The organism is Pandoraea fibrosis (assembly GCF_000807775.2).
Lineage (GTDB): Bacteria > Pseudomonadota > Gammaproteobacteria > Burkholderiales > Burkholderiaceae > Pandoraea > Pandoraea fibrosis.
Window position 1 is genome coordinate 2,014,764 of sequence record NZ_CP047385.1, and the last position, 230,686, is coordinate 2,245,449.

The 230,686-nt window shown below is 63.2% G+C and carries 191 protein-coding genes, 4 tRNA genes, 3 rRNA genes, 2 pseudogenes and 1 riboswitch (2 of these 201 only partly in view); of the genes and pseudogenes, 112 read left to right on the forward strand and 88 right to left on the reverse strand.

What is annotated here, in order from left to right; translation table 11 throughout:
* The 3 genes in view from recC to recD are tightly spaced (each overlapping or abutting the next) and all read left to right on the forward strand, a layout consistent with a single transcriptional unit that may run on beyond the window.
* A protein-coding gene (recC, locus tag PI93_RS09060; protein ID WP_039367525.1) for an exodeoxyribonuclease V subunit gamma crosses the window boundary here: on the forward strand, positions 1 to 1,068 show its final stretch. Its footprint begins 2,364 nt before the window's first position; 1,068 of the gene's 3,432 nt are visible here — the last part of the coding sequence; the start codon falls outside the window, past its left edge; the stop codon is at positions 1,066 to 1,068.
* Positions 1,065 to 4,907 (forward strand): exodeoxyribonuclease V subunit beta, encoded by a 3,843-nt coding sequence (recB, locus tag PI93_RS09065; protein WP_080759073.1) that lies wholly within the window; start codon positions 1,065 to 1,067, stop codon positions 4,905 to 4,907. The genes recC and recB overlap by 4 nt, the downstream gene beginning before the upstream one ends.
* Entirely contained in the window at positions 4,904 to 7,072 is a 2,169-nt protein-coding gene (recD, locus tag PI93_RS09070) for an exodeoxyribonuclease V subunit alpha (RefSeq protein WP_039367528.1), read from the forward strand. The genes recB and recD overlap by 4 nt, the downstream gene beginning before the upstream one ends.
* On the opposite strand, the gene PI93_RS09075 is transcribed toward recD, so the two are convergent.
* Entirely contained in the window at positions 7,044 to 8,381 is a 1,338-nt protein-coding gene (locus PI93_RS09075; RefSeq protein WP_039367530.1) for a hemolysin family protein, read from the reverse strand. The genes recD and PI93_RS09075 overlap by 29 nt on opposite strands.
* A 370-nt stretch (positions 8,382 to 8,751) precedes the next feature.
* Between PI93_RS09075 and PI93_RS09080 the strand changes: the two genes are divergently transcribed.
* On the forward strand, positions 8,752 to 9,948 hold the full coding sequence (locus tag PI93_RS09080; RefSeq protein WP_039367533.1) for a hypothetical protein: 1,197 nt from the start codon (positions 8,752 to 8,754) through the stop codon (positions 9,946 to 9,948).
* A gap of 143 nt (positions 9,949 to 10,091) precedes the next feature.
* On the opposite strand, the gene thiC is transcribed toward PI93_RS09080, so the two are convergent.
* Together thiC and pdxR are read right to left on the reverse strand one after the other, a co-directional pair.
* Complete coding sequence (gene thiC, locus PI93_RS09085; protein ID WP_039367536.1) at positions 10,092 to 12,008, reverse strand: phosphomethylpyrimidine synthase ThiC; 1,917 nt, start codon at positions 12,006 to 12,008, stop codon at positions 10,092 to 10,094.
* 73 nt (positions 12,009 to 12,081) lie between these two features.
* A riboswitch (TPP riboswitch) is annotated at positions 12,082 to 12,180 on the reverse strand.
* Between the two features lie 124 nt (positions 12,181 to 12,304).
* Positions 12,305 to 13,864: a MocR-like pyridoxine biosynthesis transcription factor PdxR gene (pdxR, locus tag PI93_RS09090; protein WP_080759074.1), complete on the reverse strand. Its 1,560-nt coding sequence runs from the start codon at positions 13,862 to 13,864 to the stop codon at positions 12,305 to 12,307.
* Between the two features lie 238 nt (positions 13,865 to 14,102).
* Here pdxR and PI93_RS09095 point away from each other — a divergent pair, with 238 nt between their 5' ends.
* On the forward strand, positions 14,103 to 14,558 hold the full coding sequence (locus tag PI93_RS09095) for a carboxymuconolactone decarboxylase family protein (RefSeq protein WP_039367539.1): 456 nt from the start codon (positions 14,103 to 14,105) through the stop codon (positions 14,556 to 14,558).
* Positions 14,559 to 14,636: 78 nt separating this feature from the next.
* Here PI93_RS09095 and PI93_RS09100 read toward each other — a convergent pair whose 3' ends face one another.
* Positions 14,637 to 16,301: a hypothetical protein gene (locus tag PI93_RS09100; protein ID WP_039367541.1), complete on the reverse strand. Its 1,665-nt coding sequence runs from the start codon at positions 16,299 to 16,301 to the stop codon at positions 14,637 to 14,639.
* A gap of 234 nt (positions 16,302 to 16,535) precedes the next feature.
* On the opposite strand from PI93_RS09100, the gene blaOXA reads away from it, so the two are divergent.
* Positions 16,536 to 17,387 (forward strand): OXA-62 family carbapenem-hydrolyzing class D beta-lactamase, encoded by an 852-nt coding sequence (blaOXA, locus tag PI93_RS09105; RefSeq protein WP_052240481.1) that lies wholly within the window; start codon positions 16,536 to 16,538, stop codon positions 17,385 to 17,387.
* A gap of 87 nt (positions 17,388 to 17,474) precedes the next feature.
* Here blaOXA and wrbA read toward each other — a convergent pair whose 3' ends face one another.
* The 3 genes from wrbA to PI93_RS09120 form a co-directional block, all read right to left on the reverse strand.
* Positions 17,475 to 18,107 (reverse strand): NAD(P)H:quinone oxidoreductase, encoded by a 633-nt coding sequence (wrbA, locus tag PI93_RS09110; RefSeq protein ID WP_039367544.1) that lies wholly within the window; start codon positions 18,105 to 18,107, stop codon positions 17,475 to 17,477.
* Between the two features lie 209 nt (positions 18,108 to 18,316).
* Entirely contained in the window at positions 18,317 to 18,610 is a 294-nt protein-coding gene (locus PI93_RS09115) for a hypothetical protein (RefSeq protein ID WP_039367547.1), read from the reverse strand.
* 232 nt (positions 18,611 to 18,842) lie between these two features.
* Positions 18,843 to 19,784, reverse strand: coding sequence for a LysR family transcriptional regulator (locus PI93_RS09120; RefSeq protein WP_039367549.1), 942 nt, complete (start codon positions 19,782 to 19,784; stop codon positions 18,843 to 18,845).
* 211 nt (positions 19,785 to 19,995) lie between these two features.
* Here PI93_RS09120 and PI93_RS09125 point away from each other — a divergent pair, with 211 nt between their 5' ends.
* Entirely contained in the window at positions 19,996 to 21,063 is a 1,068-nt protein-coding gene (locus PI93_RS09125) for a bile acid:sodium symporter family protein (protein WP_039367552.1), read from the forward strand.
* 267 nt (positions 21,064 to 21,330) lie between these two features.
* A complete protein-coding gene (locus PI93_RS09130) occupies positions 21,331 to 22,815 on the forward strand; it encodes a DEAD/DEAH box helicase (RefSeq protein WP_039367556.1) in 1,485 nt (494 codons plus the stop codon).
* Between the two features lie 115 nt (positions 22,816 to 22,930).
* Here the strand turns inward: PI93_RS09130 and gluQRS are convergent, their stop codons facing one another.
* Positions 22,931 to 23,866, reverse strand: a complete 936-nt coding sequence (gene gluQRS / locus PI93_RS09135) for a tRNA glutamyl-Q(34) synthetase GluQRS (protein ID WP_039367559.1) — start codon at positions 23,864 to 23,866, stop codon at positions 22,931 to 22,933.
* Positions 23,867 to 23,874: 8 nt separating this feature from the next.
* Complete coding sequence (locus tag PI93_RS09140; RefSeq protein WP_039367877.1) at positions 23,875 to 24,774, reverse strand: sulfurtransferase; 900 nt, start codon at positions 24,772 to 24,774, stop codon at positions 23,875 to 23,877.
* 217 nt (positions 24,775 to 24,991) lie between these two features.
* On the opposite strand from PI93_RS09140, the gene dnaE reads away from it, so the two are divergent.
* Together dnaE and PI93_RS09150 are read left to right on the forward strand one after the other, a co-directional pair.
* The gene (dnaE, locus tag PI93_RS09145; RefSeq protein ID WP_039367562.1) at positions 24,992 to 28,585 is read left to right on the forward strand and encodes a DNA polymerase III subunit alpha; all 3,594 of its coding nucleotides are present in this window, start codon (positions 24,992 to 24,994) and stop codon (positions 28,583 to 28,585) included.
* A gap of 79 nt (positions 28,586 to 28,664) precedes the next feature.
* Positions 28,665 to 29,516 (forward strand): glycosyltransferase family 2 protein, encoded by an 852-nt coding sequence (locus PI93_RS09150; protein ID WP_039367565.1) that lies wholly within the window; start codon positions 28,665 to 28,667, stop codon positions 29,514 to 29,516.
* A gap of 152 nt (positions 29,517 to 29,668) precedes the next feature.
* On the opposite strand, the gene PI93_RS09155 is transcribed toward PI93_RS09150, so the two are convergent.
* Together PI93_RS09155 and recQ are read right to left on the reverse strand one after the other, a co-directional pair.
* On the reverse strand, positions 29,669 to 30,469 hold the full coding sequence (locus PI93_RS09155) for a glycosyltransferase family 2 protein (protein WP_407945349.1): 801 nt from the start codon (positions 30,467 to 30,469) through the stop codon (positions 29,669 to 29,671).
* 61 nt (positions 30,470 to 30,530) lie between these two features.
* Entirely contained in the window at positions 30,531 to 32,339 is a 1,809-nt protein-coding gene (gene recQ, locus PI93_RS09160) for a DNA helicase RecQ (protein ID WP_039367571.1), read from the reverse strand.
* A gap of 163 nt (positions 32,340 to 32,502) precedes the next feature.
* Here recQ and msbA point away from each other — a divergent pair, with 163 nt between their 5' ends.
* Genes msbA through rfbC form a run of 5 tightly spaced genes read left to right on the forward strand, consistent with a single transcriptional unit; the run spans position 32,503 to position 37,468 of the window.
* Complete coding sequence (gene msbA / locus PI93_RS09165) at positions 32,503 to 34,254, forward strand: lipid A export permease/ATP-binding protein MsbA (protein ID WP_039367576.1); 1,752 nt, start codon at positions 32,503 to 32,505, stop codon at positions 34,252 to 34,254.
* Between the two features lie 51 nt (positions 34,255 to 34,305).
* Positions 34,306 to 34,890: a peroxidase-related enzyme gene (locus PI93_RS09170; RefSeq protein ID WP_039367578.1), complete on the forward strand. Its 585-nt coding sequence runs from the start codon at positions 34,306 to 34,308 to the stop codon at positions 34,888 to 34,890.
* A gap of 27 nt (positions 34,891 to 34,917) precedes the next feature.
* The gene (gene rfbB / locus PI93_RS09175; RefSeq protein WP_039367581.1) at positions 34,918 to 35,982 is read left to right on the forward strand and encodes a dTDP-glucose 4,6-dehydratase; all 1,065 of its coding nucleotides are present in this window, start codon (positions 34,918 to 34,920) and stop codon (positions 35,980 to 35,982) included.
* Between the two features lie 7 nt (positions 35,983 to 35,989).
* Complete coding sequence (gene rfbA / locus PI93_RS09180) at positions 35,990 to 36,877, forward strand: glucose-1-phosphate thymidylyltransferase RfbA (protein WP_039367586.1); 888 nt, start codon at positions 35,990 to 35,992, stop codon at positions 36,875 to 36,877.
* Between the two features lie 42 nt (positions 36,878 to 36,919).
* Positions 36,920 to 37,468, forward strand: coding sequence for a dTDP-4-dehydrorhamnose 3,5-epimerase (gene rfbC, locus PI93_RS09185; protein WP_039367590.1), 549 nt, complete (start codon positions 36,920 to 36,922; stop codon positions 37,466 to 37,468).
* A 64-nt stretch (positions 37,469 to 37,532) separates the two neighbouring features.
* On the opposite strand, the gene PI93_RS09190 is transcribed toward rfbC, so the two are convergent.
* The 15 genes from PI93_RS09190 to PI93_RS09260 form a co-directional block, all read right to left on the reverse strand.
* On the reverse strand, positions 37,533 to 38,825 hold the full coding sequence (locus PI93_RS09190; RefSeq protein WP_039367592.1) for a cation diffusion facilitator family transporter: 1,293 nt from the start codon (positions 38,823 to 38,825) through the stop codon (positions 37,533 to 37,535).
* Positions 38,826 to 38,854: 29 nt separating this feature from the next.
* Entirely contained in the window at positions 38,855 to 40,324 is a 1,470-nt protein-coding gene (gene rng / locus PI93_RS09195) for a ribonuclease G (protein WP_039367595.1), read from the reverse strand.
* A 41-nt stretch (positions 40,325 to 40,365) separates the two neighbouring features.
* On the reverse strand, positions 40,366 to 40,965 hold the full coding sequence (locus tag PI93_RS09200) for a Maf family protein (protein WP_039367598.1): 600 nt from the start codon (positions 40,963 to 40,965) through the stop codon (positions 40,366 to 40,368).
* Between the two features lie 191 nt (positions 40,966 to 41,156).
* Positions 41,157 to 41,936: a glycerophosphodiester phosphodiesterase gene (gene ugpQ, locus PI93_RS09205; RefSeq protein WP_039367601.1), complete on the reverse strand. Its 780-nt coding sequence runs from the start codon at positions 41,934 to 41,936 to the stop codon at positions 41,157 to 41,159.
* Complete coding sequence (locus PI93_RS09210; protein WP_039367606.1) at positions 41,933 to 43,030, reverse strand: sn-glycerol-3-phosphate import ATP-binding protein UgpC; 1,098 nt, start codon at positions 43,028 to 43,030, stop codon at positions 41,933 to 41,935. Before PI93_RS09210 ends, ugpQ begins: the two co-directional genes overlap by 4 nt.
* A gap of 2 nt (positions 43,031 to 43,032) precedes the next feature.
* Positions 43,033 to 43,878, reverse strand: coding sequence for a sn-glycerol-3-phosphate ABC transporter permease UgpE (gene ugpE, locus PI93_RS09215; RefSeq protein ID WP_039367609.1), 846 nt, complete (start codon positions 43,876 to 43,878; stop codon positions 43,033 to 43,035).
* On the reverse strand, positions 43,875 to 44,771 hold the full coding sequence (gene ugpA, locus PI93_RS09220; RefSeq protein ID WP_039367612.1) for a sn-glycerol-3-phosphate ABC transporter permease UgpA: 897 nt from the start codon (positions 44,769 to 44,771) through the stop codon (positions 43,875 to 43,877). Before ugpA ends, ugpE begins: the two co-directional genes overlap by 4 nt.
* Positions 44,772 to 44,907: 136 nt before the next feature.
* On the reverse strand, positions 44,908 to 46,239 hold the full coding sequence (gene ugpB / locus PI93_RS09225) for a sn-glycerol-3-phosphate ABC transporter substrate-binding protein UgpB (protein ID WP_039367615.1): 1,332 nt from the start codon (positions 46,237 to 46,239) through the stop codon (positions 44,908 to 44,910).
* A 280-nt stretch (positions 46,240 to 46,519) separates the two neighbouring features.
* The gene (rlmH, locus tag PI93_RS09230) at positions 46,520 to 46,990 is read right to left on the reverse strand and encodes a 23S rRNA (pseudouridine(1915)-N(3))-methyltransferase RlmH (protein WP_039367618.1); all 471 of its coding nucleotides are present in this window, start codon (positions 46,988 to 46,990) and stop codon (positions 46,520 to 46,522) included.
* Positions 46,991 to 47,014: 24 nt separating this feature from the next.
* A complete protein-coding gene (rsfS, locus tag PI93_RS09235) occupies positions 47,015 to 47,455 on the reverse strand; it encodes a ribosome silencing factor (protein ID WP_039367621.1) in 441 nt (146 codons plus the stop codon).
* A gap of 55 nt (positions 47,456 to 47,510) precedes the next feature.
* Positions 47,511 to 48,242: a nicotinate-nucleotide adenylyltransferase gene (locus PI93_RS09240; protein WP_039367624.1), complete on the reverse strand. Its 732-nt coding sequence runs from the start codon at positions 48,240 to 48,242 to the stop codon at positions 47,511 to 47,513.
* Between the two features lie 13 nt (positions 48,243 to 48,255).
* On the reverse strand, positions 48,256 to 49,191 hold the full coding sequence (gene hemF / locus PI93_RS09245; protein ID WP_039367627.1) for an oxygen-dependent coproporphyrinogen oxidase: 936 nt from the start codon (positions 49,189 to 49,191) through the stop codon (positions 48,256 to 48,258).
* Between the two features lie 129 nt (positions 49,192 to 49,320).
* The gene (locus tag PI93_RS09250; protein WP_039367630.1) at positions 49,321 to 50,211 is read right to left on the reverse strand and encodes a mechanosensitive ion channel family protein; all 891 of its coding nucleotides are present in this window, start codon (positions 50,209 to 50,211) and stop codon (positions 49,321 to 49,323) included.
* Positions 50,212 to 50,488: 277 nt separating this feature from the next.
* Positions 50,489 to 51,766 carry a phosphoribosylamine--glycine ligase gene (gene purD, locus PI93_RS09255; RefSeq protein ID WP_039367634.1) on the reverse strand — a complete coding sequence of 426 codons (1,278 nt, stop codon included), beginning with the start codon at positions 51,764 to 51,766 and terminating at the stop codon, positions 50,489 to 50,491.
* Position 51,767: 1 nt separating this feature from the next.
* Positions 51,768 to 52,493, reverse strand: coding sequence for a YebC/PmpR family DNA-binding transcriptional regulator (locus PI93_RS09260; protein ID WP_039367637.1), 726 nt, complete (start codon positions 52,491 to 52,493; stop codon positions 51,768 to 51,770).
* A 493-nt stretch (positions 52,494 to 52,986) separates the two neighbouring features.
* On the opposite strand from PI93_RS09260, the gene PI93_RS09265 reads away from it, so the two are divergent.
* Both PI93_RS09265 and PI93_RS09270 read left to right on the forward strand, forming a co-directional pair.
* Positions 52,987 to 54,462 (forward strand): helicase HerA-like domain-containing protein, encoded by a 1,476-nt coding sequence (locus PI93_RS09265; protein WP_052240508.1) that lies wholly within the window; start codon positions 52,987 to 52,989, stop codon positions 54,460 to 54,462.
* Positions 54,463 to 54,580: 118 nt separating this feature from the next.
* Complete coding sequence (locus tag PI93_RS09270; RefSeq protein ID WP_052240483.1) at positions 54,581 to 55,510, forward strand: DMT family transporter; 930 nt, start codon at positions 54,581 to 54,583, stop codon at positions 55,508 to 55,510.
* Positions 55,511 to 55,564: 54 nt separating this feature from the next.
* Here PI93_RS09270 and upp read toward each other — a convergent pair whose 3' ends face one another.
* Positions 55,565 to 56,215, reverse strand: coding sequence for a uracil phosphoribosyltransferase (gene upp / locus PI93_RS09275; RefSeq protein ID WP_039367884.1), 651 nt, complete (start codon positions 56,213 to 56,215; stop codon positions 55,565 to 55,567).
* Positions 56,216 to 56,433: 218 nt separating this feature from the next.
* Here upp and PI93_RS09280 point away from each other — a divergent pair, with 218 nt between their 5' ends.
* The 3 genes from PI93_RS09280 to PI93_RS09290 are packed head-to-tail and all read left to right on the forward strand — an operon-like array spanning position 56,434 to position 58,679.
* The gene (locus PI93_RS09280; protein ID WP_039367640.1) at positions 56,434 to 57,213 is read left to right on the forward strand and encodes an SDR family oxidoreductase; all 780 of its coding nucleotides are present in this window, start codon (positions 56,434 to 56,436) and stop codon (positions 57,211 to 57,213) included.
* 19 nt (positions 57,214 to 57,232) lie between these two features.
* On the forward strand, positions 57,233 to 57,646 hold the full coding sequence (locus tag PI93_RS09285) for a methylglyoxal synthase (RefSeq protein ID WP_039367643.1): 414 nt from the start codon (positions 57,233 to 57,235) through the stop codon (positions 57,644 to 57,646).
* 58 nt (positions 57,647 to 57,704) lie between these two features.
* Positions 57,705 to 58,679, forward strand: coding sequence for a quinone oxidoreductase family protein (locus PI93_RS09290; RefSeq protein WP_039367646.1), 975 nt, complete (start codon positions 57,705 to 57,707; stop codon positions 58,677 to 58,679).
* 107 nt (positions 58,680 to 58,786) lie between these two features.
* On the opposite strand, the gene PI93_RS09295 is transcribed toward PI93_RS09290, so the two are convergent.
* On the reverse strand, positions 58,787 to 59,068 hold the full coding sequence (locus tag PI93_RS09295) for a YkvA family protein (RefSeq protein WP_039367649.1): 282 nt from the start codon (positions 59,066 to 59,068) through the stop codon (positions 58,787 to 58,789).
* A 359-nt stretch (positions 59,069 to 59,427) separates the two neighbouring features.
* On the opposite strand from PI93_RS09295, the gene PI93_RS09300 reads away from it, so the two are divergent.
* The gene (locus PI93_RS09300; RefSeq protein WP_039367653.1) at positions 59,428 to 60,921 is read left to right on the forward strand and encodes a gamma-glutamyl-gamma-aminobutyrate hydrolase family protein; all 1,494 of its coding nucleotides are present in this window, start codon (positions 59,428 to 59,430) and stop codon (positions 60,919 to 60,921) included.
* A 133-nt stretch (positions 60,922 to 61,054) separates the two neighbouring features.
* Here PI93_RS09300 and PI93_RS09305 read toward each other — a convergent pair whose 3' ends face one another.
* Both PI93_RS09305 and PI93_RS09310 read right to left on the reverse strand, forming a co-directional pair.
* Entirely contained in the window at positions 61,055 to 62,221 is a 1,167-nt protein-coding gene (locus tag PI93_RS09305) for a porin (protein ID WP_039367656.1), read from the reverse strand.
* An 829-nt stretch (positions 62,222 to 63,050) separates the two neighbouring features.
* Complete coding sequence (locus tag PI93_RS09310) at positions 63,051 to 64,286, reverse strand: sigma-54-dependent Fis family transcriptional regulator (RefSeq protein WP_080759076.1); 1,236 nt, start codon at positions 64,284 to 64,286, stop codon at positions 63,051 to 63,053.
* A gap of 181 nt (positions 64,287 to 64,467) precedes the next feature.
* On the opposite strand from PI93_RS09310, the gene PI93_RS09315 reads away from it, so the two are divergent.
* Complete coding sequence (locus PI93_RS09315; RefSeq protein WP_039367659.1) at positions 64,468 to 65,412, forward strand: LysR family transcriptional regulator; 945 nt, start codon at positions 64,468 to 64,470, stop codon at positions 65,410 to 65,412.
* Between the two features lie 105 nt (positions 65,413 to 65,517).
* Here PI93_RS09315 and PI93_RS09320 read toward each other — a convergent pair whose 3' ends face one another.
* Entirely contained in the window at positions 65,518 to 66,240 is a 723-nt protein-coding gene (locus PI93_RS09320; protein ID WP_052240484.1) for a GntR family transcriptional regulator, read from the reverse strand.
* A 187-nt stretch (positions 66,241 to 66,427) separates the two neighbouring features.
* Here PI93_RS09320 and PI93_RS09325 point away from each other — a divergent pair, with 187 nt between their 5' ends.
* The 4 genes from PI93_RS09325 (at position 66,428) to PI93_RS09340 (ending at position 71,051) form a co-directional block, all read left to right on the forward strand.
* A complete protein-coding gene (locus PI93_RS09325; protein WP_052240485.1) occupies positions 66,428 to 67,189 on the forward strand; it encodes an alpha/beta fold hydrolase in 762 nt (253 codons plus the stop codon).
* Complete coding sequence (locus PI93_RS09330; protein WP_039367667.1) at positions 67,186 to 68,451, forward strand: iron-containing alcohol dehydrogenase; 1,266 nt, start codon at positions 67,186 to 67,188, stop codon at positions 68,449 to 68,451. The genes PI93_RS09325 and PI93_RS09330 overlap by 4 nt, the downstream gene beginning before the upstream one ends.
* Positions 68,452 to 68,599: 148 nt before the next feature.
* Positions 68,600 to 69,982, forward strand: a complete 1,383-nt coding sequence (locus PI93_RS09335) for an MFS transporter (RefSeq protein ID WP_039367670.1) — start codon at positions 68,600 to 68,602, stop codon at positions 69,980 to 69,982.
* A 259-nt stretch (positions 69,983 to 70,241) separates the two neighbouring features.
* Entirely contained in the window at positions 70,242 to 71,051 is an 810-nt protein-coding gene (locus PI93_RS09340; protein ID WP_039367672.1) for a hypothetical protein, read from the forward strand.
* Between the two features lie 103 nt (positions 71,052 to 71,154).
* Here PI93_RS09340 and PI93_RS09345 read toward each other — a convergent pair whose 3' ends face one another.
* The 3 genes from PI93_RS09345 to PI93_RS09355 all read right to left on the reverse strand — a co-directional run bounded on the left by PI93_RS09345 (position 71,155) and on the right by PI93_RS09355 (position 74,909).
* On the reverse strand, positions 71,155 to 71,910 hold the full coding sequence (locus tag PI93_RS09345) for an SDR family NAD(P)-dependent oxidoreductase (protein ID WP_039367675.1): 756 nt from the start codon (positions 71,908 to 71,910) through the stop codon (positions 71,155 to 71,157).
* Between the two features lie 101 nt (positions 71,911 to 72,011).
* Positions 72,012 to 73,874, reverse strand: coding sequence for a TRAP transporter large permease (locus tag PI93_RS09350; protein ID WP_052240509.1), 1,863 nt, complete (start codon positions 73,872 to 73,874; stop codon positions 72,012 to 72,014).
* A 15-nt stretch (positions 73,875 to 73,889) separates the two neighbouring features.
* A complete protein-coding gene (locus PI93_RS09355) occupies positions 73,890 to 74,909 on the reverse strand; it encodes a TRAP transporter substrate-binding protein (RefSeq protein ID WP_039367681.1) in 1,020 nt (339 codons plus the stop codon).
* Between the two features lie 674 nt (positions 74,910 to 75,583).
* Here PI93_RS09355 and PI93_RS09360 point away from each other — a divergent pair.
* From PI93_RS09360 to PI93_RS09375, 4 genes are all read left to right on the forward strand, one after another.
* The gene (locus PI93_RS09360) at positions 75,584 to 76,750 is read left to right on the forward strand and encodes an acetyl-CoA acetyltransferase (RefSeq protein ID WP_039367683.1); all 1,167 of its coding nucleotides are present in this window, start codon (positions 75,584 to 75,586) and stop codon (positions 76,748 to 76,750) included.
* Positions 76,751 to 76,844: 94 nt separating this feature from the next.
* Entirely contained in the window at positions 76,845 to 78,422 is a 1,578-nt protein-coding gene (locus PI93_RS09365) for an acyl-CoA synthetase (protein WP_236105621.1), read from the forward strand.
* Positions 78,419 to 78,955 (forward strand): PPC domain-containing DNA-binding protein, encoded by a 537-nt coding sequence (locus PI93_RS09370; protein WP_039367688.1) that lies wholly within the window; start codon positions 78,419 to 78,421, stop codon positions 78,953 to 78,955. The genes PI93_RS09365 and PI93_RS09370 overlap by 4 nt, the downstream gene beginning before the upstream one ends.
* Positions 78,952 to 79,365, forward strand: a complete 414-nt coding sequence (locus PI93_RS09375) for a PPC domain-containing DNA-binding protein (protein ID WP_039367691.1) — start codon at positions 78,952 to 78,954, stop codon at positions 79,363 to 79,365. The genes PI93_RS09370 and PI93_RS09375 overlap by 4 nt, the downstream gene beginning before the upstream one ends.
* 80 nt (positions 79,366 to 79,445) lie before the next feature.
* Here PI93_RS09375 and alaC read toward each other — a convergent pair whose 3' ends face one another.
* Positions 79,446 to 80,663 (reverse strand): alanine transaminase, encoded by a 1,218-nt coding sequence (gene alaC / locus PI93_RS09380; RefSeq protein ID WP_039367694.1) that lies wholly within the window; start codon positions 80,661 to 80,663, stop codon positions 79,446 to 79,448.
* Between the two features lie 178 nt (positions 80,664 to 80,841).
* Here alaC and PI93_RS09385 point away from each other — a divergent pair, with 178 nt between their 5' ends.
* On the forward strand, positions 80,842 to 81,171 hold the full coding sequence (locus PI93_RS09385) for a DMT family transporter (RefSeq protein WP_039367696.1): 330 nt from the start codon (positions 80,842 to 80,844) through the stop codon (positions 81,169 to 81,171).
* A gap of 38 nt (positions 81,172 to 81,209) precedes the next feature.
* Here PI93_RS09385 and rocD read toward each other — a convergent pair whose 3' ends face one another.
* Positions 81,210 to 82,415: an ornithine--oxo-acid transaminase gene (gene rocD, locus PI93_RS09390; RefSeq protein WP_039367700.1), complete on the reverse strand. Its 1,206-nt coding sequence runs from the start codon at positions 82,413 to 82,415 to the stop codon at positions 81,210 to 81,212.
* Positions 82,416 to 82,608: 193 nt separating this feature from the next.
* Here rocD and PI93_RS09395 point away from each other — a divergent pair.
* Positions 82,609 to 82,685 (forward strand) — tRNA-Arg (locus PI93_RS09395).
* Positions 82,686 to 82,736: 51 nt separating this feature from the next.
* On the opposite strand, the gene PI93_RS09400 is transcribed toward PI93_RS09395, so the two are convergent.
* Positions 82,737 to 83,816, reverse strand: coding sequence for a LysR family transcriptional regulator (locus tag PI93_RS09400; RefSeq protein WP_052240486.1), 1,080 nt, complete (start codon positions 83,814 to 83,816; stop codon positions 82,737 to 82,739).
* A gap of 135 nt (positions 83,817 to 83,951) precedes the next feature.
* On the opposite strand from PI93_RS09400, the gene PI93_RS09405 reads away from it, so the two are divergent.
* The 10 genes from PI93_RS09405 to PI93_RS09450 all read left to right on the forward strand — a co-directional run bounded on the left by PI93_RS09405 (position 83,952) and on the right by PI93_RS09450 (position 98,755).
* Positions 83,952 to 85,295: an MFS transporter gene (locus PI93_RS09405; protein WP_039367703.1), complete on the forward strand. Its 1,344-nt coding sequence runs from the start codon at positions 83,952 to 83,954 to the stop codon at positions 85,293 to 85,295.
* Positions 85,296 to 85,445: 150 nt separating this feature from the next.
* Entirely contained in the window at positions 85,446 to 86,471 is a 1,026-nt protein-coding gene (locus PI93_RS09410; RefSeq protein ID WP_236105619.1) for a porin, read from the forward strand.
* 56 nt (positions 86,472 to 86,527) lie between these two features.
* On the forward strand, positions 86,528 to 88,039 hold the full coding sequence (locus PI93_RS09415; protein WP_039367706.1) for an FAD-dependent monooxygenase: 1,512 nt from the start codon (positions 86,528 to 86,530) through the stop codon (positions 88,037 to 88,039).
* Entirely contained in the window at positions 88,032 to 89,369 is a 1,338-nt protein-coding gene (locus PI93_RS09420) for an amidohydrolase family protein (protein ID WP_039367708.1), read from the forward strand. Before PI93_RS09415 ends, PI93_RS09420 begins: the two co-directional genes overlap by 8 nt.
* On the forward strand, positions 89,366 to 90,355 hold the full coding sequence (locus PI93_RS09425; protein WP_039367711.1) for an alpha/beta hydrolase: 990 nt from the start codon (positions 89,366 to 89,368) through the stop codon (positions 90,353 to 90,355). Before PI93_RS09420 ends, PI93_RS09425 begins: the two co-directional genes overlap by 4 nt.
* A gap of 37 nt (positions 90,356 to 90,392) precedes the next feature.
* Entirely contained in the window at positions 90,393 to 91,241 is an 849-nt protein-coding gene (locus tag PI93_RS09430) for a fumarylacetoacetate hydrolase family protein (protein WP_039376117.1), read from the forward strand.
* Between the two features lie 60 nt (positions 91,242 to 91,301).
* Positions 91,302 to 92,243 (forward strand): VOC family protein, encoded by a 942-nt coding sequence (locus PI93_RS09435; protein WP_039375476.1) that lies wholly within the window; start codon positions 91,302 to 91,304, stop codon positions 92,241 to 92,243.
* 71 nt (positions 92,244 to 92,314) lie between these two features.
* Positions 92,315 to 92,878, forward strand: coding sequence for a carboxymuconolactone decarboxylase family protein (locus PI93_RS09440; protein ID WP_039375478.1), 564 nt, complete (start codon positions 92,315 to 92,317; stop codon positions 92,876 to 92,878).
* Positions 92,879 to 93,117: 239 nt separating this feature from the next.
* Positions 93,118 to 98,217, forward strand: a complete 5,100-nt coding sequence (locus PI93_RS24945) for an ESPR-type extended signal peptide-containing protein (RefSeq protein ID WP_052241118.1) — start codon at positions 93,118 to 93,120, stop codon at positions 98,215 to 98,217.
* A 79-nt stretch (positions 98,218 to 98,296) separates the two neighbouring features.
* Entirely contained in the window at positions 98,297 to 98,755 is a 459-nt protein-coding gene (locus PI93_RS09450; RefSeq protein WP_039375479.1) for a YaiI/YqxD family protein, read from the forward strand.
* 26 nt (positions 98,756 to 98,781) lie between these two features.
* On the opposite strand, the gene PI93_RS09455 is transcribed toward PI93_RS09450, so the two are convergent.
* Entirely contained in the window at positions 98,782 to 99,654 is an 873-nt protein-coding gene (locus PI93_RS09455; protein WP_039375481.1) for a LysR family transcriptional regulator, read from the reverse strand.
* Positions 99,655 to 99,996: 342 nt separating this feature from the next.
* Between PI93_RS09455 and PI93_RS09460 the strand changes: the two genes are divergently transcribed.
* The 3 genes from PI93_RS09460 to PI93_RS09470 are packed head-to-tail and all read left to right on the forward strand — an operon-like array spanning position 99,997 to position 105,838.
* Positions 99,997 to 101,229, forward strand: coding sequence for an efflux RND transporter periplasmic adaptor subunit (locus PI93_RS09460; protein WP_052241119.1), 1,233 nt, complete (start codon positions 99,997 to 99,999; stop codon positions 101,227 to 101,229).
* Positions 101,230 to 101,231: 2 nt separating this feature from the next.
* Positions 101,232 to 104,378: a multidrug efflux RND transporter permease subunit gene (locus PI93_RS09465; protein WP_039375483.1), complete on the forward strand. Its 3,147-nt coding sequence runs from the start codon at positions 101,232 to 101,234 to the stop codon at positions 104,376 to 104,378.
* Positions 104,375 to 105,838: an efflux transporter outer membrane subunit gene (locus PI93_RS09470; protein WP_039375484.1), complete on the forward strand. Its 1,464-nt coding sequence runs from the start codon at positions 104,375 to 104,377 to the stop codon at positions 105,836 to 105,838. Before PI93_RS09465 ends, PI93_RS09470 begins: the two co-directional genes overlap by 4 nt.
* 104 nt (positions 105,839 to 105,942) lie before the next feature.
* Here the strand turns inward: PI93_RS09470 and PI93_RS09475 are convergent, their stop codons facing one another.
* A complete protein-coding gene (locus PI93_RS09475) occupies positions 105,943 to 106,539 on the reverse strand; it encodes a nitroreductase family protein (RefSeq protein ID WP_039375486.1) in 597 nt (198 codons plus the stop codon).
* Positions 106,540 to 106,657: 118 nt separating this feature from the next.
* Here PI93_RS09475 and PI93_RS09480 point away from each other — a divergent pair, with 118 nt between their 5' ends.
* Entirely contained in the window at positions 106,658 to 107,611 is a 954-nt protein-coding gene (locus PI93_RS09480) for a LysR family transcriptional regulator (RefSeq protein WP_039375488.1), read from the forward strand.
* On the opposite strand, the gene PI93_RS09485 is transcribed toward PI93_RS09480, so the two are convergent.
* Positions 107,511 to 108,674: an MFS transporter gene (locus tag PI93_RS09485; protein WP_201278435.1), complete on the reverse strand. Its 1,164-nt coding sequence runs from the start codon at positions 108,672 to 108,674 to the stop codon at positions 107,511 to 107,513. The genes PI93_RS09480 and PI93_RS09485 overlap by 101 nt on opposite strands.
* Before the next feature lie 134 nt (positions 108,675 to 108,808).
* On the opposite strand from PI93_RS09485, the gene PI93_RS09490 reads away from it, so the two are divergent.
* The 3 genes from PI93_RS09490 (at position 108,809) to PI93_RS09500 (ending at position 111,245) form a co-directional block, all read left to right on the forward strand.
* On the forward strand, positions 108,809 to 109,702 hold the full coding sequence (locus PI93_RS09490; protein ID WP_039375489.1) for a LysR family transcriptional regulator: 894 nt from the start codon (positions 108,809 to 108,811) through the stop codon (positions 109,700 to 109,702).
* Between the two features lie 148 nt (positions 109,703 to 109,850).
* Positions 109,851 to 110,618 (forward strand): LuxR family transcriptional regulator, encoded by a 768-nt coding sequence (locus tag PI93_RS09495; protein WP_039375491.1) that lies wholly within the window; start codon positions 109,851 to 109,853, stop codon positions 110,616 to 110,618.
* Positions 110,619 to 110,975: 357 nt separating this feature from the next.
* Positions 110,976 to 111,245: a DUF4148 domain-containing protein gene (locus PI93_RS09500; RefSeq protein ID WP_039375493.1), complete on the forward strand. Its 270-nt coding sequence runs from the start codon at positions 110,976 to 110,978 to the stop codon at positions 111,243 to 111,245.
* Positions 111,246 to 111,490: 245 nt separating this feature from the next.
* Here the strand turns inward: PI93_RS09500 and PI93_RS09505 are convergent, their stop codons facing one another.
* The 6 genes from PI93_RS09505 to PI93_RS09530 all read right to left on the reverse strand — a co-directional run bounded on the left by PI93_RS09505 (position 111,491) and on the right by PI93_RS09530 (position 117,383).
* Positions 111,491 to 112,984: an efflux transporter outer membrane subunit gene (locus PI93_RS09505; protein ID WP_039375495.1), complete on the reverse strand. Its 1,494-nt coding sequence runs from the start codon at positions 112,982 to 112,984 to the stop codon at positions 111,491 to 111,493.
* Positions 112,985 to 113,001: 17 nt separating this feature from the next.
* Complete coding sequence (locus tag PI93_RS09510; protein WP_039375497.1) at positions 113,002 to 113,964, reverse strand: efflux RND transporter periplasmic adaptor subunit; 963 nt, start codon at positions 113,962 to 113,964, stop codon at positions 113,002 to 113,004.
* Positions 113,961 to 114,170: a DUF1656 domain-containing protein gene (locus PI93_RS09515; protein ID WP_039375500.1), complete on the reverse strand. Its 210-nt coding sequence runs from the start codon at positions 114,168 to 114,170 to the stop codon at positions 113,961 to 113,963. The genes PI93_RS09510 and PI93_RS09515 overlap by 4 nt, the downstream gene beginning before the upstream one ends.
* Positions 114,167 to 116,176, reverse strand: coding sequence for an FUSC family protein (locus tag PI93_RS09520; RefSeq protein ID WP_039375501.1), 2,010 nt, complete (start codon positions 116,174 to 116,176; stop codon positions 114,167 to 114,169). The genes PI93_RS09515 and PI93_RS09520 overlap by 4 nt, the downstream gene beginning before the upstream one ends.
* A gap of 3 nt (positions 116,177 to 116,179) precedes the next feature.
* Positions 116,180 to 116,653, reverse strand: a complete 474-nt coding sequence (locus tag PI93_RS09525) for a MarR family winged helix-turn-helix transcriptional regulator (protein ID WP_039375504.1) — start codon at positions 116,651 to 116,653, stop codon at positions 116,180 to 116,182.
* A 193-nt stretch (positions 116,654 to 116,846) separates the two neighbouring features.
* The gene (locus PI93_RS09530) at positions 116,847 to 117,383 is read right to left on the reverse strand and encodes a MarR family winged helix-turn-helix transcriptional regulator (RefSeq protein ID WP_039375506.1); all 537 of its coding nucleotides are present in this window, start codon (positions 117,381 to 117,383) and stop codon (positions 116,847 to 116,849) included.
* Between the two features lie 146 nt (positions 117,384 to 117,529).
* On the opposite strand from PI93_RS09530, the gene badH reads away from it, so the two are divergent.
* The 12 genes from badH (at position 117,530) to PI93_RS09590 (ending at position 133,537) form a co-directional block, all read left to right on the forward strand.
* A complete protein-coding gene (gene badH, locus PI93_RS09535; RefSeq protein WP_039375508.1) occupies positions 117,530 to 118,297 on the forward strand; it encodes a 2-hydroxycyclohexanecarboxyl-CoA dehydrogenase in 768 nt (255 codons plus the stop codon).
* Positions 118,298 to 118,362: 65 nt separating this feature from the next.
* The gene (gene badI, locus PI93_RS09540; protein ID WP_039375510.1) at positions 118,363 to 119,145 is read left to right on the forward strand and encodes a 2-ketocyclohexanecarboxyl-CoA hydrolase; all 783 of its coding nucleotides are present in this window, start codon (positions 118,363 to 118,365) and stop codon (positions 119,143 to 119,145) included.
* A 15-nt stretch (positions 119,146 to 119,160) separates the two neighbouring features.
* Complete coding sequence (aliB, locus tag PI93_RS09545; RefSeq protein WP_039375511.1) at positions 119,161 to 120,315, forward strand: cyclohexanecarboxyl-CoA dehydrogenase; 1,155 nt, start codon at positions 119,161 to 119,163, stop codon at positions 120,313 to 120,315.
* A gap of 70 nt (positions 120,316 to 120,385) precedes the next feature.
* Positions 120,386 to 122,062, forward strand: coding sequence for a cyclohexanecarboxylate-CoA ligase (gene aliA, locus PI93_RS09550; protein WP_039375513.1), 1,677 nt, complete (start codon positions 120,386 to 120,388; stop codon positions 122,060 to 122,062).
* A gap of 13 nt (positions 122,063 to 122,075) precedes the next feature.
* Complete coding sequence (locus PI93_RS09555; protein WP_039375514.1) at positions 122,076 to 123,245, forward strand: acyl-CoA dehydrogenase family protein; 1,170 nt, start codon at positions 122,076 to 122,078, stop codon at positions 123,243 to 123,245.
* Positions 123,246 to 123,333: 88 nt separating this feature from the next.
* Positions 123,334 to 124,806 (forward strand): MFS transporter, encoded by a 1,473-nt coding sequence (locus PI93_RS09560; protein WP_236105616.1) that lies wholly within the window; start codon positions 123,334 to 123,336, stop codon positions 124,804 to 124,806.
* A 338-nt stretch (positions 124,807 to 125,144) separates the two neighbouring features.
* Positions 125,145 to 127,595: a nitrite reductase large subunit NirB gene (nirB, locus tag PI93_RS09565; RefSeq protein WP_039375516.1), complete on the forward strand. Its 2,451-nt coding sequence runs from the start codon at positions 125,145 to 125,147 to the stop codon at positions 127,593 to 127,595.
* Positions 127,596 to 127,605: 10 nt separating this feature from the next.
* The gene (gene nirD / locus PI93_RS09570; protein WP_052241120.1) at positions 127,606 to 127,992 is read left to right on the forward strand and encodes a nitrite reductase small subunit NirD; all 387 of its coding nucleotides are present in this window, start codon (positions 127,606 to 127,608) and stop codon (positions 127,990 to 127,992) included.
* 25 nt (positions 127,993 to 128,017) lie between these two features.
* Positions 128,018 to 130,735, forward strand: a complete 2,718-nt coding sequence (locus PI93_RS09575; protein ID WP_052241121.1) for a nitrate reductase — start codon at positions 128,018 to 128,020, stop codon at positions 130,733 to 130,735.
* A gap of 99 nt (positions 130,736 to 130,834) precedes the next feature.
* Positions 130,835 to 131,620, forward strand: a complete 786-nt coding sequence (gene cobA / locus PI93_RS09580; protein ID WP_039375518.1) for a uroporphyrinogen-III C-methyltransferase — start codon at positions 130,835 to 130,837, stop codon at positions 131,618 to 131,620.
* 132 nt (positions 131,621 to 131,752) lie between these two features.
* The gene (locus PI93_RS09585) at positions 131,753 to 132,328 is read left to right on the forward strand and encodes an ANTAR domain-containing response regulator (protein WP_039375519.1); all 576 of its coding nucleotides are present in this window, start codon (positions 131,753 to 131,755) and stop codon (positions 132,326 to 132,328) included.
* A gap of 9 nt (positions 132,329 to 132,337) precedes the next feature.
* Complete coding sequence (locus tag PI93_RS09590; protein ID WP_039375521.1) at positions 132,338 to 133,537, forward strand: CmpA/NrtA family ABC transporter substrate-binding protein; 1,200 nt, start codon at positions 132,338 to 132,340, stop codon at positions 133,535 to 133,537.
* A gap of 9 nt (positions 133,538 to 133,546) precedes the next feature.
* Here PI93_RS09590 and PI93_RS09595 read toward each other — a convergent pair whose 3' ends face one another.
* Positions 133,547 to 133,906 carry a hypothetical protein gene (locus PI93_RS09595; RefSeq protein ID WP_144400529.1) on the reverse strand — a complete coding sequence of 120 codons (360 nt, stop codon included), beginning with the start codon at positions 133,904 to 133,906 and terminating at the stop codon, positions 133,547 to 133,549.
* Between the two features lie 217 nt (positions 133,907 to 134,123).
* The gene (locus PI93_RS09600) at positions 134,124 to 134,465 is read right to left on the reverse strand and encodes a zinc ribbon domain-containing protein YjdM (protein WP_039375523.1); all 342 of its coding nucleotides are present in this window, start codon (positions 134,463 to 134,465) and stop codon (positions 134,124 to 134,126) included.
* 211 nt (positions 134,466 to 134,676) lie between these two features.
* Between PI93_RS09600 and PI93_RS09605 the strand changes: the two genes are divergently transcribed.
* Complete coding sequence (locus tag PI93_RS09605; protein ID WP_080759513.1) at positions 134,677 to 135,084, forward strand: hypothetical protein; 408 nt, start codon at positions 134,677 to 134,679, stop codon at positions 135,082 to 135,084.
* 189 nt (positions 135,085 to 135,273) lie between these two features.
* Here the strand turns inward: PI93_RS09605 and PI93_RS09610 are convergent, their stop codons facing one another.
* Complete coding sequence (locus PI93_RS09610; protein WP_052241122.1) at positions 135,274 to 135,774, reverse strand: PaaI family thioesterase; 501 nt, start codon at positions 135,772 to 135,774, stop codon at positions 135,274 to 135,276.
* A gap of 79 nt (positions 135,775 to 135,853) precedes the next feature.
* Here PI93_RS09610 and PI93_RS09615 point away from each other — a divergent pair, with 79 nt between their 5' ends.
* Together PI93_RS09615 and PI93_RS09620 are read left to right on the forward strand one after the other, a co-directional pair.
* Positions 135,854 to 137,212 (forward strand): aminotransferase-like domain-containing protein, encoded by a 1,359-nt coding sequence (locus tag PI93_RS09615; RefSeq protein WP_039375527.1) that lies wholly within the window; start codon positions 135,854 to 135,856, stop codon positions 137,210 to 137,212.
* A 150-nt stretch (positions 137,213 to 137,362) separates the two neighbouring features.
* Positions 137,363 to 138,331, forward strand: a complete 969-nt coding sequence (locus PI93_RS09620) for a bifunctional helix-turn-helix transcriptional regulator/GNAT family N-acetyltransferase (RefSeq protein WP_039375528.1) — start codon at positions 137,363 to 137,365, stop codon at positions 138,329 to 138,331.
* Between the two features lie 11 nt (positions 138,332 to 138,342).
* Here the strand turns inward: PI93_RS09620 and PI93_RS09625 are convergent, their stop codons facing one another.
* Together PI93_RS09625 and PI93_RS09630 are read right to left on the reverse strand one after the other, a co-directional pair.
* Positions 138,343 to 138,867 carry an isochorismatase family cysteine hydrolase gene (locus PI93_RS09625; RefSeq protein WP_052241124.1) on the reverse strand — a complete coding sequence of 175 codons (525 nt, stop codon included), beginning with the start codon at positions 138,865 to 138,867 and terminating at the stop codon, positions 138,343 to 138,345.
* 262 nt (positions 138,868 to 139,129) lie between these two features.
* Positions 139,130 to 139,206 (reverse strand) — tRNA-Met (locus tag PI93_RS09630).
* 198 nt (positions 139,207 to 139,404) lie between these two features.
* On the opposite strand from PI93_RS09630, the gene PI93_RS09635 reads away from it, so the two are divergent.
* The 8 genes from PI93_RS09635 to PI93_RS09670 all read left to right on the forward strand — a co-directional run bounded on the left by PI93_RS09635 (position 139,405) and on the right by PI93_RS09670 (position 147,948).
* Positions 139,405 to 140,049, forward strand: a complete 645-nt coding sequence (locus PI93_RS09635; protein WP_039375319.1) for a TetR/AcrR family transcriptional regulator — start codon at positions 139,405 to 139,407, stop codon at positions 140,047 to 140,049.
* 170 nt (positions 140,050 to 140,219) lie between these two features.
* The gene (locus PI93_RS09640; RefSeq protein ID WP_039375320.1) at positions 140,220 to 141,023 is read left to right on the forward strand and encodes an ABC transporter permease; all 804 of its coding nucleotides are present in this window, start codon (positions 140,220 to 140,222) and stop codon (positions 141,021 to 141,023) included.
* Between the two features lie 120 nt (positions 141,024 to 141,143).
* Entirely contained in the window at positions 141,144 to 142,208 is a 1,065-nt protein-coding gene (locus PI93_RS09645; RefSeq protein ID WP_236105615.1) for an ABC transporter substrate-binding protein, read from the forward strand.
* An 80-nt stretch (positions 142,209 to 142,288) separates the two neighbouring features.
* Entirely contained in the window at positions 142,289 to 143,053 is a 765-nt protein-coding gene (locus tag PI93_RS09650) for an ABC transporter ATP-binding protein (protein ID WP_039375333.1), read from the forward strand.
* Positions 143,054 to 143,132: 79 nt separating this feature from the next.
* Positions 143,133 to 144,575 carry an enolase-like domain-containing protein gene (locus PI93_RS09655; RefSeq protein WP_052241101.1) on the forward strand — a complete coding sequence of 481 codons (1,443 nt, stop codon included), beginning with the start codon at positions 143,133 to 143,135 and terminating at the stop codon, positions 144,573 to 144,575.
* 164 nt (positions 144,576 to 144,739) lie between these two features.
* Positions 144,740 to 145,903: a Gfo/Idh/MocA family protein gene (locus PI93_RS09660; RefSeq protein ID WP_039375322.1), complete on the forward strand. Its 1,164-nt coding sequence runs from the start codon at positions 144,740 to 144,742 to the stop codon at positions 145,901 to 145,903.
* 3 nt (positions 145,904 to 145,906) lie between these two features.
* On the forward strand, positions 145,907 to 147,076 hold the full coding sequence (locus tag PI93_RS09665) for a dihydrodipicolinate synthase family protein (RefSeq protein ID WP_039375325.1): 1,170 nt from the start codon (positions 145,907 to 145,909) through the stop codon (positions 147,074 to 147,076).
* A 29-nt stretch (positions 147,077 to 147,105) separates the two neighbouring features.
* Positions 147,106 to 147,948, forward strand: coding sequence for a sugar phosphate isomerase/epimerase family protein (locus PI93_RS09670; protein ID WP_039375337.1), 843 nt, complete (start codon positions 147,106 to 147,108; stop codon positions 147,946 to 147,948).
* 76 nt (positions 147,949 to 148,024) lie between these two features.
* Here the strand turns inward: PI93_RS09670 and PI93_RS09675 are convergent, their stop codons facing one another.
* On the reverse strand, positions 148,025 to 148,753 hold the full coding sequence (locus PI93_RS09675; RefSeq protein ID WP_039375326.1) for a transporter: 729 nt from the start codon (positions 148,751 to 148,753) through the stop codon (positions 148,025 to 148,027).
* Positions 148,754 to 149,028: 275 nt separating this feature from the next.
* Between PI93_RS09675 and PI93_RS09680 the strand changes: the two genes are divergently transcribed.
* Positions 149,029 to 149,487 (forward strand): metal-dependent hydrolase, encoded by a 459-nt coding sequence (locus PI93_RS09680; protein WP_039375327.1) that lies wholly within the window; start codon positions 149,029 to 149,031, stop codon positions 149,485 to 149,487.
* A gap of 45 nt (positions 149,488 to 149,532) precedes the next feature.
* Here PI93_RS09680 and PI93_RS09685 read toward each other — a convergent pair whose 3' ends face one another.
* On the reverse strand, positions 149,533 to 150,543 hold the full coding sequence (locus PI93_RS09685) for a serine/threonine protein kinase (protein WP_039375329.1): 1,011 nt from the start codon (positions 150,541 to 150,543) through the stop codon (positions 149,533 to 149,535).
* Positions 150,544 to 151,151: 608 nt separating this feature from the next.
* On the opposite strand from PI93_RS09685, the gene PI93_RS09690 reads away from it, so the two are divergent.
* From PI93_RS09690 to rrf, 5 genes are all read left to right on the forward strand, one after another.
* Positions 151,152 to 152,684: ribosomal RNA gene (locus PI93_RS09690) — 16S ribosomal RNA — on the forward strand.
* Between the two features lie 64 nt (positions 152,685 to 152,748).
* A tRNA-Ile gene (locus PI93_RS09695) sits at positions 152,749 to 152,825 on the forward strand.
* A 112-nt stretch (positions 152,826 to 152,937) separates the two neighbouring features.
* Positions 152,938 to 153,013: transfer RNA gene (locus PI93_RS09700), tRNA-Ala, on the forward strand.
* Between the two features lie 283 nt (positions 153,014 to 153,296).
* Positions 153,297 to 156,174 (forward strand): 23S ribosomal RNA (locus PI93_RS09705).
* Positions 156,175 to 156,316: 142 nt separating this feature from the next.
* Positions 156,317 to 156,429, forward strand: a 5S ribosomal RNA gene (rrf, locus tag PI93_RS09710).
* Together the 16S, 23S and 5S rRNA genes with 2 tRNA genes alongside form the textbook arrangement of a ribosomal RNA operon.
* Before the next feature lie 147 nt (positions 156,430 to 156,576).
* On the opposite strand, the gene aac(6') is transcribed toward rrf, so the two are convergent.
* From aac(6') to PI93_RS09775, 12 genes and pseudogenes are all read right to left on the reverse strand, one after another.
* Complete coding sequence (gene aac(6') / locus PI93_RS09715) at positions 156,577 to 157,053, reverse strand: aminoglycoside 6'-N-acetyltransferase (protein ID WP_052240831.1); 477 nt, start codon at positions 157,051 to 157,053, stop codon at positions 156,577 to 156,579.
* A gap of 161 nt (positions 157,054 to 157,214) precedes the next feature.
* Positions 157,215 to 158,347: pseudogene (locus tag PI93_RS25065) on the reverse strand (CMD domain-containing protein).
* Complete coding sequence (locus tag PI93_RS09730; RefSeq protein ID WP_039372790.1) at positions 158,344 to 159,702, reverse strand: acyl-CoA thioester hydrolase/BAAT C-terminal domain-containing protein; 1,359 nt, start codon at positions 159,700 to 159,702, stop codon at positions 158,344 to 158,346. The pseudogene PI93_RS25065 and the gene PI93_RS09730 overlap by 4 nt, the downstream one beginning before the upstream one ends.
* A gap of 16 nt (positions 159,703 to 159,718) precedes the next feature.
* Positions 159,719 to 161,287, reverse strand: coding sequence for an ABC transporter substrate-binding protein (locus tag PI93_RS09735; protein ID WP_039372787.1), 1,569 nt, complete (start codon positions 161,285 to 161,287; stop codon positions 159,719 to 159,721).
* Positions 161,288 to 161,367: 80 nt separating this feature from the next.
* Entirely contained in the window at positions 161,368 to 162,438 is a 1,071-nt protein-coding gene (locus PI93_RS09740) for an ABC transporter ATP-binding protein (RefSeq protein WP_080759305.1), read from the reverse strand.
* Complete coding sequence (locus PI93_RS09745) at positions 162,435 to 163,442, reverse strand: ABC transporter ATP-binding protein (RefSeq protein ID WP_039372785.1); 1,008 nt, start codon at positions 163,440 to 163,442, stop codon at positions 162,435 to 162,437. The genes PI93_RS09740 and PI93_RS09745 overlap by 4 nt, the downstream gene beginning before the upstream one ends.
* Entirely contained in the window at positions 163,439 to 164,383 is a 945-nt protein-coding gene (locus tag PI93_RS09750; RefSeq protein ID WP_052240830.1) for an ABC transporter permease, read from the reverse strand. The genes PI93_RS09745 and PI93_RS09750 overlap by 4 nt, the downstream gene beginning before the upstream one ends.
* Positions 164,383 to 165,357: an ABC transporter permease gene (locus tag PI93_RS09755; RefSeq protein WP_039372782.1), complete on the reverse strand. Its 975-nt coding sequence runs from the start codon at positions 165,355 to 165,357 to the stop codon at positions 164,383 to 164,385. The genes PI93_RS09750 and PI93_RS09755 overlap by 1 nt, the downstream gene beginning before the upstream one ends.
* Positions 165,354 to 166,853 (reverse strand): flavin-containing monooxygenase, encoded by a 1,500-nt coding sequence (locus tag PI93_RS09760; RefSeq protein ID WP_039372778.1) that lies wholly within the window; start codon positions 166,851 to 166,853, stop codon positions 165,354 to 165,356. The genes PI93_RS09755 and PI93_RS09760 overlap by 4 nt, the downstream gene beginning before the upstream one ends.
* Positions 166,850 to 167,830 (reverse strand): LysR family transcriptional regulator, encoded by a 981-nt coding sequence (locus PI93_RS09765; protein ID WP_039372776.1) that lies wholly within the window; start codon positions 167,828 to 167,830, stop codon positions 166,850 to 166,852. The genes PI93_RS09760 and PI93_RS09765 overlap by 4 nt, the downstream gene beginning before the upstream one ends.
* A gap of 360 nt (positions 167,831 to 168,190) precedes the next feature.
* A complete protein-coding gene (locus PI93_RS09770; RefSeq protein WP_052240829.1) occupies positions 168,191 to 169,879 on the reverse strand; it encodes an exonuclease domain-containing protein in 1,689 nt (562 codons plus the stop codon).
* Positions 169,880 to 169,918: 39 nt separating this feature from the next.
* Positions 169,919 to 170,446, reverse strand: a complete 528-nt coding sequence (locus PI93_RS09775; protein ID WP_039372775.1) for a DUF2471 family protein — start codon at positions 170,444 to 170,446, stop codon at positions 169,919 to 169,921.
* A gap of 144 nt (positions 170,447 to 170,590) precedes the next feature.
* Between PI93_RS09775 and PI93_RS09780 the strand changes: the two genes are divergently transcribed.
* Positions 170,591 to 171,310: a glutathione S-transferase family protein gene (locus tag PI93_RS09780; protein WP_039372772.1), complete on the forward strand. Its 720-nt coding sequence runs from the start codon at positions 170,591 to 170,593 to the stop codon at positions 171,308 to 171,310.
* A gap of 61 nt (positions 171,311 to 171,371) precedes the next feature.
* On the opposite strand, the gene PI93_RS09785 is transcribed toward PI93_RS09780, so the two are convergent.
* On the reverse strand, positions 171,372 to 172,550 hold the full coding sequence (locus PI93_RS09785) for a GGDEF domain-containing protein (protein WP_039372892.1): 1,179 nt from the start codon (positions 172,548 to 172,550) through the stop codon (positions 171,372 to 171,374).
* Positions 172,551 to 172,669: 119 nt separating this feature from the next.
* On the opposite strand from PI93_RS09785, the gene PI93_RS09790 reads away from it, so the two are divergent.
* Positions 172,670 to 173,230 (forward strand): DUF4019 domain-containing protein, encoded by a 561-nt coding sequence (locus PI93_RS09790; RefSeq protein ID WP_052240828.1) that lies wholly within the window; start codon positions 172,670 to 172,672, stop codon positions 173,228 to 173,230.
* 42 nt (positions 173,231 to 173,272) lie between these two features.
* On the opposite strand, the gene PI93_RS09795 is transcribed toward PI93_RS09790, so the two are convergent.
* Positions 173,273 to 173,878: a GntR family transcriptional regulator gene (locus PI93_RS09795; protein ID WP_158453315.1), complete on the reverse strand. Its 606-nt coding sequence runs from the start codon at positions 173,876 to 173,878 to the stop codon at positions 173,273 to 173,275.
* A 482-nt stretch (positions 173,879 to 174,360) separates the two neighbouring features.
* A complete protein-coding gene (locus tag PI93_RS09800; protein ID WP_039372766.1) occupies positions 174,361 to 174,639 on the reverse strand; it encodes a hypothetical protein in 279 nt (92 codons plus the stop codon).
* A gap of 143 nt (positions 174,640 to 174,782) precedes the next feature.
* Here PI93_RS09800 and PI93_RS09805 point away from each other — a divergent pair, with 143 nt between their 5' ends.
* Both PI93_RS09805 and PI93_RS09810 read left to right on the forward strand, forming a co-directional pair.
* A complete protein-coding gene (locus PI93_RS09805; protein ID WP_052240827.1) occupies positions 174,783 to 175,091 on the forward strand; it encodes a DUF4148 domain-containing protein in 309 nt (102 codons plus the stop codon).
* Positions 175,092 to 175,421: 330 nt separating this feature from the next.
* A complete protein-coding gene (locus PI93_RS09810; RefSeq protein WP_080759303.1) occupies positions 175,422 to 176,531 on the forward strand; it encodes an alpha/beta fold hydrolase in 1,110 nt (369 codons plus the stop codon).
* 88 nt (positions 176,532 to 176,619) lie between these two features.
* Here the strand turns inward: PI93_RS09810 and PI93_RS09815 are convergent, their stop codons facing one another.
* Both PI93_RS09815 and PI93_RS09820 read right to left on the reverse strand, forming a co-directional pair.
* Entirely contained in the window at positions 176,620 to 177,183 is a 564-nt protein-coding gene (locus PI93_RS09815) for a GNAT family N-acetyltransferase (RefSeq protein ID WP_039372764.1), read from the reverse strand.
* Entirely contained in the window at positions 177,183 to 177,773 is a 591-nt protein-coding gene (locus tag PI93_RS09820) for a helix-turn-helix domain-containing protein (protein WP_039372762.1), read from the reverse strand. Before PI93_RS09820 ends, PI93_RS09815 begins: the two co-directional genes overlap by 1 nt.
* 91 nt (positions 177,774 to 177,864) lie before the next feature.
* Between PI93_RS09820 and PI93_RS09825 the strand changes: the two genes are divergently transcribed.
* From PI93_RS09825 to PI93_RS09850, 6 genes are all read left to right on the forward strand, one after another.
* A complete protein-coding gene (locus tag PI93_RS09825) occupies positions 177,865 to 178,368 on the forward strand; it encodes a GNAT family N-acetyltransferase (RefSeq protein ID WP_039372759.1) in 504 nt (167 codons plus the stop codon).
* 612 nt (positions 178,369 to 178,980) lie between these two features.
* Positions 178,981 to 181,944, forward strand: a complete 2,964-nt coding sequence (locus PI93_RS09830; protein WP_039372757.1) for a xanthine dehydrogenase family protein molybdopterin-binding subunit — start codon at positions 178,981 to 178,983, stop codon at positions 181,942 to 181,944.
* Positions 181,941 to 182,612, forward strand: a complete 672-nt coding sequence (locus PI93_RS09835; RefSeq protein ID WP_039372755.1) for a (2Fe-2S)-binding protein — start codon at positions 181,941 to 181,943, stop codon at positions 182,610 to 182,612. The genes PI93_RS09830 and PI93_RS09835 overlap by 4 nt, the downstream gene beginning before the upstream one ends.
* Before the next feature lie 160 nt (positions 182,613 to 182,772).
* On the forward strand, positions 182,773 to 184,038 hold the full coding sequence (locus PI93_RS09840) for a c-type cytochrome (RefSeq protein ID WP_039372882.1): 1,266 nt from the start codon (positions 182,773 to 182,775) through the stop codon (positions 184,036 to 184,038).
* A gap of 46 nt (positions 184,039 to 184,084) precedes the next feature.
* Positions 184,085 to 184,768: a helix-turn-helix transcriptional regulator gene (locus PI93_RS09845; RefSeq protein WP_039372752.1), complete on the forward strand. Its 684-nt coding sequence runs from the start codon at positions 184,085 to 184,087 to the stop codon at positions 184,766 to 184,768.
* Positions 184,769 to 184,927: 159 nt separating this feature from the next.
* Positions 184,928 to 185,302 (forward strand): VOC family protein, encoded by a 375-nt coding sequence (locus PI93_RS09850; protein WP_039372749.1) that lies wholly within the window; start codon positions 184,928 to 184,930, stop codon positions 185,300 to 185,302.
* Positions 185,303 to 185,371: 69 nt separating this feature from the next.
* Here the strand turns inward: PI93_RS09850 and msrA are convergent, their stop codons facing one another.
* The 3 genes from msrA to msrB form a co-directional block, all read right to left on the reverse strand.
* Positions 185,372 to 186,169, reverse strand: a complete 798-nt coding sequence (gene msrA, locus PI93_RS09855; protein WP_080759308.1) for a peptide-methionine (S)-S-oxide reductase MsrA — start codon at positions 186,167 to 186,169, stop codon at positions 185,372 to 185,374.
* A gap of 128 nt (positions 186,170 to 186,297) precedes the next feature.
* The gene (locus PI93_RS09860; protein WP_039372746.1) at positions 186,298 to 188,148 is read right to left on the reverse strand and encodes a cytochrome c biogenesis protein DipZ; all 1,851 of its coding nucleotides are present in this window, start codon (positions 188,146 to 188,148) and stop codon (positions 186,298 to 186,300) included.
* Positions 188,149 to 188,251: 103 nt separating this feature from the next.
* Positions 188,252 to 188,761 (reverse strand): peptide-methionine (R)-S-oxide reductase MsrB, encoded by a 510-nt coding sequence (msrB, locus tag PI93_RS09865; RefSeq protein ID WP_039372743.1) that lies wholly within the window; start codon positions 188,759 to 188,761, stop codon positions 188,252 to 188,254.
* Positions 188,762 to 189,094: 333 nt separating this feature from the next.
* Between msrB and PI93_RS09870 the strand changes: the two genes are divergently transcribed.
* Both PI93_RS09870 and PI93_RS09875 read left to right on the forward strand, forming a co-directional pair.
* On the forward strand, positions 189,095 to 189,838 hold the full coding sequence (locus PI93_RS09870) for a response regulator transcription factor (RefSeq protein WP_039372742.1): 744 nt from the start codon (positions 189,095 to 189,097) through the stop codon (positions 189,836 to 189,838).
* Positions 189,835 to 191,325, forward strand: a complete 1,491-nt coding sequence (locus PI93_RS09875; RefSeq protein ID WP_039372740.1) for a sensor histidine kinase — start codon at positions 189,835 to 189,837, stop codon at positions 191,323 to 191,325. The genes PI93_RS09870 and PI93_RS09875 overlap by 4 nt, the downstream gene beginning before the upstream one ends.
* On the opposite strand, the gene PI93_RS09880 is transcribed toward PI93_RS09875, so the two are convergent.
* Positions 191,309 to 192,397, reverse strand: coding sequence for a hypothetical protein (locus tag PI93_RS09880; protein WP_039372738.1), 1,089 nt, complete (start codon positions 192,395 to 192,397; stop codon positions 191,309 to 191,311). The genes PI93_RS09875 and PI93_RS09880 overlap by 17 nt on opposite strands.
* A gap of 741 nt (positions 192,398 to 193,138) precedes the next feature.
* Positions 193,139 to 193,834: a 2OG-Fe(II) oxygenase gene (locus PI93_RS09885; protein WP_080759302.1), complete on the reverse strand. Its 696-nt coding sequence runs from the start codon at positions 193,832 to 193,834 to the stop codon at positions 193,139 to 193,141.
* 360 nt (positions 193,835 to 194,194) lie between these two features.
* Here PI93_RS09885 and PI93_RS25070 point away from each other — a divergent pair, with 360 nt between their 5' ends.
* The 3 genes from PI93_RS25070 (at position 194,195) to groL (ending at position 196,912) form a co-directional block, all read left to right on the forward strand.
* Positions 194,195 to 194,335: an integrase core domain-containing protein gene (locus tag PI93_RS25070; protein ID WP_407945362.1), complete on the forward strand. Its 141-nt coding sequence runs from the start codon at positions 194,195 to 194,197 to the stop codon at positions 194,333 to 194,335.
* 589 nt (positions 194,336 to 194,924) lie between these two features.
* Positions 194,925 to 195,215 (forward strand): co-chaperone GroES, encoded by a 291-nt coding sequence (groES, locus tag PI93_RS09895; protein WP_010808449.1) that lies wholly within the window; start codon positions 194,925 to 194,927, stop codon positions 195,213 to 195,215.
* Positions 195,216 to 195,265: 50 nt separating this feature from the next.
* The gene (gene groL / locus PI93_RS09900) at positions 195,266 to 196,912 is read left to right on the forward strand and encodes a chaperonin GroEL (RefSeq protein ID WP_039372735.1); all 1,647 of its coding nucleotides are present in this window, start codon (positions 195,266 to 195,268) and stop codon (positions 196,910 to 196,912) included.
* Between the two features lie 153 nt (positions 196,913 to 197,065).
* Here the strand turns inward: groL and PI93_RS09905 are convergent, their stop codons facing one another.
* Positions 197,066 to 198,025 carry a LysR substrate-binding domain-containing protein gene (locus tag PI93_RS09905; RefSeq protein ID WP_052240826.1) on the reverse strand — a complete coding sequence of 320 codons (960 nt, stop codon included), beginning with the start codon at positions 198,023 to 198,025 and terminating at the stop codon, positions 197,066 to 197,068.
* Positions 198,026 to 198,128: 103 nt separating this feature from the next.
* Between PI93_RS09905 and PI93_RS09910 the strand changes: the two genes are divergently transcribed.
* Complete coding sequence (locus PI93_RS09910; RefSeq protein WP_039372733.1) at positions 198,129 to 199,340, forward strand: MFS transporter; 1,212 nt, start codon at positions 198,129 to 198,131, stop codon at positions 199,338 to 199,340.
* 50 nt (positions 199,341 to 199,390) lie between these two features.
* Here PI93_RS09910 and PI93_RS09915 read toward each other — a convergent pair whose 3' ends face one another.
* Positions 199,391 to 199,987 carry a MarR family winged helix-turn-helix transcriptional regulator gene (locus PI93_RS09915; protein WP_080759300.1) on the reverse strand — a complete coding sequence of 199 codons (597 nt, stop codon included), beginning with the start codon at positions 199,985 to 199,987 and terminating at the stop codon, positions 199,391 to 199,393.
* Between the two features lie 77 nt (positions 199,988 to 200,064).
* Between PI93_RS09915 and PI93_RS09920 the strand changes: the two are divergent.
* Positions 200,065 to 200,939 (forward strand): annotated as a pseudogene (locus PI93_RS09920) (EamA family transporter).
* A 21-nt stretch (positions 200,940 to 200,960) separates the two neighbouring features.
* Here the strand turns inward: PI93_RS09920 and moaC are convergent.
* The gene (gene moaC, locus PI93_RS09925) at positions 200,961 to 201,440 is read right to left on the reverse strand and encodes a cyclic pyranopterin monophosphate synthase MoaC (RefSeq protein WP_039372730.1); all 480 of its coding nucleotides are present in this window, start codon (positions 201,438 to 201,440) and stop codon (positions 200,961 to 200,963) included.
* 289 nt (positions 201,441 to 201,729) lie between these two features.
* Between moaC and PI93_RS09930 the strand changes: the two genes are divergently transcribed.
* Positions 201,730 to 203,304 carry a M48 family metalloprotease gene (locus tag PI93_RS09930; RefSeq protein ID WP_236105611.1) on the forward strand — a complete coding sequence of 525 codons (1,575 nt, stop codon included), beginning with the start codon at positions 201,730 to 201,732 and terminating at the stop codon, positions 203,302 to 203,304.
* Positions 203,305 to 203,463: 159 nt separating this feature from the next.
* Positions 203,464 to 204,789, forward strand: coding sequence for an MFS transporter (locus PI93_RS09935; protein WP_039372728.1), 1,326 nt, complete (start codon positions 203,464 to 203,466; stop codon positions 204,787 to 204,789).
* 4 nt (positions 204,790 to 204,793) lie between these two features.
* On the opposite strand, the gene PI93_RS09940 is transcribed toward PI93_RS09935, so the two are convergent.
* From PI93_RS09940 to PI93_RS09960, 5 genes are all read right to left on the reverse strand, one after another.
* Positions 204,794 to 205,459 (reverse strand): DUF2946 family protein, encoded by a 666-nt coding sequence (locus PI93_RS09940; RefSeq protein WP_039372725.1) that lies wholly within the window; start codon positions 205,457 to 205,459, stop codon positions 204,794 to 204,796.
* A gap of 9 nt (positions 205,460 to 205,468) precedes the next feature.
* Positions 205,469 to 206,500: a YheT family hydrolase gene (locus PI93_RS09945; protein WP_039372722.1), complete on the reverse strand. Its 1,032-nt coding sequence runs from the start codon at positions 206,498 to 206,500 to the stop codon at positions 205,469 to 205,471.
* Positions 206,501 to 206,516: 16 nt separating this feature from the next.
* Positions 206,517 to 206,972, reverse strand: a complete 456-nt coding sequence (locus PI93_RS09950) for a nuclear transport factor 2 family protein (RefSeq protein WP_052240824.1) — start codon at positions 206,970 to 206,972, stop codon at positions 206,517 to 206,519.
* Between the two features lie 44 nt (positions 206,973 to 207,016).
* On the reverse strand, positions 207,017 to 208,042 hold the full coding sequence (gene waaF, locus PI93_RS09955; protein WP_039372719.1) for a lipopolysaccharide heptosyltransferase II: 1,026 nt from the start codon (positions 208,040 to 208,042) through the stop codon (positions 207,017 to 207,019).
* Positions 208,043 to 208,154: 112 nt separating this feature from the next.
* Positions 208,155 to 208,352 carry a zinc-finger domain-containing protein gene (locus PI93_RS09960; protein WP_010808463.1) on the reverse strand — a complete coding sequence of 66 codons (198 nt, stop codon included), beginning with the start codon at positions 208,350 to 208,352 and terminating at the stop codon, positions 208,155 to 208,157.
* Between the two features lie 466 nt (positions 208,353 to 208,818).
* Here PI93_RS09960 and PI93_RS09965 point away from each other — a divergent pair, with 466 nt between their 5' ends.
* From PI93_RS09965 to fba, 5 genes are all read left to right on the forward strand, one after another.
* On the forward strand, positions 208,819 to 209,655 hold the full coding sequence (locus PI93_RS09965; protein ID WP_080759299.1) for an AzlC family ABC transporter permease: 837 nt from the start codon (positions 208,819 to 208,821) through the stop codon (positions 209,653 to 209,655).
* On the forward strand, positions 209,652 to 209,975 hold the full coding sequence (locus tag PI93_RS09970) for an AzlD domain-containing protein (RefSeq protein ID WP_039372715.1): 324 nt from the start codon (positions 209,652 to 209,654) through the stop codon (positions 209,973 to 209,975). The genes PI93_RS09965 and PI93_RS09970 overlap by 4 nt, the downstream gene beginning before the upstream one ends.
* A gap of 86 nt (positions 209,976 to 210,061) precedes the next feature.
* Positions 210,062 to 211,267: a phosphoglycerate kinase gene (locus tag PI93_RS09975; RefSeq protein WP_039372714.1), complete on the forward strand. Its 1,206-nt coding sequence runs from the start codon at positions 210,062 to 210,064 to the stop codon at positions 211,265 to 211,267.
* A gap of 233 nt (positions 211,268 to 211,500) precedes the next feature.
* Positions 211,501 to 212,934, forward strand: a complete 1,434-nt coding sequence (pyk, locus tag PI93_RS09980; protein WP_039372711.1) for a pyruvate kinase — start codon at positions 211,501 to 211,503, stop codon at positions 212,932 to 212,934.
* A 134-nt stretch (positions 212,935 to 213,068) separates the two neighbouring features.
* Complete coding sequence (gene fba, locus PI93_RS09985) at positions 213,069 to 214,133, forward strand: class II fructose-bisphosphate aldolase (RefSeq protein ID WP_039372709.1); 1,065 nt, start codon at positions 213,069 to 213,071, stop codon at positions 214,131 to 214,133.
* 99 nt (positions 214,134 to 214,232) lie between these two features.
* Here fba and PI93_RS09990 read toward each other — a convergent pair whose 3' ends face one another.
* Entirely contained in the window at positions 214,233 to 214,940 is a 708-nt protein-coding gene (locus PI93_RS09990; protein ID WP_039372707.1) for a hypothetical protein, read from the reverse strand.
* Between the two features lie 370 nt (positions 214,941 to 215,310).
* Between PI93_RS09990 and PI93_RS09995 the strand changes: the two genes are divergently transcribed.
* The 5 genes from PI93_RS09995 (at position 215,311) to PI93_RS10015 (ending at position 220,590) form a co-directional block, all read left to right on the forward strand.
* On the forward strand, positions 215,311 to 216,690 hold the full coding sequence (locus PI93_RS09995; protein WP_039372704.1) for a hypothetical protein: 1,380 nt from the start codon (positions 215,311 to 215,313) through the stop codon (positions 216,688 to 216,690).
* Between the two features lie 181 nt (positions 216,691 to 216,871).
* A complete protein-coding gene (locus PI93_RS10000; protein WP_039372867.1) occupies positions 216,872 to 217,777 on the forward strand; it encodes a phosphoribosylaminoimidazolesuccinocarboxamide synthase in 906 nt (301 codons plus the stop codon).
* Between the two features lie 15 nt (positions 217,778 to 217,792).
* Entirely contained in the window at positions 217,793 to 218,299 is a 507-nt protein-coding gene (gene purE, locus PI93_RS10005) for a 5-(carboxyamino)imidazole ribonucleotide mutase (protein ID WP_039372702.1), read from the forward strand.
* A 41-nt stretch (positions 218,300 to 218,340) separates the two neighbouring features.
* On the forward strand, positions 218,341 to 219,534 hold the full coding sequence (locus tag PI93_RS10010; protein WP_039372699.1) for a 5-(carboxyamino)imidazole ribonucleotide synthase: 1,194 nt from the start codon (positions 218,341 to 218,343) through the stop codon (positions 219,532 to 219,534).
* Positions 219,535 to 219,537: 3 nt separating this feature from the next.
* Positions 219,538 to 220,590, forward strand: coding sequence for an L-threonylcarbamoyladenylate synthase (locus PI93_RS10015; RefSeq protein ID WP_052240823.1), 1,053 nt, complete (start codon positions 219,538 to 219,540; stop codon positions 220,588 to 220,590).
* Between the two features lie 48 nt (positions 220,591 to 220,638).
* Here the strand turns inward: PI93_RS10015 and PI93_RS10020 are convergent, their stop codons facing one another.
* On the reverse strand, positions 220,639 to 221,604 hold the full coding sequence (locus PI93_RS10020; protein WP_039372696.1) for a sterol desaturase family protein: 966 nt from the start codon (positions 221,602 to 221,604) through the stop codon (positions 220,639 to 220,641).
* Positions 221,605 to 221,820: 216 nt separating this feature from the next.
* A complete protein-coding gene (gene dacB / locus PI93_RS10025) occupies positions 221,821 to 223,338 on the reverse strand; it encodes a D-alanyl-D-alanine carboxypeptidase/D-alanyl-D-alanine endopeptidase (protein WP_039372694.1) in 1,518 nt (505 codons plus the stop codon).
* Positions 223,339 to 223,732: 394 nt separating this feature from the next.
* Here dacB and PI93_RS10030 point away from each other — a divergent pair, with 394 nt between their 5' ends.
* Both PI93_RS10030 and PI93_RS10035 read left to right on the forward strand, forming a co-directional pair.
* A complete protein-coding gene (locus PI93_RS10030) occupies positions 223,733 to 224,416 on the forward strand; it encodes a response regulator (protein ID WP_039372692.1) in 684 nt (227 codons plus the stop codon).
* Positions 224,416 to 225,828: an ATP-binding protein gene (locus PI93_RS10035; protein WP_039372689.1), complete on the forward strand. Its 1,413-nt coding sequence runs from the start codon at positions 224,416 to 224,418 to the stop codon at positions 225,826 to 225,828. Before PI93_RS10030 ends, PI93_RS10035 begins: the two co-directional genes overlap by 1 nt.
* 153 nt (positions 225,829 to 225,981) lie before the next feature.
* Here PI93_RS10035 and PI93_RS10040 read toward each other — a convergent pair whose 3' ends face one another.
* The gene (locus PI93_RS10040; protein WP_039372687.1) at positions 225,982 to 226,419 is read right to left on the reverse strand and encodes a hypothetical protein; all 438 of its coding nucleotides are present in this window, start codon (positions 226,417 to 226,419) and stop codon (positions 225,982 to 225,984) included.
* Between the two features lie 253 nt (positions 226,420 to 226,672).
* Between PI93_RS10040 and PI93_RS10045 the strand changes: the two genes are divergently transcribed.
* Positions 226,673 to 228,217 (forward strand): DegQ family serine endoprotease, encoded by a 1,545-nt coding sequence (locus PI93_RS10045; protein WP_039372684.1) that lies wholly within the window; start codon positions 226,673 to 226,675, stop codon positions 228,215 to 228,217.
* 129 nt (positions 228,218 to 228,346) lie between these two features.
* Positions 228,347 to 228,793, forward strand: a complete 447-nt coding sequence (locus tag PI93_RS10050) for a hypothetical protein (protein WP_039372682.1) — start codon at positions 228,347 to 228,349, stop codon at positions 228,791 to 228,793.
* Between the two features lie 166 nt (positions 228,794 to 228,959).
* On the opposite strand, the gene PI93_RS10055 is transcribed toward PI93_RS10050, so the two are convergent.
* Complete coding sequence (locus PI93_RS10055; RefSeq protein WP_039372680.1) at positions 228,960 to 229,979, reverse strand: XdhC family protein; 1,020 nt, start codon at positions 229,977 to 229,979, stop codon at positions 228,960 to 228,962.
* 340 nt (positions 229,980 to 230,319) lie between these two features.
* Here PI93_RS10055 and PI93_RS10060 point away from each other — a divergent pair, with 340 nt between their 5' ends.
* Positions 230,320 to 230,686, forward strand: partial view of a CoxG family protein gene (locus PI93_RS10060; protein WP_039372677.1) — the 5' portion only. 248 nt of this gene lie beyond the right edge of the window; 367 of the gene's 615 nt are visible here — the first part of the coding sequence; its start codon is at positions 230,320 to 230,322; its stop codon lies off the right edge, out of view.

A 230,686-nucleotide genomic window follows, 5' to 3' on the forward strand; every position in this document is an offset into this window, starting at 1 on the left:
AGTTATGACGTGTCCAATGGCGAGGCGGCCCAACAGTTGGCGGACCAACTGGCGTCTCCCACCCCAGACACGCCTGCCGCCCCCTTCGTGCGCGAGCCGCTGCCTGCGGTCGTGCAAACCCATCTGACGCTCGACGATCTGCTGCGCTTCTGGCGTCATCCGGGGCGAGGCTGGGCGCGCGACCGGTTGGGGCTGTCGCTTGGCGACATGCTCACAGAGGTGGAGGACGACGAACCTTTTGTGCTCGACTGGGCCGGTCGCGATGCATTGGCGGCGCGCTTGTTGCCACGGCTCCTGCGCGGTGACGGACGGGACAGGCACGCTCAAGTCGACGCCATCGAGCGCATTGCGAATGTGAGCCACGAGTTACCGGGTGGGGCGACCGGCGCCGTCTGGCGGCGAAGGGAGTTGGGCGGCTTGCGGGCGCTGGCAACGCAGGTGCGAGAGGCGCAAGCCGAGGGCACACAGGAGCTTCTGGTCACACTGCCATTGAAACCCGCATTGCCGCCGTCATGGCGCGAGTCGACGGAGGCGATCTGGCACGGTGACGCGACCTTAACGGCGGACTGCCTGTTGCAGGGGCGTCTGGCGCCCGTGTCGCGTTACGGGTTGGTGATGTATCGATACGGCAGCATGCGTCCGAGCGATCTGCTGGCGGCGTGGCTGGCGCATCTCGCCCTTTGTGCGCATCTGCAGCAGCCCGAACATGCGGGGCTGGAGGTGGCGCCCAGAACGCTGTGGTACGGCGAAGACGAGACGTTTGCCTTGCGTCCGGTCGATGACGCGGCAACGCTGCTGGGGCAGTGGGTGGCGTTGTACCGGCTGGGACAGACCCGGCCGCTGCCGTTCTTCGCCCGCAGCGCCTGGAAGCTGGCGAGTACGGGCAAGCCCGGCGAAGCCGAGAGCGCGTGGCATGGTTCGGCCTTCGCGCGTGGCGACGCGGACGACCCTTACACCCGATTGATCTGGCGCGGCGTTGACGACCCGCTCGCGTCGCCGTTCGACCTGCTCGCCAACACGATATTGGGTCCGGTGGTGCAACACCTTGAAATCGTGGAGGGCGCATGACCCGGCTCATCGACCTCGACGTCTTCAGTTGCGATCTCGATGGCGTTTGTCTCATCGAGGCGTCGGCCGGTACCGGCAAGACCTGGAACATCTGCGCACTGTATGTCCGCTTGCTGCTGGAGAAGCAACTGACGGTTGAGCAGATTCTCGTCGTCACCTTTACCAATGCTGCGACTGCCGAGTTGCGCGAGCGCATTCGCGGGCGCCTGGCCGGGCTGGTCGCCGCGATGGCGCCGGTCTTCGAGGCGGATGACGAAACGAGCGGCGAAGCGCAAGACGAAGAAGACGCGTTCCCCGACTTCGATCCCGACGCCAGCGACGACCCGCTGTTCAACGTGATGATCGCGGGGTTGATCGAGCGTGGCGAGATGACGCCGAAGGCCATTCGCGACTGTCTGCAAACGGCGTTGCGTGCATTCGATCAGGCATCGATCCATACGATCCACGGATTCTGCCAACGGGCGCTCGCAGAGGTGCCGTTTGCTGCCGGCTTGCCGTTCGCTTACGAACTGGTACCGGATGACAACGGTGTGCGTCACGATCTTGCGGTCGAATTCTGGCGTCGCGTCGTCGAACCGATGGCGGCGCAGGACGACGGTTTCGCCGCGTGGCTCGTCGATCGCAAGCGTTCGCCGGGCACGCTCACGGACCAGTTGGCGCGTCGTTTGAAGAAACCGATGTCGGCGCTGCGCTGGCCGCCGGCGGTGGAAGCACACGCGCAGACTTCACCCGATTCGGCGTTGCTCTCGACGTATGCGGCGGCGGCCGAATGCTGGGAAGCCGAAGCTTCGGCGATTGCCGATCTGATGCGCGTGGCATTGCCGTCGTACAAGAAGAACATCTATCACGAGACCTCGCTTGCTCAAGCGGTGTCGGCGTGGCAACGGTATCTGGGCGCGAGCGACGCCGGTGCGCTGCTCAGTCCGAAAGCGGAGTTGCTCACGACCACGCGTCTGGCCAAGGACATCAAGAAGGGCGAGACGCCGCCCGACCACCGGTTCTTCGGCATGGCCGACGTTCTCGTGCGCGCGCGTGCCGAGGCCGACGAGCGCTACGCAATGCAGTGGCTGCGGATTCTGCGTGAGTGGCTGGGACAAGCCCCCGATCAACTGGCGCTTCGAAAACGTGAGTTGCGCGTGGTGTCGTTCGACGACCTGCTGGGCAATATCGCGCGTGCCCTGACTCAGCATCCCGATCTGGCCGATGCCTTGCGCACGCGTTATCCCTGTGCACTGATCGACGAGTTTCAGGATACCGACCCGCTGCAATTCGCCATCTTCAACGCTGTGTATGGTGCGCGCGAAGCCGCTGCACCGGATGAGACGCCGGGGCCGATGTTCATGGTCGGCGATCCGAAGCAGGCCATTTACAGTTTCCGGGCGGCGGATCTCCATACCTATCTGGCGGCGCGCGAAAACGCCGACGCGGCGTACACGCTCGCTGTCAATCAACGTTCCACGCCGGCCATCATCGAGGCGGGCAATCGTCTGTTTGGGGCCAACGACCGGGCGTTCGTGCTCGAAGGGCTTGAGTATCCGCCGGTGCGTCCGGGGGCACGGCGGCGTCCGCCATTGTCGGATGTGCGCGAAGTGGCCGACTTTACCGTCTGGTGGTTGCCGGACGACGATGAACCGCTGTCGAAAGACGAGGCACAACAGGCTTGCGCCCGTGCCACGGCTGCCGAGGTGGCGCGCTTGCTGGCCGGCGCATCGCACGGCGAGGTGCGGGTCGGGGAGCGGCCGCTTGCCCCGGCAGATATTGCAGTGATCGTGCAGACGCACCGGCAGGGCGCGTTGATGAAAGCGATGCTCGCGGAACATGCGGTGGGGAGTGTGGAGCTCACGCAAGACTCGGTGTTTGCGAGCGAGGAAGCCGAAACGCTGTTGCGGGTATTACGTGCGGTGGAGTCGCCCGGCGATGTGCGCGCGTTGCGGGCGGCGCTTGCCACCGAATTGTTCGGGCTCGACGCCACGGCCCTGTATCGCATGCAGACCAGCGAGGCTTCCGATGCGGAAGCGATTGCGTGGATCGAGCGGTTACAGCGCTATCGTCAATTGTGGATCGACCGCGGCTTCTCGGCCATGTGGCGCACGCTCATGCGCGAGTTGGGGCTGGCGGCGCGTCTGGTGGCACAGTCGGGCGGCGAGCGGCGTCTGACGAACTTCATGCATCTCGCGGAGCTTGCCCAATCGCGCTGGGCGGAGCAACCGGGCATGCCTGCGTTGCTGCGCTGGCTGGCGTCGCAGCGCAACGCCAGTGGCGGCGAGGAAGCGCAGTTGCGTCTGGAGTCGGACCAGAATCTGGTGCAGATCGTGACCGTGCATAAGTCGAAGGGGCTCGAGTACGGTGTGGTCTTCTGCCCATTCCTGTGGGATGGGGCCGTGCGCGATGGCGGCAGCCTCGAGGGTCTCGAATACCATGACGGTCCCACGGCAGTGATCGATTTCACCGATGCGGCTGCCAAGGGCTCCGCGGCGGCAGCGGCGTTACGCCAGGAGCAGTCGGCGGAGCAGGCACGGTTGCTGTACGTTGCACTCACGCGTGCGGTCTATCGATGCTATCTGGCGGCGGGGATTTACACATCGCGCCGGAGCGTGAAAGAGGCGTGCGGCGGCATGTTGAACTGGCTGGCCGCCGGGCAGGGCATACCGTTCGATGCGTGGACGACGTCGACGGTCGATACCGATGAGCGGGTCGCGACGATTCGCGCGGCATGGAACGCGCTCGTTGGTGGCCCGTTGGCGGTCGTGCCGCTACCGACAGGTGACGCGCTCGATGCCGGAACACGCGTTGCCCACGAGGCCGCCCCTGAAATCACCACGCGAGCCAGTACACGAGCTTTGCGCGAAGTCTGGCGCATTGGCAGCTTTTCGGGGCTGCTGGCGGGGATGCACGCGGGGCCACAATTGGGCGGGGGGCAGTTGAGTGCGCCGGAGCGCACGCGTCCCGACTACGATGCGCAAGCGAATGCCGGTCCGACGTTCGCGTTGCCACCGCAGAGCGACGATACCTGGCCACCGTTCGACGATATTCTTCGTTTCCCACGTGGGCCGGCCGCTGGTGAGAGTCTGCACCGTGTGTTCGAGCTTGCCGATTTCCAATCGCGCGCGCAGTGGCCGCACGCGGTCTCGCGCGCCTTGCGGGAACGTCCGCCGGGGCGAGGAGCCGAGCAGAACGATACCTGGCGAGCCATGATGATGAACATGCTGGCCGACACGCTCGCGACGCCATTGCGTCCCGGCATGCAGTTGGCCGATGTCGCCCTGACGGAGCGGCTCACCGAAATGGAGTTCACGTATCCGGCCGATGCCGTGTCGCTCGATGCGTTGCGTGGCTTGTTACGTCAGTTCGGATACCCGGACTTGCCGCTCGACGCCACGGTGCTGCGTGGCTACCTCAAAGGCTTCATCGATCTGGTATTCCGGCATGGCGGCCAATGGTGGATTCTCGACTGGAAGTCGAATTACCTCGGCACGGCGCCGGAGAACTACGGCGCAGATGGCCTGCGCGAAGCGATGGCCGAGCACGGCTATCACCTGCAATATCTGCTCTACACCCTGGCGTTGCACCGCTATTTGCAACGACGTATGACGAACTACGATTACGAACGAGATATGGGCGGCAGCCTCTATCTCTTTATCCGGGGCGTTCGACCCGACTGGGCGAGTGCGCATCTCGCCGGTGACGATGTTCCGGGCGTGTTTTTCGACAAGCCGTCGCGCGAGATGGTCGACGCGCTCGACCGGCTATTCGCGGCGGGCGAAAATGCGGCACTGGCGCAAGCCCTGTCGCTGGACGCGCCCAGCGGCGACGCGTCGCCCGGCGGGGAGGGCGCATGAGCGATAGTCGCCTGATGAACGAGTCCCCCGGTGCCGCGCCGACTGACAGCGGCGTGACGCGGCTGGCGCAGGGGTTCGCGCGCCGCATGGCGTTGCTTGCCCGCGGGCACGGCGCGGATGACGTGACGTGCCGCTATGTCTGGCGTGCGTCGCTCGCCGTGAGTCTGGCCACGGCCGAAGGTCACGTTTGCGTACCGCTCGAGCATCTGCTCGACACGCAGGCCAGTGGCGAACTGTTTCCCGGCGACGCACCTGCGCTATCCGTTTGGCGCGATGCGCTTTTCGCCAGCGGCTTGTGCGCTCCCGCCAGTCTCGCGATCGCGTTGACGGGCGACGCGCAAGCCGACGCTTTTCCGTTGCTGCTCGACGATCGGGACCGGCTCTATCTGGCCCGCTACTACGGCTATGAAGCGCGTCTCGCGGCCGCACTCGGACGCAAGTTGTCGTTGAGCGCCCAGACGCCGGTGACGTCCGAAGACCGCGCGCGTTTGCGACGCTACTTCGGCGAGGGCGTGCTTGTCTCGCCGGACGGACAGCCCGAACCCAACTGGCAGATGGCCGCCGCAGCGCTCGCGTTGCAACGCTCGCTGGTCGTGCTCAGCGGCGGCCCGGGCACGGGCAAGACCACCACTGTCGTGGGATTGCTCGCGTGTCTGCTCGAGCGCGATGCCAATCTTCGGGTGGCGCTCGCTGCGCCCACCGGTAAGGCGGCGCAGCGCATGCAAGAGGCGTTGACGGCGCGGCAGGACCTCCCGGAAACGGTACGGCAGGCGTTGCCCGACGCGGCGGTGACGCTACACCGGCTGCTTGGCGTTTTGCCCGAGTCGGCGGAGCAGGTTGGCCGCCGCTTTCGTCACCATGCGGGGAACCCGCTGCCCTACGATCTGATCGTCGTGGACGAAGCATCGATGATCGATTTGTCGATGGCCACACAGTTACTCGAAGCCGTGCCCGAAGGCGCACGTCTGATCCTGTTGGGCGACAAGGACCAACTGGCTGCGGTGGAAGCGGGTGCCGTGTTCGGGGAGTTGAGTGCGCAACGCGTATTTTCACCGGACATGCGCTTGCGCTTGTTGTCCGCCCTTGGCTGGCCTGCGGACACTCCGCCTCAGTCGGGGCCGCTGGCTGTCAATGTCAACCGCAACTCAGGGGATACGCAAGGGAATGTGAAAGGAAGCGCGCGAGTGTCGCAAGGGCTGGAAGACGCCGTGGTGTGGCTTGAGCGGACCTATCGCTTTGGAGCGCATTCGGCGATTGGCCGACTTGCCACTGCCATCAAGGCAGGCAAGGTCATCGAGGCCCGCAAGGAATTCACGATTCCCGATCCCCTCGATAACGCGCACGATGTGCACGCTTCTTTCGTCGGTTCAACGGCGAAACGCGGGCGGGAAGCGGGCCATGAGACAGTCGGTGCAGACCGAGTGATGCTCAGCGAAGATGGCGGCATACAGTTGTCGCCGGTCAATCTGAATGCGCTGGCCGACGGCTACTCGGCGTACCTCGACGCGCTGGCCGAAGCGATGACGACGATTGGGCAGCTCGGCGACCCGGCGGCGGCCACCACGGCCGACATTGCCATGGTCGCGCAACCGGTATTCGCGGCGTTCGGTCAATTCCGCGTGTTGTGCGCAACGCGGGGCGGTCGGCGCGGCGTCGAGTTTCTCGGCGCGCAACTCACGGCAGTGCTGGCGCGTCGCGCCGGAGTTGCGCTTGGCGCGGGCGGCGGTGCGTGGTTTGCCGGGCGTCCGGTGTTGGTCACACAGAATGAGTACGCGCTGAATCTGTTCAACGGCGATATCGGTATCGCGTTGCCCCTCGGTCCGTCCGGCACGCTGCGCGTGGCATTTGCGACGCCGGATGGCGGATATCGCCTCTATTCGCCGGCGAGCCTGCCGGCGCATGAAACCGCGTTCGCCATGACCATTCACAAATCTCAGGGATCGGAGTTCGACCGCGTGGCGATGGTGCTGCCGGAGCAGTCGAGCCGTGTGTTGTCGCGCGAGCTGATCTACACGGGGGTGACGCGGGCGCGTCGTCAGGCATGGCTGTACGCGCCGTGGCAAGTGATTGCGTCGGCCATCGCGCGCCCGACGCAGCGCGATGGCGGGTTGACCGACCGATTGCGGGAGGTGCTGGCTACGACTCGGGATTCGACGCTGCGCTAGCCGCCTCGGCCAGCGAGCCAATGCGCGTGACGAGTAACTGGTCGATCTTGTAGTTATCGATGTCGACCACTTCGAATTTGTAGCCTGCGGCCTCGGTCGCTTCCGATTTTTTCGGAATGCGCTTGAGCTGATAAATCATGAATCCCGCGATGGTTTCAAACTCGCCTTCGCCGGGAAGTTCGTCGATATCGAGCGCCTTTTTGACGTCTTCGACCGACGTCACACCGTCGACGAGCCACGAATGATCGTCGCGCTGCACGATCTGATCTTCGTCGGCGGGGTGAATGACGTCGCCCATCAGTGCGCCTACGATGTCGTTGAGCGTTACCACGCCAACGACCAGGCCGTACTCGTTGATGATGACGGCAAAGCCTTCGCGAGTTTCCTTGAAGCGGGCCAGCGCTTCGGACAAATTCAGCGTGTCGGGGATGACCAGCAGCTTCTTGGCGTAGAGACGGTCCAGATTGCGAATCACGCTCGACAGATCTTCGCTGGCAATGCGTTGGAGCAGATCCTTCGAGTCGACATAGCCGAGTACGTTGTCGATCTCGTCGCGGCACACGAGATATTTCGAGTGCGGGCTTTCAATCATCTTCTGGCGAATGCTGCGCTCCTCTTCGGCGATGGTGAAGTACACGACGTCGTCGCGAAACGTCATGACCGAGCCGACCGTGCGCGACTCCAGCTCGAACACGTTTTCGATCAGATGGAGTTCCTGCTTGCGGACCACACCCGCCTGTGCCCCTGCGCCGACCATCGCCGCGATGTCTTCCGACGTAATGTTCTCGATGGCATGCGTGGGCAGCTTGAATACGCGCAGGAACATGTTTGCCACGCCGTTGAACAGGTAGACGAGCGGGCGCAGGATCTTCAGGCACAACAGCATCGGATCGATGATCGCTGTGGCAACGCGCTCGGGATTGACCATCGCGAGACGCTTGGGGATCAGATCGGCGAACTGAATGAAGGCAATCGTGATGAACAGGAACGAGCCGATGCCGGAGAGCCGCAGGGCGAGCGCCTGATCGGTAAAGGTCGAGAGCCAGCCGAACAGATAGCTGGTCAGGAAGCTCTCGCCGAGCACCCCGCCAAGCACGGCGACCGCGTTGACGCCGATCTGGACGACGGTGAAGAAATTGCCGGGCTGCTCCTTGAGCGCGAGCACCTTGACGGCCTGCAGATCGCCCTTTTCCATGAGCACCTGCAACTTGGTGCGTTTGGCGGCTGTGAGTGAGATTTCGGCGGCGGAGAAGAACGCGCTCACCAGAACCAGCAACAAGATACTAAAAAGAAAACCGTAACCACTCATATTGTTATCCCTGTAAGTGCGAGAGCGGGTACATTGCCGCGACGCAGGCCGGACCCGTTCGCACGGGGAGAATCCGGTAGCAGGGAAACATTTCAAAACAAGGCCGGTGGGCCGTCATTTTGAGATGCCTTCGGGCTGGAGCGCGGGAAACGCGTCCCCGTACGGTGTCGATGGCGAGCGAACTGTGCCGTGAGCACCGTCTGGCGGGGGCCGCGTTGGCCGCGTCGGCTGTACCGCTGCCCGATAGCATGCCATAAGTTCAGGGCAGGCTGGCAGCGGTGCCCGCTGAACCCACCGCGAAGTCTGCGCCGCTGTCTACCTCCGGGCGGTGCCGCGCCCGAGCCACGAGACCCCGTGTACAGAATCGACAATGGGCGTTCGCCCCTTCGTGCATCGTGAAAGCCGCTTCGACGCAGTGTCGACGCCGTGGCGACGGGCCACGATTCTCTTTCCTGAGGAAGGTACGACGATGAACGGCATACAGGCATCTCACTATTCGCCCGGCATGGGCACCATGGCGGCAACGGTACCGATCGCACTCGATCATGCGGTAGGTCAGGCCAATGCCGACAATCTCCCATTGGTGGGCCTTGCGAACATCCGCGCCAGCGCTGTCGCGCATCCCTGGTCGGTCAGCGATTCGCATGCCGCGCCGGTGCCGCAACGCATGGGCAAGGCATTCGGCAGTGATTTCCTGGGCGTGTCCGTGGACGACACCTCGCCGGGCGCTTCCTTCGACGCATTCCTGTCGGTGCCGGCCGACGTGGACAGCGTCGATGTGTTGCCTACGCCGCTGGCCGTTCCGACGAGTGGTGTCCCGCGTGGGGCCGCGCCTGTGCTGAGTGCATCGGCCATGGAGACCCTCTATCTCTGCGCCAGTGCGCAGAGCCTCAACCCACGCATCACGTCGCTGGACAGTCGAAATCATCCGGTCTGTATGCCCGAGGATCGCAGCGAGCGCGCGCAGATTTGTCGGGATATCGTGCGTGGTTCGTTACTCGGCACTGGCGGGCGCAATGGCACGGTGGCGTTCGAAACCAGCCGTGACGATGTGACGGCGATCGTTGCGGATACCGCTCGACGTTGGACGGGCCATCCGGCGCTGGCGGGCAAGAAGGAGTGGTCGAGAGCCTGCGACGAACTGGAGTCGCCCGGAAAATTCATCGAGAAGGTGTGCGATCGGTTGCAGCAGGGCTCGCGCGTGCTGCCAACGCGGGCGAGTACCGAATGGATGCTTCGCGTGGGATGTGCCAATGGCATGCCGATGCATCAGGCGATGGTGCGATCCGATCTGCCATCCTCGGTCGGACTGGGCACGGACGAGTGGGTCAAGCTCACGCTCGGGATCGAGCAACTCGGTGAGCGTCACTGGGAGATGCGCCACGCGCAGGTGCTCGACGCCGCAGCGCTGCCGGCATCCAACACGCGGTCCTTCACGGCACTGGCGACGTTGATGTCCTCGAAGCCGCCGCACATCGCAACGCAGCGGCTGCGCAACCAGCTCACCATGCGTGGCCTGCCGACGGCGCCGGCTGACGCCACCACCGACGCGTCGGCGCAACGCTAAACGCATCCGATCCGGCGAACGAGGAATCGCCGGCCGTCATCCATGAAAAAACGCGCCCGGTATGACCCGGGCGCGTTGGCATTTCACTGGCGCGAACGGCCTGCGCGCGGCGCGAACGACACGCCGCACGCTGTGGTGTCGCGTCAGGTACGGCGATAGATTTCGGCGCCGCTCTTGACGAACTCGACCGCCTTGACTTCCATGCCTTGCTTGAGTGCCGCTTCGTCGCTAAGGCCTTGCTTGGCGGCATAGTCGCGCACGTCCTGCGTGATCTTCATCGAGCAGAAGTGCGGGCCACACATCGAGCAGAAGTGTGCCACCTTGGCGGAGTCCTTCGGCAACGTTTCATCGTGGAATTCGCGTGCCTTGTCCGGATCGAGACCCAGATTGAACTGGTCTTCCCAACGGAATTCGAAGCGTGCTTTCGACAGCGCGTTGTCGCGAATCTGCGAGCCCGGATGGCCCTTGGCCAGATCGGCGGCGTGCGCGGCGAGCTTGTACGTGATGATGCCTTCCTTCACGTCGTCCTTGTTCGGCAAGCCAAGGTGTTCCTTCGGCGTGACATAGCACAGCATGGCCGTGCCGTACCAGCCGATGGTCGCCGCACCGATGCCCGACGTGATGTGGTCGTAGCCGGGGGCGATGTCCGTCGTCAACGGTCCGAGCGTGTAGAACGGGGCTTCGTCGCAGTACTCCAGCTGGAGATCCATGTTCTCCTTGATGAGCTGCATCGGCACGTGGCCCGGGCCTTCGATCATGACCTGCACGTCGTGCTTCCAGGCGATCTGGGTGAGTTCGCCCAGCGTCTTCAGCTCGGAGAGTTGGGCTTCGTCGTTGGCGTCGTAGATCGAGCCGGGACGCAGGCCGTCGCCGAGCGAGAATGCGACGTCATATGCCTTCATGATTTCGCAGATCTCTTCGAAGTGCGTGTACAGGAAGCTTTCCTTGTGATGGGCGAGGCACCACTTGGCCATGATCGAGCCGCCTCGGCTCACGATACCGGTCATGCGGTTTGCGGTCATCGGCACATACGCGAGGCGCACACCGGCGTGAATCGTGAAGTAATCCACGCCTTGCTCGGCCTGTTCGATGAGCGTGTCGCGGAACATTTCCCACGTCAGTTCTTCGGCCTTGCCGTTCACTTTCTCGAGCGCTTGATAGATCGGCACCGTGCCGATGGGCACCGGGCTGTTGCGCAGAATCCACTCACGCGTCTCGTGGATGTGCTTGCCGGTCGACAGATCCATCACCGTGTCGCCACCCCAGCGGATCGCCCACGTCATCTTGTCGACTTCTTCGCCGATCGACGACGTCACGGCCGAGTTGCCGATGTTCGCGTTGATCTTCACGAGGAAGTTGCGGCCGATGATCATCGGCTCGGATTCCGGGTGATTGATGTTGTTCGGGATGATGGCGCGGCCGCGCGCGATTTCGCTACGCACGAATTCCGGCGTGATCTCGGCGGGAAGGCTGGCGCCGAAGTGCTGACCCGGGTGCTGACGCGAGAGCAGCTTCGCGAGACGCTCGCCCTGCGGACCGGCGTTGCGCACGCTTTCGATGTATTCCTGACGGCGCAGGTTTTCGCGAATGGCGATGTACTCCATTTCGGGCGTGATGATGCCCTGACGCGCGTAGTGCATCTGCGTGACGTTCTTGCCGGCCTTGGCGCGGCGCGGCGTGCGATGCAGGCCCGGGAAGCGCAGGTCGGCGGTGGCGGTGTCGGCGGCACGCTCACGGCCAAACGTCGAGGTCAGGCCCGGCAGCGCTTCGGTGTCGCCACGCTCTTCGATCCAGGCGGCGCGCAGTGCGGGCAGACCGGAGCGGATATCGATGCGGGCGTCGGGATCCGTGTACGGACCGGACGTGTCGTAGACGTAGATCGGCGGGTTCTTCTCGCCGCCAAAGCTCGTTGGCGTGTCGGATTGCGAGATTTCACGCATCGGAACACGCAGGTCGGGGCGCGAGCCGGTGACGTAGATCTTTCGGGAATTCGGCAGCGGTGCGATCGCGGCTTCGTCCACGCGCGCGTTGGCTGAGAGGAACTTCGGATTGGCGTTCATGCAATGTCTCCTGGCGGGGCACGTGTTGACGCCGACAAATTCGGCGCAAAGCGGCTCAGGAGCATGAACGGGGGCGAGGAACTTCTACGCTCCCTGCGCTGGCATTATCCAGATCAGGTTCTAAGGGTATTTCTCACCCACAACTCACGTTGCAGGACCCCTGCGCTAGCTTTGCGGCAACGATACACCGACATGCCCGGCAAACACAAGCACGACGTGTCCCGAAAAACGTGAACGGATGATGGTGCAATGCGGCATGCAGAGTGCCGATACCCACTTCGCTGGCGGGGCTGGCGTCACTTGGCGGCGTGGACTTTGTCATCGTCGTCGAAGGCGCGAGCGAGCCGCTGGGCAACGTCATCGGCCAACGTTTCGGGCACGTTGGTAAAGCTCATCACGAGTGCCGGTGGCAATGGGCGGGTGACGCTGAAGAAGGACAGCGCCCCCGGCGCAATGCCATGTCCGAACGCCGTGCGGCACAACGCGCGATCGTTGCGATGTGTCTCCAGCCAGCCGAGCAAATGCATGCCGCCGGCTTGTTGTGCGAGTTCGATGCGTCCCGGCAGGTGTTGACGCAGCGCCTGCGCGAGCGCCGCGCGGCGCTCGCCATAGAGCTGGCGCATGCGTTTGATGTGGCGGCTGAAGTGTCCCTGGGTAATGAAATCGGTGACAGTCGCCTGTTCGATCCATCCCTGAGTAGGGGAGGCCAGCGACGCGTTGGCGACGAACGCATCGCACAGCGAGGGCGGCACCACCAGATAGCCGAGGCGCAAACCGGGAAACAGCACCTTGCTGAACGATCCGGCGTAGAGCACACGCTCCCCGCCATCCAGACTCTTGAGCGCGGGCAACGGCGCGCCGGTGTAGCGGAATTCGCTGTCGTAGTCGTCTTCGACGATCCAGGCGCCATGCGCCTGCGCCCACGCCAGCAGGGCCAGACGGCGCTCAAGCGGCAGCGTGACGGATAGCGGCGACTGGTGCGACGGGGTGACGACCGCGAGCCGTGCGTCGGGAGCGGTCCGCTCGCCGGCCGCGACGTCGAGTCCCTCCTGATCGACAGGCACCGCCACTAACGTGGCGCCGGTCATCCGAAGTCCCGCCTGTGCGCGGAAATAGCCCGGATCCTCGCACCATATGGCATCGCCCGGGCGCAGCAGCACACGGGCGATCAAGGCTAGCGCGCCCTGATAACCCGCCGTGACGATGATCTGGCCGGGTTCGCAGTGAATGCCGCGTGCAATCGCGAGATAACCGGCAATGGCTTCGCGCAGCGGCGCCCAGCCAATGGCGCTCTGATAATGCAGTCCCTCGGGGGAAAGATGCCGCGCGTGACGTGCCGCGAGGCGTGCCCACAGCTTGCGCGGGAATTCATCGAGGGCGGGCATGCCGTTTTGCAAGGGAAACGGCATGCCGAAAGCATTCAACGGGATGCTGTTGGGGTTTTCGGGCACATCGCGCACGGACGTCGGTGGGCGATTGAACGTATCAGACGTTTCGCTTGGCGAGGCGCGGCTCGATCGGGTGGTGTCGACACGCGGGGGCATCGCTTTCGCGGCGGCCTCGAGCCGTGTGCCCTCCAACTGAGGGTTGACGCGACTCCCGGCGGCACCACGCCCGATCACGAAGCCTTCCGCGACGAGCCGTTCGTAAGCCGCTTCGACCGTGCCGCGCGCCACGCCGAGTTCGCTCGCGAGCGCGCGCGTCGATGGCAATCGGCTCGACGGCGCGAGCTTGCCCGAGAGAATGCCCTCGCGAATGCGCTCGTACAACGCCCGGTAGGTCGGCATGCCCGTAGTTTGCATGGCGTCGGCCAGATGCAGAGCGGCGAGTGCGGGACGGCTGGATGTTTCGGACATGGCGTGATGTCTCGCGTGACTTGATGGGGAAGTCATCCGGCACCGCCCTCCCTGGTGGCCGGCTCGACTGACTTTGGCCTAGCGATTCTATTCGGTTTTGGCTCTTCTGAATGGGACAAGGGGTGCGTATCGTTCAGAAGGTGTCTGGGGTGTGGATGCATCGTCTGCCATGGGATGTGTGATGGCGGCATACCCCGGCTATCTCGGCATTTTTCTGACCTGAAGGGAGATTCGACTCATGCAACGCCTGAACTTCATCAAAGCTTCCTCGCGCCCCTACGAACATCTCGGCACGCTGAGCCGTTACTTCCACGACTGCGGCTTGCCGGACGGGCTGGTGGAACTGGTCTGGCTGCGTGCGTCGCAACTCAACGGCTGCGCGTTCTGCATCGACATGCATGTGACCGACGGGCTGAAAGTGGGGATCGATTCGCGTCGTTTGCATCTGCTCGCCGCCTGGCGCGAGACTGAGCTGTATTCGCCGGCCGAGCGTGCAGCGCTGGCCTGGACGGAGGCGGTCACCAACGTACAGGATGGCCATGTGCCCGACGCCGTTTTCGACGCGCTGCGGGCGCACTACGACGACAAGCAGATCACCGATCTGACGTTTGCGATCGCAACGATCAACGCGTGGAACCGGGTGGCGATCTCGTTCCGCTCGTCGCTGCCGAAAACACCGCAAGGCGTGCGCTAACCGTGCGCTAGCCATCCGCGAATGCCCGTCATCCGCTACGGCCCGATCGAACGCGAAGCCCACCGGCTGAGGCCGATTTCACTGCGCCAGACGGACTTCGCGTTGAAACTCTCGCGGCATCAGCCGCAGCGCGTCGCGGAAGAACCGCCGGTCGGGCGGCGGCAGCATCGGCAACACGCGGCCCAGCGACTGGGCGGCGTGTAACGCCTGCGGCGAATCGCCATCCTGATGCAGCGCAAACCACAACATTTCGAACCATAGGTTGGCGAGTTGCAATGGCTCGAAGCGAACGCGTCCCTCTTCATGATCGGCCAGCGTCGTGGCCACCACTTCCGTCCATTGCGTGAAGCCCTTGGCGCGCGAGAAGGGGGCGCCGAACGGCTGTACCGCATCGAGAAAGGCGTCGACAGCGAGCGGCGTACTCGCACGCAACGTCGCCAGATCGGGGTCGCGCCGCACCGGCACGCCGCCTCGCGCGATGCGTAGCAGGAAGACCGTATTCCAGACCGAGTTGCCGCCAACACCGAACCGGTCGCAGATCCACTCCGACAGACCGATCCAGCGCAGTGCCTGACGTTGCACGTCGGCTGCGGCAAGACGTCGGCCGACGTCGATGAGCGCCCCCTGCCAGAACAACCACAGCGACAGCCCGATGTTGGCCGCCACGTGTTGTGCCAGCTCGATGGAGTCGGCTTCGAACGCCGCCTGCAAGGCATCGGAGAAGGCCGTCAGGGCATTGGCCGCCGATTGCGCGCGCGCAGGCATCGGGCCGGGGCGCGCCGCGTGCGACTTATAGAGCAATGCCTGCAAGTTCCGGCTTTCGAAGCGGATGCGCGGGTTGTAGACGAGGCAGGGGGCGAGCGATGCGTCGTCGCCGATGCGTTGCAGGTGGGCAAACGCACCCGCCTCGTCGCGCAAGGCATACGCCTGCCATGCCTGCACGATCCAATGCATGGCCCGTAGCGTGGGCGAGCCGGGCGGATTCGCACCGAAGGTCGCAGCGAGCGTTGCGAGCGTTTGTTTCGTGCGTGCGGCATCGCCCATGCGGCGCCACACGATCGTCTCGGCAAGCAGCGCAATGCCGCGTTGCACGTCGTCGACGGCACAAACTTGTGCCGCATGGAACGACGGGATCGCGCCGGTGCGCTGACGTCGCCCTTCGCCTGGCGTGGGGGCTTGCGGCGGCGCGAAGAACACACCGTCCTGCATATCGCGTTTGCCGAGCGTGAGGTGATGCCAAAACGCAATGTCCTGCATCACGTAGTCGAGCGCGGGCGATTGGGTATCCCCGGCGGAGTCTTGCGGCAGTCCCAGAAATGCGGCGATGGCGCGACGCGGATCGTCGGGCGTCGTGTCGCCGATCGTCACCACGATGCGCGACATCTCCTGCCGGGCGAGCCAGAACGGCCCCTTGCCCCGGCCGCGCGTCGGCAGCAGCCGCACATCGGCGTGTTTGTCGTCGCCCCAACCGACGGCAATGCCCCAGCGGGCGAAGTCGGAAAACGCGCGACTGATCAGCATGCGCAAATCGCCTGCGACGCCCGATTGCCCGAAACGGATTTTCAGCGACGCCAGCGAGACGGGCGAAGCCTCGTAGTGGGCTGCGTAATAGACCCGCATCAGGAGCCACAGGCTCTGATATCGCACCGGTTGCGCATCGATTTTCTGCGGGGCGTCGAGCCGCACGACGAGCACAGGCGCATCGGAGGCGGGCGTGAGGTTTGGAGCAGGTGTGTCGGGCATGGCGTCGAGGGGTATCGAGTCGCACCGGGCGGCGGACGGAGTCCACCGCATTGATGAAAGCGTCTGACGGGGCGCACCGATGATACGGCGGTTACGTCGGTTACGGTAGCTTTGCTTTGCGCCTGCCGGAACGCGCACTATCCTGCAAGCGCTTCCGGATAGCCGGCGCCGGGCCCGCGCCACTGCCAACGTTCCCGCCATCTCCATGGCATCCCATGAAATAAGGACAACGAAATGAAAAAGAGAATCTCTCGCTGGCGGCGCTGTGTCTTCGGATGGCGGGTGGCGCTCGCGGTCGTCTCTCCCGTCGTGTTTGCCATCCCGGCGCCTGCGGCGCAAGCCGCGGAGGCGACAACGGTTCGCATGACGGAGCGTGCCGATTGGGGCAAGCTATTCGACGCGGAAGGGGTCAAGGGAACGATCGTGGTGCTCGACGGGCGCACGCAGACGTATCAGGCGTTCGATACGGCGCGCGCCGAGCGACGGATGTCGCCCGCGTCGACCTACAAGATCTTCAACAGCCTGCTCGCCCTGGAGTCGGGAGCCCTGGACAACGAGCGCGAGATTATCCCTTGGGACGGCAAGCCGCGTCGGGGGAAGTACTGGAACGCTGCGATGGACTTGCGCACGGCGTTTCGCGTGTCGTGTCTGCCGTGCTATCAGGTGGTCTCGCACAAGATTCCCCGTCAGTTCGCGCAGGGCAAGCTCAATGAGGTCGGCTACGGGAACCACACCATCGGTCGTGCCGCAGACGCCTATTGGGTCGACGACAGCTTGCAGATTTCGGCGCGCGAACAGGTTGATTTCCTGCAACGTCTTGCGCGAGGCACGCTGCCGTTCTCGGCGCGCTCGCAAGACATCGTGCGCCAGATTTCCATTGTCGAAGCCAATCCCGACTATGTGCTGCACGGCAAGACAGGCTGGTTCGTCGACAAGAAGCCGGACATTGGCTGGTGGGTGGGCTGGATCGAGCGCGACGGCAATATCACCACGGTGGCGTTGAACATCGATCTGAAGGGCGACGCCGATGCGCCGAAACGGGCGCGCATCGTGCGTGCGGTGTTGAAGAACCTGCAGTTGATCTGAGTGCAGGCGTGCGCCTGAGCGAGTCGCGATCATCGCGCGGTGCGCGCGCCAACCGGCGCCGCTTCCGCGCGATAAGGGAGTGCCCCGTTACAACGCGCGCCCGTTTTTGAGCGCCGCAGCGATTTCCGCGACGTGACGGCCTTGCGTCTTCGCGATCTTCAATTCGTTCTCGCTGGGTTGTCGCGAACCGTCGCCTGCGGCGAGCGTGGTCGCGCCGTATGGGGTGCCGCCGGTAATTTCGCCCATGTTGGTGAGGCCCGGCTCGGTGTATGGCACACCGACAATGATCATGCCGTGGTGCAGCAGCGTGGTGTGAAAGCTCGTGATCGTCGTTTCCTGACCGCCGTGTTGCGTTGCCGTGCTGGCGAACACGCTGCCGACCTTGCCCACGAGTTGCCCCTTGGCCCAAAGGCCGCCGGTCTGGTCGAGGAAGTTGCGCATCTGTGCGGTCATGTTGCCGAAGCGGGTCGGGGTGCCGAAGATGATCGCGTCGTAATCGGCCAGCTGATCGACGCGGGCAACGGGCACGCTCGCGAACGCCGCACGCGCGGCCTTCGCACCGCTCTTCTCGAGGACTTCGTCGGGCACCAGCTCGGGGACTTGCATCACGGTGACATCGGCGCCGGCAACGCTGCGTGCGCCGTCGGCGACGGCTTCGGCCATCTTGTAGATGTGCCCGTACATGCTATAGAACACCACCAGGATCTTGGCGTTGGCCATGGGATTCTCCTTTGGGGTCGAGAGACGCTGGCGCCGCGGGCGGGTCGCCACGCGAGGCGAGCCGTTCCATCATAGTCGACGCCCGTGACGATACGTCGAATCTGTCGAACGCCAGGCGCAAGACGAGACGATTTGCCGCAATGAGCGAGTCGAGGTGTTTTGTCGGAAATGGCCGCGTGCCAAGGCGGCACGCCATAGCCGCGCGCCGCTTAACGCAAGCGTGAACCGATGAGGCAACCGAGGGCAAGCGCTGCCATCAGGACCGCGACGCTCGCCGACACACCGCCGACCAGCGCGAGCCCGGTGGCCGCAAGACCGTGGGCCAGGACCGCGGCGGGCACAAGCAGGATGGCGCTCAGGACACTCCAACGCATGACATAGCGCCACATGAAGCGGCTCACGATGCGCATTCGGGCGTCGAGTTGATGCCGCTGCCAGAAAGACAGATCGGCTGCCGCGTGGAAGAGCCACAGCGGGCTGAAATATTTGATGAACAAGTCCATGACGCCACACCGGAAACACAATGCCCGCAGGGCGCGGGCATGTCGTCGAGGCACGATGGCGGGTCGGGGGCCGGTTGGCTTCGTCACGCACTTGAGGGAGTCGACGCACTCAGATTGTAGCAGGCGCTCACTCACTTCGTGGTGGCGTTAGCGAATCTTAAGTGCGCTGATCGTGCCGAATTTCGCTCAACCACCCGGGAAGTTTCGACATCGGCTCCCATCTCCCATTGTGTCAGGGTTTGGGGGCCGTTTTGGCGCCAAGCGCGTGCGGCGTGTTGGCCGTGATCTGTCGGATCAATTCCCAGACCGACTGAGCGGCGGGAGAGAGCGTGCGGTTCTTGCGGCGCACCAGCATGACGGTGCGGTCGAGTTGGGGCACCAGCGGCAGGGCGACAAGGTGTCCGCCGTTTTCCGGCAGACCCGGCATTGCGGGCAGTGCCAGCGCCGGCATGATGCTGATGCCGATGCCCGCTTCGACCATCCGGAAAACGGTAATGGCGTGCCCGACTTCCTGCGCTACCTGACAATAGGCACCCTGCTCGGCCAGTGCCCGGTCGATCAGCGGCCGGCTGCCCGACGCGTAGTCCAGCAGCACCAGCTTCTCGCCGTTGAGGTCTTTCCATGTCACCTGCGCTTGCTTCGCGAAGCGATGTGAGCGGTCGCATACCACGAGGAACGGCTCGACCATGATGGGCTCGCCGACCAGATCGTCCGTGCCTTCCGACGCCACGATGACCCCGAAATCGACTTCACCATGCCGCACGCTGTCGGTCGCGAGCGTCTGGACCTGATCGCGCAGCATGAGGGTGATGTCCGGGTATCGGGCCGCGCAAGCCGAAATGCATTCGGGCATCAGATTGGCCGAGATCGTGGGCGCGCTGGCGACCCGCACCCGTCCGCGACGCTCTTCGGCCAGGCCGTGGGTGTCGCGCAAGGCGCTTTCGAGTTCGTCGAGCACCCGGGCAAGCGTTGCCGAGAGGCTAGCGCCCACTTCGGTGAGTGTGACCTCCCGAGTGGTGCGGTCCACGAGCTTGAGGCCGAGTTCTTGTTCCAACTCGCGGATACAGCGACTCACGGCTGGCTGGGTCAGGCCGATGTCCTCGCCGGCACGGCTGAAACTGCCGTGTTCGGCCACTGCGAGGAATACCTTGAGCTGGCGCAGCGAGATATTCATGCGTCTTTGGTATGAATGAAATTTTTAAATGAATTTGTATTTTAACTGCCCTTGCGTTCTAATACGTGAAAACCCGTATCGCGAGCGCACACTTCCGGTCACTTTCGATCGCCTGCCGATCGATTGACGACTTCGCTGGCGGCCGACATGCCGCGGCGTCCCGTGTTCTGGCGGACGGGCTTTGTCTTTTTTGACGTATTCGAGATCGACGATGGCCAGACCGCGTTTCCTTCCTGACAATTTCACGCTGATGCTGGTGGTGACCGTTGTGCTCGCCAGCTTCCTGCCGGCGCACGGCGAGGGCGAAGTCGCCTTCAACCTGCTCACCAACGTGGCAATTGCCGCATTGTTCTTCCTGCACGGCGCGAAGCTTTCGCGCGAGGCGGTGCTCGCCGGTGCGACGCATTGGCGTTTGCACCTGCTGGTGTTCGCCAGCACGTTCGTGATGTTCCCGATCGTCGGCGTGGCGCTCAAGCCGGTGCTGTCGTGGATGGTGACGCCGGAGCTGTATCTCGGCATTCTTTTCCTTTGCACGCTGCCGGCAACGGTGCAGTCCGCCATCGCCTTCACGTCGATCGCCCGTGGCAACGTGCCGGCGGCGGTGTGCAGTGCGTCGGCGTCGAGCCTGTTCGGCATTTTCATCACGCCGGTGCTCGTCGGCCTGATCGTGGTCCATCACGATGGGAATACTGGCGCGTCGCCGTTCGACTCGATCGGCAACATCATGCTGCAACTGCTCGTGCCGTTCATCGCGGGACAGCTCTCGCGCAAAGCCATCGGCAAATGGGTCGAGCGTCATCGCGCGCTGCTCAAGATTGTCGATCAGGGCTCGATTCTGCTGGTGGTCTACACCGCGTTCAGCGAGGCGGTGAATACCGGCTTGTGGCATCAGATTCCGCCGCTGGCGCTGCTGGGCCTGCTGGGCTGCTGTGCGGTGATTCTGGCCATCATGCTGGCCGTGACCACTTATTCCGCCCGTTGGCTCGGTTTCTCGCGCGAGGACGAGATCACGATCGTCTTCTGCGGCTCGAAGAAGAGCCTCGCGAGCGGCATTCCGATGGCCAAGGTGCTGTTTGCCACCGGACCGCTTGGCGCCATCGTCTTGCCGCTCATGCTGTTCCATCAAATGCAACTGATGGTCTGCGCGGTGCTGGCACAACGCTATGCCAACCGCCAACGCGCGGCGCAGGCGGGCAAGGGCGTGAAGGCCGGCGCTGCCAAGCCCGCAGTTCGCGACGGCAAGTCCGACAGCAGCGCCAAGGCTGGCGCGGGTCGCTGAGGCGAGATCCCGGCAAAACGCGGCCCTGCGTGCTTGTCGGGGCCGCTGTCACACGTTGGTCGTGCGCAAGTGTTAGAATTGCGGTTGTTTCGCTTCTTGACGACCCCCCTGGTCCGGCGGCGCCCGACGCATCTGTCCTTCGACAGGCCCCTCTCGCGCCAGCCCCGAGCATGGCGCGCAGCGCCCCTTGAATCTTCGCGAGTGAGCTTTGATGCGGAATCCTTCCGCGTGGCGGCCCCCGTTTTTTAAAAGAGATGTCCCTTCATCATGGCTGATGTAAATGCTGTTCCGACCCCCGGCTTCGATAGCTTTGGGCTACATGCGGACATCTTGCGGGCCATCGCCGAGCAGGGCTACACCCAACCGACACCGATCCAGGCGCAAGCCATTCCGGTCGTGTTGTCCGGTCGCGATGTCATGGGTGCCGCGCAAACGGGAACGGGCAAGACCGCCAGCTTCTCGCTGCCGATCATCCAGCGTTTGCTCCCCGATGCCAATACGAGTGCTTCGCCCGCCCGTCACCCGGTGCGTGCGCTGATTCTCACACCGACGCGTGAACTCGCCGATCAGGTCGCTGACAACGTGCGTGCCTATGCAATGCACACGCCGCTGCGTAATACGGTGGTGTTCGGTGGCGTCGACATGAATCCTCAGAAGGATGCCCTGCGACGCGGCGTGGAAATTCTGATTGCCACGCCGGGCCGCCTGCTCGATCACGTCGAGCAGAAGACGGTGAACCTGAGCCAGGTCAAGATGCTCGTGCTCGACGAAGCCGACCGCATGCTGGACATGGGCTTCCTGCCGGATTTGCAGCGCATTCTGAATTTGCTGCCGAAGCAGCGCCAGACGCTGCTGTTCTCGGCCACGTTCTCGAACGACATCAAGAAGCTCGCTTCGAGCTATCTCTCGAATCCGGTCACGATCGAAGTGGCGCGTCGCAATGCGACGGCCGACAAGGTCGAGCAAGTCGTCTACGAAGTCGATGAAGACGACAAGCGCGCCGCCGTGGTGCAGATTCTGAACGAGCGCGACCTCAAGCAGGTCATCGTGTTCGTCAACAGCAAGGTCGGGGCGAGCCGCCTGGCGCGTCAACTGGAGCGAGAAGGTATCGTGACCGCGGCGATTCACGGCGACAAGTCGCAAAACGAGCGGATGCAAGCGCTCGAAGCGTTCAAGCAAGGTGGCATCCGCGCGCTGGTGGCGACCGACGTTGCTGCACGCGGGCTGGACATCACCGATCTGCCGGGCGTGATCAACTACGACCTGCCGTATAACCCGGAAGACTACGTGCACCGTATCGGTCGCACGGGGCGTGCGGGAGCCTCGGGGGAGGCCATCTCGCTGTGCGCACCGGACGAGCGCAAGCAACTCGTGGAAATCGAGAAGCTGATCAAGCGCGAACTCAAGCGCGGCGAGCTGGTGATGGAGCGTCGCAGCCGTTCGCGCGATGACCGCAACGGCGAACGTTACGATCGCGGTGAGCGCACGGATCGCTCGGAGCGCAGCGAGCGTCATAGCCGTCACGATGGCCTGCGCGCCAGCCGTAGCGGTAGCGGTTCCGCGCCGCGTCGCGTTCGTCCGGAAGACGAATTTTTCTACAAGCCGTACGAACCGTCGCCATCGGCCGACGATGCACAGCGTGCCTCGCAGGAGTCCGCCGTACCGACCACGTTCGGTGCGTTGCCTGAGAAGGCGCCGAAACGCCAGGTCGCTGCGCTGCTCGCGGGTTTCCCCCGTAAAGCGAGCAACTGAGCGAGCAACTGAAACCGGCCTGCCGCTCCACAGGTTCGGTGCGGAGGTAGTCAAAAAGCCAGCGTGATTGCGCTGGCTTTTTTCATGGGGGGGCGCATGCGGGCGATGGGGTGTTTCAGCCCCCGTGCTGCTCGCGCCATGCCAGCGTTGCGGCTGCGTAAAAGTCTTCGCAGTGAGAGACATTGGCGAGGGACGCGGGCAAGCCGAGATGCGTGGCGGCGTCTTTGAGGGCGGAGAGCACCGCCTCAGGGGTATCGAGCACGAGCGGCGCCGCGCCGTTCTGTTTGCTCAGCTTCTCTCCATCCTCGGCCATGACCAGCGGAACGTGCAGATAGCGTGGCGTCGGGGCACCGAGGCAGGCTTGCAGATAGATCTGGCGCGCCGTGGAGTCCAGCAAATCTTCGCCACGCACGATATCGGTAATGTCTTGCGCCTGATCGTCAACGACGACGGCCAACTGGTAAGCCCATTGACCATCGGCACGCCTGAGCACGAAGTCGCCGACCTCCGTGGCCAGATCCTGGGTCTGCATACCCATCCAGCGATCTTCGAAGCGCATGCGGGCGGCGTCGCCGTCCGGCACCCGCAGGCGCCATGCGCGCGCCGTCTTGCCATGCAGGCCCTCGCGGCAAGTACCCGGATAGGCCAGTGTGCTGTGACGCGCATGGACACGCGTGAGCGAGTCGGCAATTTCGCGTCGCGTGCAACCACAGGGGTACACCAGAGCGCGGGCCGTGAGCGAAGCGAGCGCCTGTTCGTACAGGGCGTGCCGTCGACTCTGCCAGACGACGGGTTCGTCCGAATGCAGACCCAGACGCGTTAGCGTGGCGAGAATGTCTTCGGCCGCGCCCGGCACGCATCGGGGTTCGTCCAGATCTTCCATGCGAACGATCCAGACACCGTCGTGCGCTCGTGCGTCGAGCCAACTGGCCAGTGCGGTGACGAGCGAGCCACGATGCAACGGCCCGGTCGGCGAGGGCGCGAAACGGCCCCGGTAGCGGGGCGTTGAGCTGGCGGGCGGCGCGGCGGTGTGCGCCGAAGCGTTGACCACCTGCGCGCTCAAGCGGACGTGACAGGCGTGACGGACGGGGTAGCGGCAGGGGGGCTTTCCGGCACGCTGGCGGCAGGATGAGTATCAATGCACGCCGGACAGTGCTCGCCTTCGACGTAATCGGGGCTTTGCTGATCCTCGGCCGTGACGACGGCGCGGCAAGCGAAGCATTGCTTGGTCGTCGACGGCGCGAGCTCAGGCGTGAGTGCCGTGCGATAGTCGAACACGAAGCAGTCGCCCTGATAGTGCGCGCCGCCCACGTCTTCGAAGTACTTGAGAATGCCGCCGTCGAGCTGATACGTATGTTCGAGGCCGATATCGCGCATGTAGATGGCCGCCTTCTCGCAACGAATACCGCCGGTGCAGAACGACACGATGGTCTTGCCCTCGAAGTCCTCGCGGTGTGCGGCGATCACGTCGGGGAATTCCGAGAACTTCGTCAGGCGATAGTCGATGGCGTTGTCGAACGTGCCGACATCGATTTCGAAGTCGTTGCGTGTGTCGAGCATCACGACCGGACGGCCCTCGTCGTCGTGGCCGGCGTCGAGCCAGCGCTTGAGCGTGGCGGGGTCGACACCGGGCGCGCGGCCGTCTGCCGGTTTGATGACCGGCATCTTCATCGTGATGATTTCCTTCTTCTGACGCACTAGCATCCGGCGGAACGGCTGCGTCTCGGAGAGGCTTTCCTTGACGGTGAGATCGGCAAACCGGGCATCGGCGCGCAATCCGGCGAGGAAGGCGTCAATGGCGTCGCGTGAGCCGGCCAGAAACAGGTTGATGCCTTCCGGGGCGAGCAGGATTGTGCCCTTCAGGTCGAGCGCCTGACAGCGTTCGAGCAGGGCTGGACGCAGGGTCGCGATGTCGTCGAGCGTGACGAACTTGTACGCAGCGATATTGACGATAGACATGGCAACAAAATTTCGCAAAAGCGTGAAGCAATAAAGCGTCATTATCGCCGATTCGGCTTCGAAGCACTTTGATTTCACTCCGGATTTCGCCAAATCGGACGGCATCCCGGGTCTGAAACGGAAAAATTCCTAGTCTCTGCCCGGCGCTATCCGAAATGCAGGGAAACACTGGACGTTTCGTGAAGCGCGGCCCGCTATCCGGGGGCGGCGCGTTACAATACGGCCCATGTCAGAACCTCGCTTCGTCCACCTCCGTCTCCATTCCGAATACTCGATCGCCGATGGCATCGTGCGGCTCGACGACGTCGTCAAGGCCGCCGCCAAGGACGGTCAGGGCGCGCTCGCGCTGACCGACCTCGCGAACATGTTCGGCGCCATCCGTTTCTACAAGGAAGCCCGCGGCAAGGGCGTCAAGCCGATCATCGGCTGCGACGCCTGGATCACGAATCCGGCCGACCGCGACAAGCCATCGCGGCTATTGCTCCTTGCGCGCGACAAGGAAGGCTATCTGAATCTATGCCAGTTGCTGTCCAAGGCATGGCTCGGCAATCAATGGCGCGGCCGCGCAGAGATCGAACCGTCGTGGCTCCAGGCCGACGGGCTCGCACGCGGTCTGCTCGCGCTCTCTGGCGCACAGATGGGCGACATTGGCGCCGCGTTGGCGGCTGGTAATCCTGAACTGGCATTGCAATGCGCGAAACACTGGTCAGGTGTGTTCCCGGGGGCGTTCTATATTGAGTTGCAGCGCACGGGGCAGGCGGGCATGGAGACCTACGTGCAACAGGCGGTGCAACTGGCGGCGAAAGCCGGGCTGCCCGTCGTCGCCACGCATCCGATCCAGTTCATGACGGCGGACGATTTCACCGCGCACGAAGCACGCGTGTGTATTTCGGAAGGCGAGATGCTGGGCAATGCGCGCCGTGTCCGACGCTTCACGCAGGACCAGAGTTTCCGCACGCAGGACGACATGCTCGCGGCGTTCGAGGACGTGCCGTCTGCCTTGGCCAATACGGTCGAGATCGCCAAGCGTTGCAACCTGACGCTTGAGCTTGGCAAACCGAAGCTGCCGCTTTTTCCCACGCCGGACGGCATGTCGCTCGACGACTATCTGGTGCATCTGTCCAAGGAGGGGCTGGAGACGCGTCTCACACAGTTGTTTCCCGACGAGGCGGAGCGAGACAAGCAGCGTCCCGACTATTACAAGCGGCTCGACTTCGAGACCGGCACGATCATCAAGATGGGCTTTCCGGGCTACTTCCTGATCGTGGCGGACTTTATCCAATGGGCGAAGAATAACGGCGTGCCCGTTGGGCCGGGCCGCGGTTCGGGCGCCGGTTCGCTGGTCGCTTATGCATTGGGCATTACCGATCTCGATCCACTCAAGTACAACCTGCTGTTCGAACGCTTCCTGAATCCGGAACGCGTCTCGATGCCCGACTTCGATATCGACTTCTGTCAGGACGGTCGCGATCGCGTCATTCAGTACGTCAAGGACAAGTACGGCGCCGATGCCGTGTCGCAGATCGCGACCTTCGGCTCGATGGCCGCCAAGGCGGCGGTGCGCGACGTCGGTCGTGTGCTCGATCTGGGCTACAACTTCGTCGATGGCATCTCCAAGCTGATCCCGTTCAAGCCGGGCAAGCACGTCACCATCGAGGACGCCCTCAAGGAAGAGCCGCAACTCGCCGAGCGCTTCCAGACCGAAGACGAGGTCAGGCAGTTGATCGAACTGGCGCAGCGTGTCGAAGGCCTCACGCGCAACGTCGGCATGCACGCGGGGGGGGTGTTGATCGCGCCGGGCAAACTGACCGATTTCTGCCCGTTGTACACGCAGGGCAGCGGTGAAGATGCCAGCGGCGTCGTGAGTCAGTATGACAAGGACGACGTGGAAGCCGTCGGCCTGGTGAAGTTCGACTTCTTGGGGCTGACAACGCTCACGATCCTGAACTGGGCGGAACGCTACATCAAGCGACTGCATCCGGAGATGGCGGACTGGTCGCTCGATCAGGTCTCGCTCACGGACCCGGCCGCGTTCAGCATCCTCAAGAAAGCCAACACGGTGGCCGTGTTCCAGCTGGAAAGCCGCGGCATGCAGGGCATGTTGAAAGACGCCCAGCCCGACCGGTTCGAGGACATCATCGCGCTGGTGGCGTTGTACCGACCCGGCCCGATGGATCTGATCCCAAGCTTCTGCGCCCGTAAGCATGGCCGCGAGAAGACGGAATATCCGGATCCGCGCGTCGAGCCGGTGCTCCAGGAGACCTACGGCATCATGGTCTATCAGGAGCAGGTGATGCAGATGGCGCAGATCATCGGCGGTTACTCGCTCGGTGGCGCTGACTTGCTGCGTCGCGCGATGGGCAAGAAGAAAGCCGAGGAGATGGCCGAGCATCGCGAGATTTTCGCGAAAGGGGCTGCTGAAAACGGACTCACGCGCGAAAAGTCGGACGAAATCTTCGACTTGATGGAGAAGTTCGCGGGCTACGGCTTCAACAAGTCGCACGCGGCAGCCTACGCACTGCTGGCGTACTACACTGCATGGCTCAAGGCGCACCATCCTGCCGAATTCATGGCCGCCAACATGAGCTTGGCCATGGACGACACGGACAAGGTCAAGATTCTCTACGAAGACTGTCTGTCCAGCGCCAATGGCCTGGGAGTGCTGCCGCCGGACGTCAATGTTTCGGCTTATCGCTTCGAGCCGGCCGATTCGAAGACCGTGCGCTATGGGCTTGGTGCCATCAAGGGCAGTGGTCAGGCGGCAATCGAAGACATTCTGCGCGCCCGCGAAGGCAAGCCGTTCACCGATCTGTTCGACTTCTGCGCGCGGATCGACCGTCGCGTGGTGAACCGTCGCACGATCGAGGCGCTGATTCGCGCAGGTGCCTTCGACAGCATTCACGAGAATCGTGCGCAGTTGATGGCGTCGGTGCCGATGGCGATGGAAGCTGCCGAGCAGGCGAGCGCAGCGGCCAATCAGGTCAGTCTTTTCGATCTCGGCGACGAAAGCTTGCAAGCTCCACTGGAGCTTGCGGACGAGCCGGCGTGGACCGACAAGCGCAAGTTGCAGGAAGAGAAGCAGGCACTCGGCTTCTATTTGTCCGGCCACATGTTCGACTCGTACTCGGACGAAGTGCGCCGCTTTGTGCGCACGCGTATTCGCGATCTGTCCGAGGGCCGTGACAGACTCGTCGCCGGGGTAATTTCCAGCATGCGCACGATGATGACCCAGCGCGGCAAGATGCTGATCGTTCAGCTCGACGATGGCACGGGCACGCTCGAGGTGACGATCTTCAACGAGCAGTTCGAGGCGAACAAGCATCTCTTCAAGGAAGACGAACTGCTGATCGTGCAGGGCAATGCGCGTCCCGACAGCTTTACAGGGGGGCTGCGCTTCACCACGGAAAGTCTGATGGACCTCGGCCGCGCGCGTGCGCGCTTCGCCCGAGCGCTCAAGCTCTCGTTCAACGGCAATGCGGACTGGACGCGTTTGCGCGCGACCCTCCAACCGCACTGCACGATGTATCGTGTCGCGGCGAGCGCGAGTGCCGGTGGCGGGGGCTTCAATGGGGGCGGTGGCGGCTTCAACGGTGGCGGAGGCGGAGGGGGCGGCGGCTTCGGACGCCGGAATGGCAAGGGCAACGGCGATGACGATCAGCAGAACGGCTTGCCGGTGCACATCGTGTACCGTCGATCGGATGCCGAATGCGAGTCACGGCTGGGCGACGATTGGAAGGTGCAGCCGGGCGATGAGTTGCTTGGCGAACTTCGCCAGTGGTTGCTACCCGACTCGGTACAAATCGTCTATTGAGACAAGCGGCGCGGTCCGGCGCTGCCTGGCGCCTGACGCTGTTCGCTAATCTGCTATTCGGTACAACAAGGAAATCCGGATGTTCTCCATCATCGTTCCGACGTGGAACAACCTCGCGTTGCTACAGCTTTGCGTGCGCAGCATTCGCCAGAATTCGAGCCACCCGCATCAGATCATCGTTCACGTGAACGATGGGTCGGACGGCTCGCTCGAGTGGGTGCGAGCCGAAGGGATCGAGCATACGGCGTCGCCGGACAACATCGGTATTTGCTACGCAGTGAATCAGGCGGCGGCGCTGGCACGCGAGAAGTACATCGTCTACCTGAACGACGATATGTACTGCTGCCCAGGTTGGGACAGCGCGCTGATCGAGCGCGCCGAGGCCATGCCCGACAAGGCGTTCATGCTCTCGGGCACGATGATCGAGCCGGTCGACAGTCGCAATCCTTGCGTGTTGGTGCACGACTTCGGTCGGGACGTCGACACCTTCGACGAAGCAGGGTTGCTCGCCGCCGTGCCGACCTACGCCAAGCCCGACTGGTTTGGCGCGACATGGCCGCCCACGCTTGTGCATCGCGATTGGTGGTTCCTCGTCGGGGGCTATAGCACCGAGCTAAGCCCGGGTATGAGCAGCGACAACGATTTCTCGATGAAGATGTGGGCCGCAGGCGCGCGTCGTTTTGTGGGTGTCGGGGCGAGTCTTGTCTATCACTTCCAGTGCAAGAGCACCGGCAAGGTCGTGAAGAACGACGGTCGCACGCAATTCCTGCGCAAGTGGGGCATGACGCAGTCCATTTTCGATCGGTACTACCTGCGTCGTGGCAAACCCGTGCCGGCGGGCAATGATGGACGTCTGCCCGAGCCCGTCGACGACGGCAAGCTGCGTTGGGAGTTATTCCGCTCTCGCGTGAAGCGCGCGCTCGCCAAATAACTACGAAGGTCGAGTGTCGAGCCGCGATGTCGAAGGAAAAACGGACGCCATGAGCGTCCGTTTTGCTTCGGGGGAAGTGCGGTGCCGATGCGGTCGATGCTACTGATGTCACCGATGCCGTCGATGCCGTCGATGTGACGGCGCTGCCGGTGTCAGATATCCCCGCGTCGAAGCAGGGCGTACTTGAGGAATGCGCTTCGCGCATTCATGCGCGCGATCGCAGCACCGGTTGCGCCATCGAGAAATCCGCGGCGCAGCAAATAGGTGCGCACAAACGCCCATCCCCCATTGATCCACGGCTTGAGCAGCGAGACTCGCTTGCCGCGCAATGCCATCTCTTTTGCCCCCGCGCGCGCATAGCGCTGCACCTTATCCTCGACCTGACGGGCTTCGGTATAGCTGTAATGCAGCAGGTGGTGCGCGAGTGTGCCGATCTCGCCGTCGACAATCACGCGTTCATGTACGAGGTTGTCGGAAAAGCGACCGGCTTCGCGTCGAAACAACCGCAGCACATAATCCGGATACCACCCGCAGTGGCGTACCCAATGTCCGAGAAACTGCGACAGGCGTGGCATGCGATAGCCGGTGTGCGCGCCTTGCGCAATCGCCGCGGCAATGTCGGCGGCCAACTCGGGCGTAACACGCTCGTCGGCATCGAGCGAAAGCACCCATGGCTGGGTGGCGTGCGACAGGGCACGATTCTTCTGCGGGCCGAAGCCGGGCCAGTCCGGTGTGATGTGCACGTCGACGCCTGCGGCACGAGCAATGTCTGCTGTGCCGTCCGTACTCGCGTTATCCAGCACGACAATCTGGGAGGCGAACGACTGCACCGACGCAATGCACTCGGCGATGTTGTGACGTTCGTTGCGCGTGAGAATCGTCACCGTAAGCGGCAAACGTGACGAATGCGACGAACTCGGTGACGAGGAGACAGGCGGTGTAGCGTCGGTCATGTGAATTCACGAAATGGCGGCAGCAGCCCCGCAGGCCGGGGAGTCATCTCGCGTCGTCGGCTCAGGCGTTGAGCAACTCGACGAGCGCTTCGCCGTAGCGTTCGATCTTCGCTTCACCCAGTCCGGTGATGTCGACGAGACCTTCGCGATGGCGCGGGCGGCGTTGGGCAAGCTCACGCAGCGTCCGGTCGTGCAGGATAACGTATGCAGGCACCTGCTGCGTCTTGGCCATGTCCTGCCGCCAGGCGCGCAGCTTGTCGAACAGTTGCTGATCGGCAGGATCCAGTTCGATGGCCTGCGACGACGCGTAACCGGCAAAGCGACTCTTCTTGCTGACAGTCGGGCGTTGGCGTCGCAGCGATAGCGTGGTCTCGCCCTTGAGTACCGGGCGTGCCGCAGCGTTCAGCGTCAGTGCCCCATATTGGCTGCTGTCGGGCTCGATGATGCCGTGGGCGATCAATTGCCGAAACACCGCGCGCCAGCCCTGATCGTCGAGTTCGCCACCGACACCGAAGGTCGGCAGGGCTTCGTGCCCGAACTGACGAATCTTGTCGGTGCTGCGCCCACGCAGCAAATCGACCAGATGGCCGGCGCCAAAGCGCTGGCCCGTGCGCAGAATGGCCGAGAGCGCCTTCTGGGCCGCGACGGTGCCATCGAATACCTCTGGCGGATTCAGGCAGACGTCGCAGTTGCCGCAAGGCTCGCTCGACTCGCCGAAATACGACAGCAGCACGGTGCGGCGGCAGCGTGGTGCCTCGCAATAGCCGAGCAGGGCGTCGAGCTTCTGGCGCTCGATGCGCTTTTGCAGTTCCGGTGCGTTTGACTCGTCGATACGGCTGCGATGCACCACGACGTCGTTCAGCCCGTAGGTCATCCAGGCTTCGGCAGGTTCGCCGTCGCGACCGGCGCGACCGGTTTCCTGATAATAGGCTTCGAGACTCTTGGGCAGATCCAGATGGGCGACGAAGCGCACATCCGGCTTGTCGATGCCCATGCCGAAGGCCACCGTGGCCGACATGACCAGACCTTCCTCGCGCAAGAATCGCTGCTGGTGCGTGCGGCGCACCTCGGCGTCGAGCCCGGCGTGATACGGCAGGGCGGGAATGCCTTGCGCTTCGAGCCACGCCGCCGTTTCTTCCACTTTCTTGCGCGACAGGCAGTAGACGATGCCCGCCTCGCCGCGATGCCGCGCGAGAAAGGCCAGCAACTGCTTGCGGGGATTGTCACGATCGACGATTTCGTAACGAATATTCGGCCGGTCGAAGCTCGAAACGAACAACCGCGCGTCGGTCAGGCCAAGGCGTGACTGGATCTCGTCGCGTGTCGCATTGTCGGCCGTTGCAGTCAGCGCAATGCGGGGCACGCGCGGATAACGCTCGTGCAGGGCCGAGAGCTGGATGTATTCCGGGCGGAAGTCGTGCCCCCATTGGGAAACGCAATGCGCCTCGTCAATGGCGAACAGCGCCAGTTGTCCGCGCTCGTCGAGTCGGTCGAGCAGATCGAGAAACCGTTCCGTCAACAGACGCTCGGGCGCGACATAGAGCAGGTCGAGCTCGCCACGGGCGGCGCGGCGCTCGGTGTCGAGCGCTTCATCGAAGCCGAGACTGGAATTCAGATAGGCCGCGCGCACGCCCGCTTGCAGCAGGGCGTCGACCTGATCCTGCATGAGTGCGATGAGCGGGGAGACGACGATGCCGATACCAGGGCGCAACAGCGCGGGAATCTGGTAACAAAGGGATTTGCCGCCGCCGGTCGGCATCAGGACGAGCGCGTCGCCCCCGCCGGCCACATGGTCGACGATGGCGGCTTGATCGCCACGGAATGCGTTATAGCCGAATACGGTACGGAGGACTTCGAGTGCGCTTGCCATGGGCGGGAGTATACCGGTTCCACCCGGGCTTCGGCGTGCCAAAGGCCCCGGATTGCGGGCATTGTGGCGAATTTTGAGGCGGCGTCCGAGTCCGGTCCGGACGTGTCCCGACCGGATCGGTCGGTACGTTAGAATAGCGGTTTTTCCGCTGTCCCCAATTGACATGAGCGCACCCCACAAGCCCACTGGCCCGATTCTGCGGCGTTTGCTGGGCTATCTCCAGCCGTATTGGCATATGGGCCTGCTGGCCGTGCTCGCCATGGCGCTCGTGGCGGCGACCGAAGCCGCCATTCCGGCGGTTCTCAAGCCGGTGCTCGATAAGGGGTTCGCGGGCGGCGATCCGTGGAAGCTCTGGTATGTCCCGGCTGCCGTGATCGGCCTGGCCGTCATCCGGGGGCTGGCACAGTATGGGGCCAACTACATGCTTTCTTGGGTGTCGAATCGTGTGCTGCTCGACCTGCGCGTGCGCATGTTCGAGCGTCTGCTGCACGCGCCGGCGTCCTTCTTTCAGCGCGAGACGACCAGCACACTCATCAACGCCCTCGTCTACGAGGTCAACCAGGTGCTCGGCGTGCTCACCACGGTGCTCATCACGCTCGTGCGCGATTCGCTGACGGTCATCGGCCTGCTGGGCTATCTGTTTTACCTGAACTGGCGCCTCACACTCGTGGTGGCCGTGATCCTGCCGCTTATCGGTTGGCTGGTCGGCAAGATCAATCGTCGTCTGCGCCGCCTGAACCGTGACCAGCAGACGCTGACCAACGCGCTCTCGTATGTGGTCGAAGAAGCGGTGGGCGGCTACAAGGTGGTGAAGATCCACAATGGCGAGGCGTATGAGAAGTCGCGCTTTGACAAGATGACCAGCAAGCTGCGCGGCTATGCCATGCGGGTGACCGTCTCCGGCGGTTTGGCGCAGCCGGTCACGCAGGCGCTTGCTTCGCTGGCGCTGGCCATCGTGATTACGGTGGCGATGATCGAGTCGTCGTCGGGCGAGATGACCGTCGGTGGCTTTACGGCATTCGTCACGGCGTTGCTGCTCGTTGTCTCGCCGCTCAAGCATCTGATGGACGTCAACCAGCCGCTGCAACGCGGCGTGACGGCCGCCGAGCTGATTTTCGAAGTCATGGACGTCGAAGTCGAGCCGGTCGGCGGCGACCGCGCGCTCGAGCGTGCCAAAGGTCGCGTGACGTTCGATCAGGTGAGCTTCAATTACGGCGCCAGCGAGCGCCCGACGCTCGACCGGATTTCGCTCGATGTGGCGCCCGGCGAGATGGTGGCGCTGGTGGGCCCGTCAGGCAGCGGCAAGACCACGTTGGTCAATCTGGTGCCGCGCTTCTTCGACCCGACGGGCGGCCGGATTCTGCTCGACGATATTCCGCTGACCGATCTGCGTCTGGCCGATTTGCGCCGTCAGATTGCGTTCGTGAGTCAGGACGTCGTGCTCTTCAACGACACCGTGGCGGCAAATGTGGCATATGGTCAGGAGATCGACGCCGAGCGCGTGCAGGCAGCGCTGCGCGCGGCCAATCTGGCCGATGCGGTAGCGGCCATGCCTGAAGGGGTAGAAACGCTCGTGGGCGATAACGGCATGCGCTTATCGGGCGGTCAGCGCCAGCGTCTGGCGATCGCACGGGCCATTTACAAGGACGCCCCGATCCTGATTCTCGACGAGGCGACGTCCGCCCTCGATTCGGAGTCGGAACGTCACGTGCAGGCGGCACTCGAAGTGTTGATGGAAGGGCGTACCACGCTGGTGATCGCGCACCGTCTCTCGACCATCGAGCGTGCGGATCGCATCGTCGTGCTTGAGCATGGCCGGATCGCGGAGCAAGGCTCGCATCAGGCGCTGGTGGCGCATAATGGCCTCTACGCGCATCTGCACCGCATTCAGTACGCACAACAGCAGGAAGCCTGAGCTCGGCATGGCGAGCGTCAGACCCTATCCGCCGGTTTTGAGGAGATCACGATGAGCCAGCCACCGATCAGTCGTTTCCCCGTGCCTGACCTCGCCACGTTGCCGGCCGATATTCGTGCGCGGATCGACGAGGTGCACGAAAAAGCCGGCTTCATCCCGAACGTGTTCTTGACGCTAGCACACCGTCCCGACGAGTTTCGCGCGTTTTTCGCGTATCACGATGCGCTGATGCTCAAGGACGGTAATCTGAGCAAGGGCGAGCGCGAGATGATCGTGGTGGCCACGAGCGCCGTGAATCAGTGCCTGTATTGTGTCGTTGCTCATGGTGCGCTGGTGCGCATCTATGAGAAGCAGCCACTGCTGGCCGATCAGGTGGCCGTCAATTACCTCAAAGCCGACCTCACGCCTCGCCAGAAGGCGATTCTCGCCTATGCGATGAAGGTCTGCGAGCGATCGCACGAAGTGGGCGACGCCGACTACGTGACGTTGCGCGAACACGGCCTCGACGACGAGGACATCTGGGACATTGCTGCGATCACCGCATTTTTTGGCATGTCCAACCGCATCGCCAATGCGATCTCGATGCGACCCAACGATGAATTCTTCTTGATGGGGCGCGTACCGCGCACCCGCTGAACCAACTTCTCACATTCTTCAATATTTATGATCTTCGTAACTGGCGGCGCCGGGTTCATCGGTGCAAATTTCGTTCTCGACTGGCTGGTGCAACATGACGAGCCTGTCGTGACCATCGACAAGCTGACCTACGCCGGCAATCTGGCGAATCTGGCGAGTCTGGAGCGCGATCCGCGTCATCACTTTGCGCAAGTCGATATTTGCGATCGTGCCGCACTGGATCGACTGTATGCGGAGCATCGTCCGCGCGCCGTATTGCATTTTGCAGCGGAAAGCCACGTTGACCGCTCCATCCATGGCCCCGGCGACTTTGTGCAGACGAATATCGTCGGCACGTTCACGATGCTTGAGGCGGCGCGAGCCTATTGGGGAACGCTCGACGACGAGGCGCGCGACACCTTCCGCTTCCTGCATGTTTCGACGGACGAAGTCTATGGCTCGCTGAGCCCGACCGATCCGGCATTCACCGAGACGACCCCATATGCCCCGAACAGCCCGTACTCGGCGTCGAAGGCGGGCTCCGATCACCTTGTGCGTGCCTACCATCACACCTACGGTCTGCCGACGCTGACGACCAACTGCTCGAACAACTACGGTCCATATCAATTCCCGGAAAAGCTCATTCCGCTGGTGATCGCGAATGCACTGGCCGGAAAGCCGTTGCCGATCTATGGCGACGGCAGCAATGTGCGCGATTGGCTGTACGTCGGCGACCACTGCTCGGCAATTCGCGAGGTGCTGGCCAAGGGGACCTTGGGTGAGGTGTACAACGTCGGCGGCTGGAACGAACAGAACAATCTGTCGGTGGTCAAGCACCTGTGCACATTGCTCGACGAGCTGTCGCCGCGTGCGGATGGCAAGTCATACGTTGATCAAATCACTTTCGTGACGGACCGCCCGGGACATGATCGCCGCTATGCGATCGATGCCCGCAAACTCGAACGCGAGTTGGGCTGGCGCCCGGCCGAGACGTTCGAGACGGGCATGCGCAAGACGGTGCAGTGGTATCTCGCCAATGCGGAGTGGGTGCGCCAGGTACAGTCGGGTGAGTACCAGCGCTGGATTGAAACGCACTATCAAAAGAACGACTGAGGCTGGCATGAGCATCAAACGTAAAGGCATTATTCTCGCCGGAGGCTCCGGTACCCGTCTGTATCCGGCAACGCTGGCTGTGTCGAAGCAGTTGCTGCCGGTGTACGACAAGCCGATGATCTATTACCCGCTCACCACGCTGATGTTGGCGGGCATTCGCGACGTACTGATCATCTCGACACCACAGGACACACCGCGTTTCCAGCAACTGCTGGGTGACGGCAGCCAGTGGGGGTTGAATCTGCAATATGCTGTGCAGCCCTCGCCGGATGGGCTGGCTCAGGCCTTCCTGATCGGGGCGGACTTTATCGGCAACGATCCGTGCGCATTGGTGCTGGGCGACAATTTGTTCTATGGGCACGACTTTGCAGGACTGCTCTCGGCGGCCAATGCGCAGACCGATGGCGCCTCCGTGTTCGCGTATCCGGTGCATGATCCTGAACGCTACGGGGTGGTGACGTTCGATTCGAACGGGAAGGCGGTTGACCTCGTCGAGAAACCGAAAGAACCCAAGTCGCGTTACGCCGTGACCGGCCTGTATTTCTGCGACAACGACGTGATTGAGATTGCCCGTTCGATCAAGCCGTCGCCGCGTGGCGAGCTGGAAATTACGGACGTCAACAACGAATACCTGCGCCGCGGCAAGCTCAACGTGCAAATCATGGGCCGAGGCTACGCCTGGCTCGATACCGGCACGCATGAGTCGATGCTCGAAGCGAGCACATTCATCCAGACGATCGAGTCGCGTCAGGGGCTGAAGGTCGCGTGTCCTGAAGAGATCGCATTCCGCCGCGGGTGGATTGACGCCGCTGCGATCGAAGCCCTGGCGCAACCGCTGGCCAAGACCGGATACGGGCAGTATCTGCTGTCGATGTTGCGTGAACGGGTGTTCTGAGCCTGCGCAACGCTTTCCTTCGATTCTTACCGGTATCTCATCATGCAAGTGATTCCCACCGCCATTCCGGCCGTTCGTGTGATCGAACCCAAGGTGTTCGGCGACTCTCGCGGCCATTTCTTCGAGAGCTTCAACCAGCGCAACTTCGACGATGCGCTGGGCGAGACACTGACGTTCGTGCAGGACAACCAGTCGCGTTCCGCACGCGGCGTGCTGCGAGGGCTGCACTATCAGGTCAAGCAGCCGCAGGGCAAACTCGTGCGTGTGCTGCAGGGCGAAATCTATGACGTCGCGGTCGATATTCGTGAAGGCTCGCCCACGTTCGGCAAATGGGTCGCGGAAGTCCTGAGCGCCGAGAACAAGAAGCAGTTGTGGATTCCGGCGGGCTTCGCCCACGGTTTTGTCGTGACGTCGGAGACGGCCGAAGTGCTGTACAAGACGACCGACTATTGGGCGCCGCAGTTCGAGCGCTGCATCCGCTGGGACGATCCTACGCTGGCCATTCCCTGGCCGCTCGACGGCATCACGCCCATCGTTTCGGACAAGGATCGGCAAGGCATGCTGTTTTCGGACTATCAGCACGAAGACTGACGGCACCTGCGGGGTGCGGCCCAGCACCCCGGAAAGCATGGTTTCGGCCGCCGTGTTCTTGTCGTCAGTCGACGGCGGGACCGGCGGCCGTTGTGTTTTTAGGCACAGCCCCGAGACCGGTGTTGCCGGACTCTCCCGATGCCGCTGAGGTCTCTCCCGTTACCCGCAGCACCCGGACATAGCGCAGCCCGAAGCGGGCCGCCAGCGCATCGGCCACGGTCTGCGACGCAGGTTCCATGCCGTCAATGTCGCCGTTGCCTCGCCCGGTGGGCGCGTCCGCGCGGGTGGCTTCGTGCAGGCCTTCGACGATGACGTCGGCCTCCAGGCCATTGTTCAGATAGTGCAGCTTGACGTCGTGCAGCGCGAGCGCGTTGGCCCGGCACAGCACTTCTGCCGCGCCAACCACCGCGGCGCGTGCGGGCCACTGCTGCAAGGCGGTGCCTTTGGTGTCGCTCTCCGGATCGACGTGCACCAGCACGTCGAGAATCTGCGGCTCGCGCATGACGGCAGTACGGGCCTGCTCGGCGATGTAATGCCCTTCGGAGACCGACAGGCGTGCATCGACGAGGATGTGCACGTCGACGACGATCTCGTCACCCATGCGCCGCGTGCGCAGCATATCGATCGCACGCACGCCGGGCGTGCTCAGCAGGTGATCGCGAATGTTGACGGTGGTGGCGTCGTCGACACCGCGATCGATGAGGTCCTGCAATGCGTTCCAGCCGAACTTCCAGCCGGTGCGGCCAATCATCAGACCGACAAGCGCGGCAGCGAGCGGATCGAAAATGCGATAGCCGGCCAGATTGCCCAAAATACCGCACGCGACGACAAGCGACGACAGTGCGTCGGAGCGTGCATGCCAGGCGTTGGCCACGAGCATGGCGGAGCGCACGCGCTGCGCCGCACGCAGCATGTAGCGAAAAAGCCCCTCCTTGCTGAGCAGCACGAGCACGGCAACGCCGAGGGCAACGGTGTGGACTTCCGGAATCTCTTCCGGGTGCAGCAGTCGTTCGATGCCGCGCCATAGCATGCCCGCGCCGACCACCAGCAGAATGACACCCAGAAACAGCGACGCCGCGTTCTCATAACGGCTGTGGCCGTAAGGATGATCGGCATCTGGCGCCCGGGCGCTGCCACGTGCGGCGGCCAGCACGACGAAATCTGACACGATGTCCGACAGCGAGTGAATGCCGTCGGCGATCAATGCCTGCGAGCGGGCAAAAATGCCGATGACGATCTGCGCCGTCGTGAGCACGACATTGACCCAGATGCTGACCCAGGTCGAATGGCGTGCGACGGCATGTTTGTCGAGCGCCTCGCTCGATGCTGCCAGATTGTCGTAGTTCGAGTAGGGCATGACGTCGGGGCGCGCGGGTTAGGAGGGCATTACATCAGAATGATGTCGTACTGCTCCTGATGGAACGACGATTCCACCTGAAGCGAAATCGGCTTGCCGATGAAGTCGATCAGCATCGCGAGATGTTGCGATTCCTCTTCGAGGAACAGATCGACCACTTCCTGCGATGCAATCAGGCGGAACTCGCGCGGATTGAACTGGCGCGACTCGCGCAGAATCTCGCGCAGGATGTCGTAGCACAGCGTGCGCGGTGTCTTGACCTGTCCCTTGCCCTGGCAGATGGCGCACGGCTCGCACAGCACATGGGCGAGCGATTCGCGAGTGCGCTTGCGGGTCATCTCCACCAGTCCGAGCTGCGAGAAGCCGTTCACCGTGATACGCGTGCGGTCGCGGGCGAGTGCTTTTTTCAACTCGGCCAGCACGGAGTCCCGATGCTCGGCGCTCTCCATGTCGATGAAGTCGATGATGATGATCCCGCCCAGATTGCGCAGTCGCAACTGACGCGCGATCATCAGCGCCGCTTCGAGGTTCGTCTTGAAGATCGTGTCGTCGAAATTGCGCGCACCGACATAGCCGCCGGTGTTCACGTCGATGGTCGTCATCGCCTCGGTCTGATCGATCATCAGATACCCGCCGGACTTCAGATCGACGCGACGCGACAGCGCCCGCTCGATTTCCGTCTCCACGTTGTACAGATCGAACAGCGGACGCTCACCGGTGTAATGCGTGAGCTTGCCGAGTACCGCCGGCGTGTAGGTCGTGGCGAATTCGGCCAACTTCTGGAACGTCTCTCGCGAGTCGACGAGAATCTTGCCGGTCTCCTCATGCACGAAGTCGCGCAGCACGCGCTGTGCCAGATTCAGATCCTGATACAGCAGCGAGGGGGCGGGCAGGCGTGTGCTTTGTTCGCCGATGGTCTGCCACGACTTGCGCAGATAGGCGATGTCGTTGGCCAGTTCGGCATCGGCCGCGTCTTCGGCGATGGTGCGCACGATGAAGCCGCCTTTCTCGTCGGCCGGCACGAGCGCCTGGATCTTGCTGCGCAGCGCTTCGCGCTCCGCTTCACTCTCGATGCGCTGCGAGATGCCGATATGCGGTTCTTGCGGCAGATAAACGAGCGTGCGTCCGGCAATGCTGATCTGTGTCGACAGACGTGCGCCCTTGGTGCCGATCGGGTCCTTGATGACCTGCACCATGAGCGTTTGCCCTTCGAAAACGGTCTTCTCGATGGGCGGCTGCGGGTGCGGCGTGGAGGTGTCGTTGTTCGTGCGGGGATGCCAGATATCGGCAACGTGCAGGAACGCCGCGCGCTCCAGTCCGATATCGATGAAGGCCGATTGCATGCCCGGGAGCACGCGCACGACCTTGCCCAGATAGATGTTGCCAACCAGGCCGCGCGAGAGCGTGCGCTCGATGTGCAATTCCTGCACGGCGCCGAGCTGCATAAGCGCCACACGGGTTTCCTGTGGCGTGATGTTGACCAGAATGTCTTCGTTCATAAGTGTCGACCAGACTCGAAATGCTTAGGCATCGGTACGCGTCAGAAGTCGACGCCCGCTTGTCGCAACAGCGCAGCGGTCTCGCACAACGGCAACCCCATGATGCCCGAGTAGCTGCCGTCGATGCGCATGACAAATTCAGCGGCTTTGCCCTGAATCCCGTAGGCGCCAGCCTTGCCCCTCGGTTCTCCCGAGGCAACGTAGCGCTCGATGTCTTCGCGGCGCAACGGTCGGAACCAGACATGCGAGATGTTGACCGCCTGATGCACCTGCCCATCTGCACACACGGCCACGGCGGTGAGCACGCGATGTCGGGTGCCCGACAGGCGGGCGAGGACGGCGCAGGCGTCGGCGTCGTCGAAGGGTTTGCCGAGGATGGTGCCGTCCAGACACACCGTGGTATCGGCGGCCAGAATGGGGGCATTGGGCAGGCCGGCGCGCGCCAGACGCGTGAGGGCCGCTTCGGCCTTGGCGCGTGTGACACGCTGCACGTAATCGTCGGGCGGCTCTCCAGGCAGCACGGCTTCGAGCGCTTCGGCGTCTTCGTCGGCACCCGGCAACAGCAGTTCGAAACGAACACCGAGCTGTTGCAACAATTCCTGACGGCGGGGGCTTTGCGAAGCGAGATAGATGTACGGCATGGCGGCTTGGCTTGAATTCGTCCAGCCCGGCGCACAATGTTGCAGGGATTTGCAGCACGTGTACCGGGCCGCTGGATGGGCTGGGCGAGGGAACGCCCTATTATGCCGCCTTGCGCCCACGCCCGCCACCACGGGCGGGCGTGAAAAGGGGGGCGACGAGCACGGGATGTCCCCCCGGCGGTTCTTTGCGCTCAGGCGTCGGCGAGGAAGTCGGCGCCGATCAGGTCGATGCGATCGGTGCAAATGGCGTCCACGCCCCATGCGGCCAGCTCGCGCGCCCGCGCCGGCTCGTTGACCGTGTAGACGAGCATCTGCAGGCCTGCGGACTTGATTTCGGAGACCTGCGGGCCGTCGAGATGCTTGTGACTCGCGTGCAGCGAGACGGTGCCGAGCTTGCGGGCATCGTCGCGCCAATGTGCCGGCACGGCCTCGTACAGCATGCCGCGAGGCAATTCGGGCGCGGCCGCGGCCGCGGCTTCGAGGGCTTCGTATGAGAACGAGGAGAGCAGGGGCGGCTGCGGATGCCCCGCCCACAGCGTGCGGACGGCCTCGGCCACAAGCTTGCCCGTCTCCACCTCGCGGCCCGGGCACGGCTTGATCTCGACATTCGCGGCCAGTCCCAGCGTCAGGCAGCGCTCGGCCACCTGCGCGAGGGTCGGCATCACCTGACCGGCGAAGCGCTCGTCGAACCAACTGCCGGCATCGAGCTTGGCGATGTCGGCATAAGTCATCTGCGCGGCGGCACCGTGACCATTGCTCGTGCGCTCGACGGTGTCGTCGTGCAGCAGAAAGACGACGTTATCTGCCGAGAGCTTGGCGTCGAACTCGACCATGCGCAGGCCGAGCGAGGCGCCCATCTCGAAGGCGGCCAGCGTGTTCTCCGGCGCCAGCTTGCCACCACCGCGATGCGCGACGATGCGCGGATAGGGCCAGTGGCGCCACAGATGGGCAGGGGTGGGGGTATCGCTCATGCTTCGACTCGCTTGCCGGACACCGGATCGAACAGGTGCAGTGTCTTGGCCGACATGGCCAGCGGTACGACCGTGCCTGCGGCCGGACGCAGTTCGTGCGGCAGACGTACCGTGACGTGTTGATTGCCCCAACGGCCATGCGCCAGATTGTCGGCACCCAGCAGTTCGAGCTGATCGACCAGGATGTTGGTCTGTGCGGCGAAGGCGCCAAGGCCGTTCTGTTGTTCGGCGGGCACCAGATGTTCGGGGCGCACGCCGAGCACCAGTTCGCGGTTGGCATGCGCCATGCTCGTGGGCGGCAGTCGCAGCGACGGCCCACCGCCGTCGACCTGGAACGTGCGGCCTTCCGAGTCGACGCGACCCTTGAGCAGGTTCATCGCGGGGGAGCCCATGAAGCTCGCGACGAACAGCGACGCCGGACGCTCGTACACGTCGGTCGGCGTGCCGATCTGTTCGGCGTAGCCCTTGTTCATGACGATCACGCGGTCGGCCAGCGTCATGGCTTCGACCTGATCGTGCGTCACGTACAGGCTCGTTGTCTTCAGGCGGGCATGCAGACGTTGAATTTCCAGGCGCATTTGCACGCGCAGCTTGGCGTCGAGGTTCGAGAGTGGTTCGTCGAACAGGAACACCGCCGGCTCGCGCACGATGGCACGGCCCATGGCCACGCGCTGACGCTGACCGCCGGAGAGTTCGCGCGGCTTGCGTGCGAGCAGCGGCTCGAGTTCCAGAATACGCGCGGCGGCGAGCACACGCTCGTCGATGGTTTTCTTGTCGATGCCACGAATCTTCAGACCATACGACATGTTCTGACGCACATCCATATGCGGATAGAGCGCGTAGTTCTGAAACACCATCGCAATGTTGCGATCCTTCGGCTCCAGTTGATTGACGACCTGCGAGCCGATCAGGATGCTGCCTTCGCTCACCGACTCGAGGCCGGCGACCATGCGCAGCAGCGTCGACTTACCGCAGCCCGAGGGGCCGACGATGACCACGAATTCGCCATCCTGAATGTCGATGTCGACACCGTGCAGGATGTAGTTGGTCTGGTCGTAGGTTTTCTTGACGCTATGGAGTTTGAGATTTGCCATGATTACTTTTCCGAATCAACCAGACCACGCACGAACCAGCGCTGCATGAGCAGGACCACCGCGAGCGGTGGCAGCATGGCGAGCAGCGTGGCACTCATGACGAGTTGCCATTGGGTGGCGGTGTCACCGCTGCCGATCATGCTCTTGATGCCCACCACGGCCGTCGTCATCGACGGGGCGTTGGTCACGAGAATCGGCCACAGGTACTGATTCCAGCCATAGATGAAGGTGATGACAAACAGCGCGGCGATGTTCGTCTTCGACAGTGGCAGCACCACGTCGAAGAAGAATCGCATCGGGCCGGCACCGTCGATGCGCGCGGCTTCGATAAGCTCGTCGGGCAGCGTCATGAAGAACTGCCGGAACAGGAACGTGGCCGTGGCCGACGCGATGAGCGGCACGGTCAGACCCATGTAACTGTTGATGAGCCCGAGGCTCGAGATCACCTGCACCGTCGGGAAGATCCGCACTTCGACCGGCAGCATCAACGTGACGAAGATCAGCCAGAAGAACAGATTGCGCAACGGGAAGCGGAAATACACGATGGCGAAGGCCGACAGAATCGACACCGAGATCTTGCCGATGGTGATGACCAGTGCCATGAGCAGGCTGTTGCCGAGCATCAAGCCGAACGGCATGGCGGTATCGCCCGTGCCCTGACCCCACACGGTGGCGAGGTTCTGGAACAGGTGAGTGCTCGGAATGAGCGACAGGGGAACGGAGAAGATTTCCTGCTCGTTCATGGTGGCGGCGACGAACGCCACATAGAGCGGGAAAACCACCAACAGCACGCCGATGGCCAGCATGACGTGGCAGAAGATATCCAGGCCGCGACGGTTCTCGATCATGCGTATTGCACCTTGCGTTCGATGAATCGGAACTGCACGACCGTGAGCACGATGACGATTGCCATCAGCACCACCGACTGGGCAGCCGAGCTGCCGAGGTCGAGCCCCTTGAAGCCTTCCGAGTAGATCTTGTAGATCAGCGTCATGGTCGACTGGCCCGGGCCACCGCCGGTCGCGGCGTCGATCACCGGGAAGGTGTCGAAGAACGAGTACACGAGATTGACCACGAGCAGGAAGAATGTCGTCGGCGAGATCAGCGGCAACACCAGACCGAAGAAGCGGCGAACCGGGCCGGCGCCGTCGATCGCGGCGGCTTCCACGAGCGAGCGCGGAATTGCCTGCAACCCGGCGTAGAAGAACAGGAAGTTGTAGCTGATCTGTTTCCAGATGGAGGCGAGCACAACGAGGAACATGGCCTGTCCGCCGTTGAGCGCGTGATTCCACTCAATGCCGAACTTCGCCAGCCCGTACGTGACGAGACCAATACTCGGATTGAACAGGAACGCCCACAGCACGGCGGCAATGGCAGGCGCCACGGCGTACGGCCAGATGAGCAAGGTCTGATAGGCGCGCTTGCCGCGTGTCACGCGATCGGCCATGGCGGCGAGCAGCAGCGAGATGACCAGCCCGCAGACCGTGACCAGACCACTGAAGATCATCGTGGTGCGAAACGAGGCGAGGTAGAGCGGATCGCGCCACAGCGCACTGAAATTGTCGAGTCCGACGAACTCGCTGGACAGCCCGAAGGCGTCTTGTGCCGACGTCGATTGCCACAGGGCTTCGCCTGCGGGCCAAAGGAAGAACACGACCGTGATGAAGAGCTGCGGCGCGACGAGCGCGTAGGGCAGCCAGCCGGTTCCGAAGCGGGGGCGTTCTCTGGAGTTGTGCGCCATAACGTAGTGACCAAAAAAAAACCAACCCGGCCCGCATTGACGGCGGGCCGGGTGGTGTCATTGTAACGTCACGATTCGCACGGCAAATGCGGGCGACTTGCCTGCACTGCGTGCGTCATCGCGCGTTGGGGGCCGCTTAGCTGCCCTGCTTCTGGAAGCGGCGAAGCAGATCGTCGCCACGCGATGCCGCCTTGTCCAGTGCCGCTTTGGGCGTTTGCTTGCCGCTCCACACGCCTTCGAGCTCTTCGTCGATCACCGTGCGGATCTGCGGCATGTTGCCCAGACGCAGGCCTCGCGTGAACGGCAGGGGCGGCTTGTTGAGCATCTGCTTGATGGCCATGTCGGAGCCCGGGTTCTTTGCGTAGAAGCCTTGCTTCTCGGTCAGTTCGTAGGCAGCCTTCGTGACCGGCAGGTAGCCGGTGTCCTGGTGCCACTTGGCAGCCACGGCCGGCGAAGCGAGGTAGTTCAGGAACTTGGCCACGCCCTTGTACTCGGCCGACGACTTGCCGGCGAGCACCCACAGGCTCGCGCCACCGATGATGGCGTTTTGCGGCGCGCCCTTCACGTCGGCGTCGTAAGGCATCATGCCCACGCCGTAGCTGAACTTGGCGTACTTGGCGATGTTGGCGAGCGCACCCGAGGTGGTCATCGCGATACCGCAGTCGCCGCTGTAGAACTTCGAGGTCACTTCATCCTTGCGGCCCACGTAGGTGAACGTGCCTTCCTTGGCCATGTCTGCCAGGAACTGGATGTGCTTGATCTGTTGCGGGCCGTTGAAGTTCAGCTTGGCGTCGAGACCGTCGAAGCCATTGTTCTTCGTGGCGAACGGCAGGGCATGCCACGCGCTGTAGTTCTCGAGCTGCGTCCAGCTCTGCCAGCCCATGGTGAAGCCGCACGACAGACCGGCGGCCTTGAGCTTCTGGGCGTCCGACTTCACGTCGGCCCAGGTCTTGGGCGGGGTGTTCGGATCGAGGCCGGCCTTCTTGAAGGCGTCCTTGTTGTAGTACAGCACCGGCGTCGAGCTGTTGAACGGCATCGACACGAGGTGATTGGTCTTGCTGTCGGCGTAGTAGCTCGCCACGGTCGGCACGAAGGCCGCTTCGTCGAACGGCTCGCCGGCGTCCTTCATGACCTGCCACACCGGCTTCACAGCCTTCTGGGCCTGCATCATCGTGGCCGTGCCGACTTCGTACACCTGGAGAATGGCCGGCGCATTGCCTGCGCGGAAGGCGGCAATACCGGCTGCCAGACCCTGCTCGTAGTTGCCCTTGTAGATCGGGACAATCTTGTAGTCGCTTTGCGAAGCGTTGAAATCGTTAGCGATCTGGTTGACGCGCTCGCCGAGGGCCGATTCCATCGAATGCCAGAACTGGATCTCGGTGGCGGCCAGGGCCGAGGTGCTCATGCCGAGCGCCATTGCAGCGCCAACGCCGGCCAGGGCGATACTGCGCAGGGAAGGTTGCTTCATGCCAATCTCCGATGGTTCACGAGAAGTCTAGTTGTTCGCGGTGCGAACCTTGTAGCGCCGGCTAGACTATCACGCTGCCATGTTTTTTCCACTCGCAGCGCACAATGCGTGTTGCATGGGAACGTCTGAGGGGGATTGACAGTTTTCGCCGCGGGCCATCCGGCAAGGCGTTGCACCCCATTTGCAGCCGGATACAACGTGGCATTGCGCCGCACAAAGTGGCCTGACTTATTTCTGACTTATTTTCTCGCCACGCATGCCTGGAGGGGCTCCGATACGCTCAAGCCCGGTGATACGGATGATTGGCGTTGATGCTCCACGCGCGATAAAGCTGCTCGGCCAGCAACACGCGCACCATCCCGTGGGGCATGGTCAGACTGGACAGCCGGATGAGCGTATCGGCGCGGGCCTTGAGGGCGGGGTCCAGGCCGTCGGCGCCGCCGATCACGAAGGCCACGTCGCGCCCGTCCTGTTGCCAACCGGTGAGCGACTGGGCCAGACGCATCGTCGTGAGATCCTGCCCGCGCTCGTCAAGGCACACCAGCCGGCAGCCGCGCGGCAGGGCCGCCTCGATACGCTGGGCCTCGGCGGCCATCACCGTTTCGGCGGTGCGGGAGTTGGAGCGTTGCTCCGGCTTGATTTCCTTGAGTTCGATGCGCAGCTCGGGCGGCATGCGCTTGGCGTACTCGGCGAAGGCGGTCTCGATCCAGCCGGGCATCTTGTGCCCGACTGCGAGAATGAACAGACGCATGGCAGCAGAGTCCCGCGCGGGGTCTTACTTGGCCTTGCGGCGGGCGGGCGCCGGCGATTCGAGCGTGTCGTCCTCTTCGTCTTCGTCGTCTTGCGCGCTGGCCTTGGCGCCGGCCTTGGTACCGGCGGCCTTCAGGCGTACTGGCTTCTCGCCCCAGATCTCTTCGAGGTTGTAGTACTGGCGCAGCGCCGGCTGCATGATGTGCACGATGGCGTCGCCCGTGTCGACCAGCACCCATTCGCCCACATCTTCACCTTCCATGCTGATGATGTCGCCGCCGGCTTCCTTGACCTTGTCGCGCACGCTGGCGGCGAGGGCCTTGGTCTGGCGGTTGGAGGTGCCGCTCGCGATGACCACGCGGTCGAACAGGGCGGTCAGGTGCGAGGTGTTGAACACCTTGATGTCTTGGGCCTTGACGTCTTCGAGGGCGTCGACGATCAGGCGCTGCAGTTTGCGAATATCCATAGTGCGTCTTTTTGGTGAAACAGGGAGTGCGGGGTAGCGGCCCGTCAGCGGGCCGTCAAGCGCGGTACAGGTGTTGCGCGCGGATGTACTGCCACACGGGTTCGGGCAGGTTCGCCGGGGGCGTGGCCTCGTCTCGCGCGTGCGCCAAAGTGGCGCGCAACTCGGTGGCGGAGATGTCGACGGCGAGTGAGTCGTCGATCAGAATGCCGCCGCATGGCGTGGATTGTACCCCGAGCGCAGACATTTCCCTTTCGGCGAAGACTTGACGCAGTTGGGGCGAGGCCAAATCGCGGTTGAAACCGGGGCGCGCCGCGGCGCAGATGTTGGCGTAATCGAACAGCTCCCGCCACGCGTGCCACGTATCCAGACGCACCAGTTGGTCCGAGCCGATGAGCAGCGACAACGACGCCCGAGGCCCGACATCGCGGCGGATGTCGCGCAGCGTATCGACGGTGTAGCTCGGCCCGGCACGCTCGATCTCGCGCGTGCTGACGATGAGTTCTGTCGCCGGTTGCGTGCGCGCCAGTTCGGCGGCGAGGGTTTCGGCGGCCAGGCGTGTCATCGCCAGCCGGTGCCCGGCCGGCGTGCTGCCTTGTTTCTGCGGCTGCTGGCCCGCCGGCATCAGCATTAGTTCGTCGAGGGCCAGCGTGCGGGCGAAAAGCGCGCCCAGCGCGAGGTGTCCGGTGTGAATCGGATCGAATGTGCCGCCCAGCACGCCAATGCGCCGGACCGAACCGGCGGGGGGCCTATGGGGCGTGTGCGGCGCCGCAGCGGAAGAGAGAGTCATGCGCGGCCGGCCTTCACACCCACTCGCGGCGCACGAGGAAGTCGGTATAGAGCTTCGCCTCGGGGGTATCCGGCTCGGGCTTCCAGTCGTAATGCCATTTCACGATCGGTGGCATCGACATCAGGATGGATTCGGTACGCCCTCCCGATTGCAGGCCGAAGTGCGTGCCGCGATCCCAGACCAGGTTGAATTCGACGTAACGGCCACGACGGTGCGCCTGAAAATCGCGCTCGCGCTCGCCATACGGCATGCCGCGGCGGCGCTCGATGATCGGCACATAGGCATCGAGGAAGGCGTCGCCCACGCTCTGCATGACGGCAAAGCCCGTATCGAAGCCGCCCCCGGAGAAGTCGTCGAAGAAGATACCGCCGATGCCGCGCGGCTCCTGACGGTGCTTCAGATAGAAGTAGTCGTCGCACCAGGCCTTGAAGCGCGGATACCAGGTGGTGTCGAACGGATCGAGCGCGTCTTTGCACGTCTGGTGGAAGTGCTGGCAGTCTTCTTCGAACGGGTAGTACGGCGTGAGATCCATGCCACCGCCGAACCAGAACGCCGGCAACTCGCCCGGCGCGGTCGCAATCAGAATGCGCACGTTGAAGTGCACGGTCGGGCAGTACGGATTGCGCGGATGCAGGACCAGCGAGACGCCGAGGGCTTCGAAGCCGCGTCCGGCCAGCTCGGGGCGCGACGCGCTGGCCGAGCCCGGCAACTTGTCGCCGACCACATGGGAGAAATTCACGCCGCCGCGCTCGAAGAAGTTGCCATCGTCGAGCACGCGGGTACGGCCGTCACCGCGCAGCGCACCGTCGGCCGGGCGTTGCCAGTCGTCGGCGAAGAAGCGTTTGCCGTCGAGGCGTTCAAGCGTCTCGACAATGCGGTCCTGAAGCCCGAGCAGATAAGTTCGCACCGCGCCCGTATCGGGCGCCGGTGCGGCGTCTTGCACTGTCATTCTGAGACGTCCCCATGCGTGGTAATAACCGCGATTGTACCGGCAGCCACACGTTCGGGGGCACGGCGGGGCGGCAAACGGTCTCGCCGAATGCCGCCCGAATGACCTGTATCAAGCCCTTGCGATCGATCAGGGCGTCGGGGCGTTGGGCAGCGGGTTGACCGGTGCCGCGCCGCCTGCGGCAGGCGGTGCCGGCATTGTCTTGCCCGAGGTGTCGCCGGGTGGCGGCATGAAGATCTGGCGTGGTGCCGGCACCGGCCAGTGGGCCGTACCACCGACCTCGGCAATCGCCTGATTGGTATCGAAGTACACCTGCCAATAATCCTTGTTATGGCAGTACGGCCGCACCGCGAGCAACGGTCCGGCCGATGTGAACTCGAGAATCGCGACATCCACCGCCGGCGTGCCCATCACGTTCGGAATTTGCGCGATGCGGGCTTTCAGGCGGGCAATCGCGTCCTGCACATCCACCGTGTGTGCCAACTGCGCCTTCAGGTCGACGCGGCGAAACGCATTGGCGTCGTACACCGTGATGTTGTCGCCGAAGACCTTCGTGTTGCCGACATACACGCGCAGATTGTCGGCCGTGGTGAGTGTAGTGACGAACAAACCGATCTCGTCGACCACACCGGTCACGCCGCCCGCACTGATCATGTCGCCAGTCTTGAACGGGCGCAGCACGATGAGGAAGATGCCCGAGGCGAAATTCGACAGCAGTCCGGACCAGGCGGCGCCGATCGCGATGCCGGCCGCAGCGAGCAGGGCGGCGAACGATGTTGTCTCGATACCGCAGACACTGAGGATGGAGATGATCAGCGCGATGCGCAAGGCGATGCGCAGCGTCGATTCGGTGTAGCGAACCAGGGTGGGATCGATGGCCCGGCGGGTCATGGCGGCGCGCACAAGCCGGGCAACCACATTGATGACGATGCCGCCGACAATCCAGATGACGATGGCCATCGCGATTTTCAGGCCGAACGGCACCAGATAATCGTTGACCAGTTTGTCGAGATCAAACATGTGAGTCTCCGTCGAGCGAGGGTCTGTCGGGAAAACTGTATGAAGTCCGCCGGGGCTGGCCGGATGCGGGTACCCGCCATAAGGCGTGAGTGACGGCACTACGCGGTGCCAGCGTGCCAACTTGCCCTGCACTTGTCAATCGCGGCAGTGCAGCAACGTGGCAGTGCAAACCATATGGGCGTCTTTCCAAATGACAACGGCCCGGCGGACTTGATGTCCCCCGGGCCGTGGCAGATCGGTCTGGCGCTTCAGGGCAAGCCTTCAGACGCCGCCGGTCTTACTCCGGTTTGCGCGCCAGTGCGCGGTTGCCGATGTCGTGGCGATATTGCATGCCGTCGAAATTGATCTGGTTGACGGTCTGATACGCCACGCTCTGTGCGCCGCGCACGGTGTCGGACAGGCCGACCACGCACAACACGCGCCCGCCGGTGACGGTGAGCACGTCATTCTCGAGCTGGGTGCCCGCGTGGAACGTGACGCAATCGGCCGTCTCGGCCGGCACTTCGGAGATCCGGTCGCCCTTGCGCGGCGTGTCCGGATAGCCGTGCGCCGCAAGCACTACGCCCAATGCATAACGGCGATCCCAGTCGAGTTCGATCTTGTCGAGTGTGCCGGCAATCGCGTGCTCGACCACCACCGAAAAGTCGCCCTTCAGGCGCGCCATGATCGGCTGCGTCTCGGGGTCGCCCATGCGGCAGTTGAATTCGAGCGTCTTGATGTTGCCTTGTGCGTCGATCATCAGGCCGGCGTACAGGAAGCCCGTGAAGCGAATGCCGTCGGTCTCCATGCCGCGCACGGTCGGCAGAATGATCTCGCGCATCACGCGGGCGTGAATCTGCGGCGTGACGATCGGCGCAGGCGAATAGGCGCCCATGCCACCCGTGTTCGGGCCCTGATCGTTGTCGAGCAGACGCTTGTGATCCTGCGATGTGGCCAGCGGCAGCACATTCTTGCCGTCGACCATCACGATGAAGCTGGCTTCCTCGCCTTGCAGGAATTCCTCGATCACGACGCGGGCGCCGGCATCGCCGAGCTTGTTGTCCGCGAGCATCATGTCGACGGCGTTGTGTGCTTCTTCGAGCGACATCGCCACGACCACACCCTTGCCGGCGGCAAGACCGTCTGCCTTGATGACGATCGGCGCGCCCTTGGCGTCGATATAAGCGTGGGCCAGCGCGGCGTCGGAGAACGTTTCGTAATCGGCGGTGGGAATGCCGTGGCGCTTCATGAACGCCTTGGCGAAGTCCTTCGACGATTCGAGCTGCGCGGCTTCCTTCGTCGGGCCGAAGATCTTCAGGCCACGGGCACGGAAGATATTGACGATACCGGCAGCCAGCGGTGTTTCCGGGCCGACTACCGTGAGCGCGATGCCTTCGCGCACGGCGAATTCGGCGAGCACGTTCGGATCGCTGATCGGCACATTGCGCAGGCGCTCGTCGAGCGCCGTGCCACCGTTACCCGGTGCGACATAGACCAACTGAATGCGCGGCGATTGGGCAAGCTTCCACGCCAGCGCGTGTTCGCGGCCGCCCGATCCGACAACCAGAATTTTCATCTTATTCCTCGATGACGGCGTTGGTGAAGACTTCCTGCACGTCGTCGAGGTTTTCGAGCGCGTCGAGCAGCTTTTGCATTTTCACGGCGTCGTCGCCGGTGAAGACCACTTCCGTTTGCGGTTTCATCGTGACTTCCGCCACTTCGGCCTTCAGGCCGGCCGCTTCGAGCTTTTCCTTCACAGCCTGAAGGTCGTTCGGCGGGCACACGACTTCGAAGCTGCCGTCCTCATTGGTGATGACATCGTCGGCACCGGCGTCGAGCGCCACTTCCATCAGCTTGTCTTCCGAAGTTTCCGGCGAGAACAGGAACTGACCGCAGTGAGTGAAGAGGAAGGCCACCGAACCGTCGGTGCCCATGTTGCCGCCGAACTTGGAGAAGGCGTGACGCACTTCCGCGACGGTACGCACGCGGTTGTCCGTCATGGTGTCGACGATCACGGCGGCACCGTTGATGCCATAGCCTTCGTAACGGATTTCTTCGTAGTTCGCGCCGTCAAGACCGCCAACGCCGCGATCGATCGCGCGCTTGACGTTGTCCTTGGGCATGTTGGCGTCGGCCGCCTTTTCCACGGCCAGACGCAGACGCGGGTTGCTGTCGACGTCGCCGCCGCCCAGACGGGCAGCGACCGTGATTTCCTTGATCAGGCGTGTCCAGACTTTACCGCGCTTGGCATCTGCCGCAGCCTTCTTGTGTTTGATGTTGGCCCATTTGCTATGACCCGCCATGAATTTCTCCGTCGTGCCGCGCTGTGCGGCGAAGTATGCTCTGCCGGCCCGCGCAGTGCTGCGCGGCCAACCGTTGAAACGGGAGCGCCCGCCACCACTGGGGTCGCGGGCGCCGATTGCCCAATCGCCCCGTGGGTCGCCGGGATCGTCCCGATCCCGTCGGTCCCATCCCTGCGATCCATCGGATCCAACATTTCGGGCCGGGGCAGTCCGAGCGGCAACCTGCCGCTATAATCGGAGGCAATTTTATCATGCCGCCGCACCGTGCCACGGGTGTTTGCTGCGCCGTGTCACGACCCCGCCGCGTCAAACGCCGAGGTCTCTCATGCCCCAGAAGCCCGTGTCGCCGCAAGCGTCGCCGTCTGCGACGCCTGCCGTCTCCCCTTCCACCGACTCCGCGGCCTCCGCTGGCGCGGCGAGTTCCGCTCACGAACCCGGTGAACAACTCGTCATCGCCCGTAACGATCAGCACCTCCTTGGCTTGCTGCCCGCGATGGGAAACCGTCACGGCCTGATCACCGGCGCTACGGGCACCGGCAAGACCGTGACGCTGCAAGTGATGGCGCAAGCGTTCTCCGACATCGGCGTGCCCGTGTTTCTCGCCGACGTGAAGGGCGATCTGACCGGCATCACGCAGCCGGGCGCCGAGACGCCCAAGCTCAAGGAGCGCATCGCCAATCTCGGCTTCGACACGCCCGACTGGCATGGCAGCCCGGCCACGCTCTGGGACGTATTCGGCGAGCAGGGCCACCCGGTGCGTGCGACCGTCTCCGATCTCGGCCCGTTGCTGCTCTCGCGCCTGCTCGGTCTGAACGAGACGCAGACCGGCGTCCTCAATCTCGTCTTCAAGATTGCCGACGATAACGGCCTGCTGCTGCTCGACAGCAAGGACCTGCGCGCCATGCTCCAGCATGTGGGCGATAACGCTTCGACCTTTACCACGCAGTACGGCAACATCTCCGCCGCCTCGGTCGGGGCGATTCAGCGCGGTTTGCTCACCCTGGAGCAACAGGGGGCAGACAAGTTCTTCGGCGAGCCGATGCTCAATATCGAAGACTTCATGCAGACAGACGCTCAGGGACGCGGCATCGTCAACATTCTCGCGGCCGACAAGCTGCTCGCCGCACCGCGTATCTACGCCACCTTCCTGCTGTGGTTGCTTGCCGAGCTGTTCGAGCGACTGCCGGAAGTGGGCGATCCCGACAAGCCCAAACTCGTCTTCTTCTTCGACGAAGCGCATTTGCTGTTCAACGAAGCGCCCAAACCCTTGCTCGAACGCATCGAGCAGATGGTGCGGTTGATTCGTTCGAAGGGCGTGGGCGTGTATTTCGTGACGCAGAACCCTGTCGACGTGCCCGACACGGTACTCGGCCAGTTGGGCAATCGTGTGCAGCACGCGCTGCGTGCCTATTCGCCGCGTGACCAGAAGGCCGTGAAAGTGGCCGCGCAGACGATGCGTGCCAACCCGGCGCTCGACATCGAAAAGGTGATCGGCGAGTTGGGCGTGGGCGAGGCGCTGGTGTCGTTGCTTGACGAGAAGGGCCGGCCGGCCGTGACAGAGCGGGCGTACATTCGCCCGCCGGCTTCGCGCATCGGCCCGATCACGTCGCAGGAGCGCGCCGCGTTGATGGCCACGTCGCTGGTCGCGGGCGTGTACGAAAACGCCGTCGATCGCGAGTCGGCTTACGAAAAGCTCGTCGGGCGCACGCAGACGCGTCAGCCCGACGCGCCCGCCACGGGGGGCGGCACAACGGCGCCGGAGGGCGGTGCGGCGTCTGGCGGCGGGTTGCTCGACGCCGTGAAAGATTCGCTCGGCGGTCTGCTGGGCGGGGCCGGCGGCTCGCGCCGTAAAGACACGGCTGTCGAGGCCATGGTCAAGAGCACGGCGCGCACCATCGGCAGCCAATTGGGCCGGGAGATCGTGCGCGGCGTGCTCGGCAGCATTCTTGGCGGCAACAAGCGTCGGTGAGCGCGTCCGCCTCGTCTCACGTGAAAGCGCCGGTTCGGCGATTTACCGTCGATGGCGCACGCCGCGCCACGAAGCCGCTCGCCGGTACCGTCGCTCTGCAAGGATGACCCGCTAGCTCATGTCGCTGAAATCGTCGCTGGATCCGGTGCGTACCGGCGTGGCTCACGACCCGCTGTGGTTACGTGCTGCGCCGCTGATCTTTCTGTTCCTGTGGTCGGTCGGCTTCACCGTGGCGAAGATCGGTCTGGCGTATGCCGACCCGCTCACCTTCCTCGCCTTGCGTTACGGACTCGTGCTGGTGCTGTTGGCGCCGCTGGCGGTCATCATGCGTCCGCCACTCCCCAAGACGGCTGCGGCATGGGGACATCTCGTCGTCATCGGTCTGCTGATTCAGGCGCTGTACTTCAGCATGACGTATCTGGCATTGCGCCTCGGTGTGTCGGCGGGCAGCGTGGCGTTGATCACCTCGCTGCAACCGATACTCGTGGCGCTGGCGGTACCGCATCTGGTCGGCGAGCGTGTGAGCGGGCTGAACTGGATGGGTCTCGGGCTGGGGCTGGCCGGGGCGGCGCTTGTCATTGTGGCGCGCTCGGCGGTGGAGGCGACCTCCACGCTGGGGCTGCTGCTGACGTTCGTCGCGCTCGGCGCGATCACCTGCGGCACGCTCTATGAAAAGCGTTTCGGCGTGGGTCAGCACCCCGTCACCTCGAATCTCGTGCAATACGCGGTGGGCTTCGCAGTGACGCTGCCGCTCGCAGGGTGGCTCGAGCCGATGCACGTCGCGTGGACCTGGCAACTCGGTCTGTCGCTCGTCTATCTGGTGATCGGGAATTCGATCGTGGCGATTTCGTTATTGCTGGCGATGATCCGGCGTGGCGAGGCGTCGCGCGTGTCGGCGTTGTTCTTCCTCGTGCCACCGTCGGCGGCGCTGGCAGCGTGGATCATGGTCGGGGAGCATATGCCGCCACTGGCGTGGGGCGGGATGGTGTTGGCAGCGATCGGGGTGGCGATGGCCACGCGGCGCAAGGGGAGCAAGGGCCGGTCCTGACGCGAAGGGAGCACCCCGGCGATGCCGGGGCGCAGTCCCTGCACCTGTGCAACGTTAGTTCTTGGTGCCGAACAGGCGGTCGCCGGCGTCGCCCAGACCCGGAATGATGTAGGCGTGATCGTCCAGACGTTCATCGAGCGACGCGACATACAGCTTCACGCCAGGGTGGGCGTCATGCAGCACCTTCACACCTTCCGGCGCAGCCACGAGGGCGAGGAACGCGATGTTCTCTTCGGCCACGCCGCGCTTGCGCAGCACGTCCACGGCGTGCACGGCCGAATAGCCGGTCGCCACCATCGGGTCGCACAGAATGAAGCGGCGGTCGGCGACATCCGGCAAACGCACCAGATACTCCACCGGACGATGCTGCTCATCGCGATATACACCGATGTGACCGACGCGGGCCGACGGCACCAGATCGAGCAGGCCGTCGCTCATGCCCACGCCGGCGCGCAGCACCGGCACGATAGCGAGCTTCTTGCCCGCGATGACGGGCGCGTCCATGGCGACCATCGGCGTGTCGATGCGCTCGGTCGTGAGCGGCAGGTCGCGGGTGATCTCGTAGCCCATGAGCAAGGTGATCTCGCGCAGCAGGCCGCGGAAGGTCCGCGTCGACGTTTCCTTGTCGCGCATGTGCGAGAGCTTGTGCTGGATCAGCGGGTGATCGCAAATAAAGAGATTCGGGAAGCGGGAGTCTTGTTTCATGGCAGCAATCTGAAGCAGGGCCGGTGTGGCCCGCATGGCCGCGATTTTAGCCGATGCGGCTGCTGCCGGTCCGGGTTTCGATGCCGGTTGCCGCAAATGCCCGGGCCATGAGTGCCGTATGCCGGACGAAGCGGCGCTCGCGCGATTCCCTTAGAATCGCTGCAAGACGGTCGTATGGCCGCATTTTTCCAATGCTTCACTTGTCTTGAAGGCTGATCATGGATCTGGGAATCAAGGGCCGCACCGCACTGGTGTGCGGCGCGAGCAAAGGGCTGGGGCGCGCATGTGCCCAGGCGCTGGCCGAGGCCGGCGCGAATGTCGTGATCGTCGCGCGCACGGCCGACGCACTCAACGCCACCGCTGACGAGATTCGCGCCGCAACGGGCGTCAACGTCACGGCTATCGCTTGCGACATCACCACGCCACAAGGGCGCGCTCAGGTGCTCGCGGCGTGCGGCCAGCCCGACATTCTCGTGACCAACGCCGGCGGGCCGCCGCCGGGCGATTTTCGGGATTGGGAGCGCGACGACTGGATTCGCGCGCTCGACGCCAACATGCTCACCCCGATCGAGCTCATCAAGGCAACGGTAGACGGCATGATCGCGCGCGGCTTTGGACGTATCGTGAACATTACGTCGTCGGCCGTGAAGGCGCCCATCGATATTCTCGGGTTGTCCAACGGCGCCCGCTCGGGGCTGACCGGCTTTGTCGCGGGGCTTGCGCGCACGACGGTCGCTCACAACGTCACCATCAACAATCTGTTGCCGGGGGCTTTCGACACCGATCGCCTCGCCGGCACCATGCAGGCATGGGCGGACAAGAGCGGCCAGACGCTGGACGAGGCGCGCGCCAAGCGGGCCAACGCGATTCCGGCTCGCCGCTTCGGACAGCCCGACGAGTTCGGCGCCACCTGCGCATTTCTGTGCAGCGCGCACGCGGGCTACATCACGGGGCAGAATGTGCTGATCGACGGCGGCGCCTATCCGGGCACGTTCTAACGCTTCAGGGATCGTTTCCATGACCGTATCGACAGTACCGAAAGTCCGGATCGCACTCATCGCGCACGACAAGAAGAAGGACGAAATTCTGGCCGTCGCACGTGACTACGTCGACGTGCTGCGCCAATGCCAATTGGTCGCCACAGGCACCACGGGCGGACGCATCGCCGCCGAACTGGGGCTCGACGTCGAGCGCAAGCTCTCCGGGCCGCATGGCGGTGACCTGCAGATCGGCGCGCAACTTGCCGAGGGGCGCGTCGACATGGTGCTGTTCCTGCGCGACCCGATGACACCGCAGCCGCATGAGCCGGATATCAACGCGCTGGTGCGTGCCTGTGACGTGCACAACGTGCCGTGCGCCACGAATAGCGCCACGGCGCGTCTGTTACTCGAGCAGTTGATGGTGCGTCTGGCGGCGCAGCCGGCAGCGTGACGCGGACAAACCGCAGACAATCACGACATCACCCGAACGAAAGAGAGAAGGAGCGAGGATGACCAAGGCAATTCGCATCGAACAGAATGGCGGCCCGGAAGTGATGAAGTACGTGGACGTCGAAGTGGGTGAACCCGGCCCGGGCGAGGCGCGCGTGCGTCACAACGCCGTCGGGTTGAACTATATCGACGTGTATTTCCGCACCGGTCTGTACCCGCAGCCGCTGCCCGCCGGCCTCGGCATGGAAGCCGCCGGGGTGGTCGAGGCGGTGGGCGAGGGCGTTACGCACGTCAAGCCGGGCGATCGCGTGGCGTATGCGAGCCGTCCGTGCGGCGCTTACGCGCAGGCGCGCGTGATGCCCGCCGCGCCGCTCGTGCGTGTGCCCGACGCCATCAGCGACGATCAGGCCGCCGCGATGATGCTGCAAGGCATGACCGCGCAGTACCTGCTGCGTCGCACGTTCCCGGTCAAGGCAGGGGACACGATCCTTATTCATGCCGCGGCCGGTGGCGTGGGCCTCATCGTGTGTCAGTGGGCCAAAGCGCTCGGCGCCACGGTGATCGGCACGGTCGGCTCCGACGAGAAGGCGGCGCTCGTGCGCCAACACGGCTGCGACCATCCGATCGTCTACACGCGCGAGAACTTCGTCGAGCGCGTGAAAGCGATTACCGGCGACGAAGGCGTGCCGGTCGTCTACGACTCCATCGGTCAGGACACGTTCATCGGTTCGCTCGATTGCCTGCGTCCGCTGGGCACGATGGTGAATTTCGGTAGCGCATCGGGCCCCGTGACGCAGATCAATACGGCGGATCTCGTGTCGCGTGGCTCGCTGTTCTTCACGCGTCCGACGCTGTTCAATTACACGGCCAAGCGCGCCGATCTGGAGGCCACGGCGAACGAGCTGTTCGATGTGGTTGCCAGCGGCACCGTCAAGATCGAAGTCAATCAGCGCTACGCACTGGCCGACGTGGCACAGGCACACCGCGATCTCGAGGCGCGTAAGACCACCGGGTCGACCTTGCTCATGCCCTGACGGGCGGGTGCAGGACAAAACAAGCGGGACTAAAGAAGAAAGAAGAAAAGGGATGCCTCGGCATCCCTTTTTTCATGACTGACGATGCGGCGAGCGACCGTGCAGGCTCAGGCGCGCTGCGTGAAGACATGGGCGCGGGCATCTTCGCGCACGTCCGCCGGCAGATGCCTGATCAGCCAATGCACGACCATGCCGATCACGATGACATCGTCGAGCAGGCCGAAGACCGGCACGAAATCCGGAATCAGATCGAACGGGCAGAGCAGGTACACCACGAGCAACGCCATGGCGGGCAATAGCCAGCGCGGGCGGCGCGGATCGCGTGCCGCGTGCCACAAGACACGGAAATCGTGACGGGCGATTTGCCACAGACGGAGAAAACGCTTCACTTGCAGGCTCCTGATACCGGTATGCTCGAGGGTGTGGCGAGCATTTTCATTCAACCGACGCAAACGTCGCTCAATATTTGATGAATATCGCGCAACGTGTTCTGATTATACGCATCGTTGTCTTGGCGTGCCGGATGAGGGCGCATACGCGCGATGCGTGATAATTAGCTTCGACAGTGTCAGGGCCAGACGGTTTCATCGCATGTCTCGCCCGACGGATTTCAACCCATGGCGTCCTGAGAGGCGCTGCGGTCCGTCGGCTTTCTCGGTTGCGGCAGGATCGGGGCGGCGGGATAATTTGCGAGCCGCCGTGGTCAATCCATTTTTCCCCCCTTCGCGGACGCCTTCCCAACGCCATCATGACCGACGCTCAAGATCCGAAATCGCCGCAACAGCCGAACAAGCCCGAGTCCGATACGAGTAAGAGCGCGACCCCACCTCAGACACCTGCGGCAAGCGATGCCGGCGCAACGTCTGCCGCGTCCTCCTCATCCGCCTCGCCCTCGCAGGGGCCATCCGAATACGTAGCGCCCGCAACGCCGGCAACGCCGCATCAGACGGGCAAGCCTGTTGCCGGTACGGCCGAAGGGTCGGGCAGCATGCCGCCGAACCCCGACACGCTAACGCGCCCGGCCCATGCGACCGAGGCCGCCGCGCCCAGCGACGTACACGGGCAGACGCCGCAGCCAGCACACGCCGCGAAACCGGCAACGCCTGCGCCGCAGGCCGTGGCCGCACAGGTGGCCTCCGACAGCAACCCCATCGCCACGCCTGCCCCCAAGTCGACCGAGGACGTCAAGGCGGCCGGTGTGGGCAGCGCAGGCGGCAACCTCGGTGAGGCGGGCGGCGCGGCGGTGTCTGGCAGTGCTACGCCGGCAGGTGCCGGTGGCGCGGGGGGCGGCGAACCGCCGCATCAACCGACGTTCACCCCTGGCGCGGCACGGCCGGGCAGCCCATCGTCGATGGGGGGGCAGCCGTCGTATCTGCAAGCGGGCGATTCGCCCTGGTCCGTGCTGCGCCGGATCATGTCGGCGCGATTCCGTGCGTGGTACGACCGCGCGGGACAGCGCATCACGCAACGCACACTGAAGATCGGCATTTCGGCGCGCATCTTCCATCCGGAGCCGGGATCGAAGGGGCTGCGCAGCAAGACGCTGCAATATCTCGAAGAGTCGATCGCGCACTGGGTGATGTCGCGCGACGTGCTGGTCTTCATGATTCCGACGGTCGACACGCAGGGGCAACTGCACCCGAGCCATATTCGTCTGCACGATTACGCGAAGCATCTCGATGGACTGGTGTTGCAAGGCGGGGCAGACGTTGCGCCGCTGACCTATTCGGAAGTGGCAACGCGTCACGAATGGCAGGGCGACCGTATGCGCGACATGTACGAACTCGAGTTGCTGCATGAGTTCGTGGAGCAGGGCAAGCCGATTCTGGGCGTTTGCCGGGGGTGTCAGCTAATCAATGTGGCGTTCGGCGGCACGCTGCACCAGGATATCGCGACCGATCTGCCCGAGGCGATTCCTCACGTCACCGAGACATACGAACATAACCGTCACACGCTGACGTTTCCGGAGGGGTCGTCGCTTGCCCAGATGCTGGGACCCGTTGACGTACCGATCGTCAATTCCATTCACCACCAGTCGGTCAAGACGCTGGGGCGCGACCTGAGCGTGGAGGCGATGTGTGCGGAAGACGGCGTGGTCGAGGCCATTCGCTATCGCAAGGCGCCCTTCGTGATGGGGCTGCAATGGCACCCGGAATTTCACCGTGCGGGTGGGCCGGAGTTTCTCGATTGCACGCCGGTGCTCGACAACTTCCTGCGCGCCGCCAGAGAGACGCGCTTCTGATTGGTAGGTATCGGCCGCAACGTCTCGAACTGATAGCGAGCGACGGACAGGGCAATAAAAAAGGGCAGCCGCGAGGCTGCCCTTTTTACGTCAGGCGTTCCGGAAAACTGCCCCGGAACTCACGCCGCTTCGATTAGAAGCGGTGACGGATACCCGTGCCCACAACGGTTTGCGAGCTGGTCGACGACATACCGCCGGCAGCGCCGACACCGGCTTGGAGGCCCGTGCCTTCGTTGTCGGAGATGTGCTGGTACGAACCCGTCAGGTACACATCGGTGCGCTTCGACAGACGGTAGTCAGCTTGCAGCGTAACGGTGTGGAACTTCGGCTTCTGGTCCGTCGAATCTTGCTTGGCCATCGTGTACGTGTACGCGGCCGACAGCGAGACTGCCGGGGTCAGCATGTAGCGACCGTTGATTTCGAAGTTGTCGAACTTCAGGCCGTCGTTGTTGAACGACACAGCGGTGCTGTTGTAGTTCAGACCTGCCAGACCTTGCAGTTGCGTGTGGGTGTACACCAGGCCAACCGTTGCCGGGCCAAAGGCGTAGTTACCACCGATACCCCAGACGCGTTGCTTCGATGCGTTGAACACCGAGTCACCGCCGTTCGACGTGTCGACAGCGCCCGTGCCGTTGTTGTTACCCGGGTTGCCTTGGCGTTCCAGGTAAGCAGCAGCCACCGTCAGCGGGCCGTTTGCGTAGTTCACACCGGCGCTGAATGCACGGTTGTTGGCGAAGTCACCCGCCTTGTTCGAGAAGCCATACAGGCCGCCGAAGGTCAGGCCGTTGTAGTTGGCGCTCGAGTACTTGACCGAGTTGTTCACACGGAACGAGTTGTTCGTGTTGTCGTTATCGTACGGATGCGAAGCGATCGTGCCGCCGAACGACGAACCGTTCAGGGTCAGCGGAGCCAGGTAGTCAACCAGCGAGTCGTACTGACGGCCGATCGTCACAGCGCCGAACTTGTCGTTCTGCAGGCCAACGAAGGCTTGACGACCGAACATGCGGCCGTTTTGGCCCGACTGACCGTTGTTGATCGAGAAACCGTTTTCCAGCACGAAGATGGCCTTGTTACCGCCACCCAGATCTTCCGAGCCCTTCAGGCCCCAACGGCTGCCGTTGATCAGGCCGCTCGTTGCGCGGAAGTTCTTCGAGCCCGAAGCACCTGCCGTGGTGGTGGAGTTGCTCGTGTAAGCAACGCCAGCATCGATCAAGCCGTACAGCGTGACGCTGCTTTGTGCATGCGCGGCCGTTGCCGAGAACGCGCCGACGACGGCTGCGGCAAGAAGAGTTTTTTTCATGGTTTAAGCTCCAGTAACGTGACACGAATCGCAGAATTCGCGTGAAAACAGAACGCGGCGAAACAGAACATGTCGAGGTGACGGTTTGTCATTCGCGGACCCGATCAGGTATCGGCACTGTTCTGCTGACAGGGGGCAGTGTATGAGTGACCGTTACTCGCGCCTATTTCAGAATCCGCAAGAATCTATTTCAGATACGAAAAGAATCCATCGCATGCGCCGCAAAGCTTTGTGCAGTAAGGGATTGGCTTGATTAAGCCTAGGCGAGAAATAGCGATGCAAGCGACGTGTGTTGCGCTCGGGACACAGTGCGCAGCGCATGCAACCGCGTGTGTGAAGCGTTGTCTGCAGGGGATTTGCGCGCGACAAGCACAAATGGATTTGGTTCCGGTGATGCGAAAACATGTCACAGTTGCTGCACGCGCAAGTGACGCATCGAACGATATTGCATCGTCGATGACGAGTGCAGTTCGATACGACTCGCTTCTCGGCGCGTTGCCACGCGAGACGTCTATATAGAGAGGTATCGGTGCGGGTGTCAGCTTGCCGCCATGCTCACGTCATCCAGCGATTTGCCATGCGCGTGATGAGGGAAATCCGATATGTTGGCAAGCGCGAGATTCCGAGGGGCTCGAAAAATCGCTTTATTTACGGGGTTTTACGGACTATTGCGAGTCGCCGAATAATGCATTGCGTCGAATGATGACAATGATTTCGGGAGCCAGACCTATACTACGTTCCGCGAGAAGTAGACTTTTGCGTTGAGTGAAAAGTCTCCAAACCTTGGCGCGGCCTCATTGGCCGCGCTTTTTTTTGTCCGCGTGATTGGCTATGCGTAGAGTCCTGCGCTGATCGCTTCGCCGCAGTCGCGCACGTGGGGAATGCTCAACTGCTTGAGCTTGCGATATAACGACGCTCGGCAGAAGCCAAGCGTGCGCGCAGCGGCAGAGATGTTCCAGCGATGCTGGGCGAGGGCTTGCAGAATGCGTTCGCGCTCACTGTCATGACGTGGCGTCGGCGCCATCGTCTCGACCGGCCGGGCAATCGATGTGGGGAGCGCTGCGTCGCTGGATTCGGCGATGCGCTGGAGCATCGACGTGTCGTCGCGTGGCGCCTGCCCGCGTGAAGCCGCAACCCGGTCTGGCGGCAAATCGTCGACACACAAAAGATTGCCGCTCATCACCGCACAGGCATAACGTAATGCTGCGCGAAGCTGACGCAGATTCCCGGGCCACGCCTGCGTCAACAGATACGACAGGGCGTCGGGCGTCACCCGAGCGAGCGCCTGATCGGCCCGCAGTCCCGGCCATTCGTCGCACAGCATGCGGGCAATCAGTTCGCGCTTGTCGTCGCGCTCGCGCAGTGTGGGCAGCGTGAGCACGCCCACGGCGATACGGTAGTAAAGATCTTCCCGGAAGGTGCCTTGCGCCACGGCGCGTGAGAGATCCTGATGGGTCGCGCAGATCAACTGTACGTCCACCGGCACCGCATGACTCCCGCCGAGTGGCGTGACTTCACGCTCCGAGAGCACCCGCAACAACCGCGTTTGCAGCGCATGCGGCATGTCTCCGATTTCGTCGAGGAAAAGTGTGCCGCCGTCGGCCTGCTGCAATTTCCCTTTCATGCCACCGGGCAACGCGCCGGAAAACGCTCCACGCTGATAACCGAACAATTCGCTCTCGACGAGATGCTCAGGCAGCGAGGCCGTGTTGATGGCGACAAACGCTTGCGCGCGCCGCTCGCTGTATTCATGCAATGCCCGGGCCAGAAACTCCTTGCCCGTTCCCGTCTCGCCGAGAATCAATATGGGCAGTCCGCGATCGACAAAGCGCTTGCCGCGCGCGAGAAGATCGCGCATGCGGGCGTCGGTGCCGCACAGGTCGTCGATGGCGAGATAGTCGGGGCGCATCTGACGCGCCGCAGTGGGGGCGGTCGGCACGCGTGTGATGCGCTCAGCCAGGGCTGCGATGTTGTTGAAGGCGGTATTGGCACTGGCTGCGCCGGTGGTGCTGGCGTGGCCGACAGGTCGAGCGGGGGCAGGCGCTACAGCAAGGTGAGCGGGCATGACTTGTCTCCTTCTCGTATCGGTACGAAAGGTCGCCGTCGGTGGCTTGTGGCCTGGCGTTTCCTGACGTCTCTTTATGTCGCAGCCAGCTCGGGTGGCCAACCGCCAATGCAGGATACGACTGCTCAGTCATAACATCCAATACAATATTGATGTTCTATTAATACCTCTGGGGTATCAAATGATCGAGCTGCGTCATTTCCAGTATTTCGTGGTGCTCGCGCAGACGCTGCATTTCGGTCGTGCGGCCCAGCAGTTGCATATTTCGCAACCACCGCTGTCGCGTCAGATTGCGCTGATGGAGGCGGAGTTGGGCGTGCTGCTGTTCGAGCGCACGCGTCGCAGTGTGCGGCTCACGCGTGCCGGCGCACGCTTTTATCAGGACGCGGTGGAAATTCTCAACTCGGTCGAACGCGCGCGGCGCAATGTCGTGGCGGCGAGCCGGGGGGAGGATGGCGCGATCACGGTCGGCTTCATGATGTCCTCCGCGTACAACATCCTGCCCGCGCTTACGCGAACCTATGCGGCGGCGTATGCGCGCGTCGACATGAAACTGGCGGAGACGCTACCCAACCTGCTGGCCGAGGCGGTGCGTGCGGGGCAAACCGACGTTGGCATCATGTACCGCCCTGAAGACCTCACCGGGCTCGACACGGCGACGGTGTTCCGCGAGGAGATGGTGGCGGTGCTGCCGCGCACGCACGCGCTGGCGAAGGCGCGGGTACTGGACGCCTCGCAACTGGCCGAAGAGTCGTTCGTGAGCATTCCGCGCGAGATTGCGCCGCTGGTCTACGACCTGGTCGTGGACCACTGCCGCCGCGCAGGGTTCTCTCCCCACATCCGGCTGGAAACCAACTTGCAGCAGACGATTATCAATCTGGTCGGCGAGGGGCTGGGAGTGGCGATGGTGCCCATGTCGATGAGCAGCGCGAGCGCGTCGGGGAGCGCGGTTTTCAAGCCGTTGCGCAACGCGCCTGTGGCGGAGGTGGCGCTGTTGTGGAGTCGCGACAATCACAACCCATGTGTCGCGACCTTCGTTGAGAACGCGAGAACGGTGTGGCGCGAGATGCAGCACGCACCGGGCGCACGACTGGTGCCGGACAGACCGGACACCAGCGTGCGATGAATGGGCAAGGCGGGGTGCATTGATGCGAATGCATAGCGACCGGCCAGGCACCGTAGTTGTCGCAACGTGCTGTCTGAACGGACATTCCGCCGCTCGGCCAGTTGACTAGACTCGGTCGCCCAACACGGTGGCTCGGGTGAATGCTTCGATGTTGTCCAGCAGCGCATCGAGGCCTTCACCCGCTCGTTTCACATCGCCGGCCGCAATCGCTTCGGCGACTTGCGCATGCAGCCGCGCCATGGTTGGCAGGTCCGCCGCTTCCTTGTAGTGGTAATACCAGAAGCGGCGTGACAGCCCGTGCATCAGGCGCATGGCACCTTCGGCGAATTCGTTTCGGGCCGCGACGAGACACAACTCGTTGAACTCACGGTCGGCACGAATGAACTCGACATCCTTGCCGCTACGGGCGGAACTCCTGAACTCCTTCGCCAGACGCGTAAAGTGTTCCCGTTGCTCCGCCGTGGCCTTCTTCGCAGCACTTCTGGCAATCAGTCGTTCGACCTCGCGTCTCGTCTCCAGCAGGCGCAACTGCTTGGAGACGTCCATCGGAGGCACCAGCAGGCCGCGCTGCGGCAATACGACAATCAAATGTTCCCGGGCCAGCCGCTGAATCGCTTCACGAATCGGCGTGCGTCCAAAGCCCGTCATCTCGCTCAACTGTAACTCCGACATTGTTGAACCCGGGGCCAGTCGCAGCGTCACTATCGCCTCTTCGATCCACTCGTACGCCATGTCCACCATTCGGCCGCGAGGGATCGCATCCATTCGTTCATCGAGCGCTGCGGCTTCTGGTTTCCCCGTCCGTCGGGGCGCCTTCTTTGTCGCCATTTGGTCAATGCTCAGAGCAAATGTTAATTGTATATCACCTGCTTACAGCGATAGCGCAGACCTGTCTCGGCCCTTGCCGCATCCCGATAGTACGGGCATTCCCGGTATCCATATCGCTTGTTCGGATCGACTAGTGTGCTATTATTAATCAACTAATATATTACTTGTGCTGATGCGAGTGGCGACGATGGACATCAAGCGGTTAGGGAATTCCGAAGGCCTTCCGATAGTTGCCTTGCACGGCATTCAGGGAACGAACGACTCGTGGACGCCGCTTGCGACGGCGCTTGGCGATACGTTTTTCTTCATCCTGCCCAACATGCCGGGGCGCGGCGATGCCCTTGTCCCGCTCTCGCCAACAGCTTGCAGCGCCAGCGAGTTCGCGCGCATCGCCAGCGAGGTCATCGAAGAGGAGGTCGGCCATCGGGCCTACGTTCTGGCCGGTTGGAGCATGGGGGTTTCCGTGATCTTCGAGCTTCTGCGGGATTTGGCGCACGGCGGGGCTCGGCACCCGCTACCGGTCGCCGTTGTCCTCATGTCGGGCACCGCACAGTTGAATGAGGTGTCCTGGTTCGAAGCGACCGACGAGGCTGAGCTTCTCACCGAGATCCGGCAGCGCGAGGCGCGCCTGAAGCTGAAGCAAGCGGCAGCGCCACATGTCGTGGCCTGGACCTGGCGAGCCCTGAAACCCCTCTCGCATTTGTCGAATCTGGCTCATATCAGCTTGCCCGTCCTCATCGTCCACGGCAGCGAAGACGAGGACTGTCCCATCGAACACGCACAGCGCATGCGCGAAGGAATTCGTCACGCCACATTGCACGTGATCCCCGGCGGGCGTCATTCGATCCTGACGGAGAACTTCCGCGAGGTCGGGGCAACCATGCGCGAATTCCTGGCGCCGTACTGCGGGCAGCCAAGGTCACAACTAAATCCACCGGAGAATTCATGAGGATCGACGACTGCGTACACTTTTGTGCGCCTTCCCGGCTCATCATCGAGCTGGGATATCGCCACAAGCTTCCCAACCTTCTGCAAACGCTGGGCTACCGGCGCGGGCTGCTTGTGACTGATAGCTTTTTTGCGGAGAAAACCCCCTGGGTGAGCGAGTACGTGACGGCGTGCAAGCGCCTGGGCGTGCACATGGACGTCTACGCCGGTGGGCAGCCCGACCCGACAACGGAACTCTGCGATCGCGCGACGACCGAACTGCGTCTTGCGCTGGCAGGCCGTCTGCCGGACCATATCGTCTCGCTGGGCGGCGGCAGCAACATCGACCTGGCCAAGGCGTTGTGCGTCACCCTTTCGGAGGGTCGTCCCATTCGCGACTTTGGGAGCGGTGTGGCGAGCGACGCCCCCGTCATCGATCACATCGCCGTGCCAACCACGGCCGGCACGGGGTCGGAGCTCACGCCGGGGACGATTCTTTTTGATCCGGCCAGCGGTATCAAGACCGCGGTGATGGACAATCGGCTACGTCCAGTCGTCGCGGCGATCGACCCCGAGCTTACCTTCACTTGCCCACCCAAGGTCACGGCCGAGTCGGGTATCGACGCCTTGACTCACGCACTCGAATCGTTCGTCACGCTGGACTCCGATCGGTTCGATCGAAACGGTTCCTTCGATCCCGGTTATAGCGGCCGTAACGGCCTGACCATGATCTTTGCGCGCGAGTCGATCCGGCTCGCCGTCGCGTATCTGCTTCGATGTTACGAAAACGGCAATGATGTGCAAGCGCGCGTTGGCATGTGCTACGCGAGCGTCTATGCCGCAATGTCCTATGGAAGCGCAGGCCTCAATGCGGTTCATGGCATCGCATACGGCGTCGCTGCGCTGACACACCAGTCGCATGGGGCGACGAATGCGGTTGTGCTGCCGTATGCCATCGATGCACTGCGCGAATCACGTCACACCGAACTCCTGGAAGTGGCTCAAATGTTCGGCATCGAAGACGACGATGAGGTGCGGGCCGTTGGCGAGTTGCCCCGAAAATTGCGCGAACTCGTCGGCAAGCTCGGCATCCCCACCGATCTCAATGCCTTTGGCATTCCCCAGCAATCACTCAATCATTTGCTGATCGACTCTCTGAGCGTGACTCGGTTGGCCAAAGCATTCCCGGTAGGGAATATCGAAGAAAGCTACGCGCAGATTATCGATAACGCGTGGCGCGGAGGTCTTCGAGACGAGAAGACAGAGAAACGGACGGCAGCCTGATCGACACGGACGCAATCGATTCGATAGATCGCTGTCGCCGCGCAAAAGACCACACTCACTACTCGGCCGGATACACCGGCCACTTTTGCGTCTCAATGTCTAATATGTTAGATGTTCATCAGTAAGATGTAACGGAGGAGACACAAGCATGGATATGTCCGCAGCCGCGTCGCGGCTAGGTGTTGACGTCGTCGCGCGTCTTGAGCGACTACCGATGACGAGCTATCAACGAACGCTTTTCTCTATCATTGCCACTGCCTGGTTCTTCGATTCCATGGACCTCGGGTTGATGACCTTTGTGCTCGGTTCGATCAAGGCGGAGTTTGGTCTGTCCGCTTCGCAGGCCGGATTGCTCGCCAGTTCCAGCTTTTTCGGCATGTTTATCGGTGCTGCCACGGCAGGTCTTCTTGCCGACAAGTTCGGACGCAAGCCGGTCTTTCAGGTCAGCATGATCTTCTGGGGCGTGGGCAGCCTGATGTGCGGTTTTGCTCACAATGTCGAGTCGCTGATGATCTACCGCGTGCTGCTCGGCTTCGGCATGGGCATGGAGTTTCCGATCGGACTGTCGATGGTTTCCGAGATCGTGCCCGCCAAGAGTCGGGGCAAGTACGTGGCGATTCTCGAGGGATTCTGGCCCATTGGTTTCATAGCGGCAGGCGCGTTTGCCTACTTCACGCTTCCGGTGATCGGCTGGCGCGGGATCTTCATCGCGTTGGCGATCCCGGCGGTTTTCGTGTTCGTCGTCAGACGCATGGTGCCTGAGTCGCCTCGCTGGCTGGAAGACACCGGACGCATGAAAGAAGCGGCGGACGTCATGAATCACATCGAAGCCAAGGTGCAGACGGCCTATGGCCGTAAGCTGCCCGAGCCTGTACTCGTGGCGGGCGTGAGGCATCCGCTGAGTGGCCGGAAGGCGCTCTTCGCGGAGATCTGGCGTGGCGTGTATGCGAAACGCACGGTCATGTTGTGGACGACCTGGTTCTTTGCGCTATTGGGCTATTACGGTCTTACCACGTGGCTCGGGGCCTTGCTTCAACAGGCTGGCTACGAGATCACCAAATCCGTGCTGTACACCGTGTACATCTCGCTGGCAGGTATCCCGGGCTTTCTCTTCTCTGCCTGGTTGCTTGAGAAATGGGGGCGCAAGCCGACTTGCGCCTTGATGCTGCTCGGGAGTGCGGTTGCCGCCTATCTTTACGGTCAGGCGGCCGGCGCAAAGGCGCCGATCGAGCAGTTGATCGCCGCAGGGCTGCTGATGCAGTTTTTCCTTTTCGGCATGTGGTCCGTCCTGTACGCCTACACGCCGGAACTGTACCCGACCCGGACTCGGGCGACAGGCTCGGGCTTTGCCTCGTCCATCGGGCGTGTCGGCTCCCTCGTTGGTCCGCTCGCCATTGGAGTGCTGCTCCCGGCCTGGGGACAGGCGGGGGTGTTCACGATGGGCGCACTGTCCTTCGTGATCGCCGCGCTTGCCGTACTGCTGCTGGGTGTCGAGACGAAGGGACGTTCGCTGGAGGACGTTTCGCACTGACACGATGTTTGCAATCCACCCGTTGTCACCCGGCGGGGCGCGCTCCCCGCCGGAGGAATTGAGGCGTCGATCAAGCCTGCCGCCGGCAAGTGCCGGTTGACGAGCCTTCTCCGGCACCCGTGCCGATTCCATGCTTCGGCACCGCCTCCACTCCCCCCAAAACAGTGAATGCTCGCGGGTTGATTTTTTTGAGTGCTCAACTAACATATTAGTTGTTTATTATTGCGGTTCGCGTCGATTCAAAGACAGGAGACAAGCCATGATTACAGAGCGTCAGTTGAAGTTCAGGGAGCAATACAAGTCCGACATCAGCCCGATGTACAACGGTTTGTTGCACATTGCGGTGATGTACATCGTGGCGATTGGCGCGGTCTGGTATGCCGTCAGCCGATTGCAGAGTCCGACGTGGGAATGGTTCCTGATCGTTCCGGTCTTTCTGGCAGGCAATTTTGTCGAGTGGTTCATGCATCGGTTCGTCATGCATCGCCGCGTAGATGTCTGGGGCCTGCGCGAGATCTACAACCGGCACACGCGTCAGCATCACCAGTATTTCACCGACCAGTTGTCGACGATCGACACGACGCGCGAGTTTCGAATCGTGTTTTTCCCGTGGCGTGTGTTGATGACGCTGGGGGTTGGCGGTGGGGTCATGGGCTATATGACCGCATGGATTTTGAACGAGAACGCCGGCTGGATGGTGTTCCTGACCATGGTCGGTCAGTATGTCGTTTATGAAACCTTCCACTACTGCTGCCACTGTCACGAAAACTGGTTCGTGCGCAACATGCCGTTTATCAATACCATTCGGCGTCACCACACGGCGCATCACAACATGGGCATCATGATGAAATACAACATGAATCTCACGTTTCCGATTGCCGACTGGTACATGGGAAGCAGCGATTTGCGCCGGGGTCTGATCGGCCATCTGTTCAATGGCTACAGCGAAGCGCACATCAAGGACGAATTGAAACCGATCATCGCCAAGTTCAGGAGCGACCATTCGCAAGTCACGCTGGATGGCCCGATTCTCACCGAGGATGAGCGCAGGGCAATGACGGCGCTCTGACCTGTTATGTTCACCTGCCCGCACGAGGCGCATCGGCCTGGCGCGCGATAGACCGGGCTTGCCCCATGTCTATCGCGCTCCAACGGACATCGTAGCGAGCGCGTCAGATCTCCAGAATCCCGGCAGCGACGAAGCCACCGTCGACCGGCAGGATGTGGCCGGTGACATACGAGGCGTCGTCGGACGCGAGAAAGCTCACGGCGCCAGCGATTTCGCCCGGCTTTCCATAGCGACCGAGCGGCGTCGTCTCCGTATAGTGGCGGCGCGAGATATCGGAGTGCAGCACCTGCGTGAGCGGCGTGTCGATGGGGCCGGGGGCGACACCGTTGGCAGTAATGCCGAAAGGCGCAAGTTCGATGGCCATCTGCCGTGTGAGACCGATGACTGCCGCCTTCGACGTGCCGTAAGCGGTACGCCCGGCGCTTGCCAGAATGCCCGCCACGGACGCCAGATTGATGATCCGCCCCCAGCGCTGCTCGCGCATGAGTCTCGCCGCATGTTGCCCGCACAGCAGCGTGCCCGTGAGATTCACGTTCATCACCTGATGCCAGTGATCGAGCGGATAGTCGAGAAACGGAAACGTCTTCGCGATCCCGGCATTGTTCACGAGCACATCGCAGCGGCCATGACGTTGCGCAATCTGCGCGAAGCCGTCGGCAATCGATGCCGCATCACCCACATTCATTCCCAACGCCCAAGCCTTGCCGCCCGCCGCGCCAAGCGCCGCTGCCGTCTCGGCCGCCGCTCCTTCGTTCAGGTCGGCGACAACCACGGTCATGCCGTCTTTCGCCAGCCGTTCGCAGATCGCGGCGCCGATGCCCATGCCACCGCCTGTCACTACCGCAACTTTCTCCGTCATGCTATGGACTCCTAAATTTATTGATTTCTACAGCACGGACCCCGCCGCCAGCAGCGCGGCGGAGCCCGTCGGTGATTCGGATGAACCGTTAGTCGGGGGTCTTACTTCAGGAAACCGATAGAGATCCAGGGGATGAAGACCACGATCAGCAGCGCGATGAGCAGCGCACCCATGTAGGTCCACATCCGGTTGAAGACTTTGTCCGGCGATGTCTTGCCGATGGCGCATGCTGCATAGAAGCCCACGCCGAGCGGCGGCGCGAACAGCCCCATGCCCATCGACAGGATCACGACCATGGCGTAATGCACGTCGTGAATGCCGAGCGAGCGTGCCACCGGGAACAGCAGCGGTCCGAACAGCACGATGGCGGGAATGCCTTCCAGCACGCTGCCCAGCACGATGAACACGACCATTGAAATGAGCAGGAAGCCGATCTGTCCGCCCGGCACGCCGTGCATCAGTCCGACGAGCTTGGCCGAGAAGCCCGACTGCGTGAGCGCCCAGGCCATGGCTGTCGCCATGCCGATGATGAGCAGGATCGCGCCCGAGAGTGCTGCCGTTTCCGTGAGCAGCGGGTACAGACGCTTGAAGTTCAGGTGCTTCTTGAACGCGTGCACGATAAGGCCGATCACAATCGTGTAGGCGATACCGACCGTGGAGACTTCCGTTGCCGTGGCGGCGCCTTCGATCACCGCCGTGCGGATGAGAATCGGCAGCGCAAGGGCCGGCAGCGCCACGATAAACGTCTTGCCGATCACGCTCCACGGCGCGCGGCGCGCGGCATTGGGCGCTTCCTTGCGTGAGCGGGCGAAGCAAACGACGACGATGGCAAGCGTGGCGATCACGGCGGGCAGCAGGCCGCCGACGAACAGCGCGGTGATCGACACCCCGCACACTGCGCCGATGGTGATGAGCACCAGACTCGGCGGGATCGTCTCCGTCATGGCGCCGGTTGACGAGAGCAGCGCGACGAGGTCTTCCGGTTTGGAGCCGCGCCGTTGCATCTCGGGAAAGAGGGCGGGCGCGACGGCCGCCATGTCGGCCGCTTTCGAGCCCGAGATCCCCGAGACGAGGAACATCGCGCCGAGTAGCACGTATTGCAGGCCGCCGCGCACGTGGCCGAGCAGCGAGGCCATGAACTCGATCAGGCTGCGCGCAAGACCGCTCATCTCAATCAGCGCGCCGAGCAGCACGAACAGCGGCACCGACAGCAGAATGAGGCCCGACATGCCCTCGTCCATGCGGCTCACGACGATTTGCAGCGGGGCATCGGTCACGAGCGCCAGATACGCCAGCGTTGCGGTACCGAAAGCGAATGCGATCGGAATCCCGCCCGCTACGCACGCGCCGACGATCAGCACGAAGAAGACCAGCAGGTTGTAGTTCCCCATGGCGATGAGCGCCGGGCGGCCCAGCCAGAGTGCCGCGCCCAGTGCGGCGACGAACAACACGCCGAGGCCAAACTGGCGTAGCGATGAGCACCGCGCCATGCGCGAGATGGCGGCGATGAGCATCAGCGCTGCGCCGACCGGCAGCGCGGCGGCGCGCAGCCCGTCGGGAATTTCCAACGCCGGGGTGGTGATATCCATCTGTTCGATGGCATGGGTGTACGCGGGCATGATGATGAGCGCGACGAACACGCAGACCGTCAGCGCAGCCATGGTCTGGAACCAGTCGCGCCATGCCGCCGGGAGCTTGTTGACGATGGCGGAAAGCCGCATGTGCTCGCCCCGGTCGAGGGCCAGCACCGCGCCGAGCATCGATAGCCAGATGAACAGGATCTGTGCCAGCTCGTCCGACCAGGTGAGGGGATTGTCGAACCCGTAACGCGAGATTACGCCCGCGAGCAGGATGAGAGTCTCCGCCACCACCAGCAGCACGGCAGCCGCTTCGGTGACTTTCATCACCGCGCGGTTGACGTGGCAGAAGAGGCGGGCGAGCGCGTGCGTCGGCTCGGCCGTCATCGTCAACGTTTCCATTTACGCGAGCTTCCCGGTGTACTTTTCCAACACGGCCCACGCCTCGTCACCGAACTTTTTGTGCCATTCGGCATAGAAGCCGGCCGCGCGAAGCTTCTCGCGGAATTGTTCGTTGTTCGGTGCATTGAACACGAGTCCCTTCTGCTTGAGTTCGGCCATGACGCCGTCGTTGAGCTTGCGCACGTCGTCGCGCTGCGCCATCGCTGCGGCGTTCACGTTGGCGGTCACGATCGCCTGCAAGTCTTTCGGCAGCTTGTCCCATTTCTGCTTGTTGGCGAGGAACCAGAAGCCGTCCCACATGTGGTTCGTCATCGACACGTACTTCTGCACTTCGTACAGCTTGGCCGTGGTCAGCAGGGCAAGGGGGTTTTCCTGCGCTTCGACGATGTGCGTTTGCAGGGCGGAATACACTTCGGCGAAATTGATCGAGGTGGGCGACGAGTCGAAGGCGCGGAACATCGAGGTCCACAGCGGGCTTGTCGGTACCCGGATCTTCAGGCCCTTGAGGTCGGCAGGCGAGTTGATCGGACGGCTGCTCGTAGTGATCTGGCGATACCCGTTCTCCCAGATCTTGTCGAACGCGAACACCGACGTCTTGGCGATCTGGCCGCGCACATGCGCACCGAGGTCACCATCCATCGCGGCCCACACCTGACCGTAATCCTTGAACGCGAAGCCCACGCCGGAGATCTGCGCCGAGGGCACCAGCGTGCCGAGAATCAGCGGCGAGAGCGTGAAGAAGTCGATCGCGCCCGAGCGAATCTGGCTCAGCATGTCGCTGTCGGTGCCGAGCTGGTTGTTCGGATAGATCTGGAAGTCGATACGGCCCTTCGATTGCTCCGCGATTTTCTGCGCCATTTCTTTGGCGCGAACGTTCATCGGGTGGCTGATGGGGAGGTTGTTGGCGAACTTGACCGTGAATTCGGCCGCGTGGGCCTGCGTCTGATACAACCCCGTGGCGGCGGCGGCCGATGTGGCGGCCACAACCTTGATGAAGTGGCGGCGATCCATGTTGCTCATACTGCATGTCTCCTGATTTATAGGTTTGGTGACTGCGTCTGAAGCACGAGGCGTGCGAACGTGTTGCCCTGCAACGTCCCGGCCAACTCGGAACGCAAACGTGAGGCGGCTCGCAAGTGGCTTGGCTATCTTACGCAAGTCGAATGCCAGATCGTGGCCTGAACGGGAAAACCCTTACGTTGTTAAGCATCAGTGAAATCCCGCGCCCGGCATCTTGCATCGCTCTCCTTCCTTTTATCTGGCGGAACCCGGCAGCGCCGTGCGCGACTGTCGCCAACCGTGTTTGGTGCATCTGCGATTGACGCGCGGTGACGCGCATCTGGCACGCCGATGGGGGGCGACACCTGTCGCATTTCCCGCTCGCCTTGCGACACCTGTCGCAGGCCAGTGGCGATCGTCGTGCGACAGGTGTCGCAGGGTGCCGCCCCGTGCCCGTTGTGTTGCGGCACAGCAAATTGGCCTCACCCGATCGGCATTCGAATTCACTTGATGGCGCAGTGAATGCGGCCTTACGCTTACGTCAATTGCGACAGCGCCATAAGCGCGGGCGTCGCAATCGAGACGCAATGCGATGCAAAGGCCGTTGGCGCTTCATCGGGGTTTGGATGGGCCCATGTCTGGCATCGAAATTGCTCACCGGAGTCTGGATGACCCCAATTTTCCGGAGACACTTCATGGTTGCTGCATGCCTTACCGGCTGGGCCCACTCCCAGTTCGGAAAACTCGATAACGTCGATGCCGAAGTTCTGCTGGCCGATGTTGCTCAAGCCGCGCTCGACGACGCGGGCCTCGCGCCCGAACAGATCGATTCCATTCACGTCGGCACGTTCAATGGCGGTTTCCTGTATCAGGACTTCCCGTCGTCTCTCGTCTTCAATCGCATTCCAGGACTTCGTTTCAAACCCGCTACGCGCTACGAAAATGCCTGCGCGACGGGTTCGGCTGCCGTGCATGGCGGACTGCAATCCATCGAGGCGGGCAAGGCCACGCACGTTCTCGTGATCGGCTTCGAGAAGATGACGGAGCTGGCCACGCCGCAGGTTGGCGAAGTGTTGCTCAAATGTTCTTACGCCCGTGAAGAGGCTGACATTCCGGGCGGCTTTGCGGGCGTTTTCGGCACCATCGCGCAAGCCTATTTCGAGCGCTATGGCGATCAGTCCGACGCGCTCGCGCGCATTGCGGCGAAGAACCACCGCAATGGCTCGGTCAACCCCTATGCGCACATGCGTCGAGACTTCGGTTACGACTTCTGCCGCAACGTTTCCGAGAAGAATCCGTTCGTTGCCGGCCCGCTCAAGCGGACCGATTGCTCGATGGTGTCGGACGGCGCTGCGGCGCTGGTCATCTCGAGCGCCGACGTGGCGCGCACGATGCCCAAGGCCGTTGGCTTCCGCGCGGCGGTGCAGGTCAACGACTACCTGCCGCTCTCGCGTCGCGATCCGCTGGCGTTCGAAGGCGGCCAGCACGCGTGGCGTCAGGCATTGGGCGTCGCCGGCGTCTCGCTCAAGGATCTGTCGCTGGTCGAAACCCATGACTGCTTCACCATCGCCGAACTCATCGAGTATGAAGCGATGGGACTCGCCAAGCCGGGCCAGGGGGCGAATGTGGTGGCCGAAGGGTTGACCGAGAAGAACGGTCTGCTGCCGGTCAATCCGTCGGGCGGCTTGAAGGCGAAGGGCCACCCGGTCGGGGCCACGGGCGTGTCGATGCACGTCATGGCTGCCATGCAACTCACGGGAACCGCCGGGCAAATGCAGATTCCCGACGCGAAACTCGCAGGCGTCTTCAATATGGGCGGCGCGGCAGTGGCGAACTACGTGAGCATTCTCGAAGCGCGTTGAGCGATTGCGCATCAGGGTGTCAGGCAGGCTGCCCGGCGTTGGCCGGGCAAGACAGATCGCAAGACTGAGAAAGAAGAAAGAGGAGACGAGCGAAATGCTCAAGAAGGTCATGAATCTCGGCCGCCTGCTGGCCGACGTTGCCCGGCGTCATCCCGACGCGCCCGGCGTGATCATCGGTGAGAAGGTCCACACATGGAGCGAGATCGACGCTCGTGTGAACGCCGCCGTCGAGGCTCTGCGCAAGCTGGGCGTAGGCCACGGCGACAAGCTGCTGGTGCATTCGCGCAACAATCTGCCGATCTTCGAGAGTGCGTGGATCGCCTTTCGGCTGGGGGCGATCTGGGTGCCGACGAATTTCCGTATCACGGCGCCGGAAGCCGCATATCTGGGCCAATCGAGCGGCGCATGCGTGATGATTTACGACGCCGGCTTCGAGGGGCATGTCGACGCCGTACGTGCCGCGTCGCCCGCGCTGCGACATGTCATTGCGCTGGGTGCGCCGCGTGCGGGTGAGCTGCACTACGAGACGCTTGTTGCCGAACATCTCGGCGTGCCCGGCTACGAAGCCGAAGTCGAATACGAAGACCCCTTGTGGTTCTTCTACACGTCGGGCACCACCGGTCACCCCAAGGCCGGTGTGTTGTCACACGGGCAGATGGCCTTCGTGGTGACCAACCATCTGGCCGATCTGATGCCCGGCATCACCTATCGCAGCCGGTCGATGGTGGTGGCGCCGCTCTCGCATGGCGCGGGCATTCACGCCATCGTCAATACCGCGCGGGGGGCCGCGAGCGTGTTGCTGCCGGGCGAGAAGATGGACGCGGAGCAGGTCTGGCAGGCGATCGAGCGTCATCGTGTCGACAACATGTTCACGGTGCCGACCATCGTGAAGATGCTGGTCGAGGATCCGGCTGTCGATCGGTACGACCACAGCTCGCTGCGTTTCGTGATCTACGCCGGGGCGCCGATGTATCGCGCAGATCAGAAATACGCGCTGCAAAAGCTGGGTCGCGTGCTGGTGCAGTACTACGGACTGGGCGAGGTGACGGGCAACATCACCGTGTTGCCGCCGTGGTTGCACAGCGAGGACGACGACGCTCCCGACGCGCGCATCGGCACCTGTGGCGTGCCGCGTACCGGCATGGAGGTGGCAATTCTCGATGAACATGGCGAGCGCCAGCCGCCGTTCGCTTCCGGGGAGATCTGCGTGCGCGGGCCTGCCGTCTTCATGGGGTATCACAACAACCCTGATGCGAACGCCAAGGCCTTCAAGAACGACTGGTTCCACACCGGCGATCTCGGGCATGTGGATGCCCAGGGCTTCCTGTACATCACGGGGCGCGCGTCGGACATGTACATCTCGGGCGGCTCGAACGTCTATCCGCGCGAGATCGAGGAAGCGTTGCTCACGCACCCGGCCGTATCGGAGTGCGCGGTGCTCGGCGTGCCCGACCCCAAGTGGGGCGAGAGCGGGCTCGCGGTGGTGGTCGCCCGGGAAGGCATGGCCGCTCAGGCCGATGAACTGCTCGGACATCTCGAAGCGCGTATCGCCCGCTATAAGTGGCCGCGTCGCTTCGTATTCTGGAATGCCATGCCCAAGTCGGGCTACGGCAAGATCGTGAAGAAGCAAATCAAGACGATGCTCGAAGAGCAAGGAGACTATCGACTATGAAACCTGCGCTTTCACGGATCTATCGGCATGCAGGCGCCCCCACGTTACCCCGTGTGGAAGACTGCGTGTTGAACGGGCAGCACGAACTGCGCGTGACGATCCGGTCTGGTGCGAATCTCGGCGAAGCCCTGCGCGCGGCGTTATCCCGCTATGCGTATGGCGGCGGCGTCGGCCGTTTCTGCGCGGGCACCGCGCGAGGTCTGCGGTATCACATGATCGAGAACACCGCAGACACGGAGCGTCCCTTTGGCTATGGGGCGCCGGTCGACGAAACCCGGGAAGTGGATCTGATCGGCGGCGCGATCACGGTCGGCCGAACCGCCGACGGCGCCACGCTTCTGCATTGCCATGCGGGGTTTTCCGACCCGTCCGGCGAATTGCACGGCGGACATCTGATTCTCGATCACACCTGGGCCGGCGACGAGCCCGTGGTGATCCGCCTGTGTTTGTTCGAGCACGGCGGATACGTGACCGCAGATGACGAGGAAACGCGTTTTCACCTGCTCCATCCCGTGGCTGGAGGTCTCTCATGAGCACGGCACAGGACGTTCCGGTCGCCATCGAAAACGGCACGCTGGGCAGGTTGGTCGTGGCGCGACTCAAACCGAATCAGGATCTGACGGAAAGCATTGAAGCGCTGTGTGCGGAGCATGCCATCTCGCGTGCCATTGTGCGCGGCGCGGTGGGGAGTCTGATTGACGCACGTCTGGCGTTCCGCGCAGGTGAGGGCTGGCGTGAGCAACTGGTGAGCGGCCCCGGGGTGGAAATCCTCAACGTGTTCGGCGAGGTCGATGTTCGACCCGAGACGGCGCACTCGTTGCCGATGCTGCATGGCATGGTGGCGGATACCGGCGGGCGCATGTTCGCCGGGCGCTTCGTGCGTGGCGGGAATCTCTCGTTCATCACCATCGAAGTGACGCTGCAGGAGTGGTTGCCGGCGTAGCGGCAGCGGGCATTGCGCAACGCAAGGGGAATGGGGAGTCTGCGGACTCCCCATTTTTCATCGGCGCCGTGTGTCGCGCGTTAGACGACCGTCGGCTGGACTAGCCCATCGTCCCGGAACATGTGCTTGATGCCGCGCACTGCCTGACGGATGCGCGACTCGTTCTCGATCAGTGCGAAGCGAACGTACTCATCGCCGTACTCTCCGAAGCCGATTCCCGGCGAGACCGAGACCTTGGCCTGCGCGAGCAGCTTCTTGGCGAATTCAAGCGAGCCCGCCGCGCGATACGGTTCGGGAATGCGCGCCCAGATGTACATCGATGCACGCGGCAGATCGACGGCCCATCCGGCTTCGGTCAATCCCTTGTAGAGCACGTCTCGGCGGCGCTGATATTGCGCGCGAATGGCTTCGACGCACTGCTGATCGCCTTCCAGCGCGGCAATGGCGGCAACCTGCACCGGCGTGAACGTGCCGTAGTCGTGATAGCTCTTGATGCGGGCGAGCGCGGCGACGAGTTCGGCATTGCCGACCATGAAGCCGATGCGCCAGCCGGCCATGTTGTAGCTCTTCGACAGCGTGAAGAATTCGACGGCGACGTCTTGCGCGCCGGGCACCTGCATGATCGAGGGCGCCTTGTAACCGTCATAAACGATATCGGCATAGGCCAGATCGTGCACCACCAGAATGTCGTGCTTGCGCGCGAGGTCGACCACGCGCTCGAAGAATTCGAGTTCGACGCACTGCGCCGTGGGGTTCGACGGGAAGCCGAGAATCACCATCTTCGGCTTCGGGTGGCTCTCGCGAATGCCGCGTTCGAGTTCGGTGAAGAAGTCGATGCCGGGCGTCATCGGCACGGAGCGGATGTTGGCGCCCGCAATGACCGCGCCGTAGATGTGGATCGGATACGACGGGTTCGGCACCAGCACCGTGTCGCCCTGATCCAGGGTGGCGAGCATCAGGTGGGCGAGGCCTTCCTTGGAGCCGATGGTGACGATGGCTTCGCGCTCGGGATCGAGGTCCACGTCATAGCGATCCTTGTACCAGTGCGTGATGGCGCGGCGCAGGCGCGGGATGCCGCGCGAGGTCGAATAGCCGTGTGTGTCGGGACGTTGGGCGACTTCGACGAGCTTGCTGACGATATGGGGCGGTGTCGCACCGTCGGGATTGCCCATCGACAGATCAATGATGTCCTCGCCACGGCGACGTGCCGCCATCTTCAGCTCGGCGGTGATGTTGAAAACGTAGGGGGGAAGACGATTGATGCGCGCAAAGCTGCGCGAGCCCTGGGAGCTAGACATGGGGAACCTTGAACGTAAGCGCCCGGAACCGTCCGAGCGACGCCGGTGTGCTGGCCACACCGTGACGGCGACTTTAGCGCGGCGCGGCGCGCTTAGGCAAGCGATTTTTGCGGGGTGTGGCGTGCAACCGGTCGGTTATGATGGGCGCCTCTTGAGTTCGGGCAAACGGGGGATTTCGATGGCGTATCTATATCTGCTGGTGGCGATTGTGGCGGAGGTGATTGCCACGTCGGCGCTAAAGGCGTCGGAGGGATTCACGCGCGTGGGGCTGGTGGCGTTGGTCGTCGTGGGATACGGCGTGGCGTTCTACATGCTGTCGCTCACGCTGCGCACGATCCCCGTGGGCATCGCCTACGCGATGTGGTCGGGGCTGGGCATCGTGCTCATTTCGATGGCGTCGCGCGTGCTGTTCGGGCAGAAGCTCGACGCGCCGGCGATGGTCGGCATGGCGCTGATTATCGCGGGCGTTCTCGTGATGAACCTCTGGTCGAAATCGTCGGCGCATTGAGTCGCGTCTTCGTTTCGCATGGCGCCCGGCCGTGGTGGCTATGTGTCAGCCTCGGCTTGCGCAAGCACAGCCTTGAGCGCGGAAATGCAGGTGTCGATCTCGGCACGCTCGATGACCAGTGGCGGCGCGAGACGCAACACGGTCGAGCGCGTTTCCTTCGCCAACACGCGACGGTGCAACATGCGCATCGACAGATCGTGCGCATCGGCGCGTGCCGGATCGATTTCGATGCCGGCCCAGAGACCGCGTCCGCGCACCTCCCGAATCAGCGGCGAATGAATCGCGTGCAATCGCGCGAGCAGGTATTCCCCCATTTCGGCGCTTCTTCCCGGCAAGTCTTCGTCTGCCATCACGTCGAGCGCTTCCAGAGCGACGGCTGCGGCGAGGGCATTGCCACCGAAGGTCGACCCGTGGCTGCCGGGTTCGAACAGGTCGATGACGTCACGCCGCGCCACGAACGCCGACACCGGCAGCAGGCCGCCACCGAGGGCTTTGCCGAGCATGACGCCGTCGGGCACGACGTCCTCATGCTGATAGGCGAACCAACGGCCGGTGCGCCCGAGCCCCGATTGAATCTCGTCGAGCAGCATGAGCACGTTCTGTTCGGTGCAGAGTTGCCGCAGGGCGCGCAGAAACCCGTCGGGGGGCACCACGATGCCGCCTTCGCCCTGAATCGTCTCGAACAGGACGGCGCAGGTGTTGGGGGTGATGGCGGCACGAACGGCGTCGATATCGCCGAAGGGGACGCGAACGAATCCGGGGGCGAACGGCCCGAAGTCGGCGCGATAGGCGGGCTCGGAGGAGAAGCCGACGATGGTGGTCGTGCGTCCGTGGAAATTGCCGTCGGCGACGATGATCTCGGCTTTGTCGGCGGGGATGCGCTTGACGCTGTAACCCCAGCGACGCGCGGCCTTGATGGCGGTTTCGACGGCTTCGGCACCGGTGTTCATCGGTATCGCCCCGCCGAGTGTCGTGAGGTCGCACAGGCGCTCAAGGAAGGCGCCGAGCCGGTCGGTATAAAAGGCGCGGGAGACGACGGCGAGGCGTTGCGCCTGCGTCGTGAGCGCGGCAACCAGACGCGGATGCGCGTGGCCGTGGCTGACGGCAGAGTAGGCGCTCATCATGTCGAGATAGCGATTGCCTTCGACATCCCAGACCCAGACCCCTTTGGCGTGCGATAACACCACGGGTAGCGGCGCGTAGTGATGGGCGCCAAAGCGTTGTTCGCGTTCGATTTCGTTCATGACGCGCTCCTCCACGTCAGCAGTCTAGATGCGAACGGGATGGCACGTAAAGGGGACATATCCTGAAGGCGCGGCAATGAAATCGGCATCCGCGTGCGCTATAATCGTGGATTACTCGAACGCGATGCACATTTCATGCGCATCGCGACATCGAGTCCTGCCGGCAGCGACACTCGGTCGCCGCCATCACGCACTGCCCATAGCTCAGTTGGATAGAGCATCGGCCTTCTAAGCCGACGGTCGGGGGTTCGAATCCCTCTGGGCAGGCCAGCTATCTCAACGCAACGACTCGATGGCGCACGTTGGCGTGCATTCCATTGATCATTTTTCGCTGACCGTTCCTTCCGTGTCCGACGCTCGGCGACGCTTCGACGCTGTCGGTGAACTTGCCACTTTTGTGGGTTTCACTTTCGCACCGCTACCCCGATTCGCCCGATTCGCCCGACTCGCAGCGCTCGACTTATCCGCCTCCTTTTCACCGTGCCCCGAAACTGCGGGCAAGCATTGTGCTGTCTCACGAAACAGGGAGCGCAGCCAGCTAATGGCCGGATCACGCTCTTGATACTTGTGCCATTGGAGGTTTTCGACGAAGGCCCGGATCTTGATCGGGCATTCCAGCACGCGCAGCGGGAAGCGTTGCGCCATTTGATGTGCCAGCCGGGAAGGGAGCGTGGCGATGCGCGAGGTGCCTACCAGCAACGCGGGGACCAGCGTGAAGGTCGGCGCGATCACGGTCTGGCGCCGCGCGCGTTTGCTTGTGGAAAGCATGCGCGCGTCGAAGGTAATGCGACGGCCACCCCCCCATTCCACACCCACGTGAGCCGCGTCGAAGTATTCGTCTTCCGTCAGGCTGTCGCCGGCCTTGCCGGACTCGGCGCACACCAGGCAGGAAAACGTGTCTTCGAACAACGGCTCGGCCGGGTGACCGGCGACCCGTGCGAACTCCGGTGCGATCAGCAACTCGGCTTCCCCGCTTTCCAGATGCTCCGGCGTTTGAGGACTGATCGCGCGCAAGTCGAACTGCATCAGGGGAGCCAGCGTCGCCGCTCGCTTGACCACTTCCGACAGGAACACACTGATCACATAGTCAGACGCTTCGATCGTGAAGCGTCGCGTTGAGGTCGCGGGATCGAACGTCGGGCGCGCTCGCGTGATCGTCTGAATCTGCAACAGGACATCCCGTACCGGCTTGGTCAGTTCCTCGGCCAGTGGCGTGAGTACTTGAGTCTTGCCTACCGGAACGAGCAATTCGTCCTCGAAGTACTCGCGAAGACGCGCAAGCGAGCAACTGGTTGCCGGCTGACTCAGGAACAGACGTTCCGCAGCTTTGCCAACGCTGCGCGTGGATAGCAGGGCGTCAAGCACCACGAGCTGGTTGAGATCGAGTTTGTTGAAGCGCACGGCATACCTCATATTTACAGCATAGATGCACCGTATTTAAGCAATAAATTTTGTAAATGTCATGTCAAACCTATAATCGGCTGCAACGGGCAGACATAGCCTGCAAACCGACAAGCATCACGGAGACATGAAGATATGCAGGCGTATCGTAAGGCGAGTCCGTCGCTCGCCCAGTGGGGGCTGGTCGCCACCTTGACGCTGATGACCATGCTTGCCCAGATCGACAAGAACATCCTGGTGCTCATGGTTGTGCCGATCCAGCGGGACTTCGGCGTGAGCGACGTGCAGATCAGTTTTCTGATCGGCGCGGCATTTGCCGTCGCCAATATCGTGGTGGGACTGCCGGCGGGATGGCTGGCAGATCGCTTCGACCGCCGCCTGATCATTGCCGCCGGTGTGCTGGTGTGGTCGCTGGCGGTTGCCGCCAACGCCGCGGCGACCACCTTCGCCGTGCTGGTCGCCGCTCGCGTGATTGTCGGCGGGGCGGAGGCACTGATCCCGCCGTCGTCCTATTCCCTGATACGCGACGGTGTGGAAGAAAGTCGCCGCGCCCGCGCGCTGTCCGTCTACACGATGGCGTTGATACTGGGTACCGGACTATCGCTGGTGCTTGGCGGGCCGATGATGAGCGCCATCCAGTCATCCGGCATGAAATCCATCCCGTTGTTGGGCGACGTGTCGGCCTGGCAGATGACGCTGTTTCTGATCGGTCTGGTTGGCGTGCCCATGAGCCTGATGATTTTCCTGAGCAAGGACCCGGGCCGTCAGCGCGATGGCGCAGTGGATCAACGTCGGGGGGCGCACGGAATCACGGCGTATCTCTGGACGCATCGAGCCATCTTCGGGCCGTTGTTCCTCTTTGTCGTGGCGAACGCCGTCATCACGTTCGGTCTGGCGGCCTGGCTGCCGACGGTGATTGTCCGCCGCTTTCATCTCGGCATGAAGGAGATCGGTCTGATTCAGGGCTCGGTACTGCTGGTCATGGGGCCGATCGGACTTTGGCTGGCGGGCCTGGCGATGGAGCGCAAAGGGTCGGCATTGACGGGTGTGGCCCGGGTGGGGATGGTGACGAGCGTCGCTGTTGCAGCACTCACGGTGACCTTGGCGTTGACGGAGACATTGCTGACGTTCTGGGTGATCGACGCGCTGGTCGTGCTGTTCTCCTGGACGTTCATGTCGGTGACCTCGACGATCGTGGCGCGTGTCGTGCCCACACGTTCGGTCGGCATCGTCATGGCGATGGTGCTGGTTCTGAACGGGTTGCTCGGACAGGGACTCTCGCCCACGCTGATCGCTCTCGTCGGCCGCCACCTGTTCGATGGCAACGCCACTTCCTTGCCCAACGCGATGGCCGTCGTGTTCGCGGTTGCCGGCGTGGTCGCGCTTGTGGCATCCATGGCGCTGTACCGAAACCTCTCACGCCTTTCACGCAATGAGGACGCCGTCACGCCAGTGGCAACGCAGGTAGGCGCACCTTGATTCCCAAGTTCGACAGCAGATAGACATCGGCCCGCTCGCACCCCGATTCCGAGGAGCGAGTGAGGTCGGGGTACCGGCATAACGAAGCCAGGAGACAGTTTCATGAAGTTCGGAAAGCTCAAGTTTATTAGTAGTACGATATTTTTGTTGATGACCATTTCAGCGCATGCCCAATCGGGCGTGACGCTTTCCGGGCTGCTCGGGATGGGGGTGTCATACACCAGCAACGCGAGTCCCGTCGGCAGCGGAGCGTTGTTCCAGGCTTCGAATACCCACGCCGTGCCGTTCTTCGCAATGTCGGGCAAGGAAGTGATTGATAGCGATACGTCCGCGATATTTCGCCTGAGCCGCTACGCCTTTCTTAACAATGGCACCGACGCCCCCTTCGAGAGCTTCGTGGGATTGAGTTCGGCGAGCCAGGGGACGCTGACGATGGGCTCGATGTATGACTTGCTGGCCGATCTGGTGCCCTTTACCTCCGAGCGTTACACGTCGCTCCTGGCGACGCACCCGGGCAATCTCGACCGTACCGTCGGCAATTCCCTGAACAACTCGTTCAAGTACAAATCCCCCCTCTACGGCGGATTCCAGTTCGGTCTGATGTACGGGTTCGGACAAGCGGGTTCGACCACCAACACGGGACGCGTCGTTGGTGCCGAAGTCGCTTACGCGACGGGACCGTGGCAATCCGTGGCTGTCTGGGAGTCTGTCAACGGTGTTCCGTACACCCCCGGGCTCAAGCTCGGAGTGCCGACGCTGTATGGCATCGATTTCACCAAGACGCCGACGGCATCCGTATCGCAGAACCAGAATACCGGCACGGTCGGCATTGCCTACGCCGACGATGGCTGGCGCGTCATGGGTAACTACAGCTACACGCGGTTGTCGGCAAACGGTGTGTCCGCTACGGCGCAATCGATTGACGTCGGTGCCTACAAGTATGTGACGTTGCGGACCCGGATCGGCGGCGGCTACTCGTACACGAAGCTTGAAACCTACCGGTGGAACCAGTTCCACGCCCATATCGACTACGCCCTTTCCAAGCGCACCAGTCTCTACGTTCTCGGCGTGTTGCAACTCGCCGGATCGGGGCAATTCGCGGTGCTTCGAAATCAACCGCCGGCTTCCGCGTCGCATCAGACGGTGCTTGAAGCCGGTATTACGCACTTCTTTTAACCGGCCGTGCGCAAGTGTCCAATGGTTCGGTTCCGGTATCTGATGGAGAAAATGCAATGCAGTGGGATGTGATTGTTGTCGGTGGCGGCCCGTCGGGTTTGACGATGGCTGCGGAGTTGGCCGGCTCGGGCGCGAAGACGCTTGTCCTTGAGCGACGGACCGAAGGCGTGCAGTCGCGCGCCGGCACGATTTTGCCCCGCGTTCTGGAGCTGTTCGATGCACGAGGCATTGCCGATCGCCTGATTCGGAAGACGCGCGACATTGCGGACTATCCGTACCGCCCGTCGCACATCTGGGCGGGATTCCATCCGATCGAGTGGAAGTACCTTGAAACGCGCTTCGGTTTCACGCTGGGGCTGCCGCAGAACAAGACCGAGGAAGTGTTGTGGGAATGGGCCGCCGAATGCGGTGCGGTGATTCGACGTGGCACGGAAGTTCGCGACGTCCGTGAGCTGGATGACGGTGTTGTGCTTGAACTATCCGATTCCGCGGGAAACCTCTCGAAGTTGCGCGCCCGGTATGTCGTTGGCGCGGATGGCGGGCGAAGCGTTGTGCGCTCGAAGCTGGGGCTGCCGTTCGAGGGGCATTCGGGGACGTTTCGCGGCATTGTCGTCGATGCCGAGCTTGAGACGCCTTGGCCGGGCGGGCGCATCAACGTTGACAACGAGATGGGTTGGGTTCGCGGCTACGTGTTCGGCGAAGGCATCACGCGATTCAATATCGTGCATCGCGATCGACGTCATGCGCCGAAGGAGGAACCCGTCACCCTCGAGGAGGTGTTGCAGTGCATTCGTGACGTGCATGGCACCGATTACGGCATCAAGGGATACCGCTGGGCCTCGCGTTTCGATGACCAGATGCGGGCAGTGCCGACGCTTCGACAGGGACGTGTCTTCCTGGTGGGAGAGTCCGCTCGCATCCACTATCCGGCCAGCGGCGTCGGCATGAATTTCTGCTTGCAGGATGCCTTCAACCTCGGCTGGAAGCTGGCCAATGTCGTCAACGGTGTGGCAGACGCCGAAACGCTCGACACCTACGATGCGGAGCGCCTTCCGGTCATGCACCGGCTGCTTGAGAGTGTGAAGGCGCAGTGCGCACTGCAATTCAACTTTGGTGCCGAGGCCGTCGCGCTCAAACGGCGGATGCAGGAGCACTTGATTCCGCTGCCGGACGTGCAGCGAAAACTGGTGCTGGAACTCAGTGGTCTGGAGACGCCCTATCCGCGAGATCCGGGCAGCCATGCGTTGACCGGAGAGCGTTGCCCCGATGTCGACCTGATGTTGCTCGACGGCCGATCGGTCGCGATCACGCAGACGTTGCGCGAGCGGCAGTTCGTGCTGATCGATCTGGAGGGCTTCGGGCGCCAGTTCGAATCGTTCGATGTAGCCGGCCGGCCGGTAAAGGTGCTGCGGGCACGCGCTGCCCGTATTCCCGCGGCGCTGGATGGCGTCAAGGGGCTGCTGGTGCGTCCCGACGGCTATGTGGCCTGGGCAAGCGACACCCTGGCGCGCGATGAGGACATCGAAGTTCAACTTGGCAAATGGCTGAAGCGGTGCCCTCATGAATGAGCGACGCGTGTTGTTGCAAGGCGGCTGGGTGCTGAGCATGGACCCGGCGATCGGCGACCTGCGTGTGGGCGACGTGCTGGTCGAGGGCGAGCGCATTCTGGCGGTCGCGCCGCATATCGATGCCACCGATGCCGAGCGCATCGACGCGGGCGGCATGATCGTGCTGCCGGGTTTTGTCGATACCCATCGACATACCTGGCAGAGTTGCGTGCGTCATCGCTACGCGGATATCGACCCGCAGATTTACTTCGCGGAGATGTTGGGTGCGAAGGGGGCTGCGTTCCGGCCGGAAGACGTTCATATCGCCACGATGCTAGGCGCGGTTGCCGCACTCGACGGTGGCATCACCACGATGCTGGATTGGTCGCACGTCCAGAACAGCCCGGATCATGCGGATGCCGCAATTCTGGGGCTGCGCGATGCCAACATTCGGGGGGTCTTCGCACACGGTTGGCCGCTCGTGGATGGCGCTTCGTGGATGTTCGACAGTCAACGAGGCCATCCGGACGATATTCGTCGATTGCGCACGCGATACTTTTCGTCAGACGATCAGTTGCTCACCCTCGCCATGGCGGCACGCGGCCCCGAGATGGCGCGCCGCGACGTCTGGCTCGACGATTTGCGCCTCGCACGTGAGCTAGGGATTCGATCGAGCATTCACATGGGGGCGTATGCGCGCAACGCCTCGGTGCGTGCGATTGCGCAAATGCATGACGCCGGTGTGTTGGGCGACGACCTGACGTTCGTGCACTGCTGCTTCTCCGGTGCCGACGAGATCGCCATGATGGCGGACGCTGGCGTAAGCGCTTCGCTTGGCGTGCATTGCGAGTTGAACGCGCAAGGTATTGGCGATATTCCGTTCGATCGCCTGCTTGCGGTGGGTATTCGGCCAAGCCTGAGCGGCGATACCGAGACCAAATGCTCGGGCGACATGTTCACGCAGATGCGTCATGCGTTTGCCTACTACCGCTCGTGGATGGGCGGCAATCACTCGCGCGTTCACAACGCGCCCGCAACGCTCTCGATGCGCGATGTACTGGAGTTCGCCACGATGGCGGGGGCGCGGGCCAACGGCCTGGATCACAAAGTCGGTTCACTCACGCCGGGCAAGCAGGCCGACATCATCATGATTCGCGGCGAGGACCTCAATCTCACGCCGGTGTCCGACGCGGTGGGCGCCGTGGTGCTCGCCGCTCATCCCGGCAATGTGGATTCGGTTTTTGTCGCTGGCCGCGCGGTGAAGCGGCACGGCCGGATGGTGGGCATCGACCTGGATGCACTGCGACAACGCGCCCGGGCTTCGCAGCAATACATCCTCGATCTGAAATGAAAAACGTCCCATTGCCACCGCCGTTGGATCCCGAACTGGCGGCCATCGTGTCGGCGATGCGTGCGGCGAACGCCCCGCCGCCGTTTTCCGGAACGGCGGATCAAGCTCGCGAACGCATGCGTCGCAGCATCATGGCGGCGCGCGAGCGCACGCCGTTGCCGGTTGTCGGCGCGGTGGAGGATCGCGTGGCCGAGTTTGATGGCGAACGGGTCCCGGTACGCATCTATCGGCCGCAAGACAGTGAGTCCGGGGTGCCGACGGTGGTGTTTTTTCATGGCGGCGGATTCGTGCTTGGCAGCGTTGCGTTGATGGACGACGTCGCGCGCAAGCTCTGCCGGGACATGCGGGCAGTGGTGGTGTCAGTCGAATATCGTCTGGCGCCGGAGCACCCATTTCCTGCCGCGCATGACGACGCGTTGAGCGCGACACGCTGGGCCATCCGCAATGTCTCGACACTGGGCGGAGATCCCTCTCGGATCGCGGTAGCGGGCGAGAGCGCCGGCGCCAATCTGGCCACCTCGGCGGCGCTGTCGTTGCGTGAAGACGGCGTCAATCTGGCTGCGCAACTGCTTGTCGTGCCGGGAGTCGACATGGCCCGCGATGTCGCGCGCATCGAAGCGAAGGGCATCGATTTTCCGATGCTCTCGCCGTCCGATCTGCGCGACATTTCGCGGCTCTACATGGGTTCGGCATCGGCGCGCGCGGAGGCATTTCCTCCTTCGCCGCTGCGTGCCGATGATCTGCGCGGCATGCCCGCTGCGGTGATTGCGATTGCCGGCCACGATCCGCTCCACGACGAAGGCGTCGCCTACGCGAGACGTCTTGAGGCGGCAGGCGTGCCGGTGCAACTGTTGTGCTTCGAAGACATGTTTCATCCGTTCTTCGGCTTCTTCGAGGCATCGCGTTCGGCGTGCCGGGCCAACGACACTATTTGCCACGCTTTTTCGACGTGGCTTGACCAATATGCGTTGCCGCGTGATCAGTGAGCGGCTGCGTCAACCCAACATTCTCTGGAGATAACCCATGCGCTATGTGTCGTTCGTTAAAGATGGAAAAGCCACGCTGGGCGTGCGCGATGGCGATGCCATTCGCGTGCTCGGCGAAGATTCGCTGGAGTCCCTGCTGGCGAGCGGTGTGGACCTTGCCGCCTATGGCCGTGATCACGCAGGACAGGAAATCGTGAGCACGGACGGTATCGTGTATCTGCCGCCTCTGACCCGTCCGCCGAAGATTATTTGCGTCGGGCTCAACTACACCGACCATACCAAGGAGAGCCAGTACGAGCAGCCGGACTATCCGACGATTTTCTTCCGTGTCGCAACCAGTCTGGTCGCGCATGCGCAGCCGTTGGTGCGCCCGGCAGTATCGGATAGCGAGGGGCTCGACTTCGAAGGCGAAATCGCCGCCGTGCTGGGCAAGGGCGGCCGCCACATCCGCAAGGAAGACGCGCTGGCTTGTGTGGCGGGCTATACGCTTTTCAACGACGCTTCGGTCCGTGAGTACCAGTTCAAGTCGCCGCAATGGACGGTCGGCAAGAATTTCGACGGCACCGGGGCGTTCGGCCCCGACCTCGTAACGGCCGACGAGTTGCCGGCCGGCGCGAAAGGCTTGTTGCTCGAGACGCGGTTCAACGGAGAAGTGGTGCAGTCGGCCAGTACCGACGACATGGTGTTCGACGTTGCAGAACTTATCAGCATCGTGAGCGAAGCCATCACCCTTGAGCCGGGCGATGTGATCGTGACGGGGACGCCGTCGGGGATCGGCTGGGCGCGCACGCCGAAGCTTCTGATGAAGCACGGTGACGTCTGCGAAGTCAGCGTGCAAGGAATCGGAACGCTTCGCAATCCCGTCGTCGACGAAGCGGCCCTTTAAATCGCGGCAGACTTCATCGGCGGTGAACGCACCGCCGATGACTCGCGAGGAGTGTGAAACATGACCGAACTTTCATCGGCACATCCGCAGGCGGCGGTGCATTCGATTGATCATTTCGCCTTGAACGTGCCGTCGCTCGACGAGGCGCATCGATTCTTCGATGCTTTCGGGCTGACGGTCAGCCGCGCGGGAAGGCAGAACGACGAACTGGAGATCAGGGCAGCGGATGGGCATCGCTGGGGGCGTGTACTGGCCGGGGACCGAAAGTCCATGGCTTACCTGAGCTTCAATTGCTACGCGAGCGATCTGGCACAACTGCGGGCGCAGACCATCTCTGCCGGCGCGACCGCGGTCTCGTCCGTGCCCGGAAATGCGGATGTCGGTTTTTGGTTCCGCGATCCGGACGGTAACCTGATTCAGGTGCAGGTCGGCCCGAAAACCAGCCCGGATGGCAAGGCGGCAAGCGTGGCTGTCGGTGTGGCGGGCGATGCCCGTGGCGCCTGCACCCGGGCCGAAGTGCTGCGTGTGAATCCGCGACGGCTATCGCACGTTCTCTTGTTCACGCCGGATGTCTTGCGGGCAGTCTTATTCTACGAGCGCGCGCTGGGCCTGCGCTTGTCGGATAAATCCCGGGACCTGATTGCATTCACGCACGCACCACATGGTTGCGACCATCATTTGGTGGCATTCGCCAAAAGTAGCGCGCGCGGTTGGCATCATGCTTCGTGGGATGTCGACAGCGTCGATCTTGTTGGCGCGGGGGCGGCCCAGATGGCGGCCGCCGGCTACGCGAAGGGGTGGGGGACGGGACGACATGTATTGGGATCGAACTACTTCCACTATGTCGAGGACCCGTGGGGATCATTTTGCGAGTACTCGGCCGACATGGATTTTGTTTCTGCCGGACGGGAATGGCCGGCCGGTGATTTTGCACCCGAGGATTCGCTATACCTCTGGGGGCCATCCGTTCCGGAAAATTTTATCCACAACACCGAGGCATAGCGTTGGCGCGTCGTGCGGGAATTCGCGATGCACTTGATCGATCGCCGACTCGGGAGAGCAGGAGTCTTCTTATGGAACCCAGATTGCCAGCGCTTGACCCAAGTCAGGCTTCAGATGCCCAGCGCGCTGTGTTGAACGCCATCCTGACAGGGCCTCGGGGAAATCTGGACGGCCCATTCCTTTCCTGGATACATAGTCCGGAATTGGCCAGACGCGCACAGGAGCTGGGCGCGTTTTGTCGATATGACAGCGGATTGCCGCTGCGGCTGTCCGAATTCGCCATATTGTGTACGGCCGCACGTTGGCGCTCTCAGGCTGAGTGGCACATTCACTACCCGATCGGAGTGAAAGCAGGCTTGTCGGTGGACATGCTGGAGACCATTCGTACCGGAAAGTCCCCCGAAATATCGGATGCCGACGAAGCGCTGGTTTGGCGTCTCGTCAGCGAACTGTACGATTTGAAGCGAATTACTGAGGCAACGTATCAAGACGCGATTGCACGATTCGGAACGGAAGTCCTAGTCAACTTGATCGGACTCCTGGGGTATTACGCCCTCGTCGCCATGACGCTTAACGTATTTCATGTGTCAGCGCAGGGGCAGAGGGAATTGCCTTTCGGGCCAGAGGGGCTTTGATTCGGGATTCGATCCTTGCGTCGTCCGACGATCAGGTCGTGTGGGCCGTGTGGGGTGAGACGGTGGAGTCCTGACATTCGTCTGCGCAAGCGTCACAGACCTCAAAGGGGACTGGAAATCCCCCACCTCGGGGTTCAATCGCAGGGAATTTTATTCGTACTACGACTTTAGTCCAATGCGCTAACACAGCGTTGCCACTAGCCTGCCCTCATCGACAAGAAAGAATTCGGGGGGCTAGCATGAATCGCATTTATCGAGTGGTGTGGAACACGAGCCTGGGCGTATGTCAGGCCGTATCGGAGACGGGACGTTCGCGCGCTCGCGGGGCTGGCCGCCGCGCCCGCCGGGTGGCGATGGCCACCGCGATCGCGCTGGGTGCGAGTGCCAGCGCGACGGGGGTGCAGGCGTCGGGTGCGGGTGGCGATGGCGGTGCGGGTATCGGCGGTACGCCGCCAGCGGCGGGCGGCGTGGGCGCCAGCGATGCCGTCGGCGGCAACGGGCAAAGCAGCGTGCTGGATCCGGCGAACAGTTTCGGTGGTGGCGGCGGTGGCGGCGGACGGAACGGTGGCGCCGGTGGTGCCGGCGGCAGCGATTCGCTGGGGAACGCGGGTGGGGCGGGCGGCGTGTCGGGCACCTCGGCCGGCGCGGGCGAGGATGGCACCGGGAATGCCGGCGGTGGCGGTGGTGCATCCGGGGCCTATGGCGCCACCGCGGTTCAGGGGCAGATTGACGACCTGATCGCATTGGGGGGCAGCGGTGGGCGTGGCGGAAACGGTGGTATCTCGGCCCCTGGTGTCGGCGGAGGAGGTGGTGGCGGTGGTGCTGGCGGCACCGGCATTCGGATCGAGGGAAATGTCGTATCGGGCAGCACGTCCAGCGCCATTGTCGGGGTTGGAGGCGACGGCGGCGAGGGCGGTGCCGGAGCGACAGGTGGCAGTGGCGGCGACGGTGGCGACGGCGCCTACGTTCAGGGGGGCTATCAGATCACCCTCGACCAACTGAACCCCGCTGGGTTTGTCGGGGGCGGCGGCGCTGGCGGTGGAAGTGGCCAGGTGGGTGGTGCCCAAGGGGCTGCTGGTGCCGGCGGGATCGGTTTTCGCGGTGGCGATGGCATCACGCTATTTTTTGGCGCGACGTGGGTTGCGATGGGGGGCAACGGCGCTGATGGCGTGATGGGCCGTAGCGTTGAAAAGGGCAACGGCGGCGCGGGAGGCGTCGGCATCGCTTTGGGCAACGGCAGCGTCGTGACCCTGCGTGGCCGATCGGTGGGAGGATACGGCGGGGTGGGGGCTGATGGCGTGGCAGGGGATGCTCTGGGACAGGGCAGTCACGACGGTGGGGCGGGATCGAATGGGGGCGCCGGGGGAGACGCGCTGCGTGTCGGGGACAGGAGCACGGTGGTCATCGACGGTACGAGTGCAGTGATTGGTCCGGACAGTACATTAGGCTTGGGCAGCGGCGGAAATGGTGGCAGCGGCGGTGCCGGCGCCACTTTCGCGATGCAACAGGGCGCGACCGGTGTGCGCGGCGGTGCCGGTGCAAGCGGTGGCACGGGCGGTTCGGGCGGCATGGGACTGGTGACAGGGAGCTTCGCGACGATCACCAACGGCAATACGATCTCCGGCGCAGCAGGTGGCGATGGTGGTGCAGGCGGTGTGGGCGGCGATAGCGTCATTTTTCTCGACGTGATCGGCACATCCGGCGGCAGCCGTGGCGACGGGGGCATCGCAGGCGTCGGGGGCGCAGGCGGTCGTGGTGGCGTAGGCGGTACGGGGGTTCGGACGGCGTCGGGGTCGCAGGTTCAGAATGCCGGTTGGATCAATGGCGGTGCAGGCGGGCGCGGTGGGAGTGGCGGAGCGGGGGGATTGGGGAGTGTAGTCTTCAGCGACCAACAGGGCAATCCGCTCGGCATTGAGGGCCTTAGCGGGAACGGTAGCGCTGGCGGCGCTGGCGGGGACGGTGGTATCGGGGTTGTCGCCGACGCGGGGACGACCATTTCAAACCAGGCGGGGATCGTCGGCGGCATGGGCGGGAACGCTGGCAGCGGCGCCGCAGGTGGAGTGGGCGGTCTTTCATCCGCGAGTAGCGACCCGGGGAACACGGGCGGCGACGGTGGTAATGGCGGTCGTGGCGGCGCGGGTGGTGCCGGGGCGTCGCTCACGGGACGTGCGTCGTTCATCAATGCAGGGATGACCCAAGGCGGCGCAGGCGGCAATGGGGGGGATGGCGGTTTCAACGGCGGCGGCACGAGTGCCGCGACGGCCGGCAAGGCTGGCGCAGGGGGTGTCGGCGGCGCAGGCGGTGCAGGGATTGTGGCGAGTGCAGGCGCCACGATCGACAACCTCGCGGGCAATGGCATCCCGGGCATCGTCGTCGGCGGCAATGGCGGGCAGGGCGGGCTGCCCGGTTTCAATAGCGTTATCGGTGTTGGCGGCGGTGGCGGCGCGGGAGGCGTCGGTGGTGCGGGTATCAATCTCTCCGGTCTTGGTTCCTCCCTCACCAATAGCGGCCTCATCGCCGGCGGCACGGGCGGAATGGGGGCGCCCGGAAATGTCGACGTTCCCGGCCATGTCGGCGACGGTGGCAATGGCGGGAGCGGTCTCGTTCTGTCCGACCGCGCAACGGCGACCCACAGTGGCGTCCTCATCGGTGGGGGCGGTGGCGCAGACGGTTCGGCATCGTCGGCCTCGAACGGCACCGGCACGTTCGTCGGTCAGGGGGGCGCGGGTGGCGACGGCGCGACGCTCCTGACGGGGGCAACGCTGACCAATGCCGGCGTCATCATGGGTGGCGGGGGCGCGCAAAATTCGCTCGGCATCGTTCCGGATGGCGCAGGGGGCGTCGGCGTGCGCGTCTCATCGGCCGCGACCCTGATCAATACGCAAAGCGGCAGCATTGAAGCGGGCGTCGTGGGGAACGCCGCCGGCGCAGCGGCGGTTGTCGCCGCGTCCGGTGGCACGGTCACGAATGCCGGATTGATCACCGGCGGGCGTGGGGGCGGGACACAAGCTGGCGGCGTTGGCGTACTCGCTACCGGTGGCGCGACCGTCAATCTGGGCGGCACTATCGTCGGCGGTCTCGATGGAACGGGCATGAATCGCGCGAACGCGGTCTCCATGACCGGTGGCGGTAACGCGCTGGTGCTCCAGACGGGATATGCACTAGTGGGGCAGGCCGTCAGTCAAAGCGGGGCCGTGAATGCCGATACGCTTGCGCTGGGCGGAAGCACTGACGGCACATTCGACGTGACCCAGATCGGCAGCACTTTCATCGGCTTCGGTGCCTATGCAAAGCGAGGCACCAACACCTGGACGCTGACGGGCGTGTCCTCCGCCGTGACCCCATGGTCGGTCGACGCCGGGATTCTGGCCGTCGGTCAGGATGCGAGCCTTGGCGCAACCTCGGCAGCGCTCACGTTCAACGGCGGTGCTTTTCACGTGCTCGGTACGTCGTACACGTCGACGTCGCGCGCCATCGTGCTTGGTGCTGGCGGCGGCGAGATCAACATCGAAGCGCCATCGAACGTCTTTACCGTGAACCAGGTCATTACCGGCGGGGGAAGCGTTGCGAAAGCCGGGCCGGGCACGCTGGTGCTGGCCGCACAGAATACGTTCACGGGCACCGCGCGAGTCAGCGAAGGCACGCTGCAACTGACACCGGGCGCATCGATCGCCAGTGCTTCGGGGGTCGAGATCGCCCCCGGCGCGTTGTTCGACGTCTCGAACGCAGGGGCGCAAACCATCGGGACGCTGGGCGGTGTCGGACGCGTGCTGCTGGGGGCGAATACGCTGACGTCGAACTCCGCACTCGATAGCGTCTTCTCGGGCACGCTTGCCGGAAGCGGCGGGCTGACCAAATCCGGCACGGGCATGCTGATTCTGAACGGCGTGAACACCTATCGCGGATTGACGACGGTCGACGCTGGCACGCTGGAGGTCGGCGATCTGAATACCCCCACGGCAAGCATTGCCGGCGACGTGCAGGTGAGCGCGGCGGGTACGTTGCGGGGGCACGGCACTGTCGCCGGCAGCGTGCGCAACGAGGGGACGGTGCGCCCGGGCGGCTCCATCGGCACGCTGACGATCAGCGGCAATTACACGCAGTCGCCATCGGCGACCCTGATGTTCGATATCAGTCCGACATCGGCATCGCAACTGATCGTGAGCGGCACAGCGACGCTGGCCGGTACGATTCAAGTGCTCTTTGGTCCCGGCACCTACTCGGCCGCGACGTATCGCCTCATTGCGGCCAACTCGGTCGCGGGCACCTTCTCGAACGTTGTTTCGAATGCACCGGCCGGCGTTTCGCTGAGTGTCGAGTCGCTGGCGAGCAGCGTTGTCGCTTCGCTGAGCGGACGCGGCACGGTGGGCGAACTGGTCGTTGCACCGACCAACGCCACGCTGTTCGGTGCGCTGGCGAGCGCCACGCTGCGCGAAACGCAGAGAACCAACGAGACACTGCTTGCGCGGCTGGGCAACGCATGCGACACGCCCGCGGCGAAGAGTACCGATTGCGTGGGCCCGGGCACGGCCGGCTGGGTACAACTGACGGGCCAGCGCGCAAACACCGACGGCGAGCGCGGTATCCCCTCATACGAGAGCCGCACGTTCGGCTTCCTCGCCGGTCTGGAGTCGCACTTCGGCGACTGGACGGCGGGCATTGCCGCCGGCTACACACATGACGACGTCTCGGAATCGACCGGCAGTAAGGGCACGGTCGATGCGTTGCGCATCGCCGGTTACGGCGGGCGCTGGTTCGGGCCCGTGAACGTGAGCGCTACGGCGGGCTATGCCTACGACTTTCTCTCCACGACACGCTCGTTCGGCACGCTGGGCAACGCGCAGGCCGACGGGCATGGGCAGGAACTCCACGCGGGGTTACAGGCGAGTCTTCCGCTCGCGATTGGGCCCGTCATCGTGACGCCGCGCGCAGGGGCACGTTACGCTTACTACCATGGGCAGAGCTTCGCGGAGACGGGACCGACGAGCCAGAATCTTGGTGTCGGCAACGTCAATCTGCGCAGCCTGCAACCCTATGTCGGGTTATCGGTCGGCGTGCCGCTGGCGTCTCCCTCGGCGCGACCGGCGATGATCGAGGCGCGCGTCGGCTATGCCTACGAGACCATGAGCACGGGGCGCAATGTGGCTGTGACGGCCGCCGACGGCACGGGGTTCGTGATCGCAGGGATTTCACCGTCGCGCGGCATGCTCACTGCGGGTCTCGGCGCAAAACTGCCGCTGTCGAAAGCGCTCGACCTCGATTTGAGCCTCGATGCGTTGCTCGGTTCGGGCAACACGACGGCGCAGGCGGCGCGTGTCGGCTTGAGCTACCGGTTTTGAACCTGTGACGTCGCGCGATTTGCTGAGGGCACGGCGTCGCTTGGCATATGATGGACGTTTCCAACGTGGAATGTCCTTCATGCAAGTGTTCGTCGACGCAGACGCGTGCCCTTCGGCCGTCAAAGACATATTGTTCCGCGCAGCGCGGCGAGAGGAGGTGTTGCTGACGCTGGTTGCCAACCAGTATTTACGCACGCCGCCGTCGCCGTTCATCAAGGCGATTCAGGTGCCGTCGGGTTTCGACGTGGCCGACGAGCGCATTGTCGAGATGATGACGTCGGGCGATCTGGTGATCACTGCCGACATTCCGCTCGCCGCCGCTGTTCTCGACAAAGGCGGCCACGCGCTCGATCCACGCGGCAACTGGTTCTCGCGAGACAACATCCAGGAACGCCTGACGGTGCGCGACATGATGGATCAGCTGCGGGTCGCGGGCATCGAGACCGGTGGCCCGGACCCGTACAGCGCGCGTGACAGCAAAGCCTTCGCCGGCCAACTTGATCGCTTTCTGGCGCGCCACCGCGCGTCGCCTCGATAACGGGCAAGGGGCAAGGGGCGGCGCGCTCACGCCTGCGGCGAACTCGCCCGCAACAACTCGGCAAACCGCGCCTCGCACCACCGCATCACATCATTGGGTTCTCGCCCGAACCGCCAGAGCATTCGCACAGGCAACTGCGGTAGGCCGAGATCATCGCAGCGGAGTTCGTGAAGATCCTCGTACTCCGCAATATCGATGGGCAGCACGGCCCAGCCGAGCTTGTCGACGACCATGCTCGCAATGACATACGAACTGTCGGCCCGCCAGATCGACGGGCTGAGCTGCAACGGCGTGAAATCGCCCATCTGGAGCAGAATCTGGCGGTACTTCGCCAGATCGCCGCGGGTTACCTGATCGCGGTACGCCAACGGATGATCACCGGCGACGAATACCCCCTGCACGGCCGAGCCGACATACTTGTGCCCCAGCGCCGACGAAATCGCGCCGCGATCCACGTGAAAGCCGATGTCTGCGCGCTGTTTCTCGACGTACTCGGCAACTTCCGTCGACGTGCCGTTCAGAAGCGTGAGTTCCAGATAGGCGAACTGGTAGGCGAGGTCGCGCACCAACTCGCTCACGGCCTGATACGGCAGTGCCTCATCGAGCGCCAGCGACAACTGCGGCTGCTCGCCGAATGCCAGCGCGTTCGCCCGATGGTTCAGGCCCTCGGCCTGCCGAAGAAGCTCCTTCGCCTCGAGCAGCATCACCTCACCCTGATCGGTGAGCCTCGCGTTACGGCGACTCCGGTCGAATAGTTCAAATCCCAAATCGGCTTCGAGCAGCGAAATCGCTGTACTCACCGCCGACTGGGCTTTGCCGAGCCTTCGGGCGGCAGCCGATATCGATCCTTCCTCCGCAGCCGCCACAAAGTAGCGCAATTGTTCTATTGTCCAGTTCATTCATCCATTTTATAGATAGGTTCCAACTTTTTCTAACAGCATTTTCGCGGCAGAATCGCGCTTCTCCAATATAAAACGCCAGCTTGAAACGCCAGCATAGGCGAGGCGGCAGACGACCGGATCTCCCTCCCGGTCCGGTGGTCTCGGGCAAAGACCTCCTTCGCGCAACGCGCACCTGCCACCCACGGCGCTCCTGGAGAGATGTGGGCCCCCGGTTCCCCACCACTGGTTTCGCCACTGGTTGACGTCGCGCACCGAACGCGGCCTCGACACCCTGACCGGATGTCGTAAATCCAACGCTCTTACATGTCATCGAAAATCGATAACCGAACCCGTTTCGGAATGCTAACTGGCGTGTCCGCCAGCCTGATCGCCAGTGTCCTCCTGCTCGCCGCCTGCTCGGATCGCGGCAAGAAAGACGCCGCCGATACCACGCCCGAAGCCGTCGTGCGCACGGTCGAGCGTCGCGCCGAACCGCTCACGACCCAACAACCGGGACGCCTGGAGGCCTATCGCAGCGCCGACGTGCGGGCGCGTGCCGGCGGCGTCGTCATCGAACGCCGCTATCAGGAAGGTCAAAAGGTCGCCAAGGGCGAAGTGCTGTTCCGCATCGATCCGCAACCTCTGTCGGCGGCGCTCGACGCCGCTCGTGGTGCGCTCGCCAAGGCGCAGGCCGAACACGATTCGGCGCGCGACAAGATCGAGCGCTATCGCGGTCTGCTCGAAGAGCGCGCGATCAGCGCCCGCGAAGATGCCGAGTCGCGGGCTGCCGAAGCACGCGCACGCGCCGAAGTGCTCGCTGCCCGGGCAGAGGTCCGCAAGGCAGAACTCAACCTCGGCTATACGAGCGTCGTCTCGCCCATCGCGGGACGCGTGCGTCGTGCCGAAGTCACCGAAGGCGCACTCGTCGGGCTGGACTCCGCCACGCTGCTGACGCGCGTTGAGCAGATCGATCCGATCTACGTGAACTTCTCGCAACCGGCCGCCGAGGTCTACGCCATGACGCGCGATCTGCGCGCGGGCAAGCTGCAACACGGCAACGAATCGACCGGGCCGCAAGTGCATGTGACATTGCCCGACGGTCGCGAGTACGCGCTGCCCGGCAAGTTGCTCTTCACCGATCTTGCGGTCGACCCCGGTACCGACACCATCGCCATGCGTGCCGTGCTGCCCAACCCGGATGGCGTGCTGTTGCCGGGCGCGTTCGTGAAGGTGAGCATGCAGGGCGCGGTCAACCCGAACATCGTGCGTGTACCCCGCGAATCGCTGACGCGCACCGCCGATGGCGCCGTGGTGCGTGTGGTCGATGCACAAGGCAAGGTACGCGACACGAAAGTGCATGCCGAGGCGATCGACGGTCGCGACTGGCTGGTGACGGACGGTCTCAAGGGCAGTGAAAAGGTCATCGTGCAGAACGTCGCGCAGTTCTCCGACGGCATGCAAGTCAAGCTCAAGGCCGACGTCACGCAAACCGCAGCTAAAGCGGAAACACTCCGTGACGAGACACCGCAAGACAACGCCAAACCGGTAGCGCCCGCACGCGCCGGTCCGGCCTCCGAAGCGGAGACGCAATAACCATGGCTCGTTTCTTTATCGATCGCCCAGTCTTTGCCTGGGTGATCTCCCTGTTGATCACACTGGTAGGCGTGCTAGCGATTCGGGCGCTGCCTGTTGCGCAATACCCTGACATCGCACCGCCGACGGTCAGCGTATGGAGCAGCTATCCGGGCGCTTCGGCGAAAGTGGTCGAAGACTCCGTGACGGCGCTGATCGAGCGTCAGATGAACGGCGCACCGGGGCTTATGCACACCTCGTCGTCCAGCGGTAACGGTCGTTCGTCGGTCAACCTCACCTTCCGCCAGGGCACCAGTCTCGATCTGGCGGCCGTGGAAGTGCAGAACCGCCTGAAGACGGTGGAATCGCGTCTGCCTGAGGTGGTGCGTCGCGATGGCGTGGTGGTGGAGCGCGCCGCCGACAATATCCACATGGTGGTCACGCTGGCGTCGGCCAATCCCGCCATCGGCGAGTTCGACCTTGGCGAATTCGCCACTGCGCAGATCGTCAATCAGCTCAAGCGGGTCCCCGGTGTGGGGCAGGTGCAATTCTGGGGCACCGAAAAGGCCATTCGGATCTGGCCCGATGCCGCGAAGCTCGTCGCACTGGACCTGAGCGCGTCGGACGTCGTCTCGAAGGTGCGCGCTTACAACGCACGCGTGACGGTCGGCGACATCGGTGCGGGCGCCACGCCTTCGACAGCACCGATCAACGCCAACGTGGTCTCGGACAGTGCGCTATCCACGCCGGAAGCGTTTGCGGACATTCCGCTGCGCGTGCGTGCCGACGGCTCGGCGATCCGTCTGGGCGATGTTGCCCGCGTGGAGCTGGGCGCTGCCGATTACGGCTATTCGTCGCGTGTGGACGGCATGCCGGCCACCGCAATGGGCATCAAGCTGGCGGCAGGCTCGAACGCGGTCGACGTGATGAAGGCGGTACGTAAGGTGATGGACGAGCAATCGGCGCTGTTCCCGGCCGGTGTCTCGTATCAGATTCCCTATGAAACGGCATCGTTCGTGAAAGTCTCGATCCAGAAGGTCGTCATGACCCTGCTCGAGGCCGTGGTGCTCGTGTTTCTGGTGATGTATCTGTTCATGCAGAACCTGCGCGCCACACTGATCCCGACGCTTGTCGTGCCGGTGGCGTTGCTGGGCACCTTCGGCGTGCTGCTAGGACTCGGCTACTCGATCAACACACTCACGATGTTCGGCATGGTGCTGGCCATCGGCATTCTGGTCGACGATGCCATCGTCGTGGTCGAGAACACCGAGCGGATCATGGTCGAGGAAGGCCTTTCGCCCTACGCGGCCACCGTCAAGGCGATGTCGCAGATCAGCGGGGCCATCATCGGGATTACGGTGGTGCTTGTCACGGTGTTCGTGCCGATGGCGTTCTTCTCGGGCGCGGTTGGCAACATCTACCGGCAGTTCGCGGTCACGCTGGCCGTGTCGATCGGTTTCTCGGCGTTCCTCGCGCTCTCGCTCACGCCGGCGCTGTGCGCCACGTTGTTGCGACCGATTGCGGCCGATCACCACGAGAAGCGAGGGTTCTTCGGCTGGTTCAACCGGACATTCGCGCTGGGCACGGCACGCTACACGCGCACCGTCAGCAAGACGCTGCGCCATCCGTGGCGCGCCTATCTGGTCTACGCCATCGTGCTGATTGCCGTGCCGCTAGCGTTCATGCGGCTGCCGTCGGCGTTCATACCCGAGGAAGACACGGGCAGTTTCATGGTGATGGCGTCGGAGCCGCAGGGCGCGACGTTGCCCGAAGCGATGACCGCGCTCAAACGCATCGAGAGCTATCTGATGAAGGACGAGCCGGTCAAGCACGTCTTCGTGCTGGGCGGATGGAACGATTTCGGCTCGGGACCGGGCGGCGGCATGTTGTTCGTCACGCTCAAGGACTGGCACGAACGCACGTCGAAGCACGACAGCGTGCAGGCCGTGGTCGATCGCGTCAACGAGAAATTTTCCGGTCAGCCCGATCGCATGATGATGGCGATGAACAGCCCGGCATTGCCGGAACTGGGCTCGTCCAACGGCTTCGATCTGCGTTTGCAGGATCGCGCCGGGGTGGGTAAGGACGCGCTCGTGGCCGCTCGCGACGAGTTGCTGCAAAAGGCGGCGCAGGATCCGTTGCTCAAGAATGTGGTCTTTGCCGGGCAGGGAGATGTGCCGCAGATCGACGTCGCGATCGATCGTCACAAGATGGAAGCGCTCAAGGTCAATATGGACGACGTCAACGCGACGCTCGCCACCATGTTCGGCTCCGACTACGTGGGCGACTTCATGCTGGGCACGGAGAACCGCCGCGTGATCGTGCAGGCGGACGGCAAGCAACGCGTCTCGCCGGAAGACATCGGCAATCTGCGTGTGCGCAACGCCAACGGCGAGATGGTGCCGCTCTCGACATTCGTCACGCTCAAATGGAAACTCGGCTCGCCGCAGCTGCGGCGTTACAACGGCTATCCGTCGTTCACGATTCAGGGCGAAGCCGCGCCGGGCAAGAGTAGCGGCGAGGCGATGGCGCGCATGGAGCAACTGATGACCGAACTACCCAAGGGTGTCGGCCACGAGTGGAGCGGCCAGTCGCTGGAAGAGCGTATCTCGGGGGCGCAGGCGCCGATGCTGTTTGCGTTGTCGGTGCTGATCGTGTTCCTCGCGTTGGCGGCGCTTTATGAAAGCTGGGCGATTCCGGCAGCCGTGATCATGGTGGTGCCACTCGGGGTGATCGGGGCGCTTGGCGCCGTGAGCCTGATGGGGATGCCTAACGACATCTACTTCAAGGTGGGGTTGATCGCGACCATCGGTCTGTCGGCGAAGAACGCGATTCTGATCGTGGAAGTCGCCAATGATCTGACGAAGCAGGGCATGGCGTGGCTCGACGCGGCGGTGGAGGCGGCGCGGCTGCGTTTGCGCCCGATCGTGATGACGTCGCTCGCGTTCGGCTTCGGCGTGGTGCCGCTGGCCATTGCCTCGGGCCCGGCGTCGGGTGCGCAGCGCGCCATCGGTGTGGCGGTGCTCGGCGGGATTGTAACGGCCACGGTGCTCGCGATCTTCCTGGTGCCCCTGTTTTTCCTGTTGGTCGGCCGCTTTGTGCGCCGGCCGGTCACAGACGGTACGGACGCATTGCGCAATGAAGCACCGGCCGTCGAGGGGAAGGTATGACGACATTTCAACCCCGCTTGCGCGGGATCTCCGCCGCGGGCCTGTGCGTGATCGCGTTGCTGGGCGGATGCACGCTGGCGCCGACGTATGAGCGCCCAGCGGCGCCCATGCCCACGACGTATGAGGCTGCCCCGTCGGGCAGCGAGGTACGGTTGGCGCTCGCCGCCCCTCTTACTGCCGACGCGGATTGGGCCGATGTATTCACCGACCCCGGCTTGCGCACGCTGATTCGTCGCGCGCTCGATCAGAATCGCGACTTGCGTCTGGCGTCGTTGCGCGTGCAGGAAGCGCGCGCCCTTTACGGTATCGAGGCGGCGAATCTGCTGCCGAGCGTACAGGCGAGCGGCGCGTTCTCCCGTCAGCGCTACTCCGGCTCGGCGGGCTTGCCGGACGGCGGCAGCGGCACCGCAGGCGGCTACGTGGCAAACGACTTGCGCGCGACAGCCGGTGTGAGCGCGTTCGAACTCGATTTCTTCGGACGCGTGCGCAGCCTGCGCGACGCCGCCTTGCAGGCGTATCTGGCGAGCGAGGAGGCACAACGTGCCGCACAGGTGAGTCTTGTGGCGGAAGTGGCAACGTCCTACATCGGGCTCGTGGCCATCAATGAACAGATCGCCTATGCGCGAGAGGTGCTATCGGCGCGTGAGGAGGGCATTCGCGTGATTCGCCTGCGCGCCGAGCGGGGGCTGGTCGACGATCTCGATCTGAACACCGAGACCACGCAGGTCGAAGTGGCGCGGGCGGCGCTTGCTGAGCGCGAACGTCAGCGCAGCGAGATCGTGCACGCGTTGCAGGTACTGACCGGCGATGTCGGCGCGAAGCCCACAGCGGCCGCCACGCTCGATGACGCTTTCGTCATGCCTGTCGCGGCCGGGCTGCCGTCGTCGTTGCTGATGCGTCGTCCGGACATTCGTCAGGCGGAAGCGCAATTGCGCGCGGCCAATGCCAACATCGGCGCCGCGCGTGCGGCCTTCTTCCCGTCGATCAAATTGACGACGGATATCGGCACCGCCAGTTCGCGTTTTGCGGATCTGTTCAGTGCAGGCACTGGCGTGTGGACATTCATGCCGCAAATCACCGTGCCGATCTTCGAAGGGGGGCGCAACAGACAGGGCCTGAACCTGGCGAACGTGCGCAAGGAGATGGCCGTGGTGTCGTATGAGCAGGCGATTCAGACGGCGTTTGCGGAAGTCGATGACGCACTCACTGCGCAGCAACTGTTGACGCGCCAGTTTCAGGCGCAGAAGCGAGTGTCGGACGGCGAGCGCGAGCGACTTCGTCTGGCCAAGCGTCGCTATGTCAACGGTGTGGCGAGCTATCTCGAACTGCTCGATGCGCAGCGCAGCGAGTTTCAGGCGGCGCAACAGTTGATCGACGTGAAGCAGCGAGTGCTGGTCAATCAGGTCGCGCTGTATCGTGCGTTGGGCGGGGGCTGGACGCCGGAGCCCGACGCGTCCTGACACGGTGCTGTTGGCCCTGATAACGCAAAACCCCGCCGAGTCTCACGATCCGGCGGGGTTTTGTATTGGGCCATGCGATCGATGCGAGCGTGGCGTGCGGTGCGTCAGAACGCGAAGCGGCCTTCTGCGGCGATCTTCGAGAGCGGCTCGCGCGGACTCGGGACTTCGCGAGTGCGCAGGCCTTCGGGCAGCGTGGCGGGGTCGCCCGGGCGTCCGATCGCGACGGCCGCTTCGATCTTGTACTTCGGCGACAGATCGAGTTCGTTGCGGATCTTGTCGTGCTCGATGCCTGCCATGGCGTGCGTTGCCCAGCCGGAGAGCGAGGCTTGCAGCGCGAGGTAGCCCCAGGCGGCACCGGCGTCGAAGGCATGGGTCGGGGCGGGCACTTCCTGATCGCTGCCCGGCGGCGTCAACGTCGATTTCGAGATCACGATGACGATGGCCGCCGCGTGCTTTGCCCAGCTCTGGTTGAATTCATTGAGGAAGCCGACGAACTGTTCCCAGTGTGGCGTGCCACGGCGTGCGTACACGAAGCGCCACGGCTGCGCGTTGTAAGCCGAAGGCGCCCAGCGGGCGGCTTCGAAGAACGACAGCAGGGTAGCTTCCGGCAGCGTTTCGTCGGTATAGGCACGGGGCGACCAGCGGGCAACGAACTGCGGGTCGATGGGGTGATCGGCGTGGCGGGAGGTCGTATCGGTCATGCGAATGTCTCGTCTGCGGAAAAAGTCGGTCAGTCAATCCTGAACGGGTCGCTAGGATACCTCGCGAGCGTGCCGATCCCAACCAATATTGGCGCACGTCCATATATCATCTCGCTTCATGAACACCTTAAAGAACATGCGGATCTTTGTGCGCGTGGCCGACGCGGCCAGCTTTGCCGGCGCAGCGCGCTCGCTCGACATGACGACGGCGCAGGCGTCGAAGGCGGTGTCCGAGCTGGAAGCGCATTTGCGCACCCGCTTGCTGCATCGCACGACACGCAAGCTGGCGCTCACTGACGCGGGGCAACGTTATCTCGCACGTTGCCGCGACATCATCGCGCTCGTCGACGACTCGGAGGCCGAAGCGGGTGCGGCGAGCGCCGCGCCGGCTGGCACGCTGCGTCTGCATGCGCCGGCAAGCTTCGGTCAGGTGTTCGTGATCCCGGCGCTCGCGCGATTCCTGGAACAGTATCCGGAGGTCCAGGCGGACCTGATGCTGTCGTCGCGCGTGCCGGATCTATTGGAAGAAAACATCGATGTCTCGCTACGGCTCGCTGCGTCGCAGCTACCCGATTCGGGCCTCGTGTCGGCCCGGATCTGTCGCATGGCGTCGGTGCTGTGCGCCGCACCGCAATACCTCGATAAGCACGGTGCCCCGGCGTCGCTCGACGAACTGGCGCAGCACACGCAGGTGCGTCTCGTCGCCCCGCATTATTCGGTCGATCACTGGGATTTCGACGGCCCTGACGGCCGTGTGAAGATCCCCGTGCCTTCGGCGCGCTTGCGGGTGAATACCGCCGACTCGCTGGCGGCCGCGTTGATCAGCGGCTGTGGCGTTGGGCCGGTGCCGTTGCTCTCGGCGCTCTCGGCGTTGCGCAGCGGTTCGCTGATTCGCGTGCTGCCGGCCTACGAAATGCAGGGGACGAACGTCTATGCGGTCTACGCGTCGCGCCTGTATCTCGACGCGAAGGTCAAGACGTGGATCGCGTTTCTGCAAGCGTTTGTGGAGCAGGCCCTGACGGCGCCAGACGCCGTAGCGCTAGCGCAGCTCCCGCAATGCCCAACCCGATAATGAGCGAAACCCAGAGAATCGCCGCATCGCCCCACTGCTCCCGCGCCAGGGCGTACCCCCAGGGGGCGACGGCAGACAACGCAAACGCAGGCGTGAGCAGCGTGCCCAGCGCGTGAGCGTAGGCGTCGGTGGCGAAGAGTTCGAGCGGCAGGCTCGCGCGCAGCAGCGTGGCCAGACCGTTCAGGGCGCCGTAAGTAAAAATGAAAATACCGGCGATGTAGACGGACGACAGGCCGGCGAGTCCCAGCGCGAAGCAGAGCGGTAGTCCGCAGCCAACCACGAGATTGAGTTTGACGGCACTCGCCTGACGTGGCTGAAGCCATTCGAGCGTGCGTGCGCAGACCTGACCCAATCCCCACAGGGCGGCGAGCCCAACGGGCAAACCGTGAGCACCGAGTAGCGACGTGAGATGGGCCACCAGCCCCGAGGACAGAATCGCGACCAGCGCCATGACGGCGCAGTAGAGCCATGCGGGGGCTCGGGGTAGCGGCGAGCGTGTCTGGTTGGCGGCATGAGCCGCCGGTATCCGTGGAGGCGTCGGCGGCAGGCTGCGCAGCAATGCCCAGGCGAGCAGACCAAGCAGACCATAGACAAACACGCCGGTTCGCCATCCCCAGGTGTCGCCCAGCCAGTTGCCCAAGGGCCAGAACACGGTCGTCGCCAGTCCGCCCATGAGCGTGATCTGTGTCATCGGTCGGCGTGCCGAGGGCCCGTAAAGGGCGGCGAGCGTGGCAAACGCGGCGTCGTAAAGCGATAGCCGCATGCCCACGCCGAGCAGGCACCACGCCGTATAGAACTGCACAAGGGTCGCGCTCGTGGCAAGCGTTGCGCAGCCCGCCGAACAGATGAGTGTGCCGGTGCACATGACGCGGCGTCCGCCCATTCGCTCGAGCCAGCGGCCCGACAGCGGCGAAATCACGGCCATCACGAGCATGGCAAGCGACGGGCCGGCAAACACCCAGGTCTGCGGGTATGCGGTCGTTTGCGCGATACGCCACGCGAAAGCGCCGGGCAGATAGAAGCTCACCCCCCAGTTGATCAATTGCGCGAAGCCAAGGGTCATGACGGTGGGCATGGCGGGAGGGGGCGGTGACGATACCGCTGGACGGGTTAGCGAAGTGACGTCCGCATGGTGCGCCGATACCATCTCTTGGTAAAGTCTTGGCATCTTATCCGGTTCATAAGGAAAACTTTGAGATGCGCCGCCTGAATCTGGACCAGCTTCACACGTTTTCCGAGGTCGTCGACGCGGGAAGTTTCTCGGCGGCAGCTGCCCGTCTCGAACTGTCGCAACCCGCCGTGAGCCTACAGGTTCGCCAACTGGAGCAGCGGTTAAACGTCAGGCTGATCGAGCGCGTGGGCAAGCGACTCAAGCCGACCTCCGCCGGACTGACCTTGCTGGAGCATGCTCGCCGCATCGATGCGGCGGTCGAAGAGGCCATGCAGGCACTGTCGAGCCACGCGAGCGATGTCGCGGGGGAGGTGGCCATTGGCACCGGGGCGACGGCTTGTATTCATCTGTTGCCGCCGATTCTGCGGGCGATGCGCAAACGTCATCCGATGCTCGACATTCGCGTGAGTACCGGCAATACCGACGACGTGCTGGCGGCGGTCACGGAGAATCGGCTGGACATTGGTCTCGTCACGCTGCCTGCCGCAGGTCGCAGCCTGCACATCACGCCGGTATTGCGCGATGCGTTTGTCGCTATCGCGCCGGCGAGCGATGCGGACTGGGCCGCCGAAGTCACGCCACAGCGGCTCGCTGCGGCACCGATGGTCGCGTTCGAATCGGGGAGCAGCACGCGGTTGTTGATCGACGAGTGGTTCCTGCAAGCCGGATTGCGCGTGCGTCCGGTCATGGCGCTGGGCAGCATCGAAGCGATCAAGGAAATGGTGGCGGCGGGGTTGGGCTACAGCATCGTGCCGCGCATGTCGGTGGACGCGGCGCACTATCGGCGGGGATTGCGCATCTCGACGTTGACGCCTGAATTGTCGAGAACGCTTGCGATCGTCGTGCGTCAGGACAAACCGCTTACGCCAGGATTACGCAAAGTGATGTCGGCATTGGAGGCGTTGAATAGCGCGACATAATTCTCAATGCGGAAATGATTGGCACTCCACGTTAAATGGGCTTGTTGTTTTATTGATCAAAATTACTACCCGCAAACCATAAAGCTGGGACTACAATGCGCGAATATCGGCAATTCGCCGGCAAATATCAAGAAACGTGCAACTCGCAATGCATCATCATCTTTACCGGTATGAGGGGCTGCTTAGCGCCCGCTCGGTCGAGGCACTCGACGCAGAGTTTCAGAATCTGACACATTCGCTGGGATATGACGCGCTGTTTTACGCGCCGCTCCTGCCGCGTCGGGAACGAGAGGCGGCGGCATTCCAGATCGAGGATCAGCGGATTTCGGCGCAGGGTATGCCGAGTCGTCATATCTTCACGACATTTCCTGCGGCGTGGATCGAGCGTTATCAAAGCGCGGGATATGCCGAAGTCGATCCGGTGCTGATCGCTGCCAATTTGTCGCCGCTGCCGATTCTCTGGCGGACGTTTCTGTCGCAGAAGCGACCGCATCCGATTTTCGCGGATGCCCGCGAGCATGGTCTGGGGTCGGGGGTGTCGATTCCCATCTATGGCGCCGCCGGCGAGCGCGCCATCTTCAGTGCGGCGACGGCGAAGTCGCCCGAGGAGTCGGCCGAGCACGAGGCGCGCATGGTCGGAGAGATTTATCTCGCGGCAGTGTATTTTCACCAGGCGATTCAGCAGCTCGACATGCAATGGGTCGCGAGTCGCAGTGCCGGTAAGCTCAGTCCGCGTGAAGTCGAAAGTCTGCTCTGGGCTGCGCGCGGTAAAACCGCATGGGAAATTGGTTTGATTCTGAAGATTTCCGAACATACCGTGACGTTTCATATCAATAACGCCAAACGCAAGCTCGGTGCCGTCAATCGGCATCAGGCCATCGCCGCTGCGATCAGCAGCGGATTGATTTCCCCCTGATTCTTCGCCTCTTCCCGATTCTTCCGCCATTCATCCCTTGCTCGTGAGCGCCGTCTTGCGTCGCTCACGCGGCAAATTTCGTCCGCGATTCACTGCGCGATTGCGCTCCCGCCGTTCTTTATCTGGTGAATCACACGATCTTCGAGACGTCGGTGCCAGGACTATCCCGTTTTCTGCCATTTTCAGGTCATTTCGGCACGGAATGCCGCGGATTTCACAACATTTCAGAAACAGTGTGTTGTCGCTTTAGGGCTAGCTCATTAGTAAGGGAAAACTATAATTTACTCATGGCGAAAACTGATTTGATAGCGGTTTTCGTGTCCATGAGCGTCATATGAACGATAAAAGGAGTTTTCCATGAAAAAGAACCTGTTGACTGCTGTCGCGCTCGTTGGGCTGACGATGGCTGCTGGCTCGGTATTCGCGGCGGATCAAAGCCAAACGAGCGGTGTGACCCGCGCCCATGTGCGCGCCGAGCTGCAAGCTGCGCGTGAACTTGGCCTGTCGCCGGTGACGGAATTCAATTTCCCGTACACCTACGAACAGTCGATTCAGTTGCAGAAGCTGACGGCCCAGATTGAAGCGCAGAACCAGACTCGCGCACCGCAAGCCCCGAGCGCCAACTAAACGGCGTTCAGATAACTTCGGTTATCGATAGCAGTTCCGGATTCGCCGACGGCCTGCCCGATTCCTCATCGAGTCTCGCCCGCGCGCCGCGCGATTCCCCCTCACCGACGCCAGCGCGCGTCATTCGCCACAGCCCCGCCCGAGGATTCGTTCCCGACGGGGCTTGTGTGTTTCTGGAGGGGAGGCGTCACGAGGACGCCACTTCCCTTGTCGAAATCACCTCAACGGATTAGCGGATTAGCGGACTAATGGGTGGACGGCACCGACGAGGTCGTTGTATCCCCCCGTTCGGCCGTCGAATGGGATTCGCTCAACGACGTCTTGTCGTTGGCGGCGCTCGATTGCCAGCCGCCGCCCAGCGCCAGGAACAGATTGACCTGATCCATCGCGACTTGCGTTTCGGACGCGGCCAGTGCCGCCTCGGCGTTGGCGTGGGTGCGCTCGGCGTCGAGGCTGGTCAGGTATGGCGCGCGCCCGGCCTGATAGAGCTTGTGATTTTGTTCGGCCGCGGCGCGCGACTTGTCGCGGGCGTCACGCAAGGCGTCGTCGCGCTGCAACTCGCGGGTGTACGCCGAGAGCGATGTCTGCGTTTCCTGCAAGGCCTTCAACACCACGCCGTCGAAATGGGCGAGGGCGGCGTCGGCACCGGCTTCCATGCCTTTGATGTGGGCGCGCACGCCGTTGGTTGGCAGTGACCATGTGATCATCGGCCCCACGGTCCACTGTTCGGTACGGCCTTGCCCGAAGTGTTCCAGCACGCCGCTCGCGCCGATCGAGGCGCCGAGTCGAATCGAGGGGTACAGGTCTGCCGTGGCAACGCCGATCTTGGCGGTGGCTGATGCCAGTTCGCGCTCGGCCTGTCGCACGTCCGGGCGGCGCTTGAGCAGCGCCGTACCATCGCCGACAGGTAACGTCTGGCGAAGTTGGGGAATGCGACGGCATTGCGCCGCGCTCGCGTCGAGCGTGCCGGGCACCTTGCCGAGCATCACGGCCAGCCGATAGGTCGCGGCTTCGTGTTGCGCCTGGAAATGAGGCAGCGCGGCGCGCAGCGTGTCGGCCTGCGCCTGAGCGCGCAGCAGATCGGTCGGCTGATCGCGACCGGCATCGACCAGCTTGCGCGTGATCGCCACACTCTTTTCCTGCAATTGCAGTTGTTGGTTGGCGATGTCGTACTCATGATTGGCCGCGCAGCCTTGCACATAGGCGCGTACCGTTTCGGCGGCCACGCTCACGCGAGCGACATCGAGCGCTGCCTGACTGGCTTCGGCCGCGGCGAGTGCGGCTTCATCTGCACGGGCCAGCTTGCCGAAGAAGTCGATCTGGTAAGAGATGGACAGCGCCGCTGCGGCCAGATTGACCACCGGCAGCTTTTCTTCCTTCAGGAAACTCTCGCCGGAAAGCTGGGCGCGGCCTACATTGGCTTCCACGCCGCCCTGCGGCAAATTCTCCGATTCGACCTCGTGATACATCGCAATCGCGCGCTGAACGTTGGCGAGCGCCACGCGCACGTTCGTGTTGGCGGCAAGTGCCTCTTTCACGAGCGCGTCGAGCTTCGGATCGTCGTAGAGCTGCCACCAGTCGTCGGGCACCGCACCGATGGAAACGGCACGTTGCGTGGGGTTGGCTAGGGGGCCGTTCGCGTCGGGGGAACGCATCACCGAGTTTTCCGGCAGATGGTAGTCGGGGCCGACGGTCGTGCATCCGGCAACGAGCGCGGCAGCTGCTGCCACGGCGCTCATCAGGAGTAATCGTGTGCTCACTGCCGGGCTCCCGCTTGGGCGCCGGTCTCGTGGGCCGAGGCCAGCGTCGCGGACGCGGCGTCAGCCTGTTTCGACTGACCTGACTTGTCCTGCCGATTTTCCACGACGGTCACGGTTGCGGTGCGACCGGCGACCAGACGCATATCCTTGGGCACATCGTCGAGTGCAATGCGCACCGGGATGCGCTGAGCGAGACGAACCCAGTTGAAGGTCGGATTGATGTTCGGCAACATCGACGCGCCGCTCGTGCGATCGCGATCCTCGATGCCCGCGACGATGCTCTGCACGTGGCCGTGCAATACATGTTGCTCGCCCATCAGGCGGACTTCCACTTTGTCGCCGATGTGAATGCCGCGCATCTTCGTTTCTTCGAAATAGCCCTCGACGTGCAGCGAGTTGGCGTCGACCATCGAGAGCACCGGACGGCCGGTGCTGACATAGTCGCCCACGCGTGGCAGACGATCGTTCAGATAGCCGTCGGCCGGGGCGAGAACCCGGGTGCGTTCGAGGTTGAGCTTGGCCAGTCGCACGGCGGCTTCGGCCTGTGCAACGGCGGCTTCGCCGGACTCGACCTTGGCCTGACCGGCCTCGACCACTTCCTTGGCGACCACTTCCGTCAACTGATGGTTACGCGCGTTCTCGCGGCGTGCCTGTGCGAGTGTGGCGCGCTGCGCAGCGACCGTGGCTTCCGCCTGTTGCAGCGCCAGCGTATAGCGGTCGCGGTCGATCACGAACAGCAGATCGCCACGGTGCACCTGCTGGTTGTCCTTGACCTCGACGTCGGTAATAAGGCCGGAGACGTCGGGGGCGACTTGCACGATGTCGGCGCGAATGCGGCCGTCACGTGTCCACGGGGCGACGGTGTAGTAGTCCCACAGATGCAGCAGCACGAAGACCGCGACGCAGGATACTGCGAGCGTCAGCACAACGGGGCCGAGAGAGCGAAGTTTCAGTTTCATGGTTGGCAGGCCCGCGCGATGGCGACGATGCCGCCCAGCGCGATGATGTACACAGCGAGGTTGAATAAGGAACGGTGCCAGACGAGCTTGTAAAAACCGATGCGCGCGAGCACGAAGCGCAGCGCGCCCGTCAGCACGAAAGCCACGACCATGAGGACCAGCAGCGTCGGCACGAAGACGCCGTAGATATCGATCTCACCGCTCATTGGACACTCCCGGGTCGTGTGGCCGGGAACAGCGCGACGTGGATGTCCATGAGCGATGCGCGCGCACTGCGCGACGCCTGATCGCTATGGGCCACCAACGAGCGCACCGCGCCCAGCAGTTTGTCGTGCAGCGTGGTGTCGGGTTCGCTCACCTGTTCGTCGAGGCGCGCCTGATAAAAGCGCGCCACGTCGGTGAGCACGGCCTCGACGGCGTCGCGCTGCGATGGATTCAGATGCGGCAGCTCGCGCTGCAACGCCAGCGCCGAGAGTTCGACGCGTACTTCGGTAAAGCCGTCGCTCGACGTTTCGCTTTCGCTGGCGGCCAGACGCGGCACCAATTGGCCGAGCCGGTCGAGCAATCGCGCTCGCAGGCGTCCGTGTTCGGTCACCGAGCGGCCGACCGCGTTTTTCGCGATATCGCGCCAGCTCGAGTGGATCAGGCGGCGCATGGCCACGCGGGTGCCGAACGGACGCGTCTGCAACGTCCAGAGCAGCGCGAACAACACGCCGACCAGGCCGGCGAGATTGCTGTTGAAGAACGCCGGAAAGTCAGCGCTGTAGCCGCCCTGAATGCCGACGAAGCTCGCGGTATTGACCGCCACGAGCATGGCGACCATCGTGAAGCGCGGCTGCGGGATGAAGGTGCCGAGCAGCAGGTACGGAACGGCAAACATCGCGACGAGCAGACCGAAGTCATGGGCATTCGTCAGGATGAAGAACACATAGACGGCGGCGAACACCACGCACACGGCCGTTGCCCAGAAGAACGAGCGGATGAACGGTGCGGGCTCGTCCATGGCGGCGAAGAAGCAGCAGGCCACGGCGCCGAGCGAGACGGCCGCGGCGCCATCGTTCCAGCCGGTGTAGATCCACGCCATGCCCATGAGGAATGTGCATAGCGCGGCCGATACGGTCGAGAACAGGAGCAGGCCGTGATCGTAATGGCGCGCGCCGCCTAATTCCCAATGCGGGAAGGCGGGTGTCCATTCCTGTCCGCGGTCCTGATCGTCGTGCTGGCCAAAGCGGCGTTGCAACGACACGCAGTCTTGCCAGAGTTGCACGAGCGAGCGCAGACGGTCTTCGGTCGCCGCCACGAGTGCGCCATACCAGTCAGAGGCTTCGCCGGCCGATTGCGGCGGGCTCAACAGGTGGGCCGGGGCGGGCGACGGCGCACCGCGACGCAGCCATGCAACGACCTCTGCCATCTTCGCTTCGAGTGCTTCCGGCGCGCCCATTGGGTGCTGACGCAACGTGTGCACGAGCGAGGCTACCGTCGAGAGTACCGGCATCATCATGGTCATGCGCCCGCGCAATTCCTGCGCGTCGCGAACGCGTTCCGACGTGTCGGCATCGTAAGAGAGCTGGCTGATCAACTGGTCGAGCGCCAGAATGTCGGCCGCCATGCGGTGGCGGCTCATGTGTCGCGTGGCCTTGCCTTCCGGATCGGCCGAGAGCATGTCGGTCGTCCAGCGTGCGGCATCGGTGAGCCAGCGCGCCGAGCGGTCGTGCAGCACCTTGGCCACACTTGTGGGCAGGATCACGGCGCCGACCACACTCGCGCAAACGATACCGAGAATGATCTCCTCGGAGCGCGCGACCGCGATATCGAAAATGCCGTCGGGCGTATTGACCGCCGGCAGGGCGATCAGCGGCAAGGTGTACGACGCCAGCAGAAACACATAGCTGCGCGGTGAACGATGCAGCAGCGAGATATAGAGCAACGTGCCGGTCCACAGTCCGACAGCCGCCATCAGCAATTCAGGGTTGTTGACGAGCGCGGGAACGAAGGCAATGGACGCTGCCGCACCGAGCAGCGTGCCGAGCACGCGGTACAGCGCTTTGGAGCGGGTGGCGCCCGTGAGCGGGTGCGACACGATGTAGACCGTGGCCATCGCCCAGTACGGACGCGGCAAACCGAGCGCCAGGGCGATGTAGAGCGCCAGCATCGAGGCGACGAACGCCTTGATCGAGAAAATCCAGTCGCGTGAGGATGGCCAGTTGAACACGGTTTACTTCTTCGGGGGCTCCATCGCGAGGATGCCCACGTCGGGGCTCGCTACGCGGGAGATGGCTTCGAACACGCGCAACACCGCCTCGAAATCCTCGCGCGGGATGTTCGCGAAGACCTTCGCGCGCAACTGGCTGAGTTCGATTTCGAGCTTTTCGGCGAGCGCCTCGCCGGCCTCCGTGAGCCGCAGCGCATTGGCGCGCCGGTCGCTGGCATCGACTTCGCGCAGCACGAGGCCGGCTGCGCACAACTGATCGAGCAGCCGTACCAGAGATGCGCCTTCGAGTCCGACATATTCGGCAAGCTCGACCTGACGCACACCCTGGCCAAGACGGCGGATGAACAGTAACGGGCCGGCGCTCGCCGCGGAAATGCCGTATTCGACGATCGCGCCCTGCGAGATCTGACGCCACTGCTTGCCCGCCAGCAGCAAATGGCTGGTGAAGACAAAGCGGAGCGATTCAAGGGAGGTCATGGGGAAAGATTATATGTTAACTAATAATTAGGATGCTAGTTAATGCGTTATTGCATCAGGCGGTGAAATCGACGGGAAAGCCCGTCCCGTAAGGGGTTTCGACCGGTCTCGCGGTGCCGGCCGGCGAGCGGAAGCCGGCACTTTCGGCCACTTATGCCCGTTTTATTTTCCGGTGTGCGTCGGAACAGGGCTGTCAGGCGCCTGGGACATCGGCCTGGCTCGCGTCGTCAGTTTCGCCCTGCGCGCCGGACATCTCGTCTATCTGCTTCATGTTCTCGAGCAGCTTGAGCAAGTAGTGCAGGGTGTGGGTGATATCGCCCGTCGAGAACTCATCCAGTGCGCGTCCGTAGTAGTCGTGAATGCGCGGCACGGCCTCCCGGTGCCAGACATGACGGCCATGTTCGGTCATCGTAATGCGCCGCGAGCGCCGGTCGCGTCCGTCCGGTGCGCTGACGATATGGCCGTCGCGCTCCATGCGGCTGATCAGGCCGGACAGGTTCTGTCGGCTCACCATCAGATAGCGCGCGAGGTCGCCCACGCTCATGCCGTCGGGTACCTCTGGTCGGGACAATGCTCCCAGCACGGCCCATTGCTGTGTCGTCAGGCCAAGGCTTTCAACCGCTCTCGTCCCCGTTTTGTGCAACATGTTGGCGCATTGGTAGAGCCGAAAAAACAACCGGTTTGCCAGTTCCATTCGGGTAATATCTGTATTTTTATTAGGGTTATCCATATCGATTCCTCTGCATTTGCGTGCTTGCGCATTGCTGATCTGATGTCTAGTATACGTCAATATATTGACGTAATTTGATCGGCGGGCAGGCCCCCCTTCGCGCTCGGCAAGGATACCGTGCCCGTCAGCAACTCAGGAGGCAGAACATGCAGCGGTTCGAGGGCAAGACCGTCGTTGTGACGGGCGGCGGGGGCGGGATCGGCGGGGCGACATGTCGCCGGCTGGGAAGCGAGGGGGCGGCCGTGGCCGTGTTCGATCGCGATCTGGCGGCAGCGCAGCGCGTGGCTGGGGAAATCGTCGAAGCCGGGGGGCGAGCGCAGGCGTTTGCGTGCGACATCACCGTGCGCGAGCAGGTCGATGCGGCGCTCGCCGCCGTCGCGCAGGCATTCGGTCCGGTGAGCGTGCTGGTCAACAACGCCGGCTGGGACATCTTCAAACCCTTTACCAAGACGGTGCCCGCCGAGTGGGACCGGCTGATCGCCATCAATCTGATCGGCGCACTGCATATGCATCACGCGGTGCTGCCCGGAATGGTGGCGCAGCGCAGCGGACGGATCGTCAACATCGCATCCGACGCCGCACGGGTCGGCTCGTCCGGCGAAGCGGTCTATGCGGCGTGCAAGGGCGGGATCGTGGCGTTCTCGAAAACCATCGCGCGCGAGCATGCGCGCCACGGCATTACCGTCAATGTGGTGTGCCCCGGGCCGACCGACACCGCGCTTTTCGCCGACTACAAGGAAGGCGCCGGTAATCCCGAAAAACTCGTCGAGGCGTTCACGAAAGCGATCCCTCTCGGGCGTATTGGCCAGGCAGACGATCTGCCCGGCGCGATTGCTTTCTTCGCAAGCGACGACGCGGCGTTCGTCACCGGTCAGGTGCTGAGCGTGTCGGGCGGCCTCACGATGAACGGCTGATATTTCCATCAAGACGATGCTGCACACGGTCCGATGTCAGGTGGCCGGCGGCGAGGATCAGGACAATGAACTACGAAGACATTCTGTATGAAGTGCGCAACGGTGCGGCGTGGATCACGATCAACCGTCCGGAGAAGATGAATGCATTTCGCGGACGTACCTGCGACGAATTGATTCACGCGATCAACAAGGCGGGCTATGACAGGGAGATCGGCAGCATTGTGCTCGCCGGTGCTGGCGAGAAGGCGTTTTGCACCGGTGGCGACCAGTCGGCGCATGAAGGGCAGTACGACGGGCGCGGCACCATCGGTTTGCCGATGGAGGAACTGCACAACGCGATTCGCGACGTGCCCAAACCAGTGATCGCGCGGGTGCAGGGCTATGCGATTGGCGGCGGCAACGTGATCTGCACTTTGTGCGACTTCACGATCGCCTCCGAGAAGGCTGTCTTCGGTCAGGTCGGGCCGAAGGTCGGTTCGGTCGACCCCGGCTTCGGCACGGCGTTTCTGGCGCGCGTGGTCGGTGAGAAGAAAGCGCGCGAAATCTGGTACCTGTGCCGTCGCTATACGGCAGCCGAAGCGCTCGGGATGGGGCTGGTGAACACTGTGGTCCCGCATGAGCAACTCGACGCCGAAGTGCAGAAATGGTGCGACGAGATCATGGAGCGCAGCCCGACCGCGATCGCCATCGCAAAGCGCTCGTTCAACATGGACACCGCGCAGCAGGCGGGCATCGCCGGCATGGGCATGTACGCGCTCAAGCTCTACTACGAGACGGAGGAGTCGCGCGAAGGCGTGCGCGCGTTCCAGGAAAAGCGTAAGCCCGATTTCCGCAAGTACGCCAAATAAGCGAGGCAGACCGCGATGCTCAATCCGTATCTCGACGACGATCTCGTGGCTCTGGCCGAGCACACGCATCGCTTTGCTCAGGCCCGCATTGCTCCCGGTTTTCAGACGCGCGACCAAACGCGGGTGCTGGAACGCAGTCTCATGCGAGAGATGGGGGAAATGGGGTTGATTGCCCCCGAACTACCGGAAGTCTACGGCGGGCAGGGCATGGGACGTTTGGCCGCTGGTGTGATTCACGAGGCGATCGCGCGCGCCGATCTCAGCATGTCTTACGTCAACCTGCTGGCGTCGCTCAACGGACAGATTCTGGCCGAGCACGGCAAGCCGGAGGTGGTGACGCCCTGGTTGGAGAAGCTCACGCGCGGCGAGACGCTGCTGGCCATCGCACTGACCGAACCGCGTGGCGGCTCCGATGCCGCCAACCTGCGCATGCGCGCCGACTTCGACGGCACGCACTACATCCTTAATGGCGAGAAGACCTCGATCTCGGCAGCCGATCAGGCAGACGCGGCTGTCGTGTTCGCGCGCACCGGCGAGGTGTCCGAACTTGCGCGCGGCATCTCGGCGTTTCTCGTGCCGCTCGACCTGCCGGGCGTGACGCGCCAGCGCTTCGACTGCCACGGTCAGCGCGCCATCGGCCGGGGTTCGCTGTTCTTCGAGAACGTCAGAATTCCTGCCGACCATGGGCTCGGTGCGCCCGGCGAGGGCTTCGTGCAGGTGATGCAGGGCTTCGATTTCTCGCGTGCGCTGATCGGTCTGCAAGTGCTGGCTGTCGCCCGGGCGGCGCTGGACGAAACCTGGGAGTACGTGGCCCAGCGCGAGGCGTTCGGCAAGCCGCTTTCGGCCTTTCAGGGGGTGTCGCATCCGCTGGCGGATTTCGACACGCAGGTCGAGGCGGCCAGACTGCTTTGCCTGCAAACGCTCTGGCTCAAGGACCGTGGCCTGCCGCACAGCGCCGAAGCCGCAATGTGCAAATGGTGGGGGCCGAAGCTGGCCTACGACACGATTCATCAGTGTCTGCTGATGTTCGGACACGGTGGCTACGATCGTGGCGTCATGGAGCAACGCTTGCGTGACGTGCTGGGGTTCCAGATTGGCGACGGCACCGCGCAGATCATGAAGACGATCATTGCGCGCACCCGGGCGGGCAGGCAGGCCGTGCCGATCTGAGGGCGCCACGGCGACAGCAACAACAAGACCATAACGATACGAACGATGCGACAGCACAGGAGACGATGCAATGGAATTCGATGCGGTGTTGCTTCCCCCGAGGCGCGAGCAGAGCGTGGCACGCGGCTGGTGGCCCGAGCGCACGATCAACGATGCACTCGATGCGGCTGTTGCGGTGTCGCCCGCCAAGGTGGCCCTCACGGCGGTGTCGAGCGCCACCGGGCAGACTCAGCGCCTGACCTACGCGGCGCTTGCCGATGCCGCCGAGCGTCTCGCGCTGGGGCTGATGCGTCGTGGTGTCGGGCGCGGTGACGTCGTCGCCTGTCAATTGCCTAACGGTTGGCAGTTCGCGGTCACTTATCTGGCCTGCGCACGGATCGGCGCCGTGCTCAATCCGCTGATGCACATCTTCCGCGAGCGGGAATTGTCGTTCATGTTGCGTCACGGCGAGGCGAAAGTGTTCGTCGTGCCTCGCCAGTTCCGGGGTTTCGACCACGCGGCAATGGCGCGTGCGCTACAGCCGGACTTGCCGGACCTGCAACATGTCATCGTGGTCGACAGCAACGGCGACGCCTCCGGCGAGGATAGCTTCGACGCCGTTCTCATGGCGGGCGAACCCGCGGCGTCGGACGACGAGCGGGCCACCATGCGTGCTGCGCGCGCCCATCCGGACGACATCATGCAACTGATGTACACCTCGGGCACGACGGGCGAACCCAAAGGCGTGATGCACAGCGCAAACACCACGTTCTCGAACATTCTCGCCTATGCCGAGCGCATGCGCCTGGGCCGCGACGATGTGATCCTGATGGGGTCGCCGCTCGCCCATCAGACCGGCTTCATGTACGGACTCATGATGCCGGTGATTCTCGGGGCGAGCGCCGTGATGCTCGACATCTGGGATCCGGCAAACGCCGTGCGGCTGATCCGCGAGCAAGGTGTGACATTCACGATGGCGTCGACACCGTTCCTCTCCGATTTGACCAAAGCGGTGGCGGCCAGTGGCGAGACCGTGCCGAGTCTGCGCACATTTCTGTGCGCGGGGGCACCGATTCCAGGCCCTGTCGTCGAGCAGGCGCGCAGCGTGCTCGGCGCGAAGATCGTTTCGGCGTGGGGAATGACGGAGAACGGCGCCGTGACGCTCACGCGTCTCGACGACGACGATGTGCGGGCCTCCACGACCGACGGTTGCCCGCTCCCGGGCGTGGAGTTGCGCGTGGTCGATGCGCAGAACGACGTATTGCCCGTCGGAGAGACCGGGCGGCTGCTCGTGCGCGCCTGCTCGAACTTCGGTGGCTATCTGAAGCGCGCGCAATGGAACGGCACCGACGATCAGGGCTGGTTCGACACCGGCGACATGGCGTGGCTCGACGCGACCGGCTACGTTCGCATTGCCGGGCGCAGCAAGGACGTGATCATTCGCGGTGGCGAGAACATCCCTGTGGTGGAAATCGAAGCGCTTCTGTATCGGCATCCGGCGATCGCTACGGTGGCGATCGTGGCCTATCCGGACGAGCGTCTGGGCGAGCGCGCCTGTGCGGTCGTCGTGCCGCGCGCCGGCGAATCGATCGACCTCGCGGCCGTGACCAGCTTCCTCGCGTCGCACAAGGTGGCGCGGCAGTACTGGCCCGAGCGGATCGAAGTTCGTGACACGCTGCCGACGACGCCCACGGGTAAGATACAGAAATTCAAGCTGCGCGAGATGCTGCAGGCCTCTCGCGCAACGGCTAATGAACACACGCCTTGAGGACGACTGGCAAATGACATCGAAGGGACTGGATAGCGAATCGTTCGAGCTGTTGCTCGCGGCGGTGCAACGTTTCATCCGCGAGCGGCTGGTGCCCGCCGAGAACGACGTGGAGGAGCACGACGAAGTGCCTGCCGCGATCGTCGACGAAATGAAAGAGATGGGGTTGTTCGGCCTGTCGATCCCCGAGGAATTCGGTGGCATCGGCTTGTCGATGGCGCAGGAAGTGCGCGTGGCCTATGAGTTCGGGCAGACCTCGCTGGCCTTTCGTTCCGTGTTCGGCACCAATGTCGGCATCGGGTCGCAGGGCATTCTGATGGACGGCACCGAGGCGCAAAAGCGGGATCTGCTGCCGCGTGTGGCGAGCGGGGATCTGATCATGTCGTTTGCGCTCACGGAACCCGACGCCGGCTCGGACCCGGCGGCGCTCAAGACACGCGCCGTGCTCGATGGCGATACCTACGTGCTCGATGGTGTGAAGCGCTTCATCACCAACGCGCCGCGTGCCGGAGCCTTCACCCTGATGGCGCGCACCGGCGGCGAAGGGGCGGGTGGCATCTCGGCGTTCATCGTGCCGGCGGGCACGCCGGGGTTGTCGCTGGGCAAACCCGACAAGAAGATGGGGCAGCGCGGCACGAAGACCTGCGACGTAGTGCTGGAGGGCGTGCGTGTCCCGGCGGCGAACATCATTGGCGGCGAGGCAGGCAAAGGGTTCAAGACGGCCATGAAGGTGCTCGATCGCGGACGCCTGCACGTGGCGGCGCTCTCGTGCGGCATGGCGCAGCGCATTCTTGACGAAGCGGTGGCTTACGCGCGCGAACGCAAACAGTTCGGGCAGCGCATCGGCGACTTCCAATTGGTTCAGGCGATGCTTGCGGACAGTCAGGCCGAACTTTATGCGGGATGGTCGATGGTGCAGGACTGCGCCGCGCGCTACGACGCGAAGCCTGCGGGCAAGCGCGATGCGGATGTGAGCATGCGAGCCTCGTGCGCCAAGCTGTTCTGTACGGAGATGGTCGGGCGCGTGGCCGATCGCGGCGTGCAGGTGCATGGTGGCGCGGGCTACATCAACGAATACAAGGTCGAGCGCTTCTATCGCGATGTGCGTTTGCTTCGCCTGTACGAGGGCACCACGCAGATTCAGCAGTTGATCATCGGTCGCGCATTGATGCAGGACGACTGACGCTGCCCTGTCGGTTGCGGCGCGCCGGGCAGCGGCCGCGCGGTGGTTGTAATACACTCGCTGGCGTTCGCTGCCCCCGAGAGCCGTCGTGTCCGAACCTGCCCAGTCGCGCCCGCCATCCCCCTCCTTACCCCCTTCGCCGTCCGGGCCGTCTGACCGGCCGGCACTGACGGTCTCGCAGACGGCATTGCCGTTGCTCGTCGCGTCCACGTTCTTCATGGAGAACCTCGACGCGACCATCATCACCACGTCGCTGCCCGCCATGGCGCACGACTTCGGTGTGGCGCCGTCTCAGCTCTCCATCGGACTTTCGGCCTATCTGGTGGCCCTCGCGGCGTTCATTCCTGCGAGTGGCTGGCTCGCCGACCGGCTCGGCCCGCGTCGCGTGTTTCCGGCGGCGATTGCGCTTTTCACGCTCGCGTCGGTGCTGTGCGCGATGAGTACGAGCCTCGACATGTTCACGCTGTGTCGCGTGTTGCAGGGGCTCGCCGGGGCGATGATGGTGCCGGTCGGCCGACTCATCGTACTGCGCAATACCCCCAAGCCCGCGCTGGTACGCGCTATCGCGACGATCACCTGGCCGGGACTCGCCGCGCCAGTGCTTGGCCCGGCGCTGGGCGGGTTCATCTCGTCGACGTGGAGCTGGCACTGGATCTTCCTGATCAATGTACCGCTGGGCATTGCGGCCTTCGTGGCGGCGCTGTGGCTGGTGAAGCCGTCGCCCGGGCAACGCAAGCCATTCGATCTGCCCGGGTTTGTGACGAGCGGCGTCGGCGCGAGTCTGCTGATGTTCGGGGTGGAGCTGGCCAGCCGCACGCCGGCCGACTGGCCGCTGGTGATCGGGTGTCTCGCGACGGGACTGGTCGCCATGGTGTGGTCGGTCCGCCATTTCCTGCGCGCTGCGCATCCGCTTATCAATCTCTCCGCGCTGCGCGTGCAGACGTTCGCCGTGACGGTCTGGGGCGGTTCGATGTTCCGTATCGCCATCGGCAGCGCGCCGTTTCTCCTGCCGCTCATGTTCCAACTGGCGTTCGGCATGAGCGCCGTGACATCCGGTCTGCTGATGCTCGCGCTCTTCGCGGGCAATCTCGGCATCAAGCCGGCGACCACGCCGATCATGCGCCGCTTTGGCTTTCGTGGCGTGTTGCTGGGCAATGGCGTGCTCGTGGCGGTGGGCTTCGCACTGTGCGCACTGTTGACGGCGACGACACCCCTATGGCTCATCGCACTCGTGCTGCTCTTCGGCGGTATCTGCCGCTCGGTGCAGTTCACCACGCTCGCCACGATGGGCTTCGCGGACGTGCCGCCAGACGACATGAGCGGCGCCACGACGCTCTTCTCCGCGCTCCAGCAGATGACCTCCGGTCTGGGCATCGCTCTGGGCGCGCTCGTGCTCAAGATCACCGAAGTGGCGGGGGCCGCACCGTTCAGCGCGACCAGTTTCCGGTGGACGTTCGCCGCGATGGCGGCCATCGCGCTACTGGCTCTGATCGATGGTGTTCGCCTGCCCGCCGATGCCGGCGCGCACGTGAGCGGGCATACGCCATCGGCGGCACGCTGAGACGCATCATCCTGGTGCGCGCAAGGCGGGTAGCGCCCCGCCTTGCACTGCGGCGGTGCGGCAGGTTTCACGCCACTTTCGGGCGTTTCCCATAGACATTTCTCCCGCTTCGCCTTATTCGGCAACGTTCTGCCGATCGCGGTCGCCTGGCTGGCATGCTTGTTGCATTAGCGTAAGGGCCAGCGGCAAAGGCGTCGCCGGCAACGAATTCAGGTGCGACGTCGGGCGGGATCGCCTGCGACGTACCCACAGGACAACGGCGTCCCTCCGTGCTTCGGCACGGACGGACGCCGTTTTGTTTTTCGGGCGCTGCACGCGTTGCAACGGGAGAAGACAGCATGCGCAAACCTCGTCTGGTCGTGATCGGCAATGGCATGGCGGGCATCCGCACGCTTGAAGAGCTGCTGGAGATCGCGCCGCATCAATACGACATCACCGTGTTCGGCGCGGAGCCGCATCCGAACTACAACCGCATCCTGCTCTCGCCGGTGCTGGCGGGCGAACAGGCGTTTGCGGACATCGTGCTCAATCCACTCGACTGGTATGCGCAGAAGGGCATCACGTTGCATCTGGGCAAGGAAGTCACGCAGATCGACCGGCCGCGCCGTGTGGTGCGTTGTGCCGATGGCACCGAGGCGCCGTATGATCGTTTGCTGATCGCCACAGGCTCCAGCCCGTTCATCCTGCCGGTGCCGGGCAAGGATCTCGACGGCGTGATCAGCTATCGCGATATTCGCGATACCGAGATCATGATCGAGACGGCGCGCGTGAAGCGTCATGCGGTGGTGATCGGCGGCGGCTTGCTCGGTCTGGAAGCAGCGAATGGTCTCAAGCTGCGCGGCATGGACGTCACCGTCGTGCATCTGGCCGATACCCTGCTCGAACGCCAGCTCGACAGCACGGCCGGCAAGCTCCTGCAACAGTCGCTCGAAGCGCGCGGCCTGGCGTTCCGATTGGCGCATCAGACTTCGGCCATTCTCGATGACGGCAACGGTGCCGTGCGTGCCGTGACGTTCAGCAATGGCGAAGAGGTTGCCGCCGATCTCGTGGTGATGGCGGCGGGTATCCGGCCGAATACGACGCTTGCCGAAGCGGCCGGGCTATATTGCTCGCGCGGCATTGTCGTGTCCGACACGTTGCAAACCTACGATCCGCGCATCTACGCCGTGGGCGAGTGCGTGAGCCATCGCGGCGTGGCCTACGGTCTGGTGGCGCCGCTGTTCGAACAGGCCAAGGTCTGCGCCAATCACCTCGCGCTCATGGGCATCGGCAGCTATCGCGGCTCGGTGCTGTCGACCAAGCTCAAGGTTACGGGGATCGACCTGTTCTCGGCCGGCGATTTTCTGGGCGGCGAAGGCACTGAAGAAATCGTGCTGTCCGACCCGGCGAGCGGCGTCTACAAGAAGCTCGTGATCCGCGACGACAAGCTCGTTGGCGCATGTCTGTATGGCGACACGGCCGATGGCGCGTGGTACTTCAAGCTGCTGCGCGAAGGTCGCGCGTTGGGCGAATTGCGCGAGCGCATCATGTTCGGCGAGTCGAGTGTGGGCGATGTCGGCACGCAGGGGCAGAACCGTGCGTCGGCCATGTCCGATAGCGATGAAGTCTGCGGATGCAACGGCGTGTGCAAGGGCACCATCGTCAAGGCGATCACCGAGAAGGGGCTGTTCACGCTGGACGACGTGAAGAAGCACACGAAGGCCGCCAGCTCCTGCGGCTCGTGCGCCGGGCTGTGCGAGCAGATTCTGATGAGCACGCTGGGTTCGACCTACGACGCTGCACCGAAGGAAAAGGCCGTGTGCGGCTGCACCGACCTGTCACATGCGGAGGTGCGCCGCGCCGTGCGCGAGCATCGCCTCACGACGCACCGGGCTGCCTTCGATTTCCTCGAATGGCGCACGCCGAACGGCTGCGCGACGTGTCGCCCCGCGCTGAACTACTACATGCTGAGCACGTGGCCGAAGGAGGCTGTCGACGATCCGCAAAGCCGATTCGTCAACGAGCGCGTGCACGCCAATATCCAGAAGGACAACACGTTCTCCGTCATCCCGCAGATGAAAGGAGGGGTGACGAACGCGAGCGAGTTGCGCCGTATTGCCGACGTGGCGGACAAATACCGGATTCCGATGGTCAAGGTCACGGGCGGCCAGCGCATCGACCTGCTTGGCGTGAAGAAGGAAGACCTCGTGAATGTCTGGCGCGATCTCGGCATGCCGTCTGGGCACGCCTACGGCAAGTCGATCCGCACGGTGAAGACGTGTGTGGGCAGCGAGTTCTGCCGCTTCGGCACGCAGAACAGCACGCAGATGGGCATCGATCTCGAGACGATGCTCGCCAACATGTGGTCGCCGCACAAGGTAAAGCTGGCCGTGTCGGGCTGTCCGCGCAATTGCGCCGAAGCGGGCATCAAGGACGTCGGCGTGATTGCCGTCGATTCCGGCTGGGAGCTGTATGTCGGCGGCAACGGCGGTATCAAGACCGAAGTGGCGCAGTTCCTCGTCAAGGTGAAAACGGCCGAAGAGGTCAAGGAGTACACGGGTGCTTTCCTGCAACTCTATCGCGAGGAAGCCTATTACCTCGACCGCACGGTGCACTACCTCGACCGCGTGGGCCTCGACTATGTGAAACAACGCGTGGTGAACGACGCCGCCAACCGTCGTGCGCTCTATGACCGCCTGCTGTTCTCGCTCGACGGTCTGCCCGACCCGTGGAAGGCGCGCATCGAGGGGGCGCAAGCCAACGAATACCGTCCGCTTGCGCCGCTGGGCGCAGTCCCTGCGACTGTCTGAGGAGATCACCATGACGCTATCCGAACCGATCTGGCTGCATGTCTGCGACGTCGACGCAATCCCGCGTCTGGGCACGCGCGTGCTGCCACATTCGAGCGGCGACATCGCGCTCTTTCGCACCGAGGGTGACAACGTTTTCGCGTTGCGTGACAAGTGTCCGCACAAGGGCGGCGCGCTGTCGCAGGGCATCGTGCATGGCGAGAAGGTCACGTGTCCGCTGCATGCCTGGAATATCGATCTGAGAACCGGCGAAGCGTGCGCGCCCGATGTGGGTTGCGCGCAGCGCTTCCCCGTGCGGATCGACGCGGGCGAGGTCTATCTCTCGTTCGACGAGACGATGTGCGGCGAGGTGGGCGAGGTGGACGAGGCGGGCGCCGAAGCGACCGCCGCCGTCTGACCTTCTCACCATTGCCGGAGCCCTTATGACTACCCTCACGCAAACCACCTGCTGCTACTGCGGCGTCGGTTGCGGCATGCTTGTGGAGAGCGATGGCGAGCGCATCGTCGGCGTGCGGGGCGATCCGGCGCACCCGGCGAACTACGGGCGGTTGTGCAGCAAGGGCATGACGTTGCCGCTCAGCGCACAGTCGCTTGCCGGGCGCGTGTTGATGCCGGAACTGCGCAACACGCGCGATGCCGTGCGCGCGCCGGCGACATGGAACGACGCGCTGGAGGCAGTGGCCGCACGCTTTGCCGACGTCATTCGCCGTCACGGGCCGCACGCCGTTGCGTTCTATGTGTCGGGGCAATTGCTGACCGAGGACTATTACGTCTTCAACAAGCTGGCCAAGGGGCTGGTGCGCACCAATAACATCGATACGAACTCGCGCCTATGCATGTCGAGCGCCGTGAGCGGTTACAAGATGGCGTTCGGGGCCGACGGCCCGCCCACGTGCTACGACGATCTCGAAGCCGCGCGCACGGTGCTTTTTGCTGGCAGCAACATGGCGTATGCGCACCCGGTGCTGTTCCGCCGGCTCGAAGTGGCAAAGGCAGCCGATCCGTCGATTCGCTGGATCGTCGTGGACCCGCGCCGCACCGATACGGCCGCCATGGCCGATCTGCATCTGGCCATCGAGCCCGGCACCGATGTCGCGCTCTTTCACGGCATGCTGCATCACCTCATTTGGGAAGGGCGCATCGATCGCGCATACATCGAGGCGCATACGGAAGGGTTCGACGCGCTCAAGCAAGTGCTGCGCGCATACCCGCCGCAACTCGTAGCGGATATCTGCGGCATCGAAGAGTCGGCATTACGGCAAGCGGCGGACTGGTTCGGCGAAAGTCCGGCGGCACTGTCGCTCTACTGCATGGGGCTGAACCAGTCGAGCCACGGCACAGAGAAGAACCTCGCGCTCATTCATCTGCATCTGGCGACCGCACAGATCGGCCGCGCGGGCGCGGGACCGTTCTCGCTCACCGGGCAGCCCAACGCCATGGGCGGGCGTGAAGTGGGCGGACTGGCGACGATGCTCGCCGCACACCGCGAGATCGACAATGCAACCCACCGGGCGGAAGTCGAGCGGTTGTGGGGCGTATCCGGGCTATCGGATCAGCCGGGCCTGCCTGCCGTCGATATGTTCGATGCGGTGCGCGATGGAAGGATCAAGGCGATCTGGATCGCTTGCACGAACCCCGTGCATTCGATGCCTGACAGCGAGCGCGTGCGAGAGGCGCTGGCGAAAGCGGAATTCGTCGTGGTGCAAGAGGCCTTTCACCAGACCGACACGGTGCCGTATGCCGACGTGCTACTGCCCGCGGCGAGCTGGGGCGAGAAAGCCGGCACGGTCACGAACTCGGAGCGGCGCATCTCGCGTGTGCGGGCGGCCGTGCCCGCACCGGGTGCCGCACGGGCAGACTGGTGGATCGCCAGCGAGGTCGCCCGCCGTCTTGCGCCGAAGCTCGATGCCTCGCCGGCGCCATTCGCGTTTGCTTCCATCGAGGCGATTTTCGACGAGCACCGCGCACTGACCGTCGGGCGTGACCTGGATATCGGCGGCCTTGACTACGCGGTGCTCGAATCGCGCGGCCCCCAGCAGTGGCCGTTCCCGGCTGGGGCGATGCACGGCCGGGCGCGCCGCTATGAGAACGGCGTATTCGCGACCGCCGATGGGCGCGCACGCTTTCATGCGTTCGAGTACCAACCCGTGGCCGAGCCGATCAATGCCCGTCATCCGCTGCGTCTGATTACCGGCCGCCTGCGCGACCAGTGGCACGGCATGAGCCGCACGGGGCGGGTGGGGGCGTTGTTCGAGCATGCGCCGGAACCGGCAATCACGATGCACCCGGCCGACGCTGCGCGCCGCAGCCTGCGCGCAGGCGAATTCGTGCGGCTGTCAAGCCGCCGTGGCGAGCGGGTGCTGATGCTGAGTGTGAGCGACGACGTGGCGTCGGGCACGGTTTTCGTTCCCATGCATTGGAGCGGGCAATTTCTCGGTGGCGGCGGCGTGAACGAGACGACGCTTGGCGCCGTCGACAAATACTCGAAGCAACCGGAACTGAAGCACGCTGCTGTGCGCGTCGATCCGCTCACGCTGCCATGGCGCGTGGCGGCGGTGCGGCGTGGCGATGCGCTGCAACTTCATGCGGCGGTGCAGCCGCTGCTTGCCGAGCGGCGTTTCGCGAGCGTGCGTCTGGAGGGCGACGACCGGATTGTGGTCACCGCCGCCGACGATCAACCCGACGCGGCATGGCTCGAACGTTTGCACGGCGCGCTGGCGCTGCCGCGCGATGAATCGCTGCTGGAGTATCGCGACGCGCGCCGGGCGATGACCAAGCGAGTGGCATGGCGGGAGATGTTGATCGACGGCGTGCTGGTCGCCGGCAGTGAGGCGGATGTCGCGGCCTCGGCGTCGCTGCTCGCTCGTGTGCGAGACACCACGCCGTGGACACGGGCACGTCACGCCGTTTTCGTGGCGGACAGTGGACCGGCGATCCCGCGAGATCACATCATCTGTCAGTGCAAATCGATCACGGCGTCGCGCATCCATACGGCCATTGGGGCGGGGGCCGACGTTCCCCGGCTCAAGGCGGCGCTCGGCTGCGGCACCGTCTGCGGCTCGTGTGTGCCGGAGTTGCAGCGCATGTGCTCGGCGTCGGGTAAGCCGGCAGCACAGTCGATGGCGACGAATGCGGCGTGAGTGTGAAATTCCGGCGTTCGATACCGAACGTCACGACAAGCATCGACATGGGCGACATGGGCGACATGCAGGACATCGAGGATTTGAAGGAGAACGATCATGAAGAACGGCAAAGTCACCCTGCTCAGCGCAGGCCCCGGCGCGCTCGATCTGCTCACACTGCGAGCGGCGCGCGTGCTCGGCGAGGCCGACGTGCTGCTCGTCGACGATCTGGCCAATCCGGAGATCGCCACGCTCGCGCCGCAGGCCCGCGTGATTGCCGTGGGCAAGCGCGGCGGTTGCCGGTCGACGCCGCAAGCGTTCATCGAGCGGCTGATGTGCCGGTTCGCACGTGCCGGCGCTCATGTGGTGCGCGTAAAGGGAGGCGATGCGTTGATGTTCGGACGTGCGGGCGAGGAAATCTCGGCGCTGCGTCGCGCGGGTGTGCCGGTGGAGATCGTCAACGGCGTGTCGGCGGCCTTCGCGGCAGCGGCCGGCCTCGGCATGTCGCTCACGCATCGCGACCATTGCGCGGGCGTGACCTTCGTGACCGCGCACCGGCAAGACGGCAGCGCGCCCAACTGGGCGGCGTTGGCCGCGACGGGCACCACGCTGGCGATCTACATGGGGGTGAATCGGGTCGAAGCGCTGGCCGGCACGTTGCTGGCGCATCTCGACGCGAACACGCCGGCAGCGGCGGTGCAATGGGCCGGCACGCCGCAAGAGCGGCGTCTGGTGACATCGCTGGGGCGTCTGGCAGCCGACGTGCGCGCCGGGGGCTTCGCCAGTCCGGCCATTCTGCTCGTGGGCGGCGCGCTCAGTGAGGCGGCGCCGGTGGCGCTCGATATCGCCAATGGGGGCACGTCTGCCCACGTGGCGCCAGACGTCATCGCGCGAGCGGCCTGACGCGTTATCACCTTTATGGCCATGACCCCGCGCGACCCCCATCCACCATCAGATCCTGCGGCATCCACGCCCCCTGTGTCCTCCTCGACGCCTGCCGTCGAAGCGGCAAGGACGGGGGCAGGGGCGCATGGCATGCTGCGCGTGCTGCTCGTTACCGATACCGACAAGCCGATTGGCGAGTTGCGGGCGGCGCTCGCCCGTCTGGGCTGCGAAATGCTGGCGGAGGTCGCCAAGCCACAGGCATTGCCGCGCGTGGTGGAGAGCGAGCGTCCCGACGTGGTCATCATCGACACCGAATCGCCGTCGCGCGACACGCTCGAGCAACTTGCCGTGATGAATGCGGCCGCACCGCGCCCGGTACTGATGTTTTCGGCTGACGGCAATCAATCACGGATTCGCGAGGCCGTGGATGCGGGTGTCACGGCGTATTCCGTCGAGGGACTCGCTGCCGAGCGGCTCGCACCGATTCTCGAAGTCGCGCTCGCGCGCTTCGCTCATGAGGAAAAGCTACGGGCGCGACTGGTCAAGGCCGAGAACGAACTGGCCGACCGCAAGCTGATCGACCGCGCCAAGCGGTTGCTCATGGATCGACGCAGGATTTCCGAGCAGGAGGCCTACGCCATCCTGCGCAAACGGGCGATGGATCAGGGCGAGAAGCTCGTCGAAGTGGCGCGACAACTCGTCTCGATTGCCGAATTACTGGGGTAGACACTGCTCATGTCGACGTCATCATGGTTGGTTTCCGATGGGCCATCGCCGGACCGGCAAGATCGAATTTCGGACGATGTGCCGGAGAAGCGTCATTTGCGCGTGGGGTTCGTCGCGCTGTCGGATGCTGCGCCGCTGGTGGTGGCGAAGCGTCTGGAGCTGGGGCATGAGCATGGGCTCACGCTGGAACTGAGCCGGGAAGCGTCGTGGGCAGCGATCCGCGACAAGTTGCTCACCGGTGAGCTGGACGCGGCGCATTCGCTTTACGGGCTGGTCTACGGCGTGCAACTGGGCATCGGTGGACCGCGCGAGGACATGGCCGTCCTGATGGTGCTCAATCGCAACGGACAGGCCGTGACGGTCACGCCATCGCTCGCCGACGCGCTGGCCGAGACGAGTGATTTGCGAGAGGCATTGGCGTCGCTCGGTCGCAAGCCGGTGTTTGCGCAGACGTTCCCGACGGGTACGCACGCGATGTTCATGAATTACTGGTTCGCCGCGCAGGGCATCGACCCGTTGCGCGACATTGCGAGCATCGTGATTCCGCCCGCGCACATGGTGGCGGCGATGGAAGAGGGCGGGCTGGACGGCTTCTGTTGCGGCGAGCCGTGGCATGCCGTGGCGCAGGCGCGCGGGTTGGGGCGCACGGTCGCGGTGTCGAGCGATATCTGGCCAAATCACCCGGAAAAAGTGCTCGCCTGCCGACGGGACTTCGTCACCCGTTATCCGAAGACGGCCCGCGCGCTGGTGCGCACGCTGCTGAGCGCGTGTCGGTGGCTGGACATGCCGGGGCACCGGGCGGAAGCGGCGGGCTGGCTGGCCGAACCGGCATGGGTGGGTGCGCCGCGTGATCTGATCGCGGCGCGCTTGCTCGGGGATTTCGGACGCCTGTCCGGACGGCATGCATTGCTGTCGGTGAGCTTCTTTGATGGCGGTGTGGTGAACTACCCGCATCCGTCGGACGGAATATGGTTCGTCTCGCAGTACCGGCGTTGGGGGATGGTGGGGGACGATGCGGTCATTCACGCTGCGCAAACGGCGGCGGACGTGAATCAAACCGATCTGTTCGCAGCGGCGGCGCGCGCGGAGGCGGTGCCGGTGGTGTCGGAGGCGGTCGGTGAAGTGCTGTGCGATGGTCGCCGGTGGGATGCGGCGAGTGCCGCCGATCTGACGGCTTACCTCGACGGATTCGCCATTCGGGCGCGCTGAGCGGACGTCTTACCGTGCGAAGACGTCGCAATCGATATCGCCACGCGCGAGGCAGGCGCGCACGGCGCGCTCGCGGTGACGGTGATGCATGTTCAGGTGATAGACGAGCGCGAGCAGGACGACTTGTCGCGACACGTTGGCGAACACGGGTTCGAGCCCGGCTGCGCGGGCCAGTTCACGGCGCAGGACAGGGTGGAGACAGGCGAGGGCGAGGATCGCGAAAGATCCGGGCACTGCGAGAAACGCCGCTAAAGCAATCTTCTTTTTCATGGCCGTCGTGTGTGGTGAGGGCGTTGTGAGGACGCACCTGCTGGAGACGGTTGGGTTCTTAACGGAAACCGGCGCACCGATGTGCGCCGGTTTTTCCATTTTGGCGGGCGTCTCCTCCCGTCTCACTGCATCACAGCATGTGTGACAGTGTAGGGAGCCGACTCATTTCGATAAACGCGCGAAAATGAAAGCCTCTCTTGCGTAAAGCGAGGGGAATCACCGAATCACGTGAAGGAGGGAATCGAATGCCGACGGTGCTTGAGGGACGCTGCTTATGCGGCGCCAGCCGCTTCGAGATTCGCGAGCCGATATAGCCTTACACCTTCTTCACGAACTCCGTTTTCAGGCTCATTGCACCGAAGCCGTCGATTTTGCAGTCGATGTCGTGGTCGCCGTCGACCAGGCGGATGTTCTTCACTTTGGTGCCGATCTTGATCGTGCCCCCACCGCCTTTGAGCTTCAGATCTTTGATGACCGTCACGGTATCGCCGTTTTGCAGAATCGCACCGGTGGCGTCACGATAGACGCGCTCGGTTGGCTCTGCCGCAACTTCGGCCTGCGCCGACCATTCGTTGCCGCATTCCGGGCAGATGCACATCCCGCCGTCTTCATACGTGAATTCGGAGTTGCATTTCGGGCACGGGGGCAGAGCGCTCATTTGATATTTCCCTGAAGTCATGCGAAGGCAATAAGAGCGCGAGAGTATAACGGTGTCGGCTAGGGTGTCCCTTGCGTTGGCCCAATCATCGGTTACAGACCGCGCACGGGCGTTGAAATCCCTAATGGCTCCGGCGCGTCACACCGGCGATACTGGTTTGGTCGATAATGGGCGCCACGCCCGCCATCCCTTTTACTGCGCTGTCCCCGTCATGGCCGCCGAGATTCAGATTCCCATTCGTACGGAGTGCCCGCCCGGTGCCTGCACCTGCGAGCGGGAAACGCTCTTGCAGGATGCCCAAGGCGACCGGCGCATTCTGATGCTGACGCAAGCCGAGGAAAAGCGGCTGATCGCGCGAATCGAGGCGATTTCCAGCTACAACGATCTGAACCGCATGATCGGCCTGATGCACGCCCAACTCGGCATTCGGTTGCGTATTACGCCAAGCCCGAACGAAGTCAGAACCCTGCGCGGCATCGTCATTCAATTGGACGCGCAACCCGGCTTGTGCCGAAAGACCCGCTCCAATATTCCCGCCGCCATTCGACGCTGTCTCGATGCCCGCCCCGAAATCGCCTTTGCCATTCTCGATTCGCACGATTTGCTTGGCGGGATTTGATGGCGTGTATTGACTGCCGTCGTGCCGATTTCCGAGGCGTCGAATCGTCTTCGGCGACAGCGACATGAGCGATGACGCCGAGTCCTCCACGAAGGCGTTTGCGCCCGCCGAGATGAATCGGGCAGGCAGCGTGTCTTCGCCGGTCGCATAGCCCGGGCGCGTGTTGATCGACGGGCTTTTCATTTTCTGTCATCGCCCCCTGGCGTGCTCGCCGCGCAGCGTCATGACGGCGCTGTCCACGCGCGCGACGACCTTGCCGTCCTCGCGTTGGATGTCGCACTGATAGTGCGAGACGGTGCGTCCGCGATGCGTCGCCCATGCGCGCGCCAGCAGGCGTGCGTCCCACACCGGGCGCAGGAACGTCGCTTTCAGATCGATGCTCGTGAACGTCTCGCCCTCGCCCATGAGCGTCGAGTGCGCAGTGCCGATGGCCGCGTCCGCCAGTTCGCACAGCAGGCCGCCGTGAACGGTGCCTTGCTGGTTGCCGTGGATCTCAGGATGGGTATTGAGTTCGATGACGGCGAGCGCTTCGCCGACCTCCACGATCCGAAAGCCGAGGAATTGCGAGATCGCCGTCGGGTAGCGCATGTGGATGGATTCGTCGCCGTTGAGCGTGCCGTCGAGCAGTCGTTGCAAGTAGGTCAGCACCGGGTATTGCGCGTCTTGGGGGATGTCGGTCGTCTGGGGCATGGCGGTCTCTTTTGACGTTTGCGATCTGAAGTGTCGCCGCCTAGAATCAGACAATCAAGAAATTGTCCTACGTACAGTCATGACCGATTCCCCTGTCTCCGCACTCGTCGAACGCCTGTCGGGCGATATCCGCAGCGGCGTGCTGTCGCCAGGCTCGGCACTGCCGACGCATCGAAAACTCGCCGCGCAGTACGGCATTGCGATTGCGTCCGCGACCAAGGTCTACGCGAAGCTGCGAGATCTGGGACTGGTCGTCGGCGAGGTGGGGCGGGGGACGTTCGTGCGGGATCGTCCGATGCAGCGCGAGTGGGATGTCGATGACGAGGCGCGGCTGAGTTCCAGCGCGGTGGATCTGTCGTTCAACCATCCGTCATGGCCGGATCAGAGCGAGTTGCTGCGCGCGACGTTGCGTGAGCTGGCGACGGCCGGGGATCTCAGTGCGTTGATGCATCAGCAGCCGCCCGGCGGTCGGCAGCATGAGCGCGAGACGGTGGCGGCGTATCTGCGTCGTGCGCGGGGCATTGATGTGCCGGGGGAACGCATCTTTCTCGTCGGTGGCGCGCAACAAGGTCTCGACGTGGTGGTGCGAACGGCGTTGCGCCCGGGCGATGCCGTGGCCGTCGACGCGTTGACGTATCCGGGATTCAAGATGACGGCGTCGCTGGCAGGACTGACGTTGAAGCCAGTTGCGGCGGGGCATGGCGGGCGCAGGGGACATGTGGGGCCCGATTTCGATGCGCTCGAAGCGGTATGCCGTCGCCATGCCGTGAGGGCCATCTATTCGATGCCGACGTTGCACAACCCGCTGGGTTGGGTGTTGAGTACGGCACAGCGTCGGCGTTTGGTGGAGATTGCACGACGTTACGACTGCCTGATCATTGAAGATGCGACGTATGCGTATCTCGTTGACAGCGTGGGACTGCCCATCGTCACGCTCGCGCCGGAGCGTACGTTTTACATATCGAGTCTCTCGAAGAGTGTGGCGACGGGGTTGCGCTTCGGGTATGTCGTTGCGCCTGAGGCGTACGCAGCGCAGGTCAAACGTGTGGTGCGGGCGTCGTACTGGAGTCTGTCGAGTGTGGTCACGGCCATCGCGACGCGCTGGTTCGCGAGCGGTGAGGTCGAGCGTCAGGAGGAACGCCAGCGCGCGCAGGCAAAGTGGCGTCAGACGGTTGCCCGTGAGGCGTTGCGCGGCATGGATGTGGTTACGCATCCGTCGTCGTTATTTCTTTGGCTGCCGTTGCCCGAAGGATTGCGCATGGATCGGGTGGCGTCCGCGCTGGCTGCGCGCGGTATCGCCGTATCGAAGGCGCAGGCTTACGCCACGACGCGGCACGCGCCTCATGCACTTCGGCTTGGACTGAGTTCGATGAGCGAGGCGCAGGTCGCGCCTGTGCTCGCCGAGGTGCGCGACATCATCGAGCGGATGCCGCTGTGATGGGGCTGCTGCTGATCTCCAGCATCACGGGATTTCAACACCTTGCATAAGTTGCGAGACGCAACTATATTGGTTGCGTGCCGCAACTTTTGCAATGTCTGTGCGTCACCGTCATGCCTGACGTCATTCGCGACCTGTGTGAGATGCCCTATGGACCTTGTCGATCTACCCGGTATGCCCCGCGAAGCGGAGATTCTCGAACTCCGCGATTTCTCCCGAAAACTGGTGCGCGAGCTGGGGTTCATGCGAACCACGCTCGCCGATAGCGACCTCGCGCCATCGGCCGTCCATGCCATTATCGAAATCGGCGCGACGCCCGGCATCAGTGCCAAGGACCTCGGCAATATTCTGCGTCTCGATAAATCGAACACCAGTCGGCAAGTGGCGAAGCTGGAGGCCAGTGGCCTCGTGCGGCGTGCGACTGCCAACGACGATGCGCGAACCTCCGAACTCTCACTGACCGAGGCGGGACAGGAGCTGCGGCGCAAGATCGACCGCTTCGCGACGGATCAGGTGTCGAGTGCATTGCGACGTATCGTGCCAGCAGATCAGGAGGCGCTGGTCCGCTCACTCGCGTTATATGCCGATGCGCTTGCGCAGGACAATTCGGCAAAGCGGGTGGACGAGGCCGGGATCGATGCGCAGATTACGGAGGGATACCAGCCCGGGTGCATCGGCGATATCGCGAGCCTGCACGCGCGCTACTACGCAGAGCACTGGGGCTTCGGCGCCTACTTCGAGAAGAAGGTCGCGACGGGGCTGGCGGAATTTGCCGGGGCGTTGCCAGCAGAGGGCAAGGCGCTTTGGTTGTACATCGAGAACGGACGCACGCTGGCCTCGCTCGCCATCGACGGAAATCTGGAGACGGGGGTTGCGCACTTGCGTTGGTTCATCGTGGACGACGCGCTGCGTGGCTCGGGCGTTGGACGGCGTCTCATGTCGGCCGCCATGGCGTATGTCGACGCGCGTTTCAATGAGACCTACCTGTGGACGTTCAAAGGGCTCGACGCGGCGCGTCATCTTTACGAATCGTTCGGCTTTCGTCTCGCCGAGGAAGCGGAAGGCGAGCAATGGGGAAGACGCGTCGTCGAGCAGCGGTTTAACCGTCGCAAAGCGTAAATGGACGCGATTTACGTAATAAGTGTCAGGGCGTCCGCAAGCGACAGCACCGTCGTTCTCGAATCGAAGGCGGTTGCGAAAAGATGATCGTGAACGATCGTATCGGGGTCGTAGCAACAGTCCTTGACGGTGAAAAGCCGGTAATCAGCGTCGCTTGCGTAGGCTACGGAAGACAGCATGACGCCGGTCGAGGCGATGCCGACCATCATCAACGTGTCGACGCCGCTTGCGCTCAGTCGTAACTGCAGGTCGGTGCCGAAGAAAGCGCTGGCGCGGTGCGCGATGACGAGCGGCTCCTCGGGACGTTGTGCCAGTTCAGGCGAAATTGTGTCGTCGACGAACAATCCCAGTCGTTTCACGCCTTGCCCGTTGCGGTTCATCGGGCTGACTTCCGGATAGCCGGGGCTGAAGTGGAATTTGACGAAGTAGACGGCGATACCCCGGGCGCGCGCCGCGTTGCACAACGCGCGTGTGTTGGCGAGCAGCGTCGGCGCGACGGCGGGGAACAGCGCGAGGATGTCCGTCTGATAGTGCATGACGATCAGCGCGGTCTTCGCCGGGATGAGTGGGCTGTTGAGCGCGTCTGGGCTGTGTGACGCGGGATCGGCGGTCTTGCGTTCGACGGGTGACGTCATCGGATGTCTCGAAAGAGAGTGACGCGACGACTTTATCAGAATGCTTCAGGCGTCTGGGCTGCGGCGGACGGCGCGAGACGCCGCTGTTCGATCAGGTGGCCGTGCTGTGCTGAAATGCAAAAAGCCTTGATTTCTTTACGAAATCAAGGCTTTTTACCATGTCTGGTTGCGGGGACAGGATTTGAACCTGTGACCTTCGGGTTATGAGCCCGACGAGCTGCCAGACTGCTCCACCCCGCGTCTGAAGAAATGAATAGTACGGGAATTCTGCGCATTGTGTCAAGCATTTATGACATTTGTTTTATGAACTTCCCGAAAATCATGCACGAGGCGTGCATTTTCCCCGTATCTCGCGCGCATGCGTTGTGTTGCGGGCCTTCACTTGTCGAATCCTCTGGTTTAGTATTTGTGTTACCAACCAGTTAATTAAAGCTATCCATGACGAACGATCCTCAGGTGGCTCGAGTCACCAGAAACCGTGATCGCACGCGGGCGCAGATCCTGTCCGCCGCACGCGACGAGTTTTCGTTGCGCGGCTACGAAGGTGCCCGCGTGGAGGCCATCGCCGAGCGCGCTGGCTCCAACAAGCGCATGCTTTATTACTACTTCAAGAACAAAGACGAGTTGTTTCTCGCGGTGATGGAGGACACCTATCGCGGCATTCGCGATGCGGAAGCCGAACTGCGTCTGCTTGACCTTGCGCCTATCGATGCGATCCGCGCGCTCGTCACATTCACCTGGGAGTACTACCTCGCACATCCCGAGTTTCTCTCGCTGCTCAATAGCGAAAACCTCTATCACGCGCAGCATCTGCGCCGCTCGAACGACATCCGCTCGCTGAACTCCCCGCTCATCGACACGCTGGGTGAAATCCTCGCGCGCGGTCATCGGGAGAAGCTGTTTCGTGGCGGCGTCGATCCGCTTCAGCTCTACATCTCCATCGCGGCACTTGGCTACTTCTACCTGTCGAACAACGCCACGCTGTGCACCGTGTTCGGGCGAGACCTGTCGACCCCGAAGGCGCGTCTCGAACGTCTTCAGCACATGATCGATATGGTCTTGGGGTATCTACTGATCAGCTAGTTTTTTACACGATTCCCCGTTGACAGCCCAATGTCGCCTGCCTAAGATAATTAACCAGTTGGTAACAAAAAGCGAAGAAGACACACCGCGCATACACAACACGCCGGCGATGTCCGAGACCTGATCTCGCACACGACCGGCCCGTACCTCGCCAAGGATGGAGACAACTCATGGCGCAAGCGACACCGTTGGTTCGTAAGGTATTCGAGTCTCGTGCGTTCAGGCCCATTGCCCTGATTGCATTCATCATCATCGGCTGGGAGCTGACGATTCAGCTCTTCCAGATCAAACCGTATCTGGTGCCCGATCCCCTGGTCGTCATCCGCCAGCTCGTCACCGACTGGCCCAAGCTCTGGAGCGAGACGCTGGTGACGACTTACGCCACGGTCGGCGGCTTCCTCCTCTCGGCCTTGATTGGCGTGCCGCTCGCGATGCTCATCGCTTACTCCCGGCTCGTCGAGAGCTATGTCTATCCGCTGCTGGTCTTCTCGCAATCGATTCCGAAGATCGCCATCGCGCCGTTGCTGGTGGTCTGGTTCGGTTTCGGCATCGTGCCGAAAATCGTCACGGCGTTCTTGCTTGGCTTCTTCCCCGTTGTCGTATCGACGGTCATGGGGTTCAAGTCTGTCGACCGCGACATGATCGACCTTGTGCGGTCGATGAAAGCCAGCCGTTTGCAAACGTTCCTCAAGATCAGTCTGCCGTTCGCCATGCCCAGCATCTTCAGCGGACTGAAGGTGTCGGTCACGCTGGCCGTGGTCGGCGCCGTTGTCGGTGAGTTCGTCGGCGCCAATTCCGGCATCGGCTATGTGCTGCAAGTGGCGAACGGCAACTTCGATCTGCCGCTGATGTTCGCGGCGCTCATCCTGCTCTCCCTCGTCGGCGTGGTGTTGTTCGTGCTGGTCGACATGGTCGAGCGGGTGATGATCCCCTGGCACGCCTCGCATCGCGACGATTACTACGTCAGCCCCTGAGCGCGACCTCGCCGAGGGTATCGGCAACGTTAGCAATGTCACCGAATTTCGCCGTAGCGCGGGCGACTCGCGCTCGGCTCGTCGCATCCCCCGTAAGAAGAACGACATAAGGAGACAGGCATGATTCGAATGCAAGCGCGGCGCGGCGGTGTGCCGCGACGGGTATCGGGAGCCACCCCCATGTTCCTCGCACGTATTTCCCGTGCGATCGCGAGGGTCGCGACCGGCGCGGTGATCGCGCTCGGCATGGCGCTGCCGGCGCAAGCGCGCGACAAGGTCACGCTGATGCTCAACTGGTACACCTATGGCGAGCATGCGCCGTTCTATCTCGGGGTCGAGCGCGGCTACTTCGCCGCAGAGAACATTGATCTCGATATTCAGGAAGGGCGCGGCTCGGCCGTCACCGTGCAAGCGGTGGCGGCGGGTTCGACAACGCTCGGCTATGCAGACGTCAGCACCATGATCAAGGCGGCTGCCAAGGGAGCGCCGGTGGTGACCGTTGGCGTGATGTTGCAAAAGAGCCCGGCGTCGGTGATGGGCTTTGCCGAGAAGAACATCGTGAAGCCGGCCGATATCAAGGGCCGCACGGTCGCCATGACCCCCGGCGATTCGCTCTCGCAACTCTGGCCCGTCTATCTCAAGTCGAATCATCTCGGTGACTCGGACTACAAACCCGTGTCGGGCGACGCGGCGACCAAACGCAACGCGGTGGTCAACGGCCGTGCCGATCTGCTGCTGGGCAACGTGAACGACCAGAAGCCGATCATCGAAGAAATCACGGGCAAGCCGGTGCGTGCGCTGTTGTTCGCCGACGCGGGCGTCAATCCGTTGAACGGCGGCATCATCGCACGCAAGGAGATGCTCAAGTCGAACCCCGATCTGTTGCGTCGCTTCCTGCGCGCGGCGGCGAAATCGGTGCAGGCTGCCACGCAGTCGCCGCAAGACGCTGTGAACGCCATGCTCAAGATCAATGCGAAGGCCGGCAAACCGGAAACGCTTACCAAGAGCTGGGAGGCAACGATTCCGCTGCTGCATACCGCCAGTACGCAGAATCTGCCGCCGCTGCGCTTCGATCCGAAAGACATGGCCGCCACACTCGACCTGATGGTCAAGTACGGCGGAGTGGACGGCGCTACCGCCGGCAAGGCCGAGGACTATTACACGCTGGAGTTTCTGCCGAAATGAACCGCCCAGTGGAAAGTGTGCTGACGGCGTTGTCGGCAGTGCCCGGCAGCGCTGCCGAACCCGCCGTGCGTCCGGACCCGATGATCCGTTTTGACGGCATCGCGAAAACGTATGAAACGAAAGAGGGATCGGTTCGCTCGCTCAATCCGGTATCGCTCGATGTGGCGCCCGGTGAGTTCGTCTCCATCGTCGGGCCGAGCGGTTGTGGCAAGAGCACGTTGCTGAAGATTGCCGCCGGGTTGCTGCCGGCGTCGGAAGGAACGCTGATCGTCAACGGCAAGGCCGTCGACGGCCCGCCCGACGACATCGGTATGGTGTTCCAGAATGCAGTGCTGCTCGCGTGGCGCGACATTCTGTCCAACATCATGTTGCAAATCGAAGTGCGCAAGCTCGACCGGGCCGCGTATCTGGCGCGGGCGAAGGCGCTCATCGAGATGGCGGGCCTCACGGACTTTGCCCACAAGCTGCCCTGGCAGCTCTCGGGCGGGATGCAACAACGCGCGGCAATCTGCCGTGCGCTGGTGCACGATCCGAAGATCCTGCTCATGGACGAGCCGTTCGGCGCGCTCGATGCCATGACGCGCGAAAAGATGAATCTGGAGTTGCAGCGCATCTGGCTTTCCACGGGAAAGACGGTGCTGCTCATTACGCACAGCATTCCGGAGGCGGTGTTTTTATCGGATCGTGTGGTGGTGATGTCGGAGCGTCCGGGCAGCATTGCGGCGATCTATGACGTCAAACTGCCGCGTCCGCGCGGACTGGACGTCATGGGCGATCCGGAGTTCGCACGTCTCACGCGGCAGATTCGCTCGCACTTTTACGCGCAGGGGAATCTGGACGAGTAATGCCGGCGGGCAGCGCCCGCGTCGTCACGGTCGCCCAGCGGCGACTTCGAGTTAATGCGTTTCTTTCTGGGACTGACGTATGTCGGGTATGTCAGGGGTATCGCTCACCCTAACGTTTTGCGAATTGTTCGAGCGCGACGTCGCGCTGCGGCTGCCATTTCGCTTCGGTGCGGTCACGTTGCGCCACGCGACACAGGCCTTTGTGCGCGTGGGCGTGCGTCTGGCCGACGGTCGCGAAGCGGTGGGGGCGAGCGCCGAACTGATGGTGCCGAAATGGTTCGACAAGTCGCCGGAACTGTCGCAGGCGCAGAACGCCGAGCAACTGCGCGATTCACTTCGGCTGGCACGTCGGCTGGCGCTGGAAGACAGTGCGCCTGCGACCGCTTTCGCTCGCTTCGAACGGCAGTATCCGGTGCAACTTCACGAAGGGGCGGCGCTTGGATTGAATCCGCTCGTGGCGTCGTTCGGGCTTGCGCAGATCGATAAGGCGGTCCTCGATGGTCTGTGCCGCGCGTTGGGTGTTTCGTTTTTCGACGCCATGCGGCGCAACGTGGTGGGCTTGAGGCATACGCCGCTAGCCCCGGATCTCGACGGCTTCGATTTCGACACCCTGTTGACCGATCTCCGGCCGATGCGCTCGCTCGCGTTGCGGCACACGGTGGGTATGGCCGACGTGCTTACCCACGCGGGGAGCGCGGACCTGCCAGACGATGGACTGCCTGCGACGCTTGAAGACGTGGTGCGTCGCTATCGTCCGCGTGAATTCAAGCTCAAGCTCGGCGGCGACGCACAGCAGGATCGCGAACGCCTCACCGCCATTGCCTCGCTGTTAGGGCGGCAATGTCCGGATTACCGCGTCACGCTCGATGGCAACGAGCAATACGCCGACGCCGGCACGTTCCTCGCGTTTTGGCGTTCGATGGAGCGCGACGCCCAACTGTCCGATCTGGTGCGGCGGGTGCGTTATGTGGAACAACCGTTGGCGCGAAGCGTGGCGCTGCGTCATCCGCTGGGCCCGCTCGCGAGTGCCGTGCCGATGATGATCGACGAATCCGACGAGACGCTCGATGCCTTCGTGGATGCAAAGGCGCTGGGCTATCGCGCCGTGTCGAGCAAGAGTTGCAAGGGCCTTTACAAGTCGCTGATCAATCGCGCGCGTTGCGAACTCTGGAACGCACAGGCGGGGGTACGTCGTTACTTCATGACGGCAGAAGACCTGACCTGTCAGGCGGGGCTTGCCGTGCAACAGGATCTGGCGTTGGCGGCGCTGCTTGGCGTGACGCACATCGAGCGCAACGGGCACCACTATGTCGCTGGTATGCCCGGTGCCCGGGAAGAGGAGCAGCGAGCCTTCGCGCAGCGTCATCCGGCGCTCTACGCGTGGCAAGCCGGGCAGGACATTGACGGGGTGCGTTTGCGGGTGAACGAAGGCGACATCGCGTTGGAAGACCTCTACGGCGAAGGTTTTGCATCAAATGCCATGCCGGATTGGACGACGCTTCGGGAGATGCAGACACATTGAACGACAGAGGGTGAGGCAATGATATGTCGGATCCTTCGCCAATAATTTAGGTATACGAAATTTTTGATTTCGTTCGGTGGCTTCGATGACCGGCCCCGGACATCCACGAATCGACGACGAATCGATAGGGCATCGCTACAAGGGAAGTCACAGGAGATTACGTAATGGCAACGCTTCGAATCGGCATCATCATGCACGGCGTGACCGGTCGCATGGGTATGAATCAGCACTTGATCCGCTCCATTGTGGAGATTCGCAAACAAGGGGGCGTGACGCTCGCCAACGGCGACCGTCTCATGCCCGATCCGATTCTGGTCGGACGCAACGCCGAGAAGATTGCAGCGCTCGCGCGTCAGTACGGCATCGAGCGCTGGAGCGTGAATCTGGATGAGGCGCTGGCGAATCCCGACGACACGGTGTTCTTCGACGCCGCGACGACACAGGCACGTCCAGCGCTGCTCAAGCGTGCCGTGAAAGCGGGCAAGCACATCTACTGCGAGAAGCCCGTGGCAACGAATCTGGCCGAGGCACTCGATCTGTACCACGCGGCGCAGGCCGCAGGCGTGAAACACGGCGTGGTGCAGGACAAGCTCTGGTTGCCGGGACTGCGCAAACTGCAACTTCTCAATGACGCGGGCTTCTTCGGACAAGTGCTGTCCGTGCGCGGCGAATTCGGTTACTGGGTGTTCGAGGGCGATCTGCAACCCACGCAGCGCCCGTCGTGGAATTACCGTACCGAAGACGGTGGCGGCATCATTCTCGACATGCTGTGCCACTGGCGCTACGTGCTCGATAACGTCTTCGGCAAGGTCAAGAGCGTGTCGTGCCTCGGCGCCACGCACATCCCGCAGCGCTGGGACGAACAGGGCAAGCCGTACAAGGCCACGGCCGACGATGCAGCCTATGCAACGTTTGAACTCGAGAACGGCGTGATCGTGCAGTTGAACAGCTCGTGGTGCGTGCGCGTGCGCCGCGACGATCTGGTGACGTTCCAGGTGGACGGCACGCACGGCTCGGCAGTCGCGGGGTTGACCGACTGCTGGACGCAATCGCGTGTGAATACCCCGAAGCCGGTGTGGAATCCGGACGTGCGCCAGACCCACGATTTCTTCGACGATTGGGTCAAGGTGCCCGACACGACGGCTTACGACAATGCGTTCAAGGTGCAGTGGGAACTGTTCCTGCGCCACGTCGCGGGCGAGGGTGACTTCAAGTGGAACCTGCTCGAGGGCGCGAAGGGGGTGCAGCTCGTTGAGCTTGGACTGCAAAGCTGGCGCGAGCGCCGCTGGCTCGACGTGCCGGATCTGTCCGGCCGGGAAGGAGCGTAAGCCATGGCGCCGACGCTCAAGCTGATCGATCGCGACGGGCATCTCGTGCCATTCACCGTGCGTACCGAGCGCACGTGGCAGCCGAATCCGTCGCCGAAGATGAATCGCATTGCCTATTCGGCAGCGCACGTGGTGGCGGATACGCGCTCGACGGCCGATCCGTGGCTGACCGCCGCCGTCGACTGGGACGCCACACTCGCTTACCGCGAACGGCTGTTCTCGCTGGGCCTCGGGGTGGCCGAAGCCATGGATACGGCGCAACGCGGTATGGGGCTGGACTGGCCGACGTCGCTCGAATTGATCCGGCGCAGCGTTGCGCAGTCGAAGCATCACCCCGGTGCGTTGATCGCTTGTGGCGCCGGTACCGATCATTTGGTGCCCGCCGCCGGGCTCACGCTGGACGACGTGATTCGCGCCTACGAGGAGCAGGTCGAGGCGGTCGAGGCGGCCGGTGGCCGGATCATTCTGATGGCAAGCCGTGCGCTCGCAGCCGTGGCCAAGGGGCCGGAGGATTATCTGCGCGTGTACGAGCGGATACTGCGTCAGGTGCGCGAGCCGGTGATTCTGCATTGGCTCGGCGATATGTTCGACCCGGCGCTGTCAGGTTACTGGGGGCATCGCGACCTGGATCGCGCGACGGACGTTTGTCTGCAAGTGATCGAGACGCAACCCGCGAAGGTCGACGGCATCAAAATCTCGTTGCTCGACAAGGACAAGGAGATCGCCATGCGCCGGCGTTTGCCGAAGGGCGTGCGCATGTACACGGGCGACGATTTCAACTACGCGGAACTGATTGTGGGCGACGCACACGGCTATTCGGACGCGTTGCTCGGCATCTTCGACGCGATTGCCCCGGCCGCGTCGACGGCGCTCGACGCGCTGGGACGCGGCGATCGCGAGACCTTCGATGCGATTCTCGCGCCGACCGTGCCGCTGTCGCGCCACATCTTCGCCGCGCCGACCCGGTTCTATAAGTCGGGGGTGGTCTTCATGGCGTGGCTCAATGGCCATCAGGAACACTTCGCGATGGTCGGCGGCCAGCAAAGCGCGCGCAGTCTCTGGCATTACTGCGAGTTGTTTCGTCTGGCTACCGCCGCGCAACTGATCGAAGATCCGGCGCTGGCGGCGTATCGCATGAAGCTCTGGCTTGCCGTGAGTGGGGTGGAAGCATGAGCGCCGGCACGCGCGACGTGGTGACGTCGATGTCGCCCTACGTGCCGCCGCCGGCGGAGAAACTGTCGATCAACACGGCGACGGTGCGCCAGCAGTGGAAGCTCGACGCCATCATCGACGGCATTGCGCGCCATGGGATTCGTGGCATTTCACCGTGGCGCGATCAGGTGGCCGAGTTGGGGCTCGCGGAGACGGCCCGACGGATTCGCGCGCATGACCTGACCGTCACGGGATATTGCCGAGGGGGGATGTTTCCCGCGGCAGATGCGGCGGGGCGTCGGGCTGCGCGAGACGATAACCGGCGCGCGGTCGACGAGGCGCTGACCGTAGGCGCGCAGTGTCTGGTGCTCGTGGTCGGCGGGCTACCGTCCGGCTCGAAGGATATCGCAGGTGCCCGGGCACAGGTGCGCGATGGCATTGCCGAGTTGCTGGATTACTCGCGTGGCGCGGGGATGCCGCTGGCGATCGAACCGCTGCATCCGATGTATGCGGCCGATCGGGCGTGTGTGAATACGATGGCGCACGCCAACGATCTTTGCGACGAACTGGGTGACGACGGACTGGGGATCGCCGTCGATCTGTATCACGTGTGGTGGGACCCGCAGTTGGCCGCGCAGATCGCCCGGGCAGGCAAGCAACGGTTGCTCGCGTTTCACATCTGCGACTGGTTGGTGCCGACGCGCGAGCTGTTACTCGATCGCGGCATGATGGGCGACGGGGTCATCGATATCCCCGCTGCGCGCGCGCTCGTCGAAGCGCAAGGCTACGAGGGCATGCACGAAGTGGAAATCTTCTCGTCGCAGGACTGGTGGAAGCGTTCGCCCGACGAGGTGCTGGAGACTTGCAAGGCGCGCCATCTCGCGTGTTGTTGAGGGGAGCGGGGAGCGGATGAGCGGCGGGGGAGGCGGCTGCCGTGTCGTCAGGCAGTCGCCCGCCGCGTCGCCGTGCTCACCAGCGAACGGTGACGCCGGCCTGTACCGAGTGGGAAATCGAGGCGGGATTCAGGCCGCGTTTGTAGCCGACGTCCAGATCGAGATCTTTGGTGGGACTGTAGATCGCGCCGACCAGCGCGTAGCCCGGCTTCGTTTGGGTGGTGCTGTCCGGATTGGTCGCGAGGCCAATGTCGGCCACCAGACGAACGGTGTCCGTCACGTTGAAAAGCACGGCTGTGGAGGCATTCCACAGGCTTTGCCGATTGCCGATGCTGTTGTTGTTCCACGTGTAGCCCACGTTGGCGAGGAACGTCCAGCGATCGAGGTCGTATTGCATCAGCAGGTTCGCGCCGGTCGTGGCGCGGCCGTTGCCAAGGCCACGCTCCTGGCTGGCGGTCGGCAACGAGACGAAAGGTTTCAGGCCGAGGTGCCATTGCTCGCCCTCGAGAAAGCGCCATTTGGCTTGCAACTGGAGGTCGGAGAAGCCGTTGGTCCAGCCGTCGCCGTCGGGGCGGTTGCGCTGGTAGGGCGCCTGAATGGCAACGTCGAGATTGGGCAACACCCCGTAGGTCAGCGTGTTGCTCCATTGCTGCTGACGCGAGGTCGGCAGCGTCGTCCATTCGCTGTTCAGCTCGAGTTGCCAGTTGCCAGTGTCCTGCGTGCCGGTGTCGTCCGTGACGAGCGGGTTCATGGCGTGCGCGGCAAGCGGTGCCAAGGCTGCGGCAAAGATCAGAAACTTCTTCATCAAAAACTCCTGCGGGCGAGTCGTTCGTCTTGGCGCGAAAGTCTGGAATTGCGTCGGGCGGATCGTACGGGCCGTGCATGACACCGTCAATCGAATCGCGCCGAATGTGGCGTATTTGAGATTTATCTCCAGGGGACGTTGCGCTGGTGCGGGCGGTGTGCTCGGTGAGTGGGGAAGTGAGGTTGCCGGTGCTGCCAGTGTCGTCTGCCCGGTGGTAGACTTCGGCCCCCTTCTCTGATGCGCGAGGCCTGCCCGCGCATCGCCGCCGGTTTTTCATGCAAGCCAGAAGTCATCTCATATTCGGTATCGGCGCGACTTGGCTGATGCATCGCACCGGATGGGCCGCCAGCGTCCATGCGTGGCCCCTGACCCTTGTGGGGGCGCTGCTGCCCGATATCGATCATCCGAAAAGCATGTTGGGCCGACGCGTGGCGCCGTTGTCGCTGGCGATCTCCAGCGTATTCGGGCATCGCGGCATGACGCATTCGTTATTGCTGCCCATGCTGGCCGTTATCGCGTGTCTCTACGGATGGGGGCGTGTGCCGCCGTGGATGATTGCACTTTGCGCCGGGTATCTCTCGCATCTGCTGGCGGATTGGCTGACACCGTCCGGAGTGCCACTTTGCTGGCCGCTGCGCACGCGCTTTCGTTCGCCGCTCTACGTTACGACGGGATCGGCCGCGGAGTGGTGTGTTGCCGCCGCACTCGGCTTCGCCATGTGGCGATGGTGGTGAGTGCGGGCGGTGCTGCGGCTGTGTGGAGGGATGCCGAGGCTGCGCTTAGCGCCAGGTCAGCGGAGGTTCGTCCATGAGGGCGACCTGTTCACGCAGCTCAAGGATGCGGTCTTGCCAATAGCGCTGCGTGTTGAACCACGGGAAGGCGGCGGGGAAGGCCGGGTCGTCCCAGCGGCGAGCGAGCCAGGCGCTGTAGTGAAGCAGGCGCAGCGTTCGCAAGGCTTCCACCAGATGTAACTCGCGCGGGTTGAAGTCGGCGAAGTCCTCATAGCCGGAGAGCACTTCGTCGAGTTGGACGGTCATCTCTGCGCGCGTGCCCGAGAGCAGCATCCACAGGTCTTGCATCGCCGGGGCCATGCAGGTGTCGTCGAAATCGACGAAATGCGGGCCGGCGTCGGTCCACAGAACGTTGCCGGCGTGGCAATCGCCGTGCACGCGCAGCAGCTTCACGTCCCCCGCGTGTTCGTAGGCACGGGCGATGCCGGCGAGCGCGAGATCAACGATGCTGCGCCATGCGTCGCGCAAGTCGGTCGGAATGAAGTGGTTCGTCCATAGATAGTCGACGGGAGCGTGTCCGTAGCTGTCGATATTCAGGGTGAGACGGTGCTGGAACGACTGGGTGGCGCCGAGGGCGTGAATGCGCCCGAGAAAGCGGCCGAGCCAGTTCAGCGTGTCGGGATCTTGCAGTTCGGGGGCGCGTCCACCGCGTCGAGGGAAGAGCGCGAAGCGGAAGCCATCAAAGCGATGCAGGGTCTTGCCTTGAATCTCCAGTGGGGCGACGACGGGAATCTCGCGCTCAGCGAGTGCTTGCGTAAAGCGGTGCTCTTCCAGAATGGCGTCGTCGGTCCAGCGTTCGGGGCGGTAGAACTTGGCGATCAGGGGCGGGCCGTCTTCCATCCCGATCTGATAGACGCGGTTCTCGTAACTATTGAGTGCGAGCAGACGTCCGTCGCTGTAAGTGCCCAATTGCTCGACGGCGGTGATGACAACGTCAGGCAGCAGGGCGGCGAAGGGATGCGTGTGCCCGGAGGCGTCAGGGGAAAGATCGGTGTCCATGGCCGCTATTGTGCCAAAGGCGGCGGGGCCGACGCTGGTTCGCGCCGACTTCGTCCGTCTATATATAGAGAAGCGCATGCCTGGGAGGTGTGCGAAACGCAGGAAAATGCACGACCTTCAAAATAGTTTCACAAAGGGCTTGCGCAGTTCGTCGAAGGTGACTAATATCTCGTCTCTCGCAACGACAGCGACGCAGCCGAAAGCGGCGGCGAAGTTGGGGCGACGGGCTGGAAAGCCCGGTGGTTAGGGGTTTTCGAGCTTGTGAGTCGCTACGGCGATGAGCGAAGAGAAGCGAAAAAAACTGTTGACGACGACGAGAAGCTGCGACATAATCTCACTTCTCTGCTGCTGATGCAGCGACGCAGAAAACGAAGCGACGGCGCGGTAAGTGTGCGACGAAGCGAAGTCAGATGCGATTGATCTTTAAAAATTGAACAACCGATAAGTGTGGGCACTCGATGAATAGTGCGTCTGCTTCGGCAGATTAGCTTTAAATTTATTGAGGCTCACATAGTAATAGGTAAGTTAAGTAATTAACTTGTCAGCATACTTTGAGAGCGACCGGTTCGAGTGATTTATCACGAAAAACCGAAAACAGTAACAGGTTTAAACTGAAGAGTTTGATCCTGGCTCAGATTGAACGCTGGCGGCATGCCTTACACATGCAAGTCGAACGGCAGCACGGGTGCTTGCACCTGGTGGCGAGTGGCGAACGGGTGAGTAATACATCGGAATGTACCTTGTAGTGGGGGATAGCTCGGCGAAAGCCGGATTAATACCGCATACGCTCTGAGGAGGAAAGCGGGGGACCTTCGGGCCTCGTGCTACAAGAGCAGCCGATGTCAGATTAGCTAGTTGGTGGGGTAAAAGCTCACCAAGGCGACGATCTGTAGCTGGTCTGAGAGGACGACCAGCCACACTGGGACTGAGACACGGCCCAGACTCCTACGGGAGGCAGCAGTGGGGAATTTTGGACAATGGGCGAAAGCCTGATCCAGCAATGCCGCGTGTGTGAAGAAGGCCTTCGGGTTGTAAAGCACTTTTGTCCGGAAAGAAATCCTCTGGGTTAATACCTCGGGGGGATGACGGTACCGGAAGAATAAGCACCGGCTAACTACGTGCCAGCAGCCGCGGTAATACGTAGGGTGCAAGCGTTAATCGGAATTACTGGGCGTAAAGCGTGCGCAGGCGGTTTTGTAAGACGGATGTGAAATCCCCGGGCTTAACCTGGGAACTGCATTCGTGACTGCAAGGCTAGAGTATGGCAGAGGGGGGTAGAATTCCACGTGTAGCAGTGAAATGCGTAGAGATGTGGAGGAATACCGATGGCGAAGGCAGCCCCCTGGGCCAATACTGACGCTCATGCACGAAAGCGTGGGGAGCAAACAGGATTAGATACCCTGGTAGTCCACGCCCTAAACGATGTCAACTAGTTGTTGGGGATTCATTTCCTTAGTAACGAAGCTAACGCGTGAAGTTGACCGCCTGGGGAGTACGGTCGCAAGATTAAAACTCAAAGGAATTGACGGGGACCCGCACAAGCGGTGGATGATGTGGATTAATTCGATGCAACGCGAAAAACCTTACCTACCCTTGACATGTACGGAATCCTGCTGAGAGGTGGGAGTGCTCGAAAGAGAACCGTAACACAGGTGCTGCATGGCTGTCGTCAGCTCGTGTCGTGAGATGTTGGGTTAAGTCCCGCAACGAGCGCAACCCTTGTCCTTAGTTGCTACGCAAGAGCACTCTAAGGAGACTGCCGGTGACAAACCGGAGGAAGGTGGGGATGACGTCAAGTCCTCATGGCCCTTATGGGTAGGGCTTCACACGTCATACAATGGTCGGTACAGAGGGCTGCCAAACCGCGAGGTGGAGCTAACCCCAGAAAACCGATCGTAGTCCGGATCGCAGTCTGCAACTCGACTGCGTGAAGCTGGAATCGCTAGTAATCGCGGATCAGCATGTCGCGGTGAATACGTTCCCGGGTCTTGTACACACCGCCCGTCACACCATGGGAGTGGGTTTTGCCAGAAGTAGGTAGCCTAACCGTAAGGAGGGCGCTTACCACGGCAGGATTCATGACTGGGGTGAAGTCGTAACAAGGTAGCCGTAGGGGAACCTGCGGCTGGATCACCTCCTTTCTAGAGCATGCACTGGAAGTTGAGTGTTCACGCTTATCGGTTGTTGACTGCGTAGATCTAAGTCGGGTCTGTAGCTCAGGTGGTTAGAGCACCGTCTTGATAAGGCGGGGGTCGAAGGTTCAAGTCCTTCCAGACCCACCAATCTCTTTCCACCGACGCCTGGTAGAAAGAAATCTGGCTGAGGCAAGGCACAAAAAGCCGCGGCATACATTGGTATGCAAGGTTTTTTGTAACGCCGCATCAGACTGATTTGGGGGGCATAGCTCAGCTGGGAGAGCACCTGCTTTGCAAGCAGGGGGTCGTCGGTTCGATCCCGTCTGCCTCCACCAATTCCTTAGATCACACATCGATGTCAGTCAAAAGCTTTTACGTCTGTAGTAAATCCCAATAGTGATTTAGCGTGAACGTTTTTGAATGACAGCAATGTCATGCAGTATTTGTTCTTTAACAATTTAGAAGAAGTAGTAGTACAACGGAAGCGCGTTAGAGATGGCGCGTGGAAATTGTACGGGTTGTGATTGTATCAACCAGTATTTAAGTGATCGAAAGATGACTTGGAATACGGCACAACGCGATAACTCAACCTATAGCTGGAAGACATTCTGGTTATAGGGTCAAGCGAATAAGTGCATGTGGTGGATGCCTTGGCGATTACAGGCGATGAAGGACGCGATAGCCTGCGAAAAGTTGTGGGGAGCTGGCAAATAAGCATTGATCCACAAATGTCCGAATGGGGAAACCCGGCCTTTTAGGTCATCCTAGACTGAATACATAGGTCTAGCGAAGCGAACGCGGCGAACTGAAACATCTAAGTAGCTGCAGGAAAAGAAATCAACCGAGATTCCCAAAGTAGTGGCGAGCGAAATGGGACCAGCCTTCAAGATTTAGCACCGGTGTTATCAAAACGGAATGGAAAGTCCGGCCATAGTGGGTGATAGCCCCGTATGAGAAAACCCTGGTGTGGAACTAAGCTTGAGACAAGTAGGGCGGGACACGTGAAATCCTGTCTGAAGATGGGGGGACCATCCTCCAAGGCTAAATACTCGTAATCGACCGATAGTGAACCAGTACCGTGAGGGAAAGGCGAAAAGAACCCCGGGAGGGGAGTGAAATAGATCCTGAAACCGCATGCATACAAACAGTCGGAGCCTCGTAAGGGGTGACGGCGTACCTTTTGTATAATGGGTCAGCGACTTACATTCAGTGGCGAGCTTAACCGAATAGGGAAGGCGTAGCGAAAGCGAGTCCGAATAGGGCGTTCAGTCGCTGGGTGTAGACCCGAAACCAAGTGATCTATCCATGGCCAGGATGAAGGTGCGGTAACACGTACTGGAGGTCCGAACCCACTAATGTTGAAAAATTAGGGGATGAGCTGTGGATAGGGGTGAAAGGCTAAACAAACTTGGAAATAGCTGGTTCTCTCCGAAAACTATTTAGGTAGTGCCTCGTGTATCACCTTCGGGGGTAGAGCACTGTCATGGTTGAAGGGTCCATTGCGGATTACTTCGCCATAGCAAACTCCGAATACCGAAGAGTGCAATCACGGGAGACAGACATCGGGTGCTAACGTCCGGTGTCAAGAGGGAAACAACCCAGACCGCCAGCTAAGGTCCCTAAATATTGCTAAGTGGGAAACGAAGTGGGAAGGCTAAAACAGTCAGGAGGTTGGCTTAGAAGCAGCCACCCTTTAAAGAAAGCGTAATAGCTCACTGATCGAGTCGTCCTGCGCGGAAGATGTAACGGGGCTAAGCAATATACCGAAGCTGCGGATGCGAGCTTGCTCGCATGGTAGGAGAGCGTTCTGTAAGCCTGTGAAGGTGTCTTGTAAAGGATGCTGGAGGTATCAGAAGTGCGAATGCTGACATGAGTAGCGATAAAGGGGGTGAAAGGCCCCCTCGCCGTAAGCCCAAGGTTTCCTACGCAACGTTCATCGGCGTAGGGTGAGTCGGCCCCTAAGGCGAGGCAGAGATGCGTAGCTGATGGGAAGCAGGTTAATATTCCTGCACCGTCGTATGATGCGATGGGGGGACGGATCGCGGAAGGTTGTCCGGGTGTTGGAAGTCCCGGTCCCTGCAGTGGAGAAGGCGCTTAGGCAAATCCGGGCGCGTAATTCAAGGCTGTGGGGCGAGCGAACTTGTTCGCGAAGCAATTGGAAGTGGTTCCAAGAAAAGCCTCTAAGCTTCAGTCATACGAGACCGTACCGCAAACCGACACAGGTGGGCGAGATGAGTATTCTAAGGCGCTTGAGAGAACTCGGGAGAAGGAACTCGGCAAATTGGTACCGTAACTTCGGGATAAGGTACGCCCTTGTAGCTTGACTGGCCTGCGCCAGGAGGGTGAAGGGGTTGCAATAAACTGGTGGCTGCGACTGTTTAATAAAAACACAGCACTCTGCAAACACGAAAGTGGACGTATAGGGTGTGACGCCTGCCCGGTGCCGGAAGATTAAATGATGGGGTGCAAGCTCTTGATTGAAGTCCCGGTAAACGGCGGCCGTAACTATAACGGTCCTAAGGTAGCGAAATTCCTTGTCGGGTAAGTTCCGACCTGCACGAATGGCGTAACGATGGCCACACTGTCTCCTCCCGAGACTCAGCGAAGTTGAAGTGTTTGTGATGATGCAATCTACCCGCGGCTAGACGGAAAGACCCCATGAACCTTTACTGTAGCTTTGCATTGGACTTTGAACCGGTCTGTGTAGGATAGGTGGGAGGCTTTGAAGCAGGAACGCTAGTTTCTGTGGAGCCGTCCTTGAAATACCACCCTGGCTTGTTTGAGGTTCTAACCTAGGTCCGTAATCCGGATCGGGGACAGTGCATGGTAGGCAGTTTGACTGGGGCGGTCTCCTCCCAAAGTGTAACGGAGGAGTACGAAGGTACGCTAGGTACGGTCGGAAATCGTGCTGATAGTGCAATGGCAAAAGCGTGCTTAACTGCGAGACTGACAAGTCGAGCAGGTGCGAAAGCAGGTCATAGTGATCCGGTGGTTCTGTATGGAAGGGCCATCGCTCAACGGATAAAAGGTACTCTGGGGATAACAGGCTGATACCGCCCAAGAGTTCATATCGACGGCGGTGTTTGGCACCTCGATGTCGGCTCATCTCATCCTGGGGCTGTAGCCGGTCCCAAGGGTATGGCTGTTCGCCATTTAAAGAGGTACGTGAGCTGGGTTTAAAACGTCGTGAGACAGTTTGGTCCCTATCTGCCGTGGGCGTTGGAAGTTTGAAGGGGGCTGCTCCTAGTACGAGAGGACCGGAGTGGACGAACCTCTGGTGTACCGGTTGTCACGCCAGTGGCATCGCCGGGTAGCTATGTTCGGAAGAGATAACCGCTGAAAGCATCTAAGCGGGAAACTCGCCTTAAGATGAGACTTCCCTAGGAACTCGATTCCTTTGAAGGGTCGTTCAAGACCAGGACGTTGATAGGTCAGGTGTGGAAGCGCAGTAATGCGTTAAGCTAACTGATACTAATTGCCCGTAAGGCTTGATCCTATAACCAGTGTGTTTTCCCTGGTTTGAGTGACGTGTGTGCCCCAATGGCGCTGATACGCTCACAACCCAATTACATGTAGTACTACGCTTCTTCTGAATTGGTTTTGTTGCACGCCTAGTGCAGCAAGACATACAAGTTATGCCTGATGACCATAGCGAGTTGGAACCACCCCTTCCCATCCCGAACAGGACCGTGAAACGACTCCACGCCGATGATAGTGCGGATACCCGTGTGAAAGTAGGTAATCGTCAGGCTCCCCTAAAAACCCCTTGCTACAACGCGTAGCAAGGGGTTTTTGCTTTGTGCGCCCGCTTTATCCTGTGACTTGCGGAGTAGCTGAAGTGTTGGGCAAGCGTGCTGGCACTGATGGTCTAGCGCTTGTATCGACACCTTGACTCACCCTATCCCAACGCAGCCTTCGACGTTCGCTTTCTGAAGAAGACAACGCGTTCTGTCTCTTCGAAGCCGAGTGCACGGTGTAACGCCTGAACGCCGTCATTCCGAACATCCGTATCTGATGCAAACTCTTCGCACGCGTGAAGGGCGCCCCATTGCTCGGCGTATTCGAACAGTGCCTTGGCAACGCCTTGACGACGTGCCTCAGGCACCACATAAATGCCTTCAAGGAATAGCACCGGCGACGTATCGCATCCATTCACATAGTCGTGTCGTATCGATGCCTCGGCGAAGCCAAGTGCCGCCTTCGCCGTCGAAAATGCGATGAATGTGGCGTAACGTTCCGGACTGGAAAGTATCTCTGCCATCTCGCGGTCATGCTCATCCGCGCTGGCCTGGGGCCAAAGACAATGTCTGAGCGTACGCCACGCAGGAATGTCATCGGGGCCAATCGGCTGGACGGAGTACGTGGTGGATGTCATTGCTCAAGCCTTGAGGATGTCCGCGCAGAGCGGGTAAAAGGCTTCAGCCTATACCACTTGTTCAATAAAAAAGCGCTGCCCGGAAGAACAGCGCTTTAGCGCACAACCTTATTGGAACTGACGAAACGCGCCAACGTCTCGCCGCGATCGAGGTTCCAGCCTCAGACAGCAGGCACCGTTTCCGGGAACACCGGCTCACCGAGGTTAAGCATCAGTCGGTTCGCCCACGCAAAGATCGCGATGGAGTGAATCAAATCCAGAATTTCGGCGTCCGTGAGACCCACATCGCGAAGCGCCTGTAACTGCTCCGGACGCACATCACCCGGCTTTTCCGTCAAGGCGATCGAGAACTGAGAGATGGCCTTTTCGCGATCCGTCGTACCGGCGGTGCGCGGCTCGTCGAAGACTTCCCGGATCACATCGTTGCGCTTTGCCAGTTGCTCGAAGCGCTGCGCATGCACCGACGCGCAATACACACAGCCATTGATTCGCGAGACGACCGTCGTCGACAACTCGCGCTCGGCGCGCGGCATACCGCCAGGCGCATACATGATGGCGTTGAACGCTGCCGAGCGTTGGCGAAGAATTTCGGGTTGATGCACGAGGAAAAGATAGTAATCCGACGTCTTGGCCTTCGGATGGCTCTCTTCCAGTACTGCAACCTGTTCCGGCGTCGCCTTGTCGAGTTCCACGACGTCGAGCCATGCATCCCAGTCGAGCGACTCGTTAGTAAACCCATGCGAACGGATGATGTCGCTCATGCTGTCGTCTCCTGCGGTGCAAGTTGTTTGAGGGCTTGCAGACCCGCGACCAGACGCGTCTGATACGACAGGAATGCGATCAGTTGGGCGAGCGCGACCACCGCAGGCGTCGTCAGCCCAGCCGCCGGCAGCTTTTGCAAAGCCGCCTTGTCCCCTTCCACCGGATTCTCGATGAGCGTGCGGGTGAACGTCAGGATCGCGCGCAGGCGCTCGTCTGCCACCTCTTCCGGCTGCCCGGTTTCGACGGCGCTCAGTTGCGCAGCGTCGACCGTATGCCTGGCCAATTCGGCGCGATAGTGAGCCGCCAGCGAAGGCGAGGGCGTCAGACGGCTCGCGTACAGCGCCACGAGCAGACGCTCCACCAACGAAATCCCTTCGAGCGCCGGATCGAACAGCCCTTCATAGCTACCCTGCGTTGCCACAGCAACCTTGTCGCGTGCATGACGCAACGTGTGGGTCGCCGTGCCGGGTGTCAGACCGGCGACGCGATCGACGAGATCGTTTGCGATGTCGTATTGAGTATTGACGGTCATGATTGTCCTTGTGATTGGGCGCGCTCGGCCACCGCCTGCGCGAGGAATGCCTGTACTGCGCTCCAGGAACGCTCGTCCGCAAGTGCGTTCGCCGACGGCTCGCCGCCCCCGGTGCTGATCTTCCCGGAGACCGGATGTGCATAAACGAGCTGCGTCGTCGGAACATACGGGAACACGATGGCGTGTCCTGCATTGTCGAAATCGAGATGCTCGACCGGGTACGGATGGGCGCGTGCAGCGAGCCGCTCCGTCACCATCCGTGAATAGCGGCTTGACGGCCACGAACCGTCATCCTCAGCGGAAAGCAGCATGACCGGACCGCGAATCTTTTCCACCGGAATGCGAGCGCGTTCCACCGCGTCGGGATCGTCCAGTGCGGTCAGCATCGCCTTGGCATGCCGATGCGGCGGCGGGCCTTCGTCGAACGGTGCCCACGACGCCGTCCGGTTGTTTTCCCAGATGTGCGGCAAGGGCTTGCCTTCGAGCAGCCACGTCGGGCCCTCGCGTCCGATTGCCGGATCGCAGGCGTTCTGTGCGCTGTGAATCAACGCGCTCGGCACATATCCGATGACGGCCGACACGGCGTCCGGGAACGTGGCGCCGAGCAGCAGCACCAACTCGCCGCCACGCGATTGTCCCGAGAGCGCCACGAAGTCATGCGCGGGCTTCACCGTGCGGCGCAGCCAGTCCATGCCCTTCGCGAAGTACTCGAGAGGGGTATTGGAAATGTAGTCGGGCAGTCCCGGTCCCTTGAAGTAACCGAGCGCAAACGCGGCATAACCGTGCGATGCATACAGCGCAGCGCGCGGCTCGTTGATGCCACCGCCAGAACCATTGAGAATCATCACGGCCGGGTGCGGACCGTCGCCGGGCGGCAGGTAGAGCGTGCCGACGAGTCCGTCTTCGCGCACCTCTCGTCGCGTCACGCCATCGGCGGCAAGTCGCTGCGTGAAAGATACGGAAGAGGATACGGAAGACGGCACCGCGACGTTGTCCGCTTCGTGCCCTGCCGAATGCCTTGCCTGAGCGACGACCGTCGTCACGAGCGGCGCGATGACGGGCTGCGGAAACACGTCGCGGCTCTTGCCGTCTTCCGGCACCTGCGACCAGATGAGGCCCATTGCCGAGACGCCTCGATAGCTGCCGCTGACCGGCGCGTCGCGCGAGGCATCGACAACGCCGTCGGCGTCGGCCACGAAGGTCGCCTCGGCATGCCAGACCACGCCACCCGCCCGCGCGGTGCGGGCGGTGAGCGTCACGTGTGCGCCGGGCGCCGCGCCGCGCACCACAAGGTGGCGCGGCACGTCGATCAGCGCGTCGGCAGGGGGTGCCGTGAGAATGAGCGATGACGTCATAACGCGGCGGGCCGGCTTACTTGGCTGCCTTGGTCACTTGCATCGCAACGGTGCGATCGCTCGTGAACGGCGTGACCTTCAGACCTTTGCGGGCGGCCCAGATGTTCTGGTAGTGGTACAGCGGGATCGTGCCGACGTCGTCCGTCTCGATCTTGACCGACTGACGCAGGATCGCTTCGCGCTTGCCTTCGTCGAACTCGGCGGTCGACGCGTCGAGTGCCTTGTCGATCGCCGGGTTGCTGTAGTGACCCCAGTTCGAAGCGCCGAGGCCCTTCTTGGTATCGACCGTTGCCAGCACATTCACCAGCGCGTAGCTGGCTTCACCCGTACCGTTACCCCAGGCAAGCATGGTCATGGCGTATTCGTTCTTGTTCGCGCGACCCGAGTACACGGCCCAAGGCACCACTTCCACCTGCGTCTTCACACCGATGCGCGTCCAGAATTGCGCCACCGCCTGTGCGGTCTCCGGACCCTGCGGATAGCGGTCGTTCGGCACATGCATCGTCAGCTTGAAGCCGTCGGGGAAGCCGGCTTCGGCGAGCAGTTTTTTAGCTTGCGCGGCATCGAACGGAATGTCCTTCACGTCGGGGTTATAGCCGAACGTGTCCTTCGGCATCCACTGGTTCGCCACGCTGGCCGTGCCCTGCATGATGCGCGTGACGACAGCCTCGCGGTTGATGGCGAGCGAGAGCGCACGGCGAACGCGCACGTCGAGCAGCGGATTCTTCGCGAGCGGCTTGCCGGCGTTATCGGTGATGTACTGATTCGAGCCTTCACGGAAGGTCGGTTGCAGCAGCATCACGCGCAGACCCGGATACGGAAACACCGTCACGTTCGGCGCTTTCTTCAGACGCGGAATGTCCGAGGCCGAGACCTTGTCGATCACGTCCACGTCGCCTGCCAGCAGCGCAGCCGTGCGAGCGGCACCGTTGTTGATGTAGCGGTAATCGACCTTTTCCCACTCCGACTTGCCTGCCCAGTAGTTGTCGTTACGCACCATTTCCACGCGGTCGCCCGGTGTGTAGGAGACGTACTTGAACGGGCCCGTGCCGACCATGGCGCGTCCGGCGTTGTAGTCGTCGGTGTTCGACTTCTCGCCCACGTGTTTGCTCACGATATGCACCGAGGCAAGGTTGAGCGGCAGATCCGGATTCGGAATCTTGGTCTTGACGACGAGTGTGAGCGGGTCCGGCGCGCTCATCGTGTCGATGGTGCGCAGATAGCCTGCGAACGTGGCCACGCTGCCCGGCACGTTACGCGCGCGTTGATACGAGTAGATGACGTCGGCGGCGGTGAACGGCTGGCCGTCATGCCACTTCACGTTCGGGCGCAGCTTGAACTCCCAGGTCTTGGCGTCGAGGGCTTTCCACGACACGGCCAGACCCGGTTGCAGCTTGTTCCACTTGTTCTCGACGAGCAGATCCCAGAAGTGCAGGTCGACCGAGCGGTCGCCCGCGTGGTTGTTCAGTTGGGGGTCGAGCGACGAGAGCGGGTCGGCAAAGGCGATGCGCAGCGTCTGGGCAGAAGCGGCCGCGCTCGTCACGAGCAGTGCAGCAGCCAGCGAGGACAACAAGAAGCGTTTCATTATCGGCAATCCTGGTCGTTGATGATGAAGAGAAGAGACAGACGCCGTCGTGAGCATCGAGAGCGGCGCCTGCGGGCCTGTCAGGTGTCGTTCAGATGACACGCACTCACATGATTGATGGCCACGCCACGAAGCGTCGGCACCTCCGTGCGGCAACGCGGCATGGCGTGCGGACATCGCGGATGGAAGTGACAGCCACTGGGCGGGGCAATCGGGCTCGGAATTTCGCCGCGAATGGCGGAGAACGTCTTGTGCCGCACGTCGATGCGCGGAATCTCGGCGAGCAGCGCCTGCGTGTACGGATGATTCGGGCGACGGAACACTTCCTCGACCGGCGCGCTTTCCACGATGCGGCCGAGATACATGATCACCACGCGATCGGACAAATGCTCGACCACGCCAAGGTCATGGCTGATGAACACATACGTCAGACGCAGTTGTTCGCGCAGATCCATGAACAGATTGAGAATTTGCGCCTGAATCGACACGTCGAGCGCCGCGACCGCCTCGTCGCACACGAGCAGATCGGGCGAGACGGCCAGCGCCCGTGCGATGCCGATGCGCTGACGCTGACCGCCGCTGAACTGGTGCGGGTAGCGATGGCGCAGCGCCGGATCCAGTCCGGCACGCTGCAATTGTGCGCTCACGTAGTCGTCGAAGCCTGCACGATCGGTCAGGCCATGCACGAGCGCGCCTTCGCCAACGATGCGGTCGACCCGCAGGCGTGGATTGAGGCTCGCATACGGGTCCTGAAAGATCATCTGGATCTTCAGACGCGCATCGCGCTGTTCCTGCGCGGAAAGCGATTCGGCCGGGCGACCGTGAATCTGCACCTCGCCCGAGGTCGGCTTGAGCAACCCGGCGAGCATGCGCCCGAGCGTGGATTTGCCGCAGCCCGACTCGCCCACAAGACCCACGACCTCGCCCGGTTTGACGACGAGATCCACGTTATCGACGGCCCGCACCACGGCAGGCGGATGCGCCAGTCCGGCGCGTTCGAGCAGTCGCCCGGCGGGACCGACGTGACGCTCGCCAAAGCGCTTGCTCACACCGCGCAACGCCACGATGGGTACGGGCAGCGTGGCGCTCGGGATGTTCGATTTGCCGTAGCCGGTGCTGACAGGCTGACTTTGCGGCAGCGGCGTGTTCATACCATCTCCTTTTGCAACGCAGCGCCCGGGTGGAAGCAGCGCACGAGGCGGCCCGGCGATACCTGCGTCATCTCGGGGCGCACGGCGCAGGCGGCGCTCGCGTAGGCGCATCGTGAAGCGAATGCGCATCCGGCCGGCATGGCGAGCAGATTCGGCGTCATGCCGGGAATCTGGCGCAGACGCTGGCCGCGTTTGTTCAGACTGGGCAGGCTGCCGATGAGGCCCGACGTGTACGGGTGTTGCGGTGCGTCGAGCACAGCGTCGACCGCCCCTTGTTCGACGATGCGTCCCGCGTACATCACCGCGAGCGTATCGGCCAGCCCCGCCACGACCGACAGGTCGTGCGTAATCCAGATGAGTGCCGTGCCGTGCTGACGCGCCAGCTTCTGTACTTCCGAGAGGATCTGCGCTTGTATCGTGACGTCGAGCGCTGTGGTCGGCTCGTCGGCAATGATCAGATCGGGCCGGTGCAGCATGGCGATGGCAATCGCCACGCGTTGGCGCATGCCACCGGAGAGCTGATGCGGATAGGCGCGAAGACGCTCGTCGGGGCTCGGAATCCCCATCATGCCGAGTGTGTCGCGTGCGAGTTCGCGCGCCTGCGCCTTCGACACGCGCTGATGCGCACGCACGGCCTCGATCATCTGCACGTCGACGCGCAACACCGGGTTGAGCGTCATCATCGGGTCCTGAAAAATCATCGCGATGCGATTGCCTTGCAGGTGACGCAATTCGGCCGCCGACATCTTCGTGAGATCGCGTCCTTGAAACAACACTTCACCGCCGACGATCCGGCCCGGCGCGTCGACCAGTCCCATGATCGAGAAGCCGGTCACCGACTTGCCCGACCCCGACTCGCCGACGAGGCCCATGATGTGGCCCGGCGGCAGCGAGAAGGAAACGTCGTCCACCGCCGGCAACGTGCCGGCGCGGGTGATGAACTGCGTGCGCAGATGGCGCACTTCCAATGTGAGGGGAGACGTGGGGGACACTGCGCCGCTCATTTCTGCAACCTTGGATTGAACACATCGCGCAGGCGGTCGCCCACGAGATTGATGGCGACGACCGTGACGAGCAGCGCGAGGCCCGGATACAGACTGATCCAGTATTCGCCGGAGAGCATCGTCTGATAACCGTTGGCGATGAGCAGGCCGAGCGACGGCTCCGTTACCGGTACCCCCAGCCCAAGAAACGACAGGGTGGCTTCGAGCGTGATGGCGCGAGCGACTTGCAGCGAGCCCACGACGATCAGCGGCGGCAGGCAGTTCGGCAGAATATGACCGAGCACGATGCGCCAGTTCGGAATGGCCTGGCAGCGGGCGGCTTCCACATACTCGCGCCGCGATTCGACCAGCGCCTGCCCGCGGGCGGTGCGCGCGAAATAGGCCCATTCGAGTACCACGAGCGTAAGCACCACGTTGCCGATACCTTTGCCCACGTAAGCGAGGATCATCAGCGCCACGAGAATCGACGGGAACGACAGCAACAGGTCGACCAGACGCATGATCGCGGCGTCGACGCGTCCGCCTGCGTAGGCGGCGACCAGCCCGAGAATCGTGCCGAGAATGCCGGCGATGAGCGCGGAACCCACCCCAACGCCCAGACTGATTCGCAATCCATAGATGATGCCGGACAGCAGATCGCGGCCCTGCCCATCGGTGCCGAGCCAGTACGTATACGTGGCGGCGCCGTTGGCTGTCGCGGGCGGCAAACGCGCATCCATCACGTCGAGCTGCATCAGGTCATACGGATTCTGCGGCGTGATCCATGGCGCAGAAAGGGCGGCAACGATCAGCACCACGAATACGACGAGGCCGAGCACGGCGCTCTTCGAGCGGGCGAACTCGCGCATGCCTTGCTGCCAGGGCGATTCGCGGCGCACGGGCACCGGCTCGGGCGCGAGCGCCGTGGCGGGCGTGCCGTTAGGAGAGAGGTTGGACGACATCAGGCAGCGGCCTCCACGCGCACACGCGGATCGAGCCATTTATAGAGCACGTCCACGATCAGATTGAGCGATACGAACAGGCACACCACGACGATGAGATACGCCACGATCACCGGGCGGTCGAGCGAGTTGATGCTGTCGAGAATGAGCTTGCCGGCGCCGGGCCACGAGAACACGCTCTCCGTTACCACGGCGAACGCAATGGTTGAACCGAACTCGAGGCCGAGCACCGTCACGAGCGGAATCAGCGTGTTGCGCAGCACATGCACGAGCACGACACGTAACGGCGAGAGCCCCTTGGCGCGGGCAAACTTCACGTAGTCCTGCGGCAGCACTTCGGAGACACCGGCACGCGTGAGACGCAATACCAGCGAGATCTTGAACAACGCCAGATTGAGCGCGGGCAGAATCAGGTGGCGCAGGCCGTCGATCGTCAGAAACGACCATTCCACGCCGAATACGCGCACCGTCTCGCCCCGGCCGCTCGCGGGCAGCACGCCCAGATGCACCGAGAAGAACATGATGAGCATGAGCCCGACCCAGAACGTCGGCAGTGAGAAGCCGACGATGCTGCCGGTCATCAGGAGTTTCGAGATCGGATTGCGCGGGTACAGGCCGGCGAAGAGACCGAGCGGAATGCCGATGAACACCGCGAGGATGAGGGCGGCGAAAGCCAGCTCCAGCGTGGCGGGCAGGCGCTGCAAAATCAGTTGGATCGCCGGCACGTTGTAGACGAAGCTGTTGCCCAGCTCGCCGTGCAGCGCGCCACCGAGGAACGACAGGTACTGGCGCCACAACGGCTGGTCGAGGCCGAGTTGCGCAATGATGCGTGCGCGGTCGACCTGATCGACGTCCTGACCGATCAGGATGTCGACGGGATTGCCGATCGCATGCAGGCCGACGAACACAATCAGTGTCATCAGCCAGACGACGAAAACCGCTTGCAGCGCGCGGCGCAGAATCCAGGCGGTCATGCGATGCGCTCCTCGCCCTTCGTGGCGGTGGCGGTCTCACCGTTCAGCGCGGGCGGCGGCGGTGCAGGCGTCCACTCGTCACCGTAGACTTCCGGCTCGGCGTAAGCCTCCATGTTCGCGTAATGGTGCGCAACGTCTTCACGATAGAAGGTGCCCGCGAGCGCTTGTGCCAGACGCTTCGCACCTTCGCTCACGGCCGGGATATCGCCCGAGACGGCGCCGTGCGAGAGCGTGGCCGGCGCGCAGAAGCAATGGATGCGCTCAAGCCCCGGGCAAGCGCCGGGTGTCTTCTCGAGGAATTCGAAGGCCGGGCCAAGGTCGGGCGAGTCGGACAGTTCGACGTCCTCGTCCCCGGCGGCCGGGGTATAGCGGTCGCTCCACTTGCGCACGAATTTCGAGAATGTGGCGAATTCCGGACGCCCTTCGATATCGATGCGAAAGCCCGTCGCGAAGACGAGAAAGTCGAGCACGAAGGTGCCCTTCGCGGTGCGCACATGCAGAACGTCGCCGACCGGCGTGACGTCGAGGATCGGTGCGCCGAGATTGAAGCGCGCATTGTCGTGACGCGAGACACGCAGCGTGCTGCCGCGCGGCGGCGGAACCTGCTGCACGTTGACGTAGTGACGGATGCGCCACTTCCATTCGTCCGGCAGATGGATGTGGCCGTGCGTGAGGCCCGGGTTGCCCGCGCCCTTACCCTTGTTGACGCGCGGGATATCGGCGCGGCGAATGAGCAGGTCGACGCTGGCGGCACCGGCTTCGAGTGCGGTGGCGGCGCTGTCCATGGCGGAGGCCCCGGCACCGATCACGCCGACGCGCTTGCCGCGCAGCGTTGCATAGTCCATGGCATCCGACGAATGCGCCCAGAAGCGGCGTGGCAACTCGCGCGCAAACGCGGGTACGGTCGGGCCGCCGAGACCGTCGCGGCCGGTGGCGAGCACCACATGGCGCGCGTAGACGGTAGACGTGCCATCGGGCGAGGTGAGCGACAGTGCCACGAGACCGTCGGCACCGAGCGGCGTCACGGCGGTGATGCGGTGGTCGTTGCGCACGTCGATGGCGAGCACCTCGCGATACCAGCGCAGGTAGTCCATCCATTGCAGACGCGGGATCTTGTCGAGGGCATCCCACGCTTCGAGACCGAACTGGGCTTCGAACCACGCGCGGAACGTGAGCGCGGGAAGGCCGAGCGCCGGGCCGGTGAGTTGCTTGGGCGAGCGCAGGGTTTCCATGCGCGCGGTGGTGGCCCACGGGCCTTCGTAGCCGCGCGGCGATTGATCGAAGATCACGGCGCCCACGCCGAGATGCGTGAGCGACGCGGCAGCGGCCAGCCCGGCCATGCCGCCGCCGATGATGGCGACGTCGAGCACGGGCTGACCGTTGTGCGTGCGCTCGGGCACCCAGGGCTTGGCGGGTAATTCGAGCCAGGCGAGGTCCTGACGCAGGCGCGCTTCGAGCGCGGGCAGGCCGGTGGCGAGTGTCGGGGACTGGGTCATGACGACAGGGCTTCCTTGGGAGCGGGCAAGTCGCCGTAGAGCGACTGCAAGACTTGGGCGTGTTCGGTGGCGGCGCGCTGCACGAAGTCGGGCAGCAGATCGCGCGCGGCGTCGGCCAGCGCGCTGACAAAAGCGAGTGCGGCAGGCGATGGCTCGCGCGCGTCGCGGGTGATCACGCCGAAGAAGAACGGAATGTCGGCATCGATCGGGCGCACGGCAACGTCGGCGAGCGGCAATCCGTAAGCGGTGACCGGTTCGAGCACGGCGACACCGAGCCCCGCGCGAACCGCCGTCATCGCATTGATCGAGGCGTTGGTCTCGATGAGACCGGCTGGCGCAACGCCGGCCTGCGAGAACGCCTGATCGAGACGGCGGCGCAGCCGGTACGGGTTCTGCATGGTGATGATGCGACGGCCCACGCATGCCGCGAGCGGCAGCCGGTCGTGACTGGCCAGCGGATCGTCACTGCGCACGGCGGCCACGCAAGCCGATTCGCCGATCCAGTGCACAACGATGCCGCGATGTTCCAGCGGCAGACTGGTGACGCCGATATCGGCGGCACCGGTGAGCACCGCATGCACGACCTGTTCGGGCGACGTACTGCGCATCTGGATCTGCACGGTGTCACGGGCGAGACCCGGCAACGCGAGCGCTGCGGGCACCAGGCCGGCGGCCAGTGCCGACGTGGCGGCAATATGCAATGGACGTGTCTGGCCACGCGCGATTTCGTCGGCGCGTGCACGGATCTGCTGCAAGCCGGCGAGCACATGCTCGACGTCTTCGAAAAGCAGGAAACCCTGCTCGGTCGGGGTGACGCGCGGGCCACTGCGGGCGAACAGGGCGTAGCCGATTTCGGCTTCCAGCTCCTGAATCATCCGCGTGATGGCGGGCTGCGAGCGTCCGAGCAGACGCCCGGCAGCAGTGATGCTGCCGGTCGACATGACCGCCGCGAAGGCTTCGAGTTGGCGTAATTCCATCTGGCTCTGTGTGGGGACGGGGGGCTGACGCGTACCCCACGCGCCGGTACCCCGGTCAGCGACGACGCCGAAGTCGCCGATATTGCAATGCCGTTTTGTATTCGGATTGCGTATTCTTCGGCCTTTAGCATGCGTCTTGCAAATACTTAATATTTATATGCTCATTCCGAGGCGTGCAAAGGAGGGTTTTGCCTAGGTGGACGCCGGGGGAGAAATAAATGGGGGACGTGGCGAAGCCGCCGCGTTGTGCATGCGGGACGCGATGTCGGCGACGCCAGGGGCGTCTGGCCGGAGGGGAAGGGCGGTGATGGGGGGCGTTGCGAGCGAAAGGATCGGACTGACATCCGATCCTTCCTGGATTCAATGGGCGTCGAACGGCAGACGAATTTGCGCCGGATCTTCGGGACGCGGTTGTCGGCGACGCAACAACGCTACGGCGCGCTTCTTGGGGACCTCCCCGGGAGGTTCGACCGGACTCAGACGAAACGCCGGACGGCTGAGCGGCAGCACGACCAACGGGGAGAGAGGGCGGCGCGGCGGCGCTGGCGCTTCATCCGACGGTAGTGCCACGGCGGCGTCGGGCAGGCCCGGCTCGCTGGCCTGTCGGGACGCGGCAAGGCGCCGACCCAGCAGACGATAGATATCGGGATCGAAGCCCGTCACGGCAGGCATGCTGTCGACCAGGCGGTTCAACGCCTCGCGCGACGTCACGCTGCCAAGGTATTGCCAGCGGTCGATAACGTGGTACTCCACGTCATCGGCACGCGCGCCGGTGCCGTGTTCCTCAATGGCGATCGGACCGTCGTAGGGCCATGTGTCGAGTTGGAGTGTCGTGAGTGCTTCGCGAACCCGCTCGGTGTGCGCTGCCAGTGGCGCGTCGCCTACGCACACACCGTCGCATCGTTTGACCTGATAGCCGAAACACGGCCGTCCGGCAGCGGTTTTCTCCAGCCCGAGTTGCGCACAACACAGACGATGTTCGTCCGCGAGTGCCCGAAGTGCATTCTCCGCGCTGGCGCGCGAGGAGAAGGTGCCGTACAACGCCTCGGCGCTGGCGAAGTCGACGGTCTTCGCACTGACGAGCTGTGGCGTGTCGCTATCGGCTGCGAGTTGCCAACTATAGAGATTCGACGCCCGTCGCAGTTGGCGGTTATGCACCGGCTGCAACTGCTTGACCAACTGCGACTCCAGCAACAACGCCCCCAGTTCACCCGTCGTTCGACGGGCCTCCACGCGGCGGATCTCCTGCGAGATACGCAGATCCTTCGCGACCTGGTGATCGCTGGAAAAATGCGAGCGCACACGTGACCGGATATCGACACTCTTGCCGACGTAGAGCAGTGTGTCGCCCTCGCCGTAGAAGAGGTAAACGCCGGGGCTGTCGGGCAGCGCGTCGATGGCTTCGTCCGGCAACTGTGGTGGCTGGCTGGAGCGTTTGGTGACGCGTTGCACGGCTTGCTCGATCAGATCGGGCGCGTAGATCGTGTGGATCTTCTGCCAGAACTGCCAGAGCAGATCGGCGTCGGCGAGCGCACGGTGACGGCCTAGCGGGGCGAGGCCGAAACGCGCAATCAGTGCGTCCAGACCGTGGCGCGCTGCCGTAGGAAACAGCAGGCGCGAGAGCCGCACGGTGCAAAGTACGTCAGCCTGAAAGCGGATGCCGGCGCGCCGGAATTCGTTCTTGAGGAAGCCGTAGTCGAAGCGCGCATTGTGGGCGACGAACAGCTTGCCGTGCAGGCGTTCCGCCAACCCTTGGGCCAGCGTCTCGAACGAGGGCTGGCCACGCACCATCTCGTTGGTGATCCCGGTCAACTGCTGGATGAACGGCGGAATGGGTTCGGCGGGATCGAGCAGGGTGCTCCATTGTTCGATACCGTGCGGGCCGACTTCGACTACCCCGATTTCCGTAATGCGGTCATCGAGGGCGTTCCCGCCGGTCGTTTCCAGGTCGACGAAGACCATCGGCGCGGGCAGGGCGCGGGCGAGCGCATCCGGGTCCATGACCGCAATGGGTTGCGCGTTGGCGTCCTCGACAGCGAATTCGGGCACTTCGTGAACCTCGTTGACCTTGGGTTTTTCGGGCGGCTTTCAGGCCGTACACGCCGGCCCATTCGACCCGGGACGACGCGCGGCGATGGGCAACGCCGAGGGATCGGCCACGAACGACGAGGCGTCGTCACTATGCGGGTCGTCACCGTTGCGGATGGCGTCGACAGCGGCGACGATGGCGCGAAATACCGCGGGTGCCGCAGCGTCCGGCCAGTGCAAATCGACGGGGGCGTCGAGCGGTGGCAGTTCGCCGTTGCGGCGCAAGGCTTCGTCGCCCGGCAGGCGCAGCAGACGCGCCAATACCCACGGCTCATGACGCGCGTGCAGCCCGATATCGGCCTCGGCCTCGTCGGCGATGGCCACGAGCGTGCGCCAGTCCAGCGTTGGCGCAGGCGCAGCGTCATCCGGTTCACCCGCTTCATCCGATGCGTTTGCGACATGCGGCGACACCGCCTCCGTCATGCCCAGGCGTTGTTGCGCATAACGCGCAGCGATCTCGCGCACGATACCGGCAAGGTCGCGTTCGGCGGCGCTCAGCGCCAGTTGATCCCAGTCGATGGTTTCCATAAGACATTCCTCGATTGGGGGATATTCTACTGTATAAAATCACAGTGCGCGAGTGACGTGACCGCCTCGATCGGCCGGGGTCGCCGCCGACGTCGCCGCATGTAATACTCAGCGCCATTCCCATTGCGCAGGAGCCTGCTCCCGATGTTGACCCTGTACACCTTCGGCCCGGCATTCGGGCTTCCGGATGCCAGCCCGTTCGTCGTCAAAGCGGAAATGCTGCTCAAGCTCGCGGGATTGCCATATCAGACGAATCGTGGCGGTTTTCGGCGCGCCCCCAAGGGCAAGCTGCCCTATATCGACGATGACGGCGAGATCGTGGCGGACTCGACATTGATCCGGCTGCATATCGAACGCAAATATGGCTTCGACTTCGACGCGGGCCTGACCCCCGAACAACGTGGGGCGGCCTGGATGTTCGAGAAGGCGCTGGAGGATCACTTCTATTGGCATGTGGTGCAGGCGCGCTGGTGTGACGCGGAGAACTTCGCCAAAGGCCCGGCTTCGTTCTTCAAGGCCATTCCCTGGCCGGTGCGTCCGGTCGCGCAGGCCGTTATCCGTCGCAAGATCCGGGGCACCTTACACGGGCAGGGGACGGGCCGCTTCACACCGCAGGAGCAAGCGCAATTGCTCAGGCGTGGCGCGCAGGCGGCGGCCCAACTGCTGGGCGACAAGCCGTACTTTTTCGGACAGTCGCCATGCGGTGCCGACGCCACGGCCTTCGGATTCATCGCGAGCGCGATGTCGCCGCATTTCCGCATGACGCTGCGTGACGAGATCGAGAATCATCCAAATCTGACGGCGTATGTAGCGCGCCTGCGCCGTGAGTTCTTCGTGGATGCGAGCGACGGCTCGCACGCCTGAGCCGGAACGGCACAGGCAGACGGGCGACGTGAGTGACGTCGGCGAGGTGGAGTGCGCTGACTCAGCCCGCCTCGGACGCGGTCTCGTCGCTCGATAGCACGTCGGACAGCACGAGGTTACGTCCCGAAATCTTCGCGGCGTACAGCGCGCGGTCGGCGCGCATGCATAGCGCCTCGAGGCTTTCGTGTTCGTGCCACGTCGCGACGCCGCCGCTGAGCGTGTAATGACACACGCCGAATGGTCCGGCGACCAGATGACGACTCGCCTGTGCACGCAGCCGCTCGGCAATACGGATGGCGCCCGGCGTATCCGTGCCGGGCAGCAACACCGCGAATTCCTCTCCGCCCAATCGCCCGAACGCGTCGCCCTCTCGCAGGCCGTCGCGCACGAGCTTCACGAATTCGCGCAGCACCGTGTCGCCGCCGGCATGGCCGTGCGTGTCGTTGATTTGTTTGAAGTGGTCGAGATCGATGATCACGATCGACAGTGGCCAGCCGCGCGCGAGCGCGCGTGCCATTTCCTGACGGGCGAGCAGGTCGAAGTGTTTGCGTGACAGCGCGCCGGTCAGGTAGTCGCGATTGGCCGCCTCTTCGGCGGTCGCGAGCATGGCGTCGTGGATCATCATGACCGCGCCCATCGTCATGGCGGGCATGACAATCGTGCCGATCGTCAGCATCGCGGCGTTGAATGCCGTCGGGGCAAACAATTCCGGACCGGGCGCCGGCGTCAGGCCGAAGACCATGCCGCGCACCGCGTGCCCGATAGCGAACACTGCGGCAAGGCTTGCCGTGAGCCAATAGTGATAGGGATGACGGCGCGGCGGGATGTGCCGTGCAATGAGCAAGGCTATGGCCAGCAGCATCGTGGCGTGATAGGCAGAGACCACGACCACGCGCACTTGTGGATTGTCCGTGCCGTAGAACCAGACCAGCATCGCCGCGGCAAGCACGCCCAGCGATGCACCCATCACCCGCCAGTGCGTCGGCTGCCCCAGAAAGCGAGCGCAGCCGGCGTAGTAAAACAGCAAGCCGCTGGCGAGCGCGATATTGGCAATGGGTATGGACAGGAAGTCGGGCACGACGCCGCGCAGGGCGAACAGCGGCAGGGCGATGAGGACAGCGACATTGGCGATGCACCATTCGCGCACGCCCGCCACGCGAGAGCGCAGGAGAGAGCCCACGATCAGCAACATCATGAAGCTGAGCAATGAGGTGATCGCGAGCAGGGACGTCGTCAACATGGCGATGACCAACGGGGGGAAACGGATACGTGTTGTGCATTGTAATGTACGCCGCTGTGCGCGTTACACGCCAGTAGAATGATCGGGTTAGTCTTTTTCGTTTCAAGGAGTTTGCGTCAATGTCGACGACTCAGTTTTTCGCGTCACATCGTCCCCGTCGCTTTCGCCGTTTCGGTGTCTTGCGCGCTTTGGCGCTGGCCGCCGGCGTGATCGGTTGTCTGAGTGCTTTGCCGGTGCAGGCGCAACAGGAGCCATCGCAACGCCGCAAGACGCAGCCGCCGCTTTTTTCCATACCCGCCAGCGGCGTGACGGCGCCGGCCGCCGACATCAATCGCGACGTGCGCGCAGCGCTCGAGGGGGCCAACCTCTGGCTCGGACTCACCGATATCAATCGTGGGACGCAAAGCTGGGAGCAAGCTGCGCCGGTGTTTCAGCGCGCGATCTCGGCCGAAGACTGGGCGCAAAGCCTTCAGGCCGCGCGTTTGCCGCTGGGCAAAGTGAAGTCACGCAAGACCAAGGACGCGGTATTCACGCGCACGCTTCCGGGGCAGCCGGATGGTGAGTACGTCGTCATTCAGTACGACACGGTCTTCGAGAAGAAGGCCGAGGCCCATGAGATGGTGACGATGGTGTTCGGCATTGACAGCCGTTGGCGGGTGGCGGGCTATCTGGTGCGCTGAGGCCGATATTGATGGGCACCAGCCCTGTGACGCGTCGCGGCGTCAGCGCGGCAATGCGGGCTCGACGATGCCTCGCGTCGTCTCGACGTGCGCGCGCGCGATTTGCTCGGCCTGTTCCTCGTCGCGCGCGCGCAGGGCGGCGAGCAATGCGCGATGCTGGGCGTTGGTCGCGCTCAGCTGTTCGTCCGAGAACATCACGGGGATGCGCAACGCCCAGTAATAGAACTGCGTGCGTTCGTAAAACTGCGTCAACACCACGTTATCGGCGGCCTTCACGATCAGATCGTGAAATTCCGTGTTCAGGCGATTGATGGTCAGGCGTGGCAGATGACTGCCCGGCTCCATCTGCTCGATGAGTGCGGCCAGCGCTTCGCACACTTCCGGGGTGATTTTGCGCGCGGCGAGTCGCGCCGTTTCGGCTTCGATGGCCACACGGCTTTCGAAGATCGCATGGACTTGCAGATGGTCGATGCCCTGAACTTCCCAGCCGCGATTGCGGGCGATGAACCCCTCGCCTTGCAGGATGAGTAAGGCCTCACGTACCGGCGTGCGGCCAACACCGAGCCGCTGAATCAGATCGTCTTCGATGAGGCGCTGCCCCGGTCTGAGTTCCGACGCGAGAATCATGCTGCGGATTTTGGACCGCACTTCTCCAGTGATCAGGTTGCTGGGCGCTTTCATCCGATGCTTGTCTTCCATTGAGCGGCGCGCGCGCCGTGTACTTCGGCGAGACGCCGCAGCCATCCCCGGTGTCTCGGACACGGGCGGCCTTCAGCCGGCACCCCCATGCCGCAGCGGATTTTACCGAGTTTCTTTCCGCGCCTTCAAAACCCTTCCGGAGGACGTCAAAGCGATCGCAGTCATGCGTGCAGCGCATCAATGGTGTCCGATTTTGCGCAATTCTTTCGGTTTCCGAAGCGAGCGCTCGCTTATACGCACGTTTGAAGTGCTCGAAAAGTACCATAATGCCCGCTGTCACGGGGTTCGCGCTCACTCACTTGTGACGCACTTGTGATGTGAGTACCCACCGCCCTAGCGTTGCGGGCGCCGAAACATGCGTCGTGCGGGGGGCGGGCAGAAATAGTGAAGATGTGAAGCAGTGAGGGAGAATAACCACAGGTTCTCAAGGGTTATAGATCGGCATCGAGTTTCTTCTCAACGCACCAGATGCCACGTTCCCCGGTGGGTTTGAGTCGCCAGTGTTTGGCAGGAAGCTGCGTGCCGGCCACGGTCCGGTATGGCGCGACATCCAGTGTCAGCGAACCATCGGCGAAAGACTGATAGTGGCCGACGCTACCTGCGCCATCGCTGAATTCCAGAATGACATCGCCTGCCGGCGCCTTCGGCCCGTCGAGTGCTGTCAGTCTTGCCCCAGGGTAGAGATGGGTGTGGTGCACGTGAAATCGCATTCGCCCCTCTTGAGATCAATTATTGTTGATTTAGAAATAAACGATTATAAATCTTCGTATTTATTATCAAAGTGCGCACTAATAGACTGTAACTGTCGACGATGAATCAAGCATCGCCCCCTTCAATAGACAGGAGAAAGACCATGAAGCGCACACTTATTACCTCTGCTCTGATTTCCGCCATGCTGGCCGTGTCGGCCGGTTCGGCCTTTGCCAGCGATGCTTTCGACGGCCCGTCGGAGTTTTCGTGGGTGCCGCAAACCAGCGTGCTCACCCGTGCTCAGGTACGTGAAGAACTGATTCAAGCCCAGAAGGCGGGTCTCGTCGTTCAACACGATACCGTGTATCCGAAGGCAGCGCCCAGCGCCCAACCGGCAACGCCCGCCGCGCCGGTGACGGCCGGCTCGGTCGGTGGCCTGCAACGCGCCGGCACGACCTACTTCGGTAACTAAGCCTCACCACGGCACGCGTGGCCGCCCCGGATTGCCGGGCGCCACCGCGTGCCGCTTGCATTGCGGCGTTGACGTTCCTTTCGGGAACGCCGACGCCGGAGTCCAGACCGTTTGACATCTCATCGCGATCTCTCGGCATCGTTCGCGATCCCGAAGGGAACGCCGCTGATCTTCTGCTGGCTCCTGTCGCTGTGCGTGGTTTCATGCACAGGACTTTCCCGTCGCGCTTGCGGCGGGCTTTTTGCGTGGCCCTCATGAGGGAAGACAGCGTGGCACAATCGACCCATTCTGTTTTGTGCCACTTCGCGTGCTACGGCACGCCTCTCTCCCATGACGTCATTGCTTCGCCAGTGCATGCGCCGTGTGTCGCAACAAACCGTTGCAACGCTACGTGCAGGTGCCTTCGTCAGCCTCATCTCCCTTGGGGTTTCGAACGCCGCCCTGATCGCCGCGCCCGCGCGCGCCGCAGACCCCGCATCGGACAACGCCCAAAGCAATGCCGGTCCGGCCTACGGTCCCGAGTTGCAGGGCTTCGACTATCCCTATCCGGTCAACCGGTTCGACTTCACGTCGCAGCGCCTGCCGCTGCATATGGCGTATCTCGATGTGAAACCCGCGCAGGCCAACGGACGAACCGTCGTGCTGCTGCACGGCAAGAATTTCTGTGCCGCGACCTGGCGAGAGACCATCGATACGTTGGCCGGGGCGGGCTATCGCGTGATTGCGCCGGATCAGATCGGCTTCTGCAAGTCGAGCAAGCCGGCTCAGTATCAATACAGCTTCCAGCAACTCGCCAACAACACGCATGCGCTGCTGGCTTCGCTGGGCATCAAGACAGCGACCATCGTGGGCCATTCGACGGGCGGCATGCTGGCCGTGCGCTATGCGCTGATGTATCCGAACGAGACGCAGCAACTCGTGCTCGTCAATCCGATCGGTCTGGAAGACTGGAAGGCATTGGGCGTGCCGTCGAAGACGGTGGACGAATGGTATGACCGCGAGCTGCGCACCACGGCGGCGGGCATTCGCCGTTACGAGCAGGCCACGTACTACGCCGGACAATGGAGTGATCGCTACGAACCGTGGGTGCAGATGCTGGCGGGAATGTATCGAGGACAGGGCAAGCGCATCGTTGCGTGGAACTCGGCGTTGCTCTACGACATGATCTATACGCAACCGGTGGTGTACGAACTGGGTTTGATTCGCGTGCCGACGCTGTTGCTCATCGGTGATAAGGACACGACCGCCATCGGCAAGGATTTTTCTCCGCCGGAAGTGCAGGCCCGGATTGGACACTACCCCGCGCTCGCGAAGGCGACGCAAGCCGCCATTCCCGGCGCGACGCTCGTGGAGTTCCCAGAACTGGGTCACGCGCCGCAAATGCAGGATCCGGCGACGTTCCACAAAGCGCTGCTCAGCGGTCTGGCGGCGCTGCACTAAGCGGTCATTCAGGCCGCCGTGGTGGATGCCGCGCCACGCGCATTGGCGTTACGCCACGTTTCGCCGCGCGTGGGGCGTCGCGGACGCGTCAGAGGTGCTTGTAGTAGAACGTGGTGGCGCAGAACGCACCGTCGGGCATGAGCGCGAATTTCGGCACATCGCCCGCGCGCTGCCAGCCGCTGCGCTGGTAAAGCCGTTCGGCATCGCCGCCGGTCACGGTGTCGAGGACCAGCACATGACGGCCTTCGTCGCGCGCCACGTCGTCGATGGCTGCCATCAACCGCTGTGCAACGCCCTGACGCCGCGCCGAACGCTGCACGAGCATCTTTGCCACGTCTGCGCGATGCGGCTGGTTCTCGGGCAGATCGAGAACCAGTTGTACCGTGCCGACGATATCGCCATCGTTCGCCTCCTCATCCGACACACCCGATGCACGCCGGCGCGCTACGAGCAGCGCGCGCTCACCACGCGCCACGCTGTCGGCCACCTTGCGCCAGAACGCGGCGGCGCGCTCGCGCGTGAGCGGCAGCATGAAGCTCACCGATGCGCCGCCTTCCACGCAATCGATGAGCACATCGGTGAGTGCTTCGACGGCCGCGAGGGCTTGCGTGCCGTCGAGTCGTTGCAGGGCGATGGACGACGAAGCTGACATCACTGAGATCTCCTTGGCGCAACGAACGGCAACGTGACGAGCCCGACGAGATAATGCGCGCTCACCGACGTCGGGTTATGGAAGCCGATCGGTTGATCGAGCCGCATGGCCAGACAATCGCCGGTATCGAGCCGCCATGTGGCGTCGCCCAGCGTGATTTCGATGGTGCCGTCGATCATCCAGATCTGCTGCCAGACTTCGTTGTCCCGTGCGCCGGTGTCGTAGGCGACGCGCTCGCCTGCCGGGAATTGCACTTCGACGAATTGCAGCGGCGACGGTTGCGCCGGCGAAAGATTGCGTCTCACGTAACCCGAATCCGGATCGGTCCACACCGGCTGATCGGCGTGGCGCGCGAGTGGCGAGGGCGGTGCGTCTTCCGGCGTGTGAGTATCGAACAGCGAGGCGAGCGTGACATCGAGCGCGGTGGCAAGCTTGTCGAGCACATTGGCCGTCGGGCTGGTCTGCGCACGCTCGATGAGCGAGATGCTCGAACGGCTGACGCCGCTGCGCTCGGCCAGAGTGTCGAGGGAATAGCCGCGCTCGCTGCGCAGATCGCGCACACGGCGGGCGATGCGTTCGTTGATATCCATGTCGTCCAGTCTACTGGAAATTAATTTCCAGTAAAATAGATAACATCGTTCACACCGTCATCCACGCTTCTTTGCTTGCGGGACCCACCAAATGACTTCCTCGTTCATTGTTCGCGATGCTACCGACGCCGACCTCGCCGCCATTCGCGACATTTATAACGATGCCGTCGAGCACACGACCGCCATCTGGAACGACGTGCTCGTGGACATCGACAATCGGCGCGAGTGGTTAGCGGCACGCGTCGCGCGTGGATTTCCGGTGATCGTGGCCGAGCGCGACGGCAAGGTCGCCGGGTATGCCTCGTTCGGCGACTGGCGCGCCTTCGACGGCTATCGCCATACCGTCGAGCATTCGATTTATGTCGACAAGCACACGCGTGGCGGCGGCATAGGCGAGACACTCATGCGCGCACTGATCGAACGTGCACGCGCGCTTGGCATTCACGTGATGATCGCGAGCATCGAAGCGCAGAACGCGCCGTCGATTCGTCTGCACGAAAAGCTTGGCTTCCGCATGGTCGGCACGTTCAAAGAAGTCGGCACGAAGTTCGGCCGCTGGCTCGACCTGACGTGCATGGAACTGCATATCGATTGAATGGATTGAACGGATTGAACGGAGCCGAACGCTCGGAAGATTGGGTGTGCAGACACAAAAAAAGCCGCACTGCACCATCCATTCGATGCCGCTATGTCTCGTCCGATATAGCGGCATTTCTCATCGGGAATGGGCGGTATCACGCGATTCGAATATCGCCCGCTCTCCCCCGCTAAGTCGTGTGCAATGCGCGACATTTTGCGGATTTTCTCCCGCATTTGCGGCATGAACGACCTTGTCATTCCCATCATGGCCGTGTAGCCTTGGCACGTCCGGTGTCACTCATGAAGCGTGTTCGCATAGAACTTCACGAGCGCATCACGGCAGGTGAATGTCACGCATTGTGAACATGCATCGTGGGTCGATGACGAGAAGTCCGACGTTGCGGCCCCGTGAGCGTTGCAGTGCCGTCTTGTAGTTCGCGAGCTTTGTGATCGTGATACGTCCCCCCAAAACAAGACGGACGGAACGCTTATGCCGCGCCTGCCAAGAAAACACTGTCCTCCTGCGGCTGTGTCGAGCGATGACGCTCGTCCTGACGCCGCTTGCGAATTTCCCGAATCCTCCCAGTCTTCCCGAACGCAGAGTCCCGATGCGGCGCCCGGCTTCGCGATGTCGCGTCGCGGGTTCCTCAAGGCGTCGGTCATCGCGGGCATCTCCGTGTACATCGCGCCGTTGGGCAGCCGTGCATTTGCCGCGCTGTTCGAGGACAAGAACCTCACGCCCGTCGCGTGGGACGCCGCCAAGGGGCAAGCCAAATTCCGCATCGACGGCACCGCCAAGGTGACCGGCGCCAAGATCTTTGCGCGCGACGTGCGCTCGCGCGACATGCCGGGCTGGCCCGCCCAGCAGGCCCACGCGTTTGTGTTGCGTGTGACGCGTGCGGATCGCCCATACCTCGGTTTCGATCTCTCGCGTCTGGATGACGATCTGCAACCGGATCGCGTGGTGACCGCCGACGATCTCGCGCGCGACGGTGTGGCATTCCCCGAGTTCTACGGCGACGACATGTTGCTGCCCGCAGGCAAGACGCCGGCGTATCTCGGCCATGCGGTGGCGATCCTGATCTATCGCGATTTCGCGCGCTTCCGTTTCGCCAAGGACAAGCTCAAGTTCCACGACGAGATCATTCGCTACGGCGACGTGACGGGGCCGCTCGAGCGTGACCCGTGGGGTAGCTTCCGTTATGTGCGCGTGGGGGGCAAAACGGCCTACGACGACGACGTCTATTCGAGTCTGAAGGACGCGCCGATCTTCCCGAGCATGATGCGCAAGCACCTGCCTGTCTGGCCCGATGGCAACGACCACGGCAAGCTCGACGAGCAAGGCATGGCGTATGCCGGCAAGATCGGGGCGTCGCTCGCGCAGCCGCCCGCGAACTGGCTGGTGATGTCGCGCGAGTACCGCACGCAGTCGGTCGATACGGCGGCACTCGAGCCGGATAACGCCAACTGCTGGTACGACGCCGGCACGCAAACGCTGCACATGGTCGTGCCCACGCAATCGCCCTCCGAAGTTGCCGAAAACGCAGCGGCGATGGCGGCCAAGGGCCACTTCCCGGTCAAGCGCCTGATCGTCTACCCGTGCTACACGGTGGGCTATGGCTCGAAGGACCACTACAACATGCCGTTCTACGGGCTGGCCGCTGCGATGTATGGCGATGGCTTGCCGGTGCGCCTCGCCAACGACCGCTACGAACAGTTCCAGACATCGCTCAAGCGGCACGCGTTCACCATGCGGTATCGCATCGGTGTCGACAAGGAAAGCGGCTTGCTTCAGGCGTTTACGGCCGACATGGAGTGCAACGGCGGCGGACGGATGAACTTCTCGCCGTCGGTGGCGATGGTGGGGGCGACAGCCGCCCAGTCGATCTATTACTTCCCCCAGAGCGATCTGGCGAGCGTGGCGATTGCCTCGCGTGCGATCGACGCCGGTTCGGCGCGCGGTTACGGCACGTTGCAGTCGATGGCCGCCACCGAAATGATGATCGATGAGATGGCGGCGCAACTGGGCGTCGATGCCATCGATTTCCGTCTCAAGAACGCGCTGCGCTCGGGCATGAAGAACACGCAGGGGGCGATCCCGGCGGGGGCGGTGCGCGTAGACGAAGTGCTCGCGCGTGCCAAGGCCCATCCGTTGTGGACGCAGCGCGACAAGAAGAAGGCGGAGTACGAGGCTGCGCATCCCGGACATCGCTACGGCGTGGGTTTTGCCTGTGTGCAAAAGGACTTCGGCACCGGTGCCGAGACCTCGTTCGCACGCGTCGAAATCGATGAGACCGGCAAGATTTCGCTGCATCACACGGCGGCCGAGATCGGCACGGGGGTATCGACGTCGCAGGCGGTCGCTGTGGCGAAATGGCTGGGCATGCCTGCTACGGACGTGCACATCGCGATCACCGACTGGCCGGAGCTGCCTGTCGTGACGAGCGGCGATCCGTATCTGATGTCGCAGGCCGATCAGGACAAGCTGGCGGCGAACCCGCGTTGGTCGCCGGGGTATGCATCGCCATCGAGCGCCACGAATTCGGCGTTCTATTTCACGCACAGCACGCGCGAAGCGGCGCGATTGTTGTTCTTGCAGGGCTTGTGGCCGGCGGCGCTGTCGATCTGGCGTCGTGGACTCGGCGGCGGTCAGGCGGCCCCGCTCGTGGTACGCGCGGAAGACGCCCGCTGGGTCGAGGGCAAGCTCTCGGCCGCCGGGCTCGAAGCGCTGCCATTGCCCATGCTCGCGAAGACGGCACACGAGTTGGGACTGGTGACCGGCGCAACGGTGCACGTCTTCAATCGCTGGCAGTGGGCGGAAGCCGATTGGGATCTGGGCGATGGTGTGACGCAGCGGCTGCCGGTCGACGGCATTGCGCTGCGCTTCGGCAAGGGCGTTGCGAATGGCGCGTCGGCCGCCGGGCAAACGCCTGCCACGCAGACGCCTACGGCGAAAGCGGCTCATCGTAGTGGCAATGCTCCTGCGAAATCCGCGTCTGCGGCGGCTGCCGCGGCGGGCAAGGGGACAACGGGAACTAAGGGAGCGGCCGACATACAGGTTGCAGCGCCCACACCGGGCACCGGCTACCGCACGATCGATCGCAAGCGCGTGTATTACCCGCCGGTGCAGCGTAACAACGCGGCGGTGACGTACTACAGCGCGGTAGGCACGCTCGTGGAGTTGTCGGTGCACGAGGCCACGGGCAAGGTCGAACTGCTCACGCACCATTCCATCATGGAGTGCGGCAACCAGATTTCGCCGCAACTCGTTTCGGGCCAGTTGCAGGGGGGACTCGCGATGGGCATCGGTCATGCATTGCACGAGTACTTGCCGCTGTATGAAGACGGTCCGGGCAATGGCACGTGGAACTTCAATCGCTATCACTTGCCGCGCGCGGTCGACGTCGCGGTGTGGACGCAAACGGGCGAAGTGTTGCCGCCGATCTCCGAGACGGATGTGCCCAAGGGCATCGCAGAAGTGGTGATGATCCCCGTGGTGGGAGCGATTGTGAACGGCCTCGCGCATGCGATCGGCCATCGATTTACGGATTTGCCGGTGACACCGGAGAAGATCCAGGAGGTACTGGCATGACGGACGTTTCGAGCGCACCGCAAGCCGCGTCGGACGCCACGGCGACGACGGGCGCGGGACAGAACATGAGCGGCGCGAGCGCTGCATCGGCAGCACCGGCAGCGTCGGCGAGCGGCAGGCAGCCGTGGGAAACGCTGCCGGTGACCGTGAAGGTCAACGGCGAATCGCATGGGCCGGTGGACGTGCCGGCGGGGCTGATGATGATCGACTTCCTGCACGAGACGCTGGGACTCACGGGGTCGCGTCTGGGCTGCGGGCAGGGCATCTGCCACGCGTGCGTGGTGATCGTCGATCACGCAGACGGCAGCAGCGAGACCGTGCGTACCTGTATCACCGGCGCGAATTACTTCGACGGCAAGACCGTTCGCACGGTGGAAGGGCATGCGGTGCGCGATGCCGACGGCAAGCTCACGCTCGCGCCGATCCAGCAGGCGTTTCTCGATCACTTCAGCTTCCAGTGCGGCTACTGCACGCCGGGCTTCGTGAATGCGGCGACGGTGTTGATCGAGGGGCTCAAGCGCAATCCGGTCGCGCGCGCCGATCTCGAGGCCGCGATCACGGCGGGGCTGAACGATCAGATTTGCCGGTGTACGGGTTATGTGCGCTACTACGAGGCCGTGCGTGACGTCATCTTGAAGACGCCCGGTTGTCTCAAGGATGCGAAATGAAGGACGCGAAATGAGGGGATATGCCATGAGCCTGAATCGCGTCACCCGATGGAGTGCGCGTGCGGCATGGGTTGCCGCAGTGCTGCTCGTTGCCGCGTGCAACGATTCGAGCACGCCCAAGCCTCCGGCGCCTGCGCAGCCGCCGACGCCGAAGACGTCGATGATGCCGTCTCTCGTCACGAGCGCGATGGCGGCAGACGGACCTAACGCTACCGCGTCGGCGGCCAGCGGTGCAGCGGCGTCTGCCGCACCGGCAGCTCCGGCAGCACCGACATCTGCGCCGTCGGCCAACGCGTCTTCCGAACTGATCGCTCGCGGCAAGTATCTGGCGCGTGCGGCTGACTGTGCGGCGTGCCATACGAGTGCGCAGGGCGCGCCGTTCGCGGGCGGTGTGCCGCTCAAGTCGCCGTTCGGCACGTTCTACGGCACGAACATCACACCGGACAAGACGAACGGCATTGGCGGCTGGACATCGGACGATTTCTACCGCGCGTTGCACGACGGTGTGGCGCCGGACAAGGCGTTGTATCCGGCCATGCCGTACACGTCGTATCGCCAGATGACCCGTGCGGACAGCGACGCGATCTATGCGTATCTGATGTCGGTGAAGCCGGCGGCGGTGCCCAACCGCAAGCACGAGCTTTCGTTCCCGTACAACATGCGTTTTGGCATGCGGGTGTGGGACTGGATGTTCCTGAAGGACACGTTGCCCGACGCGTCGAAGGGGCAATCGGCCGACTGGCTGCGCGGACGCTATCTCGCCAACGCGCTGGGTCACTGCGCGGAATGTCATACGCCGCGCGGCACGTTCGGTCAGTTGGACAACGCAAAGCCGCTTGGCGGTGCAGCGCTCGCGCGTATTGCCGCGCCCGATCTGACGCCCGAGGCGCTCGCCGCGCGCGGCTGGACGGTGAAGGATCTGCAAACGTTCTTCGGCACGGGGATCGCGCCGCAAGGCTCGGCGTTCGGCGAGATGTATCCGGTAGTGCATCTGAGTACGCAATACCTCACGCCTGACGATCTGCGTTCGTTGTCGACGTATCTGCTGGGCGATGCTGCGCCGGCGCCGAAGCCGTTGCCGGACAATCCCGACACGAGCAAGCTGACGGCGGGCCGCAATCTGTATCTCGCCGTTTGCGCGGGATGTCACGCTGCCGATGGCACGGGCAAGCCGCACGTCGCGGTGTCGATGCTGGGGAATTCGACGGTGCGTCAAAAGGACCCGCGCAATCTGATCGTCGCGATCCTCGACGGCATCGAGCCGCAGAAATTCCCGAGGCTTGAGGCGATGCAGGATATGCCCGGCTTCGATAAGCGGCTCACCGACGCGCAGATTGCCGAGTTGAGCAATTACCTGCGCGTGGCCTACGGCGGGCAGGCGGGCGACGTGAACTCCGAGATCGTCAAGCAACTGCGCCAGAAGTAATCGGGTGCCTCACCTCGCGGATCGGCATGGCGCATAATGACGCGCCATGTCCCGCACACAACGTCTCTTCTCCCTGATGCAGTTGCTGCGCCGCCACCGTTACCCGGTGGCGGGCGCGGCGCTGGCCGACTCGCTTGGCGTGAGTCTGCGCACGCTCTACCGGGACATCGCGGTATTGCAGGCGCAGGGCGCGCACATCGAGGGGGCGCCAGGACTGGGCTACGTGCTCAAACCGGGGTTTCTCCTGCCACCGCTGATGTTCTCGGAGGAGGAGATCGAGGCCATCGTGCTGGGGTCGCGCTGGGTGGCCAAGCGCACCGACGGCGCGCTGGCCGAAGCGGCGGCGAATGCGCTGGCCAAGATCGCGGCGGTGCTCCCGTCGGATCTGCGCACGTCGCTCGAGGCGTCGACATTGCTCATCGGCCCGGGCGACCCGCTGCCGCCGATGATTGTCGATCTGACCGTCATTCGCGAGGCCATTCGTGCCGAGCGCAAACTCCAGTTGTCCTATCGTGATGAAGCGGGGCGTGTGTCCGAGCGCCTCATCTGGCCGTTCGCGCTGGGTTTCTTCGACCGTGTGCGCATGATCGTTGCGTGGTGCGAACTGCGTGACGGCTTTCGCCACTTCCGTGCGGATCGGATCGAAGCCATGACCGTGACCGAAACGCGCTACCCGCGCGGGCGGCGAGCATTGCTCAAAGCATGGCGCGAAACGACCAGCAGACAGTGATGTGCGCGGGTCTGGGCGGTGTTTCGAATGGCCGTTCGGCTACTGACAAAAACTGACAGCATCTCTCCTTACGATGGCATCCATGACAACGCGAGCCGGCACCCGAAATTCAGGGCCGGCGTGGCGGGTGTCATTGACAACAATCGACAGGAGCTAGTCATGCTGCATCCGAACATGGTCAATCTGTATGTTGCGAGTCCCCCCGAGAGTGCGGCGTTTTATGCCGATCTGTTCGACCTGGAACCGGTCGAAGCGTCGCCCGGATTCGCGCTGTTCGTATTGCCCTCGGGGATGAAGCTGGGCTTGTGGGCGCGTTTTGCGGTGGCGCCGACGGCCATCGCGCCGCCGGGCGGCAGCGAAATCGTGATGCCGGTGGCGTCCAACGCCCATGTGGATGCCACCTGGGAAGACTGGAGCGCCCGGGGCATCACCATCGTGCAGGCGCCGACAACGATGGACTTCGGCCGCACGTTCGTGGCGTCCGATCCCGACGGTCATCGTCTGCGCGTGTACAAGCTCGCTGAGAGTCGGTGATGCCTTGGGGCGAGAGTGAACCGCGGGCGTCCATGCGTTCACCCTCGCCGCGCTTGCTGCGGTGACGCCTTACTTCGTGGACGCCGTCTTCACGAGCACGGGGGTGTCGCGATACAGCGAGGGGAACAGACGCTTGAGATCGTTCACCTTCGGCAAATCGTTGATGACGATGTACGGATACGTCGGGTGCTCGGTCAGAAAGTCCTGATGATAGGTCTCGGCTGCATAGAAGCCGGTGTACTTCTCGACCTTGGTTGCGATAGGTTTGCGGTAGACGTGCGAGGCGTCGAGCTGAGCGATGTAGGCATTGGCGACATTACGCTGTGCATCGGTCATCGGGAACACGGCCGAGCGGTATTGCGTGCCGCTGTCGGGCCCCTGACGGTTGAGCTCGGTCGGGTTGTGCGCCACGGAGAAGTAGATCTGCAGCAGCTTCCCGTAAGAGACTTGCTGCGGATCGAACGTGACTTCGACCGATTCGGCGTGGCCCGTCGCCCCGCCGCTGACCGTTTCGTAATCGGCGGTTTTTGCCGTGCCGCCGGCGTAACCCGACACGGCTTTCGTCACGCCCTTCACATGCTGGAACACCCCCTGCACGCCCCAAAAGCAGCCCCCCGCGAACACCGCCGTTTCGGTGCGGGCGCCCGTGGCGGGTTCGTCGAGTTTCGGTGCGGCGATGACGACCGCCGCTTCGGCGCCGCCGAACGCATAAGCGCCGACTTGCCAGACGAGCACGCCCGCAATGGCCGCCGCGGCGCCGAGCAGCACGCGGCGAATGCGTGAGAGGGGAGATAGGAAGCGGCGCGAAGACTGGCCCGGCGTATCGCCGCGCGATTGCGACGGGTGATGCGGATCGAATTGAGGCATTTGAAAACTCCCGGCGTCTGTCGACGCCTCGGTGGAAATATCAATATCAATGGCAATGGAGATTCGACGCGGGTTCTGTGCGGCGGGCATCAGATCGTGAGGTCGACCGGGCGGGCTCGCACGCGGACTCAACCAAACGTAAAGGCATAAGCCGACACCCCCGAATCGAGAAACTCGATGGTGAACGTCCGGTCGCTCACATCGCCCGACTGGCGCACCAACTGGTACAGGCGTTGCGAGGTCACGGTGCCGGTGCCGTCGGCAGCGACGTCGGTGCCATGAGCGGCGCCGGGCGCCTGACCGTCGACGCTCACGCGAAAGCGCACAGGTTTTCCGCTGACATCGGGGCCGAGCACCAGATGCAGATCGCGGGCATGGAAGCGGTAGACGATGCGTGCCCCCGCCTGAGTGGCCGTCGCTTGTTCCGCTCCAACGCGCCAGCCACCGGCCAGTCCCCATTGGTTGAGCGACGGTGCCGATGGCGCGCGATAGTCCGTGGCCTGATCGCGCACGGCACCGCCCGGAGAGGCGAAGTGATCGGCGCGCTCGTAACCGACATACGTTTCCGGCGAACCGACGTCGCGCATATCGGCGGCTTGCTGAACGCCGTTGGCCTGAACGTCGGCGATCCCTCCTGCGACCTGCTTGGCACCGGCTTCGCGCAACAGTTGTTGGATCACGCGCTCCGATTCGGCGTAATTGCCTTCGCCAAAGTGGTGGTAACGCATGCGACCCTGTGCGTCGATGAAGTAGTGCGCAGGCCAGTACTGGTTGTTGAAACCGCGCCAGATGGCGTAGTTGTTGTCGATGGCGACCGGGTAGTCGACACCGAGATCGTGTACGGCCTTCTTTACGTTGCCGATATCGCGCTCGAACGCAAACTCGGGGGCATGCACGCCGATGACCACGAGACCCTGATCGCGATATTTCTCCGCCCATGCCTTCACATACGGCAGCGTGCGCAGGCAGTTGATGCAGGAGTACGTCCAGAAGTCGATGAGCACGACCTTGCCGCGCAGGGCTTGAGCGGTGAGCGGCGGCGAGTTCAGCCATTGCACTGCGCCGTCGAGCGAGGGCAATTGTCCTTCGACCGGTAGCGGAGCTGGCGCATCGACGGCCGCAAGCATCATTGCGTTGCCGGTGGCGGTCATGGCCGCGCCTGCGCCGGCCTGATCGGTTGCCGGGGTAGGTGGTGCGGGCGTCGTCGCGTTGACATTGGCCGCATCGTTACGGCGAGCCCCGAGCTGTTCCACGAGCTTTTGTTCGATGCCCCCCGTCGAGGCCGTCGAGACCTGCGCGAGCACGCCGGTGTCGAGGCCGAATGCGATCGCGGCAACGCCTGCGAGCATCAATCCGCCAAGCACGCGGCGAATCCACTCGCCTGCGCCGAGCGAGCGCTTCATGGCGGCGAACACACGTCCGCCGACGAGCAGTGCCAGCGCGAGCGACGTGGCCGCGCCTGCGGCGTAAGCGACCAGCAGCAGCGTCGTGCCAACACTGGCGCCTTGCAGCGCAGCGCCCGTGAGCACCAGACCGAGAATCGGGCCGGCGCATGGCGCCCAGAGCAGGCCGGTGGCGATACCCAGCAGGAATGAGGCACCGGGGCGGGGGCCGGACGCTGTGTCGCCGGCGATCGTGCCGTCACTTTGCGCGGACTGCGACAGACGGTCGCCCAGCGACACGAGCGGATGCGTGAGTCGTTCGGCGAGTTTCGGGAAGAGCAGTGTGGCGCCGAAAAGGGCGACCAGCGCGAGCGCGAGCCAACGGCCGTATTGATTGGCCTGCACGACCCAGCTACCGCCCACGGCTGCGAGCGTCGCGACCAGCGCGAACATCAACACCATGCCGGCGAGCATGGGCAGCACGCTGCGCGAGAAGGATTGGCCGGCGCGCGAGAAGACGAACGGCAGCACCGGCAGAATGCACGGACTGACGATTGTCAGAATCCCGCCGAGATAGGCAAGGATGAGCAAGGTCATGAAGCACTCCTGAAGCAGCGCCCGATCACCGGGCGGCGCGGATGTGAATGGGTTGGCGTTAATTGGGACCGGCCATGTGGCGTTGGCCAGCGGCGTGCCGATGTCAGGCGGCCTGCGGACTGAACGTCATCGCAAGGCCGTTCATGCAATAGCGCAAACCGGTCGGCTTCGGACCATCGTCGAACACATGGCCCAGATGGCCGCCGCAACGCCGGCAATGCACTTCGGTGCGAACCATGCCGAAAGTCGTGTCGGTGTGCGTGCCCACGGCGTGCTCGAGCGGCGTCCAGAAGCTCGGCCAGCCGGTGTGGCTGTCGAACTTCGTGCGCGACGAGAAGAGCGGCAGCGCGCAACCGGCGCATGCGAAGGTGCCGGCACGATGTTCGTCGTTGAGCGGGCTCGAATAGGGACGCTCGGTCCCCGCTTTGCGCAGGATTTCGTACTGAGCGGGCGTCAGGCGCTTGCGCCACTCGGCGTCGCTATAGGCCACTTCGAAGCGCTCGGGGCGGGCGTCGTCGGCCAGCGCCGGACGCACGAGCCGTGGCACCAGCCCGGCAGCGACGGCGGCCGCCGAGGCTGTGGCGCTCAACAGGAACACCCGGCGCGAGGGCATCGGGCGGGGACTTGCTACACCTGCGCCATGCGGCCCGGACGGCTCGGAACGCTCAGGCAGGGGGCGCGGATCGTTTTCGGACAAACGCATGACATCCTCCGGTCAGTAGGCCGATCCGGGGCGGGGCTGGCCCCGCCGTTACCTGTTTAGGGGGGGGCGGGCACGGCAGTGGTGCGGCACAGTGGAGATCCGCACCGGATCGATGCCTGAAGCGTAGTGCGCCAGCGATGGCAAAGTCCTCACGTAAAATTAAACAATTCGTGATACCTCGCGGTGCGTGAACTGCGCACAATGGGGGCTCCAAGACCCACTTTCCCGGGAGTTGTCCCTTCGATGGAATCACCGCGCCGTGTCTTGCTCGTCGAAGACGACGTGCATATCGCCGACTTGCTCACGCTGCATCTGCGCGACGAGCGGTTCGAAGTCGTGCATTGCGCCGACGGCGACGAGGGCTTGCGCCGGTTGTCCGAGGGCGGCTGGGATGCCCTGATTCTCGATCTGATGCTGCCGGGCGTCGACGGTCTGGAGATCTGCCGCCGGGCGCGGGAAATGACCCGCTACACGCCCATCATCATCACGAGCGCGCGTTCCAGCGAAGTCCACCGGATTCTCGGGCTGGAACTGGGGGCCGACGACTATCTCGCCAAGCCGTTCTCGGTGCTGGAGCTGGTCGCACGGGTCAAGGCGCTCATGCGACGCGTCGATGCGCTGGCCCGCAACGCGCGCATGGAGGCGGGCAGTCTGGCGGTTTCCGGACTGTTCATCGATCCGATCGCCCGCGAGGCGTCGCTCAGTGGCAAGCGGCTCGATCTCACCCCGCGCGAGTTCGACCTGCTGTACTTCTTCGCGCGCCAGCCCGGCAAGGTGTTCTCGCGCATGGACCTGCTCAATGCCGTCTGGGGCTATCAGCATGAGGGCTACGAACATACCGTCAACACCCACATCAATCGACTGCGCGCCAAGATCGAGGCGGATCCGGCGCAGCCGACGCGCATCCTCACCGTCTGGGGACGGGGTTACAAGTTCGCGGCCGACGGCGCACCGGACGGCCAGAGTGCCGACGTAGGAGCCGCATGATGCGCCGCTGGAATTTCACACTGACACAGCGCCTGTCGCTGGTTTTCGCGGTTCTGCTGCTGGTGTGCTGTGGCACGTCGGCATGGATGCAGGTGCGTGCCAACCGCATGCACGAAGCCGAAGTGATTCAGGGGCTCTCGCGCGGGCTGGCGGAGCACATCGCCGCCAATGCGCAGTTGATGGATTCGAACGGCATGAAGCCCGACGCCGTGCGGCGTCTGTTCGGCCAGTTGATGGTGGTGAATCCCAGCGTCGAAGTCTATCTGCTCGATGAGCAGGGGCGCATCACCGGTCATGCAGCGCCCGAGGGCCATTTGCGGCGCATGCAGGTCGATCTGGCGCCGGTGCACCGGCTGCTCGACGGCGAGGCGTTACCGATCTATGGCGACGATCCGCGTAACACCGACGTTCGCAAGGTATTCAGTGCTGCGCCGCTGCGCGTGGATGGCCGCGAGGTCGGATACATCTACGTCGTGTTGCTCGGCGAAGCCCATGACCGATTTGCCGAGCGCGGGGCGACGAGCGTTGCCCTCAATACCGCGCTGTGGTCCATCGGATTGGTCGCCGCGCTGTGCCTGATCGCCGGTCTGGCGGCATTTGCGCTCATCACCCGCCCATTGCGCCGCCTGACGGACGCCGTGCGCGAGTTCGATATCGACGCCGCCCCGGTGCCGCCGTTGCCGGCCGTCTCGGCGGATGTGTTGGCGTCGCAACAGGCGCGTCCGAGCGACGAAATCGCGGTGTTGGAGCGAGCCTTCCGGCAGATGGTCGAGCGGCTCGGTACGCAATGGCGCACGCTCACGCGTCAGGATCAGGAGCGGCGCGAGCTCATCGCCAATATTTCGCACGACTTGCGCACCCCGCTGTCGTCGCTGCACGGCTATCTCGAAACGCTATCGCTCAAGGACGCCACGCTCACTCCCGCCGAGCGGCGGCGCTATCTGGGCATTGCGCTCGATCAGAGCCGCAAGGTCGGCGCGCTGGCACAGTCGCTTTTCGAACTGGCGCGTCTCGAGCACGGATTCGTGCAGCCCGAGGCCGAGCCGTTTTCCGTGACGGATCTGATTCAGGACGTCTTCCAGAAATTCGAGCTGAGCGCCGAGTCGCGCGGGGTCACGTTGCGCGCGCAACTCGCGCCGCAGATTCCTGTTGCGCGTGCGGATCTTGGTCTGATCGAGCGGGTGTTTACCAACCTGCTCGATAACGCGTTGCGTTACACGCCATCGGGAGGGGAGATTACGGTGGCGGTGGCGCCGCTGGGCACGGAAATCGAGGTGCAGGTGAGCGATACGGGGCCGGGCATTCCGGAGAGCGCGCGCGAGGGGCTCTTCGAGCGGCCGTTCACGGTGGGCGGCGCCCGCCGCGAGGGCGGGCTGGGCTTGCGTATCGTGCACCGCATTCTGCAACTGCACGGCCGGCGCATCACGCTGGCCCCGACCGGTCATGCCGGGCAGGGCGCCACGTTCCGCTTCACTTTGCCGACGTGATCCGGTTGTCTGCCGAGACGCTCGGCGCGGTGTCGAAATACGTCAGCTTGCGCACGAAAACATTGGCGAACGGATCGATCTTTTCGCCGGGAACGGCGGGGGAGGTGATCACCACCCGCACGATGTTGCCGTGGCTGTCGTACTTGTAGTGATACTCCGACACATGACGCTCGCCGGTGGCAGCGTCGGTGCGGGTCACCCGCGTCAACTCATGACGTGGTGAGTATTCCGATACTTCGTTGTCCCATGCCAGCGGCAGCCATTGTCCGTCGATGAAGGCCGCAGCGCCGTTGTCGCGAACGATGCGGCTGCCGTCGGGCTTGCGCTCCACGCTGGCGAAGGTCCGGTAGGAGACGAGCTTCGGGGCGGGGCGTACCTTGCCGTCTGCCGTGATTACCTGACGGGCCTCGTTCGGTGCCTCCCATTGACGCGAGAGCGCGAAGCATTCGTCGTCGAACAGCCGGGCTTGCAGGCTACCTGCGCGGCGGTGATGCACGCCGTTCGCCGGGGCGACGATGCGTCGCGTCCACTCCAGTTGGCCGTCGGTTTCCTGACGCACCTGTTCCTTCCACGTTCCGCGCTTTGTCGCGCCGCGCACGACCCAGGCGTCGGCACTCTGCCATTCGACGGGGGCGCCGTCGATACTGCGCAACCGGCCATCGTCGTCGTAGGCATAGCGGCCGCGATCGGTGCTCGAGAGCAGGTGACCTTGTGCGTCGAACTCCATCACGAAGCGGTTACCGTTGTCGAGCGGGCCGACTTTACCGGTGCTGCGATCATAGCTGGCGATGAAGCGCGTTTCGTCGATACGGCGAACGCCGGCGGGAATGCCGCCGAAGTTGCGCATCAGATCGTCTTCTTCACGCAGGGATGTCTGCACGCACCACGGCAGCGGGGCGGCCGCCTGCGGTGTGTCGGTTGTCGGTTCAAGGTTCGGGGCTGGCGGGGGCGACGTGCTTGCCACCGGGACGCTTGCCGGCGCTGAGCCCGACTGCGGACCGGCGCAGCCGGCCAGCGCAGTGGCCAGCGCGGCGAGTGCGAATGCACTACGGACAGGGCGTACCAAAAGCATGGATCGGACAGATCGGACAGGTAAAACGGACGTCATCGCAAGTGATTGCCGGAGGTATTTTTCCCTCGATTGTACCGGCTCCATGTGACGTTCCCATCTCCGGGCATGGAATCACCGATCAGGTGGGCAAGCCTGCGGGCCCCGGTGGGCCGCGGGCAAAGGCGCCGCTGGGAGGCTTGCCGCACGATTCGAAGGGGGATCTGGTTTGAAAAACCTGGACGGAAATGAAGGTTAGTGTTTCAGCGCGGAAATCTCTTTTCGAGGGTTGGCGATGAAGCGCAAACAGTACTCAGTCAGACGCCCCCAAGGGTTGGCGCTATGTCCAGTTATTGGGGGCAGTTCAAAGAATGCCTTTCTGATACGTCTCCCTAGGCCCCTGGGGCACCCGGAGGGTAGGGAGGCGGAGGGGGGTAGGGAGGTGGAGGCGGGCGAGGGGATGAGGCTTCACTGTAGCGGTAGCCGTCCGCGGACGCACCGATAGCGCTGTAATGGGCGTTTTGGAGGTCGTATATCAATTTCGCATAAAAATGTGCTGACTCCTCCGAATCCGCTACCGCCTCGCTCGCTTTGTCCAATAGATTCTGTGCGGCTGTATTCTTAAGAGACGTGGTGCTGTTAGTACACGCCATCACATCAAGTGCTTCACGCACAGAGGCGTTGTTGAGCATTTCGCAAAGAAGAGAATCGTAATCTTTGGGTACATTCTCCTTTTTCACGACGGTTGTTTCGTAGGTTACAAACCTATTGCCAATAGGGGGAATTAGAGACATTAGCTTCGCTTTCCTCAGATTTTCCAACAGTTAACCATTTTGTCGCCACCCATTTGGATCCCGTGATTACCGGGGATCCGCCATGGAGCGTTCGCTTCGATTGATGTGTGTCAGGGTTAGGGTAAACAAAAAAAATGCCACTTCCCCGTCGAGGAAAAATCTCCAGAGGCATCATCGGAAATATGGTGCCCCCACCGCAATCTGCTTCCTTGAGGTATATAACGAGAGTCGCTATGCGTTGGGCACGATTAGCGGGCGCCTTGCGAGAGGCGGTGTCAAAAAAATCATAGTGAGGCATGTACTGCTCGCCAGCTTTGTAACGAAGAATTTGCAGATCCTCCATCTGCTCAATTGGCCAATTGAGCAGCTTCGCTATCCGTTCGTCGAGCTTGCTGACTAGCTTGCAACTGTCTCCAGACAGAAAGACTCCATGACTGGTTCGCCTCTCGTCGACGTATCCATGAGGGCTTCCATCAGCCACTCTTGATCTTTCCAAGCGTTGAGATGCCATATCAATCAACGAACAGCACTCATCCTGATCCAGAATATTCTCCATAACTACTATTTCAGGATAGGTTGAGCGTGCAGCGATCTTTATTTTCAGATCATCAACTTCAATATGCGACGGCGAGTCTCTTAAGTTTGGTCCCGGTAGATTGAGTTTCATTCCTTTATAACTTATGTGGCGTCAATGGATATTCGTTGAATTGCCCTGACGTCTTGCGGTTAATTGATCTGTGATTTTTTATATTGTTAGTGATGCGAACTAAGATTGTCAAGGGTGTGTTTAGACGTCTGCTTCCTGGATATTTTGAAATGTTTGTGGCCCTAAAGTCCGGAGGTTGGTATTGACTCGCGCCATGACGAAAATCTATCGAGTGAAAAATAAGAATATTCCGACATACATTTCAAAAAAGTCGAAATAATTGGGCCTGTTGGTCGTTTATATTTAAAGGCCAATAACATTCCCTCGAATGGCGTAACCCCGGACTTCTCCCGAACAGGCAAACCCAAGAACAGCCCGTTTATCGAATCATCTAATGGCAATTTCCAGGATGAGTGCCTGAACGCGCACCGGTTCTTGTCATTGACGATGCGCGCGACAAGATCGAGTACTGGCGACAGGATTGCAGCGATTTCAGACCGCATGGCTCGCCAGGCACTCTGACCCCGTGCGAGTTTCGATGCGCACCCCTTGACGCCTGAAATCTCCCCCCAAAGTGCTCGATTAATTTTCACTTGGGCGCGTCTCGTACCCGCATCGCGGGCAGGCCACGCGTGGCGGCTCAACTCGATGCGTACGAACGTGCGTTTCGCCGCTTCCGCACTGCTTGCCATCGTTCACGAGAGCGAGCAAAAACCCACCTAGCACACGGTTTTGTATGGGGTATGGCCAGATACCCACAGCGATTCACTGCACAAATTTCGTGCATGTTCGTCGCTTCGACCGTAGTCAACGTGGGTATGCCCATCAGGGTTTAGAGCCGCGTTTTCCCTGTATGTTATTGATTTCATATGGGTTTTTGCGGCCGTTCAACTGGCGGGTGCAAAGTTGGGTGAACAAAGTTCTGAATTCAGTGAGTCTCGACAGAGGGAGATGCGTATAAGGGAAAACCCCGCGTCTTGAAATCGTAAAACCCCGTCCCTATAATTAGCACTCGTTGGCGCAGAGTGCTAACGCCATGAATTCACCCCATATGCAATTGGTTGCATATTTAGTTTTGACGATCTCACACTGAGAGAAAGAGGAGCTTGTAATGAACCTTCGTCCCTTGCATGACCGCGTTATTGTCAAGCGCCTGGACAACGAAACGAAGACCGCATCGGGCATCGTTATCCCTGACGCCGCTGCTGAAAAGCCGGACCAGGGCGAGATCCTGGCTGTCGGCCCGGGCAAGCGCGATGATCAAGGCAAGTTGATCGCACTCGACGTGAAGGTGGGCGACCGTGTTCTGTTCGGCAAGTACGCCGGCCAGGCCGTCAAGGTCGATGGCCAGGAACTGCTGGTCATGCGCGAAGAAGACATCATGGCCGTCGTGGCCGCCTAAGTCTGTCTCCCCCCAGACATCCTACGTAAAGTATTCAAGGAGTTATTGCAATGGCAGCTAAAGAAGTCGTTTTCGGCGATGCCGCTCGTGCCAAGATGGTCGAGGGTGTCAACATCCTCGCCAATGCCGTCAAGGTGACCCTGGGCCCGAAGGGCCGTAACGTCGTGCTCGAGCGCAGCTTCGGCGGCCCGACCGTGACCAAGGACGGTGTGTCGGTCGCCAAGGAAATCGAACTCAAGGACAAGCTCCAGAACATGGGCGCGCAAATGGTCAAGGAAGTGGCTTCCAAGACCAGCGACAACGCCGGTGACGGCACCACCACCGCTACGGTGCTGGCTCAGTCGATCGTGCGCGAAGGCATGAAGTTCGTGGCCTCGGGCATGAACCCGATGGATCTGAAGCGTGGTATCGACAAGGCCGTTGCTGCCGCGATCGAAGAACTGCGCAAGATCAGCAAGCCCTGCACGACCAACAAGGAAATCGCACAAGTCGGCTCGATCTCGGCCAACAGCGATACCTCGATTGGTGACTACATCGCCAAGGCGATGGACAAGGTCGGCAAGGAAGGCGTGATCACCGTCGAAGACGGCAAGTCGCTGCAAGACGAGCTGGACGTCGTCGAAGGTATGCAGTTCGACCGCGGCTACCTCTCGCCGTACTTCATCAACACCCCGGAAAAGCAAGTCGCGATCCTGGAGAACCCGTTTGTCCTGCTATTCGACAAGAAGGTCTCGAACATCCGTGATCTGCTGCCGGTGCTCGAGCAAGTCGCAAAGGCTGGCCGTCCGCTGCTGATCATCGCCGAAGACGTCGAGGGCGAAGCCCTGGCAACGCTGGTGGTGAACAACATCCGTGGCATCCTGAAGACCTGCGCCGTCAAGGCTCCGGGCTTCGGCGACCGCCGCAAGGCCATGCTGGAAGACATCGCCATCCTGACGGGCGGCCAGGTCATCGCCGAAGAAATCGGCCTGACGCTGGAAAAGGCCACGCTCAACGAGCTGGGTCAAGCCAAGCGTATCGAAATCGGCAAGGAAAACACCATCATCATCGACGGTGCCGGCGAAGCCACGAACATCGAAGCGCGTGTCAAGCAGATCCGCGCCCAGATCGAAGAAGCTTCGAGCGACTACGACCGTGAAAAGCTGCAAGAGCGCGTGGCCAAGCTGGCCGGCGGTGTTGCCGTGATCAAGGTCGGCGCTGCGACCGAAGTCGAAATGAAGGAAAAGAAGGCACGCGTGGAAGATGCACTGCACGCTACGCGCGCTGCCGTGGAAGAAGGCATCGTCCCGGGCGGTGGTGTTGCACTGCTGCGCGCTCGCGTGGCTGTGGCCGACATCAAGGGCGCCAACGCTGACCAGGACGCCGGTATCAAGATCGTCCTGCGCGCCATGGAAGAGCCGCTGCGCCAGATCGTCACCAACGGTGGCGAAGAAGCCAGCGTCGTTGTGGCCAACGTGATTGCCGGCAAGGGCAACTACGGCTACAACGCGTCGACCGGCGAGTACGGCGACCTGGTGGAAATGGGCGTTGTGGACCCGACGAAGGTCACCCGCACCGCACTGCAAAACGCCGCTTCGGTGTCGGGCCTGCTGCTGACGACCGACTGCGCCGTTGCCGAACTGCCGAAGGAAGATGCTCCGATGGCTGGCGGTATGGGCGACATGGGCGGTATGGGCGGCATGGGCATGGGCATGTAAGTCTCGCAAGAGACTGCATGACGGGGCGTCGCAAGACGCCTCGAATGCCGGGTCGCCGGGCTTTTTCGCCGAATCTTCGATTCGGCGGCTGAAGCCCGCCCCAGAACGGCAACGAGTTCTTCGGAGTTCGTTGCCGTTTTTTTTCGCCTGAATTTATGCCCGAGTGGGCGAGGTGGCGTCGTTGTCGCTCCGAATGCGCGGGGCGACGAGCGGTGGAGTGGCGGCGATCTCGTCCTGCATCCACTGCCAGAAGGCATGAATTGCGCGCTCGCGCGGATGATTCTCCCGCCAGTTCACGTGATATTCGAGGCTAGGCGCAATGCGTGCCTCGCCGATCTGCACCAATTCCCCCGCCGCCAGCGCATCGCGCACGAGCAAACTGCGCGTCGTAGCGACGCCCTGTCCCGCAATCGCCGCCCGCAAGAGCAAGCCCGAATCGTCGAAAATCGGCCCGCGCGTGGGTTCGTGCGGTGGCAAGCCGGCGGCGACCTGCCAGTCGCGCCACGACCGATGCGCGAAGCGCAGCATCGGCAATTTGTCGGTATCCGCCACCGTGAACCCCGGCACGCGCGCGATCAGATCGGGATGGCACACGGCGATGACGCAGTCGTCGAGCAATTTGCGTGTGACGAATCCCGTCGCTTCCACCCGTTGATGCCAAATGCCCACGTCGACCGAATACGGGTCGGGCGCGGCGATATCCGCATGAATCCGCAGCATCAGGTCAATGCCGGGGTGCTGTTCGCTGAAGCGGTCCAGCCGGGGGATCAGCCATTGCGCGGCCAGATCGGTCATGACGCTGACCTCAAGGCGCACGGTGACGGGCGACGCGCCGGGCGCCGTGCCGGCCCGCGCCTCGGTGAGCGCCTCGTCGAGTTCCGACATGCCGATACGCACCCGCTCGGCCAGACGCGCCCCAACGCTCGTCGGAATCATGCGGGCGCCCACGCGGCGGAACAGCACTGTGCCGAGTTGCTGTTCCAGCGAGCGCATGTGGTGGCTCACCGCACTGTGCGTCAAATTCAATTCCTCCGCCGCGCGCGTAAAGCTACGGTGACGGGCGGCTGCCTCAAGCGCACGCAGTGATTGAAGGGGAGGGAGGTGTTGGATCATGATGTCAAATTCTACTCACAATGCGCGCGCAAAGGTTTCGTTGGCCTCACGACGAGGTTCCGCCGACAATCCATACCCAAGCAATTCACTAGGGTATAGCTCCATGTCGAAGGCACTTCGCATCTTCGTGCTGTTCGCCTGCGGATACTTCGTCTCATACGTGTACCGCGGGGTGAACATCGGGTTCGCGCCGTTCATGACGCGTGAACTGGGTCTCTCGTCTGCCGATCTCGGTTTGCTGACGAGTCTTTATTTCCTCGGTTTCGCGGGCGCGCAATTGCCGGCCGGCGTACTGCTCGACAAATTCGGGCCGCGTCGGGTGGCGTCGCTCGTCCTGCTGCTCGCGGCGGCCGGTGCAGCCCTGTTCGGACTGGCGCAGGGGGTGGGCGCGCTAATGGTCGGGCGCCTGCTTATCGGTGTGGGCGTGTCGGTGTGCCTGGGCAGCGCGTTCAAAGCGCTGGCGCAGTGGTTTCCGGTGGCGCGCCTGCCGTTGCTCAATGGTCTGGTGATGGCTGTGGGCGGCATGGGCGGGGTTGTCGTCGGCACGCCGCTGAACTGGCTGCTTGGCCTGACGGACTGGCGCAACGTGTCGTTCGGACTGGCGGCGCTGACGGTCTTCATGTCGATCGCCCTGTGGTTCGGTGCGCCCGAGAAGCCGGGTTCGCATGCGCAAGGCGGTCTGTCCGAAGCGTTCAAGGGCGTTCGTCAGGTGCTGGGCAGCGGCATGTTCTGGAAAGTGACGTCGCTCTCGGGCATCACGCAGGGCGTGTTCTATGCGATGCAATCGCTGTGGATGGCGCCGTTCATGCGTGACGTGGAAGGGTTGTCGGAGGCGCAGGCGGCATCGCTGGTGTCGGTCGTGGGGCTGGCGATGATGGCTGGCAGCGTGGTGTTCGGGGCGGCGGCGCGCTCGCTCGAGCGTCGCGGTGTGAGCGTGTTCGCGTTTTCCGGCGTCGGCATGGTGTTGTTCGTCGTGGTGCAGTTGTTGCTGATGATGCGTGCGCCGATGCCGCCGGTCGTGTTGTGGGCTGCGTATGGGATCTTCGGCGGCACGGGCATTCTGTCGTATGCGGTGCTCGCGGAGCATTTCCACGGCACGCTGATCGGACGCGTCAATACCTCGCTCACGCTGGTCATCTTCTTGCTGATTTTCTTCTGCCAGGTGGGCGTGGGGGCGATGCTCGGCGCCTACGCGGCACACAGTGCGCAGGCGCACTTCTCTGCCTGGACGGTACTGATCGTGCTGCAAGTGCTGGGCGCGGTGTGGTACTTCTGGCCGCAGCGTCAGCGTGTCGGCAACGTGGCTTCGGCGTGATCTAACAGTGATGTGATGCGGCAGCGCTGCACTGCCTGCCGCTGACGTCTTCAACGTCCCGCTTCAAGACCTTCTTCGCGTCCGGCTTCGAGCATGCGCAACCATGCGCTCAAGCCGGATTCGATGTCCGCGAGGGTGGCTTTCGTCAGTGGCGCCAGCATCCGGTGTTCGTTGGCGACGTGGGCCTCGACGGCCTGCTCGATCAACGCGAATCCGGCATCCGTCAGTTGTACCAGCAGGCTTCGGGCGTCGTCCGGATTGGCTACGCGGGCAATCCAGCCCCGAGCCTCCAGACGTTGCAATCGATGCGTCATCGTCCCCGACGTGACCATCAACGTCGAAAACAGGGCGGTCGGTGCGAGCCGGTAGGGCGCCCCCGAGCGACGCAATGTCGCCAGCATGTCGAATTCCCAACCACTCATGTCGAACTCGGCGAACGTCGCATCGAGTTGTTGCTGGACGAGCGCCGCGCAACGCTTGAGGCGACCGATGACGCCCATCGGCGATACATCCAGGTCGGGGCGTTCGCGATGCCATTGCGCAAGGATACTGTCGACCGCATCGCCGCCGTTCTGCGGCGATTGCCGAGCCTGATTAATGCTTGCTGCGGCGCGCGTTGCGCGATTCCCCGTGGGCCGGTTTCCCATGCGTAACTCCAGTTATCTTGACTTCAAGACAAAAGGATACCAAACTGCAATTTATCTTGAATTGAAGATAAATTGCCATGACGACTACGACGGTCTCTTTACCGGTGCGCTGGATCGACGCGCTGCTCACGGCATTGGCGCCGATGATCTGGGGCTCGACCTATATCGTGACGACGCAATTGTTGCCGCCCGACCGGCCATTTACCGCAGCGCTCATCCGTGTGCTGCCGTCGGGGCTGCTGCTGTTGCTCTATGCGCGACGTTGGCCGGGGCGTCGCGATTGGGGGCGCCTGGTGGTGCTCTCCGCGTTGAACATCGGTGCCTTTCAGGCGTTGCTGTTTGTCGCCGCGTATCGTTTGCCGGGCGGACTGGCGGCGGTGGTCGGCGCGATTCAGCCATTGCTTGTCATGGGGTGGCGTGGGGGTGGGAGCAGCGGCGTCCACTGGCGACCACGGTATGGGCGGCACTCGCGGGCGTCGTCGGCATGGGAGTGCTGCTGTTGTCGCCCGGCACGGTGTTCGAGCCGGTGGGCATCGTGGCGGCGCTGGCGGGGGCGGCAAGTATGGCGACAGGCACCTATCTCACGCGCCGGTGGCGTCTGGAGATGCCGGTGCTGGCGCTCACCGGATGGCAGTTGCTGCTGGGGGGATTGATGCTCGCACCCGTTGCGTGGCTGGCCGATGCGCCGCTTCCCGCGCTCACGATCTGGCAGACGCTGGGCTATCTGTATCTCTCGATCGCCGGGGCGTTGCTGGCTTACGCGTTGTGGTTTCGAGGCATTGGGCGTCTGGCGCCAGTTGCGGTGTCGTCGCTCGGTCTGCTGAGCCCGTTGACCGCCGTGGTTCTCGGTTGGGTATTGCTCGATCAGGCGATCAAGGGCTTTGCGTTCGTCGGACTCGTGACGGTGTTCGCGAGCATTCTGGCGGTGCAGTGGACAGCGTCGCGGACGTGACGCCGCTGCCCGAGAGCGCGCTTACGCCTGCGCTACCCAGTCGCCCGACTTGCCGCCGTGCTTTTCCAGCACGCGCACGTCGGTCATGGTCATGCCGCGGTCGACGGCCTTGCACATGTCGTAGATCGTCAGCAGGCCGACCTGAACGGCCGTGAGGGCTTCCATCTCGACACCCGTGCGGCCGATGGTCTCGACCTGCGCGCGGCAATGGACGGCGTTTGCGCTATCGTCCACCAGAAACTCCACCGTCACGCGCGTGAGCGCGAGCGGGTGGCACAGCGGAATCAGGTCGGCGGTTCGCTTCGCCCCCTGAATGGCGGCGATGCGGGCAATGCCCAGTACGTCACCTTTCTTGGCCGTGCCGGTGCGAATCAGCGCGAGCGTCTCCGGCTTCATCTGGATGGTGCCGCGTGCGACCGCGATGCGGTGCGTGCTGTCCTTGCCGCCGACGTCAACCATGTGGGCCTGTCCGGCGGTGTCGAAATGGGTGAGTTCTGCCATGAGTCGATGCTGAGAAGGTGTGACGGAAGTGCTGGCACGAAGGCGCAGTTGCGCCGCTGGCGAGCGTGAATTCGGATGGGTTTTGTCTGCATTCCGGACGTCGAGGCGATGCCACGGAACGTCCACGTCTGGCTGCTATCATAGCAGCAGCCCCGAATGATCAGCGCCCTGCGGCGCCCATTTCCATGACGCGTTCGTCACGTTCGTTCAGCGCCTCCATCGGCATATCCCGCATGATTCCCGTGCTTCGCTTTTCTTCGTCGTGCTGTTCATGGCGCGGATGACCGTCATGTCGAAGCTGCCACGTCAATCCCCCCGTCGCACGAGCGATGTCGCTCGCTGGCGGCGTGTTTTCGCGTGGGCGATGCTGCCAGTCATGACCGCAACGACGTTCGCTGCCGCCGTGCTTCCGACGCAGGCCGCAGCGCAGTCGTTGCCGACGCTCGGCCAAAGCTCGGCGGCCGATCTGTCGCCCGCGATGGAACGCAAGCTGGGCGAACGTGTGATGCGCGAGATTCGCGCCGATCCCGATTATCTGTCCGATCTGCTGCTCTCCGATTACGTCAATGCACTGGGCAGCAAGCTCGTGTCGGCCACGCGCAAAGTCGGGCTCGATGCCAGTCAGAGTTTCGAATTCTTCGTTGTGCGCGATCCGGCGATCAACGCGTTTTCGCTGCCCGGCGGGTTCATCGGCATCAACACGGGACTGATCGTGACCACGCGCACCGAGTCGGAGCTGGCATCGGTGGTCGGGCACGAGACGGGGCACGTTTTGCAGCATCACATCGCGCGGATGCTCGGTCAGCAGTCGCAGAACTCATGGATCGCATTGGGTGGGTTGTTGCTCGGCCTGCTCGCGGGGATTGGTGCCCGCAGTTCGGATCTCGGCATGGGGATTGCGATGGGGGGGCAGGGGCTGGCCGTGGATCGGCAATTACGGTTCTCGCGCGACGCGGAGCGTGAAGCCGATCGGGTGGGTTTCCAGTTGCTTCAGGCGGCGGGTTTCGACACATATGCGATGCCGACCTTCTTCGAGCGTTTGCAGCGTGCGGATTCCATCAACGAAGCCGGTGTGCCGGAATACGTGCGGACTCACCCGCTCACGACGGATCGCATTGCCGACATGCTCAATCGGTCGCGCAACGCCGGCTATCGTCAGCCGGAGCAGTCGCCCGAGTATGCGTTTGTGCGTGCGCGTTCGCTCGTGTTGCAGCAGAAGTCGGCGAGCGACTTTGCGATGATTGCCGACACGCAGCGCACGGCAATTCGTTCGCAGACGGCGCCGAGTGTCGCGGGGGCGTGGTATGCCGTGGCGTTGGCGGAGTTCAAGCAACGTCGTTGGGAGCCTGCGCGTGAGGCGCTTGAGAAGTCGCGCGCGGCATTTGGCGGCACGGGGCCGGGCACGCCGAGTCTGGCCGTATTGGCCTCGGATATCGCCCGTCTGTCGGGGCGCCCGGAGGAAGCGTTGCGTGTGGCTACGCAGGCACGCGCAGCGTTCCCGCTCTCTCAGGCGGCCGACATGGCCTATGCCGACGCGCTGGTCGCGAGCCAACGCATTCCCGAAGCGACGAAATTCCTTCAGGCGCAGGTCGAGCGCTATCGCAGCGAGCCGATCTGGTGGCGGGCGCTGGCGGGCGCGTGGGCTGCCGATGGCAAGCGGGCGCGCCAGCACGCCGCGCTGGCGGAGCAGTACGCATTGCAAGGTCAGTGGATGGCTGCCGTCAGCCAGCTCAAACTCGCGCGCGACGCGGGCGACGCCGACTTCTACGAGATGTCGACCATCGACGCTCGACTGCACGAGTTTCAACGTCGCTACCGGGAAGACAAGGAAGACGAGAAGGACTTCAACAAGCAGTTCGGGTGAGCGTGCGTACTACGTAGCTACGTGCATTCTGTCGGCTGTCAGAGAATCTATCCTTTCGATCGGTCTGAGATTGCGTTCGATGCTGCCGTTGCGTCAAGTCTTTCATCGCCGCTCACGCATTCCCTTTCGCGTCATGGTCGCCACGCCCGACACTCGGTCGTGGTGATTCTCCTGGCCTGCATCGTGCGCACATTTCTCGTTTACCTGTCGTTGGATTTCCTGCTGGCGGCCTATCTCGGCATGTGGAACGCGACGGTGCCCATCGTGTTGCTCGGGCGGTTCGGTACGGCCGGTGTCGTCGCCTATGAGCTTGCACTTGCCGTGGGCGCAGTTATCGCACTGCCTGTGGCCGCTTCATGGACTGAGCGTTTGTCGCGTGAGTGGGTGATGCGCTGGGCGAGCGTGATCATTGTGCTATCAGGCATATCGCGGTTGGTCATCGAGGCTGCAACGCACAGTGTGACTTTCTGGATACTGAATGACATGGTGGCTGTCGCCGCCTTCGCGGTCGTGCAACCCCTGCTTGGCGTCTATCCCGCCGAGACGGTCGACGCCACTCGAACACTCTGCGCATTTCGTGCGAAGCGCGTCACGGTCAATCTCGGTCGTATCTGCGGCCCATTGTTGGCTGGCGCGGCTTTGCTGTTTTGTACACAGCAATATGCTTTGTGGTGTGTCGCAGCGCTGGGGTGTTGCGTACTACCTCTTCTGCCGCGACTCCCTATATTCCCCGTACTCCCGTCGTCGAGTCAGGGCGGAATATCCGAGCCTGCTTCGGTAAGACCATTGTTTCGTCGCGCCTTCGCTGGATTCACCTTGAAAATACGGCTACCGGCGGAAAGATTCTTTACGCTCTGCGACATCTTGCTGGGCGTTGCGACTGCGGGAATTGTGCCGCTGCTGATTCCTCAACTCGTGCGACAGGCGGCACTTCCGGAGTCGCAGGCAGGTTGGCTGATCGGCATATTCGTTGTTGGATCGATTGCGGGCGTTGTCGTCTTTCACACGATCCTCTCCGGCGCACTGCAACGCAGGCTGGGTTACGTCGCCGTCTGGGCGGCGCTGGGCATTAGCCTCGTAGCGGCAACTGCCGCGGACACCGCCGTCGTGTTGGGGATGTGTTTGATGTCAACCGGGATCTTTGGCGCCTGTCTGTCGATGAACGGCATCGACCGGCGCGTGATCGCAATGCCATCGTCCGTGCGCATCAGGGTCGCCAGTGCAACGTTGCTGACGACGCAGATGGCAAGCATGCTGTCCTTCACGCTATATGGCGTTTCGTATGCCGCAGACACCCTGGATGGACGATGGTGGTTGTTCGGCGGCTTGGTCTCTATCGCCGCATTGTCATCGTGTCTCGCCAGTGAGCCGTGGCAGCTACTTGGCGGGAAGGGCTCGGGTGAGCATACCGAGCGCTTTTACACCGACCGGTATCCCGAGGTGTTTGACGACGCTGAACAAGTCCGAAGGGACGTCGCGGTGTAACCGCTCAGGCGCCTTGATCGTCTGCCTGTGGATCACGCTCGAAACCATACGTCTGCGGCAGACTCCCTGCGTGGACGGTCGCAAAGGGGAGGGTGGTGCCATTGCGCCAATGCAGGCGCACAGCCCCTTTGGCGTCGGCAGTATCGTCGGACGTTTGCGCGATCTCGAAGGCCTGCGCCAGATCGGAGACCTGCGTGAGCAAATCGATGTCGTGATCGTGTAGCAACGCGAGCGGTGCGTTTCCCATCGAGGCGTCTTCGCCCTCGCTGCCGGATGCCTCACCGACAAACGCCACATTCCCGTTTTCATCCAGCAGACACGCTTGCGGCACGAACGTATGCCCCAATTGATCCGTCAGCACCGGTGCGCCGCGACCCTCGTTCGCGGTGGCATCCCACGTAAGCCGCACTACGAACGGTGCATAGGCGAGCGCCACGTACACGCGCTGAGGCCCATTCTGGAAGTACCAGCGCCCGGCGTCGTCGCTGGCGTAGTTGCGCGCGATGAACGCGAGCAATGCCGCGTGACGGATCGGATCGCCAGCCGTACCTGCCGCCTGCGCCGCTTCGTCGCGCATGCGCCACTGTCCACGCCGGTCAAGCGCGAGCCAGCCGTAGCAATGCGGTACGTTGGGCCATTTGGCCATCGCCTGTCGAACGATTTCATCCATGACGCATCCTCAGGCCGCACTCGGCAAAAATTGGCGAAAGTAGTCGACTACCGTGCGTGGCATCCATGTCATGCCGCCCGGAAACGGTCCGCTCATGAAGCCGACGTGTCCGCCATTCGCCGGTTGCAGCAGTTGTACATAGCGTCCGACATCGTCCTGACCGGGCAACGCACTGGGGGGCTGAAACGGGTCGTTACGCGCGTTGATCACCAGCGTCGGCACTTCGATGGCGGGCAGAATCGGCTTGCTCGACGCCCGCGTGTAATAGTCGAACGCGCTGTGATAGCCGTGCAACGGCGCGGTGACCACGTGATCGAATTCGCCGAGATCGCGCGCGGCCATCATCAGGTTCCGGTCGTATAGCCCCGGGTACTGGTCGAGCTTGGCGAGCGCCTTTTTCTTGAGCGTGCCCAGAAAGTTGCGCGTGTACACCATGTTGAATCCCCGCGAGAGCGCCAGTCCGCCCGCGCGTAAATCGAGCGGCGCGGAGATGGCGCACGCCGCACTCACGACCTGCGTCGCATGGCCCTCGCGCTCACCCAGCCAGCGCAGCAGCACATTGCCGCCCAGCGATACCCCTGCCGTGAAGATGGGGCCCGACGTGTTGGCGCGCAGCCGTTGCAAGATCCAGTCGACCTCGGTGCTGTCGCCCGAGTGATAGAAGCGCGGCGCACGGTTCATGCGGCCGCTGCAACTGCGAAAGTGGGGAATCACGCCGCGCCAGCCCTGTGCTTCGACCTCTCGCATCAGGGTGCGGGCGTAGTGACTGCCCGAGCCGCCTTCGAGCCCGTGAAACAGCACGACAAGCGGTGCTTCGACCAATCCGCCGGGAGCGGGAGGAGATTTCTCTGCGGCCGGTGGGGCCACCAGCCAATCGACATCGACGAAGTCGCCATCAGGGGTGTCCCACGTCTCGCGCCGGAATTCGACCGACGGGCGACGACCCAGCAGCGCCGGGTAAATCGTCTGGCTGTGCCCGTCGGGCAGCCACCGGGGGGGCTGGTAATCCAGAGGAAGAAACGTCGCCTGACGCGCCGTCATCGTCGTGCCGTACCTGTCAGTGCAGCCCGTCCGGACGCGCGTGCATCATCAGGCTGAATTGCTCGACGGCATGCGGCGGCAAGGGGCTGGAGTGGATGTGGGCGAAGCGCCAGTCGCCTTGCTCGTGTACCAGCACATAGGTCGTGTGGATGAGCTGGGCGGTCGTCTGACCGGCGTCTTCCTTGCCAACGCGTATCGCTTCGGTGGCGGTGTGCACGACCGTGCCCACGGTGTCGTATTCGGTCGTGTCCAGCGAATCGATCAGCACCACGCTCTGCGAGAACTGGGCGACCAGACCGCTGCGGATCTGCTCGAGACCATCCCAGCGGGTGCCGTCGGCGCGGATGTAGCTGACGAAATCCTCGTTCGCCCAGAGCGACATCACGCGATCCGTCTGCCCGCGGCGCAGCGCGTCGTAAAAGGCGGTGATGGTTTCACTGGCGGCATCGAACAGACGGACAAAACGTGGCATGAGGATTTACCGTTGAGTGTTACCGGGGGCGGGCTGAACGCGGATCAGCGCTGCGTGAGCAATATGTTGCGCACATTCGCGAATACATGCTCAGGCATCAGCTCGTTGAGGCAGCGTGTATGACCCAGCGGACATTCGCGGGCAAAACACGGGCTGCATTCCAATTGTAGCCACAGGATATGCGCCTGGTCGGACAGCGGCGGTGTGTGGCGCGGATCGGACGAACCGAACAAGGCGATCTGCGGGCGGCGCAACGCCGCCGTCACGTGCATCAGCCCCGAATCGTTGCTCACTACCGCATTGGCGCGGGCCAGCAGCGCACACGCCTCGGCCAGCGACGTCTGTCCGCACAGATTGCGCACAAACGGCGCCTCGGCAGCGATCTGCTGCGCCAGCGCACCGTCCTTGCCCGAGCCGAGCGCGACGATCTGCGCATAGGGGAACGAACGGCGCACCAACTGCGCGAGCTGTGCGAAATGACCCGGCGGCCAGCGCTTGGCCGGGCCGAACTCGGCTCCGGGGCAGAACACCACCAGCGGCACACGCAGATCCAGCTCGAAGCGCGCGAACACCCGCGCCGATTCGTTCAGATCGGTTTCGATGCGCGGCGTGGGCAGCGTTTCGGGCAACTTGGCGCCCGGCGCGAACGCGAGTGCAGCGTAGTGCCGCACCATCGGCGGGCGCTCGTCCTTGCGCGGATTGGCGTGGCGCACGTTCAGCAGACCGTAGCGCTGCTCGCCCTTGTAGCCGATGCGCAACGGAATGCGCGCCAGCCACGGAATCAGCGCCGACTTCAGGGAGTTCGGCAGCACATAGGCGGCGTCGTAACCCTCGTCGGCGAGCACGCTCGCGAGCCGGTAACGCTCGAGCGGCTGCAATTTGCCGTGCGCGAGGTCGGTAGCGACCACGCGCGAAATCTCCGGCATGCGCTCCAGCACCGGGGCGACCCAGCCGGGGGCGATCGCGTCGATGGTCAGACGCGGATGCAGACGTTTGAGCAGGGTGAACAACGGCTGCGCCATCAGCGCGTCCCCAATCCAGTTGGGGGCGATCACCAAGGCTTTATGCATCGTGGCGGAGACTCTAAACGTTAAGCGTAACGATGAAACGGACGGGCGACCGGGCGGCGCATTGCGACAGCTTGACGCTGGGCCCGACCGGTCGGGTGGGGCGACGGGTGGCTCAGTGGTGGCCCTTGAGCACGACACCGGCCTTCACGCGATAACGCGTGCCGCAGTACGGGCAGGCCGCTTCGCCGTGCGTTACATCGATGAACACACGCGGATGGGCGCTCCAGGCTTCCATCTTCGGATTCGGGCAGTGGACCGGCAGATCTTCGGCGCCGACTTCGACGACCGGCATTTGTTTGACTTCGCTCATGGGGTTCGGACCGTGATGGGTATTCGGAATTTTGGGGATTGCAGGGCGGGCGCCATGCATGAAAACGCTGGCTGCCTGCCCACCAAAAGACGCTATTGTAAAGCAGCCGCTGCCCTTTGCGGATGGCTCGCAGCGCCAGCGGACGCGCTGCATGCCCGTTCCGCCCCCGCTTATTGGTCACCGCGTGGTGCGTATGCGACACCTCGCGTGTTGCACCTGCAAAAACCAGACGATATCCGCAGATATGTACCGACGACGTAGTAAGCAACTATTTACCGTGGCTATAATGGCCTGTCGCTCGCCGCCAATGATGAATATATTCAGGAGACACTCCGGCAACCCTGGCGGGCGCTATGGCCGCTAGCGGCCATCTTGGGCGTGCCGGGCGCCGTCGGGACCGCTTTGCCCCGCAATGCCAGACACTGCATCGAACGCTTCGGTGCTCGCCCCCCAACCGACCATGCCAATGCTTCGTCTGCCAGCCGCCGAACGTGATGGGTTCGCGGCCGGTTTCCGCATCATTTCGCCGCTTTTGCCTGCCATCTTCTCGTGGGGACTCGTGACCGGGGTCGCCATGAGCAAATCGATCCTGACGGTGCCTCAGGCCATCGGCATGAGCCTGATGCTTTACGCAGGCTCGGCCCAATTGGCGTCGCTACCGCTATTCGCCGCCGGCATGCCCCTGTGGACGATTCTGCTCACGGTCGGCATCGTCAATCTGCGTTTCGTGATCTTCAGTGCCGCACTCCAGCCGCATTTCTCCTATCTCTCGCTGCCCCGGCGCATTGTGCTTGGCTACGTGAACGGCGATCTCGGCTTCGTGATGTTCATGAATCAGAACTTCGCGAACGGCTATGTGCCGGGCAAAGAAGGGACGTATTACGGCATTACGATCAGCAACTGGGCGGTGTGGCATGTCTCGTCGATCCTCGGCATCATGCTCGGCGCGCTCGTGCCCGATAGCTGGGGGCTGGGGTTCGCCGGCACGCTGGCCCTCATTCCGATGATGGTTCACACGATCACCAGCCGCTCGACGATGCTGGCGGTGGCGCTCGCGTCCGTTATCGGTCTGCTCGCGTTCGATCTGCCTTACCGGCTCAACCTCGTGCTCGGGGTGCTCGGTGCGCTGGCCGCGGGCATGGTCTGCGACGAACTGGCCGCCCGTCACGCGAAACGTCTTGCGCTGGCGAGTCCGAAGGTAGCGGCGAACGACGACACCGCCCAAGCTGAGGCGGGCGACGTCGGACATGACCGCGCGCAGGAGCATTCACCGACCCGCGCCAACGGGGAGCGTCGCTCATGAGCACTTTCGAGATCTGGTTCGCCTTTGTGGCGATGACGGCGATCACCATCGTCACCCGTACCTTCTTCCTGCTCGCGGGCGACCGGGTGACGTTGCCGCAGCGACTGCAACGCGCGCTGCGCTATGCCCCGGCGGCGGCGCTTGCCGTGATCGTCGTGCCGGAGGTGCTGCTGCTCGATCATCAGTTCGCGCTGCATCTGGGCAACCACAAGCTCGCGGCGGCCGTGGCGGCCACCGGCTGGTTCGTCTGGCGGCGCAACATGATCGAGATGATCGTCATCGGGATGGTCGTCTACACACTGGGCCGCCTGTTCCTGTAGGCAGAACCCCCAAGCCCCAAAATGGGCAACCGGACGGTCGGATCAGTTAAAATGCATGTTTTTCCCACCATTTATTCCGGATTCTCATGGCTTCCGTCGTACGTCTTTCCGATTTGATCGCTCAAGGCCGCCTGGCTGGCAAACGTGTCTTCATCCGCGCCGATTTGAACGTGCCGCAAGACGATGAGGGCCGTATCACGGAAGACACGCGTATCCGCGCCTCGGTGCCGGCCATCCAGATGGCGCTCGACGCCGGTGCTGCCGTAATGGTCACGTCGCACCTGGGCCGTCCGACCGAAGGCGAATTCAAGCCGGCCGACTCGCTTGCGCCCGTGGCGCAGCGCCTGTCGGAACTGCTCGGCCGTGAGGTGAAGCTGATCGCCGACTGGGTCGACGGTGGCTTCGACGTGGCGCCGGGCACGGTTGTGCTGCTGGAGAACTGCCGCGTCAATAAGGGCGAGAAGAAGGACAACGACGAACTGGCGCAGAAGATGGCCAAGCTTTGCGACGTCTATGTGAACGACGCATTCGGCACTGCCCACCGCGCCGAAGCCACGACGCACGGCATTGCCAAGTACGCGCCGGTCGCCTGCGCCGGCCCGTTGCTCGCTGCCGAACTCGAGGCGCTCGGCAAGGCGCTGAACGCGCCGGCCCGCCCGCTCGTGGCCATCGTGGCAGGCTCGAAGGTCTCGACCAAGCTCACCATTCTCAAAACGCTCGCCGACAAGGTCGATCAACTGATCGTGGGCGGTGGCATTGCCAACACGTTCATGTTGGCTGCCGGCCTGCCGATCGGCAAGTCGCTCGCCGAAGCCGATCTGGTTGGCGAGGCGAAGGCGATCATCGACGCCATGGCCGCACGCGGCGCGTCGGTGCCGATTCCGACGGATGTGGTGTGCGCCAAGGAATTCAGCGCCACGGCCGAAGCTACCGTGAAGGCGGCTGCCGACGTGGCCGCCGACGACATGATCCTCGACATCGGCCCGCAAACGGCTGCCGAGCTGGCCGAGCAACTCTCGGGTGCCGGCACCATCGTGTGGAACGGCCCGGTCGGCGTGTTCGAATTCGACCAGTTCGGTCACGGCACCGAGACCCTGGCGCGCGCCATTGCCGCAGCCAAGGGGTTCTCGATCGCCGGCGGGGGCGACACGCTCGCCGCCATCGCCAAGTACGGTATTGCCGATCAGGTCAGCTATATCTCGACCGGCGGTGGCGCTTTCCTCGAATTCCTCGAGGGCAAGACGCTGCCGGCTGTCGATGTGCTGCAACAACGCGCGGCACAAGCCAGTTGATCGCCTGAAGGCAGGTGGAGCGGGGCTCGCAGGCCGGTTCGACGGTCCGGAAACGGTTGGCAAATGGCGGTTTTGAGTGCCTTATTGCGAACATCAGAGATCGAATCAAACGATTTCGTACGGACAATACGAACTTTTTGGTTAACCTGCGGCGGCCTAAATGCGCTACAAACCTCTAAGCGCCAGCAATGTCGAACGCGCTGTTACCAAAAGAGGATGAAGAGATGGATGTAATGAACCGCTCCACCAAGATCGTCGCCACTATCGGTCCGGCGTCCAGCACGCCGGAAGTGCTCTCGCGCATGATCGCCGCAGGCGTTGACGTTGTCCGGCTGAACTTCTCGCACGGCAAGGCGCAGGACCATATCGAGCGCGCCGAGATGGTGCGCGCGGCCGCCAAGGCAGCGGGCCGCGAAGTGGCCATCATGGCCGACCTTCAGGGCCCGAAGATTCGCGTCGGCAAGTTCGAGAACGGCAAGACCACGCTCGAAGCGGGTGCCAAGTTCATTCTGGACGCCGATTGCGAACTGGGTAACGACGAACGCGTCGGCCTGGACTACAAGGAACTGCCGCGCGACGTGCGTCCGGGCGACGTGCTGCTGCTCAACGACGGCCTGATCGTGCTGATCGTCGATCGCGTGTTGGGCACCGAGATCCATACGACCGTGAAGGTCGGCGGCGATCTCTCGAACAACAAGGGGATCAACCGCCAGGGCGGTGGGCTGACGGCACCGGCGCTCACGGCCAAGGACATGGAAGACATCAAGACGGCGATGGCGCTGGGCGCCGACTACGTCGCGGTCTCCTTCCCGAAGAACGCCACCGATATGGAAATGGCGCGCCGTCTGGCCAATGTGGCTGGCGAGCCGTATGGCATCAAGCCGCGCATGATCGCCAAGATCGAGCGTGCCGAAGCCATCCCGGCGCTGGAAGAAATTCTGGCCGCGTCGGACTGCATCATGGTCGCCCGTGGCGATCTGGCCATCGAAGTGGGCAACGCCGCGGTGCCGGGTCTGCAAAAGCGCATGATCAAGCTCGCGCGTGAGATGAACAAGCTCACGATCACGGCCACGCAGATGATGGAGTCGATGATCCACAACCCGGTGCCGACCCGCGCCGAGGTGTCGGACGTCGCCAACGCGGTGCTCGATGGGACCGACGCCGTCATGTTGTCGGCCGAGAGCGCGGCGGGCAAGTATCCGGTCGAGACGATCGAGACGATGGCCGCGATCTGCGTCGAAGCCGAGCGTTCGGAAACCGTGGAACTCGATCGCGACTGGCTGAACCAAACTTTTACGCGCATCGACCAAACGATTGCGGCCGGCGCCCTGTTTACCGCGTATCATCTTGGCGCGAAAGCGATCGTGGCCCTGACGGAGTCGGGTTCGACCGCGCTGTGGGTGTCCCGCCACAGGATTCATGTGCCGATTTTTGCGCTGACGTCGCAACTCGGCAGCCATCGCAAGATGGCGCTGTACCGTAACGTCTACGCGATGCGTGCCGACGCTACGCTCGACCGCGATCAAGCGCTCAAGCAAGCCGAGCAATTGTTGCTCGCACGCGGCGTGGTCAAGCGCGGCGACACGATCGTGTTGACGGTAGGCGAGCCGATGGGGCAACCCGGCGGTACCAATACGTTGAAGATCGTCCAGGTGGGCCAGGCATGACGAAGTGGGCCGCGCGAGCGCGGCGAGGCGCAGGAGCACCAGCTCACGCCGCGCCGCCCGCGAGCCGTCGTCATGAGGGGCGCCTCTGGATCGAGGAAAGATTTGCTTAGTTTTGTGATTCCAAGGAGAACATCATGCCCCTAGTCTCTATGCGACAGCTGCTCGACCATGCCGCCGAAAACGGCTACGGTCTGCCGGCCTTCAACGTCAACAATCTGGAGCAGGTTTCCGCCATCATGGCTGCCGCCGACGAAGTCGGCGCGCCGGTCATCATGCAAGCCTCGGCAGGTGCCCGTAAGTACGCTGGCGAAGCGTTCCTGCGTCACCTGATCTCGGCGGCGGTGGAAGCCTATCCGCACATCCCGGTGGTGATGCACCAGGATCACGGCCAGTCGCCGGCCGTGTGTATGGCCGCGATCAAGAGCGGCTTCTCGAGCGTGATGATGGACGGTTCGCTCGAAGCCGACGGCAAGTCGGTTGCCAGCTACGAGTACAACGTCGAAGTGTCGAAGAAGGTGGTCGAGTTCTCGCACTACATCGGCGTGACGGTGGAAGCCGAGCTGGGCGTGCTGGGGTCGCTCGAAACGATGAAGGGCGACAAGGAAGACGGCCACGGTGCCGACGGCACGATGACCCGCGAGCAACTGCTAACCGATCCGGATCAGGCCGCCGACTTCGTGCATCAGACGCAGTGCGACGCGCTGGCCATTGCCATCGGTACCTCGCACGGCGCCTACAAGTTCAGCCGCAAGCCGACGGGCGACATTCTCGCCATCGACCGCATCAAGGAAATCCATCGTCGCATTCCGAACACCCACCTGGTGATGCACGGTTCGTCGTCGGTGCCGCAGGAACTGCTCGCCGAGATCCGCGAATTCGGTGGCGACATGAAGGAAACGTATGGCGTGCCGGTCGAAGAGATCGTCGAAGGCATCAAGCACGGCGTGCGCAAGATCAACATCGATACCGATATCCGCCTCGCCATGACGGGCGCGATCCGTCGCTATCTGTTCGAGAACCCGAGCAAGTTCGACCCGCGCGATTACCTCAAGCCGGCTCGTGAAGCCGCCAAGCAGGTTTGCAAGGCGCGTTATCTGTCGTTCGGCTGCGAAGGTCAGGCCAGCAAGATCAAGACGGTTTCGCTCGACAAGATGGCCGAGAAGTACAAGAGCGGCGATCTCGCTCAGATCGTGAAGTAATCGAACGCATCGCTGCCATGCCGGGCTCGCCCCGCATGGCAGGCTGCCCGGCCCGGGCAGCGGGGGATTGACGGGCTTATCCCGTCACATGCCTCGCGCTCAGGTCGCAGGCCCGGCTTTGGCCAGCACTCGCTGGAACAGAAGCCGGGCCTTTTCTTTTGGCATCTGCAACTGGAACTTGCCGCCCAGCTCGGAGCGGATCGTGGCGGTGAGCATTTCCACGCCGTCGACGATGAGCGTCATCGGTTCGTTCATGTGCTGGCGGGAGAAGTCGCGCATGCGGGTAGTCGCGCCGTCGCGCAGGCTCATCGTGATGACGACCTCGGTATCCGTCGGGGTGTCGCCTTTTTGTGCCGGGAACTGCAAGCCCAACTGCTCGATGTCGCGCGCCGCAAACAAGGCGAAGCGAGGAATATCGTCGTCGTTTTCCGGCGTGGCGATCGCGACGAGGCGCGGCAGCGCGGGCCGCTCGACGGTGTCGGTCGCGGTCGATGCAGGGCTCGGGGGGGCCGGGTGCGGCGTGCCGGGCCGATGGATCGGGGCATGGGCGGACGCTGCTGGCGGCGTCGCACCGGGGGAGGTCGACTGCGCAAACGCGGGCAGGCTGGCGAACGCCAGCGCGGCGCTCAGCGCCAGACGGGCGTGCCAATGCGTTTTCGGGAGCGGGCAGGGACGGGCGCCCGGTCGGACTTCGAGGCAGACGCCGCGGCGGCGCAAGGCACATTTGTCGGCGCAGGGCTGCCGGACAGTTTTCGGATTCGCGGCGTTCGTCACGGCAGTCCCCTCGGTTCGGGTGAGCATTTCCATTCTAGGCAACATCCGGGCAGGTCGAAGGACGGGAAATCCTAGCCCCCCGACCGGTGTGCGGTGGCGCCCGTGCCGGCGCAAATCGATAGTCATCCACCCAATCCCGAAGTCCGGTGCCGGGCTGCGTGGGAGTCTCCCTGGCCCCCCGCTCATTCGCTCGCGCCCTCGCGGCCATCCGGAGATTGCCATGCCCATGTCCCTGCCCAAAGTCGTTTCCCGTTGTCTGGGCATATCCAGCCCAAACGAAAATTCACCGCCATCGTCGGAGGGCAATTCCCTGGCGGGAGAGGTAACTTCGGTGTCTCATCGAGCGCAGACGACGGTGCGCGTCGCCGCAAGTGAGCCAACGCCCGGCCCTTCCGAGATCGCCATGACGACCATGGCCGCCGATTGGCGCGGCAGCGAGATCGGTGAAACCGCCGCACAGACGCACGCCAGCACACAAGTTCAACGCCGGGGAAGCGATGCCGCCGCGCAGGCAATGCCGCCGGCGATCGAGCAGGCGACGCAGGACTGGGCCGATCTGTATGGTGTTCATACCTCGCAATTGATCCGTCTGGGAAATCAATGCACGCGTTACGGCCTGATCGAGCTGGGCGGACATCGGTTCATCGTCGGGCCGACGGCGACGCCGGGAGAGGCGCGGGTGCTCACCCGCATGCTCAAAGCCCGCCCGCAGATCGGTGCGATCTTCTGTGTCGAACCCGGCGTGATGCAGCCCCCCGCCGACTCGGCGCACCTGTTGCGGGAGTCGCGTCAAACGGGGTACGCCGAGCGGCCCATTCACGAGTATTTTTCCAGCGTCATACATCGCAGCCCGCCGGCGTCGGATGCCGCTGCGACACGCGCGCAACCCGCCCCCGTTCCCCTTGATGGCGGACTGTCTCATGTGCAGTTCATGGAGTTTGTCGGCATGGAGCGATTCGATGCCGAGATTCCCCGCGAGGTGTTATGGGACGCCGGGCGCGGCGTTGCGGCGTTCATGCGCGAGAACCCCGGCAAGGTCGCGATGGTGTGTTCGGAGCGCGGCATCGCCCGGCCATGCGCCGTGATCGCGAGCGCGGCACTGCTGCTGACAAACGGCGATGCGGCGCTGCGCGCAAGCCTGCGCGAGCAGGTCGTCGGGCAACGCGCCAAGTACAGCGACCACCATATCAATCTGGCGGCCCGCAGCCTCGATCTGATTGCCGAATTCGCGAGACTGCTCGAGGTGCTTCGCACCCCCGGTCGAGGGGATCTCGATCAGGAACGCAAGATCCATTTGCTCAAGGCGCGGTTGCCGGCGCAGACCGTCGGTCAATATGGCGATGGGGACGAGGCTGGCGATGAAGCACGCCTGACTCTGGCGGCGCTCCTCGAAGACAATTTTGACCGTGTGTCACCGGCACTCATGTCTGGAGGATTGCCACCCGATACCGCGATGCTCTGGCTTTGCGACGAGTTCACTGTGCAGCGTGGCGTCCGGTTCCTGACGCCCAGCTACACCTACGGTCACGTCGACCGGATCTCCCAGGCGAGTATCGATCCGGACCATCGGAACGCGATCCGGCTGGTGTCCGTCGACGATGACGGGCTGACCTGCGACAACAAGTACTACGACGCCGCTTCCGTGGCCGACTGGTACCGCCATTGCCGTCTTCGTTCCAATGTGATGTCGAATCCGGTCTCAAGGGCCCCGGTCGTGGCGCTGCTCGTGCACGAGGGCGAACTGGCAAGGCTCGAGCCGCTATTCCGGCGCGGCACCGCCTGAGTCCGACGCCCCGTGTCGAGGGGCCGGGGGGGCGGCGTTCGACGGCGAGCGCCAGCGGGCGGAGCCGGCGTCGGTGCGCCGGCCTCCCGCCCCATGACACATCGGGGGGCGACATCTTCGTGAATCGCCCCCCGACGCGCGTATAATTACGCCTTTGCCCTTCCTGACATTGGGTCCCGCCGTGACTACCCCCGCTCCGAACGCCCTGTACGAATCCTCCCTCAAGAGCCTACCGCTGCTCTCGCGCGGCAAAGTGCGCGATAACTATGCCGTCGGCGACGACAAGCTGCTGATCGTAACGACGGACCGCCTCTCGGCGTTCGACGTGATCATGGGCGAACCGATTCCGGGCAAGGGCCGTGTGCTCAACCAGATGGCCAACTTCTGGTTCGACAAGCTGGCGCACGTTGTGCCGAATCACCTGACGGGCGTGGCGCCCGAGACGGTCGTGTCCGCAGACGAAGCCGGGCAAGTTGCCGGCCGTGCGGTCGTCGTCAAGCGCCTCAAGCCGATTCTCGTGGAAGCGGTGGTGCGTGGCTACCTCGCCGGCAGCGGCTGGAAGGACTATCAGGCGACGGGCGCCGTGTGCGGCGTGAAGCTGCCCGCCGGTCTGCAAAACGCGCAACAACTGCCTGAACCGATCTTCACCCCGGCGGCCAAGGCCGAGCTGGGCGAGCATGACGAGAACATCAGCTTCGACGACATGGTGAGCCGTATCGGCCGCGAACTCGCCGAGCAAATCCGCGAAATCTCGATTCGTCTGTACAAGGAAGCGGCGGCCTACGCGGCCACGCGCGGCATCATCATCGCCGACACGAAATTCGAATTCGGTCTGGACGACGATGGAAAGCTGCATCTGATGGACGAAGCGCTGACGGCCGATTCGTCGCGTTTCTGGCCTGCCGACTCTTACGCCGTGGGCAGCAACCCGCCGTCGTTCGACAAGCAGTTCGTGCGTGACTGGCTCGAGACCCAGCCGTGGGGCAAGACGCCGCCGGCACCGAAGCTGCCGGACGAGGTCGTCGAGAAGACGGCGGCCAAGTACCGCGAGGCGCTCGAGCGCCTGACCGGCCAGCAACTGGCCTGAGCAGGACACGACGACATGAGCGAGAAACAAGCCGTGGCCCCGCGCGTTGGCGTGGTAATGGGGTCCAACTCGGACTGGGAAGTGATGAAGAACGCGGCCGCGATTCTGGCCGAGTTCGGGGTGCCCTACGAAGCACAGGTCGTCTCCGCGCATCGCATGCCGGACGACATGTTCCGTTACGCCGAGGCCGCCCGCGAGCGAGGCCTCGTCGCGATCATCGCGGGGGCGGGCGGTGCCGCTCATCTGCCGGGCATGATCGCCGCCAAGACGACCGTGCCGGTGCTGGGTGTGCCGGTGCCGAGCAAGTACCTGCGTGGCGAAGATTCGCTGCTCTCGATCGTCCAGATGCCCAAGGGGGTGCCGGTCGCCACGTTCGCCATTGGCGAAGCCGGCGCCGCTAACGCGGCATTGTTCGCAGTCGCCATGCTGGCGGCCGGCGACAAGACGCTGGCCGACAAGCTCGATGCGTTCCGTGCGAAGCAGACCGAAGCCGCGCGCGGCATGACGCTGCCTGCGCTGTAAAAGAAAAGTCCGTCCCCGCTACTGTCAGCGCCTCAACGAAGATGAATTCTGCCTCCGCTACGCCTGTCCTTCCCGGCCAATGGCTGGGCATGCTGGGCGGCGGCCAACTCGGCCGCATGTTCTGTTTTGCCGCGCAATCGATGGGTTACCGCGTCTGTGTGCTGGACCCGGACCCTCGCTGTCCGGCCGGCGCCGTTGCCGACCGTCTGATCGTTGCCGATTACCGTGACGAGACGGCGCTCACCGAGCTGGCCGCGCTGTGCCCGGCCGTGTCGACCGAGTTCGAAAATGTGCCGGCCCAGTCGCTCGACTTCCTCGCCGCTTCCACGACCGTGAGCCCTGCGGGGCGTTGCGTCGCGATTGCGCAGGATCGGGTGGCGGAAAAGCGATTCATCGAAAGCTGCGGCGTGCCCGTGGCCCCGCATCTGGTCATCGAATCGAACGAGGCGCTTGCCGCCATCGGCGACGCCGCCATCGCGAGCGTGCTGCCGGGGATTCTGAAGACCGCGCGTCTGGGCTATGACGGCAAGGGGCAGGTGCGGGTGAATACCGTGGCCGAGGCCCGTGACGCTTATGCCGCGCTGGGCGGTGTGCCTTGCGTGCTGGAGAAGCGTTTGGCGCTGGCCTTCGAGGTCTCGGTGTTGAGCGCGCGCGGGGCCGATGGCACCGTGGCGACTTACCCGCTCGCACAGAACGTGCATATCGACGGCATTCTCGCCACCACGACGGTACCTGCTCCCGATGCCGACCCGGCCATTGCCGACGCGGCGCGCGCGGCAGCGGCGACGATTGCGTCGAAAATGGGCTACGTGGGCGTGCTGTGCGTCGAGTTCTTCATTCTCAAGGACGGCTCGCTCGTCGCCAATGAAATGGCACCACGTCCGCACAACAGCGGTCACTACACCATCGATGCCTGCGCGGCCAGCCAGTTCGAGCAGCAGGTGCGGGCGATGGCCGGACTGCCGCTGGGCGAAACACGTCAACACTCGCCGGCCGTGATGCTCAACGTGCTCGGCGACGTGTGGTTCGAAGGCGCCGCCAAGGATCAGCCGCGCACGCCGGCATGGGCTGAAGTTGCCGCGCTGCCGTCGGCACGTGTGCATCTCTATGGCAAGGAAGACGCCCGCGTGGGTCGCAAGATGGGCCACATCACGTTTGCCGGTGCGTCGTTGGACGAAGCCCGTGAGGCGTGCGTGACGGCCGCAGCGAGCCTCAACATCCCGCTGGAAGACTGAACGATGACGTCGCCTCACGCGCCGCGCATCGTCATGCCGCCGGCCGACGCCATTACGCTGGCCGCCGAACAACTCGCGGCCGGCGAACTGGTCGCGTTCCCGACGGAAACGGTCTACGGCCTCGGTGGCGACGCGGAGAATCCGGCGGCGGTCGCGGCGATCTATGCCGCGAAGGGCCGTCCGGCGAATCATCCGGTCATCGTGCACTTTTCGCCGGAAGGCGACCCCGGTTATTGGAGCGACGACGTCACGCCTGCGGCGCGCAAGCTGATGGACGCGTTCTGGCCCGGCCCGCTCACCTTGATTCTCAAGCGTGCACCGCACATCCCGGATGCCGTGTCCGGCGGACAGGATTCGGTTGGCGTGCGTTGTCCGTCGCATCCGGTGGCGCAGGCGTTGCTGCGCGAGTTTGCCCGCATCAAGGGCGGGCAGGGGGGCGTGGCCGGACCGTCGGCGAATCGTTTCGGTCAGGTGAGCCCGACCGCTGCGCAGCACGTGCGTGACGAATTCGCCGGACTGCCCGGCGTGACTGTCCATGTGCTCGACGGCGGCGAGGCCGCGGTGGGCATCGAGTCGACGATTGTGGATCTGTCGCGCGGTTTCCCGGCGTTGTTGCGTCCGGGCCATATTTCGCCCGGGCAGATTGCCGAGGTGTTGGGCGAGATGCCGCGCTTGCCGGGGCAGGACAGCGACGCGCCGCGTGCCTCGGGCACCCTCAAGGCACATTACGCGCCGCGCACGCCGCTGTATCTGTGCGAGGCCGGGCAGTTTGCGCCGGCGTTGGCCGTGCGTCCCGACGCAGAGCGTGTGGCGGTGGTGGCTTTCGCACCGACGCTGGCGACCTTGCCCGCGAGTGTCGCGACGTCGAACGATGTCGTGAAGATCGTGTTGCCTGCCACGCCCGCTGCGCTGGCCACCGATCTTTATGCGATGCTGCGCCGACTCGATCGTGCCAACGTCACGCACATTCTGTTTGAACGTTTGCCGGACACGCCCGAGTGGGCCGCCGTCGGCGACCGGCTCGGGCGCGCCGCCGCCGCTTTCGAGCGCGCGTAAGGCGTCAGCCGCCGCTCCGTAACGGAATTCGGCAGTCGGGACGACGCGTCAAAGCGCTTTGTGCGACGCCCCCGCGCTGCCGGTATTGCCGACCTTCCCGGACGCTCCCTCCTCCGATGGCATCGCCGTCGATCCGACGCTCGCCGAGGCGAACTGTGTCGGTTGCGTCAATGGCATCGCCTGCCAAGTGTGCCGCCACTCCGGTGGGCCGAACAACGCCATCCCCTTGTTGCGCCATCCCTTCATCGTGACGACGTCGCGCGCCATCGTGCGCCATTCGTGAAACGTCAGCGTGATCGGGTTGTGCGTGTGAATCTGATCGACGATGCCGAACTCGCACGGCTCGGTCTCGCTTTCCTCGACATAAGACCCGAACATCCGGTCCCAGATGACCAGGACGCCCGCATAGTTGCGGTCGATGTAACGCGGATTGCGAGCGTGATGCGCCCGGTGGATCGACGGCGTATTGAGTACGTACTCGAGCCAGCCCAGTTTCGGAATCGCCTGCGTGTGCACGAAGAACTGGAAGGCGAGATTGAGCAGCACCACGCCGACGATCTGCGTCGGCGTGAAGCCAATGAGCGCCATCGGCGTCCAGAACAGCCACATGCCTGCGACCGGATACATCAGGCTCTGACGGAATGCCGTCGACAGGTTGAGTCGCTCCGACGAGTGGTGCACGACGTGTGCGGCCCACAACCAGCGGATGCGATGGCTGGCACGATGAAACACGTAGTAGAGAAAGTCCTGCACGAGGAAGAGCAGCAGGAAACCGAGCCATCCGGTGGGCATCGTGTAGAACCGGTGATGGTCGTAGAGCCACGCGTAGAACGGCACGATGAGCAGCCACGCCAGCTTGTCCGCGCCCTGATGCATGAGCGCGAGCGTAGCGTTGCTGATGGTGTCCTTCAGGCTGTACATGCCGGGACGGCGGCGGCGCCAATACAACGCTTCGATGCCGATGCACAACACGAACACCGGCGCGAGCACCAGCAGAATCAACTCGACGTTCATGACCTCGTGTCTCCTCACGATGGGGTCATCTGAACCGGTGCTCCCGCCTCTGGTAGGTGTGGGCGAAGGTGGCACCGATGGAACGTCTATTCTGACCTGAATGCAGCGGGTCGGCGTGGTGGTTAGAGGGAAACGTCAAATGCCACGATGTGCTCACCTGGGCTCGCGTTCTCGTCTTCCTGCCTTGCTATCCGCCGCCGGACGATGGCGACGGTTTCAGCGACCGTTCTCGTACACCCATGAGATGAGCGCATCGTGGAACGCCCGCGCATTGCCCGCGCGCGGATCGTTCACCAGCGAGACCACGACATAGGTGTCGCCTGAGCGCGTGCCGACATAGCCCGCGACCGCGCTCACGTCGTCGAGCGTGCCGGTCTTGATATGGGCGTTGCCGGCCACGTCACGGTTCATCAGGCGGTTGCGCATGGTGCCGTCGACACCGACCGTCGGCATCGACTCGACCAGTACCTGCCCGGTCGGGCTGTTGATGCCGTGTTGCAGCAGACGGGCCAGTTCGGCGGCGCTGATGCGCTCGATGCGCGACAGGCCCGAGCCGTTCTCGACGACGAGTCCCGGCATGGCGAGATCGTTCTTGTCGAGCCAGCGATTGAGGACATCGCGCGAGCGGGCAAGGCTGGCGGGCGTGCGATTGTTGTCGGCCGCGAGGCCCAGCGTCAGGAACAACTGGCGCGCCATCACGTTATTGCTGAACTTGTTCATGTCATGCACGACTTCGGCCAGCGTCTGACCGCGATGCGTGACGAGCAGACGCGCCCCCGGCGGCACGACGCCCGTGCGCACATTCCCGTTGAACTGGCCGCCCGACGCTTGCCACAAGGCGCGGAAGCCGCCGAGGAAGAAGCGATCCCGGTCGGGTGCCGCCACGTTCCATCCCTTGTCTTCGCAAGCGGCCGGATACGTGCCCGAGAAATGTGCGACATACGCGCCGTCGGGTGTCGTGTTCAGCGTGGGATGAATGCGCGTGAGCCAGTCGCCGCAGTTGCCGGCCGCAGACGACGACATCTCGTTCGCGATCTGCAGATTTGCCAGCGGCGGCAGCACGTTCACGTCGACGGTGCCGTTCGGATTGCCGGTGAAGCTGAACGACACGGCCTTGAACGAGTACAGCAAGGGGTCGGGCGCGACGTTGTACGGCCGGTCGTCGCCACCGTCGATGGCGCCGAGTGCGCCAATGTCCGAGCTGTAGGCCGAGCGATCGAGCACGAGGTCGCCGTTGATGTTAGCCACGCCCGCGTTATGCAACTCGGCGACGAACTTCTCCATCTCTTCGGGCACGAGCTTGGGATCGCCCGAGCCCTTGAAATACAGATTGCCGTTGAGCGTGCGGCCATCCGATGTGCCGTCGGTGAACGCCTGCGTGCGCCAGCGATAGTCCGGGCCGAGCGTGTCGAGTGCGGCAATCGTCGTGACGAGTTTCATCGTCGAGGCGGGATTGCGCGGCACGTTCGGATTCACGGCGAGCAGCGGCGCCGCGATTTGTCCGCGCGTTTGCAGCGGATTGTCGACCTTCGCAACGATCACGCTCACATGCGAAGCAGGCACCTTGCTGGCCGCAAGCGCGCGCGACAACTCGGCGGGCAGCGGCGTGGCGCGCGCGGCGGCGACGGGCACCTTCGGCGTCTTCGCGTGCTTGGCGGGCTTCGCCTGCACGGGGGCACTCATGACCATCGCGAGCGTCAGCGCCGAGCAGCACAGGCGTGCAGCGTCGCTCATGACGCGGCGCGATGCCGTCGAGTGCGGTGAAGAGGAGGCGTGTGAGGCGCTGCTGAGCAAGCGAGGGACGCGCATGACGGGCGAGGTTCTCCAGTGTTGCGCGCAGCGAAACCGTACGGCCCGAGGGCGGAAAATACCCGGGCAAAGCGATGCGGACGCGGCGGCGAAGCGATGATCTGAGGTCGCGGACCGCGATGTGCGTCTGACATCGCGGTAGCATGCGTGCCATTGTAAGTCGGTCGTGCAACGAACTGTCGCTACAATGAGTCGAAATCCGGTGAGTGTCACGCATAGGCAACATCGCGCAGGCCAGACGAGGTTGCCGATACGGCCGACGGCCAGTGCGGTTGACGCTCGGTGACGTCCGGAGAAGGTATTAACCGGTGCCCAAGCCATGCGAATTTTGTTGGTGGAAGACGATGCGATGATCGCTACGGCCGTCATGAAAGGTCTGCGCCAGGACGGCTGGACCGTCGATCATGTCGGCGACGGCCAGCGTGCGCTCGATGCCCTCGCGCTCGAGTCATACGATGCACTGTTGCTCGACCTCGGCCTGCCGCGTCGCGACGGCATCGACGTGCTGCGCACGCTGCGCGCACGGGGGCAGACGTTGCCGGTACTCATCGCCACGGCCCGCGACGCGGTCACTGAGCGCGTGAAAGGACTCGACGCCGGGGCCGACGATTACCTCGTCAAGCCGTTCGATCTCGACGAGTTAGCCGCACGCTTGCGTGCACTGGTTCGCCGTCAGGCCGGGCGCAGCGAACCGTTGCTGCGTCACGGCGGCATCGTGCTCGATCCCGCAACGCGCCAGGTCACGTGCGGCGGTGCCCCTGTGGTGCTCTCCGCGCGTGAGTACGCCGTGCTCGAAGCGCTGCTCAACCGGCCGGGCGCGGTGCTGTCCAAGGCGCAACTTGAAGAACGCATCTATGGCTGGGGCGAAGAAGTGGCGAGCAATGCCGTCGAAGTGCACATCCACGGGCTACGCAAGAAGCTGGGGGCTGACGCCATTCGCACCGTGCGTGGCGTCGGCTACATGATGCCTGCGCCGGGCACGACGTCTGCGGAGGCCAACTGATGCGCTCGATTCGCCGTCGTCTTCTCGTCGGGTTGCTGATCACGCTGGTGGTGGCGTTGCTGCTCGCGGGCATCGCGATCTTCCGTCAGGCGCGCACTGAGGCCAATGCGTTATTCGATTTCCAGTTGCAGCAGATGGCGCTGTCGCTACCGGCGGAGCCGTTTTCGAGCGTGCCGGGCGAGCACAGCGACGCAGGCGGACTGGTCATTCAGATATGGAGCCGCAACGGCGTCGAGTTGTATTACTCGCATCCGCGCACGCCGCTGCCACCGCGTGCCGAACTCGGCTTCACCACCGTGCAGACGCCTGCCGGCGACTGGCGCGTGTATGCGGCGCTCGTTGGCGATAACGTCGTGCAACTGGCGCAGCCGATGGTCATTCGCGACTCGCTTGCCGTATCGATGGCGCTGCGCACCTTGTTGCCGCTGGTGGTCGCCATGCCGGTGTTGGCGCTGCTTGTCTGGATCGTCGTCGGGCGCGGTCTGCAACCGCTGCGCCGTGTGACGAAGGCGCTCGATGCGCGTGCGCCGGGAGCGCTGGAGGCATTGCCTGAAGCCGGGTTGCCTGACGAAGTACGCCCGCTGGTGCGCGCGCTCAACAGCCTGCTTGGCCGGCTCGATGAAGCGCTGGTGCAGCAAAAAGCCTTCGTGGCCGACGCGGCCCACGAACTGCGCACGCCGCTCGCTGCGTTGCAACTTCAGGTGCAATTGCTCGACCGGGCGAATACGGAGACAGAGCGCGCCGAGGCGATGCGTGATCTGCGAGAGGGCGTGCGGCGCGCCTCGCATATGGTGGCGCAACTGCTGACATTGGCGCGACAGGAACCGGACGTCACGCGGGCGGCAGCGTCGTTCGCCGAGATGCCGCTCGTCCCATTGCTGCAAGCGGTCGTGGCGAATCATGCGGCGCTGGCTGTCGCTCGCGGGATCGATCTCGGGCTGGATGCCCCCGAGGCGTTGGCTGCGATCAGCCGCGTGCGCGGCGATGCAAACGCGTTGCAGACGCTCTTCGGCAATCTCGTCGACAACGCGCTGAAATACACGCCGCGTGGCGGTCGTGTGGACGTTCGTCTGGTGGCGGCAATGCCGGCACCGGTGGTTGAGATCGAAGACACCGGGCCGGGCATTGCACCGGCCGAGCGCGAGCGCGTGTTCGACCGCTTCTTTCGCGGTGGGGCGGCATCGGCGGACGGGGACGGGACAGCGCATCCGGTGTCGCCGTCCGACGCCCAGATGCCGGACGACACGAGCGCGCCGCGTGCGCAGGGCAGTGGATTGGGTCTCGCCATCGTGCGTAACATCGCGCTTGCACACGGCGCGCGCGTGGAATTGTTCGACGCTCGCAACGGCCAGGGGCTGCGAGTGCGCGTGAGTTTCGGTGGCGCGGCGTCGGCGCCACCGCCCGCGCTTTGACACTGGCCGTGAGGCGCACGACGTCTCGCGCGCGTGCCGTCCCCGTCTCTCGTTGCCTGACATCGATGCGCTGCGCCGTAACGACAAGCGGCCGAGTGCGACAGGACATCGCGCGGTGCATCGACGCACCGCGCCTTCGGTGAAAGCCCGAACTCATCCGCGCGTCACGCTCGTGACTTTGTCGTTTTCGATCGTCAGGGTGCGGCGATCCGGACGATAGTCGCGTGTGGTCGGCATGGCCTTGCCGTCTTGCATGCCAATGCGCCACGGGCAGCCCTGCAACATCGTTTTCGCTTCCGTGAGCGACTTGCCGACGATGGCCTGATCGCTGGGCGTGTCCGGCGTGCAGTTGCCGTTCTGGCTCTGCATTTGTCCCGGCATCTGGGCTTGCCCCTGCGCCTGCATCTGCGTCGAATCGGCGGGGCCCTGCGTGCCCATGCCGTCGCCACGCGAGCCATTGCCGGGAGCGGCGTTCACGGCAATGGCGAAGGTGAGACATAACGTCGCGCCGGCACATCCCATCCAGCGAACTGCGGGGCGGTTGTGGCGATCCGTGCACGTGCGGCGAAGTGTCGTTTCGGTCGTAGCCATCGTCATTCTCCTGAAGTCGAAAACTTGCGACGCGGAATTGCGCCACCCCGCCACCGTAGGCAGCGGTAGGCGTCGCACGCAAGGCGAACCACGCGAGACGTTCCTTCAAACGCCTGCCGTCGTCACGCATAGCACGCAAGATCGCGCATGCCGGTATTCAATGAGTCACGATTTACGCGTCTTAAGGTTGCCTTAAGGGAGCCTCTCTACGATGACAGTCATGTCAAACGTGGTCGTCAGTAAGGAGAGACTCATGCGGACCTCGAAGCTCACTCGTACGCTCGTTGCCAGTGCCGTGCTCGTCGCGTTGACGGGCGGCTACGTGGCGGGGCGCCAGCACTGGCAGGCGCCGATCGCCTCGGAGATGGTCAGCGACGCCAATGCGGCCAATCCAGCGCTGGCGACGCCGGTCGCAGGCGCGCAGAACACCCCGAATACCGCACCACGCATGCTGGTGCCGGACTTCTCGCAACTGGCGGAACAATACGGACCGGCCGTAGTCAACATCAGTGTGACGCACGATGGGAAACCTACGGCGTCACGCGGTTCGGCGGCCACGCCGATGCCGCCGGGCATGGATCAGAACGATCCGCTGTTCCAGTTCTTCCGCCGCTTCTACGGCGCACCGGGCAACGATGGCGGTGGCGACGAGGGTGACGACGGCAGCAGCGGGCCGACGCGCAGTCTCGGCTCGGGCTTTATCGTGAGCCCGGACGGCTACATCCTGACCAACGCGCACGTCGTGGACGATGCGAGTCAGGTCACGGTGAAGCTCACCGACAAGCGCGAATACAAAGCGAAGGTCGTGGGCAGCGACAAGGCGAGCGACGTGGCGTTGCTCAAGATTGCCGCAACGGATCTGCCGACCGTGAAGATCGGCGATCCGGCGAAATCGAAGGCCGGCGAATGGGTAGTGGCCATCGGATCGCCCTACGGTTTCGACAACACCGTGACGGCGGGCATCGTGTCGGCGAAGGCACGCGCCTTGCCGGACGAGAATTACACACCGTTCATTCAGACGGACGTGCCGGTCAACCCAGGTAACTCGGGCGGACCGCTGTTCAATCTGAACGGCGAAGTCATCGGCATCAACTCGATGATCTATTCGCGCACCGGTGGCTTCCAGGGCTTGTCGTTCGCGATTCCGATCGACATGGCGATGAAGGTCAAATCGCAGCTCCAGCAATACGGCAAGGTGAGTCGCGGGCGAATCGGTGTGGCGATTCAGGAAGTGAACCAGTCGCTGGCGAAGTCGTTCGGGTTGCCCAAGCCGACGGGGGCGCTCGTGTCGTCCATCGACAAGAACGGCCCTGCGGCGAAGTCGGATCTGAAGCCGGGCGACGTGATTCTGGCCGTCAACGGCACGACTATCGACGATTCGGTGCAGTTGCCCGAGAAGATCGCGGATATGCGTCCGGGTCAGAAGGCAACGCTGACGGTCTGGCGCAACGGCGCGAAGCAGGACGTGAGCGTGACGGTGGCCGCGTTGAACGAGAAGAAGGACGTTGCGAGCAACGACGATTCGGCCACGCACGGCCGGTTGGGTCTCGCGGTGCGCGACCTCTCGCCCGACGAGAAGCGCGCTGCGCAGGTCACGAACGGTCTGCTCGTGGCGCGTGTGGGCGGACCGGCGGAGCAGGCGGGCGTGCAGCCGGGCGACATCATCCTGTCGCTCAACGGCACGCCGGTGACGAGCGCCTCGCAACTGAGCGACAAGCTCAAGAAGGCGGGCAATAATGTCGCGTTGCTCGTGCAGCGCGACGGGCAACAGATTTTCATCCCGGTCGATCTCGGCTAAACGCCGGGCGCGACATTCCCGGGATGCCACGCACTACCTTGTGTGCCGGTGCGGTGGCGGTCGCGATATCGCGGCTGTCGCAGCACCGGTGCGATCCGGCATCGTGATGACATGAACGGGAGGTCGAACATGTGGCAACAATGGCAACGCTGGTCCGTGGCTGCTGCGGCAGCCACGGTAATGGTTGGGAGTCTGGGCGGCATATCGGTTGCCCATGCGCAGGGCGGCATGCTGCCGCCGTCGATGCAGCAGGGCAACGTCACGTATGTCTCGGGCGGTATCGACAGTGACGAGTCGGGGGCTTTCAAGCGCGAAGCGTCGCGCTGGCCGCTGTCCATCGAGATGGCGGCACGCGGCGACGGCGCGAACGAGTATGTCGCCGATGCGCAGGTGCAGATCATGCAGGGTGGCACCACGGTGCTCGATACGCGCTCGAAAGGGCCGTTCATGCTCGTGAAGCTGCCCGAAGGTCACTACACCGTGAAGGCGACGTATAACGGCAAGCCCATGACGAAGGATGTGAGTGTGTCCGGCAAGGGGCACGCGGCAGCAACATTCCTGTGGCCGCACGACTGATGTGCCGATCGGTCGTGTCGGAGGAAGGGCTGCGGATGACGAGGTAACCCAGGTAGTACCACTCAGCAACGAGTGAGCGAGTTGCGCCGCCATGTTGGATATGGCGGCGCTTTTTTTTGTGCGGCGGGAAGTGAAGGGTGGGCGATCTGCCCGAAGCGTTTGCCGCTCAGGCGGCGCTACGGCACTCGGAGGCTTCGCTCTCGGCGGTATCTTCGCTCGCGCGTGCCGAGAAGGTTTGCTTGACGGCAATGCCATTCTTGATTGCCGTCATCTCAGCCAGAATCGCCACGGCAATCTCCGCCGGCGTGCGGGCGCCGAGGTGCATGCCGACCGGCCCGTGCAGCCGTTCGATTTCCGTCGAACTCAGATCGAACAGCGACAGCCGCTCACGGCGTCGCGCATTGTTCACGCGTGAGCCGATGGCGCCGATGTAGAACGCCGGGGACTTGAGGGCTTCGAGCAGCGCCATGTCGTCGAGCTTCGGGTCGTGGGTGAGCGTGAGCACCGCGCTGTGCGAGTCGAGTTGCAGGCGCACGATCAGATCGTCAGGCATCTCGCGCGACAGTTCGGTGCCCGGCACCTGCCATTCGTCGGCATATTCGCTACGCGGATCGCAGACGATGACGTGATAGTCGAGCGCGCACGCCATGCCTGCCACGTATTTCGAAAGTTGACCGGCACCGATGACCACCAGCCGGTGGCGCGGGCCGTGCGAACTGATCAGGCATTTGCCGTCGAATTCGAGCGACGGCGTATGGTGCCCCGGCGCAATGCGTACCGCGCCGGTGGCCATGTCCAGTTCGCGCACGACGAGGCGGAATTGCGCAATGGCGTCGAGCAGATCCGGAATGCGCGAGGCGTCGCTCAGCGGTTCGAGCACCAGTTGCAGCGTGCCGCCGCACGGAAGCCCGAAGCGGTGCGCTTCTTCGGCGCTCACGCCGTAGCTGGTGAGTTGGGGACGGTCCTGTGGCCAGTCGCCATCGCGAATGCGGGCGACGAGGTCGTCCTCGACGCAGCCGCCCGAGACGGAGCCGACCAGATGGCCGTCCTCGCGAATCGCGAGCATCGAGCCCACGGGACGCGGGGCGGAACCCCAGGTGCGCACGACGGTGCCCAGCGTGACGAAATAGCCCGCGCGGGTCCACTGTACGGCGGACTTCAGCACTTCCAGATCGACACTGTCCATAGCACGGTTCCTTTGGCAATACGCGAGCGGCAGCGTGTGGGGGCGAGGCATGGGGCCGCCGCCGTCACTTCACCGCTCGATGTGATCCGGCGAGTATATCGCGCCTTGGCTTGCGCTGTATTTGCGCCGATACTCCGCCTATTGCCGATCCATCACCCGTCCAATCCCCCGTCTTCCGGGCCGCTGGCGCGCTTGCGAGGCCCCGGGCGGGTGTCGGACCCGATGTCGCAGACGTGATCTGACGCGAGGTAACTCGTGTCACAATACTTCGAGGTTCGAGATATCGCCGCAACACCGACGCAACACCGACGAGTTTTCCTATCGCGTTTCGGGAGGGGCAATGGAACTGCAAAACAGCCGGCAGTTGCCGGTGGCACGAGACGTCGCATGGATCGCGCTGAACGACCCGGGCGTGCTGCGCGGGTGTATTCCGGGGTGCGAATCGCTCGAGCGTGTCGATGACACGACATGGACGATCGTCGTGGCCGCTTCGCTTGGCCCGGTGAGCGGGCGCTGGACGGGCCGCATCACGCTCTCGGACGTGATCGCGCCAACCTCTTACACATTGAATTTCGACGGACTGGGCTCGTCGGCCGGGCACACGCGCGGCAAGGCGGCAGTGACGTTGCAATCGCAAGGACCGATGAACACATTGCTGACGTATGACCTGAAGGCGCAATTCGGCGGCGAGTACGCCCATCTGGACG

What these genes read in the sequence shown, in the direction of transcription:
- recB (WP_080759073.1), top strand. Translation starts at nt 1,065, where the DNA reads ATGACCCGGCTCATCGACCTCGACGTCTTCAGTTGCGATCTCGATGGC.
- recD (WP_039367528.1), top strand. Translation starts at nt 4,904, where the DNA reads ATGAGCGATAGTCGCCTGATGAACGAGTCCCCCGGTGCCGCGCCGACT.
- PI93_RS09075 (WP_039367530.1), bottom strand. Translation starts at nt 8,381, where the DNA reads ATGAGTGGTTACGGTTTTCTTTTTAGTATCTTGTTGCTGGTTCTGGTG.
- PI93_RS09080 (WP_039367533.1), top strand. Translation starts at nt 8,752, where the DNA reads ATGGGCGTTCGCCCCTTCGTGCATCGTGAAAGCCGCTTCGACGCAGTG.
- thiC (WP_039367536.1), bottom strand. Translation starts at nt 12,008, where the DNA reads ATGAACGCCAATCCGAAGTTCCTCTCAGCCAACGCGCGCGTGGACGAA.
- pdxR (WP_080759074.1), bottom strand. Translation starts at nt 13,864, where the DNA reads ATGTCCGAAACATCCAGCCGTCCCGCACTCGCCGCTCTGCATCTGGCC.
- PI93_RS09095 (WP_039367539.1), top strand. Translation starts at nt 14,103, where the DNA reads ATGCAACGCCTGAACTTCATCAAAGCTTCCTCGCGCCCCTACGAACAT.
- PI93_RS09100 (WP_039367541.1), bottom strand. Translation starts at nt 16,301, where the DNA reads ATGCCCGACACACCTGCTCCAAACCTCACGCCCGCCTCCGATGCGCCT.
- blaOXA (WP_052240481.1), top strand. Translation starts at nt 16,536, where the DNA reads ATGAAAAAGAGAATCTCTCGCTGGCGGCGCTGTGTCTTCGGATGGCGG.
- wrbA (WP_039367544.1), bottom strand. Translation starts at nt 18,107, where the DNA reads ATGGCCAACGCCAAGATCCTGGTGGTGTTCTATAGCATGTACGGGCAC.
- PI93_RS09115 (WP_039367547.1), bottom strand. Translation starts at nt 18,610, where the DNA reads ATGGACTTGTTCATCAAATATTTCAGCCCGCTGTGGCTCTTCCACGCG.
- PI93_RS09120 (WP_039367549.1), bottom strand. Translation starts at nt 19,784, where the DNA reads ATGAATATCTCGCTGCGCCAGCTCAAGGTATTCCTCGCAGTGGCCGAA.
- PI93_RS09125 (WP_039367552.1), top strand. Translation starts at nt 19,996, where the DNA reads ATGGCCAGACCGCGTTTCCTTCCTGACAATTTCACGCTGATGCTGGTG.
- PI93_RS09130 (WP_039367556.1), top strand. Translation starts at nt 21,331, where the DNA reads ATGGCTGATGTAAATGCTGTTCCGACCCCCGGCTTCGATAGCTTTGGG.
- PI93_RS09140 (WP_039367877.1), bottom strand. Translation starts at nt 24,774, where the DNA reads ATGTCTATCGTCAATATCGCTGCGTACAAGTTCGTCACGCTCGACGAC.
- PI93_RS09150 (WP_039367565.1), top strand. Translation starts at nt 28,665, where the DNA reads ATGTTCTCCATCATCGTTCCGACGTGGAACAACCTCGCGTTGCTACAG.
- PI93_RS09155 (WP_407945349.1), bottom strand. Translation starts at nt 30,469, where the DNA reads ATGACCGACGCTACACCGCCTGTCTCCTCGTCACCGAGTTCGTCGCAT.
- recQ (WP_039367571.1), bottom strand. Translation starts at nt 32,339, where the DNA reads ATGGCAAGCGCACTCGAAGTCCTCCGTACCGTATTCGGCTATAACGCA.
- msbA (WP_039367576.1), top strand. Translation starts at nt 32,503, where the DNA reads ATGAGCGCACCCCACAAGCCCACTGGCCCGATTCTGCGGCGTTTGCTG.
- PI93_RS09170 (WP_039367578.1), top strand. Translation starts at nt 34,306, where the DNA reads ATGAGCCAGCCACCGATCAGTCGTTTCCCCGTGCCTGACCTCGCCACG.
- rfbB (WP_039367581.1), top strand. Translation starts at nt 34,918, where the DNA reads ATGATCTTCGTAACTGGCGGCGCCGGGTTCATCGGTGCAAATTTCGTT.
- rfbA (WP_039367586.1), top strand. Translation starts at nt 35,990, where the DNA reads ATGAGCATCAAACGTAAAGGCATTATTCTCGCCGGAGGCTCCGGTACC.
- rfbC (WP_039367590.1), top strand. Translation starts at nt 36,920, where the DNA reads ATGCAAGTGATTCCCACCGCCATTCCGGCCGTTCGTGTGATCGAACCC.
- PI93_RS09190 (WP_039367592.1), bottom strand. Translation starts at nt 38,825, where the DNA reads ATGCCCTACTCGAACTACGACAATCTGGCAGCATCGAGCGAGGCGCTC.
- rng (WP_039367595.1), bottom strand. Translation starts at nt 40,324, where the DNA reads ATGAACGAAGACATTCTGGTCAACATCACGCCACAGGAAACCCGTGTG.
- PI93_RS09200 (WP_039367598.1), bottom strand. Translation starts at nt 40,965, where the DNA reads ATGCCGTACATCTATCTCGCTTCGCAAAGCCCCCGCCGTCAGGAATTG.
- ugpQ (WP_039367601.1), bottom strand. Translation starts at nt 41,936, where the DNA reads ATGAGCGATACCCCCACCCCTGCCCATCTGTGGCGCCACTGGCCCTAT.
- PI93_RS09210 (WP_039367606.1), bottom strand. Translation starts at nt 43,030, where the DNA reads ATGGCAAATCTCAAACTCCATAGCGTCAAGAAAACCTACGACCAGACC.
- ugpE (WP_039367609.1), bottom strand. Translation starts at nt 43,878, where the DNA reads ATGATCGAGAACCGTCGCGGCCTGGATATCTTCTGCCACGTCATGCTG.
- ugpA (WP_039367612.1), bottom strand. Translation starts at nt 44,771, where the DNA reads ATGGCGCACAACTCCAGAGAACGCCCCCGCTTCGGAACCGGCTGGCTG.
- ugpB (WP_039367615.1), bottom strand. Translation starts at nt 46,239, where the DNA reads ATGAAGCAACCTTCCCTGCGCAGTATCGCCCTGGCCGGCGTTGGCGCT.
- rlmH (WP_039367618.1), bottom strand. Translation starts at nt 46,990, where the DNA reads ATGCGTCTGTTCATTCTCGCAGTCGGGCACAAGATGCCCGGCTGGATC.
- rsfS (WP_039367621.1), bottom strand. Translation starts at nt 47,455, where the DNA reads ATGGATATTCGCAAACTGCAGCGCCTGATCGTCGACGCCCTCGAAGAC.
- PI93_RS09240 (WP_039367624.1), bottom strand. Translation starts at nt 48,242, where the DNA reads ATGACTCTCTCTTCCGCTGCGGCGCCGCACACGCCCCATAGGCCCCCC.
- hemF (WP_039367627.1), bottom strand. Translation starts at nt 49,191, where the DNA reads ATGACAGTGCAAGACGCCGCACCGGCGCCCGATACGGGCGCGGTGCGA.
- PI93_RS09250 (WP_039367630.1), bottom strand. Translation starts at nt 50,211, where the DNA reads ATGTTTGATCTCGACAAACTGGTCAACGATTATCTGGTGCCGTTCGGC.
- purD (WP_039367634.1), bottom strand. Translation starts at nt 51,766, where the DNA reads ATGAAAATTCTGGTTGTCGGATCGGGCGGCCGCGAACACGCGCTGGCG.
- PI93_RS09260 (WP_039367637.1), bottom strand. Translation starts at nt 52,493, where the DNA reads ATGGCGGGTCATAGCAAATGGGCCAACATCAAACACAAGAAGGCTGCG.
- PI93_RS09265 (WP_052240508.1), top strand. Translation starts at nt 52,987, where the DNA reads ATGGGAAACCGTCACGGCCTGATCACCGGCGCTACGGGCACCGGCAAG.
- PI93_RS09270 (WP_052240483.1), top strand. Translation starts at nt 54,581, where the DNA reads ATGTCGCTGAAATCGTCGCTGGATCCGGTGCGTACCGGCGTGGCTCAC.
- upp (WP_039367884.1), bottom strand. Translation starts at nt 56,215, where the DNA reads ATGAAACAAGACTCCCGCTTCCCGAATCTCTTTATTTGCGATCACCCG.
- PI93_RS09280 (WP_039367640.1), top strand. Translation starts at nt 56,434, where the DNA reads ATGGATCTGGGAATCAAGGGCCGCACCGCACTGGTGTGCGGCGCGAGC.
- PI93_RS09285 (WP_039367643.1), top strand. Translation starts at nt 57,233, where the DNA reads ATGACCGTATCGACAGTACCGAAAGTCCGGATCGCACTCATCGCGCAC.
- PI93_RS09290 (WP_039367646.1), top strand. Translation starts at nt 57,705, where the DNA reads ATGACCAAGGCAATTCGCATCGAACAGAATGGCGGCCCGGAAGTGATG.
- PI93_RS09300 (WP_039367653.1), top strand. Translation starts at nt 59,428, where the DNA reads ATGACCGACGCTCAAGATCCGAAATCGCCGCAACAGCCGAACAAGCCC.
- PI93_RS09305 (WP_039367656.1), bottom strand. Translation starts at nt 62,221, where the DNA reads ATGAAAAAAACTCTTCTTGCCGCAGCCGTCGTCGGCGCGTTCTCGGCA.
- PI93_RS09310 (WP_080759076.1), bottom strand. Translation starts at nt 64,286, where the DNA reads ATGCCCGCTCACCTTGCTGTAGCGCCTGCCCCCGCTCGACCTGTCGGC.
- PI93_RS09315 (WP_039367659.1), top strand. Translation starts at nt 64,468, where the DNA reads ATGATCGAGCTGCGTCATTTCCAGTATTTCGTGGTGCTCGCGCAGACG.
- PI93_RS09320 (WP_052240484.1), bottom strand. Translation starts at nt 66,240, where the DNA reads ATGGCGACAAAGAAGGCGCCCCGACGGACGGGGAAACCAGAAGCCGCA.
- PI93_RS09325 (WP_052240485.1), top strand. Translation starts at nt 66,428, where the DNA reads ATGGACATCAAGCGGTTAGGGAATTCCGAAGGCCTTCCGATAGTTGCC.
- PI93_RS09330 (WP_039367667.1), top strand. Translation starts at nt 67,186, where the DNA reads ATGAGGATCGACGACTGCGTACACTTTTGTGCGCCTTCCCGGCTCATC.
- PI93_RS09335 (WP_039367670.1), top strand. Translation starts at nt 68,600, where the DNA reads ATGGATATGTCCGCAGCCGCGTCGCGGCTAGGTGTTGACGTCGTCGCG.
- PI93_RS09340 (WP_039367672.1), top strand. Translation starts at nt 70,242, where the DNA reads ATGATTACAGAGCGTCAGTTGAAGTTCAGGGAGCAATACAAGTCCGAC.
- PI93_RS09345 (WP_039367675.1), bottom strand. Translation starts at nt 71,910, where the DNA reads ATGACGGAGAAAGTTGCGGTAGTGACAGGCGGTGGCATGGGCATCGGC.
- PI93_RS09350 (WP_052240509.1), bottom strand. Translation starts at nt 73,874, where the DNA reads ATGACGGCCGAGCCGACGCACGCGCTCGCCCGCCTCTTCTGCCACGTC.
- PI93_RS09355 (WP_039367681.1), bottom strand. Translation starts at nt 74,909, where the DNA reads ATGAGCAACATGGATCGCCGCCACTTCATCAAGGTTGTGGCCGCCACA.
- PI93_RS09360 (WP_039367683.1), top strand. Translation starts at nt 75,584, where the DNA reads ATGGTTGCTGCATGCCTTACCGGCTGGGCCCACTCCCAGTTCGGAAAA.
- PI93_RS09365 (WP_236105621.1), top strand. Translation starts at nt 76,845, where the DNA reads ATGCTCAAGAAGGTCATGAATCTCGGCCGCCTGCTGGCCGACGTTGCC.
- PI93_RS09370 (WP_039367688.1), top strand. Translation starts at nt 78,419, where the DNA reads ATGAAACCTGCGCTTTCACGGATCTATCGGCATGCAGGCGCCCCCACG.
- PI93_RS09375 (WP_039367691.1), top strand. Translation starts at nt 78,952, where the DNA reads ATGAGCACGGCACAGGACGTTCCGGTCGCCATCGAAAACGGCACGCTG.
- alaC (WP_039367694.1), bottom strand. Translation starts at nt 80,663, where the DNA reads ATGTCTAGCTCCCAGGGCTCGCGCAGCTTTGCGCGCATCAATCGTCTT.
- PI93_RS09385 (WP_039367696.1), top strand. Translation starts at nt 80,842, where the DNA reads ATGGCGTATCTATATCTGCTGGTGGCGATTGTGGCGGAGGTGATTGCC.
- rocD (WP_039367700.1), bottom strand. Translation starts at nt 82,415, where the DNA reads ATGAACGAAATCGAACGCGAACAACGCTTTGGCGCCCATCACTACGCG.
- PI93_RS09405 (WP_039367703.1), top strand. Translation starts at nt 83,952, where the DNA reads ATGCAGGCGTATCGTAAGGCGAGTCCGTCGCTCGCCCAGTGGGGGCTG.
- PI93_RS09410 (WP_236105619.1), top strand. Translation starts at nt 85,446, where the DNA reads ATGACCATTTCAGCGCATGCCCAATCGGGCGTGACGCTTTCCGGGCTG.
- PI93_RS09415 (WP_039367706.1), top strand. Translation starts at nt 86,528, where the DNA reads ATGCAGTGGGATGTGATTGTTGTCGGTGGCGGCCCGTCGGGTTTGACG.
- PI93_RS09420 (WP_039367708.1), top strand. Translation starts at nt 88,032, where the DNA reads ATGAATGAGCGACGCGTGTTGTTGCAAGGCGGCTGGGTGCTGAGCATG.
- PI93_RS09425 (WP_039367711.1), top strand. Translation starts at nt 89,366, where the DNA reads ATGAAAAACGTCCCATTGCCACCGCCGTTGGATCCCGAACTGGCGGCC.
- PI93_RS09430 (WP_039376117.1), top strand. Translation starts at nt 90,393, where the DNA reads ATGCGCTATGTGTCGTTCGTTAAAGATGGAAAAGCCACGCTGGGCGTG.
- PI93_RS09435 (WP_039375476.1), top strand. Translation starts at nt 91,302, where the DNA reads ATGACCGAACTTTCATCGGCACATCCGCAGGCGGCGGTGCATTCGATT.
- PI93_RS09440 (WP_039375478.1), top strand. Translation starts at nt 92,315, where the DNA reads ATGGAACCCAGATTGCCAGCGCTTGACCCAAGTCAGGCTTCAGATGCC.
- PI93_RS24945 (WP_052241118.1), top strand. Translation starts at nt 93,118, where the DNA reads ATGAATCGCATTTATCGAGTGGTGTGGAACACGAGCCTGGGCGTATGT.
- PI93_RS09450 (WP_039375479.1), top strand. Translation starts at nt 98,297, where the DNA reads ATGCAAGTGTTCGTCGACGCAGACGCGTGCCCTTCGGCCGTCAAAGAC.
- PI93_RS09455 (WP_039375481.1), bottom strand. Translation starts at nt 99,654, where the DNA reads ATGAACTGGACAATAGAACAATTGCGCTACTTTGTGGCGGCTGCGGAG.
- PI93_RS09460 (WP_052241119.1), top strand. Translation starts at nt 99,997, where the DNA reads ATGCTAACTGGCGTGTCCGCCAGCCTGATCGCCAGTGTCCTCCTGCTC.
- PI93_RS09465 (WP_039375483.1), top strand. Translation starts at nt 101,232, where the DNA reads ATGGCTCGTTTCTTTATCGATCGCCCAGTCTTTGCCTGGGTGATCTCC.
- PI93_RS09470 (WP_039375484.1), top strand. Translation starts at nt 104,375, where the DNA reads ATGACGACATTTCAACCCCGCTTGCGCGGGATCTCCGCCGCGGGCCTG.
- PI93_RS09475 (WP_039375486.1), bottom strand. Translation starts at nt 106,539, where the DNA reads ATGACCGATACGACCTCCCGCCACGCCGATCACCCCATCGACCCGCAG.
- PI93_RS09480 (WP_039375488.1), top strand. Translation starts at nt 106,658, where the DNA reads ATGAACACCTTAAAGAACATGCGGATCTTTGTGCGCGTGGCCGACGCG.
- PI93_RS09485 (WP_201278435.1), bottom strand. Translation starts at nt 108,674, where the DNA reads ATGACCCTTGGCTTCGCGCAATTGATCAACTGGGGGGTGAGCTTCTAT.
- PI93_RS09490 (WP_039375489.1), top strand. Translation starts at nt 108,809, where the DNA reads ATGCGCCGCCTGAATCTGGACCAGCTTCACACGTTTTCCGAGGTCGTC.
- PI93_RS09495 (WP_039375491.1), top strand. Translation starts at nt 109,851, where the DNA reads ATGCATCATCATCTTTACCGGTATGAGGGGCTGCTTAGCGCCCGCTCG.
- PI93_RS09500 (WP_039375493.1), top strand. Translation starts at nt 110,976, where the DNA reads ATGAAAAAGAACCTGTTGACTGCTGTCGCGCTCGTTGGGCTGACGATG.
- PI93_RS09505 (WP_039375495.1), bottom strand. Translation starts at nt 112,984, where the DNA reads ATGAGCGCCGTGGCAGCAGCTGCCGCGCTCGTTGCCGGATGCACGACC.
- PI93_RS09510 (WP_039375497.1), bottom strand. Translation starts at nt 113,964, where the DNA reads ATGAAACTGAAACTTCGCTCTCTCGGCCCCGTTGTGCTGACGCTCGCA.
- PI93_RS09515 (WP_039375500.1), bottom strand. Translation starts at nt 114,170, where the DNA reads ATGAGCGGTGAGATCGATATCTACGGCGTCTTCGTGCCGACGCTGCTG.
- PI93_RS09525 (WP_039375504.1), bottom strand. Translation starts at nt 116,653, where the DNA reads ATGACCTCCCTTGAATCGCTCCGCTTTGTCTTCACCAGCCATTTGCTG.
- PI93_RS09530 (WP_039375506.1), bottom strand. Translation starts at nt 117,383, where the DNA reads ATGGATAACCCTAATAAAAATACAGATATTACCCGAATGGAACTGGCA.
- badH (WP_039375508.1), top strand. Translation starts at nt 117,530, where the DNA reads ATGCAGCGGTTCGAGGGCAAGACCGTCGTTGTGACGGGCGGCGGGGGC.
- badI (WP_039375510.1), top strand. Translation starts at nt 118,363, where the DNA reads ATGAACTACGAAGACATTCTGTATGAAGTGCGCAACGGTGCGGCGTGG.
- aliB (WP_039375511.1), top strand. Translation starts at nt 119,161, where the DNA reads ATGCTCAATCCGTATCTCGACGACGATCTCGTGGCTCTGGCCGAGCAC.
- aliA (WP_039375513.1), top strand. Translation starts at nt 120,386, where the DNA reads ATGGAATTCGATGCGGTGTTGCTTCCCCCGAGGCGCGAGCAGAGCGTG.
- PI93_RS09555 (WP_039375514.1), top strand. Translation starts at nt 122,076, where the DNA reads ATGACATCGAAGGGACTGGATAGCGAATCGTTCGAGCTGTTGCTCGCG.
- nirB (WP_039375516.1), top strand. Translation starts at nt 125,145, where the DNA reads ATGCGCAAACCTCGTCTGGTCGTGATCGGCAATGGCATGGCGGGCATC.
- nirD (WP_052241120.1), top strand. Translation starts at nt 127,606, where the DNA reads ATGACGCTATCCGAACCGATCTGGCTGCATGTCTGCGACGTCGACGCA.
- PI93_RS09575 (WP_052241121.1), top strand. Translation starts at nt 128,018, where the DNA reads ATGACTACCCTCACGCAAACCACCTGCTGCTACTGCGGCGTCGGTTGC.
- cobA (WP_039375518.1), top strand. Translation starts at nt 130,835, where the DNA reads ATGAAGAACGGCAAAGTCACCCTGCTCAGCGCAGGCCCCGGCGCGCTC.
- PI93_RS09585 (WP_039375519.1), top strand. Translation starts at nt 131,753, where the DNA reads ATGCTGCGCGTGCTGCTCGTTACCGATACCGACAAGCCGATTGGCGAG.
- PI93_RS09590 (WP_039375521.1), top strand. Translation starts at nt 132,338, where the DNA reads ATGTCGACGTCATCATGGTTGGTTTCCGATGGGCCATCGCCGGACCGG.
- PI93_RS09595 (WP_144400529.1), bottom strand. Translation starts at nt 133,906, where the DNA reads ATGGAAAAACCGGCGCACATCGGTGCGCCGGTTTCCGTTAAGAACCCA.
- PI93_RS09600 (WP_039375523.1), bottom strand. Translation starts at nt 134,465, where the DNA reads ATGAGCGCTCTGCCCCCGTGCCCGAAATGCAACTCCGAATTCACGTAT.
- PI93_RS09605 (WP_080759513.1), top strand. Translation starts at nt 134,677, where the DNA reads ATGGCCGCCGAGATTCAGATTCCCATTCGTACGGAGTGCCCGCCCGGT.
- PI93_RS09610 (WP_052241122.1), bottom strand. Translation starts at nt 135,774, where the DNA reads ATGCCCCAGACGACCGACATCCCCCAAGACGCGCAATACCCGGTGCTG.
- PI93_RS09615 (WP_039375527.1), top strand. Translation starts at nt 135,854, where the DNA reads ATGACCGATTCCCCTGTCTCCGCACTCGTCGAACGCCTGTCGGGCGAT.
- PI93_RS09620 (WP_039375528.1), top strand. Translation starts at nt 137,363, where the DNA reads ATGGACCTTGTCGATCTACCCGGTATGCCCCGCGAAGCGGAGATTCTC.
- PI93_RS09625 (WP_052241124.1), bottom strand. Translation starts at nt 138,867, where the DNA reads ATGCACTATCAGACGGACATCCTCGCGCTGTTCCCCGCCGTCGCGCCG.
- PI93_RS09635 (WP_039375319.1), top strand. Translation starts at nt 139,405, where the DNA reads ATGACGAACGATCCTCAGGTGGCTCGAGTCACCAGAAACCGTGATCGC.
- PI93_RS09640 (WP_039375320.1), top strand. Translation starts at nt 140,220, where the DNA reads ATGGCGCAAGCGACACCGTTGGTTCGTAAGGTATTCGAGTCTCGTGCG.
- PI93_RS09645 (WP_236105615.1), top strand. Translation starts at nt 141,144, where the DNA reads ATGATTCGAATGCAAGCGCGGCGCGGCGGTGTGCCGCGACGGGTATCG.
- PI93_RS09650 (WP_039375333.1), top strand. Translation starts at nt 142,289, where the DNA reads ATGATCCGTTTTGACGGCATCGCGAAAACGTATGAAACGAAAGAGGGA.
- PI93_RS09655 (WP_052241101.1), top strand. Translation starts at nt 143,133, where the DNA reads ATGTCGGGTATGTCAGGGGTATCGCTCACCCTAACGTTTTGCGAATTG.
- PI93_RS09660 (WP_039375322.1), top strand. Translation starts at nt 144,740, where the DNA reads ATGGCAACGCTTCGAATCGGCATCATCATGCACGGCGTGACCGGTCGC.
- PI93_RS09665 (WP_039375325.1), top strand. Translation starts at nt 145,907, where the DNA reads ATGGCGCCGACGCTCAAGCTGATCGATCGCGACGGGCATCTCGTGCCA.
- PI93_RS09670 (WP_039375337.1), top strand. Translation starts at nt 147,106, where the DNA reads ATGTCGCCCTACGTGCCGCCGCCGGCGGAGAAACTGTCGATCAACACG.
- PI93_RS09675 (WP_039375326.1), bottom strand. Translation starts at nt 148,753, where the DNA reads ATGAAGAAGTTTCTGATCTTTGCCGCAGCCTTGGCACCGCTTGCCGCG.
- PI93_RS09680 (WP_039375327.1), top strand. Translation starts at nt 149,029, where the DNA reads ATGCAAGCCAGAAGTCATCTCATATTCGGTATCGGCGCGACTTGGCTG.
- PI93_RS09685 (WP_039375329.1), bottom strand. Translation starts at nt 150,543, where the DNA reads ATGGACACCGATCTTTCCCCTGACGCCTCCGGGCACACGCATCCCTTC.
- PI93_RS09730 (WP_039372790.1), bottom strand. Translation starts at nt 159,702, where the DNA reads ATGACGTCATCGCTCATTCTCACGGCACCCCCTGCCGACGCGCTGATC.
- PI93_RS09735 (WP_039372787.1), bottom strand. Translation starts at nt 161,287, where the DNA reads ATGAAACGCTTCTTGTTGTCCTCGCTGGCTGCTGCACTGCTCGTGACG.
- PI93_RS09740 (WP_080759305.1), bottom strand. Translation starts at nt 162,438, where the DNA reads ATGAACACGCCGCTGCCGCAAAGTCAGCCTGTCAGCACCGGCTACGGC.
- PI93_RS09745 (WP_039372785.1), bottom strand. Translation starts at nt 163,442, where the DNA reads ATGAGCGGCGCAGTGTCCCCCACGTCTCCCCTCACATTGGAAGTGCGC.
- PI93_RS09750 (WP_052240830.1), bottom strand. Translation starts at nt 164,383, where the DNA reads ATGTCGTCCAACCTCTCTCCTAACGGCACGCCCGCCACGGCGCTCGCG.
- PI93_RS09755 (WP_039372782.1), bottom strand. Translation starts at nt 165,357, where the DNA reads ATGACCGCCTGGATTCTGCGCCGCGCGCTGCAAGCGGTTTTCGTCGTC.
- PI93_RS09760 (WP_039372778.1), bottom strand. Translation starts at nt 166,853, where the DNA reads ATGACCCAGTCCCCGACACTCGCCACCGGCCTGCCCGCGCTCGAAGCG.
- PI93_RS09765 (WP_039372776.1), bottom strand. Translation starts at nt 167,830, where the DNA reads ATGGAATTACGCCAACTCGAAGCCTTCGCGGCGGTCATGTCGACCGGC.
- PI93_RS09775 (WP_039372775.1), bottom strand. Translation starts at nt 170,446, where the DNA reads ATGGAAACCATCGACTGGGATCAACTGGCGCTGAGCGCCGCCGAACGC.
- PI93_RS09780 (WP_039372772.1), top strand. Translation starts at nt 170,591, where the DNA reads ATGTTGACCCTGTACACCTTCGGCCCGGCATTCGGGCTTCCGGATGCC.
- PI93_RS09785 (WP_039372892.1), bottom strand. Translation starts at nt 172,550, where the DNA reads ATGTTGACGACGTCCCTGCTCGCGATCACCTCATTGCTCAGCTTCATG.
- PI93_RS09790 (WP_052240828.1), top strand. Translation starts at nt 172,670, where the DNA reads ATGTCGACGACTCAGTTTTTCGCGTCACATCGTCCCCGTCGCTTTCGC.
- PI93_RS09800 (WP_039372766.1), bottom strand. Translation starts at nt 174,639, where the DNA reads ATGCGATTTCACGTGCACCACACCCATCTCTACCCTGGGGCAAGACTG.
- PI93_RS09805 (WP_052240827.1), top strand. Translation starts at nt 174,783, where the DNA reads ATGAAGCGCACACTTATTACCTCTGCTCTGATTTCCGCCATGCTGGCC.
- PI93_RS09810 (WP_080759303.1), top strand. Translation starts at nt 175,422, where the DNA reads ATGACGTCATTGCTTCGCCAGTGCATGCGCCGTGTGTCGCAACAAACC.
- PI93_RS09815 (WP_039372764.1), bottom strand. Translation starts at nt 177,183, where the DNA reads ATGTCAGCTTCGTCGTCCATCGCCCTGCAACGACTCGACGGCACGCAA.
- PI93_RS09820 (WP_039372762.1), bottom strand. Translation starts at nt 177,773, where the DNA reads ATGGATATCAACGAACGCATCGCCCGCCGTGTGCGCGATCTGCGCAGC.
- PI93_RS09825 (WP_039372759.1), top strand. Translation starts at nt 177,865, where the DNA reads ATGACTTCCTCGTTCATTGTTCGCGATGCTACCGACGCCGACCTCGCC.
- PI93_RS09830 (WP_039372757.1), top strand. Translation starts at nt 178,981, where the DNA reads ATGTCGCGTCGCGGGTTCCTCAAGGCGTCGGTCATCGCGGGCATCTCC.
- PI93_RS09835 (WP_039372755.1), top strand. Translation starts at nt 181,941, where the DNA reads ATGACGGACGTTTCGAGCGCACCGCAAGCCGCGTCGGACGCCACGGCG.
- PI93_RS09840 (WP_039372882.1), top strand. Translation starts at nt 182,773, where the DNA reads ATGATGCCGTCTCTCGTCACGAGCGCGATGGCGGCAGACGGACCTAAC.
- PI93_RS09845 (WP_039372752.1), top strand. Translation starts at nt 184,085, where the DNA reads ATGTCCCGCACACAACGTCTCTTCTCCCTGATGCAGTTGCTGCGCCGC.
- PI93_RS09850 (WP_039372749.1), top strand. Translation starts at nt 184,928, where the DNA reads ATGCTGCATCCGAACATGGTCAATCTGTATGTTGCGAGTCCCCCCGAG.
- msrA (WP_080759308.1), bottom strand. Translation starts at nt 186,169, where the DNA reads ATGCCTCAATTCGATCCGCATCACCCGTCGCAATCGCGCGGCGATACG.
- PI93_RS09860 (WP_039372746.1), bottom strand. Translation starts at nt 188,148, where the DNA reads ATGACCTTGCTCATCCTTGCCTATCTCGGCGGGATTCTGACAATCGTC.
- msrB (WP_039372743.1), bottom strand. Translation starts at nt 188,761, where the DNA reads ATGCCCTCGCGCCGGGTGTTCCTGTTGAGCGCCACAGCCTCGGCGGCC.
- PI93_RS09870 (WP_039372742.1), top strand. Translation starts at nt 189,095, where the DNA reads ATGGAATCACCGCGCCGTGTCTTGCTCGTCGAAGACGACGTGCATATC.
- PI93_RS09875 (WP_039372740.1), top strand. Translation starts at nt 189,835, where the DNA reads ATGATGCGCCGCTGGAATTTCACACTGACACAGCGCCTGTCGCTGGTT.
- PI93_RS09880 (WP_039372738.1), bottom strand. Translation starts at nt 192,397, where the DNA reads ATGCTTTTGGTACGCCCTGTCCGTAGTGCATTCGCACTCGCCGCGCTG.
- PI93_RS09885 (WP_080759302.1), bottom strand. Translation starts at nt 193,834, where the DNA reads ATGAAACTCAATCTACCGGGACCAAACTTAAGAGACTCGCCGTCGCAT.
- groES (WP_010808449.1), top strand. Translation starts at nt 194,925, where the DNA reads ATGAACCTTCGTCCCTTGCATGACCGCGTTATTGTCAAGCGCCTGGAC.
- groL (WP_039372735.1), top strand. Translation starts at nt 195,266, where the DNA reads ATGGCAGCTAAAGAAGTCGTTTTCGGCGATGCCGCTCGTGCCAAGATG.
- PI93_RS09905 (WP_052240826.1), bottom strand. Translation starts at nt 198,025, where the DNA reads ATGATCCAACACCTCCCTCCCCTTCAATCACTGCGTGCGCTTGAGGCA.
- PI93_RS09910 (WP_039372733.1), top strand. Translation starts at nt 198,129, where the DNA reads ATGTCGAAGGCACTTCGCATCTTCGTGCTGTTCGCCTGCGGATACTTC.
- PI93_RS09915 (WP_080759300.1), bottom strand. Translation starts at nt 199,987, where the DNA reads ATGGGAAACCGGCCCACGGGGAATCGCGCAACGCGCGCCGCAGCAAGC.
- moaC (WP_039372730.1), bottom strand. Translation starts at nt 201,440, where the DNA reads ATGGCAGAACTCACCCATTTCGACACCGCCGGACAGGCCCACATGGTT.
- PI93_RS09930 (WP_236105611.1), top strand. Translation starts at nt 201,730, where the DNA reads ATGTCGAAGCTGCCACGTCAATCCCCCCGTCGCACGAGCGATGTCGCT.
- PI93_RS09940 (WP_039372725.1), bottom strand. Translation starts at nt 205,459, where the DNA reads ATGGATGAAATCGTTCGACAGGCGATGGCCAAATGGCCCAACGTACCG.
- PI93_RS09945 (WP_039372722.1), bottom strand. Translation starts at nt 206,500, where the DNA reads ATGACGGCGCGTCAGGCGACGTTTCTTCCTCTGGATTACCAGCCCCCC.
- PI93_RS09950 (WP_052240824.1), bottom strand. Translation starts at nt 206,972, where the DNA reads ATGCCACGTTTTGTCCGTCTGTTCGATGCCGCCAGTGAAACCATCACC.
- waaF (WP_039372719.1), bottom strand. Translation starts at nt 208,042, where the DNA reads ATGCATAAAGCCTTGGTGATCGCCCCCAACTGGATTGGGGACGCGCTG.
- PI93_RS09960 (WP_010808463.1), bottom strand. Translation starts at nt 208,352, where the DNA reads ATGAGCGAAGTCAAACAAATGCCGGTCGTCGAAGTCGGCGCCGAAGAT.
- PI93_RS09965 (WP_080759299.1), top strand. Translation starts at nt 208,819, where the DNA reads ATGCTTCGTCTGCCAGCCGCCGAACGTGATGGGTTCGCGGCCGGTTTC.
- PI93_RS09970 (WP_039372715.1), top strand. Translation starts at nt 209,652, where the DNA reads ATGAGCACTTTCGAGATCTGGTTCGCCTTTGTGGCGATGACGGCGATC.
- PI93_RS09975 (WP_039372714.1), top strand. Translation starts at nt 210,062, where the DNA reads ATGGCTTCCGTCGTACGTCTTTCCGATTTGATCGCTCAAGGCCGCCTG.
- pyk (WP_039372711.1), top strand. Translation starts at nt 211,501, where the DNA reads ATGAACCGCTCCACCAAGATCGTCGCCACTATCGGTCCGGCGTCCAGC.
- fba (WP_039372709.1), top strand. Translation starts at nt 213,069, where the DNA reads ATGCCCCTAGTCTCTATGCGACAGCTGCTCGACCATGCCGCCGAAAAC.
- PI93_RS09990 (WP_039372707.1), bottom strand. Translation starts at nt 214,940, where the DNA reads ATGGAAATGCTCACCCGAACCGAGGGGACTGCCGTGACGAACGCCGCG.
- PI93_RS09995 (WP_039372704.1), top strand. Translation starts at nt 215,311, where the DNA reads ATGACGACCATGGCCGCCGATTGGCGCGGCAGCGAGATCGGTGAAACC.
- purE (WP_039372702.1), top strand. Translation starts at nt 217,793, where the DNA reads ATGAGCGAGAAACAAGCCGTGGCCCCGCGCGTTGGCGTGGTAATGGGG.
- PI93_RS10010 (WP_039372699.1), top strand. Translation starts at nt 218,341, where the DNA reads ATGAATTCTGCCTCCGCTACGCCTGTCCTTCCCGGCCAATGGCTGGGC.
- PI93_RS10015 (WP_052240823.1), top strand. Translation starts at nt 219,538, where the DNA reads ATGACGTCGCCTCACGCGCCGCGCATCGTCATGCCGCCGGCCGACGCC.
- PI93_RS10020 (WP_039372696.1), bottom strand. Translation starts at nt 221,604, where the DNA reads ATGAACGTCGAGTTGATTCTGCTGGTGCTCGCGCCGGTGTTCGTGTTG.
- dacB (WP_039372694.1), bottom strand. Translation starts at nt 223,338, where the DNA reads ATGAGCGACGCTGCACGCCTGTGCTGCTCGGCGCTGACGCTCGCGATG.
- PI93_RS10030 (WP_039372692.1), top strand. Translation starts at nt 223,733, where the DNA reads ATGCGAATTTTGTTGGTGGAAGACGATGCGATGATCGCTACGGCCGTC.
- PI93_RS10035 (WP_039372689.1), top strand. Translation starts at nt 224,416, where the DNA reads ATGCGCTCGATTCGCCGTCGTCTTCTCGTCGGGTTGCTGATCACGCTG.
- PI93_RS10040 (WP_039372687.1), bottom strand. Translation starts at nt 226,419, where the DNA reads ATGGCTACGACCGAAACGACACTTCGCCGCACGTGCACGGATCGCCAC.
- PI93_RS10045 (WP_039372684.1), top strand. Translation starts at nt 226,673, where the DNA reads ATGCGGACCTCGAAGCTCACTCGTACGCTCGTTGCCAGTGCCGTGCTC.
- PI93_RS10050 (WP_039372682.1), top strand. Translation starts at nt 228,347, where the DNA reads ATGTGGCAACAATGGCAACGCTGGTCCGTGGCTGCTGCGGCAGCCACG.
- PI93_RS10055 (WP_039372680.1), bottom strand. Translation starts at nt 229,979, where the DNA reads ATGGACAGTGTCGATCTGGAAGTGCTGAAGTCCGCCGTACAGTGGACC.